The sequence below is a fragment of the Cohnella herbarum genome, assembly GCF_012849095.1.
Lineage (GTDB): Bacteria > Bacillota > Bacilli > Paenibacillales > Paenibacillaceae > Cohnella > Cohnella herbarum.
This window is the reverse complement of record NZ_CP051680.1, coordinates 6,817,401-7,048,086: the sequence shown is the minus strand read 5'-3', so window position 1 is coordinate 7,048,086 and position 230,686 is coordinate 6,817,401. Positions and strand designations below refer to the sequence as shown.

Annotated in this window: 164 protein-coding genes (2 of these 164 only partly in view); 27 read left to right on the top strand and 137 right to left on the bottom strand. The window is 51.9% G+C overall.

Annotated features, from left to right (window positions below):
* From HH215_RS29640 to HH215_RS29595, 10 genes are all read right to left on the bottom strand, one after another.
* Positions 1 to 451, bottom strand: the 5' end (the start) of a protein-coding gene (locus HH215_RS29640; protein ID WP_169283171.1) for a response regulator transcription factor. It extends 1,097 nt beyond the left edge of the window; 451 of the gene's 1,548 nt are visible here — the first part of the coding sequence; its start codon is at positions 449 to 451; the stop codon falls past the left edge of the window.
* Positions 452 to 457: 6 nt separating this feature from the next.
* A complete protein-coding gene (locus HH215_RS29635) occupies positions 458 to 2,221 on the bottom strand; it encodes a sensor histidine kinase (RefSeq protein WP_169283170.1) in 1,764 nt (587 codons plus the stop codon).
* A 161-nt stretch (positions 2,222 to 2,382) separates the two neighbouring features.
* Positions 2,383 to 3,465 (bottom strand): glycoside hydrolase family 172 protein, encoded by a 1,083-nt coding sequence (locus HH215_RS29630; RefSeq protein WP_169283169.1) that lies wholly within the window; start codon positions 3,463 to 3,465, stop codon positions 2,383 to 2,385.
* Between the two features lie 35 nt (positions 3,466 to 3,500).
* Positions 3,501 to 4,505 carry a zinc-dependent alcohol dehydrogenase family protein gene (locus HH215_RS29625; protein ID WP_169283168.1) on the bottom strand — a complete coding sequence of 335 codons (1,005 nt, stop codon included), beginning with the start codon at positions 4,503 to 4,505 and terminating at the stop codon, positions 3,501 to 3,503.
* 19 nt (positions 4,506 to 4,524) lie between these two features.
* Entirely contained in the window at positions 4,525 to 6,801 is a 2,277-nt protein-coding gene (locus tag HH215_RS29620; protein WP_169283167.1) for a DUF6259 domain-containing protein, read from the bottom strand.
* A gap of 10 nt (positions 6,802 to 6,811) precedes the next feature.
* Positions 6,812 to 7,636 carry a carbohydrate ABC transporter permease gene (locus tag HH215_RS29615; RefSeq protein ID WP_169283166.1) on the bottom strand — a complete coding sequence of 275 codons (825 nt, stop codon included), beginning with the start codon at positions 7,634 to 7,636 and terminating at the stop codon, positions 6,812 to 6,814.
* Between the two features lie 17 nt (positions 7,637 to 7,653).
* A complete protein-coding gene (locus HH215_RS29610; protein WP_169283165.1) occupies positions 7,654 to 8,538 on the bottom strand; it encodes a carbohydrate ABC transporter permease in 885 nt (294 codons plus the stop codon).
* Between the two features lie 76 nt (positions 8,539 to 8,614).
* Positions 8,615 to 10,045, bottom strand: coding sequence for an ABC transporter substrate-binding protein (locus HH215_RS29605; protein WP_169283164.1), 1,431 nt, complete (start codon positions 10,043 to 10,045; stop codon positions 8,615 to 8,617).
* A gap of 86 nt (positions 10,046 to 10,131) precedes the next feature.
* On the bottom strand, positions 10,132 to 11,250 hold the full coding sequence (locus tag HH215_RS29600) for a glycoside hydrolase family 183 protein (protein ID WP_254450266.1): 1,119 nt from the start codon (positions 11,248 to 11,250) through the stop codon (positions 10,132 to 10,134).
* A 30-nt stretch (positions 11,251 to 11,280) separates the two neighbouring features.
* A complete protein-coding gene (locus tag HH215_RS29595) occupies positions 11,281 to 12,384 on the bottom strand; it encodes a glycoside hydrolase family 172 protein (RefSeq protein ID WP_169283163.1) in 1,104 nt (367 codons plus the stop codon).
* 179 nt (positions 12,385 to 12,563) lie between these two features.
* Between HH215_RS29595 and HH215_RS29590 the strand changes: the two genes are divergently transcribed.
* Positions 12,564 to 13,433 (top strand): AraC family transcriptional regulator, encoded by an 870-nt coding sequence (locus tag HH215_RS29590; protein WP_169283162.1) that lies wholly within the window; start codon positions 12,564 to 12,566, stop codon positions 13,431 to 13,433.
* A 130-nt stretch (positions 13,434 to 13,563) separates the two neighbouring features.
* Here the strand turns inward: HH215_RS29590 and HH215_RS29585 are convergent, their stop codons facing one another.
* The 3 genes from HH215_RS29585 to HH215_RS29575 form a co-directional block, all read right to left on the bottom strand.
* Entirely contained in the window at positions 13,564 to 14,508 is a 945-nt protein-coding gene (locus tag HH215_RS29585; protein ID WP_169283161.1) for an Rpn family recombination-promoting nuclease/putative transposase, read from the bottom strand.
* Between the two features lie 213 nt (positions 14,509 to 14,721).
* Complete coding sequence (locus HH215_RS29580) at positions 14,722 to 15,759, bottom strand: Gfo/Idh/MocA family protein (protein ID WP_254450265.1); 1,038 nt, start codon at positions 15,757 to 15,759, stop codon at positions 14,722 to 14,724.
* Positions 15,759 to 16,490: a ThuA domain-containing protein gene (locus tag HH215_RS29575; protein WP_169283160.1), complete on the bottom strand. Its 732-nt coding sequence runs from the start codon at positions 16,488 to 16,490 to the stop codon at positions 15,759 to 15,761. Before HH215_RS29575 ends, HH215_RS29580 begins: the two co-directional genes overlap by 1 nt.
* A gap of 199 nt (positions 16,491 to 16,689) precedes the next feature.
* Here HH215_RS29575 and HH215_RS29570 point away from each other — a divergent pair, with 199 nt between their 5' ends.
* The gene (locus HH215_RS29570) at positions 16,690 to 17,622 is read left to right on the top strand and encodes a helix-turn-helix domain-containing protein (RefSeq protein ID WP_169283159.1); all 933 of its coding nucleotides are present in this window, start codon (positions 16,690 to 16,692) and stop codon (positions 17,620 to 17,622) included.
* Between the two features lie 28 nt (positions 17,623 to 17,650).
* On the opposite strand, the gene HH215_RS29565 is transcribed toward HH215_RS29570, so the two are convergent.
* The 9 genes from HH215_RS29565 to HH215_RS29525 all read right to left on the bottom strand — a co-directional run bounded on the left by HH215_RS29565 (position 17,651) and on the right by HH215_RS29525 (position 29,031).
* Positions 17,651 to 19,333 carry a glycerol-3-phosphate dehydrogenase/oxidase gene (locus tag HH215_RS29565; RefSeq protein WP_375140469.1) on the bottom strand — a complete coding sequence of 561 codons (1,683 nt, stop codon included), beginning with the start codon at positions 19,331 to 19,333 and terminating at the stop codon, positions 17,651 to 17,653.
* Between the two features lie 135 nt (positions 19,334 to 19,468).
* The gene (glpK, locus tag HH215_RS29560; RefSeq protein ID WP_169283158.1) at positions 19,469 to 20,959 is read right to left on the bottom strand and encodes a glycerol kinase GlpK; all 1,491 of its coding nucleotides are present in this window, start codon (positions 20,957 to 20,959) and stop codon (positions 19,469 to 19,471) included.
* A gap of 51 nt (positions 20,960 to 21,010) precedes the next feature.
* Entirely contained in the window at positions 21,011 to 21,559 is a 549-nt protein-coding gene (locus HH215_RS29555; RefSeq protein WP_169283157.1) for a glycerol-3-phosphate responsive antiterminator, read from the bottom strand.
* 108 nt (positions 21,560 to 21,667) lie between these two features.
* Positions 21,668 to 22,411, bottom strand: a complete 744-nt coding sequence (locus tag HH215_RS29550) for a class I SAM-dependent methyltransferase (RefSeq protein WP_169283156.1) — start codon at positions 22,409 to 22,411, stop codon at positions 21,668 to 21,670.
* An 82-nt stretch (positions 22,412 to 22,493) separates the two neighbouring features.
* Positions 22,494 to 23,513 (bottom strand): sensor histidine kinase, encoded by a 1,020-nt coding sequence (locus tag HH215_RS29545; protein ID WP_169283155.1) that lies wholly within the window; start codon positions 23,511 to 23,513, stop codon positions 22,494 to 22,496.
* A gap of 3 nt (positions 23,514 to 23,516) precedes the next feature.
* Positions 23,517 to 24,194 carry a response regulator transcription factor gene (locus HH215_RS29540; RefSeq protein WP_169283154.1) on the bottom strand — a complete coding sequence of 226 codons (678 nt, stop codon included), beginning with the start codon at positions 24,192 to 24,194 and terminating at the stop codon, positions 23,517 to 23,519.
* Between the two features lie 37 nt (positions 24,195 to 24,231).
* Positions 24,232 to 26,715, bottom strand: a complete 2,484-nt coding sequence (locus HH215_RS29535) for an ABC transporter permease (protein WP_169283153.1) — start codon at positions 26,713 to 26,715, stop codon at positions 24,232 to 24,234.
* Entirely contained in the window at positions 26,712 to 27,392 is a 681-nt protein-coding gene (locus HH215_RS29530; protein ID WP_169283152.1) for an ABC transporter ATP-binding protein, read from the bottom strand. The genes HH215_RS29535 and HH215_RS29530 overlap by 4 nt, the downstream gene beginning before the upstream one ends.
* A 700-nt stretch (positions 27,393 to 28,092) precedes the next feature.
* Positions 28,093 to 29,031, bottom strand: coding sequence for an AraC family transcriptional regulator (locus tag HH215_RS29525; protein WP_169283151.1), 939 nt, complete (start codon positions 29,029 to 29,031; stop codon positions 28,093 to 28,095).
* Between the two features lie 176 nt (positions 29,032 to 29,207).
* On the opposite strand from HH215_RS29525, the gene HH215_RS29520 reads away from it, so the two are divergent.
* Complete coding sequence (locus tag HH215_RS29520) at positions 29,208 to 30,959, top strand: glycoside hydrolase family 35 protein (RefSeq protein WP_169284639.1); 1,752 nt, start codon at positions 29,208 to 29,210, stop codon at positions 30,957 to 30,959.
* Between the two features lie 430 nt (positions 30,960 to 31,389).
* Here HH215_RS29520 and HH215_RS29515 read toward each other — a convergent pair whose 3' ends face one another.
* Positions 31,390 to 32,241 (bottom strand): helix-turn-helix transcriptional regulator, encoded by an 852-nt coding sequence (locus HH215_RS29515; RefSeq protein ID WP_169283150.1) that lies wholly within the window; start codon positions 32,239 to 32,241, stop codon positions 31,390 to 31,392.
* A 118-nt stretch (positions 32,242 to 32,359) separates the two neighbouring features.
* Here HH215_RS29515 and HH215_RS29510 point away from each other — a divergent pair, with 118 nt between their 5' ends.
* The gene (locus HH215_RS29510) at positions 32,360 to 34,108 is read left to right on the top strand and encodes a DUF4091 domain-containing protein (RefSeq protein WP_169283149.1); all 1,749 of its coding nucleotides are present in this window, start codon (positions 32,360 to 32,362) and stop codon (positions 34,106 to 34,108) included.
* Between the two features lie 73 nt (positions 34,109 to 34,181).
* Here HH215_RS29510 and HH215_RS29505 read toward each other — a convergent pair whose 3' ends face one another.
* Positions 34,182 to 34,922 carry a DUF6612 family protein gene (locus HH215_RS29505; protein ID WP_169283148.1) on the bottom strand — a complete coding sequence of 247 codons (741 nt, stop codon included), beginning with the start codon at positions 34,920 to 34,922 and terminating at the stop codon, positions 34,182 to 34,184.
* 199 nt (positions 34,923 to 35,121) lie between these two features.
* Between HH215_RS29505 and HH215_RS29500 the strand changes: the two genes are divergently transcribed.
* The gene (locus tag HH215_RS29500) at positions 35,122 to 35,511 is read left to right on the top strand and encodes a hypothetical protein (RefSeq protein WP_169283147.1); all 390 of its coding nucleotides are present in this window, start codon (positions 35,122 to 35,124) and stop codon (positions 35,509 to 35,511) included.
* Here HH215_RS29500 and alr read toward each other — a convergent pair.
* The 9 genes from alr to HH215_RS29455 form a co-directional block, all read right to left on the bottom strand.
* Positions 35,471 to 36,631, bottom strand: a complete 1,161-nt coding sequence (gene alr, locus HH215_RS29495; protein WP_169283146.1) for an alanine racemase — start codon at positions 36,629 to 36,631, stop codon at positions 35,471 to 35,473. The two genes, HH215_RS29500 and alr, sit on opposite strands and share 41 nt — an antisense overlap.
* Before the next feature lie 3 nt (positions 36,632 to 36,634).
* The gene (gene ald, locus HH215_RS29490) at positions 36,635 to 37,768 is read right to left on the bottom strand and encodes an alanine dehydrogenase (protein ID WP_169283145.1); all 1,134 of its coding nucleotides are present in this window, start codon (positions 37,766 to 37,768) and stop codon (positions 36,635 to 36,637) included.
* A gap of 174 nt (positions 37,769 to 37,942) precedes the next feature.
* Complete coding sequence (locus HH215_RS29485) at positions 37,943 to 38,929, bottom strand: Gfo/Idh/MocA family protein (protein ID WP_169283144.1); 987 nt, start codon at positions 38,927 to 38,929, stop codon at positions 37,943 to 37,945.
* Positions 38,930 to 38,947: 18 nt separating this feature from the next.
* Positions 38,948 to 40,120, bottom strand: coding sequence for an N-acetylglucosamine-6-phosphate deacetylase (gene nagA, locus HH215_RS29480; protein ID WP_169283143.1), 1,173 nt, complete (start codon positions 40,118 to 40,120; stop codon positions 38,948 to 38,950).
* Positions 40,121 to 40,142: 22 nt separating this feature from the next.
* Positions 40,143 to 42,137: an alpha/beta hydrolase family protein gene (locus tag HH215_RS29475; RefSeq protein WP_169283142.1), complete on the bottom strand. Its 1,995-nt coding sequence runs from the start codon at positions 42,135 to 42,137 to the stop codon at positions 40,143 to 40,145.
* A 64-nt stretch (positions 42,138 to 42,201) separates the two neighbouring features.
* Entirely contained in the window at positions 42,202 to 43,446 is a 1,245-nt protein-coding gene (locus HH215_RS29470; protein WP_169283141.1) for a Gfo/Idh/MocA family protein, read from the bottom strand.
* A 60-nt stretch (positions 43,447 to 43,506) separates the two neighbouring features.
* Complete coding sequence (locus HH215_RS29465; RefSeq protein WP_169283140.1) at positions 43,507 to 44,376, bottom strand: carbohydrate ABC transporter permease; 870 nt, start codon at positions 44,374 to 44,376, stop codon at positions 43,507 to 43,509.
* Positions 44,377 to 44,386: 10 nt separating this feature from the next.
* The gene (locus tag HH215_RS29460) at positions 44,387 to 45,274 is read right to left on the bottom strand and encodes an ABC transporter permease (RefSeq protein WP_310735515.1); all 888 of its coding nucleotides are present in this window, start codon (positions 45,272 to 45,274) and stop codon (positions 44,387 to 44,389) included.
* A gap of 55 nt (positions 45,275 to 45,329) precedes the next feature.
* The gene (locus HH215_RS29455) at positions 45,330 to 46,877 is read right to left on the bottom strand and encodes an extracellular solute-binding protein (protein ID WP_169283138.1); all 1,548 of its coding nucleotides are present in this window, start codon (positions 46,875 to 46,877) and stop codon (positions 45,330 to 45,332) included.
* A gap of 267 nt (positions 46,878 to 47,144) precedes the next feature.
* Between HH215_RS29455 and HH215_RS29450 the strand changes: the two genes are divergently transcribed.
* Positions 47,145 to 48,932 (top strand): sensor histidine kinase, encoded by a 1,788-nt coding sequence (locus HH215_RS29450; RefSeq protein ID WP_169283137.1) that lies wholly within the window; start codon positions 47,145 to 47,147, stop codon positions 48,930 to 48,932.
* Positions 48,910 to 50,574, top strand: coding sequence for a response regulator (locus HH215_RS29445; protein WP_169283136.1), 1,665 nt, complete (start codon positions 48,910 to 48,912; stop codon positions 50,572 to 50,574). The genes HH215_RS29450 and HH215_RS29445 overlap by 23 nt, the downstream gene beginning before the upstream one ends.
* A 144-nt stretch (positions 50,575 to 50,718) precedes the next feature.
* Here HH215_RS29445 and HH215_RS29440 read toward each other — a convergent pair whose 3' ends face one another.
* From HH215_RS29440 to HH215_RS29425, 4 genes are all read right to left on the bottom strand, one after another.
* Positions 50,719 to 51,870 carry an acyltransferase domain-containing protein gene (locus HH215_RS29440; protein WP_254450621.1) on the bottom strand — a complete coding sequence of 384 codons (1,152 nt, stop codon included), beginning with the start codon at positions 51,868 to 51,870 and terminating at the stop codon, positions 50,719 to 50,721.
* A 27-nt stretch (positions 51,871 to 51,897) separates the two neighbouring features.
* A complete protein-coding gene (locus tag HH215_RS29435; protein ID WP_169283134.1) occupies positions 51,898 to 53,259 on the bottom strand; it encodes a polysaccharide deacetylase family protein in 1,362 nt (453 codons plus the stop codon).
* A 115-nt stretch (positions 53,260 to 53,374) separates the two neighbouring features.
* Positions 53,375 to 54,583 carry a PucR family transcriptional regulator gene (locus HH215_RS29430; protein ID WP_169283133.1) on the bottom strand — a complete coding sequence of 403 codons (1,209 nt, stop codon included), beginning with the start codon at positions 54,581 to 54,583 and terminating at the stop codon, positions 53,375 to 53,377.
* A gap of 127 nt (positions 54,584 to 54,710) precedes the next feature.
* On the bottom strand, positions 54,711 to 56,057 hold the full coding sequence (locus HH215_RS29425; protein ID WP_169283132.1) for an aminotransferase-like domain-containing protein: 1,347 nt from the start codon (positions 56,055 to 56,057) through the stop codon (positions 54,711 to 54,713).
* Positions 56,058 to 56,231: 174 nt separating this feature from the next.
* Between HH215_RS29425 and HH215_RS29420 the strand changes: the two genes are divergently transcribed.
* Positions 56,232 to 57,227: a DMT family transporter gene (locus tag HH215_RS29420; RefSeq protein ID WP_169283131.1), complete on the top strand. Its 996-nt coding sequence runs from the start codon at positions 56,232 to 56,234 to the stop codon at positions 57,225 to 57,227.
* Positions 57,228 to 57,424: 197 nt separating this feature from the next.
* Here HH215_RS29420 and HH215_RS29415 read toward each other — a convergent pair whose 3' ends face one another.
* From HH215_RS29415 to HH215_RS29295, 25 genes are all read right to left on the bottom strand, one after another.
* On the bottom strand, positions 57,425 to 58,906 hold the full coding sequence (locus HH215_RS29415; protein ID WP_217362251.1) for an alpha-amylase family glycosyl hydrolase: 1,482 nt from the start codon (positions 58,904 to 58,906) through the stop codon (positions 57,425 to 57,427).
* A 2-nt stretch (positions 58,907 to 58,908) separates the two neighbouring features.
* Positions 58,909 to 59,793: a carbohydrate ABC transporter permease gene (locus HH215_RS29410; RefSeq protein WP_169283130.1), complete on the bottom strand. Its 885-nt coding sequence runs from the start codon at positions 59,791 to 59,793 to the stop codon at positions 58,909 to 58,911.
* A gap of 16 nt (positions 59,794 to 59,809) precedes the next feature.
* Positions 59,810 to 60,700 (bottom strand): ABC transporter permease, encoded by an 891-nt coding sequence (locus HH215_RS29405; RefSeq protein WP_169283129.1) that lies wholly within the window; start codon positions 60,698 to 60,700, stop codon positions 59,810 to 59,812.
* Between the two features lie 64 nt (positions 60,701 to 60,764).
* On the bottom strand, positions 60,765 to 62,495 hold the full coding sequence (locus HH215_RS29400; protein ID WP_169283128.1) for an extracellular solute-binding protein: 1,731 nt from the start codon (positions 62,493 to 62,495) through the stop codon (positions 60,765 to 60,767).
* 164 nt (positions 62,496 to 62,659) lie between these two features.
* Positions 62,660 to 64,021, bottom strand: coding sequence for a response regulator (locus HH215_RS29395; RefSeq protein WP_169283127.1), 1,362 nt, complete (start codon positions 64,019 to 64,021; stop codon positions 62,660 to 62,662).
* A complete protein-coding gene (locus HH215_RS29390; RefSeq protein ID WP_310735514.1) occupies positions 64,018 to 65,679 on the bottom strand; it encodes a sensor histidine kinase in 1,662 nt (553 codons plus the stop codon). Before HH215_RS29390 ends, HH215_RS29395 begins: the two co-directional genes overlap by 4 nt.
* Positions 65,680 to 65,974: 295 nt before the next feature.
* Positions 65,975 to 66,535, bottom strand: coding sequence for a Uma2 family endonuclease (locus HH215_RS29385; protein WP_169283126.1), 561 nt, complete (start codon positions 66,533 to 66,535; stop codon positions 65,975 to 65,977).
* 693 nt (positions 66,536 to 67,228) lie between these two features.
* Positions 67,229 to 70,171 (bottom strand): family 78 glycoside hydrolase catalytic domain, encoded by a 2,943-nt coding sequence (locus HH215_RS29380; RefSeq protein ID WP_254450264.1) that lies wholly within the window; start codon positions 70,169 to 70,171, stop codon positions 67,229 to 67,231.
* 28 nt (positions 70,172 to 70,199) lie between these two features.
* Entirely contained in the window at positions 70,200 to 72,683 is a 2,484-nt protein-coding gene (locus HH215_RS29375) for a family 43 glycosylhydrolase (protein ID WP_254450263.1), read from the bottom strand.
* A 453-nt stretch (positions 72,684 to 73,136) separates the two neighbouring features.
* The gene (locus HH215_RS29370) at positions 73,137 to 73,967 is read right to left on the bottom strand and encodes a carbohydrate ABC transporter permease (RefSeq protein WP_169283125.1); all 831 of its coding nucleotides are present in this window, start codon (positions 73,965 to 73,967) and stop codon (positions 73,137 to 73,139) included.
* A complete protein-coding gene (locus HH215_RS29365; RefSeq protein WP_169283124.1) occupies positions 73,964 to 74,830 on the bottom strand; it encodes a carbohydrate ABC transporter permease in 867 nt (288 codons plus the stop codon). Before HH215_RS29365 ends, HH215_RS29370 begins: the two co-directional genes overlap by 4 nt.
* A 137-nt stretch (positions 74,831 to 74,967) precedes the next feature.
* A complete protein-coding gene (locus HH215_RS29360; RefSeq protein ID WP_169283123.1) occupies positions 74,968 to 76,368 on the bottom strand; it encodes an ABC transporter substrate-binding protein in 1,401 nt (466 codons plus the stop codon).
* A 133-nt stretch (positions 76,369 to 76,501) separates the two neighbouring features.
* Positions 76,502 to 77,296, bottom strand: coding sequence for a response regulator transcription factor (locus HH215_RS29355; protein ID WP_169283122.1), 795 nt, complete (start codon positions 77,294 to 77,296; stop codon positions 76,502 to 76,504).
* A gap of 3 nt (positions 77,297 to 77,299) precedes the next feature.
* Entirely contained in the window at positions 77,300 to 79,054 is a 1,755-nt protein-coding gene (locus tag HH215_RS29350; protein WP_169283121.1) for a cache domain-containing sensor histidine kinase, read from the bottom strand.
* Positions 79,055 to 79,236: 182 nt separating this feature from the next.
* Positions 79,237 to 80,724 carry an alpha-L-fucosidase gene (locus HH215_RS29345; RefSeq protein WP_254450262.1) on the bottom strand — a complete coding sequence of 496 codons (1,488 nt, stop codon included), beginning with the start codon at positions 80,722 to 80,724 and terminating at the stop codon, positions 79,237 to 79,239.
* 51 nt (positions 80,725 to 80,775) lie between these two features.
* Positions 80,776 to 81,609 (bottom strand): carbohydrate ABC transporter permease, encoded by an 834-nt coding sequence (locus HH215_RS29340; protein ID WP_254450261.1) that lies wholly within the window; start codon positions 81,607 to 81,609, stop codon positions 80,776 to 80,778.
* Positions 81,606 to 82,487, bottom strand: coding sequence for a carbohydrate ABC transporter permease (locus HH215_RS29335; protein ID WP_169283120.1), 882 nt, complete (start codon positions 82,485 to 82,487; stop codon positions 81,606 to 81,608). Before HH215_RS29335 ends, HH215_RS29340 begins: the two co-directional genes overlap by 4 nt.
* A gap of 64 nt (positions 82,488 to 82,551) precedes the next feature.
* Positions 82,552 to 83,844 carry an ABC transporter substrate-binding protein gene (locus HH215_RS29330; protein ID WP_254450260.1) on the bottom strand — a complete coding sequence of 431 codons (1,293 nt, stop codon included), beginning with the start codon at positions 83,842 to 83,844 and terminating at the stop codon, positions 82,552 to 82,554.
* Between the two features lie 186 nt (positions 83,845 to 84,030).
* On the bottom strand, positions 84,031 to 85,224 hold the full coding sequence (locus HH215_RS29325; RefSeq protein WP_169283119.1) for a response regulator transcription factor: 1,194 nt from the start codon (positions 85,222 to 85,224) through the stop codon (positions 84,031 to 84,033).
* The gene (locus HH215_RS29320) at positions 85,196 to 87,025 is read right to left on the bottom strand and encodes a sensor histidine kinase (RefSeq protein WP_169283118.1); all 1,830 of its coding nucleotides are present in this window, start codon (positions 87,023 to 87,025) and stop codon (positions 85,196 to 85,198) included. Before HH215_RS29320 ends, HH215_RS29325 begins: the two co-directional genes overlap by 29 nt.
* A gap of 276 nt (positions 87,026 to 87,301) precedes the next feature.
* A complete protein-coding gene (locus tag HH215_RS29315) occupies positions 87,302 to 88,558 on the bottom strand; it encodes a trans-sulfuration enzyme family protein (RefSeq protein ID WP_169283117.1) in 1,257 nt (418 codons plus the stop codon).
* Positions 88,539 to 89,375: a carbohydrate ABC transporter permease gene (locus tag HH215_RS29310; protein ID WP_169283116.1), complete on the bottom strand. Its 837-nt coding sequence runs from the start codon at positions 89,373 to 89,375 to the stop codon at positions 88,539 to 88,541. The genes HH215_RS29315 and HH215_RS29310 overlap by 20 nt, the downstream gene beginning before the upstream one ends.
* Positions 89,375 to 90,259, bottom strand: coding sequence for a carbohydrate ABC transporter permease (locus HH215_RS29305; RefSeq protein ID WP_169283115.1), 885 nt, complete (start codon positions 90,257 to 90,259; stop codon positions 89,375 to 89,377). The genes HH215_RS29310 and HH215_RS29305 overlap by 1 nt, the downstream gene beginning before the upstream one ends.
* 80 nt (positions 90,260 to 90,339) lie before the next feature.
* A complete protein-coding gene (locus tag HH215_RS29300) occupies positions 90,340 to 91,698 on the bottom strand; it encodes an ABC transporter substrate-binding protein (protein ID WP_169283114.1) in 1,359 nt (452 codons plus the stop codon).
* A 145-nt stretch (positions 91,699 to 91,843) separates the two neighbouring features.
* Entirely contained in the window at positions 91,844 to 92,548 is a 705-nt protein-coding gene (locus HH215_RS29295; RefSeq protein WP_169283113.1) for a FadR/GntR family transcriptional regulator, read from the bottom strand.
* Between the two features lie 362 nt (positions 92,549 to 92,910).
* Between HH215_RS29295 and HH215_RS29290 the strand changes: the two genes are divergently transcribed.
* Positions 92,911 to 93,942 carry a glycoside hydrolase family protein gene (locus tag HH215_RS29290; RefSeq protein WP_169283112.1) on the top strand — a complete coding sequence of 344 codons (1,032 nt, stop codon included), beginning with the start codon at positions 92,911 to 92,913 and terminating at the stop codon, positions 93,940 to 93,942.
* A gap of 101 nt (positions 93,943 to 94,043) precedes the next feature.
* Here HH215_RS29290 and HH215_RS29285 read toward each other — a convergent pair whose 3' ends face one another.
* From HH215_RS29285 to HH215_RS29250, 8 genes are all read right to left on the bottom strand, one after another.
* Complete coding sequence (locus HH215_RS29285) at positions 94,044 to 94,493, bottom strand: DinB family protein (protein ID WP_169283111.1); 450 nt, start codon at positions 94,491 to 94,493, stop codon at positions 94,044 to 94,046.
* 556 nt (positions 94,494 to 95,049) lie between these two features.
* Positions 95,050 to 98,181, bottom strand: a complete 3,132-nt coding sequence (locus tag HH215_RS29280) for a beta-galactosidase (RefSeq protein ID WP_169283110.1) — start codon at positions 98,179 to 98,181, stop codon at positions 95,050 to 95,052.
* Between the two features lie 27 nt (positions 98,182 to 98,208).
* On the bottom strand, positions 98,209 to 99,921 hold the full coding sequence (locus HH215_RS29275; protein ID WP_169283109.1) for a hypothetical protein: 1,713 nt from the start codon (positions 99,919 to 99,921) through the stop codon (positions 98,209 to 98,211).
* Entirely contained in the window at positions 99,914 to 100,828 is a 915-nt protein-coding gene (locus HH215_RS29270) for a glycoside hydrolase family protein (protein ID WP_169283108.1), read from the bottom strand. Before HH215_RS29270 ends, HH215_RS29275 begins: the two co-directional genes overlap by 8 nt.
* 17 nt (positions 100,829 to 100,845) lie before the next feature.
* Positions 100,846 to 103,503, bottom strand: a complete 2,658-nt coding sequence (locus tag HH215_RS29265) for a carbohydrate binding domain-containing protein (RefSeq protein ID WP_169283107.1) — start codon at positions 103,501 to 103,503, stop codon at positions 100,846 to 100,848.
* A gap of 18 nt (positions 103,504 to 103,521) precedes the next feature.
* The gene (locus HH215_RS29260) at positions 103,522 to 104,355 is read right to left on the bottom strand and encodes a carbohydrate ABC transporter permease (protein ID WP_169283106.1); all 834 of its coding nucleotides are present in this window, start codon (positions 104,353 to 104,355) and stop codon (positions 103,522 to 103,524) included.
* Positions 104,352 to 105,281 carry a carbohydrate ABC transporter permease gene (locus tag HH215_RS29255; protein ID WP_169283105.1) on the bottom strand — a complete coding sequence of 310 codons (930 nt, stop codon included), beginning with the start codon at positions 105,279 to 105,281 and terminating at the stop codon, positions 104,352 to 104,354. The genes HH215_RS29260 and HH215_RS29255 overlap by 4 nt, the downstream gene beginning before the upstream one ends.
* A 77-nt stretch (positions 105,282 to 105,358) precedes the next feature.
* Positions 105,359 to 106,714: an ABC transporter substrate-binding protein gene (locus HH215_RS29250; protein ID WP_169283104.1), complete on the bottom strand. Its 1,356-nt coding sequence runs from the start codon at positions 106,712 to 106,714 to the stop codon at positions 105,359 to 105,361.
* Between the two features lie 418 nt (positions 106,715 to 107,132).
* Here HH215_RS29250 and HH215_RS29245 point away from each other — a divergent pair, with 418 nt between their 5' ends.
* Positions 107,133 to 108,185 (top strand): LacI family DNA-binding transcriptional regulator, encoded by a 1,053-nt coding sequence (locus HH215_RS29245; protein ID WP_169283103.1) that lies wholly within the window; start codon positions 107,133 to 107,135, stop codon positions 108,183 to 108,185.
* Positions 108,186 to 108,313: 128 nt separating this feature from the next.
* Here the strand turns inward: HH215_RS29245 and HH215_RS29240 are convergent, their stop codons facing one another.
* From HH215_RS29240 to HH215_RS29200, 9 genes are all read right to left on the bottom strand, one after another.
* Positions 108,314 to 109,234 carry an AraC family transcriptional regulator gene (locus HH215_RS29240; RefSeq protein ID WP_169283102.1) on the bottom strand — a complete coding sequence of 307 codons (921 nt, stop codon included), beginning with the start codon at positions 109,232 to 109,234 and terminating at the stop codon, positions 108,314 to 108,316.
* Between the two features lie 81 nt (positions 109,235 to 109,315).
* Entirely contained in the window at positions 109,316 to 110,143 is an 828-nt protein-coding gene (locus tag HH215_RS29235) for a sugar phosphate isomerase/epimerase family protein (RefSeq protein WP_169283101.1), read from the bottom strand.
* 12 nt (positions 110,144 to 110,155) lie between these two features.
* A complete protein-coding gene (locus HH215_RS29230; protein ID WP_169283100.1) occupies positions 110,156 to 111,163 on the bottom strand; it encodes a zinc-dependent alcohol dehydrogenase in 1,008 nt (335 codons plus the stop codon).
* A gap of 213 nt (positions 111,164 to 111,376) precedes the next feature.
* On the bottom strand, positions 111,377 to 111,898 hold the full coding sequence (locus HH215_RS29225; RefSeq protein WP_169283099.1) for a VanZ family protein: 522 nt from the start codon (positions 111,896 to 111,898) through the stop codon (positions 111,377 to 111,379).
* 286 nt (positions 111,899 to 112,184) lie between these two features.
* The gene (locus tag HH215_RS29220) at positions 112,185 to 115,910 is read right to left on the bottom strand and encodes an S-layer homology domain-containing protein (RefSeq protein WP_169283098.1); all 3,726 of its coding nucleotides are present in this window, start codon (positions 115,908 to 115,910) and stop codon (positions 112,185 to 112,187) included.
* A gap of 324 nt (positions 115,911 to 116,234) precedes the next feature.
* The gene (locus HH215_RS29215) at positions 116,235 to 117,215 is read right to left on the bottom strand and encodes a 2-hydroxyacid dehydrogenase (RefSeq protein WP_169283097.1); all 981 of its coding nucleotides are present in this window, start codon (positions 117,213 to 117,215) and stop codon (positions 116,235 to 116,237) included.
* A gap of 31 nt (positions 117,216 to 117,246) precedes the next feature.
* The gene (locus HH215_RS29210; protein WP_169283096.1) at positions 117,247 to 118,071 is read right to left on the bottom strand and encodes an HpcH/HpaI aldolase family protein; all 825 of its coding nucleotides are present in this window, start codon (positions 118,069 to 118,071) and stop codon (positions 117,247 to 117,249) included.
* Between the two features lie 34 nt (positions 118,072 to 118,105).
* Complete coding sequence (locus HH215_RS29205; RefSeq protein ID WP_169283095.1) at positions 118,106 to 118,558, bottom strand: NanQ anomerase/TabA/YiaL family protein; 453 nt, start codon at positions 118,556 to 118,558, stop codon at positions 118,106 to 118,108.
* Positions 118,559 to 118,591: 33 nt separating this feature from the next.
* The gene (locus HH215_RS29200) at positions 118,592 to 121,054 is read right to left on the bottom strand and encodes a hypothetical protein (RefSeq protein ID WP_169283094.1); all 2,463 of its coding nucleotides are present in this window, start codon (positions 121,052 to 121,054) and stop codon (positions 118,592 to 118,594) included.
* A gap of 315 nt (positions 121,055 to 121,369) precedes the next feature.
* Here HH215_RS29200 and HH215_RS29195 point away from each other — a divergent pair, with 315 nt between their 5' ends.
* On the top strand, positions 121,370 to 121,696 hold the full coding sequence (locus HH215_RS29195) for a phytanoyl-CoA dioxygenase family protein (RefSeq protein WP_254450259.1): 327 nt from the start codon (positions 121,370 to 121,372) through the stop codon (positions 121,694 to 121,696).
* Positions 121,697 to 121,772: 76 nt separating this feature from the next.
* On the opposite strand, the gene HH215_RS29190 is transcribed toward HH215_RS29195, so the two are convergent.
* The 4 genes from HH215_RS29190 to HH215_RS29175 all read right to left on the bottom strand — a co-directional run bounded on the left by HH215_RS29190 (position 121,773) and on the right by HH215_RS29175 (position 127,141).
* Positions 121,773 to 123,107 (bottom strand): Gfo/Idh/MocA family protein, encoded by a 1,335-nt coding sequence (locus tag HH215_RS29190; protein ID WP_254450258.1) that lies wholly within the window; start codon positions 123,105 to 123,107, stop codon positions 121,773 to 121,775.
* 527 nt (positions 123,108 to 123,634) lie between these two features.
* Positions 123,635 to 125,239: an ABC transporter substrate-binding protein gene (locus HH215_RS29185; protein WP_169283093.1), complete on the bottom strand. Its 1,605-nt coding sequence runs from the start codon at positions 125,237 to 125,239 to the stop codon at positions 123,635 to 123,637.
* A 60-nt stretch (positions 125,240 to 125,299) separates the two neighbouring features.
* Positions 125,300 to 126,169 (bottom strand): carbohydrate ABC transporter permease, encoded by an 870-nt coding sequence (locus tag HH215_RS29180; protein WP_169283092.1) that lies wholly within the window; start codon positions 126,167 to 126,169, stop codon positions 125,300 to 125,302.
* A 12-nt stretch (positions 126,170 to 126,181) separates the two neighbouring features.
* Entirely contained in the window at positions 126,182 to 127,141 is a 960-nt protein-coding gene (locus HH215_RS29175; RefSeq protein ID WP_169284630.1) for an ABC transporter permease, read from the bottom strand.
* A gap of 272 nt (positions 127,142 to 127,413) precedes the next feature.
* On the opposite strand from HH215_RS29175, the gene HH215_RS29170 reads away from it, so the two are divergent.
* Positions 127,414 to 129,774, top strand: a complete 2,361-nt coding sequence (locus tag HH215_RS29170) for a helix-turn-helix domain-containing protein (protein WP_169283091.1) — start codon at positions 127,414 to 127,416, stop codon at positions 129,772 to 129,774.
* Positions 129,775 to 129,858: 84 nt separating this feature from the next.
* On the opposite strand, the gene HH215_RS29165 is transcribed toward HH215_RS29170, so the two are convergent.
* The 7 genes from HH215_RS29165 to HH215_RS29135 all read right to left on the bottom strand — a co-directional run bounded on the left by HH215_RS29165 (position 129,859) and on the right by HH215_RS29135 (position 139,914).
* Complete coding sequence (locus HH215_RS29165) at positions 129,859 to 130,704, bottom strand: amidohydrolase family protein (RefSeq protein WP_169283090.1); 846 nt, start codon at positions 130,702 to 130,704, stop codon at positions 129,859 to 129,861.
* Positions 130,705 to 130,722: 18 nt separating this feature from the next.
* Positions 130,723 to 131,622 carry an aldo/keto reductase gene (locus HH215_RS29160; RefSeq protein WP_169283089.1) on the bottom strand — a complete coding sequence of 300 codons (900 nt, stop codon included), beginning with the start codon at positions 131,620 to 131,622 and terminating at the stop codon, positions 130,723 to 130,725.
* Between the two features lie 67 nt (positions 131,623 to 131,689).
* Positions 131,690 to 131,998, bottom strand: coding sequence for an L-rhamnose mutarotase (locus tag HH215_RS29155; RefSeq protein ID WP_169283088.1), 309 nt, complete (start codon positions 131,996 to 131,998; stop codon positions 131,690 to 131,692).
* Positions 131,999 to 132,010: 12 nt separating this feature from the next.
* The gene (locus HH215_RS29150; RefSeq protein ID WP_169283087.1) at positions 132,011 to 133,954 is read right to left on the bottom strand and encodes a DUF8034 domain-containing protein; all 1,944 of its coding nucleotides are present in this window, start codon (positions 133,952 to 133,954) and stop codon (positions 132,011 to 132,013) included.
* 34 nt (positions 133,955 to 133,988) lie between these two features.
* Complete coding sequence (locus HH215_RS29145) at positions 133,989 to 136,460, bottom strand: glycoside hydrolase family 38 N-terminal domain-containing protein (RefSeq protein WP_169283086.1); 2,472 nt, start codon at positions 136,458 to 136,460, stop codon at positions 133,989 to 133,991.
* 36 nt (positions 136,461 to 136,496) lie between these two features.
* A complete protein-coding gene (locus HH215_RS29140) occupies positions 136,497 to 137,261 on the bottom strand; it encodes an SDR family NAD(P)-dependent oxidoreductase (RefSeq protein ID WP_169283085.1) in 765 nt (254 codons plus the stop codon).
* A 400-nt stretch (positions 137,262 to 137,661) separates the two neighbouring features.
* Complete coding sequence (locus HH215_RS29135; protein WP_169283084.1) at positions 137,662 to 139,914, bottom strand: AraC family transcriptional regulator; 2,253 nt, start codon at positions 139,912 to 139,914, stop codon at positions 137,662 to 137,664.
* A gap of 244 nt (positions 139,915 to 140,158) precedes the next feature.
* On the opposite strand from HH215_RS29135, the gene HH215_RS29130 reads away from it, so the two are divergent.
* The 4 genes from HH215_RS29130 to HH215_RS29115 all read left to right on the top strand — a co-directional run bounded on the left by HH215_RS29130 (position 140,159) and on the right by HH215_RS29115 (position 144,416).
* Positions 140,159 to 141,085, top strand: coding sequence for an ABC transporter permease (locus HH215_RS29130; protein ID WP_254450618.1), 927 nt, complete (start codon positions 140,159 to 140,161; stop codon positions 141,083 to 141,085).
* Between the two features lie 22 nt (positions 141,086 to 141,107).
* On the top strand, positions 141,108 to 141,980 hold the full coding sequence (locus HH215_RS29125) for a carbohydrate ABC transporter permease (RefSeq protein WP_169283083.1): 873 nt from the start codon (positions 141,108 to 141,110) through the stop codon (positions 141,978 to 141,980).
* 61 nt (positions 141,981 to 142,041) lie between these two features.
* Positions 142,042 to 143,604, top strand: a complete 1,563-nt coding sequence (locus tag HH215_RS29120; protein ID WP_169283082.1) for an ABC transporter substrate-binding protein — start codon at positions 142,042 to 142,044, stop codon at positions 143,602 to 143,604.
* Between the two features lie 200 nt (positions 143,605 to 143,804).
* On the top strand, positions 143,805 to 144,416 hold the full coding sequence (locus HH215_RS29115) for a TetR/AcrR family transcriptional regulator (RefSeq protein WP_169283081.1): 612 nt from the start codon (positions 143,805 to 143,807) through the stop codon (positions 144,414 to 144,416).
* Between the two features lie 56 nt (positions 144,417 to 144,472).
* Here the strand turns inward: HH215_RS29115 and HH215_RS29110 are convergent, their stop codons facing one another.
* The 11 genes from HH215_RS29110 to HH215_RS29060 form a co-directional block, all read right to left on the bottom strand.
* Positions 144,473 to 146,053 (bottom strand): DUF5597 domain-containing protein, encoded by a 1,581-nt coding sequence (locus HH215_RS29110; RefSeq protein ID WP_169283080.1) that lies wholly within the window; start codon positions 146,051 to 146,053, stop codon positions 144,473 to 144,475.
* Positions 146,054 to 146,252: 199 nt separating this feature from the next.
* Positions 146,253 to 146,462: a hypothetical protein gene (locus HH215_RS29105; protein ID WP_375140468.1), complete on the bottom strand. Its 210-nt coding sequence runs from the start codon at positions 146,460 to 146,462 to the stop codon at positions 146,253 to 146,255.
* On the bottom strand, positions 146,459 to 146,839 hold the full coding sequence (locus HH215_RS29100) for an MFS transporter (RefSeq protein WP_169283078.1): 381 nt from the start codon (positions 146,837 to 146,839) through the stop codon (positions 146,459 to 146,461). The genes HH215_RS29105 and HH215_RS29100 overlap by 4 nt, the downstream gene beginning before the upstream one ends.
* A gap of 234 nt (positions 146,840 to 147,073) precedes the next feature.
* A complete protein-coding gene (locus HH215_RS29095) occupies positions 147,074 to 147,676 on the bottom strand; it encodes a Uma2 family endonuclease (RefSeq protein ID WP_169283077.1) in 603 nt (200 codons plus the stop codon).
* 475 nt (positions 147,677 to 148,151) lie between these two features.
* The gene (locus HH215_RS29090) at positions 148,152 to 151,331 is read right to left on the bottom strand and encodes an S-layer homology domain-containing protein (protein WP_169283076.1); all 3,180 of its coding nucleotides are present in this window, start codon (positions 151,329 to 151,331) and stop codon (positions 148,152 to 148,154) included.
* Positions 151,332 to 151,351: 20 nt separating this feature from the next.
* Positions 151,352 to 152,914, bottom strand: a complete 1,563-nt coding sequence (locus HH215_RS29085; protein WP_169283075.1) for a dockerin type I domain-containing protein — start codon at positions 152,912 to 152,914, stop codon at positions 151,352 to 151,354.
* A gap of 518 nt (positions 152,915 to 153,432) precedes the next feature.
* A complete protein-coding gene (locus HH215_RS29080; RefSeq protein WP_169283074.1) occupies positions 153,433 to 154,698 on the bottom strand; it encodes an ABC transporter permease in 1,266 nt (421 codons plus the stop codon).
* Positions 154,691 to 155,596, bottom strand: coding sequence for an ABC transporter ATP-binding protein (locus HH215_RS29075; protein ID WP_169283073.1), 906 nt, complete (start codon positions 155,594 to 155,596; stop codon positions 154,691 to 154,693). The genes HH215_RS29080 and HH215_RS29075 overlap by 8 nt, the downstream gene beginning before the upstream one ends.
* Positions 155,593 to 156,516: an ABC transporter ATP-binding protein gene (locus HH215_RS29070; protein ID WP_169283072.1), complete on the bottom strand. Its 924-nt coding sequence runs from the start codon at positions 156,514 to 156,516 to the stop codon at positions 155,593 to 155,595. The genes HH215_RS29075 and HH215_RS29070 overlap by 4 nt, the downstream gene beginning before the upstream one ends.
* Entirely contained in the window at positions 156,513 to 156,920 is a 408-nt protein-coding gene (locus HH215_RS29065) for a GntR family transcriptional regulator (RefSeq protein WP_169283071.1), read from the bottom strand. The genes HH215_RS29070 and HH215_RS29065 overlap by 4 nt, the downstream gene beginning before the upstream one ends.
* Positions 156,921 to 156,948: 28 nt before the next feature.
* Positions 156,949 to 157,680 (bottom strand): hypothetical protein, encoded by a 732-nt coding sequence (locus HH215_RS29060; RefSeq protein WP_169283070.1) that lies wholly within the window; start codon positions 157,678 to 157,680, stop codon positions 156,949 to 156,951.
* 169 nt (positions 157,681 to 157,849) lie between these two features.
* Here HH215_RS29060 and HH215_RS29055 point away from each other — a divergent pair, with 169 nt between their 5' ends.
* Together HH215_RS29055 and HH215_RS29050 are read left to right on the top strand one after the other, a co-directional pair.
* The gene (locus HH215_RS29055; protein ID WP_169283069.1) at positions 157,850 to 158,938 is read left to right on the top strand and encodes a CAP domain-containing protein; all 1,089 of its coding nucleotides are present in this window, start codon (positions 157,850 to 157,852) and stop codon (positions 158,936 to 158,938) included.
* Positions 158,939 to 158,994: 56 nt separating this feature from the next.
* A complete protein-coding gene (locus HH215_RS29050) occupies positions 158,995 to 159,945 on the top strand; it encodes an RluA family pseudouridine synthase (RefSeq protein ID WP_169283068.1) in 951 nt (316 codons plus the stop codon).
* A gap of 947 nt (positions 159,946 to 160,892) precedes the next feature.
* Here the strand turns inward: HH215_RS29050 and HH215_RS29045 are convergent.
* The 5 genes from HH215_RS29045 to HH215_RS29025 all read right to left on the bottom strand — a co-directional run bounded on the left by HH215_RS29045 (position 160,893) and on the right by HH215_RS29025 (position 168,017).
* A complete protein-coding gene (locus HH215_RS29045) occupies positions 160,893 to 162,548 on the bottom strand; it encodes a right-handed parallel beta-helix repeat-containing protein (protein ID WP_169283067.1) in 1,656 nt (551 codons plus the stop codon).
* A 52-nt stretch (positions 162,549 to 162,600) separates the two neighbouring features.
* Positions 162,601 to 164,412 (bottom strand): glycoside hydrolase family 36 protein, encoded by a 1,812-nt coding sequence (locus HH215_RS29040; protein WP_169283066.1) that lies wholly within the window; start codon positions 164,410 to 164,412, stop codon positions 162,601 to 162,603.
* A gap of 14 nt (positions 164,413 to 164,426) precedes the next feature.
* Positions 164,427 to 166,100 (bottom strand): type 2 periplasmic-binding domain-containing protein, encoded by a 1,674-nt coding sequence (locus tag HH215_RS29035; RefSeq protein ID WP_169283065.1) that lies wholly within the window; start codon positions 166,098 to 166,100, stop codon positions 164,427 to 164,429.
* Positions 166,101 to 166,188: 88 nt separating this feature from the next.
* Positions 166,189 to 167,073, bottom strand: a complete 885-nt coding sequence (locus HH215_RS29030; RefSeq protein WP_169283064.1) for a carbohydrate ABC transporter permease — start codon at positions 167,071 to 167,073, stop codon at positions 166,189 to 166,191.
* Between the two features lie 17 nt (positions 167,074 to 167,090).
* Entirely contained in the window at positions 167,091 to 168,017 is a 927-nt protein-coding gene (locus HH215_RS29025; protein ID WP_169283063.1) for an ABC transporter permease, read from the bottom strand.
* Positions 168,018 to 168,207: 190 nt separating this feature from the next.
* On the opposite strand from HH215_RS29025, the gene HH215_RS29020 reads away from it, so the two are divergent.
* On the top strand, positions 168,208 to 170,052 hold the full coding sequence (locus HH215_RS29020; RefSeq protein WP_169283062.1) for a cache domain-containing sensor histidine kinase: 1,845 nt from the start codon (positions 168,208 to 168,210) through the stop codon (positions 170,050 to 170,052).
* Between the two features lie 16 nt (positions 170,053 to 170,068).
* Positions 170,069 to 171,634, top strand: coding sequence for a response regulator (locus HH215_RS29015; protein WP_169283061.1), 1,566 nt, complete (start codon positions 170,069 to 170,071; stop codon positions 171,632 to 171,634).
* Positions 171,635 to 172,044: 410 nt separating this feature from the next.
* On the opposite strand, the gene HH215_RS29010 is transcribed toward HH215_RS29015, so the two are convergent.
* Together HH215_RS29010 and HH215_RS29005 are read right to left on the bottom strand one after the other, a co-directional pair.
* Positions 172,045 to 172,290 (bottom strand): hypothetical protein, encoded by a 246-nt coding sequence (locus tag HH215_RS29010; protein WP_169283060.1) that lies wholly within the window; start codon positions 172,288 to 172,290, stop codon positions 172,045 to 172,047.
* The gene (locus tag HH215_RS29005) at positions 172,278 to 172,424 is read right to left on the bottom strand and encodes a hypothetical protein (protein WP_169283059.1); all 147 of its coding nucleotides are present in this window, start codon (positions 172,422 to 172,424) and stop codon (positions 172,278 to 172,280) included. Before HH215_RS29005 ends, HH215_RS29010 begins: the two co-directional genes overlap by 13 nt.
* A 376-nt stretch (positions 172,425 to 172,800) precedes the next feature.
* Between HH215_RS29005 and HH215_RS29000 the strand changes: the two genes are divergently transcribed.
* The 3 genes from HH215_RS29000 to HH215_RS28990 all read left to right on the top strand — a co-directional run bounded on the left by HH215_RS29000 (position 172,801) and on the right by HH215_RS28990 (position 176,354).
* A complete protein-coding gene (locus HH215_RS29000; protein ID WP_169283058.1) occupies positions 172,801 to 174,117 on the top strand; it encodes a sugar ABC transporter substrate-binding protein in 1,317 nt (438 codons plus the stop codon).
* Positions 174,118 to 174,216: 99 nt separating this feature from the next.
* Positions 174,217 to 175,524: a sugar ABC transporter permease gene (locus tag HH215_RS28995; RefSeq protein WP_169283057.1), complete on the top strand. Its 1,308-nt coding sequence runs from the start codon at positions 174,217 to 174,219 to the stop codon at positions 175,522 to 175,524.
* Positions 175,521 to 176,354 (top strand): sugar ABC transporter permease, encoded by an 834-nt coding sequence (locus HH215_RS28990; protein WP_169283056.1) that lies wholly within the window; start codon positions 175,521 to 175,523, stop codon positions 176,352 to 176,354. Before HH215_RS28995 ends, HH215_RS28990 begins: the two co-directional genes overlap by 4 nt.
* 88 nt (positions 176,355 to 176,442) lie before the next feature.
* On the opposite strand, the gene HH215_RS28985 is transcribed toward HH215_RS28990, so the two are convergent.
* Positions 176,443 to 177,321 (bottom strand): helix-turn-helix transcriptional regulator, encoded by an 879-nt coding sequence (locus HH215_RS28985; protein ID WP_169283055.1) that lies wholly within the window; start codon positions 177,319 to 177,321, stop codon positions 176,443 to 176,445.
* A gap of 205 nt (positions 177,322 to 177,526) precedes the next feature.
* Here HH215_RS28985 and HH215_RS28980 point away from each other — a divergent pair, with 205 nt between their 5' ends.
* Positions 177,527 to 180,025, top strand: a complete 2,499-nt coding sequence (locus HH215_RS28980) for an alpha-L-rhamnosidase-related protein (protein ID WP_169283054.1) — start codon at positions 177,527 to 177,529, stop codon at positions 180,023 to 180,025.
* A 60-nt stretch (positions 180,026 to 180,085) separates the two neighbouring features.
* Here the strand turns inward: HH215_RS28980 and HH215_RS28975 are convergent, their stop codons facing one another.
* From HH215_RS28975 to HH215_RS28920, 13 genes are all read right to left on the bottom strand, one after another.
* Positions 180,086 to 181,222 carry a substrate-binding domain-containing protein gene (locus tag HH215_RS28975; protein ID WP_169283053.1) on the bottom strand — a complete coding sequence of 379 codons (1,137 nt, stop codon included), beginning with the start codon at positions 181,220 to 181,222 and terminating at the stop codon, positions 180,086 to 180,088.
* 63 nt (positions 181,223 to 181,285) lie between these two features.
* Positions 181,286 to 182,491 (bottom strand): L-rhamnose isomerase, encoded by a 1,206-nt coding sequence (gene rhaI / locus HH215_RS28970; protein ID WP_169283052.1) that lies wholly within the window; start codon positions 182,489 to 182,491, stop codon positions 181,286 to 181,288.
* A 12-nt stretch (positions 182,492 to 182,503) separates the two neighbouring features.
* Positions 182,504 to 183,169 carry a ribulose-phosphate 3-epimerase gene (rpe, locus tag HH215_RS28965; RefSeq protein ID WP_169283051.1) on the bottom strand — a complete coding sequence of 222 codons (666 nt, stop codon included), beginning with the start codon at positions 183,167 to 183,169 and terminating at the stop codon, positions 182,504 to 182,506.
* 26 nt (positions 183,170 to 183,195) lie between these two features.
* A complete protein-coding gene (locus HH215_RS28960; RefSeq protein ID WP_217362250.1) occupies positions 183,196 to 184,236 on the bottom strand; it encodes a zinc-dependent dehydrogenase in 1,041 nt (346 codons plus the stop codon).
* Positions 184,233 to 184,742: a zinc-binding dehydrogenase gene (locus HH215_RS36145; protein ID WP_217362249.1), complete on the bottom strand. Its 510-nt coding sequence runs from the start codon at positions 184,740 to 184,742 to the stop codon at positions 184,233 to 184,235. The genes HH215_RS28960 and HH215_RS36145 overlap by 4 nt, the downstream gene beginning before the upstream one ends.
* A complete protein-coding gene (locus HH215_RS36140) occupies positions 184,700 to 185,302 on the bottom strand; it encodes an alcohol dehydrogenase catalytic domain-containing protein (protein WP_217362248.1) in 603 nt (200 codons plus the stop codon). Before HH215_RS36140 ends, HH215_RS36145 begins: the two co-directional genes overlap by 43 nt.
* 32 nt (positions 185,303 to 185,334) lie before the next feature.
* Entirely contained in the window at positions 185,335 to 186,234 is a 900-nt protein-coding gene (locus HH215_RS28950; RefSeq protein WP_169283050.1) for a sugar phosphate isomerase/epimerase family protein, read from the bottom strand.
* 177 nt (positions 186,235 to 186,411) lie between these two features.
* The gene (locus HH215_RS28945; protein WP_169283049.1) at positions 186,412 to 189,114 is read right to left on the bottom strand and encodes a beta-galactosidase; all 2,703 of its coding nucleotides are present in this window, start codon (positions 189,112 to 189,114) and stop codon (positions 186,412 to 186,414) included.
* Between the two features lie 5 nt (positions 189,115 to 189,119).
* Positions 189,120 to 192,023, bottom strand: a complete 2,904-nt coding sequence (locus tag HH215_RS28940) for a hypothetical protein (RefSeq protein WP_169283048.1) — start codon at positions 192,021 to 192,023, stop codon at positions 189,120 to 189,122.
* A gap of 20 nt (positions 192,024 to 192,043) precedes the next feature.
* Positions 192,044 to 192,937, bottom strand: a complete 894-nt coding sequence (locus HH215_RS28935; protein WP_169283047.1) for a carbohydrate ABC transporter permease — start codon at positions 192,935 to 192,937, stop codon at positions 192,044 to 192,046.
* A gap of 17 nt (positions 192,938 to 192,954) precedes the next feature.
* Positions 192,955 to 193,854: an ABC transporter permease gene (locus HH215_RS28930; RefSeq protein WP_169283046.1), complete on the bottom strand. Its 900-nt coding sequence runs from the start codon at positions 193,852 to 193,854 to the stop codon at positions 192,955 to 192,957.
* Between the two features lie 86 nt (positions 193,855 to 193,940).
* The gene (locus tag HH215_RS28925; RefSeq protein WP_169283045.1) at positions 193,941 to 195,671 is read right to left on the bottom strand and encodes an extracellular solute-binding protein; all 1,731 of its coding nucleotides are present in this window, start codon (positions 195,669 to 195,671) and stop codon (positions 193,941 to 193,943) included.
* A gap of 135 nt (positions 195,672 to 195,806) precedes the next feature.
* Positions 195,807 to 198,956 (bottom strand): DUF4832 domain-containing protein, encoded by a 3,150-nt coding sequence (locus HH215_RS28920; RefSeq protein ID WP_169283044.1) that lies wholly within the window; start codon positions 198,954 to 198,956, stop codon positions 195,807 to 195,809.
* A gap of 189 nt (positions 198,957 to 199,145) precedes the next feature.
* Here HH215_RS28920 and HH215_RS28915 point away from each other — a divergent pair, with 189 nt between their 5' ends.
* On the top strand, positions 199,146 to 200,873 hold the full coding sequence (locus HH215_RS28915; RefSeq protein ID WP_169283043.1) for a sensor histidine kinase: 1,728 nt from the start codon (positions 199,146 to 199,148) through the stop codon (positions 200,871 to 200,873).
* A gap of 29 nt (positions 200,874 to 200,902) precedes the next feature.
* Positions 200,903 to 202,552, top strand: coding sequence for a response regulator (locus tag HH215_RS36770; RefSeq protein WP_169283042.1), 1,650 nt, complete (start codon positions 200,903 to 200,905; stop codon positions 202,550 to 202,552).
* Between the two features lie 169 nt (positions 202,553 to 202,721).
* Here the strand turns inward: HH215_RS36770 and HH215_RS28905 are convergent, their stop codons facing one another.
* The 10 genes from HH215_RS28905 to HH215_RS28865 all read right to left on the bottom strand — a co-directional run bounded on the left by HH215_RS28905 (position 202,722) and on the right by HH215_RS28865 (position 219,318).
* Positions 202,722 to 209,255 (bottom strand): discoidin domain-containing protein, encoded by a 6,534-nt coding sequence (locus tag HH215_RS28905; protein WP_169283041.1) that lies wholly within the window; start codon positions 209,253 to 209,255, stop codon positions 202,722 to 202,724.
* A 200-nt stretch (positions 209,256 to 209,455) separates the two neighbouring features.
* A complete protein-coding gene (locus HH215_RS28900; protein ID WP_169283040.1) occupies positions 209,456 to 210,520 on the bottom strand; it encodes a response regulator in 1,065 nt (354 codons plus the stop codon).
* The gene (locus HH215_RS28895; protein ID WP_169283039.1) at positions 210,513 to 212,348 is read right to left on the bottom strand and encodes a sensor histidine kinase; all 1,836 of its coding nucleotides are present in this window, start codon (positions 212,346 to 212,348) and stop codon (positions 210,513 to 210,515) included. Before HH215_RS28895 ends, HH215_RS28900 begins: the two co-directional genes overlap by 8 nt.
* A gap of 50 nt (positions 212,349 to 212,398) precedes the next feature.
* A complete protein-coding gene (locus HH215_RS28890; RefSeq protein ID WP_169283038.1) occupies positions 212,399 to 213,220 on the bottom strand; it encodes a carbohydrate ABC transporter permease in 822 nt (273 codons plus the stop codon).
* Positions 213,221 to 213,223: 3 nt separating this feature from the next.
* Positions 213,224 to 214,087, bottom strand: a complete 864-nt coding sequence (locus HH215_RS28885; RefSeq protein WP_169283037.1) for a carbohydrate ABC transporter permease — start codon at positions 214,085 to 214,087, stop codon at positions 213,224 to 213,226.
* A gap of 57 nt (positions 214,088 to 214,144) precedes the next feature.
* A complete protein-coding gene (locus HH215_RS28880; RefSeq protein ID WP_169283036.1) occupies positions 214,145 to 215,497 on the bottom strand; it encodes an ABC transporter substrate-binding protein in 1,353 nt (450 codons plus the stop codon).
* A 242-nt stretch (positions 215,498 to 215,739) separates the two neighbouring features.
* Positions 215,740 to 216,354 (bottom strand): family 4 glycosyl hydrolase, encoded by a 615-nt coding sequence (locus HH215_RS36135; RefSeq protein WP_217362247.1) that lies wholly within the window; start codon positions 216,352 to 216,354, stop codon positions 215,740 to 215,742.
* Complete coding sequence (locus HH215_RS36130) at positions 216,264 to 217,151, bottom strand: family 4 glycosyl hydrolase (protein WP_217362246.1); 888 nt, start codon at positions 217,149 to 217,151, stop codon at positions 216,264 to 216,266. Before HH215_RS36130 ends, HH215_RS36135 begins: the two co-directional genes overlap by 91 nt.
* A gap of 23 nt (positions 217,152 to 217,174) precedes the next feature.
* Complete coding sequence (locus HH215_RS28870) at positions 217,175 to 218,227, bottom strand: Gfo/Idh/MocA family protein (protein WP_217362245.1); 1,053 nt, start codon at positions 218,225 to 218,227, stop codon at positions 217,175 to 217,177.
* A gap of 5 nt (positions 218,228 to 218,232) precedes the next feature.
* Entirely contained in the window at positions 218,233 to 219,318 is a 1,086-nt protein-coding gene (locus HH215_RS28865; protein WP_169283035.1) for an FG-GAP repeat domain-containing protein, read from the bottom strand.
* A 153-nt stretch (positions 219,319 to 219,471) separates the two neighbouring features.
* Here HH215_RS28865 and HH215_RS28860 point away from each other — a divergent pair, with 153 nt between their 5' ends.
* Positions 219,472 to 220,311, top strand: a complete 840-nt coding sequence (locus HH215_RS28860; RefSeq protein WP_169283034.1) for a helix-turn-helix domain-containing protein — start codon at positions 219,472 to 219,474, stop codon at positions 220,309 to 220,311.
* Positions 220,312 to 220,976: 665 nt separating this feature from the next.
* Here the strand turns inward: HH215_RS28860 and HH215_RS28855 are convergent.
* The 5 genes from HH215_RS28855 to HH215_RS28835 form a co-directional block, all read right to left on the bottom strand.
* Positions 220,977 to 222,290, bottom strand: coding sequence for a zinc ribbon domain-containing protein (locus tag HH215_RS28855; RefSeq protein WP_169283033.1), 1,314 nt, complete (start codon positions 222,288 to 222,290; stop codon positions 220,977 to 220,979).
* Between the two features lie 15 nt (positions 222,291 to 222,305).
* Positions 222,306 to 223,490 (bottom strand): PQQ-dependent sugar dehydrogenase, encoded by a 1,185-nt coding sequence (locus tag HH215_RS28850; protein ID WP_169283032.1) that lies wholly within the window; start codon positions 223,488 to 223,490, stop codon positions 222,306 to 222,308.
* Between the two features lie 143 nt (positions 223,491 to 223,633).
* Positions 223,634 to 224,695: a zinc-dependent alcohol dehydrogenase gene (locus HH215_RS28845; RefSeq protein WP_169283031.1), complete on the bottom strand. Its 1,062-nt coding sequence runs from the start codon at positions 224,693 to 224,695 to the stop codon at positions 223,634 to 223,636.
* A gap of 67 nt (positions 224,696 to 224,762) precedes the next feature.
* The gene (locus HH215_RS28840; RefSeq protein WP_169283030.1) at positions 224,763 to 229,757 is read right to left on the bottom strand and encodes a fibronectin type III domain-containing protein; all 4,995 of its coding nucleotides are present in this window, start codon (positions 229,755 to 229,757) and stop codon (positions 224,763 to 224,765) included.
* Between the two features lie 17 nt (positions 229,758 to 229,774).
* Positions 229,775 to 230,686 carry the final stretch of a hypothetical protein gene (locus HH215_RS28835; RefSeq protein WP_169283029.1) on the bottom strand. Its footprint extends 2,169 nt past the window's final position, so 912 of the gene's 3,081 nt are visible here — the last part of the coding sequence; its start codon lies beyond the right edge, outside the window — the gene reads right to left on this strand; its stop codon occupies positions 229,775 to 229,777.

Genomic DNA, 230,686 nt, shown 5'->3' with positions numbered 1-230,686 from the left:
AGGTGAACATCAGAGCTTCCGCTTCGGCAGTCGGAACTTCTCCATGCAAGATTTTCGCCAATGACCATTCCTTCTCGTCGTCCAGTTCTTTCTTTAATTTGAGCAGCGCCGCTACGAGCTCCGCCTTAATGACGGGCTTGAGGAGATAATCTTTGGCTCCCTTGCGCATGGCGGTCTGCACCAGCGGAAAATCGTCGTAACCGGAGAGGACGACCGCTTTCGTAGCCGGATAACGTACGGCGCATTGTTGAAGCAGCTCCAAACCGTCCATGACCGGCATCCGGATATCCGTAATCAGGATCGGCACCCTCCTTGATTTAAGCAAATCCAATGCCTGAGCCCCGTTCGGAGCTTCCGACAGCACGCGAAAACCGTATTCCGGCCAATTCAGCTTTAGCTTCAAGCCCGTTCTGATCTCCGCGGAATCGTCAACGACCATGATGTCATACATGCTTCATCACCTCTTATTGGGGATTATCATCGTAATCTCCGTCCCCTGATTGGCAGCCGTACGAATCTCGACGGTGAACCTCGAACCGTAGTAAATCCGCCCTCGGGCAATGACGTTCTTGAACCCGATTCCCTTCTCGCCGATATTCAACACGTCTTGCGGGAAATTCAGCTCGGCGGCCGTCTTCAACTCCTTCAGAACTTCCTCCGGAATGCCTAGTCCGTTATCCTTGATGACGACCGTCAATTCCTCATCCGTCTCCTCGATGCGAATGGATACGATCGCCACCTCTACGATTCCAAGACTGTATTTCACCGCGTTCTCGATTAACGGTTGAAGCAGCAGCTTCGGAATTTGAATCGAATCGCTGACATGGCCGTCTACGATCTCGAATTGCACGCGGTTCCCGTAACAGACGGAGAGGATGGACGTAAACGCGCGAATCGTTCCGATCTCGTCTCGTACGGAAATCAACTCGGTATCCATTCTGAGCGAAGACCTTAACATCAAGCTCAAATCGTTCACGACTTGCTCGATGTCTTCATTGCGCCCTTGCGCGGCTAACGAGGTGATCACTTCCAGCGTGTTGTTCAGAAAATGGGGGTTGATCTGCAGCAGCAAAGCTTTGTACTCCGCGTTGCGCCTGCGCAAGTTCTGGGCGAACTCGGTTTCGATATAGGTTTTCAGGCGTTTGACCATATCCAAGTAGTTAGCGGTCAAGAAGCCGATCTCGTTTTGTTTAATCTTCTTTCTGGCCATGATCGCGTTGCCTTTGAAGAAGTCTCCTTCCTCGACGAACTTCATCGAGCGCACGATTCTGGAGATCGGATTGGCGATTCGCGAAGAGAACCAGAACGTTAAGGAAACCGCGACGATGAACAATAGGGCGGCAACCCAAATGACATTTTGTCTCGCTCTCGTGATTTCCTGAAACAGTTCCTTCTCCGAAACGGTTCCCACCACGACCCAGCCGGTCGTCTCCATTCTTTGATAGAAATAGATAGACCTGCGTTCGTCGTCCCTGAAAATCCGCGTTCCCTTCGTTTCGTCGTCCGCCAAAGACCGAATCTTTTCCATAAGAGCATCGGGAAACGCATCGGGTTTCTGATTTAATATCGGAACGCCGTCCGGCGCAATCAGGAACGCTTTCCCCGTCTTTCCTAAGACCAGCTTATCCAGCGGCTCTTGCAGGGCGGAAGTTTGGATATTGATCTTCAACATCCCTTCCTCGCTCAGGTTCATGAGATCGGACAAAGGATATACAAGCGAGTTGACGTTCTTCCTGTTCAAATAGATTCCGTTCTGTCTGGCATCGATATGGGAGTCCGTCCATCGAATCCCATGGTTCCGATAGTTCGCATACCAATCGGTTTCCAGGTAATCCCCGCCTTCTAAATTCCACAAATCCCACCGTTCGTGAAAAAGATTAACCGAAAGAATGATCGGGCTGTTGCTGACCACGGAGTCGAAATATTTTCTCATGCGAATGTTTTGCTGAATTTCTTTCGCCGCGTCTTCGTTGTCCATTCGGGATCGGATCCAATCCTGCGTCATATCGCTTCGCAAAATTTGATTCGCCGTATTCACGATCTGCGAAGTTGCGCTTTCCACGAAATCCGCGTACTGATTCATCGTTTGCACGGTCGTCGTTTCTATCGATTCCCTTAATGCCGTAGCCGCTTGATTCCAGAACAAATAGCCCATGAGCACGAACGGAACGATCAGCATGACGATAATCGCGATTAATTGCGTTCGGATCGAGTAAAACATAGCCTTCTCCGCCTTTGTCCCCGTTCTCCAAAGCCTTTGCGCTCCGAGAATCCGAGTAAATGCGTATAAGCCGTCTCCGGAACGAGACAATTTCTTCCGGAGACGGCTGCGAGATTCTTCTAGCGGGTCAACGCCGGACTATACAAATCTAGAGCAATCGGTTAGATCACTTCTCGTTCATCATTGCCCGCAAGCGTCGGGAACGGAGCGTGCGGCTCAGCCTGGTACCAGAACACGGTCGACGCGATATCGCTTTGCTGGGGGAGATACCTTCCGCCGGAACGCCAACCGAGATCTTGTATCGTGACCTTCAAATCGTTCTCGAAACGGATCGGATCCATCACGTGCCAGCGGTACATGCCGAATCTCGTCTGGCTGCGGTACAGCCCGTCGGGCTTGATTACCTGGTGCATGCCGAGATAGGCCGTCGAGTATGTACCGTATTGCCCTTGAGGCTGCTCCCAGTTCCAAGCGCCGCCGAAATAATCCTCGGTTCCCGTCCCGCAGAGGGTCGGGAAATCGCGATCCCCGTCCATGTAGAACTTGATCTCGCCCTCTCCCCACCAGCCGGTGTTATTGACTTGCCAAGCCAGATAAGTGCCGACGTAGTGGCCTTTTCCTTGAATGCCGTCGATAATCGTGTGAACGCCCTTATACGTTACCGGATTGCTTCTTCGCCATTGGGCATGAAAGTATGCGGCATCGTCCGGTACTTGAGTTAGAGTATAGTCGATCTGATAATACAGCACGGCTTTGTCCTTGGAGGTATTCTCGACCGTCATTCGCGCGGATTGACGGAAGGGCATGAGCCAATAGCAATTCATCCCTCCGGCGGGATTCACGGCCACGGGGATGGAATTGACGTTGCATCTCTCTTGCCAACCGTTGCAGAATAAGTCGCCTACCGGCACTTCGACGGAAGGCAGCTCTTCATCGTCCCAGTACAATCGAATGATCAGATTCCGCCAGAATCCCGGAAAACAGGTCAGCCAAATATGCTGAATGGCGCCCATCTCCCGAATATTCGCCATCTCGAACGTCGCGCCCGGCTCGATCTCCACGGAAGGGGATACCTTCCAGCCGATTCCGAGATCACGCGCGCATCCGGCGCCCGTCCCTTCGGTCGCCATGCCTCCTTTTCCTTTTTCCCCCGTGAAGTTCTCCGGGCTGATCGATCTGGTTTGAGCATTCGACAGTCGCGCCAGATTTCCCAGTCCCATATCTAATCCGTTAAAGTTGTTCATGAGTACCCTCTCCTTGTGAGTTGAAATGGTTTTCCTTAACCGTTAAATCCTATTCGGATCTGAACCTTCAGCAATTCCGGATTTTTAGGTTCGGCCAAGAACGCGGGAGTTTCCTCCAAGGAGATGACCTTGGAAACGAGCGGTTCCAGTTGGATCCTACCTGTCTTGACCCAATCGAAAGCGTGCAAAAACGTATGGTTAATCGCCATCGAGCCGAGTATCGTCCAGTCCTTATGATAGAGGTCGAACGGGTTCAGCTTGATCTCGGCCGTTCTCGGGGTCACCCCGAATTGCAAATATTTCGCCGTCTTCCCCATATACGCGAGCGCTTGCTCGATCACCGAAGGGATTCCCGTCGCGTCGACGACCACGTCGAACGATTGTCCGGCAAGCCGCCCGATCTCCCTGACGTTCGCCGTCTCTGTAGCCCCGAATGCCCGCGCCAGCTCCAGCTTGTTGTCCGACACGTCGACGACCGCCAACCGCGCGGCCCCCGCGCGCGATAGAGCCTGAACCAATTGCTGCCCCATCGCGCCCGCTCCGAACAGAAGAACGGACTGGCCGACCTGCAACTGCAGTCGGTTCATCGCGTGCACGACGCATGCGATCGGTTCGATAAACGCCGCCGTAGCGAAAGACATATCGTCCGGGATCTTAACCGCGTTCCGGGCCGGCACGGCCACGTACTCCGCCATGCTCCCGTTCACGGTATTGCCCAACGCTCCCCAATCGGCGCATTGATTACCGCGGTTCGTCAGGCAGTAGACGCATCGTCCGCAGAATAGCGAAGGATCCGCCGTCACCCGGTCGCCAACGCGAAACCCCTCTACCCCATCGCCTACTTCGCTAATCGTTCCAGAGAATTCATGCCCCGGAATTAAAGGATACGGCGAAAGGAACTCCCCTTCGAAAATATGAAAGTCCGTTCCGCATATGCCGACCTGAGCGACTTGAATGACGACTTCTCCCGGTCCCGGCTTCGGATCGGGCACTTCTTTGACGACCGCTCGACGCGGCTGTTCCATGACTAGCGCTTTCATTGCCTCTCCCCCTCTCGTCCTAACCAAGCTTTCCCGACAGCTCGATCATGACGACGCTTCTGGCCGGAATATGAAAATCGGTCTCTCCGGACGACGTCATGACGAGGCGAACTTCTTCCGGACTCGAGCCGTTCGGGTCATCCTTAAACAACCATGCATTCGTCTTGCCCATCCCGTAATCCCGCGAATCGATACGGATACTCACCGTGCGCTCTTCCATGCCAACGTTCGCGAAAAATAATGCCATGCTTTCATCCTTGTACCGCCAAGCCGAATGCACGATAGCGTCGACGGTCTGTTCTCCGGTATCGTTGTATTCCTTCGATTCCTTGCCGTGATTGTAATGAAACCAACTCATGCTTTGTTTTGGAGTCGCGAATTCGAGCGGACGCAGCATCCGACCGTATGCCCAATATTTATTCGCGGCTCCCGTCCGCAACTTAGCGTACATCGCTAAATATTCGGCGCGCTCCGGACGAAACGCGTAACCTCGGGACTCGAATGGATAATAATGCTCCTCGGGCGCGTTCTCTTGGCCATCCAAAGCTTCCATCGGACTATATTCGTAATTCAGCTCATATAAACCTCCCCAGAGATAGGTACGAGCTACGGTGAAATAATATAACTGCCCGATCTCTTCGACCAGCTTGCCCCAACCGTCTAATCGTAAGGCGCCGTACTCATGGTAGACATAAGAGAACATAGGCACGAGCTCCGCGTCGCCCGACTTCAGAAGTTCGCGGATCGGCCAGCCTTCCAACGGCGCCGCGGGTTGCCCGCCGGCGCGGGCTTGGTAATAATCGATCAGATCGAGCAACGTCTCGTTCATCATTTCCGTTCCCATCGGAATGACGCGCCCGGCAACGGCGGACATCGCCTCCTTCGTATCGGCGTAGTTCCTCCGGTAGGCATCCTCGATCGTCTTGCCTGCTCCTACGGGATGGCCGTGCGATTCGTCCATGCATACTTTCATGATGTTATTGGCGGAAATGTCATAGTATATGGCGTCCAGGTCGTTCGTCCGTTGCAGCGTTTCGTCCCGGCGCACGTGAAATTCGCGAGTATACGGATGAGCGGGACAAAGAAAAGGAAAAGCATAGGCATCCATGCTCTTGATCAGCTCCGGAAATTTCTGCGCGGCGGCTCTTCCTAGTTCCCCGTCCGCGCCATCGAAATGATAGAGATAGTCGAATTCGAACGGCGCGAACTTATCTCCGTACTCTTTCATGCAAGCCAAGTTATCCGATTGAAACCGCGTCGGGAACCAATCGTCGAAGCCGCCGGGCACCCCTTTATAGAAAGTTTGCGGCGCGTTCGTCCAGTCCGGGCCGAGAATATGGAACATCGGCGTCGGGATAAACTCGTGGTACTTGCGCAGCCATGGCGTTCTGTCCGCTCCGGCGTTAATGCCGAAGGTCGCTACGCCCATCTCCTCGTGGAGCCATTTCGCCGAGACGTCGCTTCCCCTCTCCGCGAGGGTTCCCGATGCGCACCACTTCTGCCGCACCGCCCAGCTCTTGTACCTATCCGCCGCTTCATACCAATCATCGCCTTTCAATAAGGCCACTTGAACCGGATAAGGGGGATAAATCCCTTTGCCCGCGCCCATCTCTTCGCACCCGTGAATAAAAGAAGCTTCCAACAGGCCGTTTGCGTTTTTGTAGAAATTCAACCATTTGGCGTACCCTTCTCCGTCTAAAGCCGCGAAATAAAGTCCCCCCTTGTCCATTCCGTAATAGGAGAAAAATTGCATCGAAGCGCCGGAGAAGCTTTCCGGATACGGCATATACCGCTGGCCCGGATCGTTAGGGACGTAGTGCTTCATCGGGTTGCGAACTCTGATTCCGGTCGCGTGGGAATGCGCGACGTAATCGTCCTTTCCCTCTTCCGTAATCGTGCGGACATTCGGAATAATCGGATATTCCAAGCTGAGCAGCCGTTGTTCCGAACGATTATCCGCGGAACAGCTAAAGGTTAGCGTTCCTGCTTCAAGCGTTAACCCGCCGTTGACGATGAAGCCATCCCCGATTCGCCAAGACAACGCTACGCGCAAAATATCCGAGTCCGGATCCGAATCTTCCAGGTGCCATTCGAAGGCATCGAACGATGAGCTAACGCCGTCGTCCGTCTCCAGACGGAACGGATCCGGACGGAACGGATCCTCGCCGGGCGCGTCGAAGACGTAGTCGATGCCGGCCTGCTTATCCCGAAGCAAGCGAATCGCTCCGTCATCCAAGCCGAATCCTAATCGTACTCTTTCATTCTCGACAATCTTTACGCGCAATCGATCCTCCATCGTGCAGCCCTCACTTCAGTCCCGATATCTTGATGCCGGAAATAATGTACTTCTGGAAAATCAGGAACAGAACGATCGTCGGAATAGCCGCCAAGGCCGAGCCTGCCATCAACAACCCCAATTCGGTAACCCGTTCCGCACGGAAGTTGTACAAGTATTGCATAATCTGATAGAGATTCGGATTCGTAATCGTCATGGTCGGCCAGATGAAAGAGTTCCAATAGCCCAGATAAGAGCCGATGCCCACAATAACGAAGACGGGGAACGACATCGGCACGAAAACGCTCGTGAAAATCTTGATTCTGCCCGCGCCGTCGATTAACGCGGCTTCTTCCAGCGCCATCGGAATGTTGAGGTAGAACTGCCTGATAAAGAACATATGGCCGGCGGACGCAACGCCCGGCAGGACGAGAACCGCCAACGTATCGAGCATTCCCAATTTGTCTACGACAATGAAGGAAGTGAGCATGATCGCCATGCCAGGTATGAACATCGTCATGATGACGTACACCCACATAATGCTTTTGAACCGGAATTCCAGCCTTGCGAACACGTACGCCGCCATAGAGTTGACGATTAGACTAAGCGCGGCGAACAATAGAGCGCCTCCGAAGGTCACTCCCATCGACTTCAGAAATGCCGCATCGCCGAGAATATCCGTGTAATTGGCTACAAGCCATTCCTTAGGGAAGAAGCGAAACGGAGTTGCAAGGACTTCCGCTTGCCCCTTGAATCCGGCAATGACGACCCATAATAATGGAAACAACGCAAGCAGCGTGACCACTCCGGCTATGACCGTAAGAGCTGATTTTTGTACTAGGCTTTGTGTTCTCATGTCCGTCTCCTCCTCGGTTATCCGTCAACCGCTTTCTCCGAATTGAGCACCCTGAAAATAAGCGCGGAAATGCTGCCCAGCACGACGAACAGCAGCAGCGATGCCGCAATGGAATTGCCCACCATCACGTCGTTGCGGAAATGGTTCAGGATGTACAAGTTCGGCGTTGTCGTCTCGCTTAGAGGGCCCCCGTTCGTCATAACGAGAGAAAGCTCGAACTGCGAGATTTGAGCGATAAAACCGGTAACCAACAAATATAGAATGACGTTTCGCATGAGCGGAATCGTAATATACCACATTTTCTTGAACGCCCCGGCTCCTTCGAGATCCGCCGCCTCGTAATAGCTTTCGGGGATATCGTGCAGTCCGGCTAACATGATCAGCGCCGTAAAACCGAAGCCCAACCAGATCGCGGGAGCCGCGATACTCGGAAGCGCCGTCGCAACGTCCGCGAGCCACGCCTTCGGTTCGGAGCCGAACCAGCCGATCACGTAGTTAGCCAATCCCCCCATGTAGTCGTAAATAAACACGAAGATGACGGACGCGATGATGCCCGAGATGATCGTAGGGATATAGATGGACGTCTTAACGAAACCGGAATATTTCGCCCCCAGGTTCTTGACGACATTCGCGAATAGGAAACTGAGAATAAGCATCGCCGGCACGACCATCAATGCGAATTTGAGTCCTACCCATACGGCCTCGCCGAACAGACGATCCGTCACGACCATGTAGAAGTTGCGGAACCCGACGAAGGTCGATTCTTGGTAGAAGCTCCAATTATAGAAACTGACCTTGATCGCGTAGAAGAACGGGATGACGACGAATATCGTCAACAAGACGACGATCGGAGTGAGCAAAGCGTACGCCGCTTTATTATCGTAACGAAAATTTGTTTTCACTTTGGGCGTTCACCACCAGGAATCGGGATGCGGACGGCATCCGGGGACTTGGTCATCCCCGGATGCCGTCCGGATATTAAGATTTGGGATTCGTTCCCGCGAGCTTGGATTTCGTAATAAAGTCGTTGATGTCTTTCTCGGCTTTGGCTATTGCTTTGTCCACGCTCGTGCCCCTCATCGCCGATTCGATTCCGGTCGAGAGAGCGAAGCTGATATCCCAAGGATAGATCGGCTCTGCTTTCGCATAAGGAATGACCTTCTCGGCGACCAGCGCGCGCCAAGTATCCTTGGAAGCGTCGACATCGACCTTCATCGCCTCGTCTACCGATTTGCGCGCGGAGAATTTGGAGAACTGGGAACCTTTGAAGAAGTCGATCATGATATTCGGATCGCCAGCGAGCAAATAGGAAATATAGCTAGCCGCTTCTTGGGCATGCTCGGATTTGCCGTCCACAGCAAGCGTCCATCCGCCAAGCGTTGCCGTCGGTTTCGTCTGGTCGCCATCGATCGAAGCCATCGGCGCGATACCTACATTATCCAAGATGTTCTTGTAGCTGTTGCGCAGTTGACCGATCGCCCATGAACCGATTACCTGCATCGCGAGTTTACCTTCGCCGAAAGGTTTAATATCGGTATATCCCGCGAGCTGCTGCTTCGGCATAATGCCCGATTGATAGGCTTGTTGGTAGAAGTTAAATACGCTCTTATAACCGTCGTTGTTAATATCCGCTTTGGACCAATCGTCAGTGATCGCCAGATGGCCGGCCGCGTTATACTGCAAGCCCCAACTCGACCAGCCGAGATCGGCGGCGTTCTGAGCGATCGAGAATCCGAAGACGCCCTTCTTCGTTAGCTTTTTGCCGTATTCCAGCACTTCCGCCCAAGTGGTCGGAGGTTTTTCCGGATCGAGTCCGGCTTCCTTGAACATATCCTTCCGGTAGAAGAGCACCGCGGACGGCTCGACTAGCTTCGGATAAGCGTAATACTTGTCGCCCACCGTTACGAATTCCTTTACGTTATCGTAGAGGTCGTCGAATGCGGTAGCATCTATGAGATCGTTAAGAGGAAGAATCTCCCCCATTTTTGCGCCGTTCGCGATGTTCCCGTAGCTGATCGTTTTGATGTCCGGAGCTTTGCCTGCCGCTTGGGCGGCTTTCATTTTTTGCGCCCACGCATCGCCCGGAACGATCGTCAGCTTAATTTCGATATTCTCATGCGTTTTGTTGAATTCGTCGGTCCACTTCTTGAACCATGCATCCGTGCTTTCTTCGAATTTCTGCGCCCAGAACTCGAGCTTGACCTTCTCCGCCGGAGCATTGCTTTCCGATTCCGCCGGTTCGCCGCTCTCGCTCGGCGTACTGCTCTCGCTCGGGCTGACGCTGGCGGACGGGCTTGCGCTCGAACCTTTGTCGTTATTGCCGCCGCATCCCGTCACGGCTAGCGCCATGATGATAAGTGCAGATAACATAATCGACCATGGCTTTGACTTTCCCCAATTTTCTTTCATGCGTAAATCCTCCCTTTTTAGGTCATGCTATTTAAACGCTGAGCGCTTAAACCGGAGTGGCAGCCAATTTAATTCCGCATACGCTTTCATTTGTCTAGAGTTGCCTTGAACCAGAAGACGTTATAGGGATCCCACAGCGACATGGAGAAGTAGAAGTTTTTACCGCCGTCGGCGATATACTTGTCGTTCATGAACGGAGCGTACAAACCCGGATAATCGGAGGCACTTACTAATTCCAGCTTATCTCCCCACGGCCCCCAAGGCGTGATCCCTTCGCGAATGACAACCCCGTTGCCTTCGTTGAGGTACGTCATTAGCCATCTTTCCAAATAAGGATTCCAGACGACCGACAATTCGCCGACCGAATCCTCTACGATCGTCTTAGCCTTCGCCATCTCTTCGCTCCAGATCGGAGCCTCTTTCTCGTCAAGTCCGGCGAAGTACCGGTATTCCGCCGGATTTTCCACGTTCTTCTCGCTTACCTTCATCAACTGCACGCCGCCGAACCGACCGGACGGAATACACCAGAAGTAGATATCCGTTTGCTCGTCGTCAATCTTAACCTTGTAAGGGCTCACCTGAATGAAATTGCTATCGCCCGGCCACTTCAGATCGTCCAACAATGTCCAATTATGCCCTTGGTCGGTAGATTTGGCTACGCTCGAATCGTTCGCATCCCATTTGCCGGGGTCTCCCCAATGGTTGACCGACATGTAATAGAGGTAGAGCGCGCCGTTCGCGTATAAGCCGTGCGTCGGGATCGTGGTCATTTCCTCGTAATCGACTTTCGCGGACGGAATAAGCTCCTTGGCGAGCCCGATTTCGTCCGAGACCATTCCGTCGAGAGTAATTCCGTCCGTCGGATCGTTATCGGTCGAATAAGCGATCGTGTTCGAGCGCCAGTAGCTGCCTCCGCCGCCGATCATGTCGGGCGGCCTTTCGCCGAACGTGTCCCCGAATACGAAATACGTTCGATCATCGGCGTTGATCATGGAACCCAGATCCGTCCCGTAGACGCCGTATTGATCGGTTTTATTCGGCGAATCCGCTCCGGTTAACTGCGACACTTGCGTAAGATCGGATATGCCTTTCAGAATGAACGTCTTCTCCTTCGCATCCAGCATCGGATGAGCTTTTTTCCCGCCCGAGCAAGATGTCAGGAGAAGGACGACGGCCAAGACCGTTAAACCTAATCTTGTTCTCAAAGATACGCCCCTCCCCTCAACAATTACTGATCATGGATTGTCATGTCCGAAAATTTGCTTGATGCTCGTCGAATCGAAAGGCTTCAAGTCCGGTAGCGGCATCCGCCCGGCAACCTTCGGCAAAGGACTGAAAGGGCGGTGCGGTTCGTCTTGGTACCAGTATGCCGTCGAAGAAACATCGTCGCTTCTATGGTTGTTATGGCCGTGTTCGATCGTTACTTTAATGCTCTTATCGAACATGATGGGGTCGAGAATGTGATAGCGGTAAGTCGATATTTTACCGCTCCAGTTCCAACCGCCGCCCATGATAATGCCATGGTAGGGGGTGCATACTTCTTGTTGCGGACACCACGCGGTATTGAAATAGTCTTCCATGCCGGTGCCATGAATCGAAGGCGGCCATGATTCTCCGTCGATGAAGATCATATCGTCCCCTTCGCCGTACCAGTTCCACTCCCGGGTTTCGCGCAAGTTATGGACGTTGAAGTTGCAGCCGACGTAGTGGCCTCTGCCTACCGCGTCCAGAATGACGTAATTGCCGTCTCCGGTCGTATTTTTCCCGCCGAATTCGAAGTACGCGTTATCCATTCCTTGATCGGAGACGCCGTCGGTCGGACACTCCCTGCGCCACTCGGCATGGAAACGGAGCTCGTTGTCCGGCAGCTTATCGTATTGCTCGTAATCGATATAGAAGTAAAATTTGATCGGTTCGCTCGCTTCGCTTTCGATTTCGATTCTAGCTTCGGAAGCAAAGGGCATCCGAAAAAAACTATTAAAGGCTTTGCCGTCTTCCGGGCTCATCATGAGCGCCGCGGACGTGAAGTTACGCGTTAACCCGTGCCCCATTCCGAAAAAATCGCCGATTGGCGCTTCTACGCTCGGTTCCGATTCGTTGTCCCAATACATTCTCATTACGATTTTACGGGGCAAATATTGTTCCTCTCTCGGAGCGTCCGTCGCCATCGTCATCCAAATATGCGTGATAGCCCCCGCGCCTTGAATCCGGCAGATTTGTTTGTTCTCTCCGGGAACGATCGAATAGTAATCCTTGTTTCCTCCAGAACGGTCGTAACTGGATTCCCTTTTGCTTCTGCCCGATCTTGCTAGGCTTAATGAGGAAAGATTATGGTGCATGCGTGATGGCTCCTCTAGTAGAATTGTAGAAATATTGTTAATTTAGGCCAGAATGCTTATAATCGTTGTAGCGCTTACAATTGTTATTCTATAAGAAACTTCGGACTTTTTCTTTAGCAAATTCGAGGGAAAAGTTAACCCAAATTGCTCACAATCGTTCTTAGGAGGTTTGCCTTCCAATGGATCTGAACCAGCTTTCTCCTTACATTCGCGTCGCTTGGGATTCCATTATTTATCCTCCGGTCCATATCGCCGAGCGGGTTATTTTCGATTATGAGCTCATGTTCGTAAAGGAGGGGGAATGCGAGGTTACCGTGGAAGAAAACAGGTATTACGGCAAACCCGGAGACCTGTTTCTATTCAAGCCCAATCAAGTCCACTCCATCACCTTATTGAACGGCAAACCTCTCAGACAGCCTCATTTGCACTTCGATCTTTACTATCAGCCGGACAGCCCGGAGGTCAAAGTATCGTACAGGCCCTATTCGCTATTAACCGAGCAGGAGAAGCAATGGATAAGGCCGGACAGCCTCGCCGAGATGGAAGATCCGTTGCCCAATCACATTCGGTTGAACAAACCCGGGGTCATCGAGCAACTGATCCAAGACATCATCTTCGAATTCGACCGGAAGTTTCCCTACTACGAAACGACCGCCAAAGGCTTATTCATTCAGCTGTGGGTACTGCTCTTGCGGGAGATCCATTGGCAGCGCAACACTCATCTTCACTCGAACTGGGAGCAGCTCGATCGAGTTAAGAACTATGTGTCCCATCACATCGAGCATGATCTGACATTGGACGAATTGGCCGACTTGGCCAACATGAGCAAGTACTACCTGTGCAGGCTATTCAAGAAAGCATATGGCATGACGCCGATCCAATACCATGTCTCGATTCGCTTGGAGAAGGCCAAGCAAATGATTCAATTCACCAATCTGCCGCTCACTCAGATCGCCGACGAGCTCGGATTCCAGAGCATTCACGCCTTCAGCAGGACGTTTCGCAAGTGGGAGGGGCACTCCCCTTCTTCTTTCCGGAAGAAGAAATGATGAAGCGTGGACATAAACGGGACATGAGAAGACCATTCGGTGCTTGCGATCCTTAATCCGAACGGCTACGCCCGAACGAAAAAGAGCCATTCCCATGTTGCCGTTCGGCAGCATGGAAATGGCTCTTTCTTTACGCTTCGTTGCGTTTCCTTAGTCGTTCGATTTTCTCTTCGGGCCAACCGCTTGCGTTCCGGATGAGCTCCATATCCGCACCCATGCGCAGCATATTCAGCACGACCGCTTCTATACCTTGCTCCTTGCCTTGCTCCAAGCCTTGCTCCATCCCTTCCTTGATTCCCTTCTCGTATCCCTCGCGGCTCCATGCGGGCATTAACTTCTCCACGTCTTCCCTCACCTCCGGATATCGTTCTCCCAATTCGCGCAGCAACGCCGCGTCCTCGCTTAAGTCGATTCTATTGTAGAGATCGGCCACCGACATCATTAGCGCCAACCTGGCTTCGTCCAGCTTCCCTCGCAAACGAAGAAGCATCCGCAAATACGCGATCCTGATTTCCCGTTGCTCTCCCTCATTATAGCTCATTTTGGCGAGCAACGCAGCGGCCACGGGATTGTCCGAGTCAATAAACTTGCGCCAGCTCTGGCTGCCCAGCTCCACCTTCAAAAATTGAAAACGAACGATTTGATGTTCGAGAATCTCCATCGTTAGCGTATCCGGCTCACTGCGGGCGTTATCCATCGAGAACACGGCAATCGGAATAATGAGCTTATGCTCGTTCCGATGACGTTCATAAAGACGGCTAAAATAAATAAACATCCGCTCGCGAAATCGAGCGTCCTTATACGATTGCGGTTCCAGATGGATAAGCACGTACGCGTCCGATCCTTTGTACTTCGTCTCGATCAGCAGATCGAGCGTTCGAGTCTGCTCGCCGACAATGTCGACCAATTGCTCCTGCATCAGGAACCGCGTATGCCCGTAATCCAACAGCTCGTGCACCTTAGGAAAGAACAATTCGATAAATTCCGCGAAAAAAGTTTGCAGCAGCTTCTTGAACGCTTCATCGTGCGGCGTAACTTCTTGCCCCGCCTTCGAGGGTCGCTCCGAATTGCCCATGCGTATCCTTCCCTTCTCCCGAACCTGCGCCAATAATAGAAAAAGCACGCCCTGGGGCGCCCTAAAGGCGCCGCCGGGGTGTGCTTCACAACCGGATCGGATCAATATGTTATCCCTATTATGCGGTTAAACCATTGTTTTCGTCAACCTATGTTTTCCTTGATCTCATGGCCTTCGTCCGTGCCGTCCACCTTAAGACGGAATCGGTTCGATTTACAGGACGATCTCCCGCCCACGCTCCGCGGATTCGTAGATCGCGGATAATATCTTAATCATATCTACGCCGTGATCAGGCGTAATGATCGGAGTCTCGTTGCCGAGCACGCATTCGATGAAGTGCTGGATGTTCGCCGTATGCTGCGGAATCGCCGCCGCGGAGAAGTGGGGCTTCTGATCGATCAACGCGCCCGAGTTTTCCGTGAAGAGGCTCAGCTTGTCGTTCACAAGGCTGAAGCCGCCTTCGGTGCCTCTCCATTCGAGGAATTTCTTCTCTTCCTCGATGTTGGAAGCCCAACTGAATTCGATCTGCAGCGATGCTCCGTTATCGAATCGGATAAACCCTGCCGCCAAATCTTCAACGTCGAACGTTCCGGCAGGAATGTTGCCCGTAGCGTCCGGACGATCCGCGAATTTACGGTAAGTCGAGCCCGATACCGTAACCGGCTTCGGATTGCCGCTCAGCCACATCGCCATGTCGATCATATGCACGCCAAGGTCGATCAAAGGTCCGCCGCCGGAAAGCTCCTTCGTCGTGAACCAACCGCCGCGTCCGGGAATGCCCCGACGGCGTATCCAACCGCAACGCCCCATGTACAGGTCGCCCAGTTGTCCTTGCTCGATAATTCGCTTAGCGAATTTCGCTTCTTCGCTGAAACGGTTATTGCGCATCGTCATGAGCAGCTTGCCCGACTCGCGCGCGACGTCCGCCATTTTCTGCGCCTCGATCGGATTGACAGCGTCCGGCTTTTCGCAGAAAACGTGTTTGCCCTTCCGCAGAGCCGCGATGGCAATTTCAGAATGATACAAGTTCGGCGTGCTGATGCCGACGATGTCGATCGAAGGATCGGCGATCAGTTCGCGATAGTCGTCGTAAACCTTCGCATCGGGGAAATCCTTCGCCGCTTCTTCCGCGGATGCGCGGAATGCGTCGCAGAACGCAACGACTTCGACTCCCTTGTGCGATAGCCATCCGGGCAAATGAGCCCACTTAAAAATGCCGCCCGTACCGACGACCCCTACTTTTAACGTCATTATGCTTTCTCCTTAATCGTCTCCAGCGGTTGTGCATTGCCATAACGCGGATATTCGCGGTCAACCGGAGCCGCCCATTTCACCGCATTGGAAATAACTTTGCGAACTTGCGGGTTATAGTAGGTAGGATATGTTTCATGACCCGGACGGAAGTAGAAAATTTTACCCATACCCCGTGTATAGCAGCAGCCGCTGCGGAAGACTTCTCCGCCTTCGAACCAGCTCACCATAACCAACTCGTCCGGTTGCGGGATATCGAAGTGCTCGCCATACATCTCTTCCTGGGGAAGCTCGATGTATTCGCCGATGCCGTCCGCGATCGGATGCCCCGGATTAACGACCCAAATGCGTTCCTTCTCGTCGGCTTCGCGCCATTTCAGATCGCAGGACGTGCCCATCAATTTCTTGAATATTTTCGAAAAATGACCCGAGTGAAGCACGATCAGTCCCATGCCCTTCAGCACGCGCTGGTGTACTCTCTCCACGATCTCGTCTTGCACTTCCCCGTGCGCCATATGTCCCCACCAGATGAGAACGTCGGTGCTATTCAATACCGCATCGGACAAACCGTGTTCCGGATCGTCTAAAGTCGCGATTTGGATGTTACCCGTAACATCCAGTCCCTCCGCGATCGCCGTGTGCATTCCTTGCGGGTAGACCGAAGCGACTTTCTCGTTCGTTTTCTCATGGCGATGCTCGTTCCATACCGTTACGTTAATCGGTTTGCTCATGTGTGACACTCCTTTTTAGAGGTAGTTCATTTTTAAGTATAATTCTTACTCCATTGTAGTCGAGACAGGTCGTCCAATCGATTGCCTATTTGGTTCATTTCTTACGGTATTCTGTCATCGTCTATTTCCGAAAAAGCGGGTATGTTACAATATCGTTACGCGATCCTGTCGCAACCTTCAACCTCAAGGAGATCTGTCTATGTACCCCGAGATGCGCCACGAGCAAGTCGTCTACCAGGATCCTTTTCTCGCGATGCGGATATGGCAGATCGATACCGAATCGGTATCATCGGAAGAGTACCGCCGAAAAACGGAACAAAACTGGAAGCAACGGACGTATTCCGACTGGCATTACCACGAGGAAGTCGAGTTCGTGCTTATCCTGAAGGGCGAACTTACTATCTTCAGCAAGGAAGAACAACTCGTATTGCGCAAAGGCGACATAGCCTTGTTCGGTTCATCCGAGCCTCATACGACGATGCAGTCGAAGGAAGGCAGCACTTCCCAAATCGTATTCCAGATCGACCTGCGCAAATATTGGGATCTAAGCACGCTGAACAGTATGCAACATTTCTCGGAGGTCATCCGCCCGCTCAGTTCGCTTAACTACGTATACAGAGAGAACCGGGAAGCCCGAATTCAAACCGCTTCCCTGATTCGAGAAATTTTCCGGGAAATGAACGAAGCCCGGATCGGTTACGAGCTCGCCGTCTCTGCTAGGATCAAGAACATCCTCCTGCTGTTGCTCCGAAACGACGATAAGTTGCTGCTCCATTATAACGACAACCGTTTGCTGGAAAGACTGCAGCCGGCACTCGATTACGTCGAGCATCATTTAAGCGAGAAGCTGTCGGTAGCCGATATTTGCACCATGGTGAACTTGAGCTATACCCACTTCATCAAGACGTTCAAGAAAGCGGTCGGCATGTCGTTCACCGACTTCGTCGTCTACAAGCGGATCAAGAAAGCCGAGCAGCAATTGCTCACCAACGATAACTTCAGCATTGCCGAAGTGGCCGAGTCGGTAGGCATCTCCAACATCGGACACTTCTACGATATGTTCCGTCGCTTCAACGACTGCTCTCCCAAACAGTTCAAGGACCGGCTCAGGGAGCCTGTCGTGAATCCTTAATCTGGCGGGTGACGGCGAACCGCCCGAACTATTCAGCTTCGACGGCATCCGCGATCAAACGGTCGATTTCCTCGGCAAACTCAATCCGCTGAGCATCCGTCCAGCCTGCCCGTTCCGCCATTGCTCCGATTATTCGCTCTCCCCACTCACGGACGGCCGCGATATCGAAGAACATCCAGCCGCTGCGGCGTACCAAGAAGTCCTGCGGCTTGACGGTCATTTCCTCGTCCATCGCATACCGCAGTTCAGCGGCGATAGCCAGCGGCAGTCCGTTCCGTTCCGCCCACTTCATATCCTTCTCCATGTCCGCAAAATCGAACAAGGAATCTACGTTAGAGCCATAAAATTTCGCCAACGCCTCGGCATCTTTAGCGGCAAACCCTTTTTTCACTCCGGCTTGCGTTTTGTCCGCTACGAATCGGATATATTGCGCGGAACCTCCCACGTCTCCCCCGGAGATCGGCATGTCTTTGGTTCGGCATGCGCCCGCTTCCGCGCCAGCCTTCGCTCCTTCGGCCGCTAGCCGTTTCACTACGTCGTCCACGACCGTCTCGGCCATCTTGCGATACCCGGTCAACTTCCCGCCGGCGATCGAGATCAAACCGGAAGGCGCATGGAAGATTTCGTCGCGCCGCGAAATTTCCGACGGATCCTTCCCTTCTTGTTGGATCAGAGGACGCAGACCCGCCCAACTGGATTCGATGTCCGAATCGGCGAGCTTTACGTTCTCGAACATGAAGTTCGCCGCTTTGAGCAAATAATCCCGGTCTTCCCGCGTCGCCTTCGGACGATCGATCGCTCCTTGGTAGTTCGTGTCCGTCGTCCCGAAATACGTCTTGCCCGAGCGAGGAATCGCGAATACCATCCGTCCGTCCGGCGTATCGAAATACACGGCTTGACGGAGAGGAAAACGGGTTTGGTCGAAGACGAGATGAACGCCTTTCGTCAGTCGCAGCGTCTTACCGGACTTGGACCCGTCCAGACTCCGAAGCTCGTCGACCCATGGGCCGGTTGCATTGACGACTTTAGTCGCCTGAACGCCATATATCGTGCCGTCGATCAAATCGCGTACCTTCGCTCCGGTCAGTCGGCCTCCGTCGTCGTAATTCAGGGAGTCCACGCGCGCATAGTTCACGGCCAGCGCCCCGTGCTCGCGGGCTTTCTTCATCACTTCGATCGTCAAACGGGCATCGTCGGTACGGTATTCCACGTAATACCCGCCGCCCTTTAACCCGCTTTTCTTCAACAACGGTTCTTTTTCGTGCGTCTCCCGCGCGCTTAACATCGAACGACGTTCGCCCTTCTTGACGCCCGCAAGAAAATCATAGACGCGAAGACCGATCGACGTGGAAAATTTACCGAACGTTCCACCCGCGTACAGCGGTAGCAGCATCCATTCCGGCGTCGTTACGTGGGGCCCGTTCTCGTACACGATTGCCCGTTCCTTGCCGACTTCCGCGACTACGCCGATCTCTAATTGCTTCAAATAACGCAGTCCGCCGTGAACAAGCTTGGTAGAACGGCTTGACGTACCCGCCGCGAAATCCTGCATCTCTACAAGCGCAACGCGTAACCCGCGGCTTGCCGCATCTAATGCGATGCCGGCTCCGGTAATTCCTCCGCCGATCACCAAGAGATCTACTTTGCGATCGCGCATCTCGCCCAATATTTCATGCCGAGTGGCAGACGACAAACTTTTATTCGTAACCATTGCGAACCTCTCCTTATGGGGGGAAATAGCAAAAACCACGATAAACCGCCTCCGAGGACATCAATCCCCGGAAACCTTTATCGTGGTTTCTCCATGAACTCCAACCGATATTAACTTACCCCTATCTTAGCACCGTTATTCCGCGAAGGCAATGGCCGCTTTGACCGCTCGGCTCCAGCCCGAATAAAGTTTGAGCCTCTCCGACTCCTCCATGAGCGGCTGAAACTCGCGTTCTACCTGGCGCAAGCAACCGATCTGCTCCCGATTATCCCAGTAGCCGACCGCCAACCCCGCCAAGTATGCTGCCCCTAATGCGGTAGATTCGTTCACGACCGGCCTTACGACGGGAACTCCCAACATATCGCTTTGGAACTGCATCAGGAAATCGTTCCTTACCGCTCCGCCATCCACGGCCAACTTCGACAACGTGATTCCGGAGTCCCGTTCCATCGCTTTAAGAACATCTTTGGCTTGGTAAGCCAAAGCTTCCAAGGTTGCCCGCACGAAATGAGACTTCGACGTCCCCCTCGTTAAGCCGAATACCGCGCCGCGAACTTCGCTGTTCCAATAAGGCGTTCCCAAACCGACGAACGCGGGTACGACGTAAACGCCCTCGGAAGAGACGGCTTGTTCCGCAATCCGCTGGCTATCCGCGGCATCGGCGATGAAGCCGAGCCCATCTCTTAACCACTGGATCGCGGCTCCCGCGACGAACACGCTGCCCTCGAGCGCATATTCGAGCTTGCCGTCGATTTCCCAAGCAATCGTCGTAAGCAATCCGGAAGGCGAGGCGATCGCTTCCGTTCCGGTATTCATCAGCATAAAACAACCGGTACCGTAAGTGTTCTTCACGCTTCCCGGGTCGTAACAGCCTTGCCCGAACAACGCCGCTTGCTGATCCCCGGCGGCGCCGGCGATCGGAATCGCGCCCCCGAACAAATCCGCATCCGTCTCTCCGTAGATTTCCGACGACGAACGCACTTCCGGAAGCATCGCCTTCGGAATATTCAGTATTTCGAGAAGCTCGTCATCCCAGCTCCTCTCGTAAATGTTGAAAAGCAGCGTGCGGGAAGCATTGGACACGTCCGTCACGTGTACGCGTCCGCCCGTTAATTTCCAGATGAGCCAACTGTCGATCGTTCCGAACAGCAGCTCCCCCCGTTCGGCCTTTTCTCTCGCTCCGGCTACCGTCTCCAGAATCCATGCGATCTTCGTACCGGAGAAATAAGCGTCGATCCTTAAACCCGTCTTGCTGCGGATGACCGCCTCATGTCCTTCGAGCTTCAACCGTTCGCATATATCGGCCGTTTGGCGGGATTGCCAGATGATCGCCGGGTATACCGGAATTCCCGTCGACCGGTCCCAGACGACGGCCGTTTCCCTCTGGTTCGTAATGCCGATCCCGGCGATATCCCCCGCTCCGATATTCGCCTTCCCGAGCAGCTTGCGGGTAACCTGCACAACGGATAACCAGATTTGTTCCGCGTCTCCTTCCACCCAGCCCGGGTGCGGGTAATCCAATCCGATTTCCTGTTGCTCCATGGCGTCGATACAACCTTCTTCGTTCACCAACAAAGCGCGCGTACTCGTCGTGCCTTGATCCAATGCAAGCATATAACGTTGCATGATGCCCCTCCTCGTCCGATCCGGTTCGCTTTGCAGCCCTCTCCTCGGCCTTTACGTTTTCCACAATTCCCGCCGGGTCGTCGTGATTGCCGTCGCCCCGGCTTCCAGAGCGATGCGGACATCCTCTTGCGATCGAATGAGACCTCCAGCGATGACCGGTATTCCCGTTCTATCCATGACTTCCTTAATCATATGAGGAATGACGCCCGGCAACACTTCGATGTAGTCCGGCTTCGTCTTTTCCATTAGCGAATAGCTCTTCTCAAGCGCGCCGGTGTCGATCAGGAACAACCTCTGGATCGCGATGAGCTTGTTTTGTCTCGTTTTCTGGACGACGCTGGCGCGGGTGGAAATCAAACCGGCGGGCCTCACGTTCTGGCACAGATATTCAGCCGCGTATTCGTCGTTCTTCAATCCGTCTATGAGATCCGCATGCAGCAAAACCTTTTTGCCGCTTCGTTCCGCCAACTCTACCAAATTCCGCAATTGACCCAGATGTCCGCCTAACAGCACCACGTATTGAAAAGGAGTCGTTAACGCGGCTTCCATCTCCTTCGCCGTTTTCACGGCCGGCCACACGGTCTGGTTCTCCATACGCATACGAAACCTCCGCACCGACGATCCATTATTAAAAAACTATTATTTAATATACAAAGGGATGTTTCGAGAAGTCAATTCCGATGATGCCAAACCTAGCGTATTACCGACTCAATTGGCAGCGCTATCTTTTTGAGCCGAAAGGATCAGGAACATCGGTCTGCGGTTCTCGTCCGTCATCCCCGGGATGCCCATCATTTCCTCGGAAGGCATCGGCTCCTTAACGGCTTTTATCGTAAAACCGGCATCGATTAGAGCGTTGAAATAAGTCGATATCGTCCGATGATACTTGATTACGTTGTCCGTGAGGAACGTCGTAGACCTTATCCCCTGCGACTGGTAATGATCCACGGGCCAATGCATCCGATTTCCTTCGGCATCGTAATGCCAATCTTGTTCGTTGCGCGAAGTAAAGATCGGATGTTCGACCGAGAAAATAAACCGGCCCCCCGGACGCAGATTATCGTGTATTTTGCGGAAAATGGATTCAACGGATTCGAGGTAATGGAAGGCTAACGAGCTGATGACGACATCGAATCGCGAATGATCGAACGCGATGTCTTCGATCGGTAATTGAACGTATGAAATGGCCGGATCCTCCGAATGTTCGCGAGCTTGCCGGAGCATTTTCTCCGAAATATCGACGCCGACGACCGATCTCGCCCCTTGCTCGCGCATATACCGGCAATGCCATCCGAAGCCGCAACCGAGATCGAGCACGTCTTTGTTTCGCAACTCCGGCAATAATGCCTTGAATACATGCCACTCTCCCGCGCCTTCAAGCCCTTGGATGGAACGCGGCATTTGCTTGTACGCCGAGAAAAACTCGGAATCGTTGTATTTATTTTGTTTCATCCGGTACCGAACTCCTTTTGTTTTGAGCTTTGCCAACTACTTTCTATGCTAGCCGAAAATCATCCCGGTCTCAAGGAGTCAGCTATACGGGCAAGAACAACGAGAAGACGCTGCCTTTCCCCGCTTCGGAAGACGCCTTCATGTACCCGCCTTGTTCCGCGACGATCTTGCGCGTCAGATACAACCCGATTCCGACCCCTTCGATATCCCCTGAAGCCGCGCCGCGATAGAAACGTTGAAACACTTTGTTCAGCTCCGGTTCGGGAATGCCACGGCCGGTATCGATGACGTCGATTCTGGCGAACATTTCGTACCGTTCGACGGCGACCGTTACTTTGCCGCCCGCCGCCGTATATTTAATCGCATTGTCCAGAACGTTGCCGATCGCCTCTCCGGTCCACTTCGCATCGTGCACCAATTCAACGCCTTGCTTGCCTTGAAACGCCAGTTCCACGTCTTTCTCCCGGGCAGCGGGGAATGCTTGCTTAATCGCCGTAAGCACCGTATCGACAAGGTCTCTCCGCTCCGCCCGTATCTCGATGATGCCGCTCTCCAACCGCGACATCTTGACCAAGCTGTCCATGAGCCAAGTTAACTTTTCCGTCTGATCCCTGACGATCCGCACGAATTCCATTCGTTTGTCCGGGGGCAATTTATCGTCGAGCAGCATGCCGTTATACATATTCAGATTAGCTAGCGGAGTTCTAAGCTGATGAGTGATATCGGAGATGAGCGATTTGATTTCCTCGCCCTCTTCCTTGTACTTCAGCTTCTGCATCTTTAATATGCCGTGCAGTTTCAACGTCTGGTCTTGCAGCTTGGACAAGAGGTTATCTTCCGATACGGCGAACTCCTCGCGGAGCTGTCCGTTGATCAGCGATTGAATCGTGAGCGATAGCTTGTCTAAGATCGTCGCCATCCGGTTGCGCATCGCGAATAAATATGCCGCGAAAATGGCCGACATGACCAAGACAAGCGCGATCGAGCCCTGCCAGACTTCCCGGCTTGCCTTCACGTAGAAGAGAAAAGCAAAAAACGCGCCGCAAGCGAGCGCGAACAATGCCATGGATAATGTTATGATGCGGGTGAAGGAGCCGTTCATCTTTCACTCTCCCCAAGTATAGCCGATGCCGAATACCGTCTTGATGTAGGCGGGCTGTTTCGGATGATCTTCGATTTTGCTTCTGAGCCGCTTAATATTTACGCTCAGAGTATTCTCGTCTACGAAGCAACCGTCCACGTCCCAGAGCTTCTCCACGATCTGTTCCCGGGTTAGGACTTGATTGCGATTCTGGGCGAGAACCGTCAGCAGCTTATATTCGTTGGTCGTCAGCTTAACCTCTTCGCCCCGTTTGATTACTTTCATTTTATCATAATGAATCGTCAGATCCTTATAGGTGAACAGGGAGCCGTTATCTTCACCGCCCCCTCTGCGGAGTACGGCTTTCACCCGTTCGCGCAGCACGGCCATACTGAACGGTTTCGCCATGTAATCGTCGGCCCCTAGCTTGAAACCGAGTACCATGTCCTGTTCCGTGTCGTTAGCCGTGAGGAACACGATCGGAACATCCGAGGTTAGGCGAATTTCCTTGCACAGCTCCGTTCCCGTCCGATCGGGAAGCGTAACGTCCAGCAAGATGAGATGAACCTCATGGCTCCGAAACGCGGCTAAGCCTTCTTCGAACGAATGCGCGGACACGATATCGTAATTCTCGTTGCCGAGCGCGTACGCCAGCCCTTCGTTTAATAACCGGTCGTCTTCCACGATCAGAATCGTTGCCATGAGGTTCACCTCCCTTGAATACAAACGATAATCAGCTTCAGCCCGTTTCTCTCAAACGTTCGACGATGCTTTGTTTTTTGGATTTATGAAAGGCGATTAGCGGAACGAGCCAGCAAGCCGCCAAAATGAGCACAAAAGAAATGGTCAACGGAACGGTAGGGAAAGTGTAGATCGCGTAATCCGCCTCTTGGCTGAATAATTGGAATGCGCCATAGCTGATTAACGTGCCCAGAGACGAGATCAGCAACAGAGATATGACCGCATAGCCGGTCCCTTCCAGTAACAGCAGCTTGCGAAGCTGCTTGCGCGTCATGCCGATGCTTTCCATCACGGCGAATTCCTGCCTGCGGACGATGATGCTCGTGAACATCGTGCTGACGAAATTCAAGATTCCGATACACGCGAGGATTAAGGAGATGGCGCCGCCTAGAATAAATAGAGCGATTTTGGCGGATTCCATCTGTTCTATCCAATCCAGCTTCGAAGACAGCTTCAGCTCCCGGTCGCCGGAAAGCAGCTGCTCAAGCTGCTCTTGAATGCGAGCATGGAATTTCTCGTCGGCTTGAACGGCTAACCGATAAGCGGTCGGCTCATGACCCAGCCATTGCTCCATCGCCTGCTTGCTTAGATAGACATTAGGCCCGAAGCTTCCGAAAGGAATCTGATACTGCGGAGGCACAGCTCCTCCGTTCTCGAAATCCCGTTCCGCCGAACTTTCGGGATCGCCTAACGTGAACTTGTCTCCGAGCTTCACGTCGGACGAATTCATCAACGCGATCTCGCCCTTTTCGAATTTTGCGACATCGATCGGCATTTTGGATTCCTTGTTTAACTCCTCGATATATCGGTCGTCCAAGCCGATCGCGAAGCCGCCGAACCCCTGTCGATTTTTGGATAGCTCCTCGTCGGAAGGCCGATCGAATCCGCTGCGCTTGGCGAATTCGTCCATATACTTACCGAATACTTCCGGCGAATAAGGGATATAAGTTCTCTCCACGTAGGTAGCTCTAACGTCCGTGACGCCTTCCAAGTCGCGAATCTTTTGTATGAGCTCTTCCGTTATATTTTGAACGGGGTTACCCTCGTATCCGAAGCCGATCGTCGAATTTTCGATGTCGAAGTCGTTGTCGACGTACGTGTCTACGAAGTTATCCGTGTTCATGCTAAGAACGAGCGTATTTACGGTCAAGAAGGTGGTCATCCCCAGGAAAAGCGATAGGAACACGGTCGCGGCCCGTTTTTTGTCGCGGAACAGGTTCCGCAATGCCATCCGATGCAGCTTGGCTCCGCCTTTGCTCCGTTTTTTGGACCCTCTCACAAATTTCGACGCCTCGATTGGAGAGATTCGACCCGCGATCTTGGCGGGTTTGCGACTTCCCGCCATCGTCGTCAGCCAAGCGAATAGCGCGGCCCCTACGAAAATCACCGGGTTAAACGAAATTTCCACACCGGTTTCTAAACTGAACGTTGCGAGCGCAAGCGGTACGGCGACGAATGAAGTCGCCGCGCCTACAATGAGCCCGATCGGAATACCGATCCAAGTCAATCGATTGGCTTGGCCTCGAACCATTCTCTTGATCTGTTTCTGCGTGGCGCCGATCGTCTTAAGCAATCCGTATTGCTTCGTATCCGTAGATACGGATACGTACAGTACGTTGTAGATCAGCAAGTATCCGCTGAACATCACGAAAGCGATAATGCCCGCCATTCCGACAGACGTCGAGGTGGAATCCCCGGAATTCCTGTCTCCTCCGAAACGATTAAGAGACTGATTTTCTCCCAGCGCCAACTTCTGTTCCAATTTTTCAATCGATTGGTCGATGTCTTTATCGCTCTTGAATATAACGGAAGCAACAGAACCGACTTCTTTATTATCCGCAGCGATTTCTTTCGCGAATGCCTCGGAGACGAGAATTTTGCCTTCTCTGCCCGCTAGGTGCGGATAATCGGTATACCAACCGCTCAGAATAAACGATGATTTGCGCTCAACGAGTGTGTCTGAGCCCTCGGGATAGGTGGCATAGGTCAACGGAATCGTCATGCCGACTTTCGGTTCTTTGATACCAAGCTCATCCAAAATCCAAGTCGGAACGACGACTTCGTTCTTTTCCTTAGGATAGCCGTTCGTCTTACTGCCTAGCAAGGGCGCCTTCATGCGCTCCCACTCCGTCTTATCATACCAACTTAAGTTTGCCTTCTGATCTTTCGAGCCGGCTTGCGGAATCCACTTCGCGACCGGGGTTTCCACTCCGACGTCGCTAATCTCCTCTGATTCCCTTAACTTCGCGAGTTGATCGGCGGTCGGATTCAGCAGTCCCGCGTGCGCTTCCGTACCGATCATTTTTTGCGCTTGCGTATCGAACGATTTCACGTAGCTCATGCCGATGCTGAAGACGGAAGTAATCAACCAAGTGGTCAAAATAATGGCGAGAACGACGTAACGATTTCTTGAGCGGTTGGCCTTAAGGCTATTACGGATGAGCTTGTCCATCGCGGCCTTGTTCTTGTTAGGGAACATCATGACGTTGTCCCCCCGACGATCTTGCCGTCTCCGATGCGGATGACGGAATCGGCGAGCTGCGCTATCTCCTCGCTATGAGTGATCATAACGATCGTCTGATTGAATTGCTTGCTCGTCACCTTAAGCAATCCGATGACCTCTTGACTCGTCTTGCTATCCAAATTACCGGTAGGCTCGTCCGCCAAAATAATCGAAGGCTTCGTGGCGAGCGCTCTGGCGATGGCGACGCGTTGTTGTTGCCCGCCGGACAGTTGACTCGGCAAGCTATTTAATTTCGTCGCTAGTCCCAGCGTTTTGACGATATGCTCCACGTACGTCTTGTCGATAACGTTCCCGTCGAGTTCGATCGGCAACACGATATTTTCATATACGTTCAAGATCGGCACAAGATTGTATTGCTGGAACACGAAGCCGATCTTCCGCCTGCGGAATATAGTCAACTCGTCGTCGTTCATCTCGAACAACGATTTTCCGCCCACGATGACTTGTCCGCTCGTAGCCCGATCCAACCCGCCCAACATATGAAGCAAAGTCGATTTCCCGCTCCCCGAGCTGCCGACGATCGCGACGAACTCGCCTTCCCGCACCTCCAGCGTTACTCCGTCGAGCGCTTTGACGAGATTAGGCTCCCGTCCGTATACCTTTGTCAAATCGACCGTTTGTAATAATGTGGTCATATGATTTCAGCTCCTGCTTGTAATTTTTGATTACACTCCGAATTATATCCGCGACTTCTTACATTCTCGTGACGTTCGGAAAATGCGAGAGTAGATAAGTTCGAAGGTTAATTTGACCTAGATGGATATTAAGCATAGAGGGTGCTGGAGCGTAAGGGTACGGGCGGGCTTAGTGAGAACCGCGGGGTGAGAGCATTGGCCGACGTTTGCGGGAATTCATGGGAGCGCGGGTTGAGGGCATTTGCCGACGTTGGAGCGGCGGGGTGAGAGCTTGGGCTGACGTTTGCGTGGAATTTATTGGACAGTCCGTGCACGCCCGCGCCGAACAGGAATACCAGGTCGTCTCTGCGCGGAATGCCCGGATTGGGTTTTTCCCGAGTTAGGCGGTTTTTCAGCCCATTTGGGCTTAGCGACAGTCTGTTTGATCCAAGTTAGGCGGGTTTTCCGCATATCTGGACTCAGCGGTAGCCCGTACGGTCCAAGTTAGGCGGTTTTACGGCTTATCTGGAATCCGCAGCAGCTGGTTAGTCAAAGTTAGGCGGTTTCTCAGCCTATCTGGACTCAGCAATGGTCTGTTCGAGCGGTCTATTTGGTCCGATTCCGAGGAAACGTGTGCTGCAAGCCGCTGCGAGCGGTCTAATTCGTCCAAGTTAGATGGTTTTCCACGTACCTGTTCTCCGCAGCTGCAAGAAGATACCTTTTATTGAATCGGAGAGGTCGGCTTAGGACGGAACGCCGTAGGCGAAGTACCCGTCCAACGGCGGAACTGCCGAGAGAAATGGTACACGGAGTGAAAACCGAGCCGTTCGGAGATGGCCTGAACGGACAGATCCGTGTTGACGAGCAATCGCTTCGCTTCGTTCAGCTTCATTTGGCTGACGTATTGGCGCGGAGATATTCCGTATATTTTGGTGAATATTTTGCAGCATTGGCTGAGGCTAATATTCAGTTCATTCGCGATCGCGGTGATCTTATCGTCGCGGAACAGATTGTCATGAAGCCGGGCTTCGATACGGTGGGCCAAATCCGTTTCTCCGATGGTCATTTCCTTATAAGCAACCTGTTCGCTCCCTAGATCCGGTAATCCCAGAAGCTCTTGAATAATCAGCAATAAATATGCCTGCAAGGCTAGATGTTCCGGGAGAAGAGTTTCTTCCGTCCGTTCACCGCCCAAGACCGAAATCTCTTCCGTCCTTTTTCCACCGGTGTTTGAGTCCCCGTCCGATCCCCTCTCCAACAATGCCGTGCACAACAGCTTATCGATTTCCCCCATGTACGAAGGAAGCCGGGTCCGTTCCGCAACCGAGCTCGCAATCAGAATATAATTGTTCGTGCTCAATTGTCTTCTCATCTGTCGCGAGTCCAAATCGAAGTGCACGTTGAAGAAGGCGCTGTGAGCGCTCGAGGTCGTCAACAGGTTATGTTGCATGCCGGATTTGATGAGCAGCCAATCCCCGGGTCGTACATAGACTGTATCCGAACCGATTTTTTCGCGAATTTCCCCCGCAACGCAGTGAACGAGCTCGAATAAAGAGTGATGATGCAAAGGATACTCGTACCCGAACGGTTTAACCAAAAAAGTACATCCGACGATTTGCAGCGTCTGGGTGACATTCTGAAATTGCACGTTAATATCCATATTTCCGGCTCCCTAGCACTCATCGGATCGAATTTTGATTCAGTATAGCATTACTCTCCCGCTTCGCAACAGAAAATTTGGTTAAAAAGCTTCTCGATTTGTCGATTGTCTGCCCTCTCCCCGCTTCCTACAATAAGAGAAAGACTTATTTCGCTTATTACTGGGGAGGGTTCATGATGGGGAAGTTTGAATTACAAGGAAATCGGTTCATATGGAACGGACAACCTATTCGAATCTTGGCGGGCGCGATACATTATTTCCGCATCGTACCGGAGTACTGGCAAGACCGGCTGCTTAAGCTGAAAGCTTGCGGTTTCAACACCGTTGAAACTTACGTGCCTTGGAATATGCACGAGCCGACGGAAGGCCGCTTTGAATTCGGAGGAATGGCCGATCTCGTTCGATTCGTCGAAACGGCCGGGGAGCTGGGTCTGCACGTCATCGTACGGCCAAGCCCGTACATCTGCGCAGAGTGGGAGTTCGGGGGCTTGCCGGCATGGTTGCTCAATTACCCCGATATTCGCTTGCGTTGCAACGATTCCGTCTACCTTGAGAAAGTGGACGCCTATTACGACGTGCTGCTTCCTAAGCTAGTTCCTTTGTTATGCACGAACGGCGGTCCGATCATCGCCATGCAGATCGAGAACGAGTATGGCAGCTACGGCAACGACAAAGCGTACCTGACTCACCTAAAGGAAGGCATGATCCGCAGAGGAATCGATGTGCTGCTATTCACGTCGGACGGCCCGGAAGACGATATGTTGCAAGGGGGAACGCTTCCGGATGTGCTCGCGACGGTAAATTTCGGATCGCGGGCGAACGAAGCTTTCGCCAAGTTGCAGGAGTATCAGCCTGACGGTCCGCTCATGTGCATGGAGTTCTGGAACGGTTGGTTCGATCATTGGATGAAACCTCATCATACCCGCGACGCGGAATCGGTCGCCGAGACGCTCCGGGAAATGATGGACGCCGGCGCATCCTTGAACTTCTACATGTTCCACGGAGGCACGAACTTCGGCTTCTGGAACGGGGCCAACTATGGCGATCGGTACGAGCCGACGATTACGAGCTACGACTACGATTCACCGCTTAGCGAATGCGGCGACACGAACGAGAAATACGATAAGGTTCGGGCGATTCTAAGCGAATACTCGAACGAACCGCCTATCCCCGTGCCGCCTTCGTTGCCTAAACGCGCTTACGGAACGGTTGAGCTTACGGAGCAAGCTCCCTTGTTCGGCAATCTCGAACGCTTATCGCGGCCCGTTCAACGCGTAACGCCCGAACCGATGGAACGGCTTGGACAGTACGAAGGCTTTATCGTTTACAGGACCCGTATCTCCGGTCCGCGCACGCAGGGTAAGCTTACGATTCAAGACGTTCGGGACAGGGCTATCGTGTACGTGGACGGATCGTTTGTCGGCGTCTCCGAGCGATGGGACCCGCAAACATTCATGCTGGATATTCCAGAGGAGGGCGCCGTACTCGAAATCTTGGTGGAAAATATGGGACGGATCAATTACGGACCCCAGCTTAAGGATCATAAAGGAATTACGGAAGGCGTACGAATGAACAATCAATTCCAATACGATTGGACGATTCATACGCTGCCGCTTAACGATTTGAGCGGATTAACTTTTGCGGATGCCAACCAACAGCCTTTAGCCATGCCGACATTCTATCGTGGAACACTGGAGATTACGGGTGAGTGCGCCGACACTTTCCTAAAGACGGAAGGCTGGACCAAAGGCAACGTCTGGATTAACGGTTTCCATCTCGGACGTTACTGGGAGCGCGGTCCGCAGCAGACGTTATACGTTCCGGCCCCGCTCCTGAAGCAAGGGGATAACGAAGTAGTCCTATTCGAACTGCACGGCGCTAAGCGTCCGATCATCGAGTTTCTTGACCGTCCGATATTAGGAGATTAACGCGAAATAAGGGAAGAGCGGGCATATGCCAAGGAGGGCACGGTTAACCATCTCCGACGGTTTTCCGGATATCGGGATGATTTGACCACTAGTGCACCTCCTCCCGCCGTTTTTTCACTCTAACGGAAATCACAGCCCTTATTTTGCTTAAAAGAGCACTTTTCATAATCCAAGGGAAGTGAGAGCCCTTATTTTAGTATTTTTCAATAAAAATAGCCCATTGAGCTTAAATAGCGGCGCTCACATCCGTTACATTTTCAAAACACTTGTTATCGACCACATAACGTCCGTGACTTCCGTTAGAACAGTTTACTGCTCGAAGCAAGTCTACTGCGCTTGCCCTGAGTACCCAAACTCAAGACTACTTGATACCTCCGCCTTGCTCTCCCTGCTCTTCCTACTTGCTGCCATCGCGGCCTCAATCCCATGTTTAATCGAACCTAGTCATATACTCCGAAGGGGTTGCACCGTAAACCTTCTTGAACATTCTGCTGAAGTAAAGTTGATCATCGAATCCTACCAGAGAGGAAATCTGCTGGATGTTGAGATGCGTATTTTTCATCAAGTCGCATGCCTTCTGCAATCTGAACTTGATAATATATTGCAGCGGGGTCGTGTCCGTAATCGACTTAAACAAGGTCGTATACCTGTCCGGGCTAAGGTGTGCGAGTTCGGCCAAGTCTGCCACGTACAGATCCTTCGTATAATGATCGTGTATATATTTGATCGATTCGTAGATTTCTCCCCGTTTGTCGACCTTGATGCCAGAAGATCCCCGTTCGATCCGTCTGGAAAGCAGAGCGAGAAGGTAGGCCAACAACGAAGCCGAAGCCAACTCGAAGCCCGCTTTCTTATCGCGTAATTCATTCATAATATTTTCGAACACCGTTGCGATTTCGTTGTGTACTCCGGCAAAATAAGGAACCTCGCCGGACAATTTGGCGTTACGCAAAATCTCTTCGGCACCGTATCCCGTAAAATGCACCCAATAGGATAAAAACTTCCGCTCGGAAGCATGACCGTAGTACTGCTCTTCCTGCGGGCGATAGACAAACAGACTTCCCGGTTGCAACATATGCTCCCGTCCCCCCATCCGAACGGTCATTGGTCCATAGTAATTATAACCAAGGTAAAAGTCCTTACGTCCCGCTTTCCTATGGCTCATTTTAAAGTAGGACTCGTACTCGTAATAACCTGCCGAATTCACGAGAAGGTAAGCACTCTGATCAAGGATTCCCTGATCATCCTCATCCGGTACCCGATACAAGCTTGAATAGATCATCTCGTCACCGCCATATACGTGAAATGTCCATATAATCAAGGAATTCGTATATACAGTTTAGAGGATGCGGGATCTATAATTCAAGTATTATCATATTTAATAAGCTGGGGGAATCGCCTTGAATATTTCGTTGGGACTAGAGCATGAAAGCTATAAACACGTACATGGAGCGTTAAATAAATTCACTCTCCCTTTCGACGAGAACAAAGAAATTTCCCTCGTCTGCGGAAGAAACGACCGGGCGGCGGTCCAGCTTCTGATCCACTCCGATAGGGAAATGTTAGTCTGCGTGAACGAAGATCCCGCTTTCTACGAAAGAGGTCCAATCGACATCGTCAGGGTGAACGCCGAAATTCCCGGCCTTCGGGCAAGCAGCGTTAAAGCTACATTGATCGGACTCGTCGAGGACGACGACCGCCAATTGAAATCCGATATTTTGCTGCGGCAGCCTTTTATCCATGTGGAGGCAGGACGCGTACAGCCGGTATGGATCGAAATCGAGATCGGCAAAGACGCCGATCCCGGCGCGTATACGCCGCGAATTTCCGTCTTCGGACACCGTCTCTTCGAGGACGAATCCTTAGTTCGCGAACTCTCCTTCAACGTTCAAGTCGTGAACGCTACGCTTAAGGATGCCGGAGATTACGCTTTCCACCTGGATTTGTGGCAGCATAATTCCAACATCGCGAGAAAGTACGACCTGGAGCTCTGGAGCGACGAGCATTTCGCGGTCATCGATCCCTATCTCGCCTCCTTGGCCGATCTCGGTCAGAAATCGCTCAGCATCGTCGCTTCCGAAATTCCTTGGTCGGGCCAATCGTCCGCCTATGACCGAATCGATCCCGCCAATCTGTTCGAGTACAACATCGTTCGGACGACGCGGCTCGCGAACGGACAATGGGTTTTCGATTTCGATGCGCTGAACCGCTACGTGAAGATGGGCATGAAACACGGAATTTCTCAAGAGATCGAAGTGTTCGGCCTAATCAATATCTGGGTTCTTCCGGATGCCGGACTCGGAGCGGTGCTCGAAGATTATAACGACGCCGTGCGGATCCGATACTGGGACGAGAGCAGCCGCTCCTTCAAATACATGACGCATAAGCGGGATTTCGTCCAATACGTACAGGCTCTCGAGAGCAATTTCATCGAGATGGGCTGGATCGACATCGTCAGGGTCACCGCGGACGAGCCGTCCGACTTGGCTCTTTTTACGGAACGTCTCGACGAATTGAAGAAAATGGGGCCATCCTTCAAATATAAGGCCGCCATTAACCATGCCGAATTCATCGAACAAGGAATCGAAGGCATGATGGACTACGTTCCGATCTTGAACTGCATCGCCGCGGAGTCCGAGAAGATCGCCAGCCTCAAGAAAGAGATCAAAGGTTACATGACCTACTACGTCTGCTGCGGACCGGATCTCCCGAATACGTTTATCCGCTCCCACCTGCTCGAATCGCGGCTGATCCCTTGGCTTGCATATTACATGAACATGGACGGCTTCCTGAGGTGGAACTATACCGTATGGCCGAACGATCCGCTGAACAAAATCTCCTACCACTATCCGTACTTCCCGGCGGGCGACACCAACTTCGTCTATCCCGGCCGGGACGGCAAGCCGATGCTGACGCTCAGGTACAAGCTGCTGCAAAAAGGGATTCGCGATTACGAGATTATCCGCGATTACGTCGAACAAGGCGGGGACCGGGAAGAGGTCGTTCGGAGGATGGAGAAAGTGTTCCTGTGGAAAGACATAGGCGAGCTACATCCGGACGCCAGAAGAAAAAGAGAGGAGCTGTTCTCGCTGACCGACTCGGACTATGAGGAGATCATTGCGGGCATTCTCCAAGAAATAGAGAAATAAGCTTAGCGGCTAACATCCATAAAACAAAGGCATGACGCCAGGGAGGCTTCCCCGAACGTCATGCCTTTTATGTTTATTTCGCGACCGTTGGCGCCTTAATCGGCTTGACTTGATTAAACGATTTATACGTATAGGCCATATCCGATTTTACCGTGACTCCATCCGCTCCCGCTTCCATGGACATCGTTACTTTTTTCGGAAGCCACGTTTTGCCGTCTACCGTATATTTGATATTCAGCTTTTTGATGTTCACGTCTACCGCGGTTGTACTCTCGAAAAGCTCCGAATATTTCTTCGGATTTACGGTCATCGTAATTTCCTGATCGTTGCCGACCTTCTTCACGCCGATCTTGTCGAAAGCGTTCAGCATCGACTTATCGAACATCAGGTCCGCTTGAGTATCTTCGGACAGCGCCCCCGTGAGATCGGATGCCGTCCAATCGGCCGAGCCTGGTAACTTAACATACACCTTGTTGTCCACTTGTATGATCGAGGTGTCCGTTTTCTGCCCGGCTACGGTCATGGTAGTCGTCATTTTGAAGGCCATCTTCGGCAGCAAAATATGTTCACCTGTCGATTTCGATTGGATCTTTTCGCCGTTCGTCGTGATGTTCGCGGTCGCATCGTAAGCAAAGCTCTTTACTTTCGTAAACGCGGCCATCGTCTTGCCGAGCGCTTTTTCCCCTTCGCTAACCTTCTGAACCGCAATCGTCTTCTCCGCCCCGGCCGCGAACGCGGCCCCGGTTCCAAGCAGGCCGAAGCTAAGAGCGAGCGTCATGCCGAGCTTGGCGAACCGTTTTATTCCGTTTTTCATGTTTCCCCATCCGTTTCTATCATAAATTTTCCCAACCTCCTTTAGAATACGGAAATTCTTAGGGGACCAACAGGTACTAAAGTAGTGATCGGACCCAATCTAGATCGTTGATCCCGACTTCGTAACATTCCGTTCACGGTCCGTTCATATTGCCTCGATAAATTGGGAGGGATAAATCCAAAACAGGGAGAGTTCATGCATGATCGTTTACAGCAAGTGGTTAATTCGCGTTGCGGCCATATATTCTTTAATCGGAGCGTTGATCGGATCGGACATGGCCGGGAGAGAAGACTACGCGATGATTCCCGTGCACGCCCACATTCTGGTCGTCGGGTGGCTCACCTTATTCGCATATGGCATGTTTTATTATGTATTCAAAGAAATCAGCATGGTGCGAACGGCCAAGCTGCAAGCATGGACCAGCTTGATCGGCGGCGGACTTATGCCGTTCGGCATGCTGTTGTACTACAAATCGGAGAATACGGCGACGCTGTTAGCGTTCATTATTCCCGCATCGATATTGCTTCTCGCTATCGCGCTGTTTATCGTCATCTTGTTCTTCGACAAGAAGCTGTTTGCCCGGAAATAGCATATATTCGCGGAACCCTTTTCCCGACGGCGCATACGACTTCGTAAGGAATGGTTTCAATCGATCGCGCGACATCGCCGACGGATAACTCTCGACCTTCCGAGACGCCGAATATCGTCGCTTCGTCCCCGATGCGGACTCCGGGAATATCGGTCACGTCGATCATCGTTTGATCCATGCAAATCGTGCCGACGATCGGAGCTTGTCTGCCTCCGATCAAGACGGAGCCGTTGTTCGACATCCGTCTGGACAATCCGTCCGCGTACCCGATGGGGAGTGTAGCGATCACGCTGTCGCCCTCCGTCCGATATCGGCATCCATAACCGACGGCCGTCCCTATCGGAACGTATTTCAACGCGGATACGCGCGTTCTTAAGCTCATCGCTTGCTTGAATCGGTCGGTCGCCTTGCCGGAAGGCAATAACCCGTAAATAACGATGCCCGCTCTGACCATATCCAGGTGCATTTCCGGGAAATTCAACGTTGCCGCGCTATTGCAACAATGCTTCAAGGAGAAGCGGATATTCCTCCGTTCGAGTTCCGCGATAATCGCGATAAAACCGTCGAATTGAGCCCGCGTATACGAGTCGTCTGCCCTATTGTCGGCATCCGCGAAATGAGTGAAGATGCCTTCCAACTCGATGTTACCGCTAGCCATGGCTAACGATGCGAGCCGATAGGCATCGTCTGCCGTAGCTACGCCGAGCCGGGTCATCCCGGTATCGACCTTCAGGTGAATCCGGGCTTTGCGACCGAGTCTATTACAGCAAACAGCAATGGCGTTTATCGCTTCCTCCGAGAATACCGTTATCGCGATATCGTTGCGTATGGCTTCTTCCACCGCTCTGGGAGGCGTGTAACCCAATAGCAGAATCGGTCGGGTGATGCCCGCATGGACCAATGCGAGCGCCTCGTCCAAGAAAGCGACTCCGAGATCGCTCGCGCCGGCGTCAACAGCCGCTTGGGCAACTTCGACGGCGCCGTGCCCGTATCCGTCCGCCTTGACGACCGCCATCAGCCGGCACGGTTCCCGGAGCATGGATTTGACCGTGCTAATGTTATGGCGTATGTCGTCTAGAGAAACTTCGGCCCATGTATCCCGGTAACTATGCATCGTCATTCGTTAACTCTGGCTGCCCGCAAGTTCCAACGCGTTATCGCACGATAGATATTCGTACCCAAGAGCCGCGGCTACCGCTTCGTAAGTCACCCGTCCCCCGGCAACGTTAACTCCCCGCTTAAGAGCCGGATTGTCTTCGGCCGCTTGCCTCCATCCTTTATTGGCCATTTGCACGGCATAAGGAACGGTCGCGTTCGTTAAGGCGATCGTCGACGTTCTCGGAACGGCTCCCGGCATATTCGCTACCGCGTAATGAACGACGTCGTGTTTCCTGTAAGTCGGATCGTCATGGGTCGTTATTCTATCGACCGTCTCGAATATGCCGCCTTGATCGATCGCGACGTCCACGATAACAGATCCCGGCTTCATCGCTGCAACCACTCGTTCCGTGACCAGCCTAGGCGCCTTCGCACCCGGGATCAGCACCGCTCCGATGACCAAATCCGATTCCGCCACCGCTTCGGCGATATTCATCGGATTGGAGATCAGAGTCGTTAGCGCGCTTCCGAAAATATCGTCCAGTTGCCGAAGGCGGTCCGCGCTAAGATCGATGATCGTGACGTCCGCTCCGAGACCGACGGCGATTTTCGCGGCGTTCGTACCGACAACCCCGCCTCCGATGATCGTCACTTTCCCTCGTTTAACCCCCGGTACCCCGCCGAGTAGAATGCCTTTTCCTCCATGAGGCCTTTCCAGCAACTGAGCCCCGATCTGAACGGACATCCGGCCCGCCACTTCGCTCATCGGAGTCAGCAGCGGAAGGGCCCGATTCGCTTCCACCGTTTCGTACGCGATAGCCGTTACCCCGTTATCCGAGAGAGCCCTTGCCAGTTCGGGCTCCGCCGCGAGATGCAAATACGTGAACAAGATCAACCCTGGACGAAAGTAACGATATTCGGAGGGCAACGGTTCCTTTACTTTCATAACCATCCCCGCTGCCGCCCACAATTGTTCGGCGTCGCGTGCCAATTCGGCCCCGGCATTCCTATACTCTTCGTCCGTAAATCCGCTAGCGAGTCCGGCTCCTATCTCCACCAACACTTGATGCCCATTGCTTACTAGCGTAACGACGCCTGCAGGCGTCATCGCCACGCGGCTTTCGTTGTTCTTGATTTCTTTCGGCACACCGATCAGCATGGGATTTCCCCCCTTATAGATTAGTTATGTCAGCTTTCCCTACATAGCAAGTATATAAGAGGATTTTCGATTCGCGTTTGTGGCAAAATCAGAAATTTTTCGTTTGTTTTTGTCCTTTTTAACGAAACGGTTGTCCGGCGGAAATTGCCTCCCTGCCGCTTACCGGATGGCCACTCAAAGAACGAGCTGTACCGTCCCCGATGCCGCGGAGCGATATACCGCCTCCAGAACGGCGATGACTTCTCTTCCGTACGAAGCCGGGCAGCCGGATTCGCTTCCCGTCCGAATCGCTTCCAACAAGTCGGCATACTGCAATTCGAAAGGAGTAGCCGTCTCCGGCACTTCAAGCCGCTCATAGGGGCCTCCCCTGCTGATCCAAAGGCTGTCGCCCGTTATCAGCTTGAGCATGCCCTTCGTGCAAATGATTTCCGTCTCGTTGCGTGCCGCGCCGATATAACCGGATTGAACGACGGTAGCCGGCACTCCGTTAGCCAGCTCCAAATACACCATGCCGCCGCCCTCGACGTCGCCTCGGTTGCCATAATGGCTGATCGACGCGTTCACCTTGCGAACGGCGCTACCCGTCAACCATTGAATCTTATCGATGGAGTGGGTTCCGAGATTAGCCAATACGCCGCCGCCGGATTTGGCTTTCTCCAGAAACCAATCGGGACGGGACGGCCTGTAGTAGTTCATGTGCCTGACATCATGGATCATAACGAGACGACCTAAATCGCCGCTCCGTAGAATACGTTTCGCATGTAAATTGTCAGCCATATAATGCTGCGTATGCCCGATCAGCATCCGAATGTTCGCCGCCACAGCGGCCCGAATGATTTCGTCGCATTCCGATACCGACAAGGCCATCGGCTTCTCCAGCATGAGATGGCATCCGAATCCCGCGGCGAAAATCGCCGCCTCCTTGTGCAAATAATGAGGCAATGCGATAGCAACTACATCCGGCCGCTCCCGCTCTATCAACTCCCGGTAATCTTGATAAGAGTTGATCCCGTATCGACCGGCGAGTTCATCGGCTCGATCCTGATCAATGTCCGCAACCGCGCATGCCCTCAATCCGGCGGTCGCTTGAATCGCTTCGAAATGATTGCCCGCGATCGCTCCTGCGCCGATTACGGCAACCCTTAGTTCCTTTTCCGACACGGTTTAATCCCCCTCGCGTTATCCTTCCGTCTCCCTATTCACGACGACTTGCCCGCGAACGATCGTCATCCATAGCTCGCATTGATCGTCTACCACGATAAAGTCGGCGTCTTTCCCTGCCTCCAGCGTTCCTTTGCGGGCTTGCGCGCCGATCTGGCGGGCAGGTACGGCGGTGAAAGCCGGTAAAACGCGCCATATTGGCAACCCGGTAAAAGCTATCGTATTGCGAAGAGCCGCGATCATCGTCAGCGAGCTGCCCGCAAGCGTAGTTCGGTCTTTCGAATAGATACGACCGTTCTCCATGACGGAGTCGCCGTACTCCCCGTCCGGAAGACCGGCGCACATGACGGCATCCGTAATCATGCATATTCGCGAAATCGGTTTGGTCATGAACGCCATTCGAACGACTTCCGGATGCGTATGAATGCCGTCCGCGATCAACTCGATCGTCAACGATGGCAGCAGCAATCCCGCTCCGACGGCACCCGGCTCGCGGTGATGAAGCGGACGCATCCCGTTGAAGTGATGCGTCATATGCGTCACGCCATGGCGAACCGCGGCTTCCATCTCCTCGAAGGTGGCGTCGGTATGCCCCGCGGATACGGTAACGCCGGCTGCCGCAAACCTCGATGCGGCCGCAAGTCCGCCCGGTAACTCAGGAGCCAGAGTCACGAGTCTCATTGACCCGTCCGACGCTTTCAAGAAGCGCTCCGTTAGCGAAGGATCAGGATTCGCGATATGAGCCTTGCTCTGCGCTCCCGCTCGAATCGCGTTTAAGAACGGCCCCTCCAAGTGGGCGCCTAACAGCTCCGCTCCCGAGACGCCGGCTTTCGTTGCTTTCGCCGTTACGGCCAGTACGCTTTCAAGCACGTCCGGATCCGCCGTCGTAAGCGTCGCCAGGAAGGAAGTCGTACCGTTCTCCGCGTGAAAGCGGCTCATCCCGTCAAGGTCGTCGTACGCGCCCCGCATCGTATCGAAGCCTCCGCCCCCGTGTACATGAACGTCGATCAATCCGGGCAGTACGAGTTTCCCATTCAAATCCCTGGTTTCGGTTGCTTCGGATGAGGCGACTTTTCCGTTGGCCGACTGACCGATCTCGCGAATGACGCCGGTTCCGTCGACCAGCAGATAACCGTCCGCCAGTATGCCCCTAGGCGCCGCGATCCGCGCGTTGTACCATAAAGTAGCCACTTTTCTATGCCTCCCCTTTCTCTCAGAACCGTACGATATTGCCGATATCGGGAACGTTCGCGATTCGAATGCGCTTTAGTCGGCCGAATGCCTCGATCAACTCGGGCAAATCGAATTCGAGCAATACCCCGTACCAGTGATACCGAACGTCGTACCGATAGAAGCGCTGATCCACGATGTCCGCGAAAGATTCGGGTATATTCTCGAGAACTATCTCGTCCACGCGATCATCCAGAATGCCGGCCAACAAGGCATAGATCGCAGCGAAGCCTTTGCCCGCTAAGGATAGCTTCGTTCCGGGATTCCTCTGCGCGGCATAATCCAGAGCGCGAATCGTATCGAATACTCTCATCCCCGGCAACGGCCGGCCCAGCATGCGCGCGTCGCAGCCCAGCTTGTATTCCGTGCCGAACATCGCGTCGAACTCTCTTCCGTTCACCGCTCTGCTGCGGAAAGCCCCCGTTCCCCTCGGGTCGAAAGCGAATACCCGGCCGTCCGCCGTCAATTGAACCAGCCAATCGTTCTCCAGATGAATGCCGTCCGCGCCCTCGTCCAGCAACAGAACGGTTGTCCGGTCCGGCGCGCTTCCCTCCCGCTCGATATGGATGCCCCCGACCATCATATCCGGTTCGCTGAAGAACAGGATTCGCTCGCGGAGAAACGCTTGTTCCATGCAGCTTCCCGATCTGTCGGCCCGCTCCGATTGGATGATGCGCGGATAGATGGGTTTAGCGTTTGCCGGAGGCATCTTCAACCAAGACCCGACCTTTCCCTTCCATTGCTCAGGGTTTGCCGACGATTGCCGCATTCGACTCCGCGCCGCCGGAAGCCATCGGGCGTTATCCTCTTGCACGGAAACGGCATCGGGGAATTCCGCCAATACTTGACCGGAGGACGTGCATCGGAGAGACTCGGTCCTCTCGGGCCGGATTTCGTCCGGTGATAACCGTACCGGATCATCCGTACCGCGAAATTGCTTAACGAACCACGCGACGATGATACGCCGCAGCTCGTCATTGAACGAATGAGTGCCTTTGGCCACCCCAAGCGTCACATTCGACTCCCGATCGAATAGCCGATACGCCCTCTTTGCCATCTCATAGCTATCCAACGTGCCCTCAATGCAGAAGAAGTCCGATTCCACGGCTCCGATCAATACCGGCTTAGGGGCGAATAGCGTCACGTAATCGTCGTAATCCATCCCTTCGAGGATGGCCCCGTCCCATATTTGCTCCCCGTCCTGCGGTTGTCCCGTCTTCATGTAGGCATCTCGCGAAGTTATATAAGTGCAAGGCGCGGCGGCGGCAATTCTCTCGTCCGAGATCATGGCCATGATCGTTTGGATGCCTCCGCCCGAATTGCCCGTCGCGCCGATTCGCAAGGGATCGATTTCCCCCAGCGTGCACAAGTAATCCACGGACCGGATCAGGTCCCAAGTGAAGTAACGATTAATGTGCCTTCCCAACAGTTCGCACTGAAGGCCGAGATACGTATGCTCGGCATGCCAACGAACGAGCGTCCGGCCAGCCGTCCGGTCATAACCCTGCATTCGCTCCCCTTGGGAAATCGGGTCGACGGCCAATACGGCCATTCCGTTGCGAACGAGCTCTATGCATACCTTCTGATAGATCGGCGCCGCTTTGGCCGCTTCGATATGCCCGCAAGCGAACACGACCGCGGGGTAAGGACCGCTGCCGATAGTCGGGACGTATAGATTGGACGTCACGTAAATTCCCGGCAGGCTTTGATAGACGACTTTGCGAATTTCGTACCCGCTTCGTTCCAACACTCCGGTGCATTCCGCGTTTAACGGGGTCTTATTCTCCGGCATACCGCCGATAAGCCGATCGTAATAACGCTTCAACCGGTCTCTCCTCTCCTCGAAACTCCGCACATCTTGAAGCTTCATCTTATCCGCGCGATCGCGTTCGAAGCGCGAGCGTGCCAATCGACTTAAATACTCCGGCAGTTGAGCGCCTACATCGTAATAACCCCCGGCGAACCCGGCGATACTCATACGTCGTCCCTCCTTCTAATCGAAAGGTCCCCGCAGGCCGTAACAGCCGAGGGGACCTTCATCTTCATCGCAACCCGGCGACGTATTCGCTCATCGTGATCGTCCTGCCGGTCAGCCTGGACTCTTCCGCCGCAAAGGCGATCAAGTGGCTGCGCGCCGATACGAGCCCGCCCGACTTGCCTTGGCTTTCCCCGCTCTCGAGTTGCTTCACGAAATCCATCATCATCTTCGTGTCCGCTCCGCCATGGCCGCCTTCGACGGTTTCCGGATTCACCGCGTAACGCTCTCCGGAAAACCGGATAACCTCCAACTCGTTTCGTTTCTCGTAACCGCGGATTTCACCGGCGGTTCCCATTATCTTGAAACTGCGCGTATTGTCCGTGGAGAAGGCGGACATAGTGAACGCTACTGTAACTTCATTGTCGAATAACAAATTTACGACCTGATGGTCGACGACGTCATTGTCGCAGTGGAATACGCATCTGCCGTACGGCCCTTCCCTTAGCGCCTTGCCTCTGGCTTCCAGCGTAGGCGTCAACGAAACGATAGATTGCGGCCATTCGTCCTTCTCGTTGTAATACCATTTGATTGCCGAGAAGGGACACTCGTGCTCTACCTTGCAGCCGTCCGTACAGCGTTTCGTCGAGCCTTCCGGCGCGTTGTCCGGCTTGAAGAACGACAAGCTTCCGAATGAGGAAACGCGCAGCACTTCGCCTCCGACGATATGTTGCAAAATATCCATGTCATGACAGCTCTTCGCCAGAATCATCGGGCTCGTCTCGTCCGCCCGACGCCAGTTGCCCCGCACGAAGCTGTGCGCTTGATGCCAATATCCGACGTTCTCGGTCCATTGCACCGACATGATCCTACCGATCGTTCCGCTATCTATCAATTCTTTCAGCTTGTTAAAATAGTTAGAATAACGCATCGTGTGGCATACGGTCAGCAGGCGGCCAAGCCGCTCCGCTTTCTGCGCGATAGCCAACGATTCCAATGGGCTCGTCGCCATCGGTTTCTCGAGAATGATATCGTATCCGACATCCAACGCCTTCATCGAAGGAGCGTAGTGATCGGCATCCTGAGTGCAGATGAACAGCGCTTGGCAGAGTCGGGGCTGCTCTAGCAACTCCTCCCAACCGGAGAACGTTCTCTCCGGGGGAATCGCATGCTCCCTGGCGAAGCGTTCCCGCTTCTCCGCATTCGGTTCGGCGACCGCGACGAACTTGATTTCGTCCGGTCGTTTAAGCGCATAGGAGGCGTAGGCGAACATTCCTCTTCCGCCGGCGCCCAGCAACGCCGCTTCGATCATGCGTATACACTTCCCGTCCGTAGTTTAATTCCGTAAAGTTCGACGAAAACCATCCATCTCTTAGCCTTTGATTGATCCCAGCATGACGCCTTTGACGAAATATTTCTGCAGAAACGGATACAGCAGCAGAATGGGAAGCATCGTGACCATGATCGTCGCGAACTTAAGCGCGTCCGTCGTGACCAAATCTCCGCCAACCGTAGCCTGGGTCGCCATCTCCGCATCCAGCGTGCCTTTGATGATCAGATCCCTCAGGATCATCGTTAGCGGAAAGAGATCCGGATTTCTTAAGTACAAGATCGCGCTATAGAAGTTATTCCAGATCCCCACGGCGGAGAACAGACCAATCGCCGCATATACCGGTTTGGACAAGGGAACGACGATACGAAGGAACAATCCGATATCTTTCAACCCGTCTATTCTCCCTGCATCGAACAACTCCTCCGGCAGTTCCTCGAAAAACGTGCGAAAGACGAGCAGATTAAACGTGCCAACCGCGCCGGGCAGCATCATGGCCCATGGCGTGTTCAGAATGCCTAGCTCCTTGACGACAAGAAAACTAGGAATCATCCCTCCGCCGAACAATATCGTAAAGACGATAGCGAGCATGATCCACTTGCGGAATAACATTCTCTTCTGAGACAGCGCGAAGGCTCCCATCGAAGTAACCATTAACGCGATAGCCGTACCTAACGTCGTGTAGAAGATCGTATTCCGGTATCCGATCGTGATTCTAGGATCGTTAAATACTTGCTCGTACCAACCGAAAGTGAAATCGACCGGCCATAGGGAGACTTTCCCTTGCATTACGGCAAGCTCGTCGCTAAGCGAGACGCTGATCATATACCAGAACGGGTAGAGGGTAACGACTATAAGTCCGATCATGATCATTACGTTGACGACATCGAACACGCCGACTTTCGTTCTCATGTTTTCCCTCCTACCACAAGCTGGTTTCCCGCGTTTTGCGCGCGATATAATTCGTTAGGACGATCAGAACGAAACCGACGACGCCGTTAAATACTCCGATTGCCGTCGCGTAGCTGAAATTGCCTTGCAGCAATCCGACTCTGTACGTATAGGTGGAGAAAATGTCGGCCGTCTCGTAAAGCATCGGATTGTAGAGCAAGAACACCTTCTCGAACCCCGTCCCGAGCAACCCGCCGATATTGAGGATAAGCAAAATGATAATGATCGGAACGATGCCGGGAAGCGAGACGTGGATCATTTTCTTCCAGCGCCCGGCCCCGTCGAGTTCCGCCGCTTCGTACAGATGAGGATCGACGGACGTAAGCGCGGCCAAATAAATGATCGTTCCCCATCCTACCCCTTGCCATATGCCCGATGAAACGAAGATCGTTCGAAACATCTCCGACTTGGACAGAAAATAAATCGGCTCTTCCCCGAACAAACCGATGAGCTTGTTAATCAATCCGCCGTCCGGCGATAGGAACATGACGATCATGCTGACGATGATGACATTGGAAATAAAGTGCGGCAAATAGCTTACCGTCTGGACCACGCGCTTGAAGATGTTGCTGCGCAATTCGTTCAGGAACAACGCCAGCACGATCGGCGCCGGGAAACCCCATACGAGCGAATAAACGCCGATCAGGAACGTATTCCGCAGCAGCTTAAGGAAATCGGGATTCTCGAATAGGAAAATCCTGAAATACTTAAGTCCTACCCAGTCGCTAGCCCAAACCCCAGCGAAAGTGTTGTAATCTTTGAAGGCCACCACGATGCCGAACATCGGGCCATATTCGAAGATTAGATAGTATAAGGCGGTAGGTAAGAATAGCAACAATAAATATTTGCTATCGTTCATCCTCTTCAAAAATGGTTTTCGGTAAGTTGCGTTCATCGTCGGCAGCCTTCCTTTCCTATTGCCGCGAACGGGCAAACGCCTGCTCGTATACTTTCAACACGTCGCTCAAGCCTAGATCGTTAACGCCTTTCACGTAGGCATCCCACTCGCTCATCGAACGCTGCCCGATAATGAACTTGCTCACGTTCTCGGAGACGTATTTGCCGATCGCTTCTTGCTTAAGGGCGATCGAATCTCTTTCTTCCTTCGTGAAAATGACCGTCTTCCCGGCAGGTTTAATATGCTTGCCGGCTTCCAGATAGGAGGCCTTCGTCTCTTCGTTCATGAGCGCGATATTCGCCTCGTTGTCGAACCACGCGTTAACGCCGGCCGTGCGAAGACCGAAACTAACCGATCGAGTAGCCGCGTCTTTCACGATAGGCAAGTACTTGTTCCCGCCCTCGGCTTTCTCGAACGTAATTCCTTCTTTCCCCCAGCTGGCGATCTCTTTGCCTTTCTCGGTAAACATGGAATCGATGAACTTGAACGCCGCGTCCTTGTTTTTGGACGGGGTCGTAACCGTAAGACCTTCCTGGAACATAAATTGGCTGCCATGATAGCCTGGATGACCCGCTCCGCCCGGAGGCGTAAACTGGGCTATTTTGAAATCCGGATTCGCCGCTCTTGCCAGGTTGTTGTACGTATCGATATGGCCTATATAACCGAACACGATGAACGATTGGTCGGTCGTGATCATTTCATTGCGCTTGTTGCTGTCCAAGCTGCCGAATTCGACCGGAATGAGCTTCGCTTCGTAAGCATCGACGACAAACTGCAGCGCTTGCCTGTAATTGTCCTCGGTCGGACCGTATTGCCAAGACTTCGTCTCTTCGTTGTAATAGAACGAATTTTCCGTTCCGAAGCTGAGCGCGATCTGGTTCATAGCGCCCCAGTCCGGCAGGAAGAGAGGATAGCTATCCGGGTAAATTTCCTTCAGCTTCAACAATACTTCGAACAATTCATCGTAAGTTTTCGGTACCTCGAGGTTATTTTTCTTAAAGATATCCTCGCGATATAACCACAAGCCATCCCAGTCGCCATATGCGCCTTGCGCGGGGTTCATGAACAGCTTGCCGTCCGTCGACAACAACGCGTTGGTAATTTCCCGATGATCGGTTATCCACGCTTCAAGGTTCGGCATCTTATCCATATGATCAAGCAAATTAACCAGGGCGCCTTCGCTGCCGTACTGATGGATAATGTCCGGGCCCGACATCCACATGAGATCCGGAAGGTCTCCGGATGCGATAACGAGCGGGATGGCCTCCCACCAGTCCCCTTGATATCCGCTCACGTCCAATTGAACGTTCGCTAGCGCGCCAAGCTCCCGATAGACGAGCCAATCTTTGTTCACTGGCCACGAAGGATGGCTTTGTACCATCATGGTCAGTTTCGTCGGCGGCTGCTCGGAAGCTTCGCCAGCGCTCTCCGATGCTTTAGCCGTACTGGCAGCCGCGCTAGCCTTCGGACTGCCGGAAGTTTCCTTGTTGTTTCCCGACGAGCAAGCCGCGATCAATGCCATCGCGAGGATCAATGCAATCGTCGTCCACGATCTTCTTTTCATATTTTAGCTCCCCTTCGAATCGACTCGTCGAACTAGCTTGCTATTTCATGATAATGCACGCCTCTCATTCCCGAAATAAACCAAATCTAACTTTATCCGATCTTCGTTAACTATTTTCCCATCCGCTCGAACGTAGGTTTGAATGCTCTTACCGGGAATCAGGTAGAGATTCGTTAAGCGATGTTGACGATTGTTAAGCCCTCAAGCAGCCGTTCATTCGGTATAATATAGGAAGGAATTCGCGAGATCGCCTAAAGGGGGATAAGAGTGCCGCAGCTATGGAGACGCCTCCCGAAGTTAATAGCGGACAGATCGATTCTGACGAAGCTTATCGCAAGCTTGTTTATCCTCGTTACGCCGTTGTACGTATTCAATTACGTCATTACGAATATCGGTGCCGACAACAATCGCAAGGAAATCGAACGGGCGCTGACCAGCTCCCTGCAATCCTACAGCAATATCCTCGATGGTGAAGTTCAGAGAATCCAGCAAATGCTCAATATGAGCGCGCTTGATATTGCAATCGAGCATGTGGAGGTCATAAAGCCCGATATTTCCTATTTAGAGAAAGCGGCATTCTTAAGTAAAGTCGGCCCCTATCTCAACAGAATTCAATACTCGACGCGCTTCGTTTCGGATTCGATCGCCTATCTTCCTTTAATGAACACGACGGTGGCGAAAATCGGAGGCAACAGCTCCTTCCAAGCCGAATCTTTCGAAGCTCTGAAGACGCAAGCAAAACCGTTTATCTTATGGAACGATCGCTTATACATGAATGCTCCCTTCATTACGTCCCCCGGGGACAAAGAAGGAATGCTCATTCTTGCCGTGCAAATCTCGGAAGCGACCGTTGCGGACTATATTTCGAAAATCATGAGCTTCGACCGCGGAGGAGCGCTGTTGTTCGATATGCGGAACACGTGGGAAATTTCCGCGAATAAACAAGACTCCGCCGGCAGCGAAATCAAACGCCGCCTGCTCGCGAATGCCGTTAACGAATCTCGAGGTTACGGCCCCCGCGTCGTCACGGAGAACATTCGGGGCGAGTCCTATTTCATTGTCTACGAACCTTGGGCCGGCTCTAACGTCCTGCTTGCCGCATACGCGCCGGAGTCGGAAATCTACGATTCGTTAAGCATATACAAGAAGTATTTCTACTCCTTCTCCCTCATATCGATTCTGATCATTATCCTGTTCTCGCTCGGGCTGTACAAGCTGATTCACAAACCGTTAAGAATGTTGATCCACGCCTTCCGAAGGGTCGAAATCGGACAATTGCGATTCTCCCTAGCCCATAGGAACGAAGACGAATTCGGCTACTTATACCGTCGCTTCAATAATATGACGGAAACGCTCGATAACATGGTGAACGTCGTCTACGAACAGAAGCTGCTCAATCAACGTTCCGAGTTGAAGCGGCTTCAATCTCAGATCAATCCTCATTTTCTCTACAATAACTTTTTCGTGTTGCATCGCCTCGTTCGTTCCGGGAATGCGGATAAAGCCTCGCGGTTCACCGAATATCTCGGACGTTACTTCCAATTCGTCACGAGAGACGCCTCGGACGAAATCAAACTGGAAGACGACGTTCTTCATGCGCAGACTTACGTCGACATTCAATCGGTTTGCTTTGACCAAAGGGTATTCGTAAAGTTCGAACCCCTGCCCGAAGAGATCAAACAAGTGATGGTTCCCCGCTTAATCCTGCAGCCTCTGCTCGAAAATTGCTTCAATCACGTGTTCGAGAAGCAGTTAGCCCGAGGCGAACTATCCGTCTCCTTCCATGCGGACGGGCAGTACGTTCGCATCGACGTGGAGGACAACGGCAAGCAACTGGACGATTCGCAATTGGAGACGCTTGTCGCGAAGCTCTCCGAAGCGGACAAACAAACGGAGGAAAGTACGGGAATGATCAACGTGCATCGACGTCTTCGTCTTAAGTTCGGAGATGAATCCGGGCTTGTTCTATCTCGAAGCGTGATGGGCGGGCTGAAAATACAGATTGTCATCGTAAGAAAGGGAGGGACGCCGGATGCTGAAGCTGTTGATCGTTGACGATATGCCGATCATCGCGGACGGTTTGTACGAATTGTTCTGCGAGGAACAACGAATGCCTATGGAGGTTTACAAGGCGTATTCCGTGCCGGGGGCCTTCTCCGTTATGCGGGATCATCAGATCGATATCATCGTGACCGATATCAAGATGCCCGAAATTTCGGGATTGGAGTTATTGAAGGAAGTGAAGCAACGGCAACCGCAGTGCAAAGTGATCTTCTTAACGAGTTATCATGACTTCAACTTCGCCAGAGAGGCCATTATTCTTGGCGGATCCGACTTCATTATGAAGACGGAAGGAGATGCCCGCATTCTCGAAGCCGTATACAAAGCCGCGGGCGAAGTTCTCGAGGAACGCAACTCGCGGGTGTTGATCGCGAAAGCCCAAACTCAATTCCGCGTGGCCCTTCCTTCGTTGCAACGGGAATTTCTGCTCGAGCTTCTTCAAGGCAAACCGATCGGATCGAACGATCGATGCGAGCAATTTCGCGCGCTGGAGATCGACCTGCACCCTGCCACCCCCGTCTATCTCGTCGTCGCGCGGATCGACAGGTGGAAGCAATCGATGACCTGGTCGGATCGGGCGCTGCTCCTCTATTCCGTACGGAATATTATGAATGAATACTTATCGCCCAAGGTACGAATGGTTACGCTTAACCTGGATTCGTCGCACATCGTCGGAATTTGGCAACCAATGGACGAGCTGGACGACCGCAAAGAAACGAGCAAATCGTTCCGGTTTTTCTATGGAACGTTGGAGACGATCCAGAACACTTGCCGCGAGTTGCTTAAGCTGCGGCTTTCCGTTGTGCTCGGCGGCTCGGCTACCTCTTGGGAACACATCGGGGAAAAGCTGCACCGGTTAGAATTTCTCATGCAGAGCGGGATCGGATTGAATCAAGAGCTGCTGACTACGGACGAAGAGCTGATCAATCATCATACGAAGCAACGAACCTTGGCGATGAGCCCCGTGGAATCCAGCGTCTATCTAAAGCTGGCGCGGTATTCCGCCCTCCCGGGTCTGCTGGCGAGCGGCAAGAGTTCGGAATTCATAGAACTTTTCGAGGATCTCGTAGTCACCGTCAGAGAAGCCGGCGATCACATCGGGTTACGTTTGGAGACGTTACACTATTTATCCCATTTGTTCATCGGTTTTATGAATCGCAGACAGCTTCTATCGGACAGGACCGAGAAAATTAGTCTTGATCTCCTGCTCCGGATGAACCCGGATCTCGAATGGGAGCGCTACGCGGACTATTACCGCAACCTTGCCTTATCCCTCTTCGAGCATGCGTCAATCGACCAGAAAGATCATTCGGATCGTTTAGTCGAAGATGTCGATCAATATATCCTCGACAATCTGAATCAGGATTTATCGCTTACGAGATTAGGAGAGCACGTTCATCTGAATCCAACCTATTTGTCCAGGCTGTACAAGCAAATAACGGGCAAAGGCATCTCGGATTATATAACGGAAGCCCGCTTGGAGAAAGCGAAGCATCTGATCTCGCATAGCGATATGAAAATCCATGAAATCGCCATAGAAGTCGGTTATCAATCCGGGATCGCCTTCTCCCGTTTTTTCAAGAAACTGATGAATATCGCCCCTCAAGACTACAGGGACTTGCAACAGGGACGCTAGCGGGGAACTATTGCTGCGAGCGGTCGGAAGCCTGTTCGTATACCTTCAATACATCCTGTAGCCCAAGCGCGTTCAGCCCCGTCGCATACTTATCCCAATTGCTCATCGGCTGTTTATATCCAGCGAATTTCGGATGCTCAGGTCTTAGATCGCATCCGCTAGCAATAACCCTGCGCCGCCGTGAAGAAGATGACCCGCTTCCGCGTATTCGACGATCGCCCGTCTTAAGCCCGTATCCCGACTAGCCGTAACCGGGTCCAGATCGTCCGTCCCGAACACTCTCCGGTAAGTTTCTCGCTCGTCCGACAATACGGGAAACAGCGAGAACGTCTTCTGGAATGACGTAATGTTCGCGGGGGCGGGGACAAGGTCCGCGAGCTGAGGATCTAGAAGCCAGGACGTGCAGACGAATGCCCGGTACGGTTTCTCCGGAAATTGCTCGCGATAGAACCGAGTGGCATTATCGAAGGACTCTCTGCATTGTTCCGGCCGCATCGGACCATCCTCCGGAATGTGAACCTCCAATACGGGATCGCCGCGCCGCAGCACGACGACCCAATCGGACGCGGAAAGCCGTATCGTCTCTTCCGACGCAAAGCCGGAAGATCGAATCGGGTTGCCGACGATAAAGCGATCATCCGATTGATCGTACCGGGCCTGCCAGCCTTGTTCCGATTCGTATTTCCCGTTCGTGCCGTCTACCCGCCCGTCCCGGCGGTAATTGACGCCCGGCTCGGAGAGAATGACGACCTCTCCGCTATTCGCGTTACGCAGGACAACGACCGCATGATTAAACGCTTTATGCGCGAACTGCAACCGCCCAAGCCGAAACAGTTGCCCGGTCGCATGGTTAAGCAACCAGCTTAATTCGGCAAGTCCCCAGGTGCCGTTATGAGCATAATGATGCTTCATCCAGATCGTCAAATCTTTTAAAGTCTCGATCAGCACCTCTTCCGGAATTCGCTTCGAGCCGTAATAAGCGATTGTCCGATCCAACAAGCCGAGCACCAGGATGACGGCGAACATCCCCGCTCGGTCCCCCATTTCGGTTCGCAGGTACGCGGCATGATCCTCCAAGAACTTCGGGTATTCCGCGACGGTTGCAGCCAAAGCCCCCATATCGTTATCGGCATCCGCAACCGGGATCCTGCTTAAGCCGCTCTGCCGTAGCAGCTCGCGCAGCCCCGAATGCTCGCGAACGATCGCCGCGGCTTCATACAAGACGTCTAATGCCGGCTGAGGCAAGCGTAGAAGCCGGTTAAACTCCGCAATTTTCGATTCCGTCAGAAAGTCCATATTGTCCAAAGCGATTCACTCATTTCATTAGAATAATGCCGGTTTGATCGTCCACGTCTGCAATCTCGACATCGCAACGATATTCGGTACCTGCAACCCTTCGGGGAAGATAGGCCAATATTCCGCCCAGTCCCCCTCGTTCATGGCATGCTTCGTCGCTGCCAGCGTTCCGTTCAGCGGGAAGATCCGATCTTCCTCGGTTAAGCCTTCGCGAATAATCGCCGCAAGCGTACAAGTCATCGTAACGGGGTCCATCTTCACGTCCGCGACTTGGAAATAATCGGGCAACTGCTTAAAGCCGCAAACTTCCGGCATAGGCTCGCGGAGCGATTCGAACACGTCTCTTACCCGGACCTCCCTAGCCGGATCTCCGGGATAATCCCGTTCCGGGCCATAGACGATTTCCGGTACGGGTTCCAATCCGAGAGCGTATTGACGGAATACCCAGAACAGCTCGGAGGCGGATAAGCACATCGGACCCTCCGTCAAGTAGATCAGCTCATTCCCCGTTCTGAGCGCGAACGATTTTACCTCGTCCCCGCTCAGAACCCGGGAAACGCTGCGTTCCATCCGTACAATCTCATCCGTACTCGCGTACGACACGTTAGGCTTGGACAAGGTATAGTCGATGAACTCCCCGACCCGATCCAAGTACATCCGCATATGACCCTCCGGTCGAAAAGGCGGCTTGACCCAATCCTCCGGAGAGGGGTTTCGGCCGTTGGAGAAGTTCACCGCGTCCCAGAACTCGGCGAACACGAACTCGGTCGGATGGTAGAAGATACTGATGAAGCCAACCGCTTCGTCCTTCTGCAACTCGCACAGCCGGTCGAATTCTTGCATGGCTTCAGGCAACGCGCCGTCCTTCAAGGGCAAGCTCATTAAGCCCGTCAACGAGTCCAAGTTAAGCAGCCCGCCGTACCAGAACGGTCTGCCCTCCATCGTCACTTGATCGTGGCCGTCCAAGTACGCGGATACGCCCCAACGATTCAGGGCGGGAAACGTCTGAGGCGCCCACGCTTGACCCGGTTGACCATAACAGCGGACGGGTTGACCCGTAATCCGCGCCAGATCGCCGATACCGCCCTCCTCCCGCCGCGTGAATTCCTCCGCGCCTTCGCGGAACCCCAACGGCTCGAGATATACCGTAACTACAGGGGGGATGCTATGCCAGTCCGTATGGTATCCGATCTCATGACGTCTTAGCTTAACGAGAATGTCTTCGCGGCCGTTCCGCTCGAGAACTCTTATTTTCTCCCCGACAAGCTTGAAAATGCCGACGATACCGCGTTGATCGAACAGGTCCATTAAGCCTAGCAACGCTTCCTCCGACTCCGGATTAATGAAGTCTTCGACGTCGAACCAGAACAACACTTTGATCTTCCCCATGCGGCAATCCCCCTCTAGACGTCATCGAATAGTTCCCATTATATCCCCTTCGCATATGCCCACCAATTAACCGTTCCATACTTCGCCATACTCTTATTGACTTTCCATTGCCCTTTTAACGAAGCGGTTGACCGGTGAACCTCGCCAGCCGCAACTCTAAATATAGCGATACCTTCTGGTTCATATCGTCCAAATCGAGCTCTCCGATTTCCTCGATGCGCTTGAGCCGATACGTCAACGTATTCGTATGTATATGAAGGATTTCCGCCGTCTTCTTCGCATTGCTATCGGTAGTTAGGAAGACGTCCAACGTTCGAATCAAATCGGAATGATGCTCCCGATCATAGGCTTTCAGTCTGCGGATTCGAGCATTCTCGTGATCATGTTCCCGCCGTTCTTCCGCCATTCTCGGCATGAATTGATAGAAACCCAGATCTTCGTAGCGATAGGTCGCATTCATTTCTTCGGGATAATGCTTCTTGATCCGCAGTACTAGCAATGCTTCCTGATATCGCTTCTCCACTTCCGCGTATTGGCCGGAAGACAGACTTACCCCGGCGTTAACGGCAGACGAGCTCAATCGATTCCATATCTGACGGATGGAAGCCTCGTCAGCCTGCCCCGATAACAAAATCAACTGTTTGCCGTTGATGATATGAAGCGCGACTTTGTCTTGAGGATTGGTGTGAATGTGATAACGGATTTGCCTATGCGTTTCTTCCGTGATCTCTGACTCGAATTCAAACACGATTACGTAATAACCGAGAGGAAGAGTAACCCCCAGCTTATCTGCCTTCGCTTGAATCATCTCGCCCGATAAGTAATGCCCCGTTAGCAGTTGCCAGAAAAACTCCTGATATTCTTTTTCCGTTTTCCTGCTCTTCATCTCAAGCTCTAATATGTTGGCTTTCACGGCTTCGGCGGCTTTCTTCAACTGCGCCATGTCGTTCGGATCAAGCCGCCTCCCCGTCTCCAGCACCCAAATGTAGCCTAATACTTCGCTTTTCCTGCGAATCGCTATCGCTATTCGGTCTCCGAAACCGATTCCGTCTATCGCCGGCACGCGAACCGGGTCATCGCTTCCGTTCAAGGCTCCCATAATGCCGTTCTGCCATAGTTCCCGTATGACCTTCTCGGGAACCCGCCGACCGATAATCGTCGCGATCCTTACCGGATCGGTTTGCGGATCGTGCGTACTGTAGGCGATCAGCCTGTGATGGGCATCTTCAATCGTGACCGGGCAACGCAACGCCTCGCTGATCGCGTCGGCAAGAGTCGTCAAACTATCGAAGCTCCGGTTAAATATCGTTCGGTCGTCGTCCATTCGGCCAAGACTCCTTCATTCGTAACGAGAGAATCTACTCAACCAATTCCTCTCAGATTTTCTCTTTTCATGTTACCATGGGGCCATCGGATTACGGAAGCGACCGATTCTCTACTTCGAGAGCCGTTTAAGCTTGAACCTTCATCCCACGCTTCACTTCTTCGATGATCGCCTTAACTCCGTCATCGATTAGCTCGGGCCGTGCCCGCGAAATGCTGATCCGAATAAACTTCTCCCTATCCAAGTAATCGGACAAGTAGAATCCTTTTCCCGATACGACGTTGACGTTTCTCTTCGCAAGCCGTTTGATCAATCGCTCCAGATTAACCGTTTGCGGTAGCTTAAACTGCATGTAAACACCGGATTCGACACCCGAAGTTTCGATCAAACCTTCCCCGTTGTAACGCTGAACCGCATCGGTTAACGCGCGAATCCGCTCGGCGTATTGACTGTATATTTTGTATTTATGCCGCTCGTACATCCCGTTCTTAATATAGACGTCGAGCGCCGCCTGGGACAGAAGGGAGGCGTCGTTGCTTCTCTTGAAACCTTGGAAAGTCTGCATCAATCCTCCGGGCAGAACGGCCGCCCCCAATCTCAACCCCGGGAAAATGATCTTCGAGAAGCTTTTCAAATAAACGACATGCGAGCTTCGATCGTAAGCGTATATCGGTTCGAATCCCCTCTCTTCGCCCAAATCCGCCATGTAATCATCTTCCACGACGTACACGTCGTATTTCCCGGCCAATCGGGCAATCGTTGTCCGCTCCTCCTTGCTTAAGGATGTGCCCAATGGATTGTGGTATCTCGACATCGTGTAGAAAAATTTAATCCCGCCGCTACGGAACCGCTCCTCCAATTCCCGCAAATCGATCCCCTTGGCCGTACGGGCGATTCCGCGAACCGGTATGCCCTCCGCCTCCAGATAACGCAAATAAATATCGTAGCTCGGCTGTTCGACCAGGATGACCGATTTTCCGTTCGGGAAGGGCATTCGCGACACGATCTCCAACGCTTGCTGCGCTCCCGAAGTGACGATGATCTGCTCCGCTTTAGCGAATACTTGATCGCCGGCCAAGTGGGAAACAAGCGTTTGGCGTAACGTTCGCAAACCTTGCGGATCGCCATAGGTAAACAACTGGTATTTGTAAGTGTCGATCGCTTTGTTCAAGCAATGCTGGAAATCCAAATAAGGAAACAAGTTCACGTCCGGCGACGCCGAAGTGAAATCGACCCCCTCGTCCTCCTCGTGGCGCGAATCTTCCGGTTTGCCGACTACATAATAACCGCTTTGCGGGATGGAATAAATCGCATGCCTCTTTTCCAATTCCGCGTAAGCGCGAATGATCGTGCTGATGCTGCAACCGTACAACTCCGCGGCGCTGCGAACGGAAGGCAGCTTCTGACCGGGAACGTATAGTCCGTTCCTGAGTTTAAGCTCCATATCCGATAAGATCGAGTCGGCCTTCTTCATCGCGTCTCCCCCTGTTCGAACTACACACATTATACCTTATCAAGTCCGCCAACTGTATCGGTACAGTTGAATCAAATCGCTATGGTTTCGACCCGCAAATTGCTTTAGTTTTAAGATAACGGATGAGACGTTCGCGAACACGCTCCCGACTGTCCAAGAGAGGTCGATGACACCATGAAAAATAAAGGCCTGAAATTAGCCTATCTGTTCTCCTTGTTAAATGCAGCCATTATTGGATTTTCGTTCTTGTTAACTAAAATAGCACTCGAATACGCCCACCCGCTTGATACGCTAACTTATCGATTTGCCGTTTCCTTCGGGATCATGTCGATCCCAGTGGCATTCGGCTGGGTCAAGCTTAAGTACCGCGGCAAGCCGCTTTATAAAGTGCTGCTGTTGGCAACGATGTATCCGCTCGGCTTTTTTACGCTGCAAGCTTTCGGACTGCAGCATGCCACCTCTGCCGAAGGGGGTATTTTGTACGCGTTCACGCCCGTCGTGACGATGATATTCGCCTCTCTTTTTTTGAAGGAAACGACGACCCTCTTGCAGAAAATGTCCATCTTCCTGTCGGTGTTCGGCGTAATTTTCATCTTCGTCATGAAGGGGAGCGGTATCGATTGGTCGAACCTAACGGGAATCATCCTATTGATCTTAACGTGCGCGGCTTTTGCCGGATACAGCGTGATGGCCCGTTCGCTTACGAAGGAGTTTAGCCCGGCGGAAATCACTTACTTGATGTTGGGTATCGGATTCGTCGTATTTCTGATCGTTTCGTTGACTAAACATGCGAGCGCCGGAACTCTTGACCGGCTTTTGTCGCCTCTTGCCAACGGCAGCTTTATTCTGTCGATCCTTTATCTGGGCGCGATCTCTTCTCTGGTTACGGCGCTGACGTCCAACTACATCTTATCCAAGATGGAAGCTTCGAAAATGAGCGTATTCTCCAATCTGTCGACCATCGTCTCGATCGCGGCGGGTGCGGTATTCCTTGGAGAAGAAGTCACGGTCTATCATCTCGTCGGATCGGCGCTCATTATTGCGGGGGTTATAGGCGCGAATCGGTTGGGGAAAACTAAAGTCGTCGTGAAACCGTCGCACAAGCATAAACGGCTATCGCCGTCCTCGGATGGCGAAGGAACGTTTATGTCGGAGGTCATTCAGAAATGAATATGCGAAAACATATAAATTCTGAATGACGAAAAAAAGTCACCCTGCCGGGTGACTCTGCCCAACGGAGGGCGCAAGACGAGATTTTATCATTTAGCGGTTATTTTGATTTTCGCTATGTGTACTTTGCTCAGGAGCCAGATTTCCTACAATCAAGCAAAAAAGTTTAATCACCCTACCGTCCACGGGGGGTCTCTCTACTTCGCGTATATTAAGTATTCCCAAGGTTCTAACTCGATCTGAAGCGTCGCTTGAATATCCACGGCCGTTTGCGAAGGGAATGATCGGTAGATTCCCGCGGATATGCCGGATACGGTCGCGGCTTTCACGGCTTCGGAGGATAAATTCATGATAACAACGACGGTGTTGCCGCCCTTCGTTCTTTCGAAAGCGAGTATAGGTTTAGCGGCTTTTGCCACTGTCTCGGTCACGTCCGCTGTCTCGGTCGCTCCCGCTTCTACGCCCGAGACCGTCTCCAACCCTTGATACACCCCGCCCGATTTCCCGTTCCAAAGCGCGGGGTTATCGTGCTTCAAGCGAATGAGCTCTTGATAGAACTTCTGCATCGACAGGTCGCTCCACGGAATCTCATCCTTGTCGAAAAATGATAGACGCTTGCTCAGTCCGGCTTCCTGTCCCGAGTAAATCAACGGCATGCCCGGCAGAACGAAGCCGAGAGCGGCCATCGTCTTTACCGCGTCCCCTAGCCTCTCATATTCCGTGCCGATCCATGAGTTCTCATCGTGATTGGAAGTAAAGTTCAGCGGATAAGTGCCGGCAGGGTATTGTTTCTCCAATCGCTCCGCATATTTCTTTATTTGCTCGGCGCCGCTTAAGCCTTTGGCGGTCTGATTCATCAGATTGTACAATGCCCAGCCGTAATTGGAATTGAACGCGCGGCTCAGCAGACGGATCTGCTGATCGTCTTCCGCCAACATATAGACCGGCTTGATCTTCTCTAGTTCCTCGCGCGCCGTTTCCCAGAAGGACGTCGGCACTCCTCCGGCATAATCGGCCCGGTATCCGTCGACATCGAATTCCATCACCCAATACTTCATGGCATCCAGCATGGCGGCCTTCATTTCCGGATTCTCGTAGTTCAGATCCGCGACGTCCGTCCAGTTGGTTCCGGGCGGCTGCACGATATTCCCCGCTTCGTCCGTCGTATACCAGTCCGGGTTCGCAGTCCAAGCGTTATCCCAACCCGTGTGGTTGGCTACCCAATCCAAGACGACTTTGAAGCCCATTTCGTGAGCTTTGCCCACCAAAGCTTTGAAGTCGTCCGCCGTACCGAACTCCGGATTCACCGCCTTATAATCGTCGACTGCGTAATAGGAGCCGAGCGTCCCGTTCCGGTTCTTGGCCGATATGGAGTGAATAGGCATAAACCACAGGATGTCTACTCCCATCTCCCGCAGACGCGGCAGATGAGCTTCGAAAGCTTTGAACGTGCCTTCCTTCGTATATTGACGGACGTTCACCTCGTACATAACCGCTTTATCCGACCATTCCGGAGCCGGAGGCCGCAGAAGTTGTTGTTTCTCCGCGGTCGCAGGTTTATCCATAGTGGCCGTTTCCCGTTCCGCACTGCAAGCGCTCAGACATAACATGCCCCCTACCAAGGGGAGCGCGAACAATCGATTGAGCCGCTTCATCGCCGATTCACCGTCCTTATTCATGACTATCCTTTTACGGAACCCAATGTAATCCCTTTGACGAAATACTTCTGAAGAAACGGATAAACGATCAATAGAGGAAGCATGGAAATGAAAATCTTGGCCGCATTTAAAGTTTGATTCGATAAGCCGGACATGTTTTTGACCGTTTCTTCGTCCATTTTGGTCGGATCGATAATAACGGCGACCTGGCGGATGTAGGATTGCAACGGATATTTTTCGGATTTATTCATTAACACAAGCGCCTGGAAAAACTCGTTCCAATGGTAAACGATCGTAAACACCAGAATGGTAGCCATTACCGGCATGGCCAAAGGCAAACAGATGGAAAATAAAATCCGCCAAGGACCGGCGCCGTCCATGAGCGCGGATTCTTCCAGCTCTTTTGGCATATTGCGAAAATAGTTCATCACGAGGATAACGTTGAATACGGGCAGTCCGCCGCCGAGCACTAATCCCCAAATACTGTTGATCAAGCCGAGAGACTTCATGGTTAAATACCAGGGGACGAGTCCGCCATTGAATAACATAGCGAAAACAAGCGTCCACATAATCACGTTTCTAGGCTTGAATTCTTTAGACGTTTTCGAGAGCGGATAGGCCATTAACAGAACCACGATAAAGGATATTCCGGCTCCATACACGACTCGTTGTACGGAAATAAAGAACGACGTGAAAAACTGGTCATCGTGGATGATCTTATTATAGGAGCCAAACGTTAAACCTTTGGGCCACAAGAACACTTGTCCTGCCGACGCCGCAGCCTTATCGCTTAAGGAAATAGACAACGTATACCACACCGGCAACAGGCATAAGAGCATGATCGCCACGAGCAGAATGAGATTTATACCGTTAAACAGTCTAGTAAAGGCGGAACGTTCGGAAATCATAAATCTTCATCCTTATCTAAAAGATTCTGTAATTCGCAAACCGGTAAGCCAAGCTGTACGAAACCGTAATCAAGCACAGTCCGACAACCGATTTTAACAGTCCCACCGCCGTAGCCAGCCCATACTGCATATCGATGAGCCCAGCCCTGTACACCCAAGTATCGATGATGTCGCCGGTCGAATACACCATCGGACTATATAAGTTGAAGATTTGATCGAAGCCCGCGTTCAGAATATTGCCCAAGCTTAAAGTCGCAAGAAGCACGGTCACCGGCATAATGCTCGGAATAGTAATTCTCGTCAGCCGTTTCCATTGGGAAGCTCCGTCAATGGCCGCTGCCTCGTACATTTCGGGATTAATGGACGTTAGAGCCGCGAAGAAGATGATCGCGTTAAAGCCGAATTCCTTCCATATATCGCTACCGACCACTAGGAACGGGAACATTTGCGCATCCGCGAAAAACAAAATCCGTTCGAAGCCCATCCCCGACAACACTTGATTCACGGGACCGGAATAAGAAAAGATGTCCAACATCATCCCCGCTACGATGACCCATGACAAGAAATGGGGAAGGTATACGGCTGTCTGGACCGTTCTGGAAAACATTCTGTTTTTGACTTCGTTCAGCATGAGAGCGAACACGAGAGGGACGATCAGATTGCCTACCATCTTCGCGAACGCGATCGCGACCGTATTTCGGAAAATGATTTTGCTGTCGTTCAACTCGAACATGTACTGAAAGTTTTCCCATCCGATCCAAGGAGACTTCAAGATTCCTATTCCGGGATTAAAATCCTTAAACGCCGTCAGTATTCCGTACATGGGGAATAGGTTGAAGAAGAACAACCAGATCAGCCCGGGCAGAAGCATCAAGCAATAATGTTTGGCAAAGCTTTTGTTGAGCATTCTTCCATTTCCCCTTATTTAGAAGATCAAGACGAGTAGCAAGTACCCGCCTTGATCCGTTAGCTTATTTCAAAGCATTAACTTCTTCCGTGATTTTGTCTCCGCCTTGGTCCTTCCATTCCTTCACGAACGTATCGAAAGAATCCAATTCCGCGGTACCCATAATGATCTTGAAGAAGGTTTCGTCTTCCAGCTTTTTCAGGTTGGTCCATCTCGTTTCCATCGTTTTCGTCTGTGCGGTGGCAATGCTTCGTACCCAATTGATATCCGCATCGACGAACGTCGAGCCGCCGTTCAGATGCGCATAGATATGAGTGAAGAACCCGGCGTCCGTCGTTTGATCGAAATATTGGATATCGTAGTCGTCCATCGGTTCTTTTTTGACTTTCAAGGCGTGGGACGCCATTTCATGGGCCCATCCGTAATTGATAATGTCGACATCGTCCAGCTTGATCTCTCCGGCTAAATATTTGCGCAGGGAATTTACGGCGTACTCCAGTTGGTCGCCCGCGCCCAGAATGAGGAACAAAGGAGTCTCGTTGGAACCGATTTGCTTGCCTTCGGTCAATTTTTTGTAATCCTCGTCCTTGCCCCATTTGTGAAGCGTCGTCATCTTGATCACCGCTTCGGGATGTTTAGCCTTCTTGCTTACGACGACGAAGGAGCTTCCGGTCGCCTGGTTGGAATTGAATTTCCCCGCTGCGTCAAGCGGCGCGGCATAAGGTCTCCAGTTGGCCTTCGGATCGTTCTTGATATTATCCGGGATGTTGTTGTAGGCAGACCACCATGGTCCGAAGAAAATACCCGATTGTCCGCTCGCAACGACTTCGCCCGTGCTTTTCCGAACTCCGAGCTCTTTGTCCAGAATGCCTTTGGCGTACCAGTCTCTCATCATGGCAAGAGCCGTCTTCGTTTCAGGCAGGATTGATCCATAAGCGGCATTACCGTCTTGATCCTTCACCCAGATGCCGGGGTAAGCGTTATTCGAGAAGAACAACGGAGAGAAGTTATACCAATGGTCCGTGGAGTTCAAGAAGGTGGAATACAAAGTACCTCCCTGTTGAGTGCCTACGATTCCGATCGTTTTTTCTCCGCCCATTTTGTTATCGATAAAAGCTTTCGCGATGGTTTCCAGATCCTGCAACGACTTCGGCGGTTGCAGGCCTAACTGGTCCAGCCAATCTTTGCGGATCCAAGTCAACGCCGCGGACGGCAGCGTCGTTTCCGGAAGGGCGTACAATTTGCCGTCGAAAGTCACGCTGTCCAGCAACCCCGGATTCGTATCGTAAACCGCCTTCAATTCCGGACTTGCATACTTCTCGTACACTTCGTTCAGATCCGCCAATTGCCCCGCTTTGACCATTTGTCTGAGCTGCGTTTCATTGACGACCATCGCATCCGGCAAATCGTTGCTGGAAATGGCCAAGCTGACCTTCTGCTGATAGTCCGTACCGGCGGCCGCTTCCCACGAATGCTTCACGACGATGTTGAATTTGTCCTTCAACCAACGGGTATATATGTTGTCCTCCGACGTGTCGCTGCCCTCGAACTTATAGTTCGGATCTATCGACCGTCCTATGGAAATTTCGGTAGGTTCCGCGAATTTCGCGAAGGGATCGATGACTTCCTCCGGTGTTGCGCTATTTTCCGAGCTGCTTTGAGCAGAACTTTCGTTGCTTGGGCTGCTACTGCTGCTTTGCGCGTTATTTCCGCTATTTCCGTTCTTCCCCGCGCATGCGGTCAAGCTAACCGCAACGAGTATCGCTGCCAGAATCAACAAAGCCGACCTTTTCATTGTGCTCCCCCTCATAAGTGCGTATCTTCGTTACCCTTTCAATATAACAGCGGCATGATCTTTGCGAGTTAGAGAGCCCTCTTGAATGAAGGTAGACGATTCATCGTAAAATAAAATAGGCATACGAAAATCGTCTATCCTATTTTCGTATGCCTATCTACCTCTTATTTTTGTCCCGCGGTATTCCTGTATTCGCTAGGCAGAAGTCCCACATGCTCGCGAAATAATCGGCTGAAGTACTTCTCGTCGTTATAACCGATCTGCTCCGCGATCCATTGAATGGTCTTCGTCGTACTCTTCAGATACTCCTTCGCTCTCTCCATTCGGATGTCCCTGACATAATCCGTGTAGGTTTGGCCCACGTACTGCTTGAAGCATTGGCTGAAATAGCTGCCGCTCATATTGACCATAAGGGCGATATCCGCGGCGGAGATCGGTTCGCTTATTCGTTGCTTGGCCAAATTCATCGCTTTCACGATGCTATATTGAATCTCCTCGGAGAACAACGGCTTCGTATTCGCTTGCCTGATCCCGTCCCTTACTTTCGTCAACCATTCTTCGAACCGATACCAGCTTGGGAAGAAATCCTCGATTAAGATTGGTTCGGGTAAAATCGGCTCATACAGCCTGTTCCACTCGTCGGATAAGGAATAGAAAATCCGGGCCATCCGAATCGGCGGCAATCGTAAAGCTTGCAACTCCCGGAGCAGCCGATCGAAGACGGAAATCTCATAAATCCAATCCGCCGATCCCCATTGTTCTTTGATCCGATCAATCGCTAAGCTGCTTTCCGTATTGTCCTGCTGCGAGATATCTTCCGCATTCCTCTCTAGGCAAGGCTGTGAAGGATGATAATCGTAGAACAGATCGATTTTCCGATAGGCTTTAATCATCTGCATAACGCTCTTGCGATCCATTTCCTTGAGCCCGCGAAATCGAACCAACGCGTAATTCGGGTTTAACGGGAAGTCAGCCGGCCCGCTATCCGCCCAATACCAAATCCCCGTTTCCGCTTCCATGGCTTGGTCGGGTAACCCTTGCTCCGCGCGGGAGGCTTCATTGTTCGGATGAAGCGAATAACATACGAACAATCCGTCGGTTGTCTCCCAATTATCATGAGCGACTCCCGCGCCTTTTAAGCCATCCTTTTGCTCCATCAGCGCGATGATTCTGCCCAATACTTCCTCGAACTGTTCTCTTTCGAGCTGAATCTTGGCGATATAATCGATCGCTCCCAATCTTAAAGCTTCCTGTACGTACTCGAAATCCTGATGCAACGTCAATACGACGATTTGAACGTCGGGATATTTGCCCCTTACGATTCTCATGAGCTCGATGCCGGACATGACCGGCATCGCCAAATCCGTCATCAAGAGATCCACTTTGTTCGATTCCATGAACTTCAGCGCATTGTCTCCGTTATTCGCTTCCCCTACGACCTCCATGCCGAATGCGTTCCAGGGCATGGAGGATACGAGTCCTTTGCGGACCAACTTGTCATCGTCTACGACGAGCACGCGGATCATGGCGTTCGTTCACCGCCTAAACTCGGCAAGCGCAAGGAAACGACCGTTCCTTTGCCGATCTCGCTTCTGATTTGCAATTTTGCCGCATCTCCGTAATTCGCTTGCAGTATCCTTTTTACATAGATCATGCCGATACCCATCCCTACCTTATGACTTTCCTTCGTATCCTCGTGCAGCAGCCTGTCTATCGTTGCTTGCGACATTCCCGCTCCGTTGTCCTGGATCGTAATCTGCAATCCGTCCTCCTGGAACTCCACGCCGACGTAGATATACCCTTCATCGCTTACCCCGTGATAGAGCGCGTTTTCCACCAAGGGCTGCAGTAGAAACCGCGGGCTCCGGAGCGCAAGGCTTTTCTCGTCCACGTCAATGTCCACGTCGAACCGGAAATCGTACCGGATCTGCTGTAATTGCAAATATTCCTTCAAAGCTTCGATCTCGTCGCCGATGGTCGAGGCTTCTCCCATTTTCCCGAGATTGTAATAGAGCAACCTGTTCAGGCTGAGTACCAGCTTGTCTATCTCCTCTTGCCCGTTCATAAGCGCCAGCCAATGGACCGTATCCAACGTATTCATGAGGAAATGGGGATTGATTTGATACAGCAGCTTCTCAACCTCCAGATCGGCTCTCCGCTTCTCCTTCTGCTCGATCTCTTCATATAGAGCCCAGATTTTACCCTTCATGCTGCGGGTCTGATAGAGCAAATAATCAAACTCCGGAATATGGGTCAGCTCCGTATGCTCCTTGGCGTTCGAGTGGATCAGCGACTTGATTTCCTTATGAAAATGATCCAGAGGGCGGTAGACCATTTTCCATAACACCCAAGCGAAGAACATGGCGACAACGAGGAAAATGAGGAAAATGCCCATGATCTGCATTAACCACTGGTTCCGCTCCCGATTCAATTCTTGCTCCGGGACGACGGAGACGAGACTCCAGCCTTGGTTGCTCACTTCCTTATTCCAGAAATACCGTCCTGAATATCCCGACCTTACATTCTCATCCAGCTCGGGGAACATTCGATTTTCGGAAAAGACTTGAGGTACTTCGCTGAAAGCGATCCGTCCCGAGTTATCCAACAGTAACAACCGGCGCGTACCTTCTTTCCGATTCTGGGGGGCGAACAACGACTGGAGCGCATTCCGGCCGGTCTCTATGTATAAATAGACGTCCTGGTCCAATAAATTCACTTTGCGCATGATGCTGAACACGAACTGATTAATCGAACCGTTATAGCTTTTGTGGGGGCCGTAATAGGTGATTTCCGGATATTCCCCCATGACTGGCAGCTTGTCCGGCGAGAAGGTTCCCCGCACGCTGAAATTCTCGAAATTGTAGGAGCGATTATCGGCATCGTAATACATCAGCAATCCTACGTTCGGGTTGGAAAAAGAAATGTTGTTCAGCTCGCTTCGAATTTCATTCATCAGACGCAGCCGCTCATAGGGCTCCTTTTCCCCGTCCAACTGTTCGAATAGCTTGTTCATTCCCCCGCCGTAGGCCAACTGTTGCGACACATGGTTCAGGTTGTTGAGCGTGTTCTCCAGTGTCATCAAGTCCTGCTTCACATTGCTCTGAAGCGCGTTTTCCACCTTATTGCCGATGATGGAATCAATGGTGAAGAAGGAGATGAACCCAAGACAAATAAAAGGAGTCAAGCTGCTGATCAGAAAGATAAGGATGATTCTATTCTTAAAGGTGACGTTCTTCAGTGGCTTCAGAACCGCGTTCGTGATGCTCGCATCCCTTCGTTTTCCGGATTGACTGGATCATAAGGATATAGTGTCTCTACACTACTATAACGGGAAAAGGCGGAATGGGAAGATGAGATTTCTATTGAATGAGGTGGATTTTTTTTAGCGGAGGATGGAAACGAAAACCCAACCGCCCGGCTCTTGGCCGGGGGTTGGGCTTTTATTTCGTTGCATATGGCAGTACGCTATCAATTTGCGTTTAATCATCCTTCTCGAAAACGGCAGATAGCTCGATAGAGAGGCAAGGAACGGAAGAAGAAACAAGCCTGTCCTCCTCCGTCCAGGTCGCAAGGAGCCGATATTCGCCTTCGACGAGCGCGAATTGATCCACGAGCCGGTAGACGGGCTCGATTAGCCAATATTCCTGGACTCCGAACCTTTCGTACGTTGCCTTCTTGATCGTTTTGTCATTGCGCGCCGTACTGTCCGACAGAATTTCCACGACCAGGTCGGGTACTCCGTATACGTATCCGTCTCGAATAATTTCCTTGTTCTCCGTGCGGATATACAGAATGTCCGGCTGTAAAATATTTTCCTCATCGAAATGGACGTCCATCGGAGCCATCAGGATGATTCCGTCTTGCGCACAAGTTGAATGAAATGCCACATGGAGCCTCCCAAGCACGTTCTGGTGAACGTATTTCGGAGAGGAAAGGAAATCGTATCTCACTCCTCCGATAATTTCATATCTCTCTTCTATGAAATAGGTTCCGTGCGTCTTCTTAATTTTAGGCGCTTTCCCGTCCTTACTGTCGTTCATGCTCCGTGCCTCCCCTTCGAAAACAAACACCCCACAAAGCAACACGAATCGTGTCCTGCTTTGCGGGGTGCCCCCCCCGGTATTTCCCTTATTATGGACGAATAAGGGTGAATATGTCAAGGGTGGAGCGGTTGGTTCACAGGGCAAACCCGTTAACTAAACGGTTTAAGGATGAGTTATCCTCGAAGGTTGGGAAAGAGCCAAATAGCGGTGCTCAGCACCCTTATTTCTCTAGAAACCTGCTCGCGGAGCCAAATAGCGGTGCTCAGCACCCTTATTTCTCCAGAATCCCGCTCGTGGAGCCAAATAACGGTGCTCAGCACCCTTATTTCTCTAGAAACCCGCTCACGGAGCCAAATAGCGGTGCTCAGCACCCTTATTTCTCTAGAAACCCGCTCGCGGAGCCAAATAGCGGTGCTCAGCACCCTTATTTCTCTAGAATCCCGCTCACGGATCCAAATAGCGGTGCTCAGCACCCTTATTTCTCCAGAATCCCGCTCGCAAGCCAAATAGCGGTGGATTTGTTTCGGTTTCATAAGCGATAACCCTTGATCGGTTCAAATAAGTTACTTCCTTCAAACAGTCGCATACTTCTTGAGGTACTTGAAGTCTTCATCCGTCTAGATCAAGTCCAATGTAGTCGACGGCTTGTTCTCGCAAGGGAACTCCCTCGCCGGTTTCCGGGTCGATATTTCAGCCACTTTCCGGGAGCTGCTTCACCCGTCTAATGTTGACGGTACAAGCCGCCGGAACACGAATATCGAGCTCCGTATGTTCGGGAGCCGTCACGACGAGCGAGGAGATTTCCCCCTTCTCGGCCTCCCAAGCGACATCGATACACCCGCTTAACGGCAGGGGCACGGTTCCCTTGGCCCAACGTAAATCTCCGTTCGACGGTTCGATAACGACCTTAGCCCACCCCGGAGCGGCTGGCCGCACGCCTAACACGTATGCGCCGAGAAAATAGCCTGGCGCGGCAGACCAGGCGTGGCAATGGCTGCGGGTCAAATCATTCTCGTTCGCGCGATTCATCGTCGTGTGCCCGTACATCTCCCAGCATGTCGTCGCATCGTTATCGAGCATAAACCCGTAGTTATCGCGGATGTCGTCGAGCATCCATTGCACGTTGCCGTTTTTCATCAGCGTTTCGTAATAGAAGAAGGACATGAACGGGCTTCCGATCGGAACGAACCCTTCCGGCGTAGCCGTCAAGTAAGCATTCAGCGTCGCATATCGCTCCCCCTCAGCAACGTCTGCCAGCAGCGCCATCACTTGCGTCTGCATGCTGAATACGGACGAGCGACGCCCTCCCGGATGAATGCAATCGAGATAGGCTTTGCGTTCGTCGCTCCAGAGATGCCGATTGATCGCCGATTTCATTCTGACGGCGAACTCCGCGCATTCCTTGCCCCGTTCGGGCGTTCCCGCGAATTCGGCAATGGCGACCGCCTCTTCCAGCGCCTTCTTCAACATGACGTTCTGGTGCGTTACGATTCCGTCGTCCGGTTGATCGATCGGCGCCCAGTCGAGCAGGTTCCATCCCTTCATATCCAGCAGGTCGTCGGAATTAAGCAGCGTCAAATACTGACGCAACGTCGATAAGATCGGAGGGAGCATTTCCGCCGCGAATGATCGGTTTCCCGTATGCTCGGCGTACTCCCGGCAAGCGACGATCCAGAAGAACGTCCAGTTCGGAATGACGCTCGTCCATGCGCTAGGCACCTGGTCTCCGTATAACGGCGTCTGAAATTCGGAACCCGGAACAAGCCGAAGGCATCGTTCCACGATGTCCGTCCCGCCGAACGTATAGTAATTGACGAGCGCTTCGTTGCGACTGTCACCCACCCAGAATGTCTGCTCGTAAGCGGGACAATCGACGAAAGTGTCTTCCATGCAAAGCTTCGTCGTATGCTTGGATAGGTCCCAAACCCGGCCCAGCCTATCGTCCGAGCACTGGAAAACACCGATTTCGGGAGCCGGATAGTTGCTTTGAACGAGCCGAACATCGCGGACGAGCACCGGTTTGTTGGCGCCACGGACCGTTACGATCAAATATCGCAACCCTCTGCGGACAGGCGACGCATAACGTTGAATCCCTTCGCGCGTCACGTAACGCAGCGTATTGTCCAACCCGAACGTATGCTGAACGTACGTATCCTTCCGATATTCGATGCCGTACCAATCGACCGTAACTCCCGCCTCGGCCTCCAGTTCGAATTCCAAGAACCCGCTCCACTCCTTGCCGAAGTCGAGCATAAATTCGGTGTCTCCATCGTCGAACAAGGGCACAACGCCAGGGTCCGTGGAAGCGACGGCGATACGTTGAAGATTGGCGGGAACGGAATACGCTTCGGATTCGCGTTTGGCGAACTGCGGCATGAACGAATCTTCCCCGTTAGCTAAGCCATGCGGAACAGACTCTAACGGATATCCCGATTCCCGCAGGTCGTCGATGCTCGATAGAGAGCTTATTCGATCGGCGAATCGGATCTTCTCGGTTTCCCAAGAAGAAAATAATTCATATTGGTCGACGTAATCAATGCATGTGTACGTAAAGGAGGGTCCGATGCGGACGAACGGAGACATCGGCTCGCCATAGCCAACCTCCGCCTCGAGAGGAGAGATCCACTCGATTTCTTGATCCGCGTCTACTCCCACCCGGTTACTATGACCGTGTTCGGGACCGTACACCGTGTATAGCAATAAATGATCGCCCGCGGGCAATTGGGCGCGAATATGAGCAAGCGGCGGCTCCCCTTCCAATTGCTCTTCGGTGTAAAGCCTCTCTCCTAACCGAACGATACCGAGACCGCCGACGTGGAGCACGACCTTGACTTCCGCTTCTTCTCGCAACCGAAGCACCGTAGCGAAAGCGCCGCAGAATCGGATCTGATTGGCATTCTCTTCGCCGGGAGTCTTCATTAAATGGTATGCGTCGATAAAAGCCGTCAACCGATAAGGGACAACTCTGTTTAATGAGATGACGCGCGTGGGCAGAACGGGCTCCTCCGTCAAATACGGAATGTCCCTCGGATGGAGCCTCACCCATGGCTCCATCCCTACCGGTCCAATGACCGTCGCCTGCTGCCAATCGGCATCCGAATAATCGGTAGACGTCCAATCTTCCGCAAGTTGTCTGCCGTCGATACGTTCCGCGAACGCAGTCTGACAGGACATGCGCGAGATTGCCGGATCTTGCCCGGCATGAACGAACGTCTTCCAGTCGGCCCCCGTCTTGGCAAGCGTGATCTCTTGGTCTCCCGAGATCGCGTCTAATTGGGCGAGCAATCCGCCCCGTCCCCTCAAATAGGCGAAGTTAGAGACGCCGAAGTGCATCGCTTGCACCGCGATCGTGTTGACTTCGCCGCGCCGCAGAAGATATCCGATTTCATGGCCGTCGTAGAAGATATCCGTAGAATAATACCGAACGGGTCCCCTCCCGACTCTCGTTCCATTAACGTAAAGCTCGTAACGGGAGTCCGCGGTAATCCATAATACGGCTTTTGCCGAAATTTCCAGATCGCGCGGACAGACGAACGAACTTCTGAACCAACGCCATTCGTTGCGCGGGCTTTGTTCGGAACCTCCCCAAATCCAATTGCCTTTCCATGGCGTGCTCTTTGCGATTATCGACATGATGATGTTCCTCCTAATGCCGGGAGTTCTAATGGGTCACGCTGAAGTTATCGAAGTGAGTATGGGCGTAATGCGACCTGATGCCTACCTTTCCGGTGATGAAAGGATTGCCGTTGTCGGTATAATCGATTTTGGGATTCGTCATATCCCCGACGTACACTTTGATGTTGTTTCCACTGACAACGACTTTCATATGATACCAAGCGTTGAGATTAAACGTTCCGGGAGCGGTGGCCAACGTCGTCCAGCCGTAATTCTGTTTGCCGAGCGTAACTTGAGTAGGCGAAATGCCGGCGAAATAGCCTTGGTAGAAATCCGTTCCGAGGCCGGGGTCGTTGCCGGCACCGCCTTGGGCCGGATTTTGTACCCGAACCATGATCCCGCTGTTCAAAGCATCGATCCCTTTAATATCGGTCTCGACGGTGTAATCGGACCATCCCGTGCTTCCAAACGTCCGTTTGCCGATATTATTGATGCTTGCTTCTCCGCTTTCGATTGCCCAGTTCCCGCCGCTCCAGTTCCAATCGCCGCTGAAGGCGGTAGCGAAGTTGTCCGTTTTACTGAAAGAAGAGTTATCCGCCGCATTGAATTGCAAAGTATAGAAATCGTATTCGCCCGTCACGGTTTCGACTTTCAGGGTATGGTTTCCGGACGGCAAATTTAATCCTTTGATCGTATGGGTTCTCCAGTTATCCCAACCGCCCGTATTCGGAAGGGTAACCACGCCTGTTATATCGGTTGAATCTATCCATACCCTCACTTGAGTTCCGGTATAGGTCGTTGCATATCTTAGCCCTAAATCGTACGTACCGTTTGCTTTAACGCTTACATTGTACTTATACCATTCCCCGGTACTATTCCAGCCGACATTATGTCCGCCCTCGGGATTGTCCCTGATATCGACGTTGTCGTTTCTAATATATTTGCCGCCCGCGTTGCCGCCCGATATATCGTGGTAACCTACGCCTTCGCCGCCCGAATTGTAATGAACCGCCTGGATCGTACCCGGGATAGGCTTGTACAAATCGAATATGCCGCTTCCGTTCACTTTGTTGCTGACGGCTATATAACCGAAATTACCTTCGGCATCGCAGGTCAAATACCCCACCTTGCCGGCTCCCAATCGGTTGCTTATTTTCGTTTCCAACAGCATCTTATCCACGAAATACTTGTAAGTCGTTCCGGACTTTTCGATGCGAATCGTATGCAACTTGGTAATGTCGAAGCCCGCCGGCAGTGGCGTATTCACTTGCGTGTCCCATGAACCGTTGACTAGCAATGTGGTCTCGAGCCGATTAGCATTACCGTTTAATATGGCAACGCCGTAGTTGCTCGCATCTACGTATCCGTATACGACCCCGATTTTGGGCTCTATCGTTCCCTTCGAAACTTCCTTAAGATTATACTCCGCGGTATAATCGCTTGCCGTCGTGAACGTATTTTCATAGTTGATATAGAATGCCGTACTGCCCTTGGCGCTCTGGTACATGAAATTGTTCGCGATCCCCCATGTTCCTCCATTCAGATTGGAGTACCCCGACCCTACCGTCGTTCTTTGGAATCTATCCTCGAAGTTCGGCAAGGAAGGATTCGGCATCGACCAATTCGTAGGCCCGTACATGGCCATCTTGTCGCCGTTCCATCCGATTGCGTCAAGATTAAGTTTACGTATCGGCAATCCCCCCGGAGAGACGCTCGTTAAATTGTGATAGACGGCATAATAGGTATCCAGATCGGGTCCGATAAAAATACTGTTGTGCCCTAATCCCACGTTGGATCCTTCGCTGTTCAGAAGAATCGGATTATTGTTGCTCGGGGTGAAAGATTGGCGAGGTCCCGTCGTATTCGAGAACGCATTTACCCGATATCCGGGACTGAGGACATGATTTCCGGTAGCGGTGAGATGGTAAGTCCCGTTTCTCTTAATGACCGTCGCGCCTTCCGTCCACTGTCCGCCCATTTGCGTGCCTCCAAGAACCGCATCGGTTCCGATCGACGTGGGACTGCTCATCGGAGCCGCGTGAATACCGTCGCCGCCCGCGCTGTAGAAAGTCCAACTGCCATTATCGTCGATGAACACGTGACCGTCGATGCTGTGACCCAAATTGCCGGTAACAACGGTAAACGGCCCCGTCGGGCTACTGCTGGTAAGAACGTAATGGCCTTGACCCCTCGGAGAAGTATACATATAGAAGGTACCGTTCCAGTAAACCACTTCAGGAGCATAACCATCGTTCGTGATCGCCTCGGTAGAGCATAATCCCGCATAAGTCCAATTGACGGCATCGGTCGAACTCCAGCATTTAAAGCCGGTGTCGCCTTGTCCCGTACTGCTATATAGATAGAACGTGCCATTGTATTTCAATACGAAAGGGTCTCCTATGCCATCGTTAGCAAATTCATTGGGGAGCGTCATATAGTTGGTATAAGCAAAAGCCCCCGAATAGGGAAATAGTAGAGCAAATAGCAAACACGCCAAGGTGACCGTCTTTTTTATTTTTCCCGACATCATTTCATTCCTCCTATTTTCTCGAGATCGTTCCTTACAACAATCAAAGCCTTTAACAACAACCCTTGTTATCTGTCACCTATCTATGCTTATTTGAAATACTTACTCGATTCTCGCACCACATTTAATTGTAAAAAGTCCATTTAGTTTCGTCCAAATTCCTCGTTTCCACCTTCTAAATGTAAAACGTACACTTAGATTGATTGATTTCATCAGCGATCGAAATATTCACCTGATCTAGTTGTAGGTTTTACACTTAGGTGTAGAGGATTGCCAGGATTGCCAGGTTTACTCTAAGTTGCTGAGCAGCTTAATTCAAAATCAGTTGCAATCTTTATGACTGATTTTGCATTCATTTATAGAGAACCTTTAATGCCGTCTATCTAGATAACAAAAATAAACCCGCGATCCCCCCAAAAAAGACCAATCCATCCTTGGGGGCGCGGGAACGGATCCTTACCCTTTTACGGCTCCCGCCGTTATCCCGGCCACGATCTTCTTGTTGAAGAAAATGAACAGCACGAGCGGAGGAAGGGTGATGAGCAGAATGTTCGTGTAAAGCAAGTTGAATTGCGAGACGAATTGACTCATGTAGTTGTAGAGCGTGAGCTGCACCGTCGCGTTCTTGGAGCCCGGGAAGAAGTAGAGCGGGTTGGTGAAATCGTTGAAAATCGCTACCGAAGAGGTCACGATGATCGTCGCGTTCACCGGCTTCAGCAACGGGAAAATAATCCGGAAAAACAACCGGGGCCCACCGCAGCCATCGACGACGGCCGCTTCGTCGATCTCCCGGGGAATCGCTCCCATGAAGCCGCGATACAGCAATACGCCGAATGGGAACGCTAAGGCAACCTCTACCAATATGAGTCCTAGCATCGTTTTGAATAGATGCAGCTTGTCCAGCACCCAGATCGTAGGGACGATAGCAGGGGGGATGATCAGCCCCGCAAGCACGAAAAAGCTAATCCAAGGCGTCGCCCTGTCTGAGCGTCTTTGCATGACGAAACCCGCCATCGCGCACACGATCAGCAGTAATGCGATAGACAAGAGAGTCAGTGTCGTACTGTTGACGAAGGCGCGTACCAGCATGTAGTCTCGCGACTGGATGACTTCCTTGACGTTGCTCCACAGATGGTTCGAAGTCGGCCACGCCATGCTGCGCAAGGATGCGCCTCTCGCATCTTTCATGGCATTCACGAATACGAAATAGAGCGGAACCCAGAAAATAACGATCGAAGCCAGAACCGCTCCGAATTCCAGGCTGAACCGGCGAAGATTGCGAATCATAGGTTCACCTCTCTTCGGTTCAGGTAGTGCGACAGCGGGAAGGCGAGCACGGACACGAATAGGAACAGGATGACGTTGCCCGCCGTGGCCAAACCATAGAATCCGGCTTGATACTGTTTATAGATGATGGAGGCAATGACGTCCGTCGCAAAGCCGGGTCCCCCTCGGGTCATCGGCCATAAAATGTCGAAGCTGCGCAAGCCGCCGATGAACGCCAGAATGATGACCGAATTCGTTGCCGATCGGCTAAGCGGAAGGATGATGTTCCAGAACTTGTGCCACGAATTGCCCCCGTCGATCTGCAAGGCCTCGTAATATTCCTCGGGAATGGACATGATGCCCGCGATGTAGATGACCGTGGCGAAACCTATGCCTTTCCAGATATCCACGAACGCGACCGATAGCAGCGCTATCCGCGTATCGCCCAACCAATCCGGACCGGATATTCCGAAGAAAGCCAGCGTCGTGTTGATCAAGCCTTCCGTCGGATGCATAAGCGTGCTGAAAGCGATACCGACGGCGATCGTGCTTACCAAGGTGGGGAAGAACACGACGGATCTGAGATAGTTTTTAGTCCTTATTTTCGAAGTGAGGAAGACGCCCAGAAGCAGCCCGAATACGACCTTAAAGGCGCAGGTAACGGCCGCGTAGACGAACGTGTTCTGGAAACCGATATTGAGCGACGACTCTTGGAAGAACGTCTTGAAGTTGTCGAATCCGATATAAGACCAATCCTGTAGCGTCCAACGGGTCATGCTGAAGAAGAAGGACATGAACGTCGGCAATATAAAAATGATCAGGTAGATGATCGCCGCAGGCAGCAGGAAGTAGTAAGTATAGGTTCTTTTCCAAACCTTGGTCATAGCGATCCCCCTTGCAAGCATTGTTTACATAAGTATGCAGAGATCGAAGTCGATGGGGGATAGGGGCTCGTTCTCACAGCCCCCAACCCTACGAGCGTCACAAGGAGCGTCAAGACGTCCTTGTGACGACTTTGCTTTTACCAGCCTGCGAGTCCCAACTGTTTCGCTTGCTTCTCTACGTCTTTGTCGTATAAGCTCGCGGCGTCCGTTGCTTTCCGTTTGCCCGTGCCGACCTCGACCGTGATCTGCTCAAGGCTCGGTCCCTTGATCGGAGAAATGTATTCCAGCGCCGGAGCCGTCTTGCCGGAATCGAAGTAAGGAAGCATGTCTTTGACGACTTGCGGGACGTCGTCCGGCATCGTAGCGCCTTTAACGACGTAAGGGCCGGTCGGTTGGGACACCGTGCCGACCACTGCCATCCCTTCGGGGGAGGCAATGAAGGCTAAGAATTGCTTGGCTTCATCGATATGCTGCGAGTTCTTGTAAATATAAGCCGCGGGCGACATCCATACCGTGATTCCGTTCTTATCCGCATTATCGCCTGGCTGGGCGAAGAATCCGATATCGTTAATGCTTTCGGGATTGTTCTGCGCGATGGTCGGGATAATGAAGGTGAGCATTGGATAATGCGCTCCCTTGCCTTCGGCCAGCATCTTAATACCCGAATCCAAGGTTGCGGCCAAGTAATCCTTGTTCATGTAGCCTACCGTCTCTTCAAGCTTCTCGAAGCTTCTTAAAGCCGCCGGCGTTGTCGCATACTTCGCTTTATTCGCCGTATAATCGGCCGCGAAGTTAGGAGCTTCGGCTTGCACGTTATAGTAATCGGCTAGCATGATCAACTGCGAGGTCCATGATTCCTTGTAGGTTCCGATAATCGCCGTAAGGCCTGAGTCCTTGATTTTCTTATTGTTTGCCATTAATTCAGCCCAAGTCTTAGGTACGGTAAGCCCGAGATCAGCGTAGATTTTCTTGTTGTAGAACCAACCGCCGCCCATTGTCGCATTAGTCGGCGCGCCATATTGTTTGCCGTTAAATGTAACCGTTTGCTTGAAGGAGTCGATGACATCGGCTTGCCAAGGTTCACTCGAGACATCTAAAATATTCTGTTCCGGATTAAGCGCTTGCATAAGCGAGCCGGCGTTGTAGAAAAAAACGTCGTTCATATCGCCGGTCGATAGACGGGTCTTCACGAAGTTGTCGCCTTCGCTGCCGGCCGGACGAGTTTCCGTCTCGATCGTTATGTTCGGGTTCTTCGCTTGGAATGCATCTACCAAAGCCTTGGCTACGCTAACCGCGTCTTGCGAATTATCGACGAGCAATGAGATCGTGACCTTTTCTTGCGGTTTGCTGGATTCGCTCTCCGCCGGCGACGCGCTAGCGGACGATGATGAGCTATCCGACGGAGATGCTTTTGCGGAGGAGGAAGCATTGTCCTTGTCGTTCGAACCGCCGCAACCTGCTAGCAAGCCTGCAATCAACAATACGCAGGATAGGACGGAGACGACTTTTTTCGATTTTCCTAAACTCGGCTTTCTCATGTACGGTTTCCCCCTGAGTGATTATCGATAGGCAAATCATGTAGAAACAGGGCCCGGGTTCCCATACCCTTATTATAAATCCCGCTCTGGGCACCGATCAGTGGGTCATTTCATTGTTCGGCGTCCGATTTTTTTAGGTCAGATCCCGAAATTGTCCGGGGGTGGTACCCGTGAATTTCTTGAATACTTCCGAGAAATGCCGATACGTATGATAGCCGACCCGCTCGCTCACTTCATTAACCTTCAAGCCTTTGCGAAGCAGCATCTTGGCTAGCTCCATCCGGTAACGGGTCAGGAATTTGATATACGTTTCGCCCGTCTCCTCCTTGAACAGCACGCTCAGGTAAGCGGCGTTCATCCCCACGTGATCGGCCACCTCCTGCAGCGACAAGTCCCGGTTCACGTGCAGCACGATATAAGAACGGGCCCGCTCGACCGCGGAGCTCTTCGGCGTATGGCCATCGTCTAGCGCTTGACCGTCCAACAACGCCTTCTCCTGTAATTCCCGCTGACTCTCCTCCCACTTTCTGCGGATTTCCATCGTCTCGCGTTGACTGGCGATTCGGCTCACCGCCTTGTGCAAGGAGCGCTCCACGCTCTCATCCGTAATCGGCTTCTCTAGATAATCAATAACGCCAAGCTGAATCGCTTGCTTCACGTATTCGAATTCATTGAAACCGCTGAATACGATACAGCAGGTATCCTCGGCTTCGCGCATAATCTCCTGAATGAGCTGAAGACCATCCATCCCCGGCATCCGGATATCGGTCAGCACGATGTCGGGCCTCTGTTGTCTGAACACCTCTAGCGCGGTAATGCCATCGCCCGCCGTCCCGACCAGTTCGACCTCTAAGCCCGTCCAATCTATAAGCGTCCGCAGTGCTTCGATTACGATGTATTCATCGTCAAATACGACGGCTTTAAGCATGGCTTACGCCTCCTCGGGATAAGGTTTGAATCTGATTTCCACCTTGGTGCCCACGCCTTCTTCGCTTGTGATTCGGAAGATGCTGGTCGCCCCGTAGTAAAGCTCTATCCGTTCCTTCACGTTGGTAAGCCCGTATCCTTGGCGGGTAACCGACATATCCTCGATGCCAACCCCATCGTCTTCGATGATGAATACGAGGTAGTCTCCCTCTTTGGTCCCCGACACTTCGATCTTCCCTTCCCCAAGCTTAGGCTCGAGCCCGTGATAGATCGCGTTCTCCACGAGAGGTTGGACGATCAGCTTCAGAATTTCGGTACTCAAGATCGATTCGTCTACGTTCGCATGATAAGCGAACCGATTGTTGTACCGAATGTTTTGAATCGTCATGTAATGCTCGATATGCTGCAGCTCCTTATAGACGGGGATCGTCTCTTTGCCCTTATTCAGGCTGAGCTTGAAACTCTCGGATAAAGAGAGCGCCATCTGGGCGGCCTCCTTATTTTTCTGTAATCGGGCCATCCAATAGATCGAGTCCAACGTGTTATATAGAAAATGGGGCTTGATTTGCGCCTGCAGCGCACGCAGCTCGGCTTCCCTCTCCTTCAATTCCGAGTGGATGAGCCTCTTGGCCAGCTCCTCGTTCTCCGAAGTGATTCGCTTGAACGTCTCGCCGATCGTACCTACCTCGTCCTCCGAAAATTTGCCGTCGAATTCCCTTGCTCCTTTATTCCAATCGACCATCATTTTCTTGATCTGAATAAGGGGTTTCGTGATCGTACCCGAGATGATAACCGACAGCAGCAACGCCACGAGCGCAATCAAAGAAGCGATCAAAGTCGTCGCGGTGCCGATCCGGTTGGACTGCTTCAGCAGTTCCTTCTTCTGGATAAGATGCAATAACGTCCATCCCGTCGTCTGATTACGATATTCACTGACCAAGTAACCTTGATCGCGCAACTGGTTCAACGTAGCGGACAAACTATCCGCCGTTTGCGGCATATCGATGACGTTCTCCTCCGGGTAGACCACTTTCAGCGCGCCTTGCGAGGAATCGACCGCCATGAACGTGCCGTTATTATTGCTTCCGCTGAATACGCTGCCGAACATGGACTTCGATAGATTAACGATCAATAGGCCGAGCGGTTTGCCTTTCGGATCCCCGGAGTCGCGGAATAGCTTGACCGTCGAGAAAATATTAGACTTGTCGCCGAGCACGTTATAGCTGAAAAACACCACTCTGCCTTTAGCGGCGACGGCTTGTTCGTACCAATCCGTTGCTTCGATGTCTTGTTTCTTCGTTGGCGTCTCATAGATGCCCGCGTCATCGGATTTTCTCAGACAATAGGTTTGATAGTAGAGGTCAAGCACGCATAGCGAGTCGACGTAACGCGAGTCGTAAGAGTCGCTGTTGATGACCCTCTGCAGCCGATTGCTGGTCGTTGCGTTCATCTCGCTTTGCTGCGCGCTCGAATTGATCTCGCTGTCCCGCAGGTCGTTGCGAATGTCATCGTTCAGAACGATCGAACGGTTCAGGTTCACGATGTTGCGGAATAGGAGGTCGGCCACTTCGCTTGACGTCTCCAAGTGGTCGATATTCGTCTGAGTATTGTTGTTCGTAAGGGTATCTTTGGCGATGTTAAAGGAAATATAACCGAGGAGGAACAGAGGGGGGACGGACAATAGGATCATTGCGGCCAAAAATCGACTTCTGACTTTGCGGAAAAAGAACGGGAATAGCCGTCTTGATGTCCATTTCATAAGTCCAACGCCCGCCTTTAATATGATAAACGGCCTGACAATGGAGGTCAGGCCGCATTCGACTTAATTATATAATATTAAACAATCCGGAATAGAAAGAATAGTTCGAATTTCATAGAATCGATGTCCGATTTTATTGGATGGATACGGTCCCCTATACTCCCGGACAAGCGCTGTTTCCTTTATTGATCCTCCTCGCCGGTAATTCGGAAGGAAAGCCCGAAGATATTCGCTTCTTCTTCCGGAAGCGTAAGGATAAGACCTCCCGCCTCGCGCCGCCATTGAATCTTCTGTTCGCATCCCAATAAGATCACCGATGCGATGCGCCCCGGGTAGAGGTGGCTGTTCTCGGCTAACGAACGTATTTCTATCCGCCCGTTTTCCGGCCTCCCCAGAACGATCACGTAAAGCGTCGTTCCCCTCGTAGTAAACCGAATGTCTTCGTAGGTAAAGGAGCTGCGCTTCGTATCGTTAAACGTTCCGCTCACGATTTTGGTCGGCCCTTCGCCAAATACCGTCCATGGCCGGGTGCCATATATAGCCTCGCCGTTGCGTCCCAGCCAATCTCCGATCGACAATAGAATGGACCGTTCTTCCTCCGGAATCGTTCCATCGGCTTTGGGTCCGACATTAAGCAGTAGAACTCCGTTCTTGCTAACCACATCCACCAGATCTCCGATGATTCTCTCAGGCGACTTGTAGACATGCCCCTCGATGTGGCACCAGGCCGTCTCGCTTACGGAAGTACAAGTCTGCCATACTCTCGGTTGAATTTGTTCTAACAGACCTCGCTCCATGTCGTAGACGGCCGTTCCTTCTTTGAACGCATTGAATTTATAGTTAATAACAACGCCCAGATCCCATTCCGCCGCGCGATTATAGTAATAAGCGGCCAGTCGGCGCAGGTACGGCTGAAATGCCGGCTGTTCGATCCACCAGTCGAAGTACACCAATTGCGGGCCGTATCGATCGATAAGATGACAGGTTCTGACTAGCCAATCGTCCAAGAAAGACTGACTTGGTTGAAACAATGGCGCAGGCGTGTCGATCCTGCCGAGACTTCTCTGCGCGGGACCGTATAAACCGACATAGTCCGAATCCTCTATATCGGAAGAAATATCCCGCCCCCCGTTGTAAAACCACCAATTTTCCGCGCGGTGCGAAGATACGCCGAAGGTCATAAAGCGTCGGCGGACAGCCTCGGACAATTCCCCGATGACGTCTCTTTTCGGTCCCATCTTGCAGGAGTTCCAGTCCGTGAAGGGACAATCGTACATCGCGAAGCCGTCATGATGTTCGGCAACGGGCACGACAAAGTTGGCTCCCGCCCGCTTGAACAAAGCGGCCCACTCTTCGGCATCGAACGACGGCGCCTGAAATTGCGGGATAAAATCTTTATATCCGAATTCGTCCAATGAACCGTAAGTTTTCAAATGATGATGATAGGCCTTGGAATCTTTCCGGTACATATTTCTCGGATACCACTCGTTCTCGAACGCAGGCACCGAATAAACGCCCCAATGAATGAAAATGCCGAACTTCCCTTCCCCGTACCAATCGGGGATCTCGTATCCCCCCAATGAATCCCAGTCATCCGAGAAGGGGCCTCTTCGAATCGTCTCCTTGATTTCTTCCTTATGCCTTTGCATGTCGCGGGCTGAAGCAGTCAATTCAAGCTCACCTTCCTCTTCGTTCGTATGCCTTACAGTCGGATTAATCCGTTACCCCTTCACGGCGCCTCCGACCAATCCTTTGATGATGTAGCGTTGTATGAATACATATAGCAGCGTGAACGGAGCGGCGATCAACACCGCGGCGGCGAACAGTTGCTGCCATTGCGTCGAATATTGCATGCGGAAAGCCATAAGTCCCGTAGGTAAGGTCCGCATATCCGGCGAAGGCAAATAGACAAGCGGGCTAAAAAAGTCATTCCACGAGTTGAGCGCGATAATAATGACGCAAGTCGATGTGACCGGTAACGTAAGCGGAAAAACGATTTTCCAGAACAATTTGATCGGCGAACAACCGTCGATGACCGCCGCTTCCTCGATTTCCAGCGGCAGGGTTTTAAAAAATTGCAAATACAAAAAGATCGGCAATGCCATTCCGCCCGAGGTTTGTACGATGGATAATCCAATGTGCGTATTCAGCAATGAAAGCTCCCGCAATAAGAGGAACGATTGGATGGTACCCGCGAATCCGGGAAGGATAAGCCCCATTAGGAAAAAAGTAAAAATCAAATCCCCTTTCCACGGTTTCCCATGTCGCAATGCATAACCCGCAAGAACACTTGCTAGCAACGTAATCGATGTCGTTAACACCAGGACGGTCATACTGTTGCGAAAATAGAGCAGCAGACGTCCTTTCTCAATCGCATCGGAGTAATTGCTCCAATGAAAGCTGTCCGGGAGCCTCAGAGGGTTCGGGCCGGCAGCAGGATCTTGCAAAGATACGGTAGCCAGTACGAACAATGGGATCAAAATGACAACCATTGCGCATAAAGCCAGCCCATACGACGATATTTTCTTAGCACGAATCATAGCCGTGGCGCTCAATATTTGACCTCCCATCTGCTCAGAAGTCGAATTTGCGTAAAAGTGACGACCAGAATGAAGACCGATAGGACCATTGCCATAGCCGTTCCATAACCCGGTTGGGAGGTCTTAAACGCGAATTGATAGATCAACGATCCGAATACTTGCGTTGAATTGGCCGGACCGCCCTGCGTCATTACCCAGATGTGTTCGAATTGTTTCAAATTTCCGATAACGGATAGAACGGTATTAACCGTAATCGCCGGCATCAATAAAGGCAGCGTAATGCGGAAAAACTTCTGCCGCGCTCCCGCGCCATCAATACTCGCCGATTCGTAGATATCCTGCGGAATGCTCTGCAAGCCTGCCATATAGATCATCATGGAGTAACCGATATACTGCCATATAATGACGAATGCAATAGAGAAGATCGCTATATCCGGACGTCCCAGCCAATCAATGGCAGCCAGGCCATCTAGGCCCAGCCGATCGAACATTTTCGGGAGAAACCCTACGAACGGGGAATACATATAGCTCCAAACATAGCCGATAACGACCGTATTCAGGATTGCCGGATAAAAAATAACGGCGCGCATCCAAGAGACGCCCTTTAGTTTCTGATCAAGAACGACGGCAAACAATATGGCCAGAACATGCTGCACGAGCAGAACGATGACCGATAGAATAAAGATATTACGCAACGCAGTCGTGAACAGAGGATCCTTGAACACATTTACGAAGTTATCCAATCCGACCCAATTGGCAGAAAACGAAAATCCGCGCCAGTCGGTAAATCCATAATAAAATCCGCTAAATATTGGTGCCGCGTAGAACAACAAGAACAAAATAAAAGCCGGTGCGAGAAACAGAAGGTACGTTCTTAAATTTATGATTTTCATTCGTTGTCCCACCTTCGAATCTGATAAGAAAGGAAAGACCCGGCTTCACCGGGTCATACCCACATTACTTATAGTCTTTCTCCTGCGCCTTCTGCATCTCGCTTAGAAGCTCGGACGGCGAACCGTTTTTCTTAAGCAAGATCTTCTGCAGAATCGGGAAATAAGTAGGCTCGATAGATGGAGTTAAACTCGGGAATATCGAAGTGATATTGGAATCGATCGTTTGAGTCAGCTCGGCGGAAATCGGATGATAGCTCGGCGATGTGCCTCCCTTGACGGTAACTGCCGCTTTCGTCTCCTCCGACCAGATCTTGGCGATTTCCGGATCAGAAATGAAGGACAAGAACAGCTTGACTTCTTCCGGATGCTTGCTCCATGAAATTCCGGTAAAAATGTTATCCGATACGAGGTTGACTACGTGCGGTTCCGAGCCTTTGTTCAACGGGATGGAGAACGCGCCGACTTCGAATTTCTGGGAATCGGCGGTGAACGAATCCAGCGACCACGTGCCCATCGGATACATGGCGGCTTTGCCTTCCTTGAATACTTGTACGACTTGGTCATTACCCAGCCCAACCGAATTTTCGAGGAAATAATCTTTGTTCGTCAGCTCGATAATCGGGTCGAAGAAGTTAGCGAATTCGGGATCCGTCCACTTTTTCTCTCCGCTCGCAAGCTTATCGAATGTTTGAGGATCTTTGTTTTGATAGTATCCGTAGTTGCTGCTGGACAGGAATTGGGTAGCCCAAGCATCCTTGCCTCCCGTAATGAAAGGAGCCGTACCGCTTTCTTTGATTTTCGCGCTGACTTCGAGGAGTTGTTCCCACGTCGTCGGCACGTTCAGATTAAGTTTCTTGAAGATATCCTTGTTATAGAAGAAAACAACGGCATAATAATTGTAGGACATGCCGTATGTCTTGCCGTCGACCGTACCCAGTTGTACGGCGGAATCCAAATAATTGCTCAACCAAGGTTCGTTGGTGAGATCCATCAAGACGTCTTGCCCGACATATTCTCTCATTTGGTTCGGGAACATCCAGACGATGTCCATGTCCGCCTTGGATACGATTCGGGTACGGATGATCTCCCTGTATTGATCCGCGATTTGATCGTGCTCGATGGTGATATAAGGATAAGCTTGTTCGAATTTTTCGATGGCTTGCTTACTGACCGGGTTCCAAGTCGATAATTTGAGAGTGACCGATTCCTTCTCGGATTGCCCGGATGCCGATGCGCTTGCCCCGGCGCTTCCTTTGACGTTGCCCGAATCTTTCGCATTATTTCCTCCGCATGCCGTAACAGCTAATGCTACTAGAGTCAGGACTAATAGCGCTTTCATTGTTTTGAATCTTGTCACTTGTATGCCATCCCCTTGTCACTCAATTATTGTCTGCATAACAAGTATATAATCGTGCGTGCCAAGCTTGGTATGACCCGAAATTGATATTATTAACACGATTTTAACCGGATTTGCGTCTCGAACGTCCTACATGCAGACGAATTGTACAATTCGTATACGATTTGTACTTTTTCATAGTCACAGTTAGACTCTTCGAAACTCGCTCGGGGTCATCCCGGTATACTCTTTGAACTGTTTGCTGAAGTAATGAGCGTTCGAATAGCCGACTTCCTCCGAAATGCTTTGAATCCTCATCGCGGTATGGCTTAACAAATATCTCGCTTGATCAAGCTTCTTGCGGGTTACGTAGTCGCTGAAATTCATGCCTAGCTCTTTGGTAAAAAGCCGGCTGAGATATCCGCTGCTGACATGAACGTGCCGCGCGCAATCCGACAACGAGATTTCTTGGCGAAAATGGAGATCGACGTATTCTTTCGCAAGGCGTATCGTTTGATGTATTCCTAAACTACGCTCCGACATTTTGGTTATGGCTTCGTTATACGCCATTCTGATGCGCTGGTGCTGCTGGTGGATGCCGCTTGAACCGCAAATGATTGACACATGAAGCAAATTCATGACCATTCGACGAATATCGCTTAACATATCCTCCATCTTGCCCGAATCTTCTATGGCTTTAGACGGCAATAACCATATGATCTCCGAATCCTCTCTGCCGATCAGGATGCTTCCCTCGGCTTTGGCGGCATATCCCTCGATTAGCGATTGGACGGAAGGAAACAACGATTTCCCAACCTTACCGGCAAGCTCCGCTGACGAATCCGACGGTTCAAGACGAATAACCGCGATCCAATAGCCCTCGCGGAACAGAGAGGCTCTTAAGATCGATTCCTCGTCATCCTCTCTTTCGGATTCTATTTCCCTATCGTTGGTTATCGTCGTCAGTAAAGATTGAAGATTCGACTTAGGATCCTGCTGCTTGTTTTCCATCCCCCGTTCAGTCTGCTCAAGCTTGTCGATCACGCGCTGCATAGAGGATACGATTTCCTGCTTGGTCATCGTCGGCTTATGCAAATAATCTACGACGCCAAGTCGCAAGGCTTCCTGCACGTAAGCAAAGTCGTTATAGCTGCTGACGAGAATGATGCGAATATCCGGGTAAAGCGTCTTCAACTTTTTGATAAGCTCGATCCCGTCCATGACCGGCATCCGGATATCCGTCATGACGATATCGACGGTCCGGTCTTCAAGCAGACTAAGCGCTTCCGCCCCATTCGAAGCCTCAAGCTCCCATTTTACGCCGTATGACTCCCAATCTATCATGTGGCGCATTCCGATTCGGACGATAGACTCATCCTCTACGACCATCATCTTCCACATGTTTGTCATCTCCTTTTTCGATTAGCGGCATAAGAAGTTTGATCGTGACTCCCTCACCGACCTGACTGTCGACCGACAATCCGTATTGTTGGCCAAACCGAAATCTGATGCGATCCCGGACGTTTCCGATTCCGATATTCCGATTGTCCGTACCGTGTTTCTCCGCGTATATTTTTGCGACTTTCTCCGCATCCATTCCGATCCCGTCATCCGAGACGCTTAATTGCAGTTGGCTTCCATCTAAGGATACCTCCGCTGAGATGATTACATGAACCCGATCGTTAATTCCGGCAGCACCATGGAAAATCGCGTTCTCCAAGATCGGTTGCAAGATCATCGCAGGAATCAAGGCATTCCGTGTCTCGTCTTGGATGCGCCATTCGACCGAGAATTTTTCCGTATAGCGCAGCTCCATCAGTTGCAAGTAATCTTTCAAGAATACAATCTCTTCGCGAATCGTTATCAACTCCTGATCCAGCCGCATATTGGAATTCAACAACTGGCTGAACGCGCGGAGAAGATCGGCAATTTGATCCGAATCTTGGAGAATGGCAAGCATTCTAATGGAATTGATCGTATTATGAAGGAAGTGCGGATTTATTCTGGCTCTAAGAGCGTTCAGCTCGGCTTCTCTTTTTAAACGTTCCGATTGGCTAATCGAATTGACCATATCCTCCAAACGTATTACCATTCGGTTATATCGGAGAAGCAATTGGCCGAATTCGTCTTTCCGAGTGTCAGCAGGGGTCTCCGTAAGTACAAAAAGTCCTTTTTCCACCGCCTGCATCGATCGAATAAGACCTCTGATTGGCTTGGACAGTCCTCGAGCTAGCAACCAGGATAATAACGCGGTGGCCACGCAGATTAAGACGACAACAAAAATAGAATAATCCTTAATGACGGCGCTCTCCTTCAGCAGCTCTTTATGATCGATGAGCAGATAGGTTGTCCATCCCGTATAGTCGTTGTATTTTTTGACGCCGCTCCATTTTTCCCTCTCTCCATCTATTTTCGTATCGATCGTAACGGACATCGGCCTCATCCCGTCACGATTCAGACCGGCGTTCTTGGCGAGAAGTTCTTTGGAAATGGCGGAATTCGTCGTATACACCTCTCCGTAAGGTCCCGCGACTGTCACATGAACGTTCTGAAAACCGAGCGATTGGACTTTCTTTGCAATAAAATCGGGCTTAACGTCCACGGCAATGACGGCTGCGGGAGCATACTTCCGATCCACCAGCATTCTAGCGATCGTGATTGTCCTGAACGGTCGGTCATTGAATTGAGTTTCGTTGCGAAGACCGGATATCACCAAGGCTCCGTTCTTTTTGACCGCATCCTTAAACCATTGTTCTTCGGAAGGACTATTAGACTTATCAATCGATTTAATTCCGCTAACCCGATATCCATAAATGCTGCCGTTAACGCCATAGAACAGCATGGCTTCTATCATCGTATTGACGGAAGGATAAGAGGAAATCAATTCGATCAGACGTTGTTGCTTGTTCAGTTCCGCCAAATCCCATTGCTCGGTCGGCGCGCTTGGAGACGAGGCAATATCAATGAGCTCCTCCGTTGCGTAAGGCAGCGTGCTGAACCGATCCAGTCCCTCCACTTGCGTTGCAAGCGTGTTATCGAATTGGCCGATGATCACCTTGAGATCCTCAATGACTTTGCGTTCTAGGGAATCAACCGATTTCTGATACGCAAGCCAACCCAGAGATATCGTTGGAAGAATACAGAGCACGCATAATACGATAAGCAGCTTAGATTGAAACGTTCGGGTATTCCATATCCGCATTCCAGTCCCCCCTTGGGTTGCGACCTTCTACGTAAAGTCAGGGTCGAATTTTGCCGAAATTGATCTTATTGTGTTAGTTGCACAACAAGTATAAGCTTATCGTCCGAATCAGGGCAATGCGTAATAAAAGCCTTGTTAGACCAAGAATAGGAACCTTGTAGTTTTTCGAAACAGCCTTAAGTCACGAAACAAAAGACGACCTATACACCTAATATTAGGTGTATAGGTCGTCCGTCTATATCTGAACATTCCGGTCCTCGCGACTTGTTTGTTACTTCATAGATCGTTCAGGGCGCTAAACAAATCTTCCGCCAAATCGTTAACGTCCTCGAGCCCGACGGATATTCTGATCGTACGCTCCAATCTCGTTTCATGCTCGGTTCGCGATTGCTGATCCGGAGGTATTCCCAAGCCCGGGGAATAGACCAAGCTTTCGAAACCTCCCCAGCTTACGCCGATTTGGAAGAGCTGCAGTTTATTCATCATTCGCGCTACCGCGGCGGCGCCGCCATGCAATTCAAAGCTGAACAGTCCGGTAATATCGCTGAATTGCCGGGACGCGAGTTCAAACTGCTCGTGTTTCTCCAGCAAGGGTAAATTTACCCTCATCACTTGGGGATGGCTGTTTAACATCGCCGCGAGTCGTCTCGCCGACTCGGCATGCTGCTTCATCCGAATTCCGAACGTCTTCAAACCGCGAGTCAAAAGCCAAGCTTCCAGAGGAGCTAACGTGCCCCCAATCAATACCCCTTCGGCTTGGGAGATCCCGTCGATGAACTTCTTCGATGAAATGACGACCCCCGCCGTCACGTCGCTATGCCCGCACAAATATTTGGAAGCGGAATGGATGACGACGTCGATTCCCCATTCGATCGGACGCAGCGTAGCGGGCGTTGCGCAAGTATTATCCATGACCGTTATCAGCCCATGCTCTTTGGCCATTTGAACGACTGCCGGGATATCGAATACGTCCATGAAAAACGTAGATAAGCCTTCGCAATAAATCATTTTCGTATTCGGCTTAATCGCCTCGCGCACTAGATCCAATTTTCTGAAATCGACGAAGTCGGCCGTTATGCCGAATTTCCCCAAGTAATTCTGAAGCATCTGGTAAGTGCCGTTATAGATCGGATAGCCGCATACGACATGATCGCCTTGCCGCAGAACGTGGAGCAACGTGGAGGATATCGCCGCCATTCCGGATGCGAACAGCCTCGCAGCCTCTCCCTTTTCCAACGCCGCCAGCTTCTTCTCCGCGATGATCTGGGTGGGATTAGACACCCTCGAGTAATAAAACGCTTCTTCCTCCCATTGCGATTTCTGGAAATCTTCGTACGTATCGAACGCGAATAATGTATTCATGAATACGGGAGGAACTACCGCGCCGAGAAACGTTTCATCTCCGTAATGGGTTAGCATGGTTTGCATTCCTGAATCCTTGGTGTCTCTATCCAACCGCTTGCTCATCTTGTCCTCGCCATCCTCTGTCTCTTTCTCTTTTTCGAATACATGATCAACCTTTAACGGCTCCATCCGATAACCCTTCCACGACGAAACGCTGTACGATAGCGAACATAATGAGGGAAGGAACTAACGCCATAACGGCACCGGCCGTCATGACTCCCCAGTTGACGTCGTAATTTTGCACAAACATCGACAAACCTACGGGAATCGTCTTAAACTCGTCGCTGCTAATAAACATGATCGCGCAGAGCAATTCGTTCCAGGCTCCGATGAATGCGAATACGAAGGTAGCCACGATGCCCGGGAGCATAATAGGCAGTACGATTCGGATGAGCGCCCCCAACTTGCTGCAACCGTCGATCAACGCCGCTTCCTCCAAATCGACCGGAATCCGGTCGAAGAAGCTGCGCATCAAAATCAGGCAGAACGGAATATTTCCTACGATATAAATGATAATCAGACCGCCTAAATGATTCATGAGACCGACCTTGCTGAATAAGATCGCGGTCGGAATCATGACCAGCACTCCGGGGATCATTTGCGTAAGCAGCAATCCGTACACGGCCATCGTTTTCGCTTTGAACGTATAACGCGCCATCGCATAACCGCCGAGAATCGCGAAGCAGGTCGTGAACAATCCCGTTCCGATGGAAACCAAGACGCTATTCTTCAGGAAAACATCGAAGTTGGAGGAGGACCATAAAACTTTATAATTGTCGAACGTGAAGTTCTTGGGCCAGTATTGAATGTCCGTCGTTAGAATGTCCATCCGTGGTTTAACGGACGTAATGAACAGCCAGTAAAACGGCAGCAGCACCATGAGCAGGTAAAAAATCAATATACATACACGGAGAATCGTAATAAAGGCGCGTCGGTTTCGAATCATCAGAAATTACCCGCCTTCTCGAATTTAGTCGCCTTCATGAACAAGTAGCAGAAAAGGATCAGCAGCGCCATGAAGAACAAACCGATCGCGGATGCCTGTCCATAATCCAAGGTGGAATAAGCTTTCATGAACATGTAGGAAGATAAAATGCTCGAAGAATTGGCCGGACCGCCAGCCGTCATAATATAAATAAGATCAGCCGAAGCAAATACCCATATTGTCCTCAATAGTAAAGTTAGAATGATAGTTTGCTTAATGTAGCTGAACGTAATATGCCAGAATTTAGACCAGATGCCCGCTCCGTCGATATCGGCGGCTTCGTAAAGGTCCTCCGGTATGGATTGCATAGCCGCAAGCAGCATGATGGCGAAGAAAGGAATGCCGTACCAGGTCATCGTGAGAATAACGGTGTACAACGCCAGCTTCGGATCGGACAAAAAGTATATTTTATTCTCGATAATGCCTAACTTGAGCAGCAAATCGTTAACCGGACCATACTCGGCATTCAATAGCCAGCGGAAGGTCAAGCCGACGACGAAGGAAGAAATCGCCCATGGCAGAAATACGATCGCCTGATAGAAGTTTCTCCCCGGAAAAGGCCGACGAAGCGCCAATGCCAGAATGAAACCAAGGATAAATTGTCCCGCGACCGTCAGTACGACCCAAATGAAAGAGTTCTTAAGTATCAAGCCGAAATTGCTGTCCTGGAATACGGCTTTAAAGTTGTTGATTCCGTTAAAGGCAATATCGTTAGGCGCGGTCAGCTTATAGCTTTGGAAGGCATACAAGAAAGAACTCAACAAAGGATACACTAAGAAAATACACAATAATAGAAAGCTTGGAGCCAACATAAAATACGGCTCTTTCGATTTAATCCGTTTCATTCGAGGGGTCCTCCTTGCCGTTAGGAATGCGAGTAGCCGGGAAAATCCCTTTGCCCGGCTACTCGACACCTACACGGCTGTTATTTCATTTCCGGCTTCGTGACTTGCGGCACCCCTGCATCCGGGTTTTCCTTCATATACTTCTGTTGGGCTTTCGTCAGGAAGTCGCCCAAGTTCTTCAAGGTTTGTTCGGCTGTCTGATTGTTGAGTAAGTACTTCTGTACCTCTGCATCCATGAAGCCTTCGCGGAATTCGCCAAGCTCCGGGAAGTTGCCGAGATTGGCGACCAGGTAGCTGTCCGGATCGTCCAACGTATCGATAAAGCCTTGCATCGGTCCGTCTACGGCTGATCCGCCTTCGTTCTTGAAGATTGGAATCATCGTCATGGCATTCGAGTACTTCAAGTTATTTTCCGGCGTGGACAGGAACGCGATGAACTTCCAAGAAGCTTCCTTATGTTTGGAATCCTTCGAGACGCTGTAGCCCCAGTTCGCTCCGGCGCCGATATATCTCTTGCCGTCGGCACCTTTCGGCCAAGGGATAACCGTCCATGCCTCGTCCGGCAATGTCGCTTTGGCAGCGCCGATAACTTCGGTCGTTTGGTTCAGCATGCCCGTGACTCCGGAAGTAAAGCCTTGTACCATCTCTTGGTAACCCCAGTTGATGGAATCCTTCGGAGCCCAGCCTTTTTTGTAGATATCCGTAAACTTAACGAACGCTTCAAGCGCTTCCGGTCTGAACAATACGGATGTACCGTCCTTCTCGTACGTCTCTCCGCCCGTTACGGACGTAATGTAGGCGAACACTTGGTCGAACCCAGCGCGCGCTCCGCGGAAAGCCCATCCATAGCGATTCTTGGCCGGATCGGTCAACTTCTCCGAAGCCGCGAAGATTTCCTCCCATGAAGTCGGAAGCGGCAGATTCGCTTCCGCGAACCAGTCTTTGCGGACGAATAACGCGCCGGACATCAAAGCATCGGGCATATAATAGATTTCCTTGTACAATTTGCGTTGTTGCTCTTCCATCGTGATATTGCTTACGAAGCTCGTTAATTTCTCCTTATCGGACCAAGCATCATAGTCGGCAGTAAGCGGTTCCAAATAACCCGCGGGAACGAATGTATTCAGCCAAGCCGGGTACATGTTCATGACATCGGGCATCGTCTTGCTTGCCCCTTGCATCGTCAGCTTATTGAAGGCCTGATCCCAAGGAACCGTCTCCATCTTCACTTTAATATCCGGATTCGCTTCTTCGAATGCGGCTATGATTTCATTGAAGTACTTTGTCCGATCCGGGGAAGGAGTGACGTCCAGAAAGCTGATTTCTACCTTCTCGTTCTTCGAACCCGACGATTTCCCTTCGTTCGACCCGCTAGACGAACAAGCGCTAGTTACAAGCAATACTCCGGCAAGAATGCCCAGTGCCATTTTTTTCAACATACGGTAGCCCCCATTAGAAGTTTTGATTATTATCGGTTAAACCAATTACGGGTATTTCGCTCACCTCCTTAAAAGATTCAACAACTGCGATTATTTTCTAAATTTGGATAGTTGTCTGACCACTTTGGTTAAGTGGATGGAGGAGCTAACCCCCAAACTTCTTCAGGTCGTCGCGCATAATCTCGAAGTGTTTGCTCATCAGCTTCGTGGCCTTCTTCGCATCGCCGCTTCTCATTGCCTCGTAAATGAGCCTATGCAACGGCTCGGTTTCCCTGCCGAAGACATGCATGTCCAAGCTGTCGATGACGCGGTCCGCCCACAACGAATCCATATCTTTAATCGATTGGAACAGCGTAAGCATCAACCGATTTTCGGAGCCCTCGTATAACGTTAGGTGAAACATATAATCCTCTTGGCGAGGAATTTCGCCTTTGTTCCTCTTCCGATCGTATTCGTCGACGATCTCTTCCAGCTTGTCCAGGTAGAAGGATTGTCCATGGCTGACGATTTGCTCGATCGCATGCTTCTCCATCATCTCGCGCAAATCTATCATTTCTATGATTGCCTTCATTTCCATGGAAACCTTAAGCGTGAAGTTACCCATTTCCGCCAATATCGTTTTCTCGGCGCGTAAGTACATTCCGCTGCCCGGCTTGATCTCGATCACGCCAAAGCTCTCTAATTTCTTCATCGCTTCTCGGAATGAAGGGCGGCTGATTTGGAACTGCTCGCAGAAAAAACGTTCCGTAGGCAATCGATCGCCTTGGCTGTAGCCCTTCTGCTCTATAAATTTAAGCACTTCATCCGTTATGGACTCGTGCAGCTTTTGTCTCTTAAGCGACTTCAGCATGCTCATCTCTCCAGACGATAACTAGTAAGTTGTCAGACCAATTAATTGAATTGTAGATGCTAATGAAATCGCTGTCAACAAAAAAATAATTTGAGCTTTCCCAACATATATAAATGCATTTCGCCTCCGAAATTCCGATAAATTTAAGGTCTTGAAAGTTTCGAAAGTAACCTTTATCATGAGACCCATTACGTCGCAAGCTTTCCGTGACTCTCTACAAAACGAGCAAAGGAGGGATCGATCGGGCTATAAGAATTCGGATGGAAGACCCGGAAAAAAGCTGACGATACCGCGTTAGATCAAGGAATGTTACCTCCCTCAGCTTATTGTTAAAAGCAATTAATCGCAGGGCCTATATAGCTATGAACTATTACAAAATGGAAGGCGTGATGAATTTGGGCAACAAATATTTAGACGGAAGACCGGAAGCGAAGTTTACGATCCCCGCGGCAGATCAAGGAATCGTACTCAGAAGAGGCGGCGAGGAGCTTGATGGATACGGAATCAGGGAACCCCTCGTCTTCGAGAGCGAAGGCACTTATTTCATGCACTACGATGCCTCCGATGACAAGACGGGCTGGAGAAATTATTTGGCCACGAGCAAGGATCTCATTCATTGGGATAAAAAAGGAGTCATTCTTAACCTGGGCGAAGAAGGAGAAGACGATTCCAGCTGCGCCGTATATGGCGTAACTTACCTCGAAGACGGAGTCTGGCATATGTTCTATATCGGCTCGGATTATCGTCGCGAGCATCCGTACGACATCCCGGATTTCCCTTACGTCACGATGAAGGCAAAGTCCGACTCCCCTTACGGGCCGTGGATTAAACAGGATATCGTGCCTTTCAGAATGAAAGAAAACACGTATTACAGCACAACCGCAAGCTCGGGTGCGATCGTGAAGGACGGAGACGAATATTTGCAGTTTTTCAGCGCATCCGTACTGGACTCCGACAACATTACCAAGCGCACCTTAGGCATTGCGCGCACCAAGGATCTGGACGGAGAATGGACCATTGATCCCGAGCCCTTATTCCCCCTCGAGGAGCAGATCGAGAACAGCACGGTGTTCTACGAGGAAGAAACCGAAACGTGGTTTCTGTTCACCAATCACGTCGGGATAAACGAAATCAAAGAATATACCGATGCCGTGTGGGTTTATTGGACTAAGGATATTCAGAATTGGGACGTCGACAACAAAGCTCTCGTATTCGACGGCAGTATGTGCAACTGGTCTAAATCCGTCATCGGCGCGCCTAGCGTATTCCGTCAAGGGAATAAACTAGCCCTCTATTACGATGGCGTGGAAGGCTCCGGATTCGACCACTTCCACCGCGATATCGGCGTCGCTTGGCTGGATTTGCCGATTCAATTGCCTGATCGGAATAAATAAGCAAGGCACGGATCGTTGAATACAAACAGCCCGCAAAACGGAACACGAATCGTGTTCCGTTCCGCGGGCTGTTGCAGATCCTCGTTATGCTATGGATACAACTATCTTGCAAATATAATATAATCTACGCTTACCGGCTCTATTCCATCCGCTCGAAGTCGCGAGTTGATCTGTCCTCGATGATACTGACCATGGAGCGCGACATGGGTTAAAATATCTCTCATAGAACTCTCGAATTGTTTACCTGCACTATTCGCGTAAGATATGATTTTATCTAGGTCCATTTCTTCTGTATCGGCGAGAAACGTTGTGAAGTTTTCTTCATTTTGTTTAATCAGTTGTGCACAGATTGCGAGATCTCCTTCCGACCAGATGGGCAGTTGCGAACTGTCCATTCCCCTTAATCTAGTTACCCATACTCGTTCCGCGTTAAGAATATGACAAAATAGATCAATCGTCCGTTGATTGTCGGTCTCCGCATTTTGCAACGTTTCGAGAATGCGCCGATTCGCCCAAATTAGATGATCGTACATCTTCCGAATGGTTTTCAATGAGTATCACCTTCTACTCGATTATTATTCAGTACTCTAAATGAATTCTATAAGATAAGGTTCCAACCCTTTAGTCTCCTTGTAAAAACTCTTTCTATATAGACGGCAGATAACATTCTGGGAATTTTAAAATGAAAGGTTCAATACAGAAGCGACCCCAGGGCAATCGCATTAAGAATCGTTTAGTATTTTAGCTACACTACACTACTTCCATTTAAATCTAACATTTGAAATCTAACGGAAGCACCAGTCGCTATTCTGCTCAAATAGGTACTTTTCAAAATCTAACGGAAGTCAGCGCTCTTATTTAAGTGTTTTCCAGTGAAAAGATGGCTTTTGAGCATAAATAGAGGCATGTAGTTCCGTTAGAATTTTAAAACATTCGTTTTTGACTAAATAGCGGCTGTGGCAGCTGTTAGAATATCTGTCTACGCTAGCCACCGTGCTGGAATTAGTCGATTCAATAGATTTCCAATTACGAGATTGAACTAAAAATACGATCCCTAGCATCGCGCTAAGGACCGCATTGAATGGCGTTTCACACGACCTGCTCCGCTTAAAACACCTGTACTTGAACTTCGTTTCCTCCAAGCACCGAGAGGAGTCGCCCTTCGGCGTCCGCGGCGAACAGCATCGTCCGCTCGCTTTCCAATTCGAACGAATACCCTTTGCCCGTCTTGGAATCTCTGATTGCGATCGAAGCGTCATAACCGTATTCGGACACGAACATGTACACCGCCCCCTCGCCGAAAGCGACTTTGGAGCCGAACACTCCAGGAAGGTCTCCGCCTCGGATCCACTCCATAGAAGATCGATAACCAGCAACCGATAAGGCATGCCGATACACCGCGGCGATCGCTTCCGACCTTTCGTTCAATTCGATCGGCAATGGACACCGGATGAACGTTCCTTTTCCAATGTCCGTCTTTCGCACCGCGGCATGTTCCGTTTTACGACCGCGCGCCTCCGCTCCGGCCCCACTGCCGGCTCCTGGCAATTCCTTATTTACCTCGGAAATGCGGTTAGCTCCGAAAGAAACCGGCAATACGAGACTCTCGACCTCTATAGCTTCTTCCCGCATGACGTTGCCGAGCTCGTATTCCCCTAGCTCCTCCTCGTAACGGGACTCCGGCCGCCAATATTCGTCCAGCCCGATCGGACCGGTGAATAGTACGGTCCCTCCGTTCTCCTTCACATGCAGAACGATCTTATCCAGCGCTTGCCTGCTGAAATTGTGCGGGCTAGGCACGATGATTAGCTTGGGTTTCGCTTGCTCCAGAGACTCCAAATGATATTCCCCGATCGCGCGGAACGGAACTTTCATCTCGTAGGCTAGAACCCTCGTCAGCTTCGTCGTCGCGTCGAAGGCCAGCTTTCGGTTCGAGAAATCGTTCGAATAAGGGAATACGACGACGACGTCTTCAAGCTCCCTGTCCTTAAACAAATGTCCGATCTCCCCCATAAAGAGGCCGTAACGATAAGATACGTCCGCTTCGGGCTTCTCCGTGCCGTCCGCGCGCAAAGCGCCGATATTGGATTCGTTGACGTTGTTCATGTAATAATTCGTGTTCCATATCCACTGTACCGCCCCGGCTCCGCCCGCCGCGAAAGCATAAGCGTATTTTCTCTCCAGAATGTTGCGGATCTCAAGCTCCGACCTTTTCGCGCGCCCGTTCGGCGTTTCGACGTACATGATGCCCGTCTCTTGAACCAGATTCGGCTTGTTCGCCGTTTTGGAGAACAGGCTATCCCACAGCAGATGATCCATCAGCCACCACGAATGCACCGTCGTATAGTCGACCGCTTCCGCATAGAAGAACGGCGACGGTCTCTGGGAGCCCAGCCCTTCGTCCTGGCCGACAGTCACCATCTGCGATCCGTTATGCGACCGGATCGTGGCGATTAACTCCTTGGCCCAACGGTTGTGCATCTCCATCGTGAACAAGCTATAATCCAACCAAATCCCGTTCCTCTTCGGCGATCCGTTATCCATAATATCGAAGCTGATCTCTTCGGGCTGCGGCAACGATACTGCCGAGAAACCGGGAAGTTCGTCGGGGGTCATATCCCAGCGCTTTTGCAATTCCTGAATAGTACCATGGCGGGCTTGCAGCCATTCCGCGAAAGCCGCTTGTTCGTAAGCGTCCCCAACCGTACGAGGCCCGGAAAACAAGCGCTTCGGATCGAACATCGTCGGTTCGTTGATCAGATCCCAGTGCACGTTAGTCGAACCGGTATGACGGGAAACGATCGCGGAGATCAACCGCTTCTGGGCGGCAACGCTGCGCGGATCGAGATACGGGTTTACACCCTCCCACATTTCCGGAGTGAAGGAGAAGAACGTGAATACGACCTCCAAACCGTGTTTCTTGGCCGTCATAATAAACGCGTCGACTGATCGAAGTACTTCCTCGTAAGGATGGCCGTCTACGAACATAACCTGGCGCCAAGCCGTCCATATTCCGGTACGAATAAGATTGATGCCGGCCCGTCTCATATGCGCCATATCCGCATCCCAGAGTCCGGCGTTCGGCAGGAACAGAAACTTGCGCGCAACGTCGGAAGTCATGTACGTCATCCCGACGATCGGCATCGGTTTGCCCGCTTTGACGAAGTAATCGCGATTAACCGTCAATCTCTCACCTTCGCTCAACAGTCGGTTGTCGCGTCCCCAAAACCCTTGCTTCAGCACGCGCCTCTCGCCGTGATCGGACTTGGCTTCGCACACGACGCGATAGAAACCCGGAGCGACCGAAACGGGAACGGGTAGCCTCTCGATCCTAAGCTCCCGGGAAGATTGCAAGCTTACTTTGTCTGCCCAAAGCGCCTCGTCGCTTCCCTCTTCGTACAGGGCAATAGAAAGATGCCAATCTTTCGCGGCACGATCAAGCTTAACAGGCCCCAACTCTTGCATATGCAAGCTCAAGACAGGCTGCTCTCCAGGCTCGTAACAGGCATAATTCGGCTTTAACCACATTTCGGTAACGCCTTCCGCGCAATACGCTCCCCATTCGCGAAGCGCCGACATTCCGCCTTCGTCCCAGAAAGCCGGTCCGATTCGCTGATTGACGAACAACCACCGCCCGCCCGCGAATTCCCCTTTCGTATTCTCGATCAACGTAATCGGAGCGGACAGTTTCCTCCCTTCTCCCGAAACGCCGTACAACAAAGGATAGATGTGGGCATCCATCGGACCGCTCGACCCCAACTCGCCGGGACGGTCTTCCGTCCGGGTTATATGGAGCGTGAACGAGCAGATCGGCTCGATCGCGAGCAACAACTCACAACCCGCAGCCAACGGTATATCCGGATTAGCCTCCAACGATTCGATCCGATCCGCGTCCGTATTCAGAACCTCGTGAATGCGAAGCTGCCGATGGTAAGCCGTTTGAGCCCCCTCCGCCACCCATTCTCCTTGGTGACGATAGACGGGGATTCGAAACGGAGCCCCCCCGATATGAACGAGCCCTTTGCCCTGTTTGAGAAATCGAACGAGGGAATCCCATGCCGGTTTAGGAAAATAAGGCCCGTGAAGCTGAATCAATACATCCGCCGCTAGGAGAGCATCCGCCAAACCGTCGGCGTCGATTACGTTGTATTTGCTCTGTAGCTCGTTTATTGCCTCGTTGCTCGGACGTTGTCCGTCGTAAGGGAAAGCCGGATCATAAAATACGATGGTGTTCCTCATCGAAGTGATTCATCCTTTTCATAGTTGCTATTCATCGATACTTTCATATTTCAGCGAAACCTTGCCGATTTGCGCAGCCCCGGGATTATCCGAAAATCGGATTTTTAAATACTTGGTCCCCTTCGGAAAATAGCCGCCGGTATAGATCGTTTTATTGTCCGCGCTCTCAGCGGCTTTTCTGTCCGGAGTGTAGATCTCATAAATGTCGTCGTCCGCCGAAACGTAAAATTGCAGATCGACGGAAGGATCGTTTACCGTCAGCCAAACTTCGACCTTAAAGCCTGACAATACGCCCTTTCCAGAGGCAAAAGGAGCTTTGTAGATCACGTACTCGCTCTTACCGGATTCGTTCGTGAGCCTCTTCTCGTCTCCGCCGAACGCAGAGGAAGGACGTGGATCATAGATCATGCGACTACTCAGTCGGTACGTTCGGGTCAGATCCTTCAGCTCGTCCTCGATCGTACCGGATTCCTTGGATTGTCCCCAGATGGTCTTGATCGTTTCCTCGTCGCCGAATGACGACGGGTACGCCTCGCTCGGTTGGATGGCGTTGTAGTAATCGTTGGAGCCGACGGGCGCGTTGCCAAGCGTATTGTAGGCTGCCATTTGAAGATGGCCGTTCGGATCGTTCGTCTGAATCCAGTCGTGGGCATAAGTCAGCCAAGAACGGCGATAGTCGTCGCTCTGATGGGCGAACCAGGCGATCTCGTCATACCCCCAAGGCCAGAAGGGCTCGCTCTTGCCCGGATTGCCGTTGTTTCCTCCGTAATTATCCAATTCGATCAAATAAGGCGTATGGGAGGAAACCCAGCCTTGGGGATTCAGGCCTCCGATCGTTTTACGATAAAAGGAATCAAGAAAATCGAGCTCCAATTTCGTTTCCCCGGGAAACCGGGGGAGAGGTTTGTTGCGTGCCGGATAACCGACAAAATCGAAAGTCAGCTTCCTGTCCGACGTATTCGAAGAAGTCGAGCCCTCGTCGTCGTACGCTTCGTTCAAATGTGCGTCGAGCAGAACGTTATGGCGCCGGCCGTGCTCCGCGGCATAGGCTCGAATTCGCTTCAGCAGCCGATTCCATTCGACATAGCCGGTGTCTTTTTCCCCCATCAGCCTCACTTGTCCCATATGAATCGATTCATAGCCGAGATCGACGAATCTCTTGGCCCGGTAGAAGAAAAAGAGTTGCGTCTCCTGCTGAGTAATGTCCGGAACCGATTTTCCCGCTCCCCAGTTATCCAGATATCTTCCGTCGGGATACAGCATCGCCTCGTAACTGAAGTTCCGGGCTTCCGGCTGCAGCCCGAACTCTTCGAACACCCAGGCCGGAATCTGGATATGATTTACCGATTGAGCCGTCGTCTCGAAGATGGCCGCCTGCAGGATGATTTCCGGATCCTGATCATGGACGGCTTGGGCCATCTGCCCGGCTCCGGTGAACATCGACTCGTCGGCTTCAAAATCCGTCCAGATTATCGCGGCCCGTCCGATATGCTTGGCTCCCGTATTCGCGATAAAGCGCAGCCACTCCCGTTTCTTGTCCGGATCCTCGTTAAAGAAGGCCAAGTTCAGAATCTTCACGGAACGGGACAAGTAACGATTCAGCGTTTCTTGCGACATATGGCCGTCGAATGCATATCCGGAAACTTCTTGCTTGCCGTTGCCTTTGAACTTATCCGCGGCCATCGCCACAATCCCGGCTAGCAAGCCGACCACCACGATGACCATGATCCGTTTACGCACGGTTTACCTCCTCAAGCGCGATCGAGCCGTCATCCCCGTAAACGATTTTGTAGCCTCCGAGAAGGGATTCGATCGCTTTATTGGCAAGGAAAACGTCGTCCCCGTTAGCGTCCTCCACCACTTTCGCGATATAGAAATAGCAGTCGCCCGGCAGCGAGATATGCGACCATGGACGGACTTCGTAAGGCCCGTCGAAGAGTTCGGAAGCGTAAATCCAGTTCTCGATTTTCCCGTCCCCGGTTACTCCCCCGAAGTACATATACCATAAGCCGTCGCGATACCAGATTTGGGACGTTTCCATTCTCTCGAACTGTCGCGGATAAGCGACAATCTTGTGCGCCTCCCAATCCGTCAGATTCCGGGATCGCAGCATGAGCTGGCAGCCCCGACTGCCTTGAGGCGCATCGGCCTCCTGCGCGTTAATGACCATATGGTAAAAACCGTCTATCGGCTCGGGATAAACATACGGGTCGGCAAGCGGGGACGCCTGGACGTCTTTTCCTTTCCACTTCGCGATATAGAGAGCAGGTCTCGAGAACACCGGAGCTTCGCCGACTTTGGTCCAATTCGTCAAGTCGTCGCTGCGGGCAAGACCAATCCCGCCTCCGTCCCGATTCGAGTTCCCGGTGAACAACATATACCAAGCCCCATCCTTGAAAACGACGCTACCCGTCGCGATTCCCATGTCGTTCCAAGTTCCAGGCAGCGGCCGAAGCGCAGTCGGTCTTTCTTCCCAATGCAGCAAATCCTTCGATACCGCATGCCCTACCGACTGACGGTAATGAATGAACTCCGGGTCGCCCTCTCTTGGATACTGCAAATAAAAAGCATGATACTCGTCTCCACGCCGGGCATACCAGAAATCCCAAACGAACTTGTCTTCCAATCTAAAGCAATCGATACTCATCCGAGCGCTCCTCTCTCCTAATTCTTGGTTAGTTCGATAGAATCGAAATATAACGTGCCCGATCCCGGACTTCCGGCGCCGACTCCCGCATAAAGCGAGAGTTGCGAGACGGACGACAAGTTCATCGGACCGGTTCCGTTATGCCAAGACGGACGCGCGAAAGCACTGAACGGAATTTCGATCACCCTTGCCGTCGGATCGGACAAGTCCAACACTTTGTCCCAATAGTCACCGCTGGCCGTTTGGATTTGAATCGTCAAATTGCGATTGGAGCCGTCGGGTTCGAACCAGAAACGAAGGGCATCGTAGTCTGACCAATCGGCGTTTCCGAGAGAGAGCGCAATGCCCCCGTAAGTGACGACTCCGACGTTGTACTCGTATTTCATTCCGAAATCGCCTTCGTTCTTGTTCGTCGAATCCAACGAGATCGTTACCGGATCCGTGTTGGGATTAACCTCGTAAGCAGCGTTAAGGACTAGATCGGATCCCCCATAGCTTTCGAAATCGTCTATTTTTCCCGCGGCATTCACGCTCGAATCGGCATAGAACGTCGAGACTTTTCCAATCTGCGAATTCGACGCGGAAGAAGAAGCGTTGTTGAACTCGACTTTCACGTATCTTGTGCCGACCGGCAGCCTGCTGCCCATGTAGGTGATCTTCTTCATATTTCCGTTGACCGTTTTTTTCTTAGGCGTATAGAGCGTATAGTTGACGTCGTCCGAAGAGAGATAGAATTTAAAGTCGGCAACGGGCGCCGCGGATGAAAACCAGGTTTCGACCGCGAAGCCGGTCAGTCTCGTACGATCAGTCGCATAAGGAGCTTTGTAAATGACGTATTCGCTCGTATTCGACGTTCTCGTCAGCCTTGTGCCGTCTCCGCCATAGGATCCGGGATTGCTTCCGTCTTTGGTCAATTGCGAACTGAACCTATAAATTTTCGTCAAATCGCGCAAATCGTCCTCGACCGCTCCGCTCTGAGGCGCGTCGCCCCATATCGCTTTGATCGCCTCTTCGTCCCCGAGCGTATTCGGGAAAACCGCGCTCGCCGTGATCGCATTGTAATTATTGCTTCCATTAACCGGCGAATTGCCCAACGTCCGGTATGCAGGCAGTTGCAAATGACCATAAGAATCGTTCGTTCTAAACCAGTCGTAAGCGTATTTCAACCACGAGTGCCGATAGTCGTCGTTCTGGTGGGCGAACCAGGCGATTTCGTCGTATCCCCACGGCCAATACGGCGAATCGATTCCCGGGGAACCGTTGCTTCCTCCGTAATTGTCCAACTCGATGAGATACGGAGAACGAGGGGTAACCCACCCTTGCGGATTTAATCCTCCGATCGTTTTCTGGTACAGACCGTCCAAGTAGTTGACTTCGAGCTTCGTTTCCTGCGGGAAATTCGGAATCCCCTTCAACCGGGCCGGAAACCCTACGAAGTCGAAAGCCAGTTTCTTAACAGCCGGGGCGGACTGCTCCAAAGGGTCATGAAGCGCGGCGCCGGCGGCATTGATCTTCACGTCCAACAACTGAACAGTCCAAATGTACGGCATCGTCTTCCAGCTGATTTTCACGTAATTCGTCCCTGCGGGAAGAGGACTGCCGTTCGTTGTTTTGTAGTTCGGCCATGTATTTTCCGTACGCTGGATTTCTTGAATCGTCTTGCCGACCGGCGTCCAGATTCGACCGTCCGGGGACGCGTACAGATCGAAACCGTCGGGCTGATCGCCTGCTCCCGCCCAATTCGCGGAGAGGATCTCGAAGCCGGTCGCGTTCTCCAGCTTGTACACGATATAGTGCCCGTCGGCCGATTGGGCGCCGTCGGCGCGGTTCAATCTCGATGCGTCTCCGTTATAATAATTGCCCGTATCGCCAGGCGTTTCATATCTGAACTGCCCCTTGGCCGTGTACCATAACGGATTGGCGTTGTCGTATACTTCGTTCACGTGGGCGTCCAATAGAACGTTATGCCTCCTGGCATGAACTTCTCCGTACGCGCGAACGCGATTAAGCAGGCGGTTCCAGTTCAAATAAAACGGATCCGCTTCACCCATCAGCTTAACCTGACCGTAATGAATCGACTCGTAGCCGAGATCGATGAATCTCTTCGCCCGGTAGAAGAAGAACATCTGCGTTTCGAGGCTCGTAATATCGGGAACGGACTGTCCCGCTCCCCAGAAATCGGAATATCTCCCGTCCTGATAGAGCATCGACGCGTAACTGAAATTACGGGTCGTCGGCTGTAGCCCGAATTCCTCGAACACCCAAGCCGGAATCGGGATTTGATTCACCGCTTGCGCCGTCGTCTCGAAGATGGCCGCCTGCAGGATCACTTCCGGATCCTGGGCGTGTACGGCTGCAGCCATTCGGCCCGCGTGATAGAACATCGTCTCGTCGTCCTGGAAATTCGTCCAGATCATCGCGGCCCGCCCGATCAGCTTGGTGCCGGTATTCTGAACGAACCGCAGCCATTCCTGCTTCTTGCCCGCATCGGTATCGAACCAGAACATATCCATGATCTGCGCGGATCGGGACAAGTAACGGTTCAGCGTATCCTGCGGCATTTTCCCGTCGAAAGCGTAAGGCGACGGGGTCGTTGCCGCCGCTTCTCCTCCGGTCGGCCATATTCCCGCCAATAAACTCAAGCCGACGGCTAAACCAATCGTTTTTTTGGGCATTCGATCATCCTCCGATTTTTATTTTAAGTTGGCGATATTGACTCCCTTATTCAAATACTTCTGAGCGAAAATAAAAAATATCAGCGTCGGAATCAAGGCGATGACGATCGCGACTAGAATCAACGTGTAAGCATTGCTGGTCGGCGAAGTAAAGTACAGCAGCCCTACCGCAAGCGGGTATGAGCTTCTATCGCTCAAGTAAATAAGCGGTCCGAAGACGTCTTTCCAAGAACCGAGGAAGACGAACAGCGCCGAGACGATGAGAACCGGCTTCGCCTGCGGCATAATCACGTTCCACCAGATCCGCAAATACCCGCATCCGTCGATCTTGGCCGCCTCGTCGATCTCCCGCGGAAGCGTGATATAGAACTGCCGGATCAGAAAGATCAAATACGCGGAGCCGAACAGTTGCGGCACGAGCAGCGGTTTGTAGCTGCCGAGCCAGCCGATTGATTTGAAGTAAATGAACAACGGAAGCATCGTTACTTGACTCGGGAGCATCATCGTCGCGATGACGAGAATGAACATGCCGTTGCGGAAAGGAAACTTGAACCGCGCGAAACCGTATGCGATCAACGACGAGCTGAGTACGGTTAGAATGACCGAGCTAATCGCCAAGAACGTGCTGTTCCACATGTAGATATAGAACTTCAACTCTACGAACACATAGTAATAGTTGCTCCACAGGGCAGGAGACGGAATCCATTCGATCGGAATCTTGAAGTATTGCGCATTGGTCTTCAAAGACGAAGTAACCAGGTATACGAACGGGACTAGAATGACGAACGACAATAAAGCGAGGAACGAATTAATGAATAATTTGCTCGCGAGAAGACTCGATTTATGTCTCATTTACTTTCCTCCTCGCCGAACAGCTGAAACTTTTTGGATAGTCTGAAGATGACCAAACTGAGCAGAAGGCTAACGATAAAGATGACCCACCCGACGACGGCCGCAGAGCCCATGTTGTAGTCGCGGAAAGCAAGCGTATATAAGTAGAAAACGAGCGTGGCCAACGAGTTTTCATTGCCCATTCCGCCTGTCTTGAATTCGGAAGCCAACGTCAGCGCCAAATCGAACACTTGCAAGCCGCCGATAATTCCCATGATCGATTGGAACAACAAAACCGGTGTAAGAAGCGGTATAGTGACTTTGTAGAACTGTTGAACGCCGTTAGCTCCGTCAATCATGGCCGCTTCGAAATACGACGGATCGATTCCTTTGATCCCGGCCAAATAAATGATGACGCCGCTGCCCAGAAACCAGAAGCTCATGGCGACGATGACCCATACGGCTTGGCCGGGCTCGGTCAACCAGGATTGGTAAGGTAAACCTAGTAAATTCAGAACTTGATTCAATAAACCGTATTTCCCGTTGCCGAATACCGGTTGCATCATCATCGCCAATGCCGTGCCGATCACGAGGGAAGGAAGAAAGATAATGGCGCGGAACACGTTCGCTCCTAGGTATTCTTTAGCCAGCATCGCGGCGATGATGACTCCGAACACGAGATAGATCAAGCTGCTTCCGAACGTAATAATCAACGTATTCTTTAACGCCGTGTAGAAAATCGGATTGCGAAACACTTCCTCGAAGTTGGACAGTCCTACCCATCGCGGTTCCCTCAGAAAATCCCATTTGACGAACGTCAGATAGCCGGAGACTCCCATCGGAAAAATTCCGAACAATAGGAACCCCACGATCCACGGGGAGACCAGCAGCAGACCCGTTATCTTTTCCTTTTTTTCAATCCCCATTTTTCTTGTGCCTGATCCCAAGCCGCGTCCCTCCTAACTGCTTGCCGAAAATCAGGATGCTCTCCGAATGAAAAAGCATCCCGTTTTCTTTATACCGCTTACTTACCGATATTCGCTTGATAAACATCCAACATTGGCTGGCCTTCTTGTACCAATTGCTCGGCAAATTGCTGCGCGGTTACTTTTCCCGACACGAGCTTGCTTTGCAGCCCCGTCCTCAACGTATCGAAGTCCGAAGGAAACGGCGGAGTCGGAACGACGCTCGCCTTGGCCGCGGCAAACCCGGCAAAGGCGTTCGGATCTTCCGCTTCCAATGCTTTCTGCGTTTCGTCCAGCGCTTCTTTGTGAACGGGAAGATCGGAGAACTTGCCGAACGAAAGCTGGCCTTCCTTGGAGATCATCCACTTGACAAGCTCCCAAGCGGCTTCTTGATTTTTCGAAGCAGACGGGATGGCATGCGAGTTCAGATAACCGACCTGAGTCACTTTCCCACCCTCTACGATCGGCGCCGGGATGGACATATAGTTGATATTAGCCTCTTTCAGCGCTTTTACGCTCCATGTTCCCGTCCAACCGATCGCTACTTTCCCGGTCGATATCGCGCTGTCCGGATTGCCGTAAGCGCCTTTCCATACATCGAGAATCGGCACTTGCGCCCCGCTGGCCATGATGTCCTTGAACGCTTGAATCGCTTTTACGCCGTCCGGCGTATTCACTAGCACCTTTTTGCCGTCTTGCGAAAGCACCGGCGACCCGGCGCTCAGCGCCAACGAGTACAATAACTCCTCGGGAAACAGATTGGCCGCCATCATATCGCCCTCAAGTCCCGCTTGAACCTTCTTCATCATCTCCACCCATTGAAGCGCGGTCATCGGCTCGGTCTGGGAAGGAAGCGGTACGTTTGCCTTGTCGAACAAATCCTTGTTGATGAAAGGAACTCTCCTGCCCACCCCGATCGGAGCACCCAATTGCGCGCCTTCCACGTTAAACGCTGCAACCGAATCCTCGGTTAACTGACCGAACGCTTCTTTCGCTCCCGGCAACGTATTGAGGTCCAGGAAGACGTTCGAATAAATGTAAGCGAACCATTCGCTTGAAGAGAATGCGATGACGTCCGGCGCGTTGCCCGAGATCAAATCGGTTTTCACCTTGGAACTATAGGTTTCGTAAGGCAAAAATTCCGACTCGACTTTAATATTCGGATGGGCATTCTCGAACTCGTCCAACCAGCCCCGGAAATTGACCTCTTCTTCCCCGGAAGCCCACCGCATGTACCTAATTGTGACTTCCTTCTCGGAACCATTCTCTTTGTTCTGCTCGCTCTGTTGTACCTCGCCTCCGCCGACGCTGCCCGCGCTCGACTCAGAGGAGGAATTTCCAGATGAACATGCCGCCGTTGCCACAATTATAGCGATTACCAAACCTAGAGATAAAAACGCTTTCAAAGCTTTCATTGACCGTACCCCCAATTAAGTATGAATGGCAGTGCTTTACCTTCCCGCTAACGTTAAGTTCTGATTATCCGCCCCATGCACCAAACGTTTGCAGAAATCCAAGATGCTAGATGAATATCAAATAAATTTCATTTTTTGTTATCTAACATCTTGAATAAAAGAATAACATACACAAAACAAATGTCAATATGTTATTTTGATAAGTAAAACCAAAAACCAAATAAACACTGCGAAACAAAGAGTAAATCTGGATTAAACACAGGGGCAACTATATTTAAACCACCATTTTGTTATCTAACAAAACAATAGAGTTCAACAAATAACAAATGTCGCATTGTTATTTTGTTATTTATTTTATATGATTAGGTGTAATAGCCAATCGAAGCGCATGTTCGTTGGTTTCAGAGGAGAGAAAAGGATGTCTAGCAAAGTCACGCTGCAACAGATCGCCGATACCGTCGGCTTATCCAAGTTCGCCGTTTCGCGGGCGCTCGCGGGAAAATCCGGAGTGACCCCCGTTACCCGGGACAAAATCATAGAAGCCGCCACGAAGCTCGGTTATTTTTCCCAACACTCAAAATCTCACAAGACGAAAACCAAGGACCGCTCGATCCAGAGCGCCTCTCCCGCCAAGAAAGTGATCGCGGTGGTCATTCCGAACTTAAGGGATCAGACCAAGGACAATCCGTATTGGGGAAAAATTCTCGAAGGAATAACGGAAAGCGTCGAAAAAGCGGGATTAAATATGATCATCATGACCGAGCAACTGTCCGATCATTTATTTTCGGCCATTAACCAGAAAGGCCTGCTCGGCTACATATGCGTCGGGTTCATCCCCACGCAAATCGTGCTGGAAATTAGCAATCTCGGCCTCCCTTTCGTGTTGGTCGACCATGAAGATCCGTTGATTCCGTCGGATTCGATTTTCATGAACAACTTCGATTGCACAAGACAGCTAACGAATTATTTGATCGGTCTCGGCCACACGTCCCTGCAATTCGTTGGCGACACTTCCATCATCAGAAGCTACTATGACAGATGGAAGGGTTATTCCGCGGCTTTGGTGGATAACGGCATCGAATCGCGCCAACACCCCGACCTGCTCAAATTATTCGATTTGCGACCGGAAAAGGTACGCGAAGCGGCGTTGAACCAAATCAAAATACTCCAGGCCAAAAATCAGCTTCCCACGGCTTTCGTTTGCATTAACGATTACATGGCCAGCGACATGATCCATTCGCTTCAGCAATTGGGACTTCAAGTTCCGCGCGATTGTTCCGTGACCGGATTCGACGATCTTGACGTGAATTCCCTCGGGATTACGACGATTTATAGCGCCAAGAACTCGCTCGGCAGTCGAGCGGTAGAAATGCTGCAAAGGCGCGCCGAAAATCCCGAATCGGATTACGAGCGAATTCTGTTCGCCGGCAGGATGATCATTAAAAAAACGACAAGCGCCCCGAGAAACTAAACCGTAAATGAACAAAATAAAGCTCCTTTTTGGAAGAAATGACGCGTTAAACATCATTTCTCCAATAAGGAGCTAAAAAAGAGGAAAGTCGAAAAACCATTTAGAAGATGATTCTTACTCATCAGGAGTCACTCTCTGTCTTGCGAGTCTAAGTGCTGCTTCAATTCCTTCGCCCCGAATGCGGATTGCATCGCCGTGAACTTGCTGGGCATAATTCCGACCGCCGCTTTGAACGACCGGCTGAATAAATGAATACTGGAAAATCCGACCTCGTCCGCGACTTCGGTCAAAGTAAGCTCTCCGCCGACGATTCTTTTTTTCGCTTGCTCGATCCGAATATGCGTCACGTACTTATGAATCGATATGCCGAGCCGCTTCTTGAACAAGTGTGACAAATGGTTCGTGGACACCCCGGCATGCTCGCTGATCGACGCATTGTTAAGCTGAGGGTCGGAAAAGCGATCGTGAATATAGTTAATCGCTCTTTCGATAATCGCCCATCCTTTTGTCATTTTGCCTTCTTCATCCTTGCGATCCGCTTGGTTTCTCAAGAAGACGTGCAGCAATTCCAGGCAAATGGCTTTCATCATTAGGGAGCCGCCCGGCCGTTTATCCAGAAATTCCTTATGCAGAAGCAGAAACCGCTTCTTCAAATCGATTCGGTCCGCCAATTGCAAATGGGAGATCGGAATGATCGAGACCAGCTTCATCTCCCTGTCGACGACCTTCTTTCTCATCCGCTTCGTCGCGTTCGTATACTTCAACAAGCTCCGCTCTTCGTCGTAATATAGGTCAAAGTGAAAAATGTATTGAATTAATGGGACGGACGAGGTCGATCTAATGATATGGGACATGAAGGGATGCATAAGCAAAATATCGCCCTCCCGGGCCTCGTATTTCACGCCGCTCAGGAAAAATTCCGCTTCCCCTTGCTCGATATACGTAAAAACGTGATCATGGTCCATCCATTCCCCAGTTAACGAGCTGGATTTCATGATTCTCGCGGCTCTGACTAAAGGGGATATGCCGTTCATCCACGACTCAACCATCGCATTGACCTCCTGACCGGCCCTCATCCGTTGAAGCTTTTCTAACGACTTGATTCCAATACCCGTCCTTGAGCCCTGAATCTATATATTAGCGAAAACCTTGTCAAATCCTGCCTTGGATCTTGCCAACAGCTCTTCCATGCTTGCGGAAGAATGCGAGCCCAACACTTCTTGCGCGACGACACCGGTATATCCCGCCGCCCGCAAGCCTTGCAGAAAGCCGTGCAAATCGATGACTCCCTCGCCCGGATACAAGCGATCGTCATCCAACAGATTCTCGATCGGTCCGGCCTTGGCATCGTTGATGTGAACGTGGACGATATCCGCCGGCTTTAATTTCAATAGATCGTCTACCGCCAGTCCGTTCGTATGCCAATGATAGGAATCGATCAGCAAGCCCGCATTCCGAGCCCCGATCGTCTCGATCCAATCGAGCGTGTCGTCCATTGTCCATAGGAACGGGTTAGCCCATTGCGTCCGCAAGTGCCGGCTGCCGACGAATTCCAATCCGAGACGAATGCCGTAAGCTCCCAGAATATCGGCGCATAGCCTCAATCGGCGCGTCGCAGCTGCCATGAAAGGAGCGGCCGCCTCATCGGTGGAAGGCAAAATATACGTACAGCACTTGAAGCAGCCTAAAGATATAGCCGCTTCGGCAGCTTCCGGCAGAGCTTTCAAACCTTCCCGAAATCGTTCTTCGCTAGATCGCCAATCGACGTCCAAATCGATGGAACCGATCATGACCCCTTTGCTTTCCAGCAAGTGCTCCGCTTTGTCCAGTCCGCATTCCTTAATAAAATGAACCGGATTAAGATCGATCGCTTGAAAGCCGAATCGGGCCGCGTCGGCAATAAAGCGCTCATTGGATTCGATAATTCCCAGACCCGCCCTCGTTAATCCTCTAATCACTTAAGATTCCTCCTAGGACCAATCGAACAAAACGCCATTGAAGCCGTCCTTGTTGTTTCTTAGGCCGTCGTAAGCTTCTTTCGCCTGTTCCGGCTTGATCACATGGCTTAGCAACGGCTCGATTTGCAATCGGTTTTGCTTCATCAATTCGAACACGATTTTGGAATTGCGGACTAACGAATGCTTCACGAACGAGTTCGGCTCCATCGGATACCGCCATTCATGCCCCCCCTTAAACGTAATGCAGCCCCGATTGTAAAGATGGCAATAATTCAGAACGTCCGTCACGTCCGCGTTGAACTCCCCGCGAGGGCTGCCCAGGAAAACGATCTCACCCAAGCTCCCGATCCACTCGAGGCTTTCCACGCCAACTTGGGGTACGCCCGTCGCTTCGATCTGCGTCGACACGCCCTGCCCTCCCGTCAACGCCAGGATTTGCTCCTTTACCCCTCCATTCCCGCCGTTAAGCGCGTAATCTACGCCGCATCGATTCGCGGTTTCGATCCGTTTGGACGACAGATCGACGCCGATGACGAAGGCTCCCTGAAGACGAGCCAACTGAGCGGCCAAGTTTCCCACCAAGCCTAATCCCGTTACGCTGACGAAATCTCCGACTTCGATATCGGAAACGCGCACCGCCGTAAACGCGACGGTCGCCATCCGGGTAAACGGCACCCATCTTAAATCAAGGTCGGCCGGAGGCTTGATGAACATGGGATTGGCGGATACCACTTGATATTCCGAATGGCTTCCGTAATGGAACACGGTATCTCCCGGCTTGAAGTCCGCGACTCCCGACCCGACTTCAACGACGCGGCTTACGCTCGCGTAACCCGGACAAACCGGCAATTTGGCCCATTGCTCCTTGCCGGACAACATCGCCAGCTCCGTCCCCGGGCTGATGAGCGAATAAATCAGCTTGACGAGCACTTCGTGATCGGCCAGCGCCGGCGGGCTGAAATCATCTTCTACGGTTTCAACCTGATACGGGCTGACGAACATAATTTTGCGAATTATCAATCGTGTCCACTCCTTTGTTATCGCTTACATTATTAATTTAGAGCTTTTCCGGTTTGAAGTCTTTGATCACAAAACCGATTTTTTGTCTAAAACAACGATCTGCGCCGATCTCCCCATCCTTTTCGTAAGGAACGGCAAATATTTTAAACCAAAAAAACCGGCTAGATCAGCATTGATCCAACCGGGTATTTATGACGTTCGCGTATTGCCATTCTATATCTTTGCGCCCAAATTTGACGTAACCATTGCTTTTTCCTTTAACTTGAAATAGATCTTATAGAGCAAGTAACCGAGCAATCCGCCGCAGGCGTTTAAGATCAAATCGTCCACATCGAAAACGCCGAGCGAGAATACGGCTTGCGCGCATTCGAGACTTAAACTTAAAACGAAGGACAAAACCATCACTCCTACGATGGACAGACCATTGTTTTTAAGCAGTATGAACAGAAAAACCCCAAGCGGCATAAATAACGCGACGTTTCCGACCAAGTTGAGAAAATCCTGACCCGAGTTCATCTGCATATTTTCGGAAATTTGATGGAACGGGGTCGTATTCCCCGTCTTCAACCGATCCATAAGCGCGTGAGGATTTTCTATTTTCACCTGAAGCTGCTGCCAAAGAAACGTGACGTCAATCGGCTGCAGTTTGAACAATATGACTTTCAATAACGCATATAAATATAAGCCAAATAGCGCCGTTACGATCATTCCGCTTAAGAGTTTTGTTCGTTTCATCGCGTATCCTCGCCTTCTCTCCGTTGATTAGTTAAAGGATACGGGAAACTGTTTAAATTCAAATACGCTAAATCATTAAGCTTCGTTAAGCTTCTTTAAGCTTTTCTTAAACCTTTACTCGTTAAAATACGTCGTCGCCCGATTCTGGATTAGCTTGGCGACTTCCTCGGCCGACTCGGCCGGCTTGGCGGTCGCGTCCCCTGTACGCACGTCGAGCTTAAGACCAAAGGGATGTCCCGGATTCGGAACGTCCCTTTGGTCTTAATTCGATTATTCGCAGATCTCTTCAATTCTTCGGTTTTCCGGCCGTATGATCTATTGTCGCCGCCTGGATCGCTCCGAACGCCCAGTAGCCAGCCGGAACGTCGCTCCACTTGCCGTCGTTGGTAGTCAACGGTTCACGGTTCAGGACCCGGTTAACAATCGTCACCGCTTCGGAACGAGTCAACGTTTGCTCTGGACGGAACGCGCCGTCCTTGTACCCGTTCATGTATCCGGCCGCTTGCGCCTGCCTGATGGAAGCCTCCGCCCAATGTCCGGCCGTATCGGAAAACGCGGCCGTCGCAGCCTCGGTCGCAGCGGCTGCTTTCAGACGAAGAACGATAATCGCCATTTCCGCGCGTGTGATCGGCCGATCCGGATTAAACCGGCCGTCAGGAGCACCCTTCATCAGCCCGCTGGCGGACGCGTAGCCAATGGCTGTGCCGGCCCAATGCTTGCCTGAAACGTCCGGGTAGGCAAGGTCATGCGTCGAAGCACCCACGCCGGACAGGTTATACAGAATCATCGCCATTTCCGCGCGCGTCATCTCCTTGTCCGGACGGAACGTTCCGTCTTTGAAGCCTATCATGTAAGCCTTGTTCGCGGCAGCTTGCTTCGCCCGTCGGCCTTCCAGCACCGTGAAAGTGCTGAATTGCTGGACGGTAAACCGGATGCCTTGCTTTCCGGTTGCGTCATAGGACACGAGTTCGCCCTGAATCAGTTCCTTCGTTCCGTCGCTGTGCTGAATGAAGATGTAGAGATTGGCCGCCTGCTCCGCCGTCGTTTTCTGTTCCAGCGGTAGAATAAGCGTGACCGGACGGCTGGACAAGTTCGTCTCGATTTCCATCGGACGACCCTGGACGATCAGCGTCGTCTTGTCCAGCTTGTCACTCACGATTGGCTCGGTAGCCGCTCGCTTCTCGATCTCTTTCCGCTCGGCAGCCGCCTTGATCGGGACGAGCCGGAAGTACACATCCTGCGAGACTCCTTGAAACGAAGCGTAAGGAACGAGAATTCGGACGCCGTTCGTAACCAATTCCAAATCGATCTTGCTGTCGGAGAGCGCCACGGCAGTCGCTTTCGGCAACTTCACGATCAGCTCCGACACCTCGTCCTTCGCATCGGGAACGACGATGCGGGCCGTATTCGAACCGGCTTTCTTCAGTTGTTCGATCGCTTGGGACGCTTGTTCCGCAGTCAGCGTCAGCTCGTCCTTCTTCCGGCCGCCGGCATCGGTCGTGCGGCGGAGGGTTGCTCGGGACACGATGCCGCTCTTATCTCCGGAGCCATCTTGCACGTCGATCGTAATCGTATCCAGCGAGGATGAACCGCCTCCTCCGCCAGCGGGAGGCACGGATGGCGTAACCGCACTCGACGAGGCTGATGAAACGCTACCGCCTGCAGCGTTGGCCGCAGTAACCGTAAACGTATACGAGGTACCATTCGTCAAGCCAGTGATCTTAATTGGGCTAGCTGTACCGGTTGCCGTCAATCCGCCAGGAATGGAAGTGACCGTATAACCGGTTATAGCACTGCCCCCATTGTAAGCAGGAGCAGTAAAGCTAACGGTAGCTTCCCCGTTACCCACCTTTGCCTGCACATTCGTAGGCGCGTCCGGAACCGTCATCGGCGTGACTGCATTGGATGCCGCCGAAGCGATGGAATCTCCTTCGGCATTGGTTGCGACGACCGTAAAGACGTAATCCGTTCCGTTCGTCAAGCCAGTGATCTTAATCGGGCTTGACGAACCGCTTGCGGTCAAGCCACCCGGACTGGATGTAATCGTATAACCGGTTATAGCACTGCCCCCATCGTAAGCAGGAGCAGTAAAGCTAACGGTAGCTTCCCCGTTGCCAGTCGTCGCCGTAACGCCCGTCGGCGCGTCCGGCTTGGAGAAGACCCACTTCTGGATCCGATGATTGCCGAAGTCGGCGACAAAGATATCTCCCTTGCCGTTTACCGCGACGCCGGTCGGGCTGCTGAATTCTCCGGGAGTGCTTCCGGATTGCGCGCCGGTTTTACCCCACTCTCTCCACGAACCGGTGGATATATCCAACATCTGAACGCGATGATTGGACATGTCCGCGACGTAGATATTACCTTTACTATCTATCGTCACGTCGTAGGGCTCGTTAAACTGTCCTAGCCCGTTTCCTTCTCCGAAGCCGATAACTTCCCATTGATCTAAGAATACGTCCAGTTTCTGAATGCGGTGGTTGTCGGTATCGGCCACGTACACATTCCCGGCATCGTCTACCGCTACGCCCGAAGGATACTCGAATTTGCCCGGCGTCGTTCCTCTTCCATATCCGATCTCCACCCATTGCCCGGTTCCGGCGATCCGCTTCTGAATGCGACCGTTATTCAGATCCGCGACATATACATTGCCTTCGCGATCTACCGCTACGTCATTAGGGAATTCAAATTCGCCAAGTTGGCTTCCCCTTTGCCCAATCGCATTCCAGACGCCGTCCACTCCCAGAATCTGAATGCGGTGATTGTCCCGATCCGCAACGTAGACGCTGCCGCTTACGGTGACGGCAATACCCGTAGGGTTGGTGAACTCTCCCGCAACGCTGCCGGATTGTCCCCCGTCCCTTCCCCATTCCCTCCATATTCCGGTGGAGTCTAGCATCTGTACGCGATGATTTTCGTAATCGGTGACGTAGACATTTCCTTGATTGTCCAGCGCTACTCCGGTCGGTGAATTAAACTCTCCCAGACCTTGACCCGCAATCGTGGCCTGGTAGCCCCATCCGCTCCACGTTCCGGTATCCGCGTTATGCATTTGGATGCGATGATTGTTTGTATCGGCTACATACACATTCCCATTACCGTCGACGGCAACGCCGAACGGTAGATCAAATTCGCCCGGCAGTTTCCCTGATCCGCCGCCGTTTTTCTTCCAATCGCTCCAAGCTCCGGTATCCGCATCCCTTTTCTGAACGCGATGGTTAAACGTATCCGCCACGTATAGGTTTCCGTCCTGATCGGTCGCTAACGAGGATGGGTATTTTAGTTGCCCCGGGCCATTGCCATAGACCGCGGATATCGTCTCCCATGTTCCTGCAGCAGGTCCGGATGCATTCAGCTTCCGAATGCTATAGTTGGCGGAATCGGCCACATAGACATTGCCTTCGCCGTCAACCGCCACGCCTCTCGGGAATTTGAATCCCGTATAGTCGATCCACTCTTGAGATACGACATCCAGCTTGCGAATACGGTTGTTATCGGTATCCGCAACATAGACATTGCCGTTATGGTCTACCGCCAAGCCTTTGGGGTGCTTAAACTGCGCGGGATCGCCGATGATCTTCCATTCGGCCTGCATCCCAGCCGAAGCGGCAAACACTTGAATTCGATTGTTATCCGTATCCGCAACGTAAACGTTACCGGCGGTATCGACCGCAACGGCCCGCGGACTATTGAACTCTCCCAGGCCGGTACCCGGGCCATCTGTTTTCGTATTTATTACACTCCAAGTTCCCGTTGCGGCGTCCCGCTTCTGGATTCGATGATTAAAGGTATCCGCCACGTAGACGTTTCCTGCCCCATCCACCGCCACGCCCGACGGGTTGTCGAATGATCCGACGAAGTGGTTGCTTGCCATTCCGGGCTTGCCGTATAACGTCCAATTCCTGGATTGCCCGGAAGCCATGGAGAGCTGCGGCAACGCCAGCATCAAAATCATGGTCCAAATCCCCATTTTTTTAGTCAATCGTTTCGCGTAGTCCCACCTGTTTACAGCCATTCTGCTTTGGTCTCCCTTTGTTCGCGTAATCGCGATTATTCAACACTATGCGACATAGCTCAAACCCATCATAGCCAACGCCTCTTAACAATCGCTGAAACAAAGCTAGCCGGGCAAAGAGAACAAAAAACGGATTCGGTTAGCCATATTGGCGGCATTACCGAATCCGTTTTGTCGTGATTATTCGTTTCTGGTCGGGGTATTCCCGTACTATCAATCTAAGAGATGGGGTGATAAACGGTGATGAATAGTATGAGGGATGTTAGCGTTTCCGCATTCCTATCGTGAAGTCTTGAACTGAGGCAATCGCCTCCCAATTCGTAGTCAACCTCCCCATGTGGAAGGGTTCACCAGATTTGCCGGTCGACGACCGTAAATCGCGTCAATCAACTGATCGGCCGCTAATCTCGACATCTTCATACGAGTTGCAACGCTGGCGCTTCCGATATGCGGTAAACTGACCAAGTTCGGCAAAGTCAACAAAGGATGGTCGGGAGCAACCGGCTCGCGATCAAACACGTCTAGACCGGCAGCCCAGATCGTACCCACTCGCAGCGCCTCATACAAGGCCTCTTCGTTGACAATACCGCCGCGAGCTGTATTGATAAGCACGGCTGTCGGTTTCATCTGACGCAACTCTTTCGCGCCAATTAAATCCCTTGTCTCCGTGGAATAGGGGATCAGGACACAGACAAAGTCTGAGACGCTGAGCAGTTCATCCATGTCGGTGTACCGGATATCGTAAGCTTCTTCTACCTCAGGCTTTCGCGTACGATTGTAATAAAGCAAATTCATGTTGAATCCATGCGCCCGCTTAACTAGCGCTTCTCCGATTCGCCCCATCCCGATAATACCTAGGGTGGCGCCGTACACATCCTGACCCGTCAGCAACATGGGCGACCAAGTCTGCCAGCTCCCCTTGCGCAAATATTCCGATGCCTCCGGCAATCGCCGTGCGGTAGCCATTAACAGAGCAAATGTGAGGTCTGCCGTGGTTTCGGTCAGGACACCCGGCGTATTGGTGACCATAATGCCACGCCGCGTTGCCTCTTCCACATCAATGTTATTGTAACCAACCGCCATATTGCTGATCACCTTTAGACGGGGAGCCCGTTCCAATAGAGCTTTGTCTACCTGATCGGTCAACAAGCAATACAAGCCTTCGACATCGGTAATCTCCCGCTCCAAAACATCCCGCGGCACCGGCAAATCGATGTCTTCCCACGCGCGTGCATCGCAAGATTGATGAATAATTGCAAGAACTTCCTCAGGTAGCTGCCTTGTCACGTATACTTTTGGCTTCATGATTACCTTACCCTCTGATGAATTTTCTCGCTTATATATTGATGCGATTTTGCATTTCCCGAGTCGGATCGCCCAGCGCTAGTTTAATCTCTGCAATCTCGTCTGACATGCGCGCCATAAAGGCCGTCAGATCCGAAGCGTGAATAAGCAGATTCAAGCCAGCCTTCGCCCACTCGATTTCCTGATCAATTCCAAAAAAGTAGTGAATTCCCGCAGCAACCCCTGCCGCTCTCGCTTTCCTAATAATCGTTTCGACAGCCTCCACGAAGATCGGATGACGATACTGTTCCGGTACTCCCAGACTACAGGATAAGTCATGCGGACCGATGAGAACCGCGTCCAGTTGATCTACGGCAAGAATGTCGTCAAGCGCCTGCAGCGCCGGGACGCTTTCGATATTCACGATAAGCAGGTTGGATTCATTGTACTCCTGAATATATTCATTCAAATCCAATTCCGCAGGATCGGAGGGTTGACCTTGTCGTTCAGCCCGCTGTCTGGCAATCTGACCTTTTAATGGCCTGAGCTTGACCGCCGCCCTGAGCGCCTTGACTTGCTCAGCCGTCTCAATGTAAGGAGCGATAATCCCCGAAGCCCCGCCGTCAAGCGCCATACTCGCATGATAGGGATCCGGTGAAGGAATGCGCACAATCGGCGCCAAATCCAGCGCCTTGTAGGTTTGGCACATCCAGGACAGCATATTGCGATCCAGCGCCATATGCTCGGAGTCGAGAAAGACGAAATCCATATCCAGCTTACTCACTTCTTGAGGCCATCTGGGAGAAGTCGATACGATTAACGTGCCGTACACGCGCCTTCCGTTTTTCAGTTCAGCCATCAGCTGTTTGCTGTTCATCTATAAACCTCCGTTTTGTTGAAAGGATCTTCAATCAGTTTACTAACACCTTGATTACGGCCTTCTTGATCCATTTGGGTTCTCCGCAAGACAAGCAGGGCATGTGAGCATCCTGGGGAAAGAACACAACGAAACATCCTTCATGGACGGTCACGGTATCCCCTTCGCCCTCCAGCATGACGAAATCCTTAGTCGGGTCATACGGCTCCTTAACGTTCAAGCGATCCACATGGGTAAAGCCCATGCTTTCGCCTCCCTGCAACATGTACTGCACGTCGATATATTTTCTGTGAGCCTCCCAAAAGCCGTCCTTCGCTTCGCGAGTCTCGTAATGCTGCAAGAGCAGGAACATGTCGCTACCCTCGATTTCATATCTTCCCGGTTCCCAATCGATCACAGGATGATTCAGCAAATAATCAAACGCAGTCCTAAGCTTCGCATGCATTCCCGAATAAATAGCTGCATTTTTAAGTTGGTCCAAGATCATTTAATTGTGCCTCCCTTATAGACGCGACAGTGCTTATGCGGGCTGACCCCCGCTTCCATTTTTCCGTAGCCATAGTTCATTAATATATGGACCAATTCCCGATTCCTCGTTAATCCATACGATTTCCAATACCCCCGAAGGGATCATATCCGGAGTCACCTCGAACGTTTCCATCAATCCTCTGTATGTTTTGCCGCTGTCTGCGGTACTTGCACCATTGAGCGTCATATTTACGCCGCCGCCCCATAACCCCATAACTTGCAAGGTATACGAGCTCTGAGAGTCCAGATTAGAATAAGTCAGTTTTACCGGAGCCGAGTAATAGGATGAAAGATTGGAAATCCAGGCTAGCGGAGGGCTTGTCAACCCTGGTAGAATACGATCCAAAGTTTCACGACACAAAAGCGTATGCGAATTGCTGCCATTCAAAATGGAATATGCGGTTTCAAGCAATCCTGGATTATGTCTGATAAGCGCCGTATGGAGATAGCCGGGATCGTCCTTCCATTCATGGGAAATCTCAACCCGGGACAGCGACTGATCTGCGGCAAAGCTGTCATAAAACCCGCCCGCTCCGGGGTCGGTCCGGTGAATGATAGCGTGCAACGCCTTCATTCTGGACGGCTCCTCATCCATAGATCTTATAACTCTAAAGGCCGACAGAAGATAAGCGCTATCATTCAGCGGCGTGTCGATCGCTTCTACGAAAGCCCCTCGGGTAATGCTAACCCCTTGATGCTTCGATACCGTGAGCTGCGCGCCAATATGTTCGAACAATCGATCTGCCAGATCCAAACACTTGCTTCTATAATCAATACAAACCGGTTGCGTATATTTTCGATTAAAAATTTCTTCCGCCCGTTCCATTGCCGGTATTGTTCCCAAATCGTTAGCCTGACTCAGAACCTCCATCGCGCGCTGCTCTAGCTCTTCTTCATGAATCAACCTTCTTTGGACATACGCATCATAGTAGGCCCGGAGCAGCCCCGACTCGAACCGATAATTATGCAAGACCTTGTCGTCGGCTCTTTGCTCCATTTCCCTCCAATGCCTTAACGTTTGCGTAATTTGACGGTTCGCGATCATCGGCCCTTCAAAATTACGTTCCAGAGCAAGCAGGCCGTGAGCGATATCGTATTCCAGATCCGGGTGGATCAAGAAGCGGGCATATTCGCGCAGCGTTTCCAGAACAGGCGTTTCCGGATTCCAATCCTGTCCGCTCCATACAAATTTATTCACATCGTCGTTAATGCCCTCCGAATACGTTAACGAGCCAACGATTCCTTCGTCTTTAGAAAAGTTGTGAATATGCTTTTGCGCCACTGGCCGAGGATTGATGCATTCTCTAGAGTGCGTCAAGGCAAACGCCGTGTCCCAGTTGTGTACAGGATACTGGGCATTGATCGTATGCGTAATATCCGGGTAATTCCGAATTTTCATGCTACTAGGAATCAATTTGCGCAATTCCGGCAATGTATGCTTCTCCCATGGCGCAAATACAACCCCGGCAAGCCAGGAAGGCTCTTTCCTCACATTCTCGTAAAACGTATCTAACCATTCGTTCGTTGGATTGAAAGCTTGCGGGGATATCCACAGCTTTGCATTGGGGTGATACTTATTCAATATTTTCGCTACCATAGGCATAAAATCGAACAAGTCCTGAGCGCTTAACGCTCCGGGATCCCCGCCAGGAACCATAATATGATCGATTCGTTTGAGGGAACTAAAGATCTCCTCCCGTTCTTCCAATTGCCGCTTCAGGTAGGCAGGCTTCATAAATTCTTCATCGTTCCCCGTTGCCGGATACCAATTATCCGGACTGCCCATATTCGGATACCAGATCCATACATCCAAATCCATCGCATCGCACACCTCCGAAACATGACGCATCATCAACAATGGGTCATATTTCATAAGCGGGCCCGTTATTTCGTCATCGGTAATCGGGGGTACGATTTCGATACTATTCGCCCCGAACAAAGCGAGTTCTCTTATATATTGCGAGTAAATTTCAGGCGTCCAGGCGTCATAGGCATTCGTTTTCGGCCTATAACCCAGTTGGTGGCCTCTTAAAGAGAAATGCGGCGTCTCCGTTAAATCCGCATCGGTTGGAATTTCAATTTTGTCGTTCGTAAGATACATGATCCGAAGCAACTTTCCAACGCCGTACAGCATCCCCCTGTCGTCTGCCGATTCAATTTCGATGACTCGTCTGCCATCCGTTTGGCTTATTTGAATTCGGTATCCTTCTTGCCCGTAGGGTAAAGCGTTATCGCCATGGGAGCTTTGGGAAGGAATCATCTTAATAAGGATGAGAGATTGTCGATCGACGGAAGCGCAATCCGAAACAGGTAATCGGACACCTGATCTTCTTTCGATCTCTTCAATTAAAATAGAAACCGCATGCCTGCCCCTGTCGGACACGGATGCCGACAGAACGATACTCGCATCGGAAATATCGCATAGCTCCATGTCATTCTTCCGTTGATTTGTCATGATTCAAGCTCCTTCTGTTTATTTGGGCCATCTCGTCTTACATAGCCTTAAGCTACATCAACTCATCCGCAATTGGAATGTTCATCATTCCTTCTGAGGGTGCAAATCTCCTCTTGAGTCATGATTCATTTCTGGTGTCATGATTCATTTTTCCCCGCGGTTTCATATTTTTCGTTGCTAGTCTAGCAATATACGATCGATCCTGCTTGGGCATATCGAACATGATCGAACGGAAGGGAGCTCCCGGTCAAGCATCGCATCAGGATTATTACTATATCAAGAACGATCCGATGACGAATCGCGGCATGGACCGCCATGGAGGATTCGGTCGACGCGGAGAATGGATATCTGTGGGTGATGCCGGGCACTCACAAGCTCGGCTTACTTCCGCACGGTGCCGTCAAAAACTTGGAAGAACATGAATCCTGGACTGAGGAAACGGAGGGCGTAGATACCCAACAACAAATTCCGGTGATCATGGAAAAAGGGGATATTCTCTTATTCAGCGAACTTCTGATCCATTCCTCTAATAAGAACCGGAGTAAAGACCGTTGGCGCCGTTCCTACGTTTGTCATTACATCCGCGAGGATTCTCAGGTTCTTCATCGGGAGGATCTCCGTCAGAAATATCCGCTTTACTAGCAGAAAAGCCTTGAACCTCAACTTATCGTTGATGCTCAAGGCTCTTTTTCTTCCCAACTCGGAAGGAACGGAGCTTCTATTTCTTTGAACTTAACTCTCTTTTCAATTCGTTCGTATATTCCGCCATCAGGATCACGCGTTGTTCCAATCGGGATATGTCCGCGGCAAAAGCAATCAGATGGCTTTGTACGGAAGTTTTCGCTCCGGTTAGTCCTTTTTCAGTGCCGCCGCTTCGTACGAGACGTACGAAATCCCGCATAATCCCGTTGTCGCCGCCGCCATGCCCCGACAAATCGGTATCGATCCGGATCGTCTCTTTCTCGCGGGTAATGAAACTGGTCACCTCGATTTCGTTTTTCTCCATATCGGCTCTAATCTGTCCGTGCGTCCCCATCAGCTTCACCGACCTGCCTCCTTCATACGTAAAGGCGCTCATCGTAAAGGCAACCGTCACTTCATTGGCAAATTCCAAATTGACCACTTGATGATCGACCACGTTATTGTCGCAATGATACACGCATCTTCCGTAAGGTCCATCCTTCAAAGCCCGGAGCACACCCTCGTCGCTCGTGTCGTTGCTGACAACCGAACGAAGCACCGTGCCAACCCAGTCATCTCTCTCGATATACATTTTAGGAGCATAATAAGGGCACTCCTCTTTAACGGGACAACCGTCCAAGCAGCGCAGAGGAGCGTTCTCGGGCGCATTTTCTTTGCGAAAATGGGTCAAGGAACCGAAGGAAGAAACTTTGGTGCACTCCGAGTCTGCCAGCCACTGCAAGATGTCCATATCATGACAGCTCTTCTGCAAAATCATAGGACTCGAAGTTTCCGAATTGCTCCAGTTTCCCCTGACGAAACTATGGGCTTGATGACGATGCTCCACGTTCTCCGTATGCTGAATCGAAACGAGCCTGCCAATTCTACCATCCGTAACAAGCTGCTTTAATGTCGCAAAAAAATCGGTGTAACGCAGCACGTGACAAATCGAAAATACTCGGTTATATTTCTCGGCGTATTCGCCCATGATGATGCATTCCACAGGATCCGGCGACATCGGCTTTTCCATAAGAACATGGTATCCCTTTTCCAAAGCTTTGATCGCAGGTTCGTAATGCATTTTATCCTGCGTGCAAATCAGGACGGCATCCGCCAGCTTCGGCCCGGCAAGCAAATCTTCCCAGCTCGAATAGCAGTTCTCGTTCGAAATCCGATGTTCTTGGCGGAACAGTCCTCTTCGCTCAGGATCCGCATCCGCAACCGCGACGAATCGGATGTCATCCGGATTTTCCAGCGCATAGGGAGCATAGGCTCCCCTTCCCCTTTGTCCTGCTCCGATTAATGCTGCCGTAATGGTTCTCATATCGTTTCTCTCCTTATCTATTTTTTCTTCCATTGTGAACGTTGCCATCGCTGGATTCTCCTTGAACCGTTTAGTAGTGACTCTACGATTACACTGTACATGAGTAAACGAATACCGAGTTCAAAAAAAATCATACTTCCCTTCAAAAATCAGCCATTCCGATCACCAAAAAAAACACTTTTCTATAAAATTCGGTCAGCAAACTATTCCAACCTTACACAATCAGGGTTTTCTCCATGAACACGAAGAAAACCCTGATAGATTTATTCGATAACTTGTCGTCCAAACACAAAGTACTCCATCACGAAGATTATCGTAGATCACTCCAAATTAACGGACATTTCCTACTATTGTTACATCACGTCTATCAGCATGCACAACGTCAAACCGAATATTGGGATAAGCGTATTGTTATTAATTTTTGAATCAAGTATTCTTTAACTTTAGGCCATCCTCTTGAATATGAATCCGCCTCCTTTTGGGTCGCTTCTCTTCTTTGGAACATTCAAAAAAGGGAACTTCTAATGTAGACTCGATGTGAGATATACATGGAAGTTCCCAGTTGAGTTAAACTCTTATTTTTTTTCAGCTATCCAAGTATCTAGCTGTTTTTGCTTCTCAGCAATAATCGTGTCGGAGCCTGCCCGTTTCAATTTATCCAGGAACTGAGGCAAGTACTTATCAGGATCTATGGACCCGCTAGCGAGTGCGAAGTATAGCTCGTCGATGACAGCATCTACGTTTGCTTTTTCCGTCTTGACCGGCGTAAAGTCGAATACGAATCCCAACGCATTGGAAGGCGTTGCGTTTTCGTTCAGATCCACCCACATGTTCGTAAACTTGTTGTCGACTTCCCCGCCTTTCGGATCTCCTTCGAACAAATACGAGAGTTTCATGTTGCCGAATTCCCAAGGGGCAAAAGTTTGATACCCGCCGTCCGGGTTCGTTTCAATCCGATTCTCTGCTACTTTCGTGTAATGCTTGCCCTCAACGCCCCAGACAATGGTATTGTAAATTTCCTTATCCGTATTCAGCAGATTGAGGAGCATCATCGCCCGCTCTTTGTTCGGAGAATTGGCGGAAATCGCGGTAATGGTAGCAGCAGCCTTGTCAGTCGTCAGCAACGGCTTCACGAATTGTAGATCATAAGAATGATTATCCTTATTGAATTGGGACATTCTACCTGACGCTTCCATACCGGCTTGCTCAAAAGCCAGGGTGTCGATATCAATCTGGCCTATTTGAAGCGCGTTCTTTCCTGCCTTGCGGTCCGCCGACGTTTCTTTCAAAGTTGCAGCGTCTTTCCTCATGTATCCTTTGCTAAACCAGTCTCTCATCATCGTTATATATTCTTTGAATTCCGGGGTTTCGTACTGATTGATCACCTTACCGCCGTCATTTAAGTAAAGATCTCCCGGAGTCTTGGCATCACCTAAAGTTTCCAGGCCAAACATTGGCGGAGCCGTCAGGAACGGATCCCCCCCTTGACTATATTCCCACGGGATGAGGTTCGGCTCGTTCTTCTTCACCGTTTCCAGGAAAGGCGTCAAATCAGATAATTTCGTAACGGACTTCCAATCCAGATTATATTTGTCCGCAACGGCTTTCTGAATAATGTAGCCATATCCGGCGGTCGATTGCTGGAAGACAGGAACGCCGTATACTTTTCCTTTTACTCTCACAGCATCCCAGAACATATCCGGAATCCCATTCTTAGTGTCTGGAGCATATTGATCAATTAATTCATCTAGCGGCGCGTACGCTCCATTTGCTACGTTCTGAAAATAATTATTCGTACCAGCGGCAGTCCAAGCGAGGTCGTAGGGGTCGCCGGAACCCATCATGACTTTCATTTTTTCCTCGTATGCTCCCCAGTCAATCAACTTGAGACGAACCGTGGCGTTAATTTTCGGCTGAACGAGCTTGTTCAGGGCGTCCTCTACGGTCTGCAAATCCTTCTGCGGAGAGCCCGGGAAGTAGTACGTCAGCTCTACCGGATCCAAAGTTTCCTGAGGTGTTTCCTTAGCCGGTTGCGACGAACTAGCTTCCGGTTGCGTCGCACTTCCTTCTGATTGCTTGGCACTTGGTGAAGCCGTGTTGTTAGAATGATTTGTCCCACAACCTGCGAGCACAATCGCGAGTGCGGAAACAACGCTCAATACTTTATTCGTTTTCATCATCACAGTCATGACCTCCATTATTTTATATGCTAAACGGGACGATGCCCGGTAAAGCCCGACTTAAGTTTTTACGGAGCCCAACGTGAGCCCTTTGACAAAATACTTCTGAAGAAAGGGGTACGTGATCATAATCGGTCCTACTGCCAAGACGCAAGTTGCCATCCTGGCCGTCTCATCAGGTTGCATAGCAGCCGCTCTTAATGTCAAGGGGTTCCCCTGAAGAAACGCGATGTTGTTCATGATGGATTGAAGCAGAAATTGCAACGTGTACAACTCGCTGTTCTCGATAAAGAGTGCTGCGGTAAACCAATCGTTCCAATAAAATACCGCTACGAACAGTCCGATTGTAGCCAGCACAGGCGTTGACAAGGGAATGACCAGTTTTAAGAAAGTATTAAACTCGCCTGAGCCGTCGATTCTTGCAGATTCTATGATCGATTCTGGAATCGTTTTGAAAAAATTCCTCATGATCACCACATTTACCGATGAAACCAGGTAAGGTACGATGAGCACGAATATCGTATCTTTCATATGAAGGTATTTGGAAAGCAGAATATACCAGGGTACCAATCCCCCGCTGAACAGTAGGCAAAACACCACTAGAAAAGATACGATATTCCTGTACTTCACTTCATTTCTGGACAGGCTGTATGCAAACATGGAAGAAATGACTAAATGAAATAACGTGCCTGCGACGGTAACGATAATGGTCACTCCATATGCCCGAAGTATGGGGGAATTCCCAAACAGAATATATTTATAAGCGTCAAAACTAAATGTCTGCGGTATAAGACGGTACCCGCTCTGGAATATGGACTGTTCATCGGTTAACGAAACGGAAAGAACAAGCAGCAAAGGGATCAGGCAGATTACGGAATAGACCATAAAACTGAGATTAAGCACAATCCTGGACAATTTCAGTTGATTCATCTCGTCATCCTCCTAGAATAAAGCGCTGTCACGGTCGTATCGTCGAATCAAATAGTTGGATGCTAAGACGAGAACAAATCCTACGCAGGACTGGTATAAGCCAACAGCCGAGGACATTCCGAAATCACCCATTGTTTTCAGAGCCCTGTAAACATAGGTATCGATAACATTGGTTGTGCTGAACAACACACCCGAATCCTTGGTCAAGGTATAGAACATTCCCCAATCTCCAAAAGCAGCGTAAAAAATTTTGCCCGTCTGCAAGAGCACTAAAATAATCGTAATCGGGACGAGCATCGGAATCGTGATCTTAACCGCTTGTTGGAACTTGCTGGCGCCGTCTATTTTGGCCGCTTCGTAAAATTCAGTCGAGATCGAGGAAATACCCGCCGCAAAGATAACAGCAAAGTAGCCTACGTTTTTCCAGACATATGCCGCCGGCAAAATAAATCGCCAGTATGCAGGTTCCGAATACCACGACACAGCCTCTATTCCAAAGTACTGAAGGGCATGGTTTATAATCCCTCTATCCACGCTTAGGAAGGAAAAAAGCAGATATTCAGCCACGACCCACGACAACAGGTAAGGGAGAAGCAATATGCTTTTGTACGCTCCCGCAAGAAAACGATTACCGATTTCATCAATCAAGATAGCGAAAATTAACGCGAGTCCAATTCCTAAAATAATGAATATCAAGTTATAGAAGATCGTGTTAAACGTGATCTGAAAAAAAGCGTCCGATTTGAAAAGAAACTCAAAATTTTTGAACCCGATCCAAGGACTCTTCAATACGCCTTTAAACGGATTGTATTGCTGGAAAGCAATTACGACCCCGAACATCGGCAAGTAATAAATGACAAGAACGAAGAGCAGACCAGGAAACATCATGGCATATAACGTCTTGTTTCTAAAGATTTCACTGAAAAAAGGCAACGGTCGGCGAGTGCTTGATCTCTTGGTTTTGGATTTCATGGTCACTGTTTCCACTGGTGTTCTCCTTGAATTCATTTTGAATGGTCGACTTGCACTGTTATCGTAAATTCCTACAGTGAGAAAGGAAACAATAAGATTCGATATCACTCCGATTTTTAAATCAAGATGATCTTAAAAAAAGGTTCAAATCTCTAAAATATGACTCTTCAACCCGCATGGGGCATTTTCCCTTTCCTTTTTAACCCATAATCCTTTAAAATGAACACACATCACCCATCGCATTTTGTGTAAGAGAGAGAGGCGTTTGAAACTTGGATTCATTTAAAGTCCGCACAAGCATTTATAAAAAACTGCTCCTCTCCTTTGTGGGTATCATTACCGCCTTGATTTTGGTCGTTTCTTCCATGCTGTATTACAATTACAATTCGTCATCCATCTCAATGCTTAAAGACATGAAGGCAGATATCTTGTCCAAAACAAGCTATAGCGCCGTGTATATGGATACGATTGCAAGAAAGTTTTGCCAATCGCTTTCCTTAAATAATCCCATCATTGCCTTTGCAAATAGCAATGATGAGGATATTCTCAATATCAGCACGGCGATTCGAACCTTGAGCGCCCTGGCCATCCCCAACACATATATCCATTCGGCCTATGTCTACAACAAAAAAATCGATACGATTATTTCCACTCCATCGGACACGTTCTACAGTAGCTCCGACTTCTTTGACAAGGAAATTATTAAGATGCTTAATCGTCCCCTCAATAGCAAGATCCCGACTCTTTATCCGATTCCAAGAAAAGTCGCTAATCCTGAGGGGGCAAACAAGAAATTTGCAAACGTATACACTTATGTTTTGTTCGATACAAACGATAATCGGGAAAACTTCAATAACGCCATCGTATTGAATGTAGATGCCGATTGGCTGAGGATGACGATCTCTTCTATCGACACCAAGATGAACAATGAAGGCAATGAACTCTTAGTGGTGAATGAAAGCGGTATCACAATCAGCCACTCGTCACCTGACATGTTCATGAAGAACATCTCCGATCAAGACTATATCCAATCCATCTTGTCTTCCGAGGAAGCTTCCGGCACTTTTTTCGACGATATCGACCATAAGAAAAATGTGATTTCCTATGTATCCTCCGAAAACCTGGGATGGACGTTTCTGAGTATCACGCCATATGATTCCGTCTTTGCCAGTGTTCAAAGAAACAGAACCATTACCATTGTATTTTGTTTGGTTGTCCTACTTCTGGGCTTATTTTATGCCTACCTGGCTTCCAAAAAGCTGTACCGTCCAATCGGCGTCCTTACGAACGGTATCAAGCAAAGGCTAAACCCAGAAAGCAGAATGGATACTAACATGGACGAGGTTGGCTTTCTCACCAGCGCTTTTAACGGAATCATCGACAAGACAACCTACTTGGAAAATATGAAGAGAAACAGTGCGCCCCTCTTGAAAAATGAATTTCTTATAAAAATATTGAATGGACATATCGTTCTTCCAAATGGAAAACCGGCTGCCACCGGGAAAGAGTTTAATATTGATTTAGATTTTAATGATGTCGTGTTTTTGTATATCTTAAAGATCGATTTTTACAAAGATTTTGTCGAGAAATATAATGAAATCGACAGGTCCTTATATAAATATGCCATAGCGAATATTGCCAAAGATGTGACTTCCGAGTACTTTGTCAACGAAGTGATCGATACCGCGCCCGACCAGCTTGTGGTCATGGCGAACATTGACGAATTATTGGAAAACCCGAATATGATCTATGACTCTTTTCATGTAATCGTTGCTAAAGTTCAGAGCTATGCCCAGCAACATTTGAATATATCGTTGTCGGGTACACTCGGTTATCGAATAGAGTCGCCTGAACAAATTAAACCTATTTACGAACAAACACGGAACCTTTCCATGTATAGGATCCAATATGGGCATTGCAGCATCATTACACCTGATATTCTAAAGAAAGTGGATAACGGCCACTTTAAGTTCCCGACGTCCAAAGAAAAACAACTTATCGACTCGTTAAAACTAGGAAGCGGCAATGCGGCGAAGGAAACGTACAAGGATATTATTAAAACAATCGAACGTTCTTCCTATGATAATATCGTAACCTCTATCATCTACCTGTTTTTTTCTATCTATAATTCGCTAAATCAGATCGTTGCAGAAGCTCCATCCAAATTTAACGATATATCCTTAGACTTTCTTCATAAAGTAACTGCATTTGAAACACTTGAAGAGATTGAAGAGACTTTTTTCGAGTTAATCGATGATATTATCCTCTTGAAGGACGGGACGAAAGACAGGAGGAAGAATGAGATCGTCAATCAAGTCATCGAGTACATCCATGAACACTATCCAGACAAAAACCTATCATTGAATAGCTGTGCAGAATTCCTTTCCCTATCGTCGGTCTATCTTGGCAAGCTGTTTAAGAATGCCGCCGGCAAATCCGTAGCTGAATACATCACTACGATCCGGATGGAGAAGATTAAACACGACTTGGAAAATAGCAGCATGCCAATAAACGATATTTTGGAGAAATGCGGAATAGAGAAGTCGAATTACTTTTATACCAGCTTCAAAAAATATTTTGGATTCTCGCTGACTGAATATCGGCTAAAGGTTAGCAAGATCAAAGATGAGTGAGCCGCTTTCGGAAATCCATCGTGCATTTCAATCAACCTCACGAAAAAAGTCTCGATCCCCGATCGAGACTTTTTTCGTATTTATTTATTCCGCATCCTCCGAAATCCGATAAAAGCGAGCCGCCGTACCTCCAAATATTGCGTCCTTCTCCGCCTCCGAAAATCCCGACAGCGCAAGATGCGTTTGTTCCCACACTTCTTCATAGCTGCCGTTTAATAACGCAACCGGCCAATCGCTTCCGAACATTAATCTGTCCGCGCCGAATAGATTCACGGCATACTCGATGCAGGGTCGGAGCGTCTCCGCCGACCATCCGTCGCCGGCAGCCGTATTTAACCCGGACAATTTGGCGAATACGTTCGGATTTTCCGCCGCTTGTTTCATCTGCCTCGCCCATTCCTCCCATCCGTCCGCATGGAATGGCGGTTTGGCCAAATGGTCGATCACCATGCGCAGATGAGGGAGCTTTTCCGACAATACCGGAATATGCTTGAGATGATGCGGAAACACGGCGACGACATCATAGGTGAGCCCCTTCTGCTCGAGCAGTCGGAGCCCTTCGAGCACTTCGCCGCGCAACAGCCAATCCGGATCTTGCTCCCCATGTATAAGATGCCGGACACCTTTGAATAGAGGGTTGCTACTATACCGTTCCAGACTTCGCGATGCTTCCTCCGGACGGTCCAACGGAACCCAGCCGACTACGCCTCCGATCCAGGAGCAAGCGGCAGCCGTCTCCAGCATAGATTCGGTATCTTCATAGGAATCCATAGCTTGAATAAGAACTGTTTTATCGACGCCGATCTTATTCAATACGGGTGCAAGCTCCGATGCTTCGAAGTTACGGTAAAGCGGTCCGCTTTCAGGACCGAGCCAAGGGTAACTGCATTTTTCCAAATTCCATACGTGCTGATGGGCATCGATAATCAAAGTCCTGTTTCCTCCCCCTTAATCAAACAACGGCCGTCCTTGGAATAGCGCATACACTTTGTCCATCTCTTCGGACTCTAAACCTTTGCCATCGCAAAAAGACAGATTCGTACGCAATTCGCCGAGCGAAGATGTCCCGGTAAGCGTGACGTGGATGTCGGGGTTGCTCAAACTGAACCTCATCGCGGGCTCAATGAGCCCTTGCGGCTCGGTTTTCCGCAGAAAAGCCAATTGCTCCATCCGGTTTATCCCTTCCAGACGAACGTCCTCCCTTAGAAAAGGAGCCGGTGTATCCGCAAGGATCCCCATGCCTAGGACACTTCCATTGATAACGCCCATATTCATCTCCTTGGCTAGCGGGATCGTTTCATCCTTAGCCGTATGATCCATAAGCATATATCGCGCATAAAATTGAATCGAATCGAATTTCCCGGTCGTCATATGTTTCCTAAGCACGGGCAAATCCCGCGTTGTTACGCCTATGAACCGGACTTTGCCATCCTGCCGCAGTTTCTCGAGTGCCGGTATCGTCTCGTTTGCAATGAGCTCAAAGGGTTGAGTTTCTACATCGTGAAGCTGCAAAATATCGATCCATTCCGTCTTCAGCCTATGCAGACTATCTTCGACGGACCGTATCGTCGTCTCGTAATCGAAGCCCATATCGAATCGAGTTGCTTTGGATGCCAGGACGACTTGACCTCTGCGGCCGGCAATCGCTTTGCCAATTCGTCGCTCCGATTCGCCGCCGCCGTATAAAGGCGCAGTATCGATGAAGTTGATGCCCGAATCGATAGCCTCGTGAATCATAAGCTGCACTTCGCCTTCGTCCGTCTTGCCGAAATCGCCCGCAAGCGGCGCTCCGCCTAAGCCCAGCTTAGAAACCTTCAGCCCTGTTTTGCCGAATATCGCATATTCCATGTATTCACCGCATCTCGATTTTAGTAAAAACGTACCCGAGACGATTCCGCGGGTACGCAATAAAGATCTAGCTTTGCAACCGGTAAACCTCGCTTGCGTCTTTCCACATTTCGGAAAAGCATACGCCCGTAAGCCGATGCCACTCTTCTTCCAACTGATGATCGATGACCTGATCCGGAATCGCCGACGACGGATCGGACTCGACGATCATAAACAAGGTATAACCCTCGCGGAAAATCCGCAAAGACACGATGCCCGCTTCCCGCATATGCTTCTCGTTACCCGCTGGAATTTCGCGGTGAAGCTGTTCGTACCGCATGACTTGATCCGGGTGGAGATGAGCCACTTTTACTTGTGTTATCCTGTTTGCAGCCATGCCTCTACTCCCCTACGATTGCTTCGGACTTTGATCGCCCCGTCCACGGATGACGCTATTCTTCTCTTCGCTCGGCCAAGGCATGTCGTACGTTGGAGAATAGACATACCTCTCCATGGCAAGTCTCAAGGTGATGCCCGTCCCCGCGGGCAGCGACACGCGCAGCCATTTTCCCTCGATCGGAAGCGATCCGGCCACCTGGCCTGAAGCATCGATGATCTCTCCGGCACTAAACCTATGTTCGCCGAATACGCCGGCTTGCACGATCAGTTCCCGATCATCGAACAGGCTTGCGTTGACCAAATGAACCGTAGCCGAATCGGGCGTCAACTTCTCCACCAAGGCCGATATTCCCGGCGGCAGTCCCGGACGCTTCGCGGTTGCATCGAAATAGCGAACGCGACCATGTTGCAGACCGCCGTGCGAAATATGCATCGGTCCGCCTAGCGTTAACTGGACGAGTCCTTCGAAATAAAGCGGGCACATTTCCTGCCAGATGTGAATAGCGGAATAAATGCCTTCGTTGTAATGCTCGGTCCAACCGTGCGGATCTCCTTCGGGAGAACGCATCTTGGCGAGTTGATTGCCGATCATTTCGTAATTGGCGCTCAGGATTCGTTCCGGATAATCCGGATTGAGCCCGCGGATATACTGATACCAAGGCTGCGTATTGCCGATGTAATGTTTCGTCTCCCGCCCGGTTTTCGGGTCTCTGCCGGAGAATGCAGGTACGATGACCTCGTTCCAGTCATGGTCTTGCGGAATCCGCTCGATGCGTTCCAAATCTTCATCCGCCATCGACGTCGTCCACAGATAGATCGGATATTTAGGCAACGCTTCGCGGTAATCCGTCCATCCGCTATCGAAATGCTTGTACGGAACAACCCATTTCCCGTCTTGCTCCTTGCGCAATTCCCAGTTGCGATCCAACTGCTCTCTGACCAACTGCAACCCGTTCATATCCCCAGTAAGCAATACCTGGTTCATGCAGGCGTTAGTCAGCGGCTCAACGATCGTCATGAAACCGTGCGGCCAGCGCCACCCGTAATAGCCGCCCCACCACTTGCCATCGTTGAGCTCTCCGATTTGTCCTGAAAGCCCGACATTGTCAGGGATGATGCCGCCGTTTAATCGTGCCCGCTCCTGCCAAGCCTCTACATATTCGGTCACCCAGTCGCTGAAGCGCTTGTCTCCGGAATGCAGGAAAGCGTGCGCGATCAAACTCGTTGCGTTCAAATTCAGCGGCACGTCGCCGCGATTCATCCGTTCGTTCATCTTGGCAATGATCTGCTCATAGACCGCATCGTTCGACCAAGCGCACTTACCGCTCGCGAAATCTACGCCGGGAATATCTTCGTAAGGAGCCAGGTAATCGTCGAGGATTCCCCGATGAGTGCTCCAGTCCTCCTCGTTCACTTCGAATCTAGGTCCGCGGCTCCCGTTCAGCGGCGACCGGATCAGCTTCAGTTCCTTGTCGTAGTTCGGCGCCTCCGGATCGTCTCCCGTGTACATGGCCGCGAAGTTCTTCGCGCGCTGGCGGTCTTTCAGCGTGGCAGGCCCCGCCAATCCAAGGAAATACAAGTACAAATAACCTTCGCCATGATGCATCCAGTCATAATAAGCGTCAAATTCCCGGTCAATTTGTCCGTATTCCGTCCATTGCCAAGTGATGCCCTCCCATATTTTGCGGGAGACTTCATGCAACTCGCTGCTCCCCCCCAGCACGTACAGGAGCGCCAAGTTCATAAACCCTTCGTAAGGATCATCCGATCCGTCCATACCCGGCCAATGTTCGAACCAAATGAGCGTGCCGTCGGGATGAGTGTACCGTTCGACGAACTCTTTGGCCGCCTTGTTCAACGTTTCGAAAAGCACCTGCTCCTGCAAGGCCCATTGCGGCGGAACGACCCGCTTCGAGGCACGGACATGCGCAGGCGATTGATAAGCGGAAGCCATTGCCCATTCTCCTTTCCAATATTCGAATAGTTTATTAATCCTTCAACCGAAATGCGGTTACTCCCGCGTTCATGCTATGACAATAACGAACCGCCTGTTCAGGAGACGTCCAGTCCTGTCCCCATGTCACGTTGTAACGAAACTCGTAGAATCCTCCTAGCGTCGCCTTGAAATTCGTCTCCCAGTAATTCGTCATCGGCCAGGAATATAACGGATGATTCCGTTCTTCGCCCTGCTGTCCGTTTAACAGCCTGGTCTCATAAGTAAGCGGGCCGGTCTGCAACAACGGCGCGTCGGGAACCCCGATGACGATTCCTTCCTTCTCGTCCAGAAGCGCGAATCCTTCTTGCAGTGCGTAAAAATCCAAACACGTACCCGGCAGTTGATCGATACCCGGGCGCACGAGCGCACCCGCTTTATCCAGCCACAATTGCTGATTCTGTTTGTTCGTATCGAAGGGCAACGAGATGTACACGTTTTCCGGATCCCATACGCTGTCTTTCAGCATCCGTACGGCGACATCGACGCGAGGCAAATCCCGGTAGACCGTCAGCAGCAAAGAATAATACTGCATTCCGTCCGTCTCGTATTTCAATTCGACCGTACCGTACAGAGGACCATTCGCAACCTGGTGCGCTTGAACAAGACGTCCGACCGAGCGTTGAGCATGAGCGCCTTTACGATTGCGTCCCATTTTGCCTCGTACTTCCACCTGCCGCTCAGGATCCGCTTTCGTCACTTCATATACCGGCGAGAAAGCGGTGTGCGCCGCATCCGTTCTCAGCAGGCTTCGACCGCTGGCCTTTTCTTTCCATGACACGATGCCTTCGCCCGTTTTCCAACGGATCGACACATGAGGCGTGTCTACGCCGGTTTCGGTGATACGGATCACTGGCATGTCGGAAACAGGGCCGGGATACAGATCATCCAGGTCGAAGATGCGGATCTTTCCCTGCAGCTGCGTGCTGCTGGTCGTCTGACCGTCCGCTTTGGCGGAAGCCGCCCGCACGTTGAATACGCGTTTCTCGTTCGGCAGCAGGCTTACGCCGATAGATATCTGGTTGCCGCGGCTGACGTTCTCACGCTGATGAGTCACGGCTTCGCCCGTCGCTTCGTCTACGACTTCGATGCCGTTCGGAAAACCGGGTAATTCATAGTTTTCGAGATAAATACGGGCGATGTCTTCCACCGGATGATCAAACGAATTGATCGCTTGATAACGAAGCGGCATGCCGGGGGTCAACGTCGTCTCCCCAAGTTTGTGCAGCGCTTGATCGAGCGCGGTGTAGACAAGACGGCTCGCATTGGCCGCGTACGCTTCCTTGCGAACGCCAAGTGTTTGCACCATCGGATGCCAAGGTTCGGCGATCGAGGAATGATAACCCCACGTATGCTCCGCGTACATCATTAATTCGTGCTCCGCTTTCAAAAGCTGCGACTCTGGAACGAGACCGGCGCCTTTGTCCAATCGCCGGACCAGACCGTACGTGCGTTGGGCGTCCCGGAAAATTTGCGTGTGCATCGGCGTAGAGGCAGTGCCGTCCGTCCACCAATCCGGCCAGTCCCCGCGATAAACCGGAATTTCGTCCGTTTGCGCGCGTACATGGGCGAAAAAGCGGGACAACGTCGTCATCTCCATGCTTACCGCCTCCCCGTGCTTGCCGTTCCAGTCGTTGATGAATGCGGCTACGGCCCCGTTCGGAGAAGCATTATCCCGAAGCAGCCCCATCACGTTCACCAGGACGAAATCATACGGATAATCCTCGCTCTCCAATTGCTTCAAATATCGTTCGATTCGCGTTTCGGCGATTTTCCAATGATCTTGGAGTAATGTATAACCACCGCCCACTGCATTGTCTATGAATTCGTCTTGAATCGTATAAGAGAGCACCATATTCGGGTTTAACCCCAAATCGTTGCCTACCATGTAATGCTCGCCGTTCCAGACGAGCAGTTGTTCTCCGCTTGGCGTCTCCCAATAAAACGGCGTCTGTTTGCGCCCGATCGGAAACATCCCATGATGAGTGTGCACGTTCGATAGCAAGGAATCGATGCCTGCATCCAGCAAAGCTTGCGCATAGCCCCAACTGTAGCCGTTAATGTCGGCCGTCATGGCCGTCGTGACCGGAATGCCGACCGTGCGTCCGAATTCACCGGCGGCGGACAGTTTACTGCGCAGGATGTCGTAGCCGATCAACTCGCTCATATTCAAATACGTACCGGACAACTCCAGATCTCCGCGTTTTAATGCGGCGACGAACCGTTCCCTCTCCGACGCGTCCGCTTGTTCCAGGAATCGCTCGACCGCCCAGAACGTTTCGCACGTCCATTTGAATCCTTGCCACTCCGGATGCAGTCCCGCTTCCGCCTCTTCCGAGATGCGTACCGCCTGACGAATAAAATCAACATGATATTGTTCGATTTTCTCCTGCCTCTCGGTATAGCCGATGTCGGAATGGGAATGATGGACGGCGTATATCTTCCACTTTCGCGTTAACGACTTCATTGATTTTCTCCTCCAAGTCCGATTCTATTGCGTGAACTAGCCCAGCTTGTGACCGCCATGCATAGGAATAAGCGCCCCGTTGACCCATGATGCCTGACCGCTGCATAAGAACAACACCGCATCCGCCACCTGCTGGGGCGACCCGACATCCGATCTTAGCTTTTCGGATTCCGCAACCCGCTCGGCTTCGACCGCATCATCCATCAGCTGTTTAAACCAATCGTTCAGAAGCGGTGTTGCGATCCCCGCCGGAAGTAAGGCATTGCAACGGATCCCCGTATCCTTCAGATCGAGCGCCAGTCCTGTCGTCAGATGGTTTAGCGCCGCTTTAAGAGAGTCATAAACGAAATTGCCCGCAATATTTTTTTGGCTGTTTAAGGAACTGATATTAACGATCGAGCCACGGGTCTCTTTCAAATACGGCAGCGCCTTCTGAACCAGAAAAAATCCCGACTTTACATTAACTGCAAATAGCCGGTCCCAATCCTCGTGCTGAACGGTTTCTATCGGCTTGTTGCAAACCAAGGCGGCATTGTTGACGACAATATCGATTCTCCCCCACGACTTCACGGCTTGCTCTACGATCGTATCCGGAGCGGAGGGAAGGAGCTGATCCGCTTGCACGAAGATCGCCGTTCCTCCGTCCCGTTCAATTCCTTCCACGACTTGTCGCCCGTTCTCCTCATCCCGTCCGCAAACGACGACGCGAACGCCTTGCTTGGCTAAGCTCTCGGCAACCGCTTTGCCGATTCCGCTAGTGGATCCGGTTACTATCGCAACTTGATTCAAAAATTCAGCCATCTCCACCTATCTCCCTCTCCGCGTCATTGACGTTGAATGGATTCACCTATTTGCTATGAAAGTAGATCTACTCCCCTCCACTATACAAAGGTCGATGAATACTGAAATCAAATAAAACTAACTTTCCTACAAAAAACCGCCATCGTGATCTCCAATAAAATCACTTTTCTTTAATATTCCGACCACGAAGCCATTTCGCTGCCGAATCGGTTATGATCGGGTAGCACGATCGCGATGTCCCCATACTAGCACCCTATCGTTCTATTACAATTTCTCATTTCTAGAATCAGTCCTTGATCTATGACAATTCCGATTACGGATTCCAGACATGAGTACTCAAATTGAATATCGGTTCTCATTCTTCGAATATAGAAAAAAAATCCGGAGCGGCTCTCGCCGCTTACTCGGATTTTTTCACTAATATTCGATATTGGGCAGGCGTCAGTCCGTTCGTTTTTTTGAACAATGCGAAGAAATGACTTCGGCTGGAAAATCCCGAATGCTGCATAATCTCCATAATGGTTTCATCGGTAGTCGCAATGAGTTCGGTCGCATGCGTCAGACGAACATGATTGATATAGTCATTCACCGAAAGATGACGGTACTTCTTGAACAACTTCCCTAAATAGGGCGGGGAGAAGCCCACTTCATCCGCAATCGTATCGAGAGACAATCCAGGATTGGTGAAGTCTCTTTGAATAATCCGATTGACATCTTCGAGCAGATCCAAATACTTATTATCCTTTTTGGATTGCAGTTCTTCAGCCAAATGCCCGAACAGTTGGCGGAAATCGGATTTGATATTGTCCAACGTCTCGATCTTTTGAAGCTTGGTCAAGTACGTATTAAAGTTGAAATTTACTTTCATTGAATGGTTGGCTTCCAGCACTTCAATCGCGTATCGAATGGACAGCAGCAATCGGATCAACACCGAGTTTAGCACCGTATAGCTGTAAGCGGACGCATAACCGATCATGTCGAACAATACCCGGTCCGCTTCCTCGAAATGTCCTTGAATCAGAGCATCCGTCAACTCTTTCTCTTGATCTTGCGGATATTTGAAGTCTTCGTTCCTAATGGAGACGACACTCTCGGAGATGATGGCTTGATGTCCTAAGATCATACGGTAATACGAGAGATCAAGCGTCTTTAAATAGTAGAAATTGATATTCGAAATCGATTCGAAAGGCTGGCTAATCGTAATGGAAACGGACAGTCGCAAATACTTCGACGTATTCAGTTGAATTTCTTGCAAGAGCTCTAGCAGCCGTTCCTGCTGCTGCGACTCTTCTTCGGCTTTGAAGTTAATCAACAACAGAATCTGATCTTCTTCCACTTCGATACATTCATGCTTATACATGCCGGAGAGAAGCTCCGAAATGATGTTCATCATGGCGAATTTCAGCAATCCACGGTCTTTCGAACTATATTGGGAACTGAACTCCGAATAATGATCGATCTTGAACAGGAAGAGCTGGAGGGATTCCCAGGGTTCAAGCTCGATATTGAATTTATTAAAGATTCGGAGAATCGATTGATCGGATCCGAAATCGCTGGACTGCACCAGTTTTCTTAATACCTCTTGCTTCCGACTATAAAACTCCTCCTTCTGCTCAGACTCTAGCGTATGGTAGTTCTGAATGACGAGCTTGACTGGCACATATAACCTTCGGGAAAAATAGAACGTGAGCAGAACGCTTCCGGCCAGAAAAATCAACATAAGCAGTAACGTTTTCTTCTTCATAATCTCGATTTCCTGAACGATCTTTGTATAAGGAGTAACGCTGACCAGCTTCCAGTCAAATACGCCCGTATCCGTGTACGTAATAAAAGAATCGACTCCGTCTGCGTTCATATGTAAACTGCCTGACGGTTCCTTCGAGGAATTGATGATTCGGGTATATTCGAATTCGTTCATATCGCTAAGCAACGGATGATTCGGATCTCCGGACATCAGCCTGCCCTTCGAATCGAGAATGAACATCCGGTTATCGCTCTGTTGATCGGATATGCTGATGTTTTGCTTGATCCAATCCTCGGATATGTTGAGAATAATGGCTTCGCTTACTTTTCCTTTCTCTAGCTGCGTGTCAAAAAACAAGTATGTATACACGTTGACGGTTTTGGACGCACCGCTCGAGATGCCGGACATGATATTTGGTATTTCGCGAAGGACGATGCTATGAGACCGATTATTTTGGATATCGTCCAAAATCGAGAATATTCCCTTATCGCTAAAATTCCCTCTATTATATAGAAAGTTTTCGCTCGGCACCGAATATACCGTTTGTCCGTTATAAATGTAAATCGATTGCAGAAACGGATAAATCGTTTTGTAGGATTGCATTTTCGTCTGATATTTCACATAATCAATGGCCGCGACATCCGAATACAACAAATCTTTGATCATATCGTCAAAAAAAGCGGTGGTCGCCAGCGATCTAACCGACTGGGCCATCACCTGCACATTCTGGCTCGTGTTTTGCAATTCGGATTTCTGTTGGTTGTAGATCATTTGAAGCGCGAAATCTTCAAAATTCTTTTTTAATATCGACGACTGAACGAACAGTAAGACCAATGCGCTGATTAGAAACGGCAGCAATATCGTCAGAAACAACTGAAACGGATTTTTCAATACAAGTTGCTTAAACATGGTTTGCTACCCCCTCCATTAATGAAGACTATCACAATCGTGAAAAACTGAGCAAATACAATTACCTTCCGGACGTGAAAAGTGTAAATTCAGTACAAAAAACCAAATTAAGCACTCCTATTTTGCTCCGTAAAGGACAGAACAATCGGATTAGAAATTGTTTTCTTACATGGGGTTGCTAGTATTAAGCCATGAACAGGCGATTGGCAAAATAGAAACGGCAAAGGAGTAGACGCTTGTGGCTATGGCAGCAACAAATAAAAAAATGAGTAAAACGCGATCCATGAAAACTTTGACGCTTACGATGCTGGCGCTCCCGGCAATTCTGGTGATTTTCGTATTCTCGTACATTCCGATGGCGGGAATTTTTATTGCCTTTAAGAACGTCAATTACGAGCAAGGCATTTTCCGCAGTCCTTGGAGCGGCTTTGAAAACTTCAACTACTTTTTCAGCTCTAGCGACGCATGGATGGTCGTCAGGAACACACTCGGGTACAATACGGTCTTTATTGTGGTCGGCACCTTGCTATCGATTATATTTGCCCTCTTGTTAAATGAAGTCATTAGCCGCAAATTTTTGAAAACGTATCAAACTTTATTTTTTTTCCCCTATTTCTTTTCTTGGATCATCGTGGCGTACATGGCATACTCGTTTATTGGACCTTATGGGATTGTGACCGGCTGGTTGGAAGACCTCGGATTTACGTCCTTCGATTTTTATACCGAAACGTGGATTTGGCCCATCCTGCTTACCTTCATTAATGTATGGAAAGGGTTGGGCTATACCAGCATCATTTTCTATGCCGGAATTCTCGGCATCTCGCAGGATTACTTTGAAGCGGCTGCAATCGATGGCGCATCTAAATTCCAAACCATTATTAAAATTACGTTGCCGTTGCTTATGCCGCTGATTACGATCATGACGCTTCTGTCGATCGGGAAAATTTTCTATTCGGACTTCGGCTTGTTTTTCTTCGTCCCGAGGGAAGTCGGTCAGTTGTATCCGGTCACCCAAGTTATCGATACGTATGTATACCGCATGCTTAGACAATCCGGAGATATCGGCATGTCGTCGGCAGTCGGCTTGTTCCAATCGATGATGGGATTCGTTGTCGTCCTGCTGAGCAACTATATGGTTAAAAGAGTAAACGAAGAGAACAAACTGTTCTAATTTCTAAAATGGAGGTGAGCTTATGACGCTCCGTAAAAAACTGCCGAAAATGTTGATCCATCTCGTGTTGATCTTATTCGGCATCGCTTGCATCATCCCGCTAATCTCGATTATTTCCGTTTCGCTAAGCGACGAAACGACCATTCTACAAGAAGGGTATAGCTTTTTTCCCCAGGGCTTTAATTTAAGCGCCTATGCCTATGTGCTATACAAACCGGCTCAACTCTTGAATGCATTGAAAGTGTCTCTGCTCGTCAGCGCTATAGGTACGATCATTTCCGTGCTGATCTCTGCGGGCATTTCCTATGTATTATCCAGAGAAGACTACAAATATAAGAACTCTCTAAGCTTCTATGTGTTCTTTACGATGCTGTTTAACGGCGGTCTTGTTCCGACCTATATCCTCATCAGCAATTACCTGCACCTGAAAAATACGATCTGGGTACTCATTCTGCCCTATCTGGCGATTCCCTGGTTCATCTTGATCCTGAGAACTTTCATGCAGAAAATTCCGCACACTATCATTGAATCTTGCATGATCGACGGCGCGAGCGAGCTCCGGATATTTATCCAGATGATTCTACCATTGGCTAAACCGGGACTAGCCACCGTCGGCTTGTTCACCATTCTTCAATACTGGAACGATTGGTGGCTAAGCCTGATGTATATCGATAAGGAAAGTCTCGTTCCGTTGCAATATATGCTGTACCGCATGATCAACAACATCGAGTTTCTTACCCGTACCGCGAGCATTATGCCGGGAATGAACACCGTTCCCGCCGAAACGGCCCGGATGGCGATGGCCATTCTGGCTGCCGGTCCGATGCTTCTAGTGTTCCCCTTTTTCCAAAAGTATTTTGTCAAAGGGCTTACGGTAGGCGCGGTCAAAGGATAGCTTAAACATGGATTTCGATCCATTTTAAGAATATAGTAATAGGACAAAGGGAGGATTCACAATGTTAAGAGGTACACGTCTTTCCAAAACCGGCATCATAGCTATACTCCTGATTCTCGTGTTCAGCTTGGTGCTAGGCGCATGCGGAAACAACGACAATGCCAGCTCGCCGAGCGCATCTCCGACAAGCCCTGCGAGCGCGAATCCATCCGAAGGCGCAAAAGCCCCCGAAGAATTGCCGGAGGTCAAGTTGACTTGGTACTTCCCGGGCAGCTTCCCGCAGCCTGAACAAGACAAAGTGTTTGCCGAAGTAAACAAAATCGTAAAACAAAAAATCAACGCCACCATCGACTTCAAACCGATCGCCGGTGCGGATTACGAACAGAAAATGAAAGTGGTCACCGCCTCCGGCGAACCTTACGACCTTGCCTTTACTTCCAACTGGCTTAATAACTACACTCAGAACGTAGCGAAAGGCGCCTATTTACCACTGGATGATTTGCTTAAACTATATGCACCGAAGTCCTATGCCGCTATTCCGAGTAATTTCTGGGATGCTACTCGCGTAAACGGTCAGATCTACGGCTATATCAACTATCAAATCTCGGCAAGAACACCGGAAATTGCAATACCGAAAGCTCTTGCAGAAAAATACGGCTTTGACATCAACAGCGTTGGCGGCAAACTCAGCGCCGATACGATGAATTTGCTTGAGCCGTACTTTGATGCGGTCAAGAAAGACAATCCGCAAAAATATGTTAGTGCCCCATTGTTTGGCATTCAGGATATGTTCGGTTTCGAAAACATCGCCGGCATCAACGTACCCGGCGCAGTAAACTATAATGATGACACGCTGACGGTAATGAACCAGTTTGAGTCCGATGAGTTCAAGAAATTCGTCGCCGCCTTGCGGGACTGGAACGCCAAAGGCTATATGAATTCCAAAGAACGGATCGCCAAGAAAACAGATGAATGGACCGACGCCAAAGCAGGCAAATGGATGATGAGCATCGGCGGTGCGTACAAGCCGGGCGGAGATGTACTCAGCTCCGTATTGGGCGGCGAGGCTTATGTCACTGCACCTGCCTCCGTTCCGCATCTGACGACAGGCGGCATCATCGCCACGATGCATGCCATCAGCCGCACGTCGAAAAACCCGGAAAGAGCGACGATGCTGCTTGAACTGCTGAATACGGACGTAGAACTGTATAACCTGCTCAACTTCGGCATCAAGGATGACCACTTCAAACTCAACGACGACGGCCTCATGGTTGCTGGGCCGAATCAACAAGGCTACAACCCGCAAGCACCGTGGATGTTCGCTTCCAACTTCCTTGCTTACGTACAGGAAGGCATGCCGAAAACCGTCTGGGAAGATACGATCAATTTGAACGAAGCCGCAGAACCATCGAAATTGCTCGGTTTCTCCTTCGATGCGGAACCGGTCAAAGCGGAAATCGGTAAAACAAGTGCAGTCTATGACGAGTACTACAGAGGCATTGAGCTCGGCGTAACAAGCGAAGAGAAATACAACGAGTTCTTGAAAAAGATGAAAACCGCAGGCTCCGATCTAATCGTCGCGGAAATGCAAAAGCAAATCGACGCTTGGAAAGCAACGAAATAACTTAAAACTCGAAACAGAGGGCTGTCCCATGGGGCAGCTCTTGTTTTATTCGCTCATAGCGATACATCGAAGTGGGGATAGATATGACCAGGGCTTGCAATAATTTGGATGATAAAGGTATACTCCGTTTATCGCAAGGCATCCGGGAGATAGTCTAAGGCACGGATAAGATAACAATATGAATAAGCGGGGTTAATAAATTGGACAAACCTTCGACGAGACACCGCATCCTGATGGAAGCGGAAAAGCAATTTATCGCGCTCGGAATCGCAACCGTGCAAATGAAAGATATTGCATCGGCCGTTAATATTAATAGAAGAACGCTGTATCGTTATTTTCCCACGAAAGATGAATTGGCCTTTGAAATCGAGATCATAGTCATGAAGCAACTGCAGGATTATTTCACATTGGATATCGGGGACATAACGAACAAAACCGGCTTTGAAAAAGTAACAGCGTATTTCTTTCAAGTTGATCTTGATAAAGTCAAAGAACAGATCAAGTTGACCGCCGAGTTCGACAGGTATTTTCAGGGGAATTATCCGAATCCGGATTTGGAGCAATCTTTTATTGAAGCTTTAAACCCGAATCAGGACCCGTTATTTCATTATATTCGCGATGGCGTGACCGATGGCTCGATTCGGAATGATATGACTGTCGAAGAATTGTACCATTTTATCAGTCACAGCTTTATCGCCCTCTTCCAAAGGCTGATTCTGAGAGAGAACCACTTAAAGTATGAATATTGCGATAATATTGATTTTAATAAAGCATTCCGGAATATTATTCTAAGCGGAATACGGCGCACATGATAACCGGAGTTTATCGACTTCGGTTTCCTATGCGCCGGCGTGACTGTTATTAATAGCTATGGAGTTAGAACGACTCTTACGACTCCACAATACGGGGTCGCCCAGAAACCTCCGAACACGGCTTCATCGCCATTGCGGGTGCGCGTGGATACAAAATCTCCCGATTCGGTCAGATAGCCTTCCTCTACGGTAAGATAGTCCACCGGGGTTGATACTAACGACATTTTCAAAGCTTCCAACCATCCGGGTCCCGACCCGGGAACCATAAAGAGATGGAAGTTGCCGGCCAAGTAAAATTCTTGCGGTCCGGCTTCGATGATTAGCCCGTGTTTAGGTCGTCCTTCGATCAACTGGGGATTACGGGCATGTCTGTGGTCCTTGTTCTCGCTCGTTGGGCCCATGTTGATAAAAGGCACCGCCCCGATGTATTGTTCGAATTCAAAACTCTGATTCATCTGATAATCCTCTTCCACGACGGCATGAACCTTGCCTGTGCCCCGATACTTCTGAATCAACGGCAATAAGCTCATTACGCTGCGGAAGCTTTCGGCGAATAATACGGCATCCTCGCGCAGATTGCCTTCCATATTCAGGATGCTGTCTACGCCAAAACAAAAATATCCGATCGCGTCGTAATCAGCCAACGCCCGAAGCATATTTCGCGCGTTAAGCCCATCCGTGCCGGATTCCGGAACAAACAAAGGATTGTCGGGCCGACGATAATCTTCGCACACGATCTTGTAGTCGCTAAAATTAACGGAGTAAATATCCGGTGCGATCAGATCGAGATGAGGCGCCGTAAACTTCCAAATGTCCATCGTGTTTCGGGTAGGCCCGCCGGAGGGATAGAATCCGGGAATCGGCCACCCAGGGAAAGAGAGCCATGCATTTACATACAACGGGATATTGTATTCCGCGCGGCCTTCGACAGCGATATGATCAATATATTTGGCAATTGACCAAGCCGTGCAGAACTCGCCGCCCGCGACGCCAAAAACGTCTTTCCAACCCCCTTGCTCTTTAGAACCGTTCTTCTTCCAAGCGTCCCAAACAAAGCCCTTACCTAGTCCCTTCACATGCTCGAGGAGTTCGGAAGATACAGCCCCGGCTAATGCGGCTTCCGCCTTATGTCCATAATCCCTATCGCAGCCAAGAATGCCCGGCTCGTTCTCCACTTGTACCGCAATAACCGTCTGCGCGTCGCCGTCCGCTTCTTTCAGATGCTTCATCAATGCGCGGAACGCTCTCGTATCCGCCTGAAGCGATTCCTCGCAAAAAGCGGATAGAATATTCATAGGGACGCCGTCGCTGCGAAGCACTCTGGCAAATCGTTGCTTGTCCCTCTTTACCCAGCCCGGACAATAACGCATCTCGCCGTTTTTCCATGTCGCAAACCACAATACGATAAGTTGCAACTCGTGCTTCCGGCACTCTTCCAGAAGCATGTCTACCGAGGAAAAATCAAATTGCCCCTCCTGCGGCTCCACCTGCTCCCAATAAACCGGGGCTTCCAACGTATTGCCTCCCAATGCCTTGACGCCAGCAATAGCAGATGCCAATTCTTCCGCGTTATAAGCGCTGGAGTTTTTGGACTGTCCCCCCATGGGCATGAATGGTTTTCCCTTTACATGAAACATACAAACCTCTCCCGTTCTTCTATTTAAATGGGGTGAATCATTTTCTTCTCGTCGTATTTTAGGAAAGCGAATAAGGAAAACAGGGCAACAACGGCTGCAATCCCAACGGATATTCTGATCCCGGAATCATGATCGATCGAATTCCCGATCGCCAATACGGTGGGCAACAGGATGGCGGATAAAGCGGTTCCGAATTTCGTCAGAAACGAACGTACGCCAAAGTAAAGCGCTTCTTTGTTTTCACCGCTCGAACGAGCGTCATATATGGCATCATAGAGATGTAGATGAAAGATACGATAAGAAACACGAACGAAACGATCATCAATTTCTTCTTTCCGTACTTTTTGCTCAAACGGTTAACCAACGGATACAGCAAAAATGAGAGGACGCCGACGGCTGTCACGATCAATCCGACATGATTTTCCTTCTGTCTGGCGAGCACCGTAATATAGTAGACGAGCGTATCGCTATAAGCAAAATGGCGCTAGGAAGCGCGCTTCGTCTCATAAACGGCGTCCTTCTGCCAAGGCGATGCCTGCTACTATCGCTTAAATTCGCAACCCATAGATCGGTCATCGCATTGATCAACGTAGCGAATCCCATAATGATGCCAATAATCGTAACGCCCATAAAAACTCCGCCTTGCGGAATCGCCACTTTAATGCCCGATCCTTCCGGCGGTAAATAAAAATAGATGAGCCATGTTCCGATGATTCCAGCCAGAATCGACCAACCTAACTGCCCTAGCGAGTAGATAACTTTTATCTTCCTTGGTAATTTCGCCACCCTCGTCCTCCTTTGTCACTTCACGCTCCCTCATGCCACACGTGTGGCGTGGTTGGATTATAAAATATTTCCAATCCTAACGTCAAGATGGTTTTTTGCGGTTATTGATTAAAAATAGGAAGTATTATGCTTTCTGATAGTTCAAAAAAACAGCCTGTGACCTCGTCCCGGTAGGAACAAATAGATTCACAGGCTGCGTATATACTCTTTCATGGATAAGATTCAAGCAGCGAGTCAGCTCAAGGGATATAACTTCTGTATGCTTGCATCCTTGAACAAGTCGCTAATGGCGAACTCCGCGCAAGGCAATCTGTCCGACGCCATTTGATCATCGCCTTCAAACAAATTGCTTAACGTATAATGCTCACCGCCTAGCACATACTGCTCCAATGTACGCGCATTCGTATCGATAATCCAATATTCCGGTACCGCATGCTTAGCGTAGATGTTCAGTTTCTTTACCTTGTCCCGTTTTCGGGAGCCCGGGGACAACACCTCTACGACGATATCCGGTGCTCCTTCAATCGCTTTATCGGTTACGATCTCCATCCGGCTGCGATGAACGAGGATCAGATCGGGCTGAACGACGTTCGTTCGGCTTAGAATAACGTCAAGCGGCGCTACAAACATCGCATAATCGGAATTGCAGCTTTGCATCAGAATATAGAGCAGATCTCTGCTAACGCTCTGATGAATGACGGACGGACCCGGAGACATCATCTCGAGAGCACCATCGAATATTTCGTACCGTTCTCCGTCATCTGGCATCGCCGAATATACTTCATACGTTACGGGCTGCTCCCCGATCCGTTCTTTTCTTTTCTTGTTTTTATCCATTGCCGATCCTCCTCCGCAATAGAAAAGCACCTCCGACAAAGCAACACGTCTTGTGTCTGGCTTTGGCGAGGTGCTTCCCCGTACAATTCAATATACTTTTATTATGTCCAACATATACGAGGATGTCAATGTGAGCATTCATTCCGTCACGGCTAATTCATGGACTCGTATATTTCCACAAATCTTGTTGCCAACTGTTCACTCGATCGTGATACATTCAAAGTGGTGTTGCAATTATGGAATTACAGCCGGCATGGCCACCCATTCGCGTTCTTCGAACACTTCGACTTCCTGCAGTTTCCCTTCCCGGCATCAAATCCGTTGCCGTCAAACGCAATCGCGTATCGGGGAGTCGGTATATTGTGCGCAGCCTCTTAACAAACGCTGAAAAACATCCATACCTGCTTACATACAAAACAATAACCCAACGATCAATATAGAATGATCGCTGGGTTTGGTTTAATATCATAACCTATTAATTAACGAGAGACTGTTCTCCGCCACCCGAGTTCCGGTTATAGCGGTGATCCGTGGACGCCTCCTGAATGTGTCCGAACGCCCAATGACTTGCCGGAACATCCTTCCAAGCGGCTTTTTCGCCCGTGAGCGGCCCGCGCTCCAGCACGCGATTCAGAATGACAACCGCTTCTGCGCGCGTCAGCAAGTCGTTCGGACGGAATTGACCGCTTCCGGAGCCGGACATGATACCTGCTGCGCTTACGCGTTCGATTGCTCCAGCCGCCCAGTGGCCGGCTGTATCCTTGAACGACGCCTTCGCATCGACCGCTGCCGTTCCGCTTTTCGGCAAGCGATCGACGATCGCTGCCATCTCCGCGCGGGTAATCGATTTGTCCGGCATAAAGCGGCCATCGGAGCCTTGCATATACCCCCACGACGTCGCTTGCGCGATCGCCTGCTTCGCCCATGCGGCAGACGGCAGATCGGTGTAAGCCGCATCCGCTGCTCCTGTAGCAGTCCCCGGCATTGCTCTAGACAGTAGCGCCGCCATCTCCACCCGTTGAACCGCTTGATCCGGACGGAATGTACCATCGCTGTACCCTTGAATATAAGCGGTATGAGACGAGTTCTCCACGCTCAGCTTCACGATGGAGAAGGTGCTGAACTTTGTGATCTTAAACCGGATGCCAGGTTTGTCCGTTCCGTTGTAGCCAACCAGTTCGCCCTTTACCCATTCCTTCGTACCGTCGCTGTGCTCGATGAAAACGCCCAGCTTCTCTAACTCCGCCCTCGGCAAATCCTCGCCTACAGGCAGCTCCAGAGTCACCTCTCGGCTACTCATATTCGTCTCGATCGTCATCGGTCGACCAATCAGTTGCAAGCCGTCCGCCGTCGCTAGTTGGAGAAGCGTTGGCTCTCCTTTGAGGCGCTCTTCCACCTGCTTGCGTTCGACGGTTGCCTTGATCGGCACGATATGGAAATACACTTCCTCCTGCAAGTCTTTCAATGAGCGGCTAGGTATAAGAATGCCACCGTTGTCGGTCCAGATCTGCAGATCGACGCCTTGCGCGGCAAACTGCTTCGCAGCTTCTGCCGCCAGCTTGATTTTCAAATCTATTACCTCGTCCTTAGCGTCTGGAATGACGATTTTGGCCGTAGATGAGCCGGCTTCTTTTAATTGCTTGACTGCCTGCTCAGCTTGTGCCAACGTCAGGATCACTTCGTCTTTCTTGCGGCCGTCCGCAAGGGTCGTTCTTTCGATGGTCGTACTGGCGACAACGCCGCCCTTGCCGCTGCCATCGCTGACTTCGACCTTTATCTTCTCCGTCGGAGACGAAGCGCCTCCGCCGCCTCCGCTTCCCGCTTGTGGCGCCGTCGGTACTGCAGCTTGCGATGCTGCGGACGGATCGGACATTCCGGCGGCATTCTGGGCGACAACCGTGAAAGTATAGGATTTGCCGTTCGTCAGCCCGGTGACGACGGCCGACAACTGATCCCCGTTAACCGTGACAGAGATGTCGCCGGGATTAGAAGTCACAATATAGCGGTCAACCGGTGCCTCGTTCACATTGGCCGGCGCGCCCAAGGCGACTTGTACTTGCCCATTGCCTGGCGTAACCGACAGGATAGCTGGAGCCAGCGGCTTAGCCACCGGACGAACCGCGCCGATCAGCGGCACCGAATCTCCGGCAATGTTCACCGCGTAGATGCGAATCGTATACGTCTTTCCGTTAACCAAGTGATCGAAGCTCGCGCTGTACACGCCCTCGCCGCTTTCCGACACTTCCTTCGCTGCAATGATGTCGCCGTCGAGTACCGCTTCGACACGGTACTTCAAAATCGGCTCGCCGACCGTGCCGACCGGCTTCGCGAAGGAGATGACTGCCGTGCCGTTGCCTGGCGTCGCGTTGAAATCCTTCGGCGCTCCAGGAGCCGGCACTGGCACGACCGCCTCCGAAGATGGGCTAAGTCCGGATGCGCCGGCAAGGTTGACCGACCTAACGGCAAATACATAGGACTTACCGTTATTCAGTCCCACTGCGGTATACGCATTGGTTCCGACTCCGTCAGCGATCTCTACCCAATCGGCGTCGTCGTCCGGTGATGCTTCTCCCTCGTAAAGGTATACCTTGTACGTTTCCGCCATCGGCACGGCCGGCCAGGTCAGCCCGACCTTGCCATCACCCGGAGTCGCGGTGACCGATACCGGCGCATCGGGCGGAACCACAACGGAAACTTTGCCGTTTGCGACAGTCTTGTTCATCTCCACGGCATGCACGTCCGTAAACGTCAGCTCCCGCACGTCGTTCGGAGTCTCGACAGTCAGCGCGTGATCGCCGATCGGCGCGTCATCTTCAACTGCGAACTTGATCGTGAACAGGGTCTGAGCATCCTGAGAAGCCGGAATCGGGTTGTCTCCGCCCGTCAGATCCAGCCAAGAGACAATCAACCAGCCGTCGGTATTGTTATAGTTCGACATCAAGCCTTGTCCCACGATTCCATTGAAGCTTATCGCGGCCGGATCGAACTTGATCCGTATGCCGTAGGAGGCTACAGCCTTATCAAGCTTCACCGCCTTCACCGGCACGGAGACGATGCCTTGCTCCCCCACTTTGATGGACGCCGAGCCGATTTCAATGTCCGCATTTCCCGGCGGAGACACGGTCACCTTCCCGCTCACGAGATCGGCGGATATCGGATCGACGTCCTCGTAAAGCTGGCCTTGAACAATCGTAAGGGCGGAATCTCCTGCCGGCGCGCCTTCCTTGATCTTGAACCGCAGCGTGAACAACTCGCTGGAGTCCTCTATAAAATCAGTAAGCGTCAGCTTGAGTTTCAGACTTCCGGTTGTTGTCTTGTCTACGAGCAACAGCGCGTTGGTGTCGAGCGCTCGAACCGGTCCGCTAATGACCGCTTCATCTCCTGCCACCGGCTCCAGCACGTTCGGATCGTAGTTAATCGTAGTGTCCGACCGGTAAACATACAGATCGGAGCCATTCGAGTCGAAGAAAACCGGTACTTCGACATAAGCCCCCGGCGCTCCGGCCACCGAGCCGACACGCACAGAGGGCGTGTCGGACGGAGCAGCGGACGCTTTCGGAAGTGCCGGCAGCAGCAGTACCAGCGCTAGCAATACAACGAGGATAGCGCTGAATTTGTCGCGCAGTCCAGATTGGTTAGCATGAAAGTAATTCAATATATTCACCTCAAAGTTTCTTAGATTGCATTGCCCATATAGATATTCATGATTAAGGTAGCATCCGCTTCGGTTATTTCACCGTCTTCGTCCATATCGAGCGCTTCGAGCTGTTCGGCCGTAAGCGTGATTTTCCCTTTTAGATACTTGGTGATGAGCAGTGCATCCGCAGGCGTTACGGCTCCGTCCCCGTTGGCGTCTCCTTTCGGCCGGATGATGATCTCGACCTTACCGGGCGTCTCGGAATACGCCCCGGCGGAATTCATCGCCTGCCATGCGAAGAAGGTTGTGCCGCCCCAAGACGCATCGGGCGTGAATGCCAAGCCGTTCAGCGAGGCCAGAGGAATCGATTGCCCGTCTTGAACGGGAACTCCCGAGAGGCTGAGCGTGCCGTGGTCCGGCAGCGACACGACGCGAATCTCCTGCATTGCGCTGCCTTTCGGATCGGAATAACCGTTCAGGAAATCCGAGCCGTTCAACGCAAGAGCCTTCCCTTGCTTGCCGCGTATGACGAACGAGCCTGCGGTGGGCGGATCCTGCGGCTTGTTGGTCAAGCTCAGCACTCGGTTGAAGGTCCCGGTGTCATCCAGATTGAGGACGACGATGCGATCCTGCGCCGCATCCGTTACGTACAGCTTATTGTCCGGACCGACAGCGAGGGCATGGGGCTTGCTGATTCCGTGATCATCGGTCAGATTGAGCCAGGGCTGAAGCGTTGGACGGTTGACGTACGATGCGCCGACGTAGGAGGCACGGTAAATTTTCGTCTCGTTCATGACGACGTAAAACCTCTCTCCGATGAAATCTACCGCGATTTCTCCGGTCGTATAGCCTGCTCCCGGGAACATGTTAAAGACGCCCTCCAGGTCGACGACGTAGCCTTGAGATTCCCATACCCTACTATCCAAATGGATTGCGAGGCCCCACTCTCCATCTCCGGCATTGGATGAACTGCCACCGCTCGAACCGCTCAGATCCAGTCTCAAAGTGACACTTCTATTCAACATTCCGATTACCGTCGGAAAATAACTGATTGCCGCATAGTTTTCGAATTGAAACTTAGCTTCTTTGTATGCTTGCTGAGTGGCCGGATTGATTTTTGTGAGAATGACGAGACTCTTGATGTTCATTACCTTCGGATAGTTCGGGACGGGGGTGACCATTCGACTGATCAGATCGATGGGATTGGCCATCGTCTCCCCGTTGTGCTTCAACAGCGTGAGCGGCTCTCCATCCCGGTCGAACGCATGCAAGCCCGCGGCCAAGCCCGATTCGGCGACGTACAGATTGCCTTCCCCGTCAACGGCGACCGCCGTCGGATTGTTCACGGGAACGATCAGATTCGCCACCCCGTCCGTATTCGCCCGAATGACCCGGTTGTTGCCGGTATCGACGATGTACATTTCCGTTACGCCGTTGTAGGCGTAAAACTTGATATCTTGCGGTGACTTAAGATTCAGGGGTACACCCCCGGCATGAGTCTCGCTGGACGGCAGAGCTACGGCTGTCAGTAAAGCGATGGCCATTGCAGCCAGAGTCGTTCTAATCCATTTCTTCACTCCGCTTGTTCCTCTCGATAGCATCTGGAACTGTTCTCCTCCTTGAGTCATGGATGATGACGTAATTTGTCGAACAGTGTAACATTAAGCACTTAACAAACTCTTAAACTCTGATGTTAGATTCTTATTAGCATCTGGAAACTATTCTCCTCCTTGAATCTAATTAAGACTTGTCGAACAGTGTGACAAGAGGCTCTTAACAAATACTTAAAACCTTGTTCTGTCAAGAAACACAATTAATCACAACAAAAAACCACTCACGATTAAAGACAGTGAATGGTATACCCTCTTTGCCCGGTAGTAGCTTGCTAGCACCTTTCGGAACTTTCATCCTAAATGAAGTCCATGCTGGACGTATGTTGAAGAAACGGCAGACGCTCTAAACCTACAGGCTTTTTCTAGTTAAACGTCCTTTCATTTATGGACTCGAAACTCTACTGGTCTCGTATTCTTTCGACTAAGCAATTCCTAGAAAAAAAACCAGTCAGATCAAGGGTTGATCTAACTGGTCGTAAATATATGTCTCAATTAATTTTTCCCTCTTACACCTTATAAGCCTTCATAGCCTTAATAATTTCTTTAACCGAAGGCCGTTTGCCGTACATCAGTACGCCTACGCGATAGATCTTCGCAGAAAGCCAACCGATGGCGAGGATCGAAGCGATCAGAATGCCGATGGAGATAATGATTTCCCACCATGCCGGCTCCGCTACTCCGATCCGCAGGAACATGATGAACGGAGAGAAGAACGGAATGTATTGGCACACGAGCATTAGGGTGCTGTCCGGCTGTTGTAGGCCGAATATCGCGATATAAAATCCGACAAGCGTGAGCATCGTGATCGGCATGATCGCTTGCCCAAGATCTTCGGTACGGCTGACGATCGAGCCTATTGCCGCGAACAATGTCGCGTACAGGAAGAACCCGGCCAGATAGAAGAATCCCGCATAGATCATGAGCATCGGATCAACATCGCCCAAGTTAATACCGAGGTCTTTCAGAATGTCCTTGTTGTGAGGCAACGTTAAGTTAGCGACCAACGCCCCGATCAGAATGACGATCTGGATGATGGCGACGACGAAAGTGCCGAGAATTTTACCCCACATCTGCTTTAACGGCGAGACGCTCGTAACGATGATTTCCATGACGCGCGAGCTCTTCTCGGCTGTAATTTCGGTCGCGATAAGCTGCCCCGTTATCATGACAGCCATGAACAGCATGATGATCATGACGTAAGTAAGGCCGATGGCGACGCCTTGCTCCTCTTCGGTCTTGCCCTCCTCGTTCGTAAAGCTGACCTTCTGCGTTTCGAACGACACCGGAGCGAACAATTGCGCCTTTTGCTCTTCGTTCAAGCCATCGTTTAAGATTAATTCCATCTTAACCTGCTGAAGCGCGGCGGATAAGGATGAAGCGGTGCCGCCTTCGAACGCGCTCTTCGAGTTATAGGTTACCTTCGGGAAACCGACGGCGGTATCTTCGACGAACGTCAAGTATCCTTTAACGTCCCCGTTTTCCAGCGCGCTCTTCAATTCCGTTTCGGAAGCCTGAGGGACCAACTCGACGTTCGACTCCGGAATATTCGTGTAGAATTTCGTAAGCCCTTCAATGATCGGAGCCTGCTGTCCTGCCGCGTAACCGACTTTCGTTACCTTGTCGCCGCTACCGCCCAGCTTGTCGATCAGATAAGGGAGGTTACCTACGACGATTAGCAATACCGCGAGCACTGCCGTCATGATGATGAAGGATTTGCTACGCAGCTTATTGCGCATCGTAAATCCCATTACCGTCCATAAGCTATTATTCATGGCTCTCACCTACCGTCTTAATGAAGATTTCGTTCAGGGTCGGTTCCATTATTTCGAAACGAGTGACCGGTCCTTGAGACATCGCGTGTTGCAGGATGCGTTGTCCCGCGTCCGGGGTGCTTACTTTAAGCTCGTAACCGCCATGCTCGTGAACGATGACCTGACTGACTCCCGGGATCGACTCCAATCCATTGATGACGCCATCGGAAGCGACGACGACTCTTTCTTGCGGGAACTTCTTCTTTATATCTTTGATCGGGCCTTGCAGCACCGGATTCGACTTGTGCATGATCGTAATGTTCCGGCACAGCTCTTCGACGTGTTCCATCCGGTGCGTAGAGAACAGGATGCTCGTGCCTCCGTCGCGAAGCTCCTTCACCGTAGATTTCAACAACTCCACGTTGACCGGATCGAGACCGCTGAACGCTTCGTCGAGAATAAGAATTTTCGGATTATGAATGACCGCCGCGATAAATTGGATTTTCTGCTGGTTCCCTTTGGATAACTCTTCTACCTTCTTGTTGTAATATTCCGGCACCTGGAACTTCTCCAGCCACCGCTTCAAATTCTGGTCGGCATCTTTACGGGACATCCCGCGAAGCTGGGCCAGATAGATGATCTGGTCGCTGACTTTGATTTTCGGATACATGCCTCTCTCTTCCGGCAAATACCCAAGCATGCTAAGCTGCTCCTGTCCGTATGGCTTGCCTAGATAACGGATATCCCCTTGATCAGGCAATATGAGTCCCAGAACCATACGCATCGTAGTCGTTTTACCCGCGCCGTTAGCGCCTAACAATCCGTATATCTCACCTTCCGACACCTCGAAGCTGAGGTGGTTTACGGCCGTTTTGTCGCCGTAGTTTTTAAGTATGCGATCAACTTTCAATGAAATCATCGTCTAGCTTCCTCCTTTCGAATTAAACAGCTTAATATATCTTCAAGCTCCATGCGCTGAACCGCCAGCACTTGGAAGCCGTTCTCGCGGCAATACGCTTCCCCTTGCTCGGGTTCGTTCACTTCGACCCGATAAACTCCAGGTCCAGCTTCCGCTATGCCTTGTAAACCCGGCACACGTTCCAACAGCTCGTTGCCGCCCTTCGCCGCGTAATCGCTCTGCACGACGATCGTTCGCCAATCGTCCAGCAGTCGATCCTTCTCGTACAAGCCGAGAACGCGTCCGCGGTAGATGAACAGGATGTAATCGGCCAAGCGCTTGATCTCTTCCATAATATGAGTGGCTAGGACGAGCGTCCTGTCCCCCGGCTCCATATAACGCCTGAGTTCTTCCAGCATCGTCTTCCAAGCGAAAGGGTCGAGGCCAGACGAGGGTTCATCCAGCAACAGCAACTCCGGATCGTGAGCCATCGAGATCGCTAGCTCCACTTTGCGACGCATCCCTTTAGACATCTTCGATAACTTAATGCCGCCGTCGACGTCGAAATGGCGCAATAGCTTGCGGTATCTCTCCCAGTCCCAGGTCGGGTACCATAGTGAGGCGAACTTTGCTTTCTCATCGGCGGTAAAATGACTCTCGTGGGCATGCGGGTTTTCCGCAAGAAAGCCGATCCGGCTCTTGTACGCGTCGTCCTGTACCCCGATCAAATTCGTTCCGAGCACTTCGGCTTCTCCGTCCTTAATCGGCTCTAGACCGAGCAGCGCCCGAAACAGCGTGCTCTTGCCCGACCCGTTGGGACCGACGATCGCCGTGACCATTCCTTTCGGAATATCGCAGGCGATCGGCCCAAGCACGAACCGGTCGTGCTCCAGCTTAATCCCCCGAAGGGCAATCGCGGTATTCGCATCCGTTATCGTCATGGTTGCCCCTCTCTCCTATGTTCCGACTTATTGCCCATTACCCGCCTGAAAGCCGTCTCGATCTCTTCCAACGTGCATTGCAGTTGCAAGCCCGCATCCACCGCCCGCTCGAGCTCTTCCGCGACGCGTTCCAGACGATGTTCGTCCCGGGCGACCTCTTCCACTCCCGCGACGAACGTCCCCGTTCCTTGTCTCGTTCGAATCAAGCCCTCGTTTTCCAAGTCTTGGTACACCCGCCTTACCGTTATGGCGCTGCACTTCAAGGAAACGGCCAGCTCCCGGATCGACGGAAGCAACGTCCCTTCCTTTAATTGCCCTCCGAGGATAAGCCCGCGAAGCTGCACCTCGATCTGATGGTAAAGCGGTTCGGGACGTTGTTCATCTATGCGTATCGGCAGCCACACAAGCTCACCACGCTTTCTTTAACGGGAATCATAAGGGCATCGACCTTGCGCGGATCCGGTTAATCGTCATCCGATGGCTGAGCCACAGTGCCGCGCCGGCGGCGATCGCCATTCCTGCGATCAGAACCCCGCCATATCCTCGCAGGATGATCCCAAGCACTTCTTGAAACAAATAGATCCCTTGCCATGTCAAGACGATGGAGACGACGGCCATTAGAAACATGATTCCGAAGTAATAAATGCAATACCATTTGCCGCTGAATCCGAGCTCTAACCAGACATACACTGCGATGAGAACAAGCCCGTAACAAGCCCAGACGATTCCGTTCTCGATCCACTGGAGCGGCGAAACCGATTCCCTGAGATGAGGCGCTACCGCGTATTGCAGAACCATGAATACCGTTCCGATAACAGGCAACATGATCGCGCTCTGCAGCATTCTCGCCTTCACGATGGAAGCGGCGGGAATCGGCATCGAACGCCAATGAGCAAGCCTTTTGGAGTAAAAGTCGTCCCGCCACATGCCCCAAGCCGCCTTGTTCATGACCATCCCGAATGTCGGGAACATCATCAGGTAGATCCAGTCTGCCATCACGTTCAACCATTTGGGAACCTCTTCACTCGAATCCAGGAGCGCATCCACCGTTGTGCTAATGATGAAGCCCAGATAAACCGAGAATAACAAGGTGAAAACCATTCCGAACCTTTCTCTTCTCCATAAATAAACTCCGATATAGCTAACGGCTTTGCGCTCCGTCATGGGTTGATCCTCCTCGCGGACACAGTGTTCATGTGTGTATATCCATATACACACTATACACGGTGTTCACACTCTCGTCAATGCGACAGGAAAACTTTGTTTTGCAGCGAATTAATTGATTAGAGGACGACACATAGAGAATGTACCCCTACGAAAGCGAGCTGACAACATGAATCGAAAGCTATCCGCCATTCCCTTAATTCTAGCTCTTTTCTTAGCGGTGCTCTTGCCTGGTCATACTAGTCCAGCATCCGCAGCATCCACGGCATCTGCCGTTAGCGTTGCCGCTGCCGCTTCCGCCATAGATAGCGGACTTCCCATTCGGACGCCCCAGCAGATCGCAGCCCAATGGAAGAAACGAATGTCTTCACCCGACGATCGCGAGCCTTACATCGACATGCCATCCGTATCCGCGCCCTATTCTCCCGGTTCTCTAAAGACGGACTACATCCAAGACGGCGTGAACGCGATTAACTTTTACCGGTTTATCAGCGGGCTTTCGGATAATATTACCGCAACGAAACCACTTAATGTTCAAGCGCAATTCGGTTCCGTCTTGCTCGCCGCGGAAGACAACTTCAGCCATACGCCGAAGAAACCCGCCGACATGTCTAAGGATTTCTATGGCAAAGGCTACGAATCCACTTCCAGCGCCAACATCTATGCTTCTTTCGGATATGACGGCCATATCGTAACCCGATCGATCAATGCTTATATGGATGATTCCGATACTTATAACTTATCCGTACTCGGTCACCGGCGATGGATACTGAATCCCCCGCTTAAGTTCGTCGGGATCGGTTTAGCCGAGAGCGAGGACGAGTGGACCTACTCCGCCTTGCAAGTGTTCGATACAAGCGGGAATAAGAAACTCGAACATAACTTCGTTGCCTATCCCGGAGAAAGCCCCTTTCCAATAGAAGTTTTCGGCCCTCATCAAGCTTGGTCGATTAGCTTGAATATGGACAAGTTCAAGAAACCCGAGAAGAAAAACGTTAAAGTATCCTTAACGAGACTAAAAGATAATCGAACGTGGAAATTGAATTCGAAAAACGGAAAGGTAACGGGCAAGGGAGCTTATTTTAACGTGGAAAATACCGGGTACGGTACGGGATCCGCGATCATTTTCCGTCCGGACGGCATCGTCGGATATAGGGCGGGAGATCGCTTCAAGGTGCAAGTTCTAGGTTTGCAATCCAAAGACGGGAAAGATTTAACGATTTCCTATACGGTAAATTTCATGACCGTTAAGAAATAGGTTATAATTGTCCCACAAGACATGGCGCGATACGCGAAAGGAATTGTAAATTCTCTATGAAAAAAGGAACGAAAGCCCCCCGCTTCGCAGGCAAAAAAGAAGCCGGGGCTCATCACAGGAACTCAGCGCCTCCGAGACAATTCAAGGTAGCGGAAGACGGCGAGCTCCTAGCCTTCTTGCTCGTTAAGCTGGCTCCGCAAGGACGGAACTCCGTCAAGTCGTTGCTCGCCCACGGACAAATCTCGGTAGACGACAGAGTCGAGAAGCTCTATAACCATCCGCTCAAGCCCGGACAAGTCGTAACCGTGCGTAAAGATCGCAATACGGTTGCCCCGCTGCTAGTCGGACTTAAGATTCTATACGAAGACGATGCCATTATCGTCATCAATAAGGATGCCGGATTGCTGTCCATCGCGACGGAGCAGGAAACCGAGCTGACCGCATATCGCCAACTCACTGCCCATGTTCGGATTACCCATCCCCAGAATCGGATTTTCGTCTTGCACCGCTTGGACCGGGAAACGTCCGGCGTAATGATGTTCGCCAAGAGCGAGCAGGTTCAGCAGAAAATGCAGGACGGATGGAAAGATATCGTCAAGGAGCGCATGTATGTCGCGTTGGTCGAAGGCATGGTCAAGAAAACCCAAGGCACCATTACCTCCTGGTTGAGGGAAACCTCGACTCTGAAAATGTATTCCAGCCACACGCCCAACGACGGACAACATGCCGTAACGCACTATAAGGTGCTGCGAGCCAGCCGTAACTATTCGTTGCTGGAAGTTCATCTGGAAACCGGACGCAAAAACCAGATCCGCGTGCACATGCAGGATCTCGGCCACCCAGTCGCCAACGACAAAAAATACGGCGCAAAGACAAAGCCGTTCTCGCGGCTAGGCCTTCACGCGCGCGTGCTCGCTTTCGAACATCCGGTCACAGGCAAGCTCATGCGTTTCGAGACGGACGTTCCAAAGCCGTTCCTGAGCCAGTTCAAGGAAGAGCCTCAGTAAGCTGCTCGCCTTGTTCGGCGTTAGAATTAGAGAATGTCTTGTCTTAGCAGCAGTTTGGGGGACGATCTGCTTAGAGCACTTAGAGTACCTTATCTCCGCCGTAGTTTGGGGGATGATCTGTGAAGCGCACTGAATGAAAGTACCTTACACTCGCCGAAAGCTGGCCAACGATCCGTGAAGTGCACTGAGAGTACCTTACACTCGCCGAATGTTGGCCAACGATCCGTGAAGCGCACTGAGTACCTTACACTCGCCGAAAGTTTGCCAACGATCCGTGAAGCGCACTGAGAGTACCTTACACTCGCCGAAAGTTTGCCAACGATCCGTGAAGCGCACTGAGAGTACCTTACACCCCGCCGTAGGTTGGCCAACGATCCTTGAAGCGCACTGAGAGTACCTTACACCCGGCCGTAGGTTGGCCAACGATCCGCGAAACGCACTGAGAGTACCTTACACCCCACCGTAGGTTGGCCAACGATCCGTGAAGCGCACTGAGAGTACCTTACACTCGCCGAAAGCTGGCCAACGATCCGCTAAGCGCACTGAGAGTACCTTACACCCCACCGTAGGTTGGCCAACGAACCGTGAAGCGCACTGAGAGTACCTTATCTCCGCCGAAAGTTGGCCAACGATCCGTGAAGCGCACTGAGAGTACCTTATCTAAACAGCCGGATAGGCAGCACACCGCCAACATTAATTGGAGCCGAGGAACTTCGTGCTGCAAGCCGCCGGTAGCGGTCTAATTGGTTGAAAACCGAGGAACTGTGTGCTGTAAGCCGCTGGCAGCGGTTTAATTGGTTGAAAACCGAGGAACTTCGTGCTGCAAGCCGCTGGTAGCGGTCTAATTGGTTAACCGAGAAGCTGTGTGCTTCTCAATCCGCCACCAAAGCGCCATAAAACCTGCAAAAACCCCCGAAGAGCGCTGCTCTTCGGGGGTTTTCCTATTCCTACTCGACTACGATATGCTCGCAAGTATCCCGTTGAATAGAGATGGCTTCGCCGGCGTTCTCGAAGCGGTTGCCTCGCAGCAAACCGCCGCTTAACGCGCCGAGACTTACGCCGATGCGGCCGTTACCGTATACGACGTTATCGGTGAACGCGAACGCCCGATGAACGCCGCATTCGACGCTTTCGCTTTCCGTCATCAGCGCGAGCGCGGACGTCTCGCGGTAAGTACCCGCTCCGTAACCGCAGGAGATGAACGTGTTCCGCGTAACGGTCACGTCCTCCGTCGCTACCGACTCCTTCCAGTAGTCGGCGCAATTGACGTGGATCGCCGTCCCCGTGCAGTGGTCGAAAGTGTTATCCGCGATTTCGACGTGACGGGTCTGAACGAGGATCGCGCGCGCTCGGTTATTCCTAACGATACTGTTGCGGAAGCGCAAAGCGGCGACGCGAGAGACGTTAGCCAGTAGATCGCCCGGTACAATCTCTTCCGGGAGCGGTTCGACAAACCGCAATGCGACCTCTCCGCTAAGACTCGCTTCAACCCTACTTACAGTCAGGGTCGCATAAGGTTTTAACGTGCTGCGCCGAGTCACTTCGATGATGTCCCCTACCGCCGGAATTTCCGGATATTCGGATTGAATGTCCGCATCGATTCCGCAGAAGAGCTCACCTAGCCCCCCACGACCTCTAATGGTCAAGTAGAAGCCGTGCACGTTCGTCGCGTCGTCTCCCATTCCTTCGAACAAGCAATCGTCGAAATCGATCTTCCCGCGGCACCCGATGAAGTGCGTCGCATCCGTGTTCGCGCTCATGACGCGACCGCTGCCCGGCCGTCTCATAATGCGCAAGCCGCGCATCTTTACGTCTCCGCAGCCGTGACCGATGACGCCCATTCCCGGCGCCGCATAGACGGTTACCCGATCCATCACGACATCCTCGCATTCGAAGAACAGGAATGCTGCCTTGTAATTCATCACATGGCGAACGACGACGCGCATTCCGGGAACCGGTGCGGCTCTGCCTTGAATCTCTCCCCGCGCGATCGAACGGAAACGCTCCTTCAAAGTCACGCGCAGCGTCTGCGGCTCCACGAGTTCCGTACGTTCGGCGATGTGGAACCAGTCTACCGTTCCCCGAATCGGATGCGAGCTGTCCGGAACGTAGTCGATCAACGCCGAGATAGGCGTTCCTGAACGAACGGGATACTCCCAGTCGAACCGGATATCGAATCCTTCTTCGTGGACGGACACGATTTCCCCTTGCGAGAACGGAGGTCTGGCCCAATCCATTTGGACGTTCCGTATTTCCACTTGCTTGCAGCCGCGGAAGAAGAACGGTTGAATCAGACCATGGAACATCAAGGTCGAGCCTTGAAAATCAAGAACGATCCTCTCCGTTCCGTCCGCGCGAATTAGAATATGTTTGCTATCCCGATTGTCTCCCAAGTCCCAGGAGCCTTTCCCTTCCATCATCGAGTCGAAATCGCGAATCGCTTCTCCGTCCGCGATCTCGTAACGACCTCGCTTGAATCGAAAAGTATGCGCCCCGCTCTCCAACCCCGAGCGGATAAACTCTCGTATTTTCCCGGTCGCGTCCAATCCCGTATCGGGCTCGATCCCGAACGATGCCGCATCCCGAATTCCGTTCTCATACATTCCCTGCACCTCTTCGCATGCGACGTCGTCTTTCTCTCTCTATATCCGCGCCTTATGCCGGATCGATCGTAACCAATCCCGCCGGCGGAACCGCGATCGAATGAAGCCCTTCTCCTAGCTCCAGCGTCCGCTCGTCGATCAGCTCGCCCTTGCAGTTTCGAATGCGCAGCCTGCTTTTCCCCATATCCGTCCGGACTTCGATCGCGATGCGATCGTATAACGTCCCGTTGACCAGAATCGTCGACCGTCTTCCCGCTTCCAAACTTACGACTTCCCGGCTATAAGACGCGTACAAAACATATTTGTCCGACGAAGCTTTTACGAGCGGGTAGAGCATCTCCGGATGAGCGGGCTCTAGCTTGCCGTCCAGTAAAACCTCGCGATGCTCCTGCCAGAATCGTAACCAGAAAGCGAGCATTTCCCGATGTTCGGCCGGCAGCCGATCGATCATCACCGAGATTTGCGGAACCGAGAACAACACGTTAACGATCTGCAAAGCCGCGGATTCGACGGGCTCTTCCGGATGCCACATGACCATGTCCGAATGTATGGCCGTATCGCCGGAGACGAGCCGGAGATCAAGCGTGCGGACGCGGTTCGTAAGCGAATCGCTCGGACAGTCCGTCGCCCGGAAAATATTCCCGTACTTCCGCATGAGAGGTCCGGTATAGCTTTGTCTGAACTCGATCATGATGTCCGGTTTGACCGCTTGAAGCCGAAGCATGATGTCGCTTAGAAGCCGGTCGACCGCTTCGGGCACGGATACGTAGTCCATCTCGGGGTGCGCTTCCGCCCCGGAACCGGCCCCCGAACCGCCCTCCGAACCCGCTCCCCCCGCGTTGCCGGAACGCTCCGGCAAGCGGAAAGTATCGACGAAGTCGAGCTTTAACCCGTCCAGATCCCATTCGGTTACCGCGTTCTCGTACGTACGGATCAAATATTCCCTCACTTGAGGATACCTTGGATCGACGATACCGGCGCCAAGCTCCTCGTTCACGTAGAGCATCTTGTCTTGCAAGGCGCGCCAAGCGCGGCTTTCCTTCCCGACGAAAGGAACCGAATACCATAGCAGATAGGACATGCCGAGTTCATGAACCCTCGCCACGTGCGCCTTCATCGCCGGAATTTTGTCCTCGCTTACCTTCCAGTCTCCGCAATACGCATATCCCCGGTTATTATCCGAAGTCTGCCAGCCGTCATCGACGATAACGGCCCCGCATCCCAATGCGAGAGCTAACCGGCATTGCTCTTCTATCTCGTCCGGATTCAAGCGCTGATGAAAGCTGTACCAAGTCGAATACATCGGAACTCGCGCGACTTCGGGAACGGACGCGGGCTTATAGCCCGGCATCTCGCTCCACCATCGTTCGACCGCGCCTAGTGCCTCGTAATACGGAATATCCCGGGTATCTACCGTGAGAACCGCTTCATAATTGTCAATCGGAGCCGCTTGCTCTCCGAATAGAGTTACCTCGCAATGGAATACGGCCGTTTCCTCGTTTACGCCCGCCTTTAATATCAAAGGATTTAACGCGTCCGAGAAAGCGAACGTCAACCGATTTCTGCCCGTGTTGTTGAACAGGCAGCCGACCGGCGCGTTGTAAGTCGCCCGCGTCTTGAAACCCGTTGCCCAATCCGCGGACAGCCCCCTGTTCCTGCCGGAACCCGGATGCCAGAAATGCTGGATATCTCGAATCGGATGACTCCACTTCAACCGGATAACCGGCGGGACGGCCGCTTCGGGGAAACTCAGCTTGATCGTCACCCGTTCGAGACCTTCCGCCTCGCTAACCTTATCAAGGGAATACGCGGCACCGTTCGGCAAACCTTCGATGTCGTAATGATGCTCTAGAATGCGTTGCATGCCGTGTCCTCCGATTATTGATTCGCCGTTTTCGCTTTATATAGGTCCGTCCAAGCTTGCTCGACTTCCGCCAATCCAAGCTTATCCGCTTTTTCGATGAATTCGGCGTAGAGGCTCAGAGCCGTTGCTTCGTCTTTGGCGAAAATGATCTTGGAGTAGTAGCTGGAATACAGATCGATAATTTTCTTCTCCACGATGCCGATCTTCGTCGTCGAGTCGAGCGTAATGCCCGCCATAGACGGATTGTATTCTACATGGCTAGCGAACATTTTGTTATACTCCGTGAAGATCGGATCCGCCGCATCCCACTCCGGTCCGTTCCACCAAGTCGAGTTAGCCGTCAGCCAATACTCGGAAAGACCGTTTTTCTCCGCGACGCCGGACCAATCCTTCTGTTTATCCGCCCAATAAGCAGGCAAGTAAGTCGCTTTGCCGTCTACCATATGGTAGTGCGGACCTTGCGCGGCATCTACGTACGTCTCGCCTTCGACTCCCCATTTGGTCAGCTTGTGGCCTTCTTCGGAGGACAGGAGGGACAGGAACTGGATCGCCCGCTTAGGATCTTTGTTCGTCTTCGGAATGGCGATGGCCGTCCATCCGCTTCCGTCGCGCACCTGCTTGTAGGAAGGGAACGGAGCCATGACCGTATAGGAAGTGTTCGGGTTATCCGCCGGCACCTTCGTTCCGTCCCCGATCGTGAACGCGTAGGAGACCGCGTCGCCGTTGTTGATTTTCTGCGTGAAAATATCCTTCGAATCGATGTAAGAGTCTTTGGTCAGCAACCCTTTGGTCGACATCTTGTTCAAGAACTTAATGACGTTCTGGTATTCCGGGCTTCTTAGGCCGGATTTAATGGCGTCTCCGTCCTTCACGAGAGCTGTCGCGCCGAACATCGCGGAGGTACCGAGCGTGACGACGCCGCTCTCCGTCAAGTGCTTGGAGTTAGGAATGTTGTTCGCGTTCGTGTAGAACCCGATCTTGTCCTTGTTCTTCGCTTTAATCTGTTCAAGAGCCGCGATGTACGCGTCCGGATTGCTGATATCCGGTTTGCCGATTTCTTCCCAATAGTCTTGGCGGATCGACCAAGTCGGTTGGTTGGAGCCGATTAGCGCGTTGTACTTCTTGGCGGCTTCGACATATTGTTCGCCTTCGATGAAGCTGACGAGCGCGTATGTTTTGCCGTCTTTCGCCTTATAGTTGGTCAATGCTTCTTTCGGCAGAACGTCCCGCATCTCGGGAGCGTACTGATCGATCAATTCTTCGAGAGAATAGAGCATTTCGCCTTCGATCATCCGCTGCAACGCGGGATCCGATTTATCGAGCAGCACGAAATCCGGCAACTCCCGGTTCGACAGCATGATGTTCATTTTCTGATTGTCGTCGGATACCGGCTTCGTAATATTGAGAGAAACTCCCGTTTTATCCGTAATGCTCTTCGCTGCCGGATCTGCCCAGCTAAGCGCGTACCAAGAGAAATTCACGAACATGTCGAACGTGATCGGCTCGGTCGACGGAGCTTCGGGAGAAGCTTCCGATGATGCCGGCGCCGACGCGCTCGGCGATTCGGATCCGGACGATGCCGGCGATGGGGATGCTTCTTCTTTGTTGTTCGAGGAACATGCTGCGAGCAGTCCTACCATCAAGAACATGCAGATAACCCATGATAAGCTCTTCTTCGTCTTCGTCATTCGGTATGACCTCCTAGAGTATCTATTTATTTTAACTTGCCGGCCTTCCAAGAAGCCAGCGAGCCAAAACCGTCCGGTTACGGATCCGCTAAGCTTTAATGGATCCGACTAGCATTCCTTTCACGAAAAACCGTTGTACCAGAGGATAGAGAAGCGTAATCGGCAAGATCGAGACGAAGAGCGTTGCGTAACGCAGCGACTCCATCGTCACCTTCGATTGGTGATTGCCCAAGTATTGTTGAATTTGCTGCTGGGCTTCGCTCAAGGAGAGCAATCGGATCAAGATAACCGGCAACGTCTGGAGACTCTCCTTCGATATGAAGAAGGACGGCACGAAGTAATCGTTCCAATGGTTTACCCCGACGAACAGCGAGATCGTGGCCACGACGGGCATCGAGAGCGGAATCACGATCTTGAAGAAAATAAACAGATCGTTCGCCCCGTCCATGTACGCGGATTCATACAGCTCTTTCGGCAATTCGCGGAAGAACGCCATGAACAGTAAGCAATGAAAGAACGTGAATAGCGAAGGCAGAATATACACTAAAAAGTTATTAAGCAAATGGAGCTCGTTCAAGACGAAGTACAGCGGGATCAAACCTCCGGAGAAGTACATCGTAACGATCGCGAGCGCGAGATACAGCTTCTTGAATTTCAGGTTTTCTTTCGTTAGCGCATAGGCCGCCATCGCGGTTACGAGCACCGCCGCAACCGTTCCGACGATCGTTCGGGCAGCGGACATGGCGAGGCCGGTAATCAAATAATTTTGCTTGAATACCATCGAATAATTTTCCAAGGAAAACTGCCGCGGATAGAAATAGATATGGCCGCTTGCCGCATCCGCGCCGTCGTTAAGAGAATTGATCAAGACGTAATACAGGGGATAAGCGGTCGCGATGACCATAATAAGCGACAGAAGCACCGCGGCGATATTCACCGCTTTATCTTCCCAAGTCAGCTTGATCGCGTTCATGAGGGTTCCTCCCCTTTCTAGAAAATGTTGCTTCCGTTGAGTTTTTTGGCGCCCCAGTTGGCGGCCAGCAGCAAGATCAACGACACGCACGATTGGAATAAGTCGACCGCCGTAGCGAAAGCGTACCTCATCTGCAACAAACCGTTATCGAGCGTATAGTAGCCGAGCACATAGGACGTATCCCGGTTAAACACGTTTCCTAGCAAATAAGACTGGTTAAAATTCGATCCGCCATAGATAATACTTCCGATGTTGAGGATCAGCAGCACCATAATCGTGCCTCTGATCGCCGGCAGATTAATATGCCAGATCGTTCTAAGTCGGCCTGCGCCGTCCACCTTCGCGGCTTCGTAGATTTCCGTATTGATGCCGGTAATCGCCGCCAAGTAGATGATCGCTCCCCACCCGGTTTCCTGCCACAGGTCGAGAGAAGCAGCCAACGACCAGAAATGGCTCGGCTCGGAGAGGAACTCGATCGGTTGGCTCGTGATGCCTAATCCCTGAAGGATGCCGTTGATGATCCCCTTCGGATCAAGGAAGATCATCGTTAACGTGGCAATAATGACGTACGATAGAAAGTGAGGCAGCGTCGTCAGCGTCTGCGTCCACTTCTTGAATCTAGCCAGAGGAATCTCGTTCAAGATCAGAGCGAACAGGACCGGCGCGAGGAAAGTGATGACGAGCTTGATGAAGCTCATCCCCAACGTGTTACGCAATGCGGTGTGAAACCGTTCGTCGCCGAACATTTCCCGGAAATGATCGAAACCGATCCACCGTCCCCCGAACAAACCGTCGAGCACGTTGTAATCCTTAAACGCGATTACGATTCCGAACATCGGAAGATAGCTGAAAATCAGTAAGGTTAATAAGGCCGGCAAAATCATCAATTGCAGGATCAATTGGTTATCCCATCCGCGAGGTTGCTTCTTCTTCAGAAGGTGCATCCGGAATCCCCCTTTCTACTCTTTGCTGTTCGTTTGGCAAGGCCATGGCTTTATTGTAGGCGCTTTCTTTAACCGAATCAGGAGAATATCTTTAGGTTTAGTCGACTATTTCTAGGTCTTTGCTCCAGCCAATAATAGCCTTATGGACGAATATATCCGCTTCCCCTACAATGAAGACAGGTGATGCTGCATGCGATTAACCGTGCTTCCGAGAAGGCTTCGAAGGTTCAGCTTCAAGTCCAAATTGTTCCTCTCGTACATCCTGATCGTCTTGATTCCCGTATCGATCAGCGCGGCATGGATCTACAACGAAGTCATCGTGCCCGTACGCGGGGAGCGGCTTCAGTTGATCGATCAGTCGATGAGCCAGTTGGAATCGGCTATAGACAAAGACATCGACGATATCGAGAAAACCGGCTATCTAATCTCCACGAACATCGTTTTGAAAAAAGCGCTGCTCAAGAGATATTACGACCAGTCCGAGCTCATCGACGTAATGAACACTTCGATTCAATCCTTGCTCTCTTGGTTCGAAGCGACTCATCAGGACGTCGGGGATTTCCGGTTTTTTACCGTTAACGAAACGCTTCCTGAAAGCGATTTCTTCCTGCCCGTATCCTTGTTCTCCGAACAGGTTTGGTTCCGGGAAATGCAAGAGCGGATCAAGACGACCTACCCTTACTGGGAAAGCTGGCATAACCAAAGAGACTATCCTTACGGCAAAAAGACGAAAAATCCCGTCTTCTCGATGTTCTACCCGATTAACGAAGACTTCGCGGACGAAACCTCGTATTTGGAATTCGAGATCGACATCGGCCATTTTTTCTCGAAATCCGGCGCGATGTCTTTGTCGCAATCCGGAGGCGTGCTCGCCGTCGATTGGAAAGGAGGGCTCCTGTCGGCCCCGCCGGCCGCGATGGAGTTCTCCAAGGAAGTAACGGAGCATTCCTCCTTCCGCCAGATCGATTTTACCGTCGCGGGGTACGGGGATATAACTTATGAAGGCTCGTCCTACCGTTACGTCGTCAAACCGATCGAGCGGCTGCATGCTTCCCTCGTCGGGCTCGTTCCGCATTCCGAGATCGACAGTCCCTGGATCAAGACGAGAAACGTATTTCTTCTCCTGATCGTATTCCTTGTCGTCATGCTCGCCGCGATCTCGTTCTTGCTGGCCGGGCTTCTGATTCGGAAAATCGTGCGGATCGTCGGCAACGTCCGCAAAATCCAGAACGGTAATTTCCAAGTTCGCATCCCAGTCCATGGCGAGGACGAAGTCGATTGGCTAGCCTTGAACATCAACTCCATGGCCGGGCAAATCGATGAATTAATCAACCGCGTGTACAAGTCCCAAGTCTCGCAGAAGGAAGCGGAGCTTAAAGCGCTGCAAGCGCAGATTAATCCCCACTTCCTGTTCAATACGTTGGAGACGCTGCGCATGATGGCCGAAACCGGAGATCAGCCGAAGCTGTCCGACGCGATTACGGCGCTCGGCAGCATTATGAGGTACAACATTTACAACGGCAAAGAACCCGTTGCGCTCGCAACGGAGATCGAACATATTCACGATTACGTGCAAATCCAGAATCTGCTGCTCAACCAACGGGTTTCCCTGAACGTGTCCGTTCCGGACCCGCTCCAATCGTACCGGATTCCGAATTTGCTGCTGCAGCCTATCGTCGAGAATTGCATCATCCATGGCATGAAGGGCATTAGCGGCCATCTTTCGATCGAGATCGTTATCGAGGAGCGAGAAGATCAGATCCATTGCGCGATCATGGATAACGGCAGAGGCATCGATCCCGAACGGCTGGACGAAATCCGTTCGCAGTTATCCCAGCCGCCCGATAAGCGGAATCTCAAGGCAGCCGAACAGGAGAAAAGCAAGGAAACCGGGCGTTCGGGAGGCGTAGGGCTTGTGAACGTCCGCGACCGAATCCAGTATTTCTTCGGAGCCGCGGCCGAAATGGAAATAGACAGTTCGCGAGACCATGGCACCGTCGTAACGTTAACGTTACCCGTCGGAGCGACATCTTAGAGGCGAGGTGAAGATCATGTACGGTTTGTTGATCGTGGAGGACGAAGACATTATCCGCGCGGGAATCAAGAAGATCATTCAAGAGATGGAATTATCCATCGGGACCGTCTTCGAGGCATCGAGCGGCAAGGAAGCGCTTGAGATCATTAGCCGCCAAGACGTACACATGATCGTGACCGATATTAAGATGGACGACGGGGACGGGTTGGAGCTCATTCGAGCGCTTCCGCATGCCCGCCTTCGCGCCAAGACGATCATCTTGAGCGGATACGGGCAGTTTGCCTATGCTCAGCAAGCGATATCTCTTGGAGTCAGCGACTACTTGCTGAAGCCGATCAAGAAGAAAAATCTGCATGAGGCGCTGACCAAGCTCATCTCGCAGCTAGACTCCGAGCAACCGAATCCGTCCGCTGCGAATCGGCCCGCGGAACGCCGCGAATCGCCTGGGGAACGTATGCTCCGGGAGATCGCCAGAGGAAGCCATACCGTATCCGACATAGAATCGCTGCTCTCGTCGGCCCGAATTCCGACAGGCTCGCGATACCGCCTTGCCGTCACTGTCCATGTAGGGAGTAACGGATCGGATGTTTCCGAGCTCATCGAACGGATCGACGAGACCAACCGGCAAACTTATCGCGTATTGGCCGCCTGCGAATCGGAGCCCGGCCATGTCCTGCTGCTCATCGGAAGCGACGATGCCGCTTGGTTGGCCGGCCGCCAGCTGCATTCCGCCTTGCAAGGTTTGATCGCGGAGGCCGATCTTTCCGGATCTCCGATCGCAACGATAGGAATAAGCGAATATTCGGACCGTACGGAAGATCTCCAACGCCTGATCAAGCAATCCGCTTATGCGCTGGACTTTAGGTTGCTACGCCCGGCGGTTCGCCATTTTTACTACAAGGAAACCGTTCCTCATGCCCCTCCGTCGCAGGCGCCGAACGTGTTCTTGCAAACCGTCCGCAGCTCCCTTCACGATGGCAATCCGCGCGCGCTCGCGGAAGCGCTCGACGGCTGGTTTAGGTTCGTTCGCCAGCAAACCGACGTTACTCCCAGCTTCGTCGCGGATACGCTCTACAACTTGCTCGTCTATTCGGAATTCACCGGCGCCAAGGAGCAGGACTGGAATTCTCGGACCCATTCCGACCTCACTCGCATGTACCGCGGATCGGTCGATCTCGACGAATTCAAAGCCCTCGTGAAGCAAAGATTCGCCGAAGTTCTGCGAGCGACGTCAACGAATCGAAGCGTCGCTTACGATAGCAACGCCATCTCTTTTACGATCAAATACTTGGAGCATCACTACGATCAGGACATTACGCTACGTTCCGCGGCCGACAGAATCTTCATGAATCCGAGTTACTTCAGCACCCTCTTCAAGAAGAAAACCGGCATCAGCTTCGTCCACTACGTACAGAAGCTGCGAATCGAGAAATCCAAGGCGTTGCTGCAAGACCCGCAATACAAAATCTATGAAGTCGCGACCAAGATCGGCTTCTCCGACGAGAAGTATTTTTTCAAAGTGTTCAAGAACTTAACCGGCATTACGCCTAACGAATACCGCGACAAGCGGGAGTTCGCGTAGCGAGTCAATCTCCAGCCGTCTCCGGTGACCGACTTACTTCAGCTTGAAAATGACGTCTCCCGCGATCATGACGCCGATTCCGATCAGTCTGTTCGCGTAGAGCGCGACCTTGTCGAAATTCGGATCTTGTGTCGAAGCAATAAGGTGATGGCATAATGCTATTCCTTGATCAATTTGATCGGTTACTCGAAATAGAGTGACATGATAACGTTATTTCACCTAAACTACTTGCAAATCTAAGTAACGATGATAATAAAGTGATGGCATAATGTTATTCCATGCTCATTCTATCTGTAGCGCGAAATAGAGTGATGTCGTAACGTTATTCCTGATCTGTGTTTCAGAAAGGTCAACTTTGAAGCAAAACGAGCAGGTCTGACGTAAATAGGGAGCTTTCCGTCTCGTCTCTTCTATCGCTGCCATATCGATTGCTTTACGATCTTGCTTACCGTCTTCCTCCTCATGCAACCGCAGTCGATCGTCTCGGAAACAGAAACCTTGCCGCGATACTTCGGAACGAAGCCTTCGCCCGGCAAACGGTTGCCGCTCGCCGCGAAGCCCGTTAACCGGGTACCGATGCGCACGCTCCCTGTCTTAAGCGGAATGAGCTCGATGCTTGCCGGTCTAAACTTCCCTCTCGTAATTAGGTTGGCCAAGAAGACCGGACGTACCCCGTGAAGCCGTTCGTGGAACTTCCGGCTTTCCGCCCGGTATTCGTTTGAACGACGATCACGTCGGTTGTCTTCAGCCTCCGGCCGACCGTAGGCGCCACAAATTGTACGCATGCCATGATCCAATCCACCTTTCCGAGCTCTATCAAACCTTCAATTGGTATATGACGAACGCCTCGCCATGGATTGTATCCTTGCCTATTCGGCACGGGCGATAAAAAATCAATTTCGCGAGAAAAACCCCTAAAAAACGAAGTAATCTCTAGTTAAAGCTAGATAAACGCTTGTAAACCTCTAAATTCCAGCTCATTTTCGATTTGCAAACGCTTTTATGGCTATCGTATGATTTAACCAATCAAGGACAATATGAAGGCGATGTTACCTTTAGGGGTACAACCTCGGCACTTACGTGGCGAAGAGGTTGTGCTCTTTTTTGTCGTTGTGGATGGGACTACGGCTAAGGAAATGACAAAGAAACGAAAGGGTGGCTTAAGAATGGCTATTAAAAAATGGGGTTCCGCGCTCGTCTGTTTCACTCTCGTAATCATGCTGGCGGCTTGCGGAGGAGGCAATGGCGACAATAACGGATCCGCTCCGGCAAGCGAAAACGCCTCGGCTACGGTTCCGCCTGCTACCGAATCGGCCAGCCAGGCCGCCGAAGAGGAAGAATTGGTTCCGGAGCCCGGTGCCAAGCTCGTCGTATGGGAAGCCCCTGAGCAGTTGGAATACATGAAAGAAATCGGCGCGGCGTTCGAAGCGGAATACGGGGTTCCCGTGACGGTCGAGCAAGTGGCCGGAGGCGACCAAGGTTCGCGCCTGTCGACCGACGGGCCGTCCAAGACGGCGGCGGATATTCTGACCCTGCCGCACGATCAGATCGGTTTGGCGGTCAAAGCGGGATTGTTGCTTCCGAACGACGTCTTCGAAGAAGAGACTCGGAACGCGAACGTGGAGACGGCCATTACCGCATCCTCGCAGAACGGAGTGCTGTACGGCTACCCGAAATCGGTTGAAACTTACGCCATGTTCTACAACAAGGACCTGTTTCCGGAAGCGCCGAAGACATGGGACGAGATCATTGCGTTCGCCGACACGTTCAACGATACGAAACAAAAGAAATATACGATCATGTGGGAGTTCGTCGGCTATTATTCCTATCCGTTCATCGCTAGTTACGGCGGTTACATGTTCGGAGATAACAACACGAACGCGAAGGATATTGGCCTCAACAAGGGAGACACCGTTCAAGGCTTCGAATTCCTTAGATCGCTCAAGAAAATATTGCCGATGAACGCGGGCGATATTTCCTACGACGTCAAGACGCAGCTGTTCAAAGAAGGCAAGCTTGCGCTGAACATCGACGGTCCTTGGTCCGTCGCCGCATTCAAGGATAGCGTTAATTTCGGCGTTGCCCCGCTGCCGAAGTTCCCGAACGGCAAAGATTCGATCTCGTTCTCCGGCGTCAAATCTTACTACGTCAACTCGTACACGGCCTACCCGGTAGCAGCCCGGTTGTTCGCCCATTTCGCGAGCAGCAAGGAAAACCAGCTGAAGAACTTCGAACTGACCGGAGCTATTCCCGCGAATAAAGAAGCCGGAGAGGATCCTAAAATCAAAGACGATCCTTACGTCAGCGGATTCTTCCAACAGTTCGCGAATTCGCATCCGATGTCGTCCGTTCCCGGAACGGACTTGGCTTGGGAAGCTTTGAAAGCGACCTTCGTCTCCCTGTGGGACGATCCGAGCCTCGACATTAAAACAAGCTTGGATCAGATGGTCAAAAACATCGAGGACGGCTTAGCCGCCAGATAAACCGGATCGGAGCAAATCTCCGTAACCTAACCTGTCTTCATCCCGCCAAGCGGCGGGTGGAGACAGGTACTTCGTTAAAGGAAAGAGGTCGTACATGGCATGCAGAGCAAGACGATAGGCGCAGTCCTTTCCTTGGTGCTGATGGGTCTCGGACAACTCTACAATCGGCAATGGGGTAAAGGGATAGTATTCGTAGCCGCCGCTCTCGTCGGAATTTATTTAACCGTGTTTCAGCTATACGATCATTTGCATGGCCTCATTACGCTCGGGGAACAACCTAGCGGATTCGTCAAAGTCGGCAAGATGATGAAGATGGTCGAAGGGGACCACTCCATCTTTTTATTGATTAAGGGACTTATCGCCCTTGTCGCCGTTTTGTTTTTCCTATGTTTCTATATTCTGAACATACGGGACGCCTATCTTGTCGGCCGCTTGCGCGACGAAGGCAAATCTCCGGCTACGTTCCGGAAATCGCTGGCGGCGTTAGGGGATAAACATTTCGCGTATTTGGTGCTTCTTCCGCCCTTTATCGTCATTACTTTCCTAACGATACTTCCGCTGATTTTCTCGATTCTGCTTGCCTTCACTAACTTTGCCGATCCGATACTCCCTCCGGCTAACCTGGTCGATTGGGTAGGATTCGATAATTTTTCTAAAATGTTGAATTTGAAGGTGTGGAGCAGTACGTTCGTCGGCATTCTGACATGGACGCTCGTCTGGGCGGTCATCGCGACCGCTACGACTTATGTCGGCGGCATACTCATCGCCGTTCTCATTCATCAGCCGCGCATTCGGTTCAAGAAATTCTGGCGGACGGCTTTGATTGTTCCCTTTGCCATTCCGAACATGATTTCGTTGCTGGTCATGAGAAATATGTTCAACAATCAGTTCGGTCCGATCAACGGCTATTTGCAATATTTCGGCTTGAAAGGCTTGCCCTGGCTGACCGATCCGTTCTGGGCCAAGGTTACCGTAATTCTCGCTAACATGTGGATCGGTATTCCGATTACGATGATTCTAGCGTTCGGGGTGCTCACGACCATTCCTCGCGACCTGTACGAAGCCGCCGACGTAGACGGCGCGGGCGCCAGGCAGAAATTCCGCATGATCACGCTGCCGATGGTGCTCTTCTCGACGTCGCCCATTCTAATCATGAATTTTGCCGGCAACATCAACAACTTTAACGTCATTTATTTATTAACGAACGGCGAGCCCGTCAATATCAACTATCAGTTCGCGGGTCATACCGACCTCTTGGTCACCTGGCTCTATAAGCTCGCCTTGAATCAATCCCAATTCAGCTTCGCTTCCGTCATCGGAATCGTTATCTTCTTCATCGTAGCCTCGGTCTCGATCTGGAGCTATACGCGGACGCGTTCGTACAGAGAGGAGGACATGATCCAATGAAAACATCCGGCGGCAATCTAAAGCTCGTCCTAAGCTACTGCATATTGACCGGATTGACTTTTCTAAGCCTCTTCCCTGCCTTGTGGATCATTCTGTCCTCGTTGAAAACAGGAAACAGCCTGTATAGCGAGACGTTTATTCCAAGGGAATTTACGTTCGGGCATTACACGGATCTGTTTAACAAAACCAAATATCCCATCTGGTTTTTCAATACGCTGAAGGTAGCCGTACTCTCTACGGTGTTCGGAACCGCGCTACTGCTTATTTCCTCATACGCGATTTCGCGCTTTCGTTTCGCCGGGAGGAAAACCTCGCTTAAGGTAATGCTCGTATTGCAGATGTTCCCCGGATTCATGGCTATGATCGCCATATTCGTAATGCTTAACGCCATGGGGCTGCTGAATTCGCATTGGGCGCTTATTCTCGTATACAGCTCGGGCTCCATTATCGCGAACGTCTTCGTGGCCAAAGGATTCTTCGACACGATTCCGAAGAGCTTGGAAGATGCGGCGAGAATAGACGGCGCGAGTCATTTCAAAGTGTTCGCAACGGTCATCGTCCCCCTCTCCACGCCGATGTTAACGTATGCCAGCCTGATGATCTTTAACGGGGCTTTCATCGATTTCATTTTCGCGGACCTCATTCTGCGCACGGAAGAGCAACGCACGCTGGCCGTCGGGTTGTTCAAAATGGTCAGCCAAAGAAATTCCACCGAATTCACGATGTTCGCCGCGGGAGCGGTACTCGTGGCTTTGCCCGTGACTTTGCTATTCCTGTTCCTGCAACGTTATCTCGTGGACGGATTAACCGCGGGCGCTAACAAAGGTTAACTTATGAAGGTTTCCCCTCTCGCAAAAACCGCCCTTCGGAAAGCATCTCGCTTTCCGAAGGGCGGTTTTTTTATGATTCGCCGCCACGCTATCGGATGTATGTTTTACGGAATACGCTCGGAGCCATGTTCTCCAGCTTGCGAAACGTATGGGAGAAGTAGGTTTGATGATGGAAGCCGACTTCGGTCGCGATCCGTTCGATCGGGAGCGACGTGTTGATCATCAACAGCTTGGATTGTTCGATTCGGTACCTGGCCAAGTATTCCAGAGGCGAGCAACCGAACGCCTTCTTCATGCATCTGGCGATATAGACGGGATGGAAGTTGAATTCCCGCTGCAGAATTTCATTCGTAAAGGACGAACGGTAATTTTTGCGCAGGAAGATGGCGACCCGCTCGGCGAGTTGAAGGGCGCTCGATTGCAGAAATACGTCATGCTCCCCAGCTAATGTTTTCAACAAATTTTGCGTATGAATTTGATGCTGCCACCGCGCCCACGAACGGGGCTGCTGTTCCAATTGAATCAACTCGCGAATAATGCCGTAGACGGATTCCGGGTTCTTTAATGCCATGTATTGCGGAAGACTAAAGCTGAAGGGGCGCGTGACCAGACCCTGCTCGATCCGGTAACGGTCTTCATTATCCTGATGCATCGAATCGTTTGCCGCTGGCGCAAGATCGCTCCAATTAGCCGACGTGTTGAAATGGAGCCAGTAAAATCTTGTTTCGGATTCGACGGCTTTGGTCGAATAATGGGATTTATCCGGTCTTAGGATGAGCGCTTGTCCATCGCTTATTGCCCAAGATTGATTTTCTTCCCCTATATAAAGAGTCCCCTTGCTTACGACCAACAGATCGAATAAACCAATGTTGCTGCGGGCAGGATGACATTCCCCCGGCTTGAAGATCGATTCCCCCGAGAAAATATAATAGGGAAGAGGCGGGGCCGTAAAGTAAAGATCAGACATAGCGCTTACCCTCCTCTAGTAGTTTCATATCTTCATCTTATTCCGAGTTGCCTGGGGATACAACCTATAATACTTAGAGAACTCATCAATCTCTTAGGTTCATATCGTTAATCTTTTGGTTTAATAACCGTCTATGATTCGTACGCGCGAAAACTATAATAGAGCATGAATCGAAACAACAAAGCGAAAGCGGGAGCGATCTACGATGAGAGAACCTGTTGGATTGGAAAGCGAGATAAACAAAGAGTATATTTTAACTCCATCGTCCAAGCAGATTTTTGCCCATGCGGTCCATTCAACCAAGGGCGAGGTACGGGATGTGGACAACATTCGGAGTGCCGATGGACAAACCGCGAAGCTTATGTACCCCAAAGGAGGGGAAAAACCGGTTATCCTGCTTGATCTCGGTCCTTCCGCCCCGGGAGGGTACCCGATATTCAAAGTGTCTGCGCAGACAGGCAGCCCGGTACTGCGAATTGCCTATGCGGACTGGTACGAGTGGATCGTCGATCCGAGCCATGGCGAGAATGGAGATTTCAGCAGAGGATCGGCCACCTATTTGGGTGTAGAGCTTCCCGTTCCGCCTGCCAATCCCTATCGGTACGAGCTATACACCATTCAGAATCCGGGGATGTATATCGCTCCGATGATTCAAGGGCAGCAGCGCTGGGTGCTCATTCAACTGGATACGGAGGATAGCAGCGTCGAGATCGAATTTTTCCGACTTGAGAACGTATCCGATATGTCGCCGTACAAGGGCCATTTTCTATGCAATGACGATGACTTGAACCGTCTTTGGTACGCGAGTACTTATACGGCGCAGATCGCTTCGTATCCTAATGTCGATGCTTGGACGATTGTAGAGGGATGGCTCATACCCCGTAGACTGGCCAAGAGCAACGATATCGGCTTAAGCGTACAGGGAGAGGATTGGCGGGATTACTCTTTTCACTTCGATTTCGTCATCCGCAGAAATCCGGGTCCGGTATCCGCCGTCGGCTGGGTCGTCCGGGCTAAAGACGAGAACAACGGTTATGTTGGACAGATTGATCTGGACAGCCGTTTGCATCTGTACAAAAGAATCGAAGGCGTATATGTGCGGCTAAAACCGTTCGTGACTCTTCCCGTTACCCTTACGGATGGAGTGACGTATCGTCTGGAGATTAAATTGGACGGGTCCCGAATCGAGACTTATTTAGACGGTCAGCTTGTCGATACGACAGTGGATTCAACCTATTCGGAAGGTAAAGTCGGTTTCTGCCAGCCTCTCGATAAATGGGCGTTAATCCGCAATGTTCGCGTGGAAGATAGCGGCGGCGCGACTTTGTTCGCGGACGATTTCAGCGGGGACTTGAGCGGTTGGTCTTATGCCCGTACCGCTTCATTCATCGCCGATGGCGCTAAAAGGGATCGTTTGCCATGGCTCGGAGATCTGGATTGGGCGGGACGGAACGTTTACTATGCCTTCGATAATTACGGCTACATGAAAGATACCATCGAAATGTTTGCCTTTCACCAGACGCCTGAGGGATACATATGGGCAGCCTGTTACCCTGAGAATCAGGAGAAACCGGGGCTCGGAGAATACGGATATTACCAATCCGACGAATTCTGCGCATGGTTTGCACCGGTGCTAGCCGATTATTACCTGTTTACCGGAGATTTAGAGTTTGCTAACGAGATGTATCCGGTAGTTAGCAAAGGATTGAACTACCTGTGGAACTATGTGGAGAGCGATGGCCTATTCTTCCAGCGGTATGAGACGTCGAAAGGAATATGGGGGCATCTTCTAGAGCGTACGGGCAAAGGGGCCTACGTCAATTTCCTCGTATACGACTCGTTTATGGAAGCGGCTTTCCTTGCCCGTCAATTGGGTATGGATTCGGACGCGGCCGATTACTCCGCCAAAGCGGCGGTGATCCGGAAGGGCATCAATGATTATTTATGGGATGACGAGCTACGATATTACGTTGATCAGAAGGGAAGCAAGCATTTCTCCTTCTATGATAACGCTCTTGCTCTCGCGATCGGATTTCCGGATCGGCAACAGGCGGAGTCCATCATGTCCAGGCTAAAGGAAACGGATATGGGCAAATATCAAAGCTTGGCGATTCGCGGCAAGTTTCATTACCGGCACGACGAGGATGCGATCGGAACCATCCGCAAGCCGGGAGGCAACGTGGATTGGATCGGCGCATTGCATGATTGGCGCGGCCCCCACGCGACATGGGAGTGCATGGTTTATCCGCCGCCGGCTCTTCCGCCCGGCAAAAACTGGGGAGATTCGTCCCACCCCGACACGGCGATAGCTCATTTATTATCCGGATATCTTCTTGGCATTCAACCGACGGAACCCGGATTTAGAGCCTATGAAGCCGTACCGCACGCTTGCGATTTACAATGGGCGGAAGGAAGCGTACCGACGCCCCATGGAGAAATTCGCTTTTCCTGGAGCCGCACGGATTCGGAATTCAGCGCTGCGTTGGCGTCGCCGGAAGGGACAATCGCTACGTTAGGCATTCCCAAACCTGCTTCGGATTCCTTTATCGTCTACGTTAACGGGAAGCCGTTCTACCGTTCCAATAGAGAAGCTTCCGAAGCCGATCAAGCGCTAGAAATCGATGAGGATGACCGCTACGTTTATTTGCGGAACTTGAAGCCGGGAAGCTATGAGATTGCTTGCAAGTCTGTTGCTAATCCTTGACGAATCGGCTTAATCCATAAGCACAATAAACCCGCCATCTTTAATTGGCGGGTTTATTGCCTACAATATCACTTGCCGAACGCTTCCTCGTTCAATAATCTGCGTTGGCAGCTTAACGCTCTCCATTCTTCCGTCCTCTGAAGCCATTTTCCGAATCAGCAAATCGAAAGCCTTTCTGCCCAATTCTTCCGGAGACTTCATGACGGTAGTCAGCGATACTTTGGAAACTCTAGAGATCATCATGTCCGTAAATCCGACTACGGATAAATGTTCGGGAATATGACGTCCCGATTCTTCGGCCATATTCATCACTTTATTGGCAACCAAGTCGTTCGAACAGAATAAAGCCGTCATATCCGGATTCTGTTCTAGAAATTGCGACAGCTTACTGGAATCGTTCCGTTCGATATCCCAATCCGAGATGATCGAATGAATCATGATAGGGATTTCGGCGTCAAGATGCGCTTGAATAAATCCGTAATAACGGTCTTCCCTGCTCATGATGCCCGATATCGGCTCAGAGATGAATCCTACTGTTCGGTGGCCTTTGTCGAATAAATACTTGGTCATCTCGTAGGCGCCCTGGTAATGGTCATGGTAGATCGCCGTGATGTCCACTTCTCGAAACACCCGATCGACAATCACGACAGGAAATCCGTCCAGATGAAGCCGTAACACTTCTTGTCCGCACGTCTTCCGCGCGCCCGGGAAAAGCACGATGCCCTTTACTCTTCCTCCGATGCTCATCTCGCGAAGGATTTCGTCCTCTCGCTCAAGCTCTCCGCCCGTCACTCGGATCAATACTTCCCAGCCAATGGAATCCCCCGCCTGCAGAAATGCAGTGACGACCATTCCGATAAACTCATCCAGTATAGGGACAACAATGGCGACCGCCTGCTGAGGCACAACCGACAAATTCGATTCAACCGCATCTTTAAGTCTATCTCCCGCGTTCTCGGCCAAGAAGGTTCCTCTGCGGGGCAGTCTATACAGAATGCCTTCCTTGGCTAGGAGCTCTAGTGCCTGTTTGCTTGTTCTTCGGCTTACTCCGAATAATTCGGCAAGCTCTCCTTCCGAAGGAACCGGGTCATGGGGCTTCAATCGTCGTTCGACAATCAAATCCATTACCTTCTGACGCATTTGCTCATATAACGCGATAGGTCCTTTAATCAGCTGTTCCTTTATGATTTTGCGCATATCCGCTCATCCTTTATCAGCAATGTATCACTGATACTAACATAATGCTTCCGGATCGACTTATCAACGCGATTGCAGCAATTTCTCCGCATACCCGCTTTCCGAATACGCCTTCATCGGATTCGGGGCAATGCCCATTTCCTCGCGAACGGCATGTAAGAGCGGTGTCGGATCTTGTTCGAAAGCCTCTCTGACAACCGCTTCCGCGGCAAGAACGTCACCGCGTTCTTGCGCTTCCTCGAGCAAATTCCAATTCACAAGCAATGCCTTGGCATATTGGTACTGAACGTTGAGCACGGAACGGATCATGGCAGGAATCTTCGGTTCGATATTATGGCTTTGGTCTATCATATAGGCGATATTCCGGGCATTGTCCTGAACAAGAGGATGGGCTTGATCCCGTTCGGCGGATAAGATTTGATGGAAGATCAGGTAAAGCTCGTACGGATTCACCGATCCCACGATAAGATCATCGTCCGCATATTTCCGAGCATTGAAATGAAAGCCGCCAAGCCGCCTCTCGTCCAGTAAATAAGCGACGATATGCTCCACGTTCGTCCCTTGGGCATGATGACCGGTATCCACCAGCACTTCTGCCTGAGGTCCTAGCTTTTGAGCCAATTGATACGCCATTCCCCAGTCCGCTAGATCCGTATGATAGAAGGCCGGCTCGAAAAATTTGTATTCGATCAGCATCCGCATGTTAGGATCCATGGAGCGGTACATTTCCGCGAGCGCTTCCTCCATGTACCCTTTTCTCCTTCTAAGATCAGCCTGTCCCGGATAATTCGTACCGTCCGCAAACCACAAGCTGATATCGCGGGACTTTACGGCCCTTGCGACGTCCACGCACTCGATCAGATGGGCAACGGCTTTGCTTCTTACTCTCGAATCAGGGTTGCATACGCTGCCCAGCATGTAATCGTCATCCTGAAATAAATTCGGGTTAACGGCTCCAATAGTAATCCCAAGCGATGCTGCCCTGTTGCTTAATTGGCTATAATCGTCGACTTTGTCCCACGGAATGTGAATGGCTACGCTCGGGCACAGTCCCGTTACTTCATGTACCTTAGCCGCATCCTGCAATCTCTCCTCCACTGAACGGGCTGCCCCGGGCTGCTTAAACGTTCTGAACCGCGTCCCTTGATCGCTATATCCCCATGAGGGCGTCTCGATTTTCAGCATTTTCAGCTTTTCTTTGATTCCTTTAAGCGAGATGCCTCTGTCCTGCTGCCGTTTCTCAAACTCCCGATAAGCTCTGTCCAACATAGTGCCTTCACCTCACGTAATATACTCGCGGAACTTCTCCGTCAATTCGTATAAATCCTGATCCTTCTTAAAAATACTCGAGGTGCCCGCCACGAATATATCCGCACCCGCCAAGCGCATCTTCTGCGCATTCTCGCAGCTAACGTTGCCGTCTACTTCAATCTCGATATGCGAATGACCGGATTGTTGAAGATATTGCTTCAACTTTTGTATCTTTCCTAGAGTGGCAGGGACAAGCTTCTGACCGGCGAACCCCGGATTAACCGTCATAATCAATACGATATCGATATCGTCGAGAATATCATCCAGCGTGTAGATCGGAGTGGCGGGATTTAGCGCCACTGACACCTTGGCCCCCGTATCTCTAATCCGCTGAAGCGTTCGTTGCAGATGAATCGTGGCTTCCTGATGGACCGTAACAATATCCCCAGGGCGAATAGTGAAGATCGGAAGAAAATCCTCCGGCCGGTTGATCATCAGGTGAATATCGAACGGAATGTCCGTCATCTCTCTCACGCTGTTCATGAAGTCCGGACCGAGGGTGAAATTAGGAACGAAGCTGCCATCCATGATGTCCACGTGCAAATAATCAACGCGCGCCCGCTCCAATGCTCTTATCGTAGTCTCCAAATTTCTGAAATCCGCGCACATGATAGACGGCGATATTCTGCCTCCCATTACGTCACCTCCTCCCCTATTAAAGCTTAAGGTTGCACGATAACCCGCATCCCGACATGATCTTCCGCCGCGCTTATCGCTTGGCTGATCTCATCGAGGGGATACCGATGAGAGATGTAACGCTTCATATCGATAACGCCGGAGCCGATTAAGTCTATGGCTTTCTGATGATGCGCAGGTAAGGAACCGTGCGCCCCGTGAACGAACAGCTCTTTGTAATGAATAATATTGGTATCTAGCGTAACCATCGATTTCCCCTTTGGTAAACCGCCGAAGAAGTTCACTCGCGCGCGATTTTTCGCCATATAGATCGCATCTACCTGCGCTTCCGGAGACGGGTTCGAAGTGATAACCACGTCCGCTCCCAACCCGCCCGTTTCCTCCAATACCCGTTCGATGGCGTTCTCCTCGGATGAACAAATATAAGCATGCGCGCCGAACTGTTTAGCCATCTCCAATCGGGGTCTGGAACGTTGCACGAGGATCACCTTAGTGGCCCCCATCAGCTTCGCTACCTCTATAATCATGCAGCCGATGGGACCTGCGCCGATAACAACGACCGAATCTCCCAGTTTAATGTTCGATAGCTCCAATGCATTCAGAACGCAAGCGAGCGGTTCGGCCAGAGCGGCCTCCTCATAGGAAATATGATCCGGGATCTTGTGGATCGGACCGTAATTCGCCATCGTCTTGTTCAGAAGTACGTATTCCGCGAAGCTGCCCGCGAATTGGTAGCCCATAGCGTAGTTGATCTGGCAGTTGTTACCGATTCCCGCTTCGCAGAAGATACATTCCCCGCAGGGTACGTCCGCACCCAGAGAAATTCGATCTCCTATTTTGAACTTTGTTACGTTTTGGCCCAGTTCAACGATTCTCCCCGCAGACTCATGCCCCAGCACTTGCGGAAGCGTCACCCTGTTGTTCCCATGGCGGAATATCCGGATATCCGAACCGCAGATGCCCACAGCCTCGACCTTCATCAAAATACTGTCCTTATCTACAGTTGGCCTTTCCACTTCCTTGACGACCATTTGCTCCAATTGCTCTAAAACCGCTGCTTTCATCATTTATCCTTCTCCACCTTTACGGATTCGTTAGAATTGACATACATGACTTTGTTAAAGAAGCCTTGACGGTCACGCATCATAACCATTCCCTCATAGACCTCCTCAATCGCAAGCTTGTGGCTAATGAGGGGCTTCAAATCCAGCTTGCCCGCTGCCATATAATCGACGGCCAGCTTCCACTCGTTCCTTGGAATGTCCGAATAGGAGGAATTCCAAGTGCCGCTTAGCGTAAGCTGCTTACGGAGAATTTCCCAGTAACCGTCCTGCGTCAGACTCATGCCCCCGGTTGGATTGCCCATCAACACTACCTTACCTAGGTTCCGCGTTGACTTCAGACAATTTTCCCATGAAACCGCGCTTCCGGCTCCTTCTACCGATACATCTACGCCTCGTCCGGTCAGCCCGTATACCCACTTCCTTATGTCGCCATGTAAAGGATTGAATACGTCGGGGAATCCCTGACCTACGGCAAAATCAAGCTTTGCCGGATCGATATCCGCAAGCAATACGCGGGATGCCCCCAGGCTCTGGTCCATAGTGCCAGCATCATGCCGATCGGACCGGCTCCGCTGATCAGAACCTGATCGCCGATGCCGATTCCGGCTTGCCGCAAAGCATGCACGGCTACCGCCGCAGGCTCGACCATGGCCAATTCCTCATAGGACAACGTATCCGGCGCAGCTACCAAATTCCATATCGGGACGCAGATGAATTCAGCGAAAGCGCCATCTCGCCGCGAACCCATGTAATCGTAGTCCTCGCACTGGGCGAATTCGCCAATCTCGCAAGAAGCGCATTTGCGACAAGGCAGCAAAGGAAAGACCGCTGCTCTTCTTCCGATCCAGCCGGGATCAACGCCTTTTCCCGCTTGTACGACTAGCCCTGAGAATTCATGCCCGGGTATCGTAGGGAAACGGTAGGTTCCCTTAGTAAACACTCGCGGAATGTCGGATCCGCAGACCCCGCATGCTTTGATCTGCAGAAGCACTTCGCCTTCCTTAGGCGCGGGAGTCTCGACTTCCTCCACGCGCAAATCTCCGAGTCCGTGCAGTACGCAGCCCTTCATCCTTTTCCCCTCCAATCTTATATCCGTGCTGCTTAGTTCTTAATAAATTGCCGCCAGTAGTTTACCGACTCTACGTGATCTTGGATAATTCTGAATTCGGTCGACCACGCTTCCCGGTGGGAAAGCTCGAAGATAATTTCCGCCTCGGTTGCACCCGATTGTTCAATGGCTTCGATCAATGGCTCGCCATGAATGATGCCGAGCTTGTTGTATTCTTCCGTGAACGGCCAATGCCGACTGTGGTCCTTCTCGGTTTGCTGGATATGGATGATTGGCGAGACGCTGCCGAGCTCCCTAACCCACCGGTACGGATCCCGATCGTTCGGATGGGGTGCGTGCCCTACGTCCAGACATATCTTGAAGGGAATTCCGGCGCCATCGTTTAATCTCGCCAATAGCTCCTTGGTATCCTCGACCGTATTCGCCATTTCCCGAGGAATGGACATCGGCTCGAAATTCAAATACTCCATGCCAAGCTCCTTGCAGTACCAGCTAAGCTCCTGCCAATTCTTGATCCCTTCTTCGATGATATATTCCCTGCGCCGAACATCGTCATAATCGGCAAAGGTAAGTATGCCAAAGTGACTGCCTGTCGTTCTCGCTCCCATTCGAACGGAGATATCCGCGAATCTCTTAAACCAGTTCAGCCATGCTTTGCGGATATCCGCATCCGGGTGCATGAAGTGGTTAACGCGCGTGAATGCGCTCGTAAACGTACTCGTGATTGCAAGATCGCGCTTCTGCGCGCACTCGTTGATCCTCTCCACCTGGCGGTCCACAATGTCGGGCGGTAGAAAGACGTTCAACAAATCGGCGACGAATTGTACGTATTTGAGCCCTAAATCTTCCGCTACGATACGCGTCCACACTTCAGGCTCGACGTACTTATTGATTGCAAAACCAAGATTGATTCCCAGCTTTAAATGGGCCATTCCGACACTCCTCTGAATCAATTGATCCTAATTGATATGTACTGATACATTTAATACTATTGTGTGTCACTGATACATTCAAGCGTTGTTTCCGGAAAAAAATGATTATTTTTTCTAGTAGTTATTGACCACAACAGAACGGGCGGTACAAGAGCAACCCCTTGTACCGCCCGCTTTTCACTTGTATTCTATCGTCGGATCCCAACTGGCCCCATCGAAGTAAAAATTGGCATTCTGATTCACGACGAAGTAAATGCGGTCGCCTTGCTGGACTTGAACATCGATGTCATGATCAACGCCGACCAAATCGACCGCTTGAATGGACTGCCATCCGGAAGACGGCCAGATTTGCGTACCGTTCTTCATGATTTTGACCCGAATGCCGTCTCCACACCCGTAACACCCTGATCCGCCGTCGTCGTCCATTTTCGCCGTTCCGGCGATTCTTACCGTACCGTCGAAAGGCGCCTCCCAATTCGTAAGCAAATCGTAGGTTTCCGCCATCAAGTGCGCGGAGGATTCGACGAACGAGTAGTCGACGGATGCCGGCCCTTGCCACCTGTTATTAACCCAGGTCATATCCACGGGTCCATTGCCGTTATCGTATTGATATCGCCATCCGTCCTGGCCTTGAACGTTGGAATATTGCGCGGACAATCGATAGACCGGCGCCGCGTAGCTAATGCTAGGATCCCAACTCGATCCGTCCCAGTAATTGTTCGCCTTCTGGTTCATCACGAAATAGATGAGGTCATTCTGAGCCACATTGACCGTAAAGTCATGCCATACTCCTATCAGATCATCGTCGGCCAGTTGTTGCCAGCCGGTGGCCGGCCAGATTTGCGCGCCGTTTTTCATGATCTTGACTTGAATGCCGTCCGCGCACCCGGGACAAGAAGCTCCGGCCATATCGTCCTTCTTCACGTTTCCCTTGATACGAATCGTTCCGCTCTCCGGAGCCTGCCAAACGGGCACGACATCGTAACCGTCAGGCATCATATGCGTCGTGGACTCGATGAACAGGTAAGGGTTCGGCCCTTGCCATCTCCCCGCGTTCCATGTCATATTTGCGTACCCGTTTCCGTCATGATATCGATAGAACCACCCGTTCTCCCCCTGAGTGTCGGAAAATTGCGAGGATAAACGATAGATCTTCGGTGGCGCCGGAAACTCGGTAAATCGATAAGACAGAGCGTCCAGATTAACGAATGCATGGCTGGACAAGACGTTTTTCTGACCGGTCGCGACGATTTCGATCGTATGCTCGCCGTCCGTCAGATTGGTCTTCGAAAACAGAACCTGCTGATATTGCTTTTGCCCCGCGTACAGATCCACTCCGCTCGCTTCCAGAACGCCGTCGATATAGACGTCCGCTTTGCCGTGATCGGGTCCTTGAGAGCCGATCCATTCGATCCTGTCGCCGTTAAAAGTAAATTCGACGGAAGCTCCGGCCTGATCCGTCGCTAGATCGTCTCCTTGGAACGGGCCATCCACGCGCTGCTCCGTCCAATTCCCTTGAGGGCTCAGACCGGGATCGTCGTTGTTCGTTTTGTGCCAGTCCAACCTGTTGATGTCCCGAATTAAATGGACGTTCATAGGTTGAGGACTGTTCAGATAGAGCGCGTCGTAGTATCGCTGATACGCGGCGCTGCTTCGATTCAACAGCATATCGTAGTCGCTGACGGACATCGATTGCGAAGGATTGTCGATATCGGTGACCGGGTCTCCTAAATAGTCGTCGACGATGTCTTCGAACAGTTGGCCCCTATCGATAAACTTTTGCAGATTTTTGTTCCAATTGCCGTTCGTAACGTATTTGGCGCCATGTTCGAACGCCGTGGAGGCTTGATGATAATACGTGGCGTCGTTCGCCAGATCCGGTCCGTCGAATTCATGGGCCAACTCCTTGCCCGGAAGGTTGGTCCTTAATAAGTCCATCGAGAAAGCATGATTGTATTCGGGGCCGTCATCCACGAAAACGATATCCGCCTTTTCGGCCAGATCCACGAAGTCCAGCGTCCCTCTCTTGCTTGCCGGATCGTCGAACATGGAACCCATGACCAGCGGGAATTTCGTTCCCCCGATGGCGTGATTGGCATCGGCCAGCCGATCGATCGCGCTTTTCAAGGAGAAGTGCCGGAACTGATACCAGGTCAAGCCTCTGTTCCCGTTGAAGTCCGTAGGAGGCTCGACTTGAGCGAAGGACGCGTATTGCGTACCCCAGTGCGTATTCAGATTAGAGACGTTATCGTATCGATCAAGCAGCCAAGCGCGAAAAGCTTGCTTCGAGGCCGCCGAATAATCGCCCATTAACCCGTTTCCGCCGCCTGAGATTTCGTTCTCGCCGTACATGCCGAACAAAGCGGAGACGAAGATCGGTTTGTTGGTCGGATACCGCGCGGTATACCGGGAAATTACTTCCTCGTAAGCCTCGACCATCTTATCCATGGCCGAAGCGGAATTGATGGAGAGATAAGGCGTCAGCCCCCCCGAAGCGTCCCTGACTCTTTCCGCTTCCGGTAATCCGCCGTCCGGACCCATCGCGAAATAAAGCGATAAGGCGAACGGCATGTTCTTGTTGTTAATATAGTCGAGCTGCGCATCCATTAAAGTCCAGTCGAACGTACCGTCCGCATTCTGAAAGGACGACCAAGAGAACCAGACCCGAAACGAATTCATTCCGTACGAGATCGCCTGATCGACCAAGCCTTGATAGAGGTTCATGTCCTGCGTATCTCCCGCTCCGTACATGAAATAGCGTTGATCTTCATTGCCGGAACTGGCGTTAGCGATCGATTGGCGGTTTACGGGTTGATAGAGCGAGTAAGAGGACAACACAAGCAAAATGGACAATACGCAGATGGACGCTTTTTTGAACATTCGAATTATCCCTCCTCGATGGGTTTAACGCCTACGATTCGAATGACGCCGGATTTTCCGCTTACGTTTCTTGCCCATACCCATCGGCTATCCCCGGAATCGACGCAGTCGAACGGAATTTCGCTGCCGTTCCAATACGCGCGATCGATCTGAGCATCGGGCGGGTAAGGTCCCAGACGGATGCTGATTCGATCCGCCGAATCTTGCAATTCGAAGGAAAACGTATGCTCGTTGTCGCTTCCGCGTTCTCCCCTCACGTATACGTAAGAAATCGATTGTCTCGTCTGGCCGGTCACCACCGGATATTCCGATATCGACATCTTCGTCCAAGCCGCCGGGTAACGGGGAACGAGCCGCAAATGACCGGGGTCGTTGTCGTCGATGCCCAGAAGCAGGCGAACCGCCTTGGTGCTGTCCGCGACATGCGAATCCTGACCCATGTACCCGTTAACCGGCAAATAGTACTTGCCGGAGCGATGCACGATAATTCCTTCCGGAGCGGTCCAGCCTTCCAGATGAGGCAGATAGGTATGAGTAAGCATCAGATGCAAGAACTTCTCCGCATCCGCCATCCGGTCGAGCAGCAGCGCCGATTGCGTCATCATCCCTTGACCGTACCCGAACATGCGCAAACAATTGTAATTTTCCGATCTCATCAGATGTCGGTAGGAATTCTGGCTAATCTCCAAATAGGTTCGATCCATCGAGTCGCCGCTTGCCCAGTCCTCCAACGGCGTATACGTGTCGCCTTCCGTGGCCAGCTGGATCGGCACGAGCTTATGCGCATGATCCTGCCAATAGCAGTCCTCCTCCGTGTGCCAGATGGGCCCGTCCTCCGAGGGATCGACCAAATGATCCAAAATCCCTTGGCGAAGCCGCTCGTAGAGCTGCTTCCAGCGTTCGGCAAGCGCCGATCTTCCGAGCTGCTCCGCCATCCGAATCGAAAGCTTGCTCCCGTGCAGGCAGTTGTAAGACGAGTAAATGTCATACGCGCCGTGGGCGCATTCGCTTTCGGTGAACAGCACGTCTTTGCGAACTCCCGGTCGAATATGATCGTTCGCAAGCTGCCACTCGATCCAATCTACCGCCGCTTCCGTAGCGGTGAAGTGCCGCTCGTTCCAGTCCGCCGGTCGTCCCATTCCGTGCCAGACCATGTAGCGTCCCCACATGCAGATGCCGTGACCGTCGTTCTCCCGGACTCCCTTCTCGAGCATACCGCCGACCTCGACCTCGTAAGTCCTATACCACGAACGACCGACGATTCTGTTCCAGTGAGGCGGATTCGCTTCCGTGAACAAGGCGTTATCCAGCCAATCGACGTAGGAGCGGACGAACTTGTCGTAGCCGAACGCCATCGCCTCCCGCAGCAGCTCGCCGACTCCGCGGGCCCACGCTTCGCTAATCCCCGGCAGCTCGCCGGGCGACCGCTCCCGGTAAAGCTTAAACCAGTTGTCCAAGCTGCCGAACACCGGGTCGAACCCGAACCAGATGCCCATCCCGTAAATGTAGTGGGGGATGGCCTGTCTTGCCGTGGAGGAGGAGCAATCCGTTCCGTTGTCCGCGATATAAGCGGCGCACTCCGGACCGTTGCGATACAAAAAAGTAGCCGCGTACACCGAATCGGGATTCCCTTCGAAACGGTAGCGCGGCCCGAAATAGCCGTCCGGCACCAACGGTTCGTCCAGAACGGGTAACTCGTCGACGTACGTGTACAGCAGCTTCTGCAGCCGCTCGACCCGGTCTTGCCAGCCGCCCGCTTCAATTTGCTCCAGGCTAACCGTCTTCCTAGCACTCTTAACGGAACCGAAATCCGGCAGCGTCGGCAGCTCGGAGCATAGCTCCGCGGTCTCCAACGTAACGGCCGATACGACGGGATGTCCGTAAAGCAGCGGGTCGCCTTTCAAGGAGATGGAAGCCACTTCGCGCCCACCCAGGTCTACGGAAAAGACGAATCGGGCGTTAGAGCTTAACGATCCCATGGCCCGAATGCCATCGACGAGAGCGACGGCTTCCTCGACGATTTCCCTTCCGTCCTCCCGGCCGCTGAACATTCGTTCGTCGAGATGGCCGATATACTGGTCGTACATCCACCAATGCCAGAACATGTCCCATGCGCGGGAGTACCAAATATTGAATCCGAATACGAGCGGAACGACGGTCTCTTCTCCGTCCGTCCAACGAATCGCGATTTCCCCGGCCTTGTCTCCGACGAAGTGGGAAAACCCGTGATCTCCCTTCGGCGAAAACCACGACCCGTTCGCGATGTCGATACTGTGGATCATGCCGAGGAAATGGGCGGTTCGGACTTTCGCGCCATGACACGGAAGCGTCATCCCGTCCTTCCAAGGGTGCAAGCTTCCACGATCTCCGGGGGAGTCCTTCAGCAGATCGTCGATCTCGAACTCGTTGAGCTCGGACAGATGGAACGGGATGCCTCTGACGATCGCGAGTTGTCCATCGGAGAGCGGAGGAAGCGCTTGATAAACGCCTCCGCATTCGTTCTGCCGCCCGCTATCCCCGATCAGTCTCGTATGCAGCGGTCTCGAAGCGCACAGGGTGAGCTCGAGCTGCAATTCCCTCTGCGAGTCCCGAACCTCTTCCAGTTGGACAAGGGCTCGGTATCCTTCCCTGGCCCCTTCCATCCTCTGAAAAGCAAGCCTTACGGAGCTGCCATTCATGCGAAGACCGTCGAAGCCGTCGAACTTCTCCTCGATCGCTTTGCCCAAGCGGCTGTCCTGATCCGGCCAATAAACCAACTCCAGGGCATGGATTCCCGCAGGAACCTGCAGCCTTTGGCGAAAGACGGTCGTCTGTCCCTGCCTCACCTCCGGTTCTCTCGTCTGGAGCCGGTCGGCCGGCAACACATCGGATTCCCAATTGCCTGTAATATCGATCGCATTCATAGGCAAGCTTTTGCCTCCAGTCTCGGTTACTCTTTCACGCTGCCCAGCACGATCCCGGACATAAAGTACCTTTGCAGGAACGGATACACGCATATAATCGGCAACGTTGCCATGAAAATCTGCGCGGCTTTCACCGTTCGGTCCGAGATTTCGCCCAACAGCTTCGCCTGCACGGGGTCGATATTGGCGAACGTCGACGTGTTCATTTTGACAACCACGGTTTGCAAATAGCTTTGCAACGGATAATGCGAAGGCGAGTTCATCAGCACGATCCCGTCGAACCAGGCGTTCCAGTGCCCCACGACCGTAAACAGAGTAACGGTAGCCAATACCGGAGTCGAGAGAGGAACGAAGATCCGTCCTAACGTCGTCCAGTGACTGGCTCCGTCTACGAACGCCGCCTCTTCCAACGCCTTGGGCAAACCGCGGAAGAAATTCAGCAGCAGCAAGCAATTGAACACCTGTACCGCTCCCGGGAGCACCAACGCCCATACGGAATCCAAAATTCCCGTCATTTTAATGGTCATATACCAAGGAATTAATCCCCCGTTAAAGAGGATCGTGAAGACGAAAATCCAGGCGTACAACGTGCGACCCGGGAAAGCCCTCTCTTCCTTGGATAGCGGATAAGCAGCCAGAACCGAGATGATCATGCTTATTGCGGTCCCCAGCAGGACGCGTTCCAGCGAAATACCGAGAGCCGTAAAAAACTCGTGCCGCATAAAAACGAACCGATAGGAAGAGAGGGTGAAATCTACCGGCCACAGCTTAACCAAACCCGCGGCGGCGGCCGTCTTGTTGCTGAGAGACAACGCCAGCACGTTCAGGAAAGGAAAGAGCGCCAGCAAGGACAATATCGTCAGAAAACTGTAGTTAATGAGATTAAATGAAATCCTAGAGGTAGACATTTTCCCAACCATATCAGTTACACTTCTCTCTAAAATATTCGATAGCCCGCCAACCGGTAGGCCAACATATACGAGACGGAAATGAACACGCACGATATGACGGATTTGAACAAACCGACCGCGGTAGCCACGCCATACTGCGTATCAATCAGGCCAATCCGGTAAATGAACGTATCCAAGATGTCTCCCGAGCTATACACCTGCGGACTGTATAAGTTGAAAATTTGATCGAATCCCGCGTTCAGCACGTTGCCGAGACTGAGCGTAGCGAGCAAAATAATAACCGGCAGCATGGACGGCAGCGTAATGCTCAACGTTTGCTTCCAACGGTTCGCCCCGTCGATCACGGCGGCTTCGTACAGGGACGGATTGGCGTTCGTGACCGCAGCCAGAAAAACAATGGTGTTGAAGCCCGCTTCCTTCCACAGATCCGTAAAGACGACAGTAAAGCGGAACCAGCCCGGATCTCCCAGGAAGAACACCGGCTTGAACCCCAAAGCGCGTATAATATCATTGACGATCCCTTGAGACGGCGACAGAATATCGATCAAGATGCCGCCCAGCAACACCCAGGATAAAAAGTAGGGTAAGTAAATGATCGTCTGCACGGTTCTTTTGAACAGCTTCAGGCGAATCTCGTTCAGAAGCAGCGCAAGGACGATGGGCACCAATAAATTCAGCACGATTTTGAAAAATGCAATGACTACAGTATTCATAAGCACTTGCTTCGTGTCCGGCAAATTCCACACGTACTTGAAATTGTCCAATCCGACGAAGGGCGAGCCGAACATGCCTTTAGCGGGCATAAATTTCTGGAACGCGATGACGATGCCTGTAATCGGTCCATAACCGTATATCAACAGCAGCGATAGAGCAGGCAAAAGCATCAAGTGCAGCGGCAGGAGCCTTTTCCATCTATGCGAGAGCATTTGACTCCCTCCAAGCTTCATATGTCGGTTTGGCGGGAGATGCGGAAGTATCGAACTTCCGCATCCTCTCCCGCTTCGTGCGTTTATTATTGAGCGGCATACCAGTCATTTACTTCTTGCGTAATCTTATCGCCGCCGAGCTTCTTCCAATCGGAGACGAACTGGTCGAACGAATCGATCGAAGCGGCCCCCATGACGATCTTGGTGAACGCTTCCAACTGCAACTTTTCCAGCGTCGACTGTTTGTCGACCATCGCGTCCGTCTTGGATCCGTAAAATTGATCCGACTGCCCCAGGCCGTTGTTCAAATAATAGTCGAGGACGCTTAACCCCGAGTTTTGCGGACCGGTCCAGAGCGCGGTGGCATAATGGCCCTGATCTCCGTCTTGCGCGAATTTCATGTAATTGTCGTAGTTGTCTTTCACCTGCAAGTTTTTCAGCGCGTTCTGATCGTTGTTTTCGACGACCGCTTTCACCCCGCGGTAAATGTTGATGTTCTGCTCGGGATCCGTCGCGAACACCGGAGCGAACCTCCAACGGATGTAACCGTCCGGATTGGGCACGGGCTGATGGAACGACAGGTCGATGCCGCCCGTGTCCCAGCCGTATTCTTTGTCCGCATAATAATTCGCCAGCTTGACGATTGCCTCCGGATGTTTGGCGCCTTTTTTGAATACGAAATAGTTGGGTGCGCCAGCGCCGAGGCCGATGGACGGAGAAGCCGGCTTGTCGTCCGCGGATACGATCGGATAAGGCTTCCAGACGGCGTTCGGATCTTGTTTGTAGGAATCCGGCAGCGGCCAGAAGGCGTTCCAATGCGCGCCGTAGAACATCCCTATCTTGCCGGATACGACCGACTCGTTTACTTTGCCGGAATCCTTCACCCCGAATTCGGGATCGATCTGCCCCGCCTTGAACATCTCTTGCACCTTTGCGAGAGCGGTCTTCATTTCCGGCTGAATGCCGCCGTAGACTAGCCCGCCGTTCCCGTCCTCGATCCACAGGTTTTTGTAAGCATGATATCCTTCGAAGAAGCCGCTCAAATCGTGCAACGCTCCGTTATACAGATCCTTGCCGACCCCAAGACCAAAGGTATCCTTCTTGTTGTTGCCGTCCGGGTCGCGATTCGTGAACGCATCGGAGATGGCCAGAATATCGTCCATCGTCTTCGGCTCCGACAGTTGCAGCTTATCCAGCCAATCTTTCCGGATCCAGATCATGGGCGCATCATCGATGCCGGAAGTCGTTTGCGGGAGTGCCAGCACTTTGCCGTCGAAGGTGGCCGTTTTCAAAGCCAATCCGCCGTTGGACGCCAGAAATTTCTTGTACAGCGGAGACGCGTATTTCTCGACAACATCGGTCAGATCCTCCGCCATATCGTTATCTACCAGTTGCTTTAATTGCTTGGCATTGACCGGGATAATGTCCGGAAGATCGTTGGAAGCGATCGTGATGTTCAGCTTCTGCTCCCCCGCTCCGCCGGGCTCATCGCCGATGACGGACCATTTGAGCTTGATATCGATGCCTAGATCCTTCAAGATTGCGTCCATCCAAGTGTTTTTCTCCGGCGTTTCTCCCGGTTCGAATTTATCGGCCGTGTTAAAAATTTTCACGGTCGACAACGCGATAGGCGGATCGTATTTCCCGAACGGATCGGGCGTTTCTTCCGAAGCGGACGACGATGCAGTCGACGATGCGGGAGAAGACGGCGTCTCGGACGATTTGGCGTTTTCATTGTTCTTGCTGCAGGCCGTCAACCCTACGAGCATCAATACGAGAGCAAACAGGAACAATCTGTGCAACATGTGGCCTTTCATTCGATACATCCCCTTTTAGCATTGTTGATATCGCTTGCAAGTTCTATTGTAATGGGCGCAACCTACAACAAATATAGAACTCTTTTTACGTTTATCGTTTTCTGTTGATGTGGAAGAAAGTCGACAGGCTGGCCGTTATGCCACGTACTCAATCGCAGGGTTCCAGCTGGCACCGTCGAAGTAGGGGTTTTCATTCCGGTTCATAACGAAGTAAACGCGGTCCCCTTGCTGGACTTCTATCGTGACATCATGCGAGACGCCGACCAGATCCGTGGCTTGAATCGCCTGCCACCCCGAGGAAGGCCATACTTGCGATCCGTTCTTCATGATCTTCACGCATATCCCGTCCCCGCAGCCGTGGCATGCGTCCCCTCCGTCGTCATCCATCTTCGCCGTTCCGCGAATACGGACAGTTCCGTTGAACGGCGCATCCCAAGCGGGAACCGCGTCGTACGTTTCCGCGATCATGTGCGTAGACGGTTCGATGAACAAGAAGGACACCGTATTCAGCCCCTTCCACTTCGTCCCGTCCCATGTCATCTCTACATATCCGCTGCCGTCGTGGTACATGTACCGCCACCCATTCTGCCCTTGCACCGAGGAGTACTGCTCCGACAATCGATATATCGGATTAAAGCTCCCCGATATCGTCATCGGCTCATCCGTCAAGACTTCGACTTGATCCGCCATATCCTTGATGCCGTTTCCTGCCGTCAGCGCGATCGTGTCTCCCGCCACGACCGTGGGGTTATTCCCTAACGTGATGGTCAACTCCCGATTGTCGCCGCTCCATGCAAATGAAGGATTCGAGCCGAGCGTATGGCCGTTCGACAATACGAGCTTTCCGGCATCCGGATTCACGTTTCCGTTCGTCGCGTAATCAAATTTCAGTACCAGCTTATCGCCGCTTACCGTTCCCGGCGTTCCGCCGACGTCGTAAGCTTTTGCTTCCTCAAGCGTCGGCACGGACGAAATCACGTATTCGATCGAAGGATCCCAGCTGGCGCCGTCGAAATAGTGGTTCGCATTCCGGTTCATGACGAAGTAAATGCGGTCTCCTTGCTGCACTTCAATCATGAAGTCATGCGCGACGCCAACCAGATCCGTGGCCCCAATCGACTGCCACTCCGCGGACGGCCATACTTGCGATCCGTTCTTCATGACCTTCACGCGTATTCCGTCCCCGCAGCCGTAGCACGCGTTTCCTCCGTCATCATCCATTTTCGCCGTCCCGCGAATACGGACAGTGCCGGCGAACGGCGCTTCCCAGGCCGGAACGGCATCGTGCATTTCCGCAAGCATGTGCGCAGACCGTTCGATGAACAAGTAGGAGATAATGTCCGGCCCTTTCCACTTGGCCCCGTCCCATTCCATTTCCACATACCCGTTGCCGTCGTTATACATGTACCGCCAGCCGTTCTGCCCCTGCACCGAGGAATACTGCTCCGACAGTTGATACATCGGATTAAAGCTCCCGGATATCGTCATCGGCTCATCCGTCAAGACTTCGACTCGTCCTATCGAGTCCTTGATGCCGTTTCCTGTCGTCAGAACGATCGTGTCGCCGGCCTCGACCGTCGGCTCATTTCCTAAAGTGATGGTCAACGCCCGATTATCGTCGCTCCATGCAAACGAAGGATTCGTGCCGAGCGTATGGCCGTTCGACAATACGAACTTTCCGGCATCCGGATTAACGTTTCCGTTGGTCGCGTAGTCAAATTTCAGAACCAGCTTATCGCCGCTTGCCGTTCCCGGCGTCCCGCCGACGTCGTATGCTTTGGCTTCCTCCAGCGACGGCACGGACGGGATTACCGTAATTCGGCCGATTTTATATCTCTTCTCGGCGTCTTTCCCCTCAATGGCCAACTCCAAAGCAGGGTTTCCCGATAGTCTATCTACCATTGCGATTTTGACATCATAAGTGCCGCCTTTCAGATTGGCAGGAAGGTTGAACGCAGACTGAACGGAATAGTCATTGCCCTTAAAGAAGCGGCGTTGATCGAACTTCGAATCCGTCCCGTACCAAACCGTTCGGCCGCTGTCGTCTACTAAGTATATTTTCAGCGGATATTGCTCCGGCGATTTGCCGGTCGCCCGATTCACCCAAGTATGATCGAAAGCAAAGGTTTCGCCAGCCGCCACTTCCGACGGATATTGCGCTTTCGTCAAGACGAAGCGATATCCTATGTTTTTTAACATTCTGCGGACTTCATCCGGTTGTTCGTTGTAATAATCGTCCGCATCGTGCGAGGGCTCCCATCCCGGCAAATTCAAATAGTTGAAGTGCATTTTTTCGATAATCTCGTTGTTGGCCCATTCTACTTTATTGTTGTTTTTGTAGTGCGCATAAGCGAAACAATATTCTGCGCCGAGCGGCAAATCGGTATTGAAGAAAATATCGTCAAGCAGTTGCTTCTCGTAATCGCGGTAAAAATCCGGGATGCCGTCCCTGCGAAGAGAAATTCGCGGCTTCGAGGTGGTGTAGTCGTAAGCCGACATGTACAAGAAGTCCTCGTAATCCTTGTAGGATGGGGTATGATCGTCCGGCCACGCCGTGCCTTCCACAATATTATTTTGCAGTAGAACTTTCCTGCCTTCCCAGGCGTTGTTCCAGATGTCGATCAAGCCGATAAAAGCTTCTCTTCTGCTTTCGGTCGTCGGGTAGACATAGCCGGTCTGTCCTTCTCCCCACAAACCGTATGTTCTTAGATCGATATATTCCACATTCGGGTCATATTTGTAACGATTAGCGAATTCGTTCATAAAGGCAGTCAGTTTCTCCTTATATATCGGGTTGTTCTGATCCACCCACTTCGCGTAAGTTCCTCCGCCGAACGTCTGATATTGATAAGGCAAATCGTATTCCGTGAATAGCCACTCCGGCAGCTGTTCATCGTGGCCGTCCGCGTAGTAGAAAGGCTCTACGGACAATTTGAAAGCGATCTTCTTGCCTTTGGCCACCCAATAGTTGTAGAGCTGGTCTACGTACGACCAGTCGTAAACGCCTTCCGCCCTTTCGATATATCCCCAAGTCGTAGCGATCGCGACGATGTCCACTTCGTCGAAGGTTGAAGATGTCCCCATATCCATCAAGCCCGGATAAGCGATCTCGGTTACGACCAGTCCCATGCCGGGGTTATGCAGAACTTCGTCCGTCTCCGCGGGCGTAATATCCTCCATGGCCGACGCCTCCGCTTTAGGCAAAAACCCGAGGCCCGAACCAAGCAAAGCAACCGTTAGGAAAAAAGGAAGCGCAAATCGTTTGACAATTCTAAACGCAATCATTCACCATAACCTCCATTGTTTTGGAATCGCTTTCAATGTCGATTATAATGAGCACTACCTGCAACAAAATATAGAACTCTTTTTACGTTTATCGTTTTCTGTTGACGTGGAGGCCGGATCGACAGGAATCAAGCCCGTTATTAGCGAATCAAGACATTTATATTAACACGATGCTGGGTGGGAGCCATAATGAAAGCGCTTTTCGATTCGATCAAAATTTACCCGAAGCTGATCATCACCTTCCTAATCGTGCTGATGCCGCTTTTCTCGCTCAGCCTCGTCATGAATCTCTATGGCTCGTCCAGCGTCAAGACGGAAATCACCAACTCCATGTTATCGAAGGTTCATTTCTACAATAACACGCTGGAGAACGAATTCACCCGCACGATCAACATCATGCGCGAGTTTGCCAGTTACGATGACCTTGATCTATTAAGCAATCGTACGGAGATCATGAGTCATTACGAGCAGCGGGGAGCCATCCGCAACTTGCAGAAGGAATTATCCGTTATCAAAAATTCGAGCAACTATATCCAAGAGGCCAGCGTTCATATTCCTTCTATTGACAGGACGATCTCGGACGACAACTTCGGCGTTATCCAACAAGACGAGTTCGAGGCGCTCAACGTCGTCGCCAACATCTTCGAGTCGCCCTTTATCTACTGGCGGGATCGGCTGTTTATCAGCTTGCCGTACCCAATCAAGTCGAATCGCCTGTCGCCCGATTTTGTCGTCGATATCGAAATCTCGATCCCTTCGCTGAAGAACGCTTTGCTGCAATTTACGAACCATACGGCCGGCAATACGATGCTGGTCAATTTCGAGAATGGCTGGAGAATCGGCGGCGACGAACCCGAAGGGATTCTGAAAGCCATCGATTCCGTCATTCAAGCGGACGGTGCGATCTCCTCGGATCTTCAATCCGTGACCGCCGACGAACAGAAATATTTAGTCGCCTTCGAGAAATCGAAAGTATTAGGTACGACGCTGATCATGTATGAACGGGAACGTACGGTGCTCGGCCCGCTGGACCGGTATACCGTCTGGTTCTGGATGATTTCCGCCCTGACTCTCATCGTCATTCTGATCGTATCGTATTCGGTGTACCGCCTCATCCACCGGCCGTTGAAAATACTGGTGCGCGTCTTCCGCAAAGTGGAGCACGGCAACTTGAACGTCGCCTTCGACTATCGGGGCCGCGATGAATTCCAATACTTGTACGCGCAATTCAACGTTATGGTTCAAAGGCTTCAGCAGATGATCAAAGAAGTATACGAGCAAAAATTTCGCGTTCAGCATGCGGAGCTCAAACAGCTGCAGTCGCAGATCAATCCCCATTTCCTATACAACAGCTTATTTATTTTGTATCGGCTGGCCAAGAAAAACGGTGACGAAAATCAAATCCGATTCGCCAAATACTTGTCCGACTATTTCCAATTCATGACGCGTAACTCCAGCGATACCGTCACCTTGGCCGAAGAAGTGCAGCATGCCAAGAACTATGTGGAAATCCAAAAAATGCGATTCGCCAGCCAAATCGAGGTCGCGTTCGGAGAGCTGCCGACGGCGTATGCGGACTTGATGGTGCCTCGCCTCATTGTCCAGCCGCTCCTTGAAAATGCGTACAAGTACGGTTTGGAAGAGAAAGAAACCGGCGCGAAACTGACGGTACGATTCGTCGATGAACAGACGAGCTTGCTCGTTCGAGTGGAAGATAACGGGGGATTAACGGATCAAGATTTGATCGAAAATCTTCGGAGGAAGCTGGTCGCCCAAGACGCGGGGCTGGAGACGACGGGCATCATCAACGTGCACAGACGCTTGCAGTTGCAGTTCGGTACCGGGTACGGCCTTGTCATTGCCGAGGGGGAATCCGGAGGGTTCCAAGTGACGATCAGGCTGCCTCGAACGCCATAAAGTAACCCGAGAAAGGAAGTTTTCGTTATATGTACAGATTATTGCTCATCGACAATGAACCGTTTATCGTAGACGGATTGTACGACTTGTTTCTGGAGCTCGATTCATTGGAACTCGTTGTGCTGAAAGCGTACTCGGCTTCGGAGGCGCTAACCCTCTTATCGGCGCATAAGATCGATATCGTGATCGCCGACATTCGGATGCCCGGCATGAGCGGGCTGGAACTGCAACAGCTCATACGAAAACAATGGCCCTTCTGCAAGACGATCTTCCTTACCGGGTATAACGATTTTTCCTACGTGCAAACCGCTATGCGGCATGGGGGCTTGGATTACGTGTTAAAAACGGAGGGCGACGAAAGAATCCTCGAGGCGTTCCACAGCGCCATCGCAGCCTTGCAGGAGGAATGGGAGAAAGAACATCTGATGGGAGAAGCCCGGAAAGAGTTGCATCTGGCCAAGCCTCTGCTGCAAAAAGAATACTTGTTGAGCCTGCTGAACGGCGAACGTCTGCACAACGAAGGCATTCAGCTCCGATTCGCGGAGCTCGGCATCTCCTTGAACACTGCCGTTCCCGCATTGATCGTCGTAGGCCGCGTGGATGAATGGCCGGGCGACTACTCCTTGGCGGACCGGGAATTGTTGACGTTTGCCATTCACAACATTGCTCAGGAGTATTTTTCGAATTGCCCGTTCGCGGCCATATCGTATGATCGTACCAAGTTCATTTGGCTGATCCAGCCCCAAGACGCGGACGAAGTAAACGGATCCGCGTTCGTTCAACGCGTCCACGAAACGCTGGATTCCGTACAAACAGCCAGCCGCGGCGTGCTCAATATTCCGGTATCGTTCGTGACCCACAGCAGTCTCGGTTCGTGGAGCGAACTGCCTTCCGTCTTCAACCGGCTGATTCGTTTGCTCGGACGCGGACTCGGACTAGGCAGAGAAAGTCTGCTGATAGACATCCCTACCGCGGAGAAGACATCCGGTCCAGCCACGAAAGGTGCCTGTTCGATTGGAGACAACGCGAACATCGCGAGCCAGAGAAGAACTATTCCATTGCTGGAATCTTATTTGGAAGGGGGAGACGCTCGGGAGTTCGCCTCCCTATGCAGCGGGATGCTGCAATCCGCGGTGCACGATCCTTTACACTATACGGAGATGTATTACAGCATAGCCACGATGATCTTATCCTATCTGAATCGGCTGGAAGCGACGCAAGACCTGTTAGAGCGGCAAGACTTCGACGGACTGATGAGAATCGACGACCATCCGGATTGGGAAGCGGCGGCGCATTATTTCGAGAGCGTCGTCGCGCTGCTGTTCGCCAAGCGGCATGACGAACGAGAGGAAAAATCCCATTCGATCGTCACCCGCTTGAACCTGTACATCAAGGAGCATTTGCACGAAGATCTTTCTTTGACCAAGCTTTCGGAAGTGGCGAACCTCAGTGCCTCGTACTTGTCCAGATTGTACAAGCAAACGACCGGACACGGACTCGCGGAATACATTGCCGAGAAGAGAATCGACAAGGCCAACTCGCTGCTGACGGAAACCGTTTTGAAGATCCATGAGATCGCGAGAGAAGTGGGACTTGAGCATAATTATTTCATCAAAATGTTCAAGAAATATACGCATATGACCCCGCAGGAATATCGCGAGCTGAAGGTTCGCGATTAAAGAAGCTATCATTAAAATAAAAAGCTGTCGAAATTTTCTCGACAGCCTTAGGACGAGGTCCAACTCATCCTTTATAATGCTTGAATTTTCTTATTGTCCTTCATCCTTCATCTGCCTATAATTCCGGTCATGATCATATACGAACTTTCAATTGTTTAACTCTGTTCGTTTATCGGTTCAGCAGTCGGTACAAGATTTGCGCGGCTTGGGCACGCGAAGTTATTCCACCGGGGTCTATCGTATTTCGATAGCCAGTCACAACGCCTGCTTTTGCAAAACCATGTACGGCCTCCCTTGCATAACCGGAAATTTGCGCTTCGTCTTCGAAATAGAAGGCTGCCGAATCCGTCCTCGCCTGCGGTAGCTCTCCAATACGCGACAGCAGACGTTGCAAAATAACGAGCATGTCCTGCCTGCTCATTGCATCGACGGGAGCAAAACGGTTGCCGCCTACGCCGTTTACCAGACCCAACCGTTTCGCTGCATCCAAGTAAGGCGTGTAGTAGGCGCTCCCCGCATCGTCGAAAGATGAGCCGGTCTCATCTTTCGGGACGATGCCGTAAGCCCGCATAGCCATGACCAGAAAATCGGCCCGGGTTACGCTGACGTCCGGAGCGAAGATGCCCGTACCCTTGCCTAGAATAATGCCGCGGGCAGCCAGATAAGCTGTCGACTCTCCGTACCAGGCATCCCTCGGCACATCATTAAATACAACCTTATTGTAGTCTATTGCGAACGGCGCTAATTCGCCGGTCACGAAGCGCACAACGCTCCGGGAGGCGTCGAAACCGCCGCGCAACGCTTTCAGCGCTCCGTTCTGGCCGACTTCTCTGGCTACGACCGCATGCATATCTTTGCCTTCTCCAAGCACATACGGGACGGCGATTTCCGCCTTCCCTTTGGATAACGTCGCCAGCGACTGTTCGTTCGCCTTTATGGAGAATCGGTAAATCTCGCCGCTTTCGGAAGAGGTCAAGCTCGAAGCCTGCACTTCCGGAACGGATTGTCCCGGCACGGATCTCGTTAAGCCTACTGCCACCGAGCCTTGGCCGGCTGCAGCGGTCAACGTCTCCATAGCTTCCTTATTCAATCGGATTCGGCCTGCCGGGAAATCCACCTCCAGAGTCCAATCACTGCCTTGTTCCAAAGCGGTCATCGCGCCCGAAGGCAGACGCAAGTTCACGATAAGCACGTCTTTCGGTGCCAAAACTTTGACGGTCACATGTACGCGCTGCCCCTCCGCAAACTTCTCGGCCGCCAGTTTCGCCAGCGCTGTCCATTGAGCCCGGGTTAATTCGGCAGCGGCTCCGCCGTCATTCCCTTCAGGCTTGGTTTGCACTCTAATTGACAAAGTCGTTCTTCCGTTCTCCTGCACAACGTCGACGTCCAACAATTCTCTCGCGGGCGCTCCGTAGTTCGAGTCTGGACCATTCGGCCTCTCAGGCTCCGGTGCCCCATTGTCAGTACCGTCGCTCGGATCGGGAATGTTCCGCAAATTCAGCTCGGGCGGTGCCACAACCTGGGCGGTCATCCCAACAGCACTTTCGGATGACAGTCCGGCAACCTTGACATAACGAGCGCTTACTGCGGGGAATACCGCCTGAACCGACGCGCCCTTTTGGGCAATTGCCTTGTACGTCGGCGACCAGGTCTGACCATCGGCGGAAGTCTCCAGCACAAACGAGCGCGTCTTCTCCGTCGCGAATTGCAGCTTCAAGCCGTTCACGGACCGGCTTTGTCCAAGATCAAGCATGCCATCCGGCCCCATCGCGCCGTCCGTCCAGCGGCTGACCTGCTGGCGAAGCTGCAGCAGCTTTAGAAACCCGGCATCGACACGGCCGCCTTCAACAATCCATTGCACGTAGCGGTAAGTCTCGCCTCCCGGCAATTCGTAAGCAAGCCGCGTAGCACCGATTCCGCCTAATTCCACCTCATCTGTCCACTGTGCGCCGTCCTCCGACAACCGCAGCGTCAGCTTGTCCGGTAGCAACCTGCGTTCGTTCAGGTCGTCGAACGAAAGCCAGCCTTCCGGCTCGGACGCACTGCCGTCAACCGCTTCGAAGCGGACGAGCGTACCTTCGCCACCAAGCGCGTGCAGCTTAAGCGGTACGAAGTCGGCTGTGTTCGGCGGAGCGACTCGGTCCAACTCCTGCCCGTCGATGGTAAGCAAGCGGTAATAATTGGCTCCCCCGTCGGCGAAGCCCGCAGCGAGGAAACTCAGCCATTCTCCCTCCAGCTTGAGCGGCGCGCTGGTCAGCGTACCCGCGGCGGTCGCGCCGCCAGAAGACGAATCGCTCCAACGCTTGCCTCTTGCGCCTCGTGCGACCGTCGGATGCTCCAACGAAGCCGGCTCTGTGCCGAATGCCGTGCCAGTCGACTGCCAGGAAGCATAGCTGCCCATTTCGAAATCACTGTTGTCCAGCAGATGAATGGAATCCATCGCCAGCCAGGCGTATCCGCTACCCGAATCTCCGTCAACGACCCTGAAGCGAACCGTCTCTCCGATCAGATCCGATACGTCCCAATACTGCGCGATAAATTGATTGAGAGGCTGGGAGCTTTGGCCCGGCGGCGTCGCCAGCCGCAATCGCTGCCCGTTCTCATCGATCAGCTCGTAGTAATTGCGCGGCGGGTTCCAGCCCGACTGCCCATTCCATCCGGCTGCGAGGAAAGACAGAATCGGTTTGTCGACGACAAAAGACTTGGACGTCATCGTCCCGGTTTTATCTTCGCCCGCCGCCAGACTGTCCGCCCAGTATTTCCCGTTGCCGCTGCCGAGCGGACGGCCCAGGTACCGGCTGTTCGGTTCCGACCCGAAAGCGTCTCCCGTATGTTCCCAATCCGCGTACGTTCCCGATTCGAAAGACCAATAGTCGTCTTCGACGGCGTCCTTGTGATCAAACAGGAACGGCGCGCCGAAGGCAAGCCAGCCGTCCGCCGCTGTATCCATGCCATCCGCCGCTTCCATATAGACGGTCCTTCCTTTCAGATTGGAGACATCCCAGTAGATCAATTCATACGCTTCGCCGTTCGGCGGCGCAGCGGATCGGAGCACCGATCCGTCGATCGCCTTGAGCACGAATCGGTTCTGCCCCGTCACGCTGGCTTCCGTCTGGAAGGGCTCTCCCGTCAGCTTGACATTGTCGACGGCCAGCCAGTCGAATCCGCCTCCATATACCGCCGATTCCTCGGCGCCGATGGCATCCGCCGCTTCGAAATAAACTTCCTTGCCTGCCCATTGCGAGACGTCCCATACGTACGTCTTCATCCGGCCGCTGTCGCCTACGCGGTTGGTCGGTACCTCTTCGATCAGAATTTCGTCCGTCGCCGCGTCCTTGAGGTAGAAGCGATTGTTAAGGGCATACGGCCACGGCCCTTCCCCATAAACGGTGCCGTTCCAGCCCGCCCCGTCGAACGCCAGCGTCGGCCGGTCGATGACGAACGATGCCGTCCGCAGCTTGCCCTTCTGACCGCCGCCGGTCGAAGAAGCCGCGTAGTAGCCGTCTCCATCCGAAACCCACCCGGCGCCTCCGGTCGCAGGCGAAGCCCCGAACACCTCCGTATCGACGTAGGCGAGCTCGCTCCAGTCGCCGGTCTCGAAATCGGCAATGACCTTGTCCTCGCCTGCCGGCTGCTCTCCGGTTCCCGATTCCCCGGCGTACCCCGCACCGTAAAACGCCAACGCATCTTCTGTTATGACGAACGGCTTGCTGACAAGTTTGCCGACGGCTCCCTCTGTCCCCGCGGAGCTTGCGACAGCTCCGATGCTGGCTACTGTTACGGGGCTGCCGCTGAAAGCGCCGCCGACCTTCTGCCAGCCGCTGCCGAAACCGTCCGCGGCGAAAGCCAGCGCTGCCAACGGCTTCTCCGCATTCAGCGAAATCGAGGAAAGCGGATAGCCGTTGGACAGATCGAGCGTGACAACCTGCCGTCCGTCCTCCTCCGTAATCGTTCCGCTGGAGGCGATCACGCCGTCCGCGCTCGGGACGTATACGAACGCCTTGCCGGACTCGAACGTATATTCCAGCACGCTGTCCTTTTCCCAGTTCAGATCGATGATCGCTTCCGCGCCGTCAAGCGACGGCGCATGCCGGATCACGAGCACTTCGTTCGGATCGGTCGTCGCGTTTCGGGCTACCTCTATGACCCTTTTGCCGGTGTTGGCGTCCACGCCCGCGTCCGCTACATGAAACTTGGCCGGATCAGCCGTTACGGTGCGCTTGATGCCGCGGGAGTCGGCGTAGTCCGACAGCAGCCTGCTCATGAAACTATCCTTGAACATCGCATTGTCCGCCACCGGCAACGTACCGAACAGGACGCTGCCTTCGCCGACGGCATACTCCGCCATAATGACGTTGCCCGCCTCGTCTTCCAGCACGGGAACCGCATTCGGGGGCAGCGCGCTAAGCGCCTTACCCGCGCTTCCGGTCTCCGCCGAAACCGTTACGGATGCGCCCGCCGCAAGCGACTTCAGCCATGCCGGCGCCTGATTGGACACCTTGACCTGAGTCCCCGCGCGTTCAGTCGCCTCTGAGCCGGCTAGCATGCCCATCATCCAGTCGTCCACTTCGTCACCGCCCTCCAACCGCCGATCCTCCAGCTTCAGGCGGTAGCTGAAGCTATCCGTTCCGAAGCTGGCGAAAGCGCCGCCCCGCTGCACCCAAGATTTGATCTTGGCCTCAGCGGCGTCCGAGGTCAGCGTCACGCCCATGTTGGGGCTGATGAACACCTTGTAATTGTCCAGCGCGCCGTCCTCGATCGGGAAGTCGTCGAGAATGTCGGGCGACTGCAGATAGTGCGCCCAATTGGCGATCGGCGCTCCGAACCACGATATGCCGTGGTCGCCGTCGAAAATAAAGTTATGGTCGTTGCGGTCGTACCCTTGACGGAACAGATTGGCGTACCAAGGATTAAAGATCAGCACGTCCGGTCCTTCCGGCTCCGGATCGATCGTGAGGTACTTCTTGGCGTTCGCTTGGGTATAACGGTACAGATCGTTGCCGCTATAGTTGCCGTTCGGGTCCCACTTCCCGGTGCCGCCGTTGAACGCCTCGTAGTCCCAGCCGAGCGCCGAATGCGCCAGCATGTCGACGCCTCGGCTCAGGAAGTTGAAGGCGTTGTCCGTCTGGGCTTTGTCGGACGGCTGCGCCGTATCGTCCATCGTGCCCTTAAGCCCGTAGAAGCGTGCCGTGGCGGCGTATTGGGCGACGCCGTAAGACGCGTCCAGATTGCTGTTGCCGAAAATAATGTTGTCGTATTTGCTGAAGTCGCGGGCGATTTTACCCATGCTCTCTCCTGTCTCCATCGGTGCGCTCTGATATCCGCCGTCGACTTCGACATGGATTTGCTTGTCCGACACAGACCGCATCTCCTGCATGTACTTATTCAGAAAATCGTCCATGTACTCCATTTTCCAGAACATCAGGTCGGCCCACTCCGGCCGATCGTCCACGGAATCGGCGTTCGAACGATTGGGCAGTGGAGACGAGATTTCGTCGAAGCTTTCGTAGCTCTTGCCCCAGCTCTCGTTCAGCTCCCCGATCGTGCCGTACTTGTCCGAGAGCCAAGAGCGGAAGCTGGTCTGCGCGCTTTCGCTGTATACGGCCAGCAGTTCCGGACTGTGACCGGAATAATACTCGATCCCGCCGAACCAGCCCGGTCCGAGAATGGAAAACTTCCGAATGTTCGGGTTGCTGTCGAAATGCCGCATCGTCTGCTTGGCCACTTCGATGACGGTCTCGTTGTGCAACTCGTTGAAAAAATCGCGGTGCTCGATCGTTCTTCCGATCTCGTCTACGATCGTAGAATAGAAGCTGGGGAAAGCCCGGCTGGAAAAGCCCTGGAATCCGAGCCAGATATCCATCCCGACGTCTGTAAACCGTTTGAACATTTCGTCCGCGTATTCCCACGAGTAGTTCGCAGGGTTGCTCACGTAGTCGAGAACGTCCTGATCGGAAATGCCGTTGGGATACAGCGCGTCGTCGATCAGCTCCGGCATCAAGTTGATGCCGGGGCTTGCCGGATCCGCAATGCTGACGCACAGGTTCATCAGTTGCTGATGCTGGTTAAGCAGCGAGGCCAGCCCGGCGTCGCCGAAATTTTTCATGTCGGGAAAGCACGAAAGAATGCCTACGCGGTGCGGAAGAACGTCCGGAAACAGAATAATTTCGTTGATCGGGCTGTCCGGGCCGAAGCTGTCCGTGACGAGCAGCCGCACGTAACGTGCCTCCACGCTGTCCCAAGCGCTGAATAGCGTTCGGCTCGATTGCACCTCCCGCTCCGCAACCGTCTGGAAGTGACTGCCGTCCTGCGAAACCTGAACGGCGTAACGCATCGGACCGTCATCGCCGACGACGATTGCTTCCAGCGCCCCGACCTTCGTTAACCGGCCCAGATCCAGCTGAATCCACTGCGGATTCGACGCAGTCGGCCTGGTAGCGGGACGCCAGTTGTTAGCCTCGTCCCCATGCACGCCGTCCAACGCAAGCTCCGGGCCGTGACCGGTCTTGCCGGATGACGCCGTAGCCGCAATGGCCGCCACCCGCACCTCCCGAGAAATCGGCAGGTCCGCCGTCGGCGCGGCTTCCGCCGAAGCCTCGGGCGCATCGCAGATCCAGCCCGTGGGCAGCAACAACGCCGCCGTCAGCAGCAGCAGCAGACTTTTGCGGCCCCATTGTAACCTTAATCCTCTTCGTTCCTTCATTCTTTTCTCTTTCCCCTTCCCCGGCGGGTCGCCCCGCGCAGTTCAATTTCGTCGCGCTCCGGCCGGCTGGCTCATCTGCACACGTCATCTATAAGGCTAGCCGACGGAACATGCCCCCATCATGTCATCGGTTGGAAGCGCATTCAATTGACAATTGTTTGGAAGAAGGGACAATTTCGATGAACTTGGCTCACACGGCGTCAGCGGCAGCCATGCTGATCGCGGAATTCGCTCGGCGACAGACCGAAGAAGTTTTTGAAAGCTCTGCTGAAGCTGCGGTAATTCGCGTAACCGACCTTGACCCCGATGTCGATGATCCGGTGCTCTTGGCTGCCCAGCAACTCCCGGGCGGACATCATCCTCTCCCGCATGACGAATTCGTTGAAGTTTTCTCCCGTTTCTTTCTTGAACACGACACTCAGATAATTCGCGCTGATGTGCACGCGCTGCGCCAGCCACTCCAGCGAAATTTCCTCGCCGAGATGCGCTTTGATCAACGGCTTTAGCTGGCTGAACGAGCCTCTTTCTTCCGTGCCAGCCTCTTCGTAGCAGTCGATCATATGCGCCGCCAGCTGTCTGAACAGCAGTCGAGCGTCCTGCTCGGTCGCGCATGCCGCCTGTCTATGCAGCAGCTCGAGGAACACGGACTGCTTCGAGGCATAATAGGCCGGATTGTGCCCATTAAGCTGCGCCTCCGCCTGCACAATGCTCTGCCGCAGCGCGGACAGGACGGCGGAGAGCGGCTGGCGTTGCCGTTCCCATGCCGCAAACAAGGTCTCGATGGCCTCTTCAGCTCGTTCCCGCCGCTGCATGGCGGCCGCCACGAGCAGCTCCGCAGACGCCTTCTCCGCCTCCCCGGCGAACAACTGCTGGCGGACGGTCCTCGTCTCCTCGCGCAACTGCTCTGCGATGCGCCGCACGATGACGTTCATCTCCCGGAAGTCGATCGGCTTGAGGATATAATCCTTTACGCCGAGCGTAATCGCCTGCTGTGCATACTCGAATTCACCATACGCGGTAATGACGACGATGTGACCCTTGTAGCCCGACTCCCTTAATTTCCGTATCATGACAAGCCCGTTCATGCGGGGCATATTGATGTCGGCAAGCACTAAGTCGAAATCCGTTTCCGCCGCCGCTTGAAGCGCCGCCTGGCCGCTTCCGGCAAGCCTCGCTTCCGTAAAGCCGGCGGCTTCCCATTTTACGAAATCCTTGAGATCCTCGCGAATCATCGCCTCGTCGTCGACGATCAACACCTTATACATGCTCTTCCACCGCCTGTCGTTCATTGAGTTGGTTCTGATCCCGGATGATAAGTCGCACACTTGTGCCGGCATCGGGTCGGCTTTCGATTCTCATGGCGTACAAATCTCCGAACTCGTATTTCAGCCGGTTGTGCGTATTGAACAATCCGACGCCGTGTCCGTTTGTGCTCGGCGCTCGTTCGCCGTCCAAGCTCCACTTTAAACCCTCCAGCGTCTCCCGGTGCATACCGCAACCTTCGTCGCGGACGCAAATCGTCAATATGCCGTCTAGATAGGAACTGCTTACGACAATAGGCACCTCCTCGCACTCGGCGTGGAATGCCCCATGATTGATCGCATTTTCCATTAGTGGCTGTAGAATCAGACAGGGCAATGTTTTGGACAGCGATTCATAGTGAACGTCCCACTTGACGCGGAATCGCCCCTTGAACCGGTACTGTTGCAGCTCGACGTACGCCCATAGATTGTTGAGCTCTTCTTCGACCGTGACTCTGTTTCCGATATGATAGATACTCTCGCGCAGGAGCTTGGACAAATGGATGATCATCCGGTTGATTTCCGTTTCTTGGCCCGTCTTGCGGAGAGCGACCGAGTGGATGGATTGAAGCGTATTAAATAGGAAGTGGGGATTTATCTGATTGCGTAGCGCTCGCAATTCGGCCTGCTTGTTCTTCATAGCCAGATCGTGCTCGACTTGCTTGAACTGCACTTCTCTTTCCAGCAATTGCTGGATTTGCCGCGCCATGCGGTTCAGTCCGCCGCCGATCAGATCGATTTCCCGCACGCCGGTTATCGGGATCTTCTCGTCCAAGCTGCCTTCGCCGAAAGCGCGGATGCCCTTCAGCAGCATGCGCAGCGGCTTTGTTGTCATCTGTGAAATATAGAGGACGCCGACCAGCGAGAGCAGCAGCACCAACAGAGCCACGAGCGCAATCGGCACGCCGGCCACCGCCACGTACTGCAGGAACGTCTGCACGGGATAGGAGATAATCAAGTAGATGCCTAAATACGATCGCTCGAAAATATAAATATAACCGTCCGAACGCAGCCCGGACGCGAGAGGTTTTCCGCCTTCAGCTCGGAAGGCTTGCAGCATCGCCGTATCCGAATGAAACGGCCCGTCTCTCCGCACTTCCGGATATTGAACCAACAAGCTGTCGTCCTCGTTGACATAACTGAATCTTGCGTTCGGGATAACCTTCAGCTTATCCATGCTTTCGAGCAGACGCTGCGGCTTCATATTAATTTCGACCGCCCCGATGACCGGATTGGCGCTGCCGTTATTCGGACTTCGCTTGCTCTGAAAGCTCGTGATGACGTGCCACTGGGATAACGTCCCGTTGTCGTTGGACACCCAAGCCAGATGGGTCGGACTCACTCTGGCCAACCGGTAGCCGGGCTGCTGCTCGTACCCACCGTCACCCTTCAGCTTAGATTCGCCGACGAACAATATATTGTCGTCGCCGAACCAGACGCGAATGCTTTCGATTTCATCGGAAGTATAGTAGTACTGATTGAGGAAGCCGACCAGCTCGGTCTTGAAGACCAGGTACGCCTCGTCGGCCGTGTCGGCGCGAATCATGCGGGGCAACCGCTCTTGCACCAGGTGGCTCATGACGATTTGCAGAGAAATCTCGCCGTACTTCTTGTTCTTGATATCGAGCGATTCCATGGTGTCAAGCGCTAATTGGTGATTGTAGTCGTCGGCCATGGATTTCGCCGATTGGTAATTGTAACGGAGCACGATAAAAGCAACGGCCATGGTAAGCACCATGATCAGTAGAAGGACAAGCAATACCATTCTGCTGCGCATCGATGTCGGCATCATTTGCGGTTGTTCCCCCCGGCGACAAGCAAATGCCCTCAGTATAGCAGACCCTATTTAATTCCGGTAGTCATATAGACTTGCGTAATGCCTTTTTGGAATATCACGAACAGGACGAACACCGGAATGATCATGATGATCCCGCCGGCCAGCAGCGCCCCCGGATTGAAGTTGTTGATCGACGTGACCATGCTCGCCAGCCCCACGGACAGCGTCTTGTTGACGTCGCCGGAGGTTATGATGAACGGCCACGTGAAGACGTTCCAGTTGTGCAGAAACGTTGTAATGCCTAACACCGCTATGCCGGGTTTTACGTTCGGCAACACCAGCTTGACGATGATGCCCCCTAGCCCGCACCCGTCGATCCGCGCGGCTTCAATGAGTTCGTCCGGAATTTGCAGCATGAACTGCCTCATCAGGAACACTCCGAAGGCGCTCACCAGACCGGGAATCATAATGCCCGTCAGCGTGTCCAGCAGTTGAAAACCCTTGAACAATTGAAACATCGGAACGATCAAAATATCGAATGGAACGAGCATCATCAGGACGATGAACTTCAACAGGGCGCCTTTGCCGACGAACGTCATCTTGGCTAGCGCGTAAGCCGCTAGCAATCCGGTAACGATCGTCGTCGCCGTCGGTATTAACGAGGTGACGAGCGAATTCCATGCGTACAGGCTTAGATTGTTGCTCCAGGCGCTGCTGTAATTGCCCAGCGTCCACAGCTTGGGAAAGAAATGAAACGGGAAAGCGTACACTTCCGAGTTCGGCTTGAAGGAAGAGAACAGCAAAATTAGGAGCGGCGCGGAAATAAAGGCGATACCGAGCGTCAACAAAGCCAGGCTCGCATAATGCTGAGTCTTGGTTGTATTCATGATCTATTCCTTCTCCTCACCAATTTTGAGTATGACATACGAGACGAAGGCCAGGACGATGGACAGCACGACGACGATCGTGGCCGCATAGCCCATCTCGTGGTCGGTGAAAGCCTTATTCATAGCGTACATGAACACCGTTTCCGTACTGCCGTAGGGGCCTCCCTTTGTCAATATGACGATTTGGCCGTACATTTGAAAAATCGAGATCGTCATTAGAATCACGGCGAAAATCATGACCGGACGGATTTGCGGCAGCGTAATGTGCACCGTTTTGCGCCAATGTCCCGCGCCGTCTAGCTCGGCGGCTGCGTACAGATTCCGGTCCACGCCGAGTATGCCGGAAAGGAAAAGTATCGTGTAGAACCCCACATTCATGAAGAAGAAAATAAACATGACGACGATTTTGGCCAACATCGGGTCGTATAGCCATTCGATCGGCTGCAGGTTAAACGACGTCAGAAGGTTGTTGACGATGCCGTGATTGGGGCTGAACATATACGTGAACACGACCGCAAGCGCAACCATGGGCGCCATCGAAGTGCCGTAGAAAGCCGAGCGGAAGAAGCCCTGCCCCCATTTCAGTTTGCTCATCAGCAACGCAGCTAAGAACGAGGCGGCGATCGTCACCGGACCGATGCACCAGTATGCAAGCGTATTGAGCAGCTTATCGAATAACTCCGGATCTCGCGCAATCCTCGTGTAATTATCCAGGCCAATAAACACGGGCGGCGAATAGAAATCGTACGTCTGAAAAGAAAGCAGCAACATCTGCAGCAGCGGATAGACGAAAATGACGCCATAGAAAAGCACGACCGGCCCTACCAACGCATAAGCAAACATGCTTTCCCGTTTTTTGAAACTCATGCCGAGCACCTCCCAAGCAAGAAGAGGAAGAAGGCGATCCCCCTTCCTCCCCTACGGTTACTTTAGATTGTTTTGAATCTCCTGTTGAATGTCCTTCTCTAGCAACTGCTGCTGCGAAACGATATCCGTGTTGGTGAGGATGACTTTCTCCAGCAGTTGGTCGTATTTGGTCCAGAAGCTCGGCGCGTTGTCCGAATGAATCGGCTTAATATTGTTCAATTGTTCGGATAGTACCGGCTTGATCGGATTGTCCGCAAATTGCGGGTCGTCGGACAACGAAGCAAGAACCGGTACGCCCGCGGTAAGCGCAAGCCATTGCTTGTAAATTTCGGGCGAATAAATGGCTGTCAGTAGCTCCATCGCCGCTTCTTTGTGAGCACTGGATTCGAAGATGGAGAACGATAAACCCGGACCGAAGATGGACGTGCTGCTGGCGATTTTCGGCACGGTTGAATATCCTAGCTTGCCAAGATCCAGTCCGCCTTCCTCATAGGAGGTCAGCGACCATCCGCCGGTAATCGTAAACGCCGCGTTCTCGTTGAAGAATACGCTCATCCAGTTGGCGTAATCGGTCTCCGGCTTGTCTGCGTAGCCGCTGGACACAAGCCCTTTGAGCCGCGCTAAGCCGTCCGCCGCCTCTTGGCTACCGAAAACAGCCTGCGTGCCGTCCTGGGTGAAAAACTCCCCGCCCGCGCTGAAAATAATCGGAGCGGTTTCGTACGTGCTGATACGGAAGGTGAAGCCTTTGACATCCTTGCCGTTCGCCGCTTTAAGACCTGCCTGCTTGATCTGCTCCAGCATCGCGGTCCATTCATCCCACGTAATCGAAGTAAAGTCCGTATTCGCAATGCCTGCCTTCTTCAGCAGTTCTTTGTTATAGATGAGGAAGATCGAATCGGCTTTAATTGGCACGGCATACAGCTTGCCGCCATTGCGTCCTTCCTCTAGCAGGCTCGGATACATATAGTCGTCCTTCAGCGGAGAACGATTAAACCAATTCGTCAGATCAGCCAGAAGTCCCCGTTTCATCCAGACCGGCTTCGGCGCGGAGGCGATGAGGTCCGGGAGGTTGGAACCGGCGGCCAGCACGTCCACCTTCTTGTCCATGTCCGTGTTGGGCACCGTGTCTAAACGAACCTTGATATTGTACTTATCGCTTCTTCGACTGGCAATTTCCGCCGCCTGGTTCAGAATGCTGCTGTTCTGCTCGTTGTTCGAGGAATCGATCAGCATGCTCAGCGTAACATCCTGCTTCCCGGCGCCTTCCGTCTTCAGCTCTTCCGATGAATTCGGCGACGTTTCTCCGCTGCCGCCTCCGCCGCATGCGCCTAGCACGGTTGCGAGCATGGTAACGGCCAGACCGGCGCCGATTCTTTTTTTCATGCTTGAAATCTTCATGCTTGCGAACATCTTGCTTCCCCCTTATTATCTTGGCTGCTGCCCGTCTTTCTTCCTAAATTATAAAGGGCAGTCCGATAGGCAACAATCGACAACAGTTGCGATGATGTCACAATTATTGGGATCTTGAATCGCGCCGATAAGGAATAACTCGTGTACGTGAATTGGTCTGCCGCAAAAAAAAATAAGATCGCCAATATCCTCCCTTCTTGGCCAGGATATTGGCGATCTTATTTATGATTTGACAGTCTTTTCTACTTAGCCAATTCCCCGAAACGCGAGAAGACGGCGAGAGCGGGGTCGATCGGAACCTCGGCGCGTTGAAGGTTGGCAGGCGTCGGAATGATCGGCGTCGGACGAGGACTGCGATTCCCGAACTGCGGCAACCATTGGCGCTGGGCGTCCAGCATCTCGGTGACCATATCGCGAATTTCCTTCAATGTCAGCACCGAGGAGGTCAACGGATCGAGGGCGATCGCCTGAACGACCGTTTCCGGATCGCCGGACTTGGCGGCGAGCACGGCCAGCCGCTGTACGTTGATATTGGTCATGTTCAGCGCAGCGCACTGAGGCGGAATGTCGCCGATGACGGTCCGGTGGAGACCGGTTCGGTCGGCGAATACGGCTCCTTCCGCGCAGCACTCGTCCGGCAGGTTCGAGATCATCCCGTTGTTGCGCAGATTGCCGCTGAACTTGAACGTTTTCCCGGTTTCCAGCGCTTCAATAATATAGGCACAATACTCAACGCTGCGTGGAGGCAGATCGTAGGATTCATCCTTCAGAATCTCTTGATCCTTGTACTTGTCGGCGACATAGGTGCACCAGTTGTAATAGGCGCCCGATTCCCCCCGAAGGAGGGCTCGTCGCAATAGAGGTCGAGCGCCTTCTGATTTTTACGGAACCAAGGGACGTACTCCGATAGATGCCCGGTCGATTCGGTCATGAAATAGCCGAAATGACGGAACACCTCTCCGCGCACCTTCTCATTGACGTAGAATTCCGGCTGTTCGAACTTCTCGCGCAGCTCCGGATACAGATCTCGGCCTTGATGGGTCAGCTTCGTGAACCAGCCCATATGATTGATGCCCGCGGAGACGTAATCGATCTCCTGCTTGGGTACGCCTACGTAACCGGAGATCAGATCTAGCGTCGTCTGCACGCCATGGCACAGTCCCACGTATTGAATGTTCGTCTCGCCCAGCGCCCAGCAGATCATGGCCATCGGATTGACGTAGTTCAGCAGCGTGGCATTCGGGCACAGCTCCTCCATGTCGCGGGCAACGTCCAGAATGACGGGAATGCTCCGCAATGCCCGGAATACTCCTCCCGGTCCGAGCGTGTCGCCGATACATTGATCGACGCCGTACTTCAGCGGGATCTTGTAGTCCAGACCAAAAGCGGATACCCCGCCAACCTGAAATGACGTAATGACGTAGTTCGCGCCGGTCAATGCCTCCCTGCGGTCGGTCGTAACCGTTACTTTGGACTTCAGACCGTTCTTCTCGATGACCTTGTCGGCGAATGCTTTGACCTGTGACGTCTTGCCGGTTGAGGGGGCCATCAGAACGAATTCAGTGTCTTCCAGTTCCGGCGTCGCCATGATGTCGAGCATTAGCGTTTTGCAGAAGACAATGCTGCCTGCTCCGATAATCGCTACTCTTCTCAATTGTAATCCCACCCTTGCTTCAATTATTGGTATTGCTGCATCAACCGTATATAATCTCTGGCAACTTTAAGATCTTCTAACGCTTCTCTGGATTCGCAAGGCGCCGGACGAATGCCCTGCACGGCGGCGATGAAGTTCATGGCTTGCTGACGCATGGCGGAACGGTTCGGCATAACGGGTATCTCATAGGAGGGAGCATCCTTGCCGTTGTCCTTCATAATGGTTACTTTCCCCGCTTGCTGGCGGGCGAGCGGCGATGGGAGGTCTACGCGGATAAACCCTCTCTCGAAGCAAACGAGCAGACTTTCGTGCCATTCGACCGTCGTTTGATAAGGAGCCATCTCCAGAACTACGGCTACGCTGCTCTCGCTCTCGCCTGTCAGAAGAATCCCGTTGCGGTCGGCGTACGTAATCCTGTAGGACTCCTGAAGCAGGAAACGAATCGCGTTCACCTGATGGATGTAATAATTGACGAAAGTGTCAAGCTGACGGGTCTGTTCATCCGTAAAGTATGATGGGCCTGGTTCCATAGAGATGGAAGGATAGGCTTCATCCGAGTTCAAGGGAGCATCCGCTCCGCCGATCCAGTCTCCAGGCGGCATCGTGACTCGAATGTACTGCAGCTTGCCGTATTCTCCGCTCTTTTTCCACTCTTCGATCCGTTTGTTGGCGCACTCCATGGCAGGGTCGGAGCGTTTGTGGTAGCCGACCATGTGAAGCGTCTTATGCTCTTCCGCGAGATGCACCAATTGTTCGCCGGCTTCGACCGTCAGCGTGAGCGGCTTCTCGGTGAATACCGGAATGCCGGCTCTAAGAATGTCGGGAATGATTGCCAGATGCGAGCGATATTGCTGAGGAGCCACGATCGCATCGACCTTCGCGTCGTTAAGCAGATCCAGATGGCTGCCGTATATTTTCGGAATTCCGTAGCGGTCCGCTACCGTTTGAGCAAGCCGAGGCCGAACCTCCGCCAATGCGACGACCTCGCACAGCTCGCTCAACACCGCGTAATTAGATAAATGCGCCATTTGTCCCATGCCGCCTGCGCCTACGAATCCGATCCTTAACTTGCTCAATGTCTTCACTCCCGGGGTCCTAGATTTTCGAATAAATACAAGCCTTCCGTGCCCGGAGCGACGATATCCGGGTATCCATTTCCCGTCAGATCCTGAATCCACATGTAGATGCCGTTTCCGGAGCCTTCGCCCGCAGGACCGTAATCGATGACGTGCTTCTCGAATAGGCCGTTCTTGATCTTGAAGTAATAAATACCGAGCGGGTCGTCGAAGCCGGGATCGTTGTCATGCGCCAGATACCGCTTGCCCGTGACAAGCTCCAACTCGCCGTCGAGATCGAGATCAACAAGCATCAAGTCGTGATACTGCGAAGCGCTCATGTCGATCTCATGTTTGATCCAGCTTCTGGAGCCGTCTTCTCCAAGCACCTGTTCATACCAATGAAGGCCGTAGTCGTGCGCCTGACCGACGATCAGGTCGCACAGGCCGTTGCCGTTCACGTCATGTCCGATAATCGGCACGCTAGCCGTGCCGAGGGAGAACTCGGGGTGGAATATCCATGGACCGGTGAACGGATCCTCCGGCTGCTCCAGCCAGCCGTCGGTCAGCACGATGTCCGTCTTCCCGTTTCCGGTAATGTCCGCAAACCCCAATCCATGACCGCTAGGCCGATCCGAGATAACCGTCTTGGCGAATTTCCCGGTACCTTTGCCGTTCTCGTCGCATATCAACTTGTAGAATGCTTGGGGCACTGCCGGCGTGTTGGGGAAGATCTCGGGAACGCCGCAGCCATCGATATCGAAGTACCGAATCGTCTCGATATTGGAGGATGGATCGATCTCGAACGTTTCCCACTCCGAACATGAATCTCCCGGATTTTTACGCCAGTTCAGCGCTCCGCTCCACCACGAGCCGGTTATGATGTCCATTCGGCCGTCCCCGTCCACATCCATCGGAAAGTCGGAGAAGTCATCTTGATAATGCGCGTAGGAAGCCAGTTCGGTTATTTTGTGCCGTTTGACGAAGTCGGGACCCTCGTACCAATAAGAGCCGCTCACGATATCCAGCATTCCGTCATTGTTAACGTCGAACACCGAACAAGCTTCGTAAGGGGCGTCGCTTAGCTTTCTTTTCTTGAAAGTAATAGTCATTCCACTCAGTTCCTTTCCAATAGTAATATATTTAATATTTAGGTAAGCGCTCTTGCCATGTCTTTCATAAATAATCTACACTATAGTTAAATTGGAGTTCAATGAGCATTGTTGCGAACATTGGCTATTGAAAATTGGGTTTATTGGAGGTACATGGTGCGACATTCGATCTTCGTCCGAATGCCCGATATTCTGAGCGGGGCGTTCATAAAGCCAGAACCGGGAGAACGGTTCTATTTCCCCCTTCATCAGCATGAGAACAACTCCGAAATGCTGCTTATTCTGGAAGGGGAAGGCGATTTTAGGGTGGATGGCAAGCCATACGCGGCGAAAGCGGGAAGCTTGTTGTTCTACAACCGGGGCGTCTGGCATGAGGAGAGGTCGATCAGCGATAGGTTTAGGGCTATCTATGTCGGCTATGCGGGCTTGCAAATAAGAGGACTGCCGCCGGACTATCTGTCCGGAACCGAACAACCGGCTATGCTTGAGCTGAATGAGCAATTCCTGCCGATCAAGCAGTTGTTCGGCGAGATGATCACGGAATGGCATAGCTCCTTGCCGGAATCCGCCGTGATCGCAAACGGATTGTTCCGTAACCTACTCGGTCGGGTAGCCCGTAAACTGCATTATTCGGAAGAGGACGAAGTCAAGAGGAGGCCGAACAAGGAATCCGTACATCTGGCGAGAAGGTACATGGAGGAGAATTACCTGTCCGACGTGAATCTGACGATCCTCTCTAACCTGACGCATTTGAACGCCTATCATTTCATCCATGTGTTCAAGCAAGAGACGGGGATGAGTCCGATTCAATATTTGATCCGATACCGTATAGAGGTAGCTAAGAAATATTTGGAGACGACGCGCCTGCCAATGGTCGAGATTGCGGAAAAGGTCGGCTACAAAAGCGAGACTTACTTTCAGAACCTGTTTAAGAAAATGACCGGGGTTTCGCCCGGGCAGTACCGTTCGACTTCTCAGGGCGAGCATTTATAGCTACAAAGACAACAAACCCGCAATGTTTATATAGACGGCAATATAGGTTTCCCATAAGCGAATGCAAATCTATCGATTCACTCTAGCAACCCAGCAAAACAGAGGAATTAGTACACCTAAGTGTAAAACCTGCAACTAGTTCAGGAAGTTTTATTCTCCCTAACGACTAAGTGTAAAACCTGCAACTAGTTCAGCCGACTATTTCAATTGAACGCGAATTCTAATCATTTAAGTATATGTTTTACACTTAGAGGGTGGAAATGAGGAATTTAAGTCAATCTAATTGTACTTTTTACACTTAGATTTTCAGTATCGGAATGTAACGTACCTCTTTGGCCGATGCTGGTGAATTCCGAATAAACAAGTTTCCGCTGCAAATCCTCGCCAATATTCGTTTGTAACGCATAATAATCTCCTCCTCAAAATGCGGCATATTGTGCATCGTAACGTTATCCCGCTAAGTGCCTTGATTTTATCAGAGATGATGCGCTTTCAATTGGATTATCTTCATCTATCTTCATCTTCTAAAGGTAAAATTTAAATGCGTTGCAACAAGCTTGCGGAGAAAGTCGGCTACAATGAAGATCGGTTGGATAATTCGAAAGCAAAAAGCCGTTTTAAGGAAGCGTATCGCTTCCTTAAAACGGCTCTAAGTCATTACCTCGTTACTCGTACACCTTCGTATTGTCCGTTCCCATTCCTTCGACGTTCGACCAGCCGGACACTAACCACTGCCCGTCCACGTATTGCAACTGATATTCCGTATAATTGGACCCCTCTACCGGAACGGGATCGGTTTCGTATTCTTTGAAATAGAACACTTCGCGATAATCCAGCTTTACTTTAACGGTAATCGAATAATCGTGTTCGTCGAACTGATTCAGCTTAAAGCTATCCAGATCAAAGGTCGCGCGATGCAATTCCCCGGTATAAGACTCCTTGCTTCGTTCCATGTCGGCTAAGTATTCGGCCATATCGCCCGACCGGTCGGGATGCACGTGTCGGAGCACGTTTTTTTGCTCCCGGAAAGACTGCATCCAGCTCGATACGAAATCGAATGCCGCGCTCATGATGTCGTTCTTAAGCGAGTCATCCAATCCCGGCACATTGAATTCCAATCGGTTCGAATCCACCGCCAACTCTTCGCTTCTCGCTTTCCCCCAAGGATATTCGACTTCCACGAACATCCGATTGGAACCGTCTACGGCGATCGGACCGATCCGTTGCCCGTCGCCGACGGCTAATTCTATGTCTTCGCCGTTAATATAAATATGCGCGTAGCTATTGTTGGACTGCACCTCAACGTAATCCCCCTCCAGCGTTAGCTCGACGGTAAGATCCTCGTTGTTCGCCATAGGGAAAAGCGATACCGTGCTCGCGCTCTCCAAAGTGGTGTATTTCCCTTCGTAGACCGCCTTAATCTCGTACTGTCCCGGCAGGAACGTTCCCAGTTCCAGCGTTTCGTTCTCGCCTTTGGCCGTACCCGCTTCCTTCCCGTCGATCAACACTTTCGTCCCCGCGAAGTTCGTGGTCACCGGGATCGAATACCGATTAATCTTCAATTCATAATCATCGTAGAGAAACCAACGTTTCTCCTCTTTCTTATGTAAATATAAGAATGCCGTATCCCGTTCTTGCTCTACCGACGCTGCAGGCGGTCCCTTCAGAAGCTCGGCTTCGGATTTCAACCGAGCGATCAGTTGGTCGAGCGTTTCCTTGTTCGACTGCAAATAAGTCACGATGTCTTGGGCCGTCTCTTTGTTGAATCCGACGCCCTTATTCGGGTCCGACAACATCCCCATAACCTTATCCGTCTTCCCGTCCCGAATCGCATTCTCGAATCGCGCGATAAGGCGTTGCTCGTCGGTCAACTGCTTCCCTAAGAAATAAGCCCCCGCAAGCAATAAAATGACAACAAGTCCGCCGGCAATCAGAAGCTTAGCTCTTCCGGATAGCGCTATGGCCGGTTTTAAATCCACGATGACTACCTCCCTCTATTCCTTATCCTTATCGATAAACGTTAAGATTTGCCCCTCTTGGGTGCAGACATAGATCTCGCCCGAGCTATCCACGCCGAAAGACGTGATGTTCTCCCCCGATTCCATCAAGGTCCGATTCTCTACCTGGCCATCGCTCCCTTGACGGAGAGCCCACACCGTACCCGATCCGTAATCGGCGTAGACGTACCATCCTTGAAGATCGGGCAGCTTCTCTCCCCGGTACACATAACCTCCCGTGACGGATACGCCTTGCTCGCGTCCATACGTAAATACGGGCTGCTCCAACCCGGATGTCTCGCATCCGGATTGCGGATTAAAACATTCGGTCCCCTCTTGGATACGCCAACCGTAGTTGCCGCCTTTCTCTATCGTATTGATCTCCTCGAAGCTGTTCTGGCCGACATCGGCCGCCCATAGCTTGCCGGTCTTCTCGTCGAAGCTAAATCGCCAAGGATTGCGAAGTCCGTAAGCATAGATTTCCGGCCTCCCTTGCCCGATGAAAGGATTATCCGCAGGGATCGCGTAAGCTAACGGCTCAGCCTCATTGTCCACATCGATACGGAGAATCTTTCCTAGCAGACTATTCAAATTTTGGCCGTTATTATGAGGGTCCCCTCCGCTGCCTCCGTCTCCCGTCGCGACGTAGAGATAGCCGTCCGGTCCGAAAGCAAGCTGTCCTCCGTTATGGTTGGCGTAAGGCTGTTCGAAGGTTAGCAGAATCCGTTCGCTGGCCGGGTCGAGCAGTCCCTGATTGGCAGGATCGGCATCGAACCGCGCAATAACCGTATGCGTCTCGGTCGTGTAGTTCACGTAAGCTTGATTCGGATGCTTCGGATGGAACGCCAAGCCCAGAAGGCCTTGTTCGCCTTCTACGTCATAGACCCGATCGGTTATATCGAGTACGACTTGCGGTTCGTCCTGGGTCCGTTTTAGATTTTTGCTGACTATCCGCCCCGGTTGTTCCACGATATATACGAGCTCGGGATCCCCCTCCCGATGTTCCAAGCCGACCGGTTTGTCGAAGCTATCCGTTCCGAAAATGTTCTCAAGCTGAAGTCCGCCGCCCGCTCCTTCCGAACTTGTCGCCGGCTGCGTAACGCTAGGTTCCTTCTCCCCCCAGCAGCCTGAGAGAACGAGCATGAGGAGTACTCCCGATATCGCCGTTCCGAATCGTTTCATTCCAGTAGCCTCCCTATAAAAATGATCATCGCATATAGGGAAGGAGAGTTCAAGAATCTCGTCGTATTCTTGGATGCAACAAACAAAAACCCCGCAAAGCAACACGAATCGTGTCCCGCTTTGCGAGGTGTTCCCTAGTCATTTTAAGATATCAGATCGATGCCAAGCTTGATGCTTCTTGCCGGTTCTCTGTCTACGAAGGTTTCGTAGGCGGTATCCGCCTCGTTGAACGGCACGATAGGATGAATGATGTCCGCGCAGTCGATTGCGCCCGACTTCAGCATATTCCAGCACGTTTCCTCGATCCGGCGGAAACTCCACCGGGGATGATCCGGGTTCGGTTCGCTGCACGATCTCGAGAAGACGATGCGAGCGTTATTGAAATGAGCCTCCCTCCCCCAATCCATTCCCCCTTTGAACGGACGCGCCCATCCGACATAGGCGATCGTACCGCCATAAGCGAGACCGCGCAGCGCTTGATTCAACGCGAACTCGTTCGCGCTCGTCTCGATGATGGCGTCTACTCCCAGCTTGTTCGTATCCTGCTTCAACATCAAGCCGACATCTTCGTTCGCCGAGTCGAATGCCCGATCCGCTCCGTTGCGTAGGGCGACGGCTCTGCGACTCTCGATCGGATCGACCGCCGCGACGTAACTCGCCCCCGCCAGCTTAGCGATTTGCACGGCGATTTGTCCGATGGCGCCGAGCCCGATTACGGCCACCCGATCCCCGGGCCTAACGTGCCCATCGCGAACGCCTCCGAGCGCGAAAATCGCCGGATCTAGGCAGACGGCGTTCTGCCACGGCATGTTGTCCGGCATTTTCAACAAATAGAAGTTGTCTACCGCCTTTACATTGTGGAATTCCCGAATACCGCCGTATCCGCACACTTTCTCGCCGACCCGATAATCGCGCACTTCCGATCCCGCCTCGATGATTTCCCCTACCCACTGATTTCCGAGGTTCCAATCGCCGAACACGACTTCTTGCCGACCGTTAGGGTCGCGGGGGAGAAACAGCCTCCAATCTTCGTCGTACCGGTCGGCCAGATGCGGACTTTCTCCGCGGAATGCGGCCAGCTCCGAACCGTGCTTCGGGGAAGCGTGAGTGACCTTTACTTTCACTTCGTCGGGACGGATCGGCAGTTCCTCGTATAGCGCGATCCTCGCCTGACGCGGAGCCGCGGCGATAAGTTGTTTTGACATACGTGTTCTCTCCTTAGATGGAAGTGTTCGCAATCCATTTCGGTAAGCTAATTCTATAGGACTGGAATCAAATTTTTAGCAGCGCATACAGCGTTTGAGCCGCTTCGGCCCTAGTCGCGTACCCTTGCGGGTTAAACTTGTTGTTTCCGTTACCGTTCATTAGGCCCGCTGCCCGCAGCGCCGACACGCTGTCCGTCGCCCAGACGGATAGGAATCCCATGTCCTCATACTTCTCGCCCGTTGCGGGCAGCGTTCGACCGGACTTCAATTCATAAGCGCGACGAATCATGACGGCCATCTGCTCCCGCGTGATCGGAAGGTTCGGACCGAACGTTCTATCGTTCAACCCTTCTACCAGTTTCGCCTCGTAGGCGGTCGCGACTTCGCCGGCGTACCACGCATTTGCTTCCAAGTCCGCGAACGGAGCCGCATTGGAGGCGGTAGGCAAACGAAACATTCGAACGAGCATCGCGGCGAACTCTGCGCGCGTCACTTGACCCTTCGGCGAGAATCGCGAATCGCTTACGCCCTTGACGACGTGCTTCGCGGCGACTGCCATAATCGGTCGGGCAAACCATTCGTCCCCGACATCGACGAACTTCTTACGGTATTCTAGCAATCCGAATTCGCTGAAATGCGGCAAATCCGCGACCAGGCGGTCCGAAGCCGGATCTATCGTTCCGCCAACGTATTCCCACTCTTTAGTCTGAGGGTTGCGGTAATACAAGCCCAGCAAATCGGCATCGCTCCCCGCCGGAATTGATAACGATAACGCGACGGGAACGTCGAATTGCTTCAGCTTGCGAACCTGTCCGTCGGCGGTTGCGATCGACAGCTCCAACCGATAAACGCTTCCCGCCAAGCGGTACAATGCCGGGTTGCCCGACTCGCTTGCCATCCGATTCGCCTCAACGTCCGATAACTGTTCGACCTGTACGGTAACCGTAGCGCTTTTCAAATCATCGACAGGCACCATGCCGAGTAAGCTTCGCAGCGTGTCCTTCGGAAATCGCAAAATAAGCGAGCCTTTGCTCAGTTCCAACGTCTTCTCCAGCAATTGGCTAACCGCAACGCCCGACAGCAACAATCCGTTCTTGTCGGCTGGGATGGAGACGACCGCTTTGTCGCCGCTCGCTTGCAGGCTCGATACTTCCATCATACTTGCAGTACCCGTCGATACTTGACCAGGCCCGCTAGTCGTCCCCGGATTCGGGTTTGGATTCGGATTGTTCGCGATCCGTACATCCGTTACAGCTAGACCGGCAATACCGTCTCCGCCCGCCGTTACGGTGAATCGATCTACGGACCCGACTTCCGTATTCGCAACGGAGGCGATGAAGGAACCGTCGAAGCCGGTCGTCACTTGATCCAAATAGTGCAGCCTTCCGGTACTGTCTTTCGCTTCCACCGTCACTTGCCGGTTGCGTCCCGCGGACAGTTGGCCGGTAATCGTGAGAAGCCCCAATTCGCGATAGTTAATTGCCTGTACCGTGATCGTGCTCGCCGTTGTTGTCGCGACTAACGCCTCGCTCGATTCGGATACGTTTCCTGCTCCGTCCTTGGCTACAACGGTAAACGAGTATGCGCGATTGGCGCGCAAGCCCGAGACGACAGCGTTAGTGTCGGACGTTCTCGCTACGACCTCGGTGCCCATTCGCGCTTCATACCCCGTCACGCCGACGTTGTCCAATGAAGCTTCCCATCTCAGCATGACGGAAGTATCCGTCACCGATTCCGCGCGCAGGCCAGCGGGCGCGGACGGTTGCTCGCTGTCGCCGTCAACGCCGTACAGCTCGATCTCGGCGACGCGCGCAGGCTCGTTCGGCGACGCCACATAGCGGAAATAACGGAACGCCTGCGGCGCATTGACCGGAATCTCGCTCCATCCGCTATCCGCGGAACGAATCGTATACAGGGTCATGTAAGTCTCATTATCCATAGAGCCTTGGAATTTGCCGCCGATCATCGACTCCGGATCGTTCGCGATCGGAACATACTTGATCTTCGTCAGCCGCTTCGCCTCTCCAGCGCCGACCTCAAGACCGACATAGGCGTTATTCGCGGCGGAAACATATTCGGTGTTGAGCAAGCCATCGAATGCATAGCCCGCTTCGTCCGAGTCGTTGCCGAACGGCGTACCGACGAGCTTCGCATGGGCCGGATCGGTCGTCACAATAAGCGCGACACTCGGTGCCGATTCGTTCCCCGAATTGTCCACCGCCGACACCGTTAAGTTGTACAGTGTCCCCGCAGCGAGTCCTTTCACCGTATAAGAGGTTGCCGACGTCGATCCCGCCATGACGCCGTCTACGTAAACACGGTAGTTCGCCAGCTTTTCATTGTCCGTCGACGCATTCCAACTCATGTTCACGATATTGTCCGTCTTGTAATTGTCTCTCACGTTCCCCGGCACGGTCGGCGGCGTCGTATCCGGTTCGCCAAATCCGGAGTAAGTGATGCTATCCACATAGAAAACGGCAGCATTCGGATTATGGATGATGACGCCAAGCCTTGGGCTCGGAGAATCGCCGTTCGCCATCGCGACTGTCAATTCGAACCATTCGTCCTTCGGCAAAAATTTCGTTTCCTTGAAGTCGCCGTTGAAGCTCCATCCTGCTCCGAAGACAAACGGCTGAAGGGCGAAATCTTCCTGTCCGCTAGGAATATAGAACCGGTATTTGATCGTCTTCCCGTTCGCGATACGCGCGTCGGGATTGTCGATGCCTACGGTTTCCGCGTTTCCGCCCGGCAGCGTTACCTTGGCCGAGCTTTCGCCTTTGAAAGCTCTTTCCGTCGTACTGACGATCGTGCCCGGCTGCTTGTTATCCAGCAGCGCAAGTCCATGCAGCTCGCCGTCCTCGAAATTGTACAAATTATTATCGGCGGGCTCCGTGTCGGTGGCAACGACCAAGCTCTCGCTTGCCGCGGACAAGTTACCTTCCGAATCGAAAGCTTTTACCGTCAGCACATATTCCCGACCCCAGGCCAGCCCCGTCAGCTTGTAGCTCGGCTGATCGGTAACGCCCGCTTCTATTCCGTCGGCGTATACTTTGTAGCCCGCGACTCCGACGTTGTCAGCCGGTGTCATCCACCCGATAGCGATCGTATCCGCGCTCTTCCGAACGAGAATCAATTCGGCCGGCGCTTCCGGCGCTTCCGTGTCGAGGAACGTCGGCGTGACGATGCCGAATCCGGTACCGATGCGCAACTCGTCGATCGCGCTCCGACCCGCGGCATATCCTCCGTAGTAAACGACCTTGCTGAACGTCAACCCGCTGGTCGTCAACGCCGTTGCATCCGCTTCCTCGGGCTCCTGTCCTCTCAGCTCCGCCGGATTGACGTACAGGCTAACGACGTTCGTTGAACCGTACTCGAGCTTCAGCGCAAGCAGCGCGGTTTCTCCGGCAACGATCGGTACGTCGCTCACATAATCGTTCGTACCTATACGCAGAGTCCAGTTGCGCACCGGTCCGCCAAAGTAACCCACGGATAACGACTGCTTGTACCATTCCGTTCCCGATAAGCCGACCCACGCCTCCGACGGGTTGTCCGGCTGCAGGCGCATCAGCGTGCTCAACCAAAAAGTCGTTCCGGTTTTGCCGATCTGCCCATCGGAGGCGAGCACCGCGCGGAACGGACCGTTCTGCGATGCGTCCAGCGACCGGTACGCGGTCAAATAGGCGTCTCCGCCCGAGGCATAGCGCCCCGACCGGTATAAGTCGCCATTCGTACCCGAATAGTACACAGCCGAGGTGACGCTTTCTTCGGTATTGTAGCCAGGCACCGTCTTGGAATCGCTTTGCACCGCCCATGGTTGGCTCCAGCCCTTCCCGCCGTTTCGTCCATGCAACGCTCCAGCCAAATAATCGAACGGTTCCCGCGCGAGCAGCACGCCCGCTCCTCCGTATGGCGGACGCGCTAACGTCGTGACCGAGAACGGTGCGCTCATGGCCGATTCGTTGCCGTATTCGTCTCGCGCGATTACCGTAAAGACGTATTCCGTTTCCGAGCGAAGGCCGATGACGGAATAATTCGTCTTGGTCCCGGCAACGGAGCCAATGGGCTCGGACGCTCCATTCAGATAGACGTCATAGCGCGCTACTCCGATATTGTCCGTCGAGGCTATCCAATTCAACTCTAAACTTGTCGCTTTAATCTGATCGGCCGTCAGTCCGGTTGGCGCGGTCGGCGACTCCAAATCCTCGACGAGCACGGGCGTGACGGAGGCGAACGTCTTGCCGATCCGAATCTCGTCGAACGACATGTTGCCCGTTGCGCCCGTATCGCTTCTTGCTACAAAATAACGCAAGAACGCTGGAGCGCTCGACTCGATGACCGCCGACGGCTCGGCAGGCGCCGTACCCGCGAGCGATTCCGGATTAACGAACAGGCTCATTCGGCTCGTCGCTCCGAATTCCGCCTTCAGGACGAGCAGCGCCGTCTCCCCAACGGCGACCGGTACGTTCGACCGAACGATTTTCTGTGAGACGGAAGGGGTGCCAAGCATGACGGACCAATATTTGATGCCTCCGTCGTCATGGGAATCCGCGCCGAAATACCCCATCCCGAAGTTAGCCGTCGCGAACTCGCCTCCGCCAATAAAGGAGGGATCGTTGGAAGCGGTATTTTTGCGAACGAGCGCGCTGATCCATAACGTCGTGCCGTCCTTGCCGACTTGGCCGTCTTGCAAATATTCGGCGAACATGCCGTCCCATCGTAAGTCCAGCTTGCGATAAGCCGCTTTGTACCCGCTGCCGCCTTCGGCGTAGTTGCCCGATCGTTTCAAGTCGCCAAGTACCAACGGTTCCGTATCGCTAAGCTGATACCCTGGAATCGTCGTGTCGTCGAGTTGCACTTCCCACTTGTTGACGTCCCACCCGCTGCCCGTACCCGTTCCATGAAGCGGCAAGCCCGCCGCCGATCCGAACGGCTCATAGGCGAGCAGGTCCGAGTCCGCGGCAGCCTTAGCCGGCGACGGAGCCAGCGATAGACTCGATGCGAGCAGCACAGCTGCCAGAGCGGCGTTCATCCCGTGAAATCGTTGTCGGATAAACCTCGTCATATTTAATCCTCCTCCCCCTATTTGCGCGCATCGTCCAGATTCAGCGACTCGTAAATTTTCGACCCCTTTAGTTGCAGCAGCGGGTCGAGTTTGTGGCTCTCCAGCACGACGTTGCCTGCTTCTTTCACGTAACCGTTCCGGTATAGCAGCGCAAACGCGGGGAATTGCCCCATCATCGCCGGAGACATGACCGGCCACTTGTCCATCTTCCCCGACCACGATGGAGACTTGACGGAGAACATGTCGAGCGCGTCGATACCTTGCAAAGCTCCGTACACTGCCAGCATATACGTTCCTTCCGCGCCGTATGGCGTTGGGTTTGTCCACGTGATTTCGGAGATCATCGAAGGCTGCTTGTCGTTATGCACGATTTTCACCGGATTAAGGCTCGGATGACGAACCGCGGGCTGAGGGTAGTACGTATCTCCTTCCTGAATCGTCCAGTACATGTCGTTAAGCGCCTTATGCCCGGATTCGAAATATGCATGGCGGTCGACGATATCGGTCGATGCGTACGTGTAGCGTTCGATCGCTTCCAGCTTCTGCGGATCGGCCGTCACCCAATTGCTAGCCACGATCAAGCTGCCGGTGCGAATTTCGTCCTTGAGGAAAGCGTTCATCTCTTCGTAGAACATACGTTGCGACCACGTTAAAAACGCCAACGAATCCTTGCGCCGCTTGGAATCTCCATCGTTGCCCGTCGCTCCAGGAATGACGCCGATCCCTTCGAGCACCATCAATCCCTTCTCCGGTTGATCGGCGAACTTGGTGGCGAGCGGTCCCCACGCGTTGTATGCGGCATCCAGCGACCCGTACTTGCCGATCAGCCAATCCGCATATTGACGAAACAAATCTTCCTTGATGCGATCCGGGAATCGCCAATTCTCGAATGTCCAGAACAAATAGTTGTCTTCGTTCTGCACTTCGAT

What these genes read in the sequence shown, in the direction of transcription:
- HH215_RS29395 (WP_169283127.1), bottom strand. Translation starts at nt 64,021, where the DNA reads ATGATCCGCGTGCTCGTCGTAGACGATGACAAGTTGGTCCGCAAAGGA.
- HH215_RS29210 (WP_169283096.1), bottom strand. Translation starts at nt 118,071, where the DNA reads ATGAACAGCAAACAGCTGATGGCTGAACTGAAAAACGGAAGGCGCGTG.
- HH215_RS29460 (WP_310735515.1), bottom strand. Translation starts at nt 45,274, where the DNA reads ATGAACGATAGCAAATATTTATTGTTGCTATTCTTACCTACCGCCTTA.
- HH215_RS29225 (WP_169283099.1), bottom strand. Translation starts at nt 111,898, where the DNA reads ATGAAACGAACAAAACTCTTAAGCGGAATGATCGTAACGGCGCTATTT.
- HH215_RS29175 (WP_169284630.1), bottom strand. Translation starts at nt 127,141, where the DNA reads ATGAAATCCAAAACCAAGAGATCAAGCACTCGCCGACCGTTGCCTTTT.
- HH215_RS29200 (WP_169283094.1), bottom strand. Translation starts at nt 121,054, where the DNA reads ATGACAAATCAACGGAAGAATGACATGGAGCTATGCGATATTTCCGAT.
- HH215_RS28890 (WP_169283038.1), bottom strand. Translation starts at nt 213,220, where the DNA reads ATGAATACAACCAAGACTCAGCATTATGCGAGCCTGGCTTTGTTGACG.
- HH215_RS28845 (WP_169283031.1), bottom strand. Translation starts at nt 224,695, where the DNA reads ATGTCAAAACAACTTATCGCCGCGGCTCCGCGTCAGGCGAGGATCGCG.
- HH215_RS28840 (WP_169283030.1), bottom strand. Translation starts at nt 229,757, where the DNA reads ATGACGAGGTTTATCCGACAACGATTTCACGGGATGAACGCCGCTCTG.
- HH215_RS28900 (WP_169283040.1), bottom strand. Translation starts at nt 210,520, where the DNA reads ATGTATAAGGTGTTGATCGTCGACGACGAGGCGATGATTCGCGAGGAT.
- HH215_RS29615 (WP_169283166.1), bottom strand. Translation starts at nt 7,636, where the DNA reads ATGAGAACACAAAGCCTAGTACAAAAATCAGCTCTTACGGTCATAGCC.
- HH215_RS29060 (WP_169283070.1), bottom strand. Translation starts at nt 157,680, where the DNA reads ATGACGGAGCGCAAAGCCGTTAGCTATATCGGAGTTTATTTATGGAGA.
- HH215_RS29455 (WP_169283138.1), bottom strand. Translation starts at nt 46,877, where the DNA reads ATGAAAAGAAGATCGTGGACGACGATTGCATTGATCCTCGCGATGGCA.
- HH215_RS29635 (WP_169283170.1), bottom strand. Translation starts at nt 2,221, where the DNA reads ATGTTTTACTCGATCCGAACGCAATTAATCGCGATTATCGTCATGCTG.
- HH215_RS29050 (WP_169283068.1), top strand. Translation starts at nt 158,995, where the DNA reads ATGAAAAAAGGAACGAAAGCCCCCCGCTTCGCAGGCAAAAAAGAAGCC.
- HH215_RS29380 (WP_254450264.1), bottom strand. Translation starts at nt 70,171, where the DNA reads ATGTCGATAATCGCAAAGAGCACGCCATGGAAAGGCAATTGGATTTGG.
- HH215_RS29545 (WP_169283155.1), bottom strand. Translation starts at nt 23,513, where the DNA reads ATGAACGGCTCCTTCACCCGCATCATAACATTATCCATGGCATTGTTC.
- HH215_RS29540 (WP_169283154.1), bottom strand. Translation starts at nt 24,194, where the DNA reads ATGGCAACGATTCTGATCGTGGAAGACGACCGGTTATTAAACGAAGGG.
- HH215_RS29425 (WP_169283132.1), bottom strand. Translation starts at nt 56,057, where the DNA reads ATGAAGAAGGCCGACTCGATCTTATCGGATATGGAGCTTAAACTCAGG.
- HH215_RS29035 (WP_169283065.1), bottom strand. Translation starts at nt 166,100, where the DNA reads ATGACGAAGACGAAGAAGAGCTTATCATGGGTTATCTGCATGTTCTTG.
- HH215_RS29180 (WP_169283092.1), bottom strand. Translation starts at nt 126,169, where the DNA reads ATGAATCAACTGAAATTGTCCAGGATTGTGCTTAATCTCAGTTTTATG.
- HH215_RS29410 (WP_169283130.1), bottom strand. Translation starts at nt 59,793, where the DNA reads ATGATTTCCGAACGTTCCGCCTTTACTAGACTGTTTAACGGTATAAAT.
- HH215_RS29335 (WP_169283120.1), bottom strand. Translation starts at nt 82,487, where the DNA reads ATGAAAATCATAAATTTAAGAACGTACCTTCTGTTTCTCGCACCGGCT.
- HH215_RS29300 (WP_169283114.1), bottom strand. Translation starts at nt 91,698, where the DNA reads ATGTTGAAAAAAATGGCACTGGGCATTCTTGCCGGAGTATTGCTTGTA.
- HH215_RS29250 (WP_169283104.1), bottom strand. Translation starts at nt 106,714, where the DNA reads ATGAAAGCTTTGAAAGCGTTTTTATCTCTAGGTTTGGTAATCGCTATA.
- HH215_RS28950 (WP_169283050.1), bottom strand. Translation starts at nt 186,234, where the DNA reads ATGGCCCATTTAAAGCTGGGAATCAATCTTGGTTTTGCAATCAATAAG.
- HH215_RS29585 (WP_169283161.1), bottom strand. Translation starts at nt 14,508, where the DNA reads ATGGGCAATTCGGAGCGACCCTCGAAGGCGGGGCAAGAAGTTACGCCG.
- HH215_RS29045 (WP_169283067.1), bottom strand. Translation starts at nt 162,548, where the DNA reads ATGTATGAGAACGGAATTCGGGATGCGGCATCGTTCGGGATCGAGCCC.
- HH215_RS29015 (WP_169283061.1), top strand. Translation starts at nt 170,069, where the DNA reads ATGTACGGTTTGTTGATCGTGGAGGACGAAGACATTATCCGCGCGGGA.
- HH215_RS29040 (WP_169283066.1), bottom strand. Translation starts at nt 164,412, where the DNA reads ATGCAACGCATTCTAGAGCATCATTACGACATCGAAGGTTTGCCGAAC.
- HH215_RS29295 (WP_169283113.1), bottom strand. Translation starts at nt 92,548, where the DNA reads ATGCTGAAGTCGCTTAAGAGACAAAAGCTGCACGAGTCCATAACGGAT.
- HH215_RS29570 (WP_169283159.1), top strand. Translation starts at nt 16,690, where the DNA reads ATGTACCCCGAGATGCGCCACGAGCAAGTCGTCTACCAGGATCCTTTT.
- HH215_RS29435 (WP_169283134.1), bottom strand. Translation starts at nt 53,259, where the DNA reads ATGGGGAAGATCAAAGTGTTGTTCTGGTTCGACGTCGAAGACTTCATT.
- HH215_RS29085 (WP_169283075.1), bottom strand. Translation starts at nt 152,914, where the DNA reads ATGCTATCGAGAGGAACAAGCGGAGTGAAGAAATGGATTAGAACGACT.
- HH215_RS29405 (WP_169283129.1), bottom strand. Translation starts at nt 60,700, where the DNA reads ATGCTCAACAAAAGCTTTGCCAAACATTATTGCTTGATGCTTCTGCCC.
- HH215_RS29360 (WP_169283123.1), bottom strand. Translation starts at nt 76,368, where the DNA reads ATGAGAAAGCCGAGTTTAGGAAAATCGAAAAAAGTCGTCTCCGTCCTA.
- HH215_RS29520 (WP_169284639.1), top strand. Translation starts at nt 29,208, where the DNA reads ATGGGGAAGTTTGAATTACAAGGAAATCGGTTCATATGGAACGGACAA.
- HH215_RS29365 (WP_169283124.1), bottom strand. Translation starts at nt 74,830, where the DNA reads ATGACCAAGGTTTGGAAAAGAACCTATACTTACTACTTCCTGCTGCCT.
- HH215_RS29355 (WP_169283122.1), bottom strand. Translation starts at nt 77,296, where the DNA reads ATGCTTAAAGCCGTCGTATTTGACGATGAATACATCGTAATCGAAGCA.
- HH215_RS29465 (WP_169283140.1), bottom strand. Translation starts at nt 44,376, where the DNA reads ATGAGAACGAAAGTCGGCGTGTTCGATGTCGTCAACGTAATGATCATG.
- HH215_RS29130 (WP_254450618.1), top strand. Translation starts at nt 140,159, where the DNA reads ATGGCAGCAACAAATAAAAAAATGAGTAAAACGCGATCCATGAAAACT.
- HH215_RS28960 (WP_217362250.1), bottom strand. Translation starts at nt 184,236, where the DNA reads ATGATGAAAGCAGCGGTTTTAGAGCAATTGGAGCAAATGGTCGTCAAG.
- HH215_RS29305 (WP_169283115.1), bottom strand. Translation starts at nt 90,259, where the DNA reads ATGAAACGGATTAAATCGAAAGAGCCGTATTTTATGTTGGCTCCAAGC.
- HH215_RS28990 (WP_169283056.1), top strand. Translation starts at nt 175,521, where the DNA reads ATGAAAACATCCGGCGGCAATCTAAAGCTCGTCCTAAGCTACTGCATA.
- HH215_RS28915 (WP_169283043.1), top strand. Translation starts at nt 199,146, where the DNA reads ATGAAAGCGCTTTTCGATTCGATCAAAATTTACCCGAAGCTGATCATC.
- HH215_RS29565 (WP_375140469.1), bottom strand. Translation starts at nt 19,333, where the DNA reads ATGGTTACGAATAAAAGTTTGTCGTCTGCCACTCGGCATGAAATATTG.
- HH215_RS29350 (WP_169283121.1), bottom strand. Translation starts at nt 79,054, where the DNA reads ATGAAATGGACATCAAGACGGCTATTCCCGTTCTTTTTCCGCAAAGTC.
- HH215_RS28945 (WP_169283049.1), bottom strand. Translation starts at nt 189,114, where the DNA reads ATGTTCAAAAAAGCGTCCATCTGCGTATTGTCCATTTTGCTTGTGTTG.
- HH215_RS36770 (WP_169283042.1), top strand. Translation starts at nt 200,903, where the DNA reads ATGTACAGATTATTGCTCATCGACAATGAACCGTTTATCGTAGACGGA.
- HH215_RS29385 (WP_169283126.1), bottom strand. Translation starts at nt 66,535, where the DNA reads ATGAACGACAGTAAGGACGGGAAAGCGCCTAAAATTAAGAAGACGCAC.
- HH215_RS29320 (WP_169283118.1), bottom strand. Translation starts at nt 87,025, where the DNA reads ATGCGGATATGGAATACCCGAACGTTTCAATCTAAGCTGCTTATCGTA.
- HH215_RS29535 (WP_169283153.1), bottom strand. Translation starts at nt 26,715, where the DNA reads ATGATGTTCCCTAACAAGAACAAGGCCGCGATGGACAAGCTCATCCGT.
- HH215_RS28920 (WP_169283044.1), bottom strand. Translation starts at nt 198,956, where the DNA reads ATGATTGCGTTTAGAATTGTCAAACGATTTGCGCTTCCTTTTTTCCTA.
- HH215_RS29220 (WP_169283098.1), bottom strand. Translation starts at nt 115,910, where the DNA reads ATGGCTGTAAACAGGTGGGACTACGCGAAACGATTGACTAAAAAAATG.
- HH215_RS28860 (WP_169283034.1), top strand. Translation starts at nt 219,472, where the DNA reads ATGGTGCGACATTCGATCTTCGTCCGAATGCCCGATATTCTGAGCGGG.
- HH215_RS28985 (WP_169283055.1), bottom strand. Translation starts at nt 177,321, where the DNA reads ATGTCTGATCTTTACTTTACGGCCCCGCCTCTTCCCTATTATATTTTC.
- HH215_RS29315 (WP_169283117.1), bottom strand. Translation starts at nt 88,558, where the DNA reads ATGGAGCCGTTAAAGGTTGATCATGTATTCGAAAAAGAGAAAGAGACA.
- HH215_RS29005 (WP_169283059.1), bottom strand. Translation starts at nt 172,424, where the DNA reads ATGGCATGCGTACAATTTGTGGCGCCTACGGTCGGCCGGAGGCTGAAG.
- HH215_RS29195 (WP_254450259.1), top strand. Translation starts at nt 121,370, where the DNA reads ATGGAGGATTCGGTCGACGCGGAGAATGGATATCTGTGGGTGATGCCG.
- HH215_RS29260 (WP_169283106.1), bottom strand. Translation starts at nt 104,355, where the DNA reads ATGAGACATAAATCGAGTCTTCTCGCGAGCAAATTATTCATTAATTCG.
- HH215_RS29290 (WP_169283112.1), top strand. Translation starts at nt 92,911, where the DNA reads ATGAACTATTACAAAATGGAAGGCGTGATGAATTTGGGCAACAAATAT.
- HH215_RS29140 (WP_169283085.1), bottom strand. Translation starts at nt 137,261, where the DNA reads ATGGCTGAATTTTTGAATCAAGTTGCGATAGTAACCGGATCCACTAGC.
- HH215_RS29430 (WP_169283133.1), bottom strand. Translation starts at nt 54,583, where the DNA reads ATGGACGACGACCGAACGATATTTAACCGGAGCTTCGATAGTTTGACG.
- HH215_RS29605 (WP_169283164.1), bottom strand. Translation starts at nt 10,045, where the DNA reads ATGAAAGAAAATTGGGGAAAGTCAAAGCCATGGTCGATTATGTTATCT.
- HH215_RS28925 (WP_169283045.1), bottom strand. Translation starts at nt 195,671, where the DNA reads ATGAAAGGCCACATGTTGCACAGATTGTTCCTGTTTGCTCTCGTATTG.
- HH215_RS29135 (WP_169283084.1), bottom strand. Translation starts at nt 139,914, where the DNA reads ATGTTTAAGCAACTTGTATTGAAAAATCCGTTTCAGTTGTTTCTGACG.
- HH215_RS29440 (WP_254450621.1), bottom strand. Translation starts at nt 51,870, where the DNA reads ATGGACTTTCTGACGGAATCGAAAATTGCGGAGTTTAACCGGCTTCTA.
- HH215_RS29550 (WP_169283156.1), bottom strand. Translation starts at nt 22,411, where the DNA reads ATGAAACAAAATAAATACAACGATTCCGAGTTTTTCTCGGCGTACAAG.
- HH215_RS29400 (WP_169283128.1), bottom strand. Translation starts at nt 62,495, where the DNA reads ATGAAAAGGTCGGCTTTGTTGATTCTGGCAGCGATACTCGTTGCGGTT.
- HH215_RS29075 (WP_169283073.1), bottom strand. Translation starts at nt 155,596, where the DNA reads ATGATTTCATTGAAAGTTGATCGCATACTTAAAAACTACGGCGACAAA.
- HH215_RS29055 (WP_169283069.1), top strand. Translation starts at nt 157,850, where the DNA reads ATGAATCGAAAGCTATCCGCCATTCCCTTAATTCTAGCTCTTTTCTTA.
- HH215_RS28930 (WP_169283046.1), bottom strand. Translation starts at nt 193,854, where the DNA reads ATGCTCTCGCATAGATGGAAAAGGCTCCTGCCGCTGCACTTGATGCTT.
- HH215_RS29555 (WP_169283157.1), bottom strand. Translation starts at nt 21,559, where the DNA reads ATGCGTATGGAGAACCAGACCGTGTGGCCGGCCGTGAAAACGGCGAAG.
- HH215_RS29265 (WP_169283107.1), bottom strand. Translation starts at nt 103,503, where the DNA reads ATGCCCAAAAAAACGATTGGTTTAGCCGTCGGCTTGAGTTTATTGGCG.
- HH215_RS29185 (WP_169283093.1), bottom strand. Translation starts at nt 125,239, where the DNA reads ATGATGAAAACGAATAAAGTATTGAGCGTTGTTTCCGCACTCGCGATT.
- rhaI (WP_169283052.1), bottom strand. Translation starts at nt 182,491, where the DNA reads ATGTTGGACAGAGCTTATCGGGAGTTTGAGAAACGGCAGCAGGACAGA.
- HH215_RS29080 (WP_169283074.1), bottom strand. Translation starts at nt 154,698, where the DNA reads ATGAATAATAGCTTATGGACGGTAATGGGATTTACGATGCGCAATAAG.
- HH215_RS29095 (WP_169283077.1), bottom strand. Translation starts at nt 147,676, where the DNA reads ATGGATAAAAACAAGAAAAGAAAAGAACGGATCGGGGAGCAGCCCGTA.
- HH215_RS29160 (WP_169283089.1), bottom strand. Translation starts at nt 131,622, where the DNA reads ATGGAATATGCGATATTCGGCAAAACAGGGCTGAAGGTTTCTAAGCTG.
- HH215_RS29020 (WP_169283062.1), top strand. Translation starts at nt 168,208, where the DNA reads ATGCGATTAACCGTGCTTCCGAGAAGGCTTCGAAGGTTCAGCTTCAAG.
- HH215_RS29240 (WP_169283102.1), bottom strand. Translation starts at nt 109,234, where the DNA reads ATGGTTGAGTCGTGGATGAACGGCATATCCCCTTTAGTCAGAGCCGCG.
- HH215_RS29620 (WP_169283167.1), bottom strand. Translation starts at nt 6,801, where the DNA reads ATGGAGGATCGATTGCGCGTAAAGATTGTCGAGAATGAAAGAGTACGA.
- HH215_RS29190 (WP_254450258.1), bottom strand. Translation starts at nt 123,107, where the DNA reads ATGGCAACGTTCACAATGGAAGAAAAAATAGATAAGGAGAGAAACGAT.
- HH215_RS29145 (WP_169283086.1), bottom strand. Translation starts at nt 136,460, where the DNA reads ATGAAGTCGTTAACGCGAAAGTGGAAGATATACGCCGTCCATCATTCC.
- glpK (WP_169283158.1), bottom strand. Translation starts at nt 20,959, where the DNA reads ATGCAACGTTATATGCTTGCATTGGATCAAGGCACGACGAGTACGCGC.
- HH215_RS29375 (WP_254450263.1), bottom strand. Translation starts at nt 72,683, where the DNA reads ATGATGTCGGGAAAAATAAAAAAGACGGTCACCTTGGCGTGTTTGCTA.
- HH215_RS29580 (WP_254450265.1), bottom strand. Translation starts at nt 15,759, where the DNA reads ATGACGTTAAAAGTAGGGGTCGTCGGTACGGGCGGCATTTTTAAGTGG.
- HH215_RS29125 (WP_169283083.1), top strand. Translation starts at nt 141,108, where the DNA reads ATGACGCTCCGTAAAAAACTGCCGAAAATGTTGATCCATCTCGTGTTG.
- HH215_RS29110 (WP_169283080.1), bottom strand. Translation starts at nt 146,053, where the DNA reads ATGTTTCATGTAAAGGGAAAACCATTCATGCCCATGGGGGGACAGTCC.
- HH215_RS29270 (WP_169283108.1), bottom strand. Translation starts at nt 100,828, where the DNA reads ATGAGTATCGATTGCTTTAGATTGGAAGACAAGTTCGTTTGGGATTTC.
- HH215_RS29155 (WP_169283088.1), bottom strand. Translation starts at nt 131,998, where the DNA reads ATGGCTGCAAACAGGATAACACAAGTAAAAGTGGCTCATCTCCACCCG.
- HH215_RS29630 (WP_169283169.1), bottom strand. Translation starts at nt 3,465, where the DNA reads ATGAACAACTTTAACGGATTAGATATGGGACTGGGAAATCTGGCGCGA.
- HH215_RS36140 (WP_217362248.1), bottom strand. Translation starts at nt 185,302, where the DNA reads ATGAAGGGCTGCGTACTGCACGGACTCGGAGATTTGCGCGTGGAGGAA.
- HH215_RS28895 (WP_169283039.1), bottom strand. Translation starts at nt 212,348, where the DNA reads ATGATGCCGACATCGATGCGCAGCAGAATGGTATTGCTTGTCCTTCTA.
- HH215_RS29525 (WP_169283151.1), bottom strand. Translation starts at nt 29,031, where the DNA reads ATGGATATTAACGTGCAATTTCAGAATGTCACCCAGACGCTGCAAATC.
- HH215_RS29515 (WP_169283150.1), bottom strand. Translation starts at nt 32,241, where the DNA reads ATGATCTATTCAAGCTTGTATCGGGTACCGGATGAGGATGATCAGGGA.
- HH215_RS29575 (WP_169283160.1), bottom strand. Translation starts at nt 16,490, where the DNA reads ATGAGCAAACCGATTAACGTAACGGTATGGAACGAGCATCGCCATGAG.
- HH215_RS28935 (WP_169283047.1), bottom strand. Translation starts at nt 192,937, where the DNA reads ATGGTTGGGAAAATGTCTACCTCTAGGATTTCATTTAATCTCATTAAC.
- HH215_RS29595 (WP_169283163.1), bottom strand. Translation starts at nt 12,384, where the DNA reads ATGCACCATAATCTTTCCTCATTAAGCCTAGCAAGATCGGGCAGAAGC.
- HH215_RS29470 (WP_169283141.1), bottom strand. Translation starts at nt 43,446, where the DNA reads ATGATCGAAGCGGCGTTGCTGGGCGCCGGCGGAAGAGGAATGTTCGCC.
- HH215_RS28975 (WP_169283053.1), bottom strand. Translation starts at nt 181,222, where the DNA reads ATGCGCAAAATCATAAAGGAACAGCTGATTAAAGGACCTATCGCGTTA.
- HH215_RS29445 (WP_169283136.1), top strand. Translation starts at nt 48,910, where the DNA reads ATGCTGAAGCTGTTGATCGTTGACGATATGCCGATCATCGCGGACGGT.
- HH215_RS29215 (WP_169283097.1), bottom strand. Translation starts at nt 117,215, where the DNA reads ATGAAGCCAAAAGTATACGTGACAAGGCAGCTACCTGAGGAAGTTCTT.
- HH215_RS29420 (WP_169283131.1), top strand. Translation starts at nt 56,232, where the DNA reads ATGAAAAATAAAGGCCTGAAATTAGCCTATCTGTTCTCCTTGTTAAAT.
- HH215_RS28980 (WP_169283054.1), top strand. Translation starts at nt 177,527, where the DNA reads ATGAGAGAACCTGTTGGATTGGAAAGCGAGATAAACAAAGAGTATATT.
- HH215_RS29590 (WP_169283162.1), top strand. Translation starts at nt 12,564, where the DNA reads ATGGATCTGAACCAGCTTTCTCCTTACATTCGCGTCGCTTGGGATTCC.
- HH215_RS29150 (WP_169283087.1), bottom strand. Translation starts at nt 133,954, where the DNA reads ATGGCTTCCGCTTATCAATCGCCTGCGCATGTCCGTGCCTCGAAGCGG.
- HH215_RS29310 (WP_169283116.1), bottom strand. Translation starts at nt 89,375, where the DNA reads ATGATTCGAAACCGACGCGCCTTTATTACGATTCTCCGTGTATGTATA.
- HH215_RS28850 (WP_169283032.1), bottom strand. Translation starts at nt 223,490, where the DNA reads ATGAAACGATTCGGAACGGCGATATCGGGAGTACTCCTCATGCTCGTT.
- HH215_RS28885 (WP_169283037.1), bottom strand. Translation starts at nt 214,087, where the DNA reads ATGAGTTTCAAAAAACGGGAAAGCATGTTTGCTTATGCGTTGGTAGGG.
- HH215_RS29505 (WP_169283148.1), bottom strand. Translation starts at nt 34,922, where the DNA reads ATGAAAAACGGAATAAAACGGTTCGCCAAGCTCGGCATGACGCTCGCT.
- HH215_RS28865 (WP_169283035.1), bottom strand. Translation starts at nt 219,318, where the DNA reads ATGACTATTACTTTCAAGAAAAGAAAGCTAAGCGACGCCCCTTACGAA.
- HH215_RS28905 (WP_169283041.1), bottom strand. Translation starts at nt 209,255, where the DNA reads ATGAAGGAACGAAGAGGATTAAGGTTACAATGGGGCCGCAAAAGTCTG.
- rpe (WP_169283051.1), bottom strand. Translation starts at nt 183,169, where the DNA reads ATGGGAGGCAGAATATCGCCGTCTATCATGTGCGCGGATTTCAGAAAT.
- HH215_RS29000 (WP_169283058.1), top strand. Translation starts at nt 172,801, where the DNA reads ATGGCTATTAAAAAATGGGGTTCCGCGCTCGTCTGTTTCACTCTCGTA.
- HH215_RS29530 (WP_169283152.1), bottom strand. Translation starts at nt 27,392, where the DNA reads ATGACCACATTATTACAAACGGTCGATTTGACAAAGGTATACGGACGG.
- HH215_RS29500 (WP_169283147.1), top strand. Translation starts at nt 35,122, where the DNA reads ATGATCGTTTACAGCAAGTGGTTAATTCGCGTTGCGGCCATATATTCT.
- HH215_RS29030 (WP_169283064.1), bottom strand. Translation starts at nt 167,073, where the DNA reads ATGAACGCGATCAAGCTGACTTGGGAAGATAAAGCGGTGAATATCGCC.
- HH215_RS29280 (WP_169283110.1), bottom strand. Translation starts at nt 98,181, where the DNA reads ATGAGGAACACCATCGTATTTTATGATCCGGCTTTCCCTTACGACGGA.
- HH215_RS29370 (WP_169283125.1), bottom strand. Translation starts at nt 73,967, where the DNA reads ATGATTCGCAATCTTCGCCGGTTCAGCCTGGAATTCGGAGCGGTTCTG.
- HH215_RS29070 (WP_169283072.1), bottom strand. Translation starts at nt 156,516, where the DNA reads ATGACGATAACGGATGCGAATACCGCGATTGCCCTTCGGGGGATTAAG.
- HH215_RS29625 (WP_169283168.1), bottom strand. Translation starts at nt 4,505, where the DNA reads ATGAAAGCGCTAGTCATGGAACAGCCGCGTCGAGCGGTCGTCAAAGAA.
- HH215_RS29415 (WP_217362251.1), bottom strand. Translation starts at nt 58,906, where the DNA reads ATGAATAAGGACGGTGAATCGGCGATGAAGCGGCTCAATCGATTGTTC.
- HH215_RS29475 (WP_169283142.1), bottom strand. Translation starts at nt 42,137, where the DNA reads ATGAGTATCGCCGGGTTCGCCGGGGGTTATTACGATGTAGGCGCTCAA.
- HH215_RS29325 (WP_169283119.1), bottom strand. Translation starts at nt 85,224, where the DNA reads ATGTGGAAGATGATGGTCGTAGAGGATGAGTCTATCGTCCGAATCGGA.
- HH215_RS29120 (WP_169283082.1), top strand. Translation starts at nt 142,042, where the DNA reads ATGTTAAGAGGTACACGTCTTTCCAAAACCGGCATCATAGCTATACTC.
- alr (WP_169283146.1), bottom strand. Translation starts at nt 36,631, where the DNA reads ATGACGATGCATAGTTACCGGGATACATGGGCCGAAGTTTCTCTAGAC.
- HH215_RS29205 (WP_169283095.1), bottom strand. Translation starts at nt 118,558, where the DNA reads ATGATCTTGGACCAACTTAAAAATGCAGCTATTTATTCGGGAATGCAT.
- HH215_RS29245 (WP_169283103.1), top strand. Translation starts at nt 107,133, where the DNA reads ATGTCTAGCAAAGTCACGCTGCAACAGATCGCCGATACCGTCGGCTTA.
- ald (WP_169283145.1), bottom strand. Translation starts at nt 37,768, where the DNA reads ATGCTGATCGGTGTGCCGAAAGAAATCAAGAACAACGAAAGCCGCGTG.
- HH215_RS28995 (WP_169283057.1), top strand. Translation starts at nt 174,217, where the DNA reads ATGCAGAGCAAGACGATAGGCGCAGTCCTTTCCTTGGTGCTGATGGGT.
- HH215_RS28880 (WP_169283036.1), bottom strand. Translation starts at nt 215,497, where the DNA reads ATGTTCGCAAGCATGAAGATTTCAAGCATGAAAAAAAGAATCGGCGCC.
- HH215_RS29025 (WP_169283063.1), bottom strand. Translation starts at nt 168,017, where the DNA reads ATGCACCTTCTGAAGAAGAAGCAACCTCGCGGATGGGATAACCAATTG.